This window comes from Streptomyces sp. NPDC046261, from assembly GCF_040646235.1.
In the GTDB taxonomy this organism is placed as follows: Bacteria; Actinomycetota; Actinomycetes; order Streptomycetales; family Streptomycetaceae; genus Streptomyces.
Genome location: NZ_JBEYZU010000001.1, coordinates 281,226 through 506,488 on the forward strand (window position 1 = coordinate 281,226; position 225,263 = coordinate 506,488).

At 72.2% G+C, this 225,263-nt stretch carries 213 protein-coding genes, 2 tRNA genes, 2 pseudogenes and 1 riboswitch (2 of these 218 cut by a window edge); of the genes and pseudogenes, 120 read left to right on the forward strand and 97 right to left on the reverse strand.

The annotated features are described in order from the left end of the window. From ABZ956_RS01305 to ABZ956_RS01325, 5 genes are all read left to right on the forward strand, one after another. Positions 1-755, forward strand: the 3' portion of a protein-coding gene (locus ABZ956_RS01305; RefSeq protein WP_361885165.1) for an ABC transporter ATP-binding protein. It extends 304 nt beyond the left edge of the window; only the last 755 of its 1,059 coding nucleotides appear in the window; its start codon lies off the left edge, out of view; its stop codon occupies positions 753-755. Continuing rightward, a complete protein-coding gene (locus tag ABZ956_RS01310; protein WP_361885167.1) occupies positions 748-1,908 on the forward strand; it encodes a dipeptide ABC transporter ATP-binding protein in 1,161 nt (386 codons plus the stop codon). Before ABZ956_RS01305 ends, ABZ956_RS01310 begins: the two co-directional genes overlap by 8 nt. Before the next feature lie 96 nt (positions 1,909-2,004). Continuing rightward, complete coding sequence (locus ABZ956_RS01315) at positions 2,005-2,901, forward strand: hypothetical protein (protein WP_361885169.1); 897 nt, start codon at positions 2,005-2,007, stop codon at positions 2,899-2,901. Between the two features lie 70 nt (positions 2,902-2,971). After that, positions 2,972-3,370, forward strand: coding sequence for a hypothetical protein (locus ABZ956_RS01320; protein ID WP_361885171.1), 399 nt, complete (start codon positions 2,972-2,974; stop codon positions 3,368-3,370). 38 nt (positions 3,371-3,408) lie between these two features. Continuing rightward, positions 3,409-4,008, forward strand: a complete 600-nt coding sequence (locus tag ABZ956_RS01325) for a hypothetical protein (protein WP_361886616.1) — start codon at positions 3,409-3,411, stop codon at positions 4,006-4,008. Here ABZ956_RS01325 and ABZ956_RS01330 read toward each other — a convergent pair. The 9 genes from ABZ956_RS01330 to ABZ956_RS01370 form a co-directional block, all read right to left on the reverse strand. Beyond that, positions 3,992-5,398: a DUF6177 family protein gene (locus ABZ956_RS01330; RefSeq protein WP_361885173.1), complete on the reverse strand. Its 1,407-nt coding sequence runs from the start codon at positions 5,396-5,398 to the stop codon at positions 3,992-3,994. The two genes, ABZ956_RS01325 and ABZ956_RS01330, sit on opposite strands and share 17 nt — an antisense overlap. Positions 5,399-5,438: 40 nt before the next feature. Continuing rightward, entirely contained in the window at positions 5,439-5,798 is a 360-nt protein-coding gene (locus tag ABZ956_RS01335) for a hypothetical protein (protein WP_361885175.1), read from the reverse strand. 136 nt (positions 5,799-5,934) lie between these two features. Next, the gene (locus ABZ956_RS01340; RefSeq protein WP_361885177.1) at positions 5,935-6,795 is read right to left on the reverse strand and encodes an immunity 49 family protein; all 861 of its coding nucleotides are present in this window, start codon (positions 6,793-6,795) and stop codon (positions 5,935-5,937) included. Positions 6,796-6,807: 12 nt separating this feature from the next. Continuing rightward, entirely contained in the window at positions 6,808-9,516 is a 2,709-nt protein-coding gene (locus ABZ956_RS01345; RefSeq protein ID WP_361885179.1) for a hypothetical protein, read from the reverse strand. Beyond that, positions 9,513-9,887 carry a DUF6507 family protein gene (locus ABZ956_RS01350; RefSeq protein ID WP_361885181.1) on the reverse strand — a complete coding sequence of 125 codons (375 nt, stop codon included), beginning with the start codon at positions 9,885-9,887 and terminating at the stop codon, positions 9,513-9,515. The genes ABZ956_RS01345 and ABZ956_RS01350 overlap by 4 nt, the downstream gene beginning before the upstream one ends. A 176-nt stretch (positions 9,888-10,063) precedes the next feature. After that, positions 10,064-10,867, reverse strand: a complete 804-nt coding sequence (locus ABZ956_RS01355; protein WP_361885183.1) for a hypothetical protein — start codon at positions 10,865-10,867, stop codon at positions 10,064-10,066. After that, complete coding sequence (locus ABZ956_RS01360; RefSeq protein WP_361885185.1) at positions 10,864-11,397, reverse strand: hypothetical protein; 534 nt, start codon at positions 11,395-11,397, stop codon at positions 10,864-10,866. The genes ABZ956_RS01355 and ABZ956_RS01360 overlap by 4 nt, the downstream gene beginning before the upstream one ends. 26 nt (positions 11,398-11,423) lie before the next feature. Next, positions 11,424-11,600: a hypothetical protein gene (locus ABZ956_RS01365; RefSeq protein WP_361885187.1), complete on the reverse strand. Its 177-nt coding sequence runs from the start codon at positions 11,598-11,600 to the stop codon at positions 11,424-11,426. Positions 11,601-11,613: 13 nt separating this feature from the next. Then, the gene (locus ABZ956_RS01370; protein ID WP_361885188.1) at positions 11,614-11,841 is read right to left on the reverse strand and encodes a hypothetical protein; all 228 of its coding nucleotides are present in this window, start codon (positions 11,839-11,841) and stop codon (positions 11,614-11,616) included. Positions 11,842-12,041: 200 nt separating this feature from the next. Between ABZ956_RS01370 and ABZ956_RS01375 the strand changes: the two genes are divergently transcribed. The 5 genes from ABZ956_RS01375 to ABZ956_RS01395 all read left to right on the forward strand — a co-directional run bounded on the left by ABZ956_RS01375 (position 12,042) and on the right by ABZ956_RS01395 (position 17,729). Further along, positions 12,042-13,667, forward strand: coding sequence for an ABC transporter substrate-binding protein (locus tag ABZ956_RS01375; RefSeq protein ID WP_361885190.1), 1,626 nt, complete (start codon positions 12,042-12,044; stop codon positions 13,665-13,667). A gap of 74 nt (positions 13,668-13,741) precedes the next feature. Next, positions 13,742-14,665, forward strand: coding sequence for an ABC transporter permease (locus ABZ956_RS01380; protein ID WP_361885192.1), 924 nt, complete (start codon positions 13,742-13,744; stop codon positions 14,663-14,665). Next, a complete protein-coding gene (locus ABZ956_RS01385; RefSeq protein WP_361885194.1) occupies positions 14,658-15,632 on the forward strand; it encodes an ABC transporter permease in 975 nt (324 codons plus the stop codon). Before ABZ956_RS01380 ends, ABZ956_RS01385 begins: the two co-directional genes overlap by 8 nt. An 11-nt stretch (positions 15,633-15,643) precedes the next feature. Continuing rightward, positions 15,644-16,639: an ABC transporter ATP-binding protein gene (locus ABZ956_RS01390; RefSeq protein ID WP_361885196.1), complete on the forward strand. Its 996-nt coding sequence runs from the start codon at positions 15,644-15,646 to the stop codon at positions 16,637-16,639. Then, positions 16,629-17,729, forward strand: coding sequence for a dipeptide ABC transporter ATP-binding protein (locus tag ABZ956_RS01395; protein ID WP_361885198.1), 1,101 nt, complete (start codon positions 16,629-16,631; stop codon positions 17,727-17,729). Before ABZ956_RS01390 ends, ABZ956_RS01395 begins: the two co-directional genes overlap by 11 nt. Here ABZ956_RS01395 and ABZ956_RS01400 read toward each other — a convergent pair. From ABZ956_RS01400 to ABZ956_RS01425, 6 genes are all read right to left on the reverse strand, one after another. Next, positions 17,689-18,750, reverse strand: coding sequence for a dipeptide ABC transporter ATP-binding protein (locus tag ABZ956_RS01400; protein WP_361885200.1), 1,062 nt, complete (start codon positions 18,748-18,750; stop codon positions 17,689-17,691). The genes ABZ956_RS01395 and ABZ956_RS01400 overlap by 41 nt on opposite strands. 14 nt (positions 18,751-18,764) lie before the next feature. Further along, entirely contained in the window at positions 18,765-19,805 is a 1,041-nt protein-coding gene (locus ABZ956_RS01405) for an ABC transporter ATP-binding protein (protein ID WP_361885201.1), read from the reverse strand. Between the two features lie 19 nt (positions 19,806-19,824). Next, positions 19,825-20,802 carry an ABC transporter permease gene (locus ABZ956_RS01410; RefSeq protein ID WP_361885203.1) on the reverse strand — a complete coding sequence of 326 codons (978 nt, stop codon included), beginning with the start codon at positions 20,800-20,802 and terminating at the stop codon, positions 19,825-19,827. A 94-nt stretch (positions 20,803-20,896) separates the two neighbouring features. After that, on the reverse strand, positions 20,897-22,705 hold the full coding sequence (locus ABZ956_RS01415; RefSeq protein ID WP_361885205.1) for an ABC transporter substrate-binding protein: 1,809 nt from the start codon (positions 22,703-22,705) through the stop codon (positions 20,897-20,899). Between the two features lie 73 nt (positions 22,706-22,778). Then, entirely contained in the window at positions 22,779-23,768 is a 990-nt protein-coding gene (locus ABZ956_RS01420) for an ABC transporter permease (protein ID WP_361885207.1), read from the reverse strand. A gap of 262 nt (positions 23,769-24,030) precedes the next feature. Further along, positions 24,031-26,151, reverse strand: coding sequence for an alpha/beta fold hydrolase (locus ABZ956_RS01425; protein ID WP_361885209.1), 2,121 nt, complete (start codon positions 26,149-26,151; stop codon positions 24,031-24,033). 210 nt (positions 26,152-26,361) lie between these two features. On the opposite strand from ABZ956_RS01425, the gene ABZ956_RS01430 reads away from it, so the two are divergent. The 8 genes from ABZ956_RS01430 (at position 26,362) to ABZ956_RS01465 (ending at position 34,504) form a co-directional block, all read left to right on the forward strand. After that, positions 26,362-26,556: a hypothetical protein gene (locus tag ABZ956_RS01430; protein WP_071964353.1), complete on the forward strand. Its 195-nt coding sequence runs from the start codon at positions 26,362-26,364 to the stop codon at positions 26,554-26,556. A 90-nt stretch (positions 26,557-26,646) separates the two neighbouring features. Next, positions 26,647-27,552 (forward strand): N-acetyl-1-D-myo-inositol-2-amino-2-deoxy-alpha-D-glucopyranoside deacetylase, encoded by a 906-nt coding sequence (gene mshB / locus ABZ956_RS01435; RefSeq protein ID WP_361885211.1) that lies wholly within the window; start codon positions 26,647-26,649, stop codon positions 27,550-27,552. Positions 27,553-27,569: 17 nt separating this feature from the next. Beyond that, entirely contained in the window at positions 27,570-27,962 is a 393-nt protein-coding gene (locus ABZ956_RS01440; RefSeq protein WP_361886618.1) for a DUF6113 family protein, read from the forward strand. Between the two features lie 346 nt (positions 27,963-28,308). Beyond that, on the forward strand, positions 28,309-30,660 hold the full coding sequence (locus tag ABZ956_RS01445) for a hypothetical protein (RefSeq protein ID WP_361885213.1): 2,352 nt from the start codon (positions 28,309-28,311) through the stop codon (positions 30,658-30,660). A gap of 171 nt (positions 30,661-30,831) precedes the next feature. After that, positions 30,832-31,788 (forward strand): ABC transporter ATP-binding protein, encoded by a 957-nt coding sequence (locus ABZ956_RS01450; RefSeq protein ID WP_361885215.1) that lies wholly within the window; start codon positions 30,832-30,834, stop codon positions 31,786-31,788. Further along, complete coding sequence (locus ABZ956_RS01455) at positions 31,785-32,525, forward strand: ABC transporter permease (protein ID WP_361885217.1); 741 nt, start codon at positions 31,785-31,787, stop codon at positions 32,523-32,525. Before ABZ956_RS01450 ends, ABZ956_RS01455 begins: the two co-directional genes overlap by 4 nt. A gap of 137 nt (positions 32,526-32,662) precedes the next feature. Continuing rightward, positions 32,663-33,841 (forward strand): sensor histidine kinase, encoded by a 1,179-nt coding sequence (locus ABZ956_RS01460; protein ID WP_361886621.1) that lies wholly within the window; start codon positions 32,663-32,665, stop codon positions 33,839-33,841. 9 nt (positions 33,842-33,850) lie between these two features. Beyond that, positions 33,851-34,504 carry a response regulator transcription factor gene (locus ABZ956_RS01465; protein ID WP_361885219.1) on the forward strand — a complete coding sequence of 218 codons (654 nt, stop codon included), beginning with the start codon at positions 33,851-33,853 and terminating at the stop codon, positions 34,502-34,504. A 13-nt stretch (positions 34,505-34,517) separates the two neighbouring features. Here ABZ956_RS01465 and ABZ956_RS01470 read toward each other — a convergent pair whose 3' ends face one another. Both ABZ956_RS01470 and ABZ956_RS01475 read right to left on the reverse strand, forming a co-directional pair. Continuing rightward, positions 34,518-35,357 carry a transglutaminase-like domain-containing protein gene (locus tag ABZ956_RS01470; RefSeq protein ID WP_361885221.1) on the reverse strand — a complete coding sequence of 280 codons (840 nt, stop codon included), beginning with the start codon at positions 35,355-35,357 and terminating at the stop codon, positions 34,518-34,520. 69 nt (positions 35,358-35,426) lie between these two features. Then, positions 35,427-36,458 carry a GNAT family N-acetyltransferase gene (locus tag ABZ956_RS01475; RefSeq protein ID WP_361885223.1) on the reverse strand — a complete coding sequence of 344 codons (1,032 nt, stop codon included), beginning with the start codon at positions 36,456-36,458 and terminating at the stop codon, positions 35,427-35,429. 114 nt (positions 36,459-36,572) lie between these two features. Between ABZ956_RS01475 and fdxA the strand changes: the two genes are divergently transcribed. Continuing rightward, positions 36,573-36,896: a ferredoxin gene (gene fdxA / locus ABZ956_RS01480; protein ID WP_361885225.1), complete on the forward strand. Its 324-nt coding sequence runs from the start codon at positions 36,573-36,575 to the stop codon at positions 36,894-36,896. Positions 36,897-36,988: 92 nt separating this feature from the next. Continuing rightward, positions 36,989-38,086 carry a succinyldiaminopimelate transaminase gene (gene dapC, locus ABZ956_RS01485; protein ID WP_361885226.1) on the forward strand — a complete coding sequence of 366 codons (1,098 nt, stop codon included), beginning with the start codon at positions 36,989-36,991 and terminating at the stop codon, positions 38,084-38,086. A gap of 79 nt (positions 38,087-38,165) precedes the next feature. On the opposite strand, the gene ABZ956_RS01490 is transcribed toward dapC, so the two are convergent. Continuing rightward, a complete protein-coding gene (locus ABZ956_RS01490) occupies positions 38,166-38,567 on the reverse strand; it encodes an ATP-binding protein (protein ID WP_361885227.1) in 402 nt (133 codons plus the stop codon). A gap of 290 nt (positions 38,568-38,857) precedes the next feature. Next, a complete protein-coding gene (locus ABZ956_RS01495) occupies positions 38,858-39,790 on the reverse strand; it encodes a hypothetical protein (protein WP_361885229.1) in 933 nt (310 codons plus the stop codon). Positions 39,791-39,863: 73 nt separating this feature from the next. Between ABZ956_RS01495 and dapE the strand changes: the two genes are divergently transcribed. Then, on the forward strand, positions 39,864-40,943 hold the full coding sequence (dapE, locus tag ABZ956_RS01500; RefSeq protein WP_361885231.1) for a succinyl-diaminopimelate desuccinylase: 1,080 nt from the start codon (positions 39,864-39,866) through the stop codon (positions 40,941-40,943). A 93-nt stretch (positions 40,944-41,036) separates the two neighbouring features. Further along, positions 41,037-41,786: a TIGR00730 family Rossman fold protein gene (locus ABZ956_RS01505; protein WP_361885233.1), complete on the forward strand. Its 750-nt coding sequence runs from the start codon at positions 41,037-41,039 to the stop codon at positions 41,784-41,786. A gap of 94 nt (positions 41,787-41,880) precedes the next feature. On the opposite strand, the gene folP is transcribed toward ABZ956_RS01505, so the two are convergent. Continuing rightward, complete coding sequence (folP, locus tag ABZ956_RS01510) at positions 41,881-42,741, reverse strand: dihydropteroate synthase (RefSeq protein ID WP_361885234.1); 861 nt, start codon at positions 42,739-42,741, stop codon at positions 41,881-41,883. Positions 42,742-42,847: 106 nt separating this feature from the next. Here folP and ABZ956_RS01515 point away from each other — a divergent pair, with 106 nt between their 5' ends. Beyond that, entirely contained in the window at positions 42,848-43,294 is a 447-nt protein-coding gene (locus ABZ956_RS01515) for a cell division protein DivIVA (RefSeq protein ID WP_361885236.1), read from the forward strand. Next, positions 43,291-43,887, forward strand: a complete 597-nt coding sequence (locus ABZ956_RS01520) for a DNA-3-methyladenine glycosylase I (protein WP_361885238.1) — start codon at positions 43,291-43,293, stop codon at positions 43,885-43,887. The genes ABZ956_RS01515 and ABZ956_RS01520 overlap by 4 nt, the downstream gene beginning before the upstream one ends. A 53-nt stretch (positions 43,888-43,940) precedes the next feature. On the opposite strand, the gene ABZ956_RS01525 is transcribed toward ABZ956_RS01520, so the two are convergent. Then, positions 43,941-44,741: an enoyl-CoA hydratase-related protein gene (locus tag ABZ956_RS01525; protein WP_361885240.1), complete on the reverse strand. Its 801-nt coding sequence runs from the start codon at positions 44,739-44,741 to the stop codon at positions 43,941-43,943. A 309-nt stretch (positions 44,742-45,050) separates the two neighbouring features. Here ABZ956_RS01525 and ABZ956_RS01530 point away from each other — a divergent pair, with 309 nt between their 5' ends. Next, positions 45,051-45,218 carry a DUF3117 domain-containing protein gene (locus tag ABZ956_RS01530; protein ID WP_003985072.1) on the forward strand — a complete coding sequence of 56 codons (168 nt, stop codon included), beginning with the start codon at positions 45,051-45,053 and terminating at the stop codon, positions 45,216-45,218. A gap of 103 nt (positions 45,219-45,321) precedes the next feature. On the opposite strand, the gene ABZ956_RS01535 is transcribed toward ABZ956_RS01530, so the two are convergent. Beyond that, positions 45,322-45,990 (reverse strand): class I SAM-dependent methyltransferase, encoded by a 669-nt coding sequence (locus tag ABZ956_RS01535; RefSeq protein ID WP_361885242.1) that lies wholly within the window; start codon positions 45,988-45,990, stop codon positions 45,322-45,324. A 176-nt stretch (positions 45,991-46,166) separates the two neighbouring features. Between ABZ956_RS01535 and sigE the strand changes: the two genes are divergently transcribed. From sigE to ABZ956_RS01560, 5 genes are all read left to right on the forward strand, one after another. Beyond that, positions 46,167-46,943 (forward strand): RNA polymerase sigma factor SigE, encoded by a 777-nt coding sequence (gene sigE / locus ABZ956_RS01540; RefSeq protein ID WP_361885245.1) that lies wholly within the window; start codon positions 46,167-46,169, stop codon positions 46,941-46,943. Beyond that, on the forward strand, positions 46,940-47,707 hold the full coding sequence (locus tag ABZ956_RS01545) for a zf-HC2 domain-containing protein (RefSeq protein WP_361885248.1): 768 nt from the start codon (positions 46,940-46,942) through the stop codon (positions 47,705-47,707). The genes sigE and ABZ956_RS01545 overlap by 4 nt, the downstream gene beginning before the upstream one ends. A 104-nt stretch (positions 47,708-47,811) precedes the next feature. Further along, positions 47,812-49,308: a trypsin-like peptidase domain-containing protein gene (locus ABZ956_RS01550; RefSeq protein ID WP_361885250.1), complete on the forward strand. Its 1,497-nt coding sequence runs from the start codon at positions 47,812-47,814 to the stop codon at positions 49,306-49,308. Positions 49,309-49,414: 106 nt separating this feature from the next. After that, positions 49,415-49,858: a sec-independent translocase gene (locus tag ABZ956_RS01555; protein ID WP_361885253.1), complete on the forward strand. Its 444-nt coding sequence runs from the start codon at positions 49,415-49,417 to the stop codon at positions 49,856-49,858. A 115-nt stretch (positions 49,859-49,973) separates the two neighbouring features. Next, positions 49,974-50,669: a hypothetical protein gene (locus ABZ956_RS01560; protein ID WP_361885256.1), complete on the forward strand. Its 696-nt coding sequence runs from the start codon at positions 49,974-49,976 to the stop codon at positions 50,667-50,669. A 59-nt stretch (positions 50,670-50,728) separates the two neighbouring features. Here the strand turns inward: ABZ956_RS01560 and ABZ956_RS01565 are convergent, their stop codons facing one another. From ABZ956_RS01565 to ABZ956_RS01575, 3 genes are read right to left on the reverse strand one after another with little or no spacing between them, the layout of a single operon-like run. Then, positions 50,729-51,886: an Mrp/NBP35 family ATP-binding protein gene (locus ABZ956_RS01565; protein WP_361885259.1), complete on the reverse strand. Its 1,158-nt coding sequence runs from the start codon at positions 51,884-51,886 to the stop codon at positions 50,729-50,731. 44 nt (positions 51,887-51,930) lie between these two features. Then, the gene (locus ABZ956_RS01570) at positions 51,931-52,500 is read right to left on the reverse strand and encodes a DUF1003 domain-containing protein (RefSeq protein ID WP_361885262.1); all 570 of its coding nucleotides are present in this window, start codon (positions 52,498-52,500) and stop codon (positions 51,931-51,933) included. Next, positions 52,487-53,785: a CBS domain-containing protein gene (locus ABZ956_RS01575; RefSeq protein WP_361885264.1), complete on the reverse strand. Its 1,299-nt coding sequence runs from the start codon at positions 53,783-53,785 to the stop codon at positions 52,487-52,489. The genes ABZ956_RS01570 and ABZ956_RS01575 overlap by 14 nt, the downstream gene beginning before the upstream one ends. Before the next feature lie 180 nt (positions 53,786-53,965). Here ABZ956_RS01575 and ABZ956_RS01580 point away from each other — a divergent pair, with 180 nt between their 5' ends. Beyond that, positions 53,966-54,736: a hypothetical protein gene (locus ABZ956_RS01580; RefSeq protein ID WP_361885267.1), complete on the forward strand. Its 771-nt coding sequence runs from the start codon at positions 53,966-53,968 to the stop codon at positions 54,734-54,736. 17 nt (positions 54,737-54,753) lie between these two features. On the opposite strand, the gene ABZ956_RS01585 is transcribed toward ABZ956_RS01580, so the two are convergent. Further along, a complete protein-coding gene (locus ABZ956_RS01585; protein WP_361885270.1) occupies positions 54,754-55,260 on the reverse strand; it encodes a hypothetical protein in 507 nt (168 codons plus the stop codon). 188 nt (positions 55,261-55,448) lie between these two features. On the opposite strand from ABZ956_RS01585, the gene ABZ956_RS01590 reads away from it, so the two are divergent. Then, complete coding sequence (locus tag ABZ956_RS01590) at positions 55,449-56,318, forward strand: DMT family transporter (protein WP_361886624.1); 870 nt, start codon at positions 55,449-55,451, stop codon at positions 56,316-56,318. A gap of 4 nt (positions 56,319-56,322) precedes the next feature. Here ABZ956_RS01590 and corA read toward each other — a convergent pair whose 3' ends face one another. After that, positions 56,323-57,432, reverse strand: coding sequence for a magnesium/cobalt transporter CorA (corA, locus tag ABZ956_RS01595; protein ID WP_361885273.1), 1,110 nt, complete (start codon positions 57,430-57,432; stop codon positions 56,323-56,325). 490 nt (positions 57,433-57,922) lie between these two features. On the opposite strand from corA, the gene ABZ956_RS01600 reads away from it, so the two are divergent. From ABZ956_RS01600 to ABZ956_RS01615, 4 genes are all read left to right on the forward strand, one after another. Further along, complete coding sequence (locus ABZ956_RS01600; RefSeq protein ID WP_361885276.1) at positions 57,923-58,519, forward strand: suppressor of fused domain protein; 597 nt, start codon at positions 57,923-57,925, stop codon at positions 58,517-58,519. A 110-nt stretch (positions 58,520-58,629) separates the two neighbouring features. Then, a complete protein-coding gene (locus tag ABZ956_RS01605; protein WP_361885279.1) occupies positions 58,630-59,271 on the forward strand; it encodes a DUF6758 family protein in 642 nt (213 codons plus the stop codon). A gap of 102 nt (positions 59,272-59,373) precedes the next feature. Next, positions 59,374-60,237: a PHP domain-containing protein gene (locus ABZ956_RS01610; RefSeq protein WP_361885282.1), complete on the forward strand. Its 864-nt coding sequence runs from the start codon at positions 59,374-59,376 to the stop codon at positions 60,235-60,237. Positions 60,238-60,422: 185 nt separating this feature from the next. Further along, positions 60,423-61,028 (forward strand): MarC family protein, encoded by a 606-nt coding sequence (locus ABZ956_RS01615; RefSeq protein ID WP_361885285.1) that lies wholly within the window; start codon positions 60,423-60,425, stop codon positions 61,026-61,028. Positions 61,029-61,102: 74 nt separating this feature from the next. On the opposite strand, the gene ABZ956_RS01620 is transcribed toward ABZ956_RS01615, so the two are convergent. After that, complete coding sequence (locus tag ABZ956_RS01620) at positions 61,103-61,255, reverse strand: hypothetical protein (RefSeq protein WP_177338129.1); 153 nt, start codon at positions 61,253-61,255, stop codon at positions 61,103-61,105. A 166-nt stretch (positions 61,256-61,421) separates the two neighbouring features. On the opposite strand from ABZ956_RS01620, the gene ABZ956_RS01625 reads away from it, so the two are divergent. Both ABZ956_RS01625 and ABZ956_RS01630 read left to right on the forward strand, forming a co-directional pair. Further along, complete coding sequence (locus ABZ956_RS01625; RefSeq protein WP_361885288.1) at positions 61,422-62,363, forward strand: NYN domain-containing protein; 942 nt, start codon at positions 61,422-61,424, stop codon at positions 62,361-62,363. Between the two features lie 190 nt (positions 62,364-62,553). Continuing rightward, positions 62,554-63,336 (forward strand): VOC family protein, encoded by a 783-nt coding sequence (locus ABZ956_RS01630; protein ID WP_361885291.1) that lies wholly within the window; start codon positions 62,554-62,556, stop codon positions 63,334-63,336. A 6-nt stretch (positions 63,337-63,342) separates the two neighbouring features. Here the strand turns inward: ABZ956_RS01630 and ABZ956_RS01635 are convergent, their stop codons facing one another. Further along, complete coding sequence (locus ABZ956_RS01635) at positions 63,343-64,200, reverse strand: alpha/beta fold hydrolase (protein WP_361885294.1); 858 nt, start codon at positions 64,198-64,200, stop codon at positions 63,343-63,345. A 105-nt stretch (positions 64,201-64,305) separates the two neighbouring features. Then, a complete protein-coding gene (locus tag ABZ956_RS01640) occupies positions 64,306-66,828 on the reverse strand; it encodes a DEAD/DEAH box helicase (RefSeq protein WP_361885297.1) in 2,523 nt (840 codons plus the stop codon). Between the two features lie 514 nt (positions 66,829-67,342). On the opposite strand from ABZ956_RS01640, the gene ABZ956_RS01645 reads away from it, so the two are divergent. After that, positions 67,343-68,089, forward strand: coding sequence for a ferritin-like fold-containing protein (locus ABZ956_RS01645; RefSeq protein WP_361885300.1), 747 nt, complete (start codon positions 67,343-67,345; stop codon positions 68,087-68,089). A 65-nt stretch (positions 68,090-68,154) separates the two neighbouring features. Here the strand turns inward: ABZ956_RS01645 and ABZ956_RS01650 are convergent, their stop codons facing one another. From ABZ956_RS01650 to ABZ956_RS01665, 4 genes are all read right to left on the reverse strand, one after another. After that, entirely contained in the window at positions 68,155-68,433 is a 279-nt protein-coding gene (locus ABZ956_RS01650; RefSeq protein WP_361885303.1) for a hypothetical protein, read from the reverse strand. 223 nt (positions 68,434-68,656) lie between these two features. Beyond that, positions 68,657-68,884 carry a DUF3107 domain-containing protein gene (locus tag ABZ956_RS01655; RefSeq protein WP_361885306.1) on the reverse strand — a complete coding sequence of 76 codons (228 nt, stop codon included), beginning with the start codon at positions 68,882-68,884 and terminating at the stop codon, positions 68,657-68,659. Positions 68,885-69,049: 165 nt separating this feature from the next. Next, entirely contained in the window at positions 69,050-69,688 is a 639-nt protein-coding gene (locus ABZ956_RS01660; RefSeq protein ID WP_361885309.1) for a TetR/AcrR family transcriptional regulator, read from the reverse strand. 159 nt (positions 69,689-69,847) lie between these two features. Beyond that, entirely contained in the window at positions 69,848-70,069 is a 222-nt protein-coding gene (locus ABZ956_RS01665; RefSeq protein WP_361885312.1) for a hypothetical protein, read from the reverse strand. Between the two features lie 161 nt (positions 70,070-70,230). Between ABZ956_RS01665 and ABZ956_RS01670 the strand changes: the two genes are divergently transcribed. From ABZ956_RS01670 to moeZ, 12 genes are all read left to right on the forward strand, one after another. Continuing rightward, entirely contained in the window at positions 70,231-71,226 is a 996-nt protein-coding gene (locus tag ABZ956_RS01670; protein WP_361885315.1) for an alpha/beta hydrolase, read from the forward strand. Next, a complete protein-coding gene (locus ABZ956_RS01675) occupies positions 71,219-72,622 on the forward strand; it encodes a DUF3152 domain-containing protein (protein WP_361885318.1) in 1,404 nt (467 codons plus the stop codon). Before ABZ956_RS01670 ends, ABZ956_RS01675 begins: the two co-directional genes overlap by 8 nt. A gap of 65 nt (positions 72,623-72,687) precedes the next feature. Further along, on the forward strand, positions 72,688-72,780 hold the full coding sequence (locus ABZ956_RS01680) for an Ms4533A family Cys-rich leader peptide (protein WP_360906714.1): 93 nt from the start codon (positions 72,688-72,690) through the stop codon (positions 72,778-72,780). A 159-nt stretch (positions 72,781-72,939) separates the two neighbouring features. After that, positions 72,940-74,664: an ABC transporter substrate-binding protein gene (locus tag ABZ956_RS01685; protein ID WP_361885322.1), complete on the forward strand. Its 1,725-nt coding sequence runs from the start codon at positions 72,940-72,942 to the stop codon at positions 74,662-74,664. Beyond that, a complete protein-coding gene (locus ABZ956_RS01690; RefSeq protein WP_361885325.1) occupies positions 74,661-75,665 on the forward strand; it encodes an ABC transporter permease in 1,005 nt (334 codons plus the stop codon). Before ABZ956_RS01685 ends, ABZ956_RS01690 begins: the two co-directional genes overlap by 4 nt. Beyond that, positions 75,662-76,651 (forward strand): ABC transporter permease, encoded by a 990-nt coding sequence (locus ABZ956_RS01695; protein ID WP_361885328.1) that lies wholly within the window; start codon positions 75,662-75,664, stop codon positions 76,649-76,651. The genes ABZ956_RS01690 and ABZ956_RS01695 overlap by 4 nt, the downstream gene beginning before the upstream one ends. Beyond that, a complete protein-coding gene (locus tag ABZ956_RS01700) occupies positions 76,648-78,303 on the forward strand; it encodes an ABC transporter ATP-binding protein (RefSeq protein WP_361885331.1) in 1,656 nt (551 codons plus the stop codon). The genes ABZ956_RS01695 and ABZ956_RS01700 overlap by 4 nt, the downstream gene beginning before the upstream one ends. 155 nt (positions 78,304-78,458) lie before the next feature. After that, positions 78,459-80,003, forward strand: a complete 1,545-nt coding sequence (locus ABZ956_RS01705) for a DUF3492 domain-containing protein (RefSeq protein ID WP_361885334.1) — start codon at positions 78,459-78,461, stop codon at positions 80,001-80,003. Then, a complete protein-coding gene (locus tag ABZ956_RS01710; RefSeq protein ID WP_361885337.1) occupies positions 80,000-81,175 on the forward strand; it encodes a hypothetical protein in 1,176 nt (391 codons plus the stop codon). The genes ABZ956_RS01705 and ABZ956_RS01710 overlap by 4 nt, the downstream gene beginning before the upstream one ends. A gap of 101 nt (positions 81,176-81,276) precedes the next feature. Continuing rightward, positions 81,277-82,191, forward strand: coding sequence for an NAD-dependent epimerase/dehydratase family protein (locus tag ABZ956_RS01715; protein ID WP_190111499.1), 915 nt, complete (start codon positions 81,277-81,279; stop codon positions 82,189-82,191). After that, a complete protein-coding gene (locus ABZ956_RS01720) occupies positions 82,188-82,958 on the forward strand; it encodes a spherulation-specific family 4 protein (RefSeq protein WP_361886627.1) in 771 nt (256 codons plus the stop codon). The genes ABZ956_RS01715 and ABZ956_RS01720 overlap by 4 nt, the downstream gene beginning before the upstream one ends. Before the next feature lie 84 nt (positions 82,959-83,042). Further along, complete coding sequence (moeZ, locus tag ABZ956_RS01725) at positions 83,043-84,221, forward strand: adenylyltransferase/sulfurtransferase MoeZ (RefSeq protein WP_361885340.1); 1,179 nt, start codon at positions 83,043-83,045, stop codon at positions 84,219-84,221. 86 nt (positions 84,222-84,307) lie between these two features. On the opposite strand, the gene ABZ956_RS01730 is transcribed toward moeZ, so the two are convergent. The 7 genes from ABZ956_RS01730 to ABZ956_RS01760 all read right to left on the reverse strand — a co-directional run bounded on the left by ABZ956_RS01730 (position 84,308) and on the right by ABZ956_RS01760 (position 94,732). Further along, positions 84,308-85,843, reverse strand: a complete 1,536-nt coding sequence (locus tag ABZ956_RS01730; RefSeq protein WP_361885342.1) for an alpha/beta hydrolase — start codon at positions 85,841-85,843, stop codon at positions 84,308-84,310. A 63-nt stretch (positions 85,844-85,906) separates the two neighbouring features. Continuing rightward, entirely contained in the window at positions 85,907-86,950 is a 1,044-nt protein-coding gene (locus ABZ956_RS01735; RefSeq protein WP_361885345.1) for a hypothetical protein, read from the reverse strand. A 198-nt stretch (positions 86,951-87,148) separates the two neighbouring features. Next, positions 87,149-88,648 carry an alpha/beta hydrolase gene (locus ABZ956_RS01740; RefSeq protein WP_361886630.1) on the reverse strand — a complete coding sequence of 500 codons (1,500 nt, stop codon included), beginning with the start codon at positions 88,646-88,648 and terminating at the stop codon, positions 87,149-87,151. Between the two features lie 98 nt (positions 88,649-88,746). After that, positions 88,747-90,726 carry an ABC transporter permease gene (locus tag ABZ956_RS01745; RefSeq protein WP_361885348.1) on the reverse strand — a complete coding sequence of 660 codons (1,980 nt, stop codon included), beginning with the start codon at positions 90,724-90,726 and terminating at the stop codon, positions 88,747-88,749. Further along, positions 90,723-91,490, reverse strand: coding sequence for a molybdate ABC transporter substrate-binding protein (modA, locus tag ABZ956_RS01750; protein WP_361885351.1), 768 nt, complete (start codon positions 91,488-91,490; stop codon positions 90,723-90,725). The genes ABZ956_RS01745 and modA overlap by 4 nt, the downstream gene beginning before the upstream one ends. A gap of 14 nt (positions 91,491-91,504) precedes the next feature. Beyond that, positions 91,505-91,900 (reverse strand): helix-turn-helix transcriptional regulator, encoded by a 396-nt coding sequence (locus ABZ956_RS01755; RefSeq protein WP_361885354.1) that lies wholly within the window; start codon positions 91,898-91,900, stop codon positions 91,505-91,507. A 75-nt stretch (positions 91,901-91,975) separates the two neighbouring features. Beyond that, positions 91,976-94,732 (reverse strand): lysylphosphatidylglycerol synthase transmembrane domain-containing protein, encoded by a 2,757-nt coding sequence (locus ABZ956_RS01760; RefSeq protein WP_361885357.1) that lies wholly within the window; start codon positions 94,730-94,732, stop codon positions 91,976-91,978. Positions 94,733-94,921: 189 nt separating this feature from the next. Here ABZ956_RS01760 and ABZ956_RS01765 point away from each other — a divergent pair, with 189 nt between their 5' ends. The 5 genes from ABZ956_RS01765 to nudC all read left to right on the forward strand — a co-directional run bounded on the left by ABZ956_RS01765 (position 94,922) and on the right by nudC (position 104,867). Then, on the forward strand, positions 94,922-95,296 hold the full coding sequence (locus tag ABZ956_RS01765; protein ID WP_361885360.1) for an MGMT family protein: 375 nt from the start codon (positions 94,922-94,924) through the stop codon (positions 95,294-95,296). A 221-nt stretch (positions 95,297-95,517) separates the two neighbouring features. After that, complete coding sequence (locus tag ABZ956_RS01770) at positions 95,518-98,826, forward strand: ATP-dependent DNA helicase (RefSeq protein ID WP_361885364.1); 3,309 nt, start codon at positions 95,518-95,520, stop codon at positions 98,824-98,826. A gap of 30 nt (positions 98,827-98,856) precedes the next feature. After that, a complete protein-coding gene (locus ABZ956_RS01775; RefSeq protein ID WP_361885367.1) occupies positions 98,857-102,363 on the forward strand; it encodes a UvrD-helicase domain-containing protein in 3,507 nt (1,168 codons plus the stop codon). 46 nt (positions 102,364-102,409) lie between these two features. Further along, positions 102,410-103,852: a dipeptidase gene (locus ABZ956_RS01780; protein ID WP_361885370.1), complete on the forward strand. Its 1,443-nt coding sequence runs from the start codon at positions 102,410-102,412 to the stop codon at positions 103,850-103,852. 85 nt (positions 103,853-103,937) lie between these two features. Next, positions 103,938-104,867, forward strand: coding sequence for an NAD(+) diphosphatase (gene nudC, locus ABZ956_RS01785; RefSeq protein WP_361885372.1), 930 nt, complete (start codon positions 103,938-103,940; stop codon positions 104,865-104,867). 17 nt (positions 104,868-104,884) lie between these two features. On the opposite strand, the gene ABZ956_RS01790 is transcribed toward nudC, so the two are convergent. After that, positions 104,885-105,127 carry a mycoredoxin gene (locus ABZ956_RS01790; RefSeq protein ID WP_361885375.1) on the reverse strand — a complete coding sequence of 81 codons (243 nt, stop codon included), beginning with the start codon at positions 105,125-105,127 and terminating at the stop codon, positions 104,885-104,887. Positions 105,128-105,286: 159 nt separating this feature from the next. Between ABZ956_RS01790 and ABZ956_RS01795 the strand changes: the two genes are divergently transcribed. The 5 genes from ABZ956_RS01795 (at position 105,287) to ABZ956_RS01815 (ending at position 109,053) form a co-directional block, all read left to right on the forward strand. Beyond that, positions 105,287-107,491, forward strand: a complete 2,205-nt coding sequence (locus ABZ956_RS01795) for an ATP-dependent DNA helicase UvrD2 (RefSeq protein ID WP_361885378.1) — start codon at positions 105,287-105,289, stop codon at positions 107,489-107,491. Positions 107,492-107,644: 153 nt separating this feature from the next. After that, positions 107,645-107,935 carry a hypothetical protein gene (locus ABZ956_RS01800; RefSeq protein ID WP_361885381.1) on the forward strand — a complete coding sequence of 97 codons (291 nt, stop codon included), beginning with the start codon at positions 107,645-107,647 and terminating at the stop codon, positions 107,933-107,935. A 131-nt stretch (positions 107,936-108,066) separates the two neighbouring features. Continuing rightward, positions 108,067-108,429 (forward strand): WhiB family transcriptional regulator, encoded by a 363-nt coding sequence (locus tag ABZ956_RS01805; RefSeq protein ID WP_361885384.1) that lies wholly within the window; start codon positions 108,067-108,069, stop codon positions 108,427-108,429. Continuing rightward, on the forward strand, positions 108,426-108,752 hold the full coding sequence (locus tag ABZ956_RS01810; protein WP_361885387.1) for a hypothetical protein: 327 nt from the start codon (positions 108,426-108,428) through the stop codon (positions 108,750-108,752). Before ABZ956_RS01805 ends, ABZ956_RS01810 begins: the two co-directional genes overlap by 4 nt. 121 nt (positions 108,753-108,873) lie before the next feature. Continuing rightward, a complete protein-coding gene (locus ABZ956_RS01815) occupies positions 108,874-109,053 on the forward strand; it encodes a hypothetical protein (protein ID WP_361886633.1) in 180 nt (59 codons plus the stop codon). Positions 109,054-109,089: 36 nt separating this feature from the next. On the opposite strand, the gene ABZ956_RS01820 is transcribed toward ABZ956_RS01815, so the two are convergent. Continuing rightward, positions 109,090-110,454 carry an AarF/ABC1/UbiB kinase family protein gene (locus ABZ956_RS01820; protein WP_361885390.1) on the reverse strand — a complete coding sequence of 455 codons (1,365 nt, stop codon included), beginning with the start codon at positions 110,452-110,454 and terminating at the stop codon, positions 109,090-109,092. A gap of 77 nt (positions 110,455-110,531) precedes the next feature. Further along, complete coding sequence (locus tag ABZ956_RS01825; RefSeq protein WP_361886635.1) at positions 110,532-111,602, reverse strand: ThiF family adenylyltransferase; 1,071 nt, start codon at positions 111,600-111,602, stop codon at positions 110,532-110,534. 356 nt (positions 111,603-111,958) lie between these two features. On the opposite strand from ABZ956_RS01825, the gene ABZ956_RS01830 reads away from it, so the two are divergent. The 4 genes from ABZ956_RS01830 to ABZ956_RS01845 all read left to right on the forward strand — a co-directional run bounded on the left by ABZ956_RS01830 (position 111,959) and on the right by ABZ956_RS01845 (position 115,838). Further along, on the forward strand, positions 111,959-112,555 hold the full coding sequence (locus tag ABZ956_RS01830; RefSeq protein WP_361885393.1) for a M48 family metallopeptidase: 597 nt from the start codon (positions 111,959-111,961) through the stop codon (positions 112,553-112,555). 94 nt (positions 112,556-112,649) lie between these two features. Continuing rightward, the gene (locus tag ABZ956_RS01835; protein WP_361885396.1) at positions 112,650-114,368 is read left to right on the forward strand and encodes a TerD family protein; all 1,719 of its coding nucleotides are present in this window, start codon (positions 112,650-112,652) and stop codon (positions 114,366-114,368) included. 11 nt (positions 114,369-114,379) lie between these two features. Further along, positions 114,380-115,063, forward strand: coding sequence for an AIM24 family protein (locus tag ABZ956_RS01840; protein ID WP_361885398.1), 684 nt, complete (start codon positions 114,380-114,382; stop codon positions 115,061-115,063). Positions 115,064-115,079: 16 nt separating this feature from the next. Then, positions 115,080-115,838, forward strand: coding sequence for an AIM24 family protein (locus ABZ956_RS01845; RefSeq protein WP_361885401.1), 759 nt, complete (start codon positions 115,080-115,082; stop codon positions 115,836-115,838). A gap of 78 nt (positions 115,839-115,916) precedes the next feature. On the opposite strand, the gene ABZ956_RS01850 is transcribed toward ABZ956_RS01845, so the two are convergent. Beyond that, positions 115,917-116,438 carry an NUDIX hydrolase gene (locus ABZ956_RS01850; protein WP_361885404.1) on the reverse strand — a complete coding sequence of 174 codons (522 nt, stop codon included), beginning with the start codon at positions 116,436-116,438 and terminating at the stop codon, positions 115,917-115,919. Beyond that, entirely contained in the window at positions 116,435-117,856 is a 1,422-nt protein-coding gene (locus tag ABZ956_RS01855; protein WP_361885407.1) for a zinc-dependent metalloprotease, read from the reverse strand. The genes ABZ956_RS01850 and ABZ956_RS01855 overlap by 4 nt, the downstream gene beginning before the upstream one ends. 205 nt (positions 117,857-118,061) lie before the next feature. On the opposite strand from ABZ956_RS01855, the gene ABZ956_RS01860 reads away from it, so the two are divergent. The 4 genes from ABZ956_RS01860 (at position 118,062) to ABZ956_RS01875 (ending at position 121,221) form a co-directional block, all read left to right on the forward strand. Then, on the forward strand, positions 118,062-119,186 hold the full coding sequence (locus ABZ956_RS01860; protein ID WP_361885410.1) for an SDR family oxidoreductase: 1,125 nt from the start codon (positions 118,062-118,064) through the stop codon (positions 119,184-119,186). 98 nt (positions 119,187-119,284) lie between these two features. After that, the gene (locus ABZ956_RS01865) at positions 119,285-119,743 is read left to right on the forward strand and encodes a molybdenum cofactor biosynthesis protein MoaE (protein ID WP_218182905.1); all 459 of its coding nucleotides are present in this window, start codon (positions 119,285-119,287) and stop codon (positions 119,741-119,743) included. A gap of 141 nt (positions 119,744-119,884) precedes the next feature. After that, positions 119,885-120,046, forward strand: coding sequence for a hypothetical protein (locus tag ABZ956_RS01870; protein ID WP_361885413.1), 162 nt, complete (start codon positions 119,885-119,887; stop codon positions 120,044-120,046). A gap of 86 nt (positions 120,047-120,132) precedes the next feature. Beyond that, a complete protein-coding gene (locus ABZ956_RS01875) occupies positions 120,133-121,221 on the forward strand; it encodes a PDZ domain-containing protein (RefSeq protein WP_361885416.1) in 1,089 nt (362 codons plus the stop codon). Positions 121,222-121,247: 26 nt separating this feature from the next. On the opposite strand, the gene ABZ956_RS01880 is transcribed toward ABZ956_RS01875, so the two are convergent. Continuing rightward, complete coding sequence (locus ABZ956_RS01880; protein ID WP_361885418.1) at positions 121,248-121,832, reverse strand: PPA1309 family protein; 585 nt, start codon at positions 121,830-121,832, stop codon at positions 121,248-121,250. Between the two features lie 144 nt (positions 121,833-121,976). On the opposite strand from ABZ956_RS01880, the gene ABZ956_RS01885 reads away from it, so the two are divergent. The 4 genes from ABZ956_RS01885 to ABZ956_RS01900 all read left to right on the forward strand — a co-directional run bounded on the left by ABZ956_RS01885 (position 121,977) and on the right by ABZ956_RS01900 (position 127,317). Beyond that, positions 121,977-124,862, forward strand: coding sequence for a UPF0182 family protein (locus tag ABZ956_RS01885; RefSeq protein WP_361886637.1), 2,886 nt, complete (start codon positions 121,977-121,979; stop codon positions 124,860-124,862). Positions 124,863-124,904: 42 nt separating this feature from the next. Continuing rightward, positions 124,905-124,978 (forward strand) — tRNA-Met (locus ABZ956_RS01890). A gap of 249 nt (positions 124,979-125,227) precedes the next feature. Further along, positions 125,228-127,174: a tetratricopeptide repeat protein gene (locus ABZ956_RS01895; protein WP_361885421.1), complete on the forward strand. Its 1,947-nt coding sequence runs from the start codon at positions 125,228-125,230 to the stop codon at positions 127,172-127,174. A 69-nt stretch (positions 127,175-127,243) separates the two neighbouring features. Beyond that, positions 127,244-127,317, forward strand: a tRNA-Met gene (locus ABZ956_RS01900). 40 nt (positions 127,318-127,357) lie between these two features. Here the strand turns inward: ABZ956_RS01900 and ABZ956_RS01905 are convergent. Then, a complete protein-coding gene (locus tag ABZ956_RS01905) occupies positions 127,358-127,774 on the reverse strand; it encodes a Fur family transcriptional regulator (protein ID WP_361885424.1) in 417 nt (138 codons plus the stop codon). Between the two features lie 158 nt (positions 127,775-127,932). Between ABZ956_RS01905 and ABZ956_RS01910 the strand changes: the two genes are divergently transcribed. After that, positions 127,933-129,408, forward strand: a complete 1,476-nt coding sequence (locus ABZ956_RS01910; RefSeq protein ID WP_361885426.1) for a catalase — start codon at positions 127,933-127,935, stop codon at positions 129,406-129,408. A 70-nt stretch (positions 129,409-129,478) separates the two neighbouring features. Here ABZ956_RS01910 and ABZ956_RS01915 read toward each other — a convergent pair whose 3' ends face one another. Both ABZ956_RS01915 and hisN read right to left on the reverse strand, forming a co-directional pair. Then, positions 129,479-129,880, reverse strand: a complete 402-nt coding sequence (locus ABZ956_RS01915; RefSeq protein ID WP_361885429.1) for a CBS domain-containing protein — start codon at positions 129,878-129,880, stop codon at positions 129,479-129,481. Between the two features lie 194 nt (positions 129,881-130,074). Beyond that, complete coding sequence (gene hisN, locus ABZ956_RS01920; RefSeq protein ID WP_361885432.1) at positions 130,075-130,869, reverse strand: histidinol-phosphatase; 795 nt, start codon at positions 130,867-130,869, stop codon at positions 130,075-130,077. A 136-nt stretch (positions 130,870-131,005) separates the two neighbouring features. Between hisN and ABZ956_RS01925 the strand changes: the two genes are divergently transcribed. After that, on the forward strand, positions 131,006-131,650 hold the full coding sequence (locus ABZ956_RS01925) for a helix-turn-helix domain-containing protein (protein ID WP_361885435.1): 645 nt from the start codon (positions 131,006-131,008) through the stop codon (positions 131,648-131,650). 7 nt (positions 131,651-131,657) lie between these two features. Here ABZ956_RS01925 and ABZ956_RS01930 read toward each other — a convergent pair whose 3' ends face one another. The 4 genes from ABZ956_RS01930 to ABZ956_RS01945 all read right to left on the reverse strand — a co-directional run bounded on the left by ABZ956_RS01930 (position 131,658) and on the right by ABZ956_RS01945 (position 135,213). Continuing rightward, positions 131,658-131,981, reverse strand: coding sequence for a multidrug efflux SMR transporter (locus tag ABZ956_RS01930; RefSeq protein WP_361885437.1), 324 nt, complete (start codon positions 131,979-131,981; stop codon positions 131,658-131,660). An 86-nt stretch (positions 131,982-132,067) separates the two neighbouring features. Beyond that, positions 132,068-133,072, reverse strand: a complete 1,005-nt coding sequence (rsgA, locus tag ABZ956_RS01935; protein ID WP_361885439.1) for a ribosome small subunit-dependent GTPase A — start codon at positions 133,070-133,072, stop codon at positions 132,068-132,070. A gap of 17 nt (positions 133,073-133,089) precedes the next feature. Then, the gene (gene aroA / locus ABZ956_RS01940; protein WP_361885441.1) at positions 133,090-134,436 is read right to left on the reverse strand and encodes a 3-phosphoshikimate 1-carboxyvinyltransferase; all 1,347 of its coding nucleotides are present in this window, start codon (positions 134,434-134,436) and stop codon (positions 133,090-133,092) included. A gap of 60 nt (positions 134,437-134,496) precedes the next feature. Then, the gene (locus ABZ956_RS01945; RefSeq protein WP_361885443.1) at positions 134,497-135,213 is read right to left on the reverse strand and encodes a M50 family metallopeptidase; all 717 of its coding nucleotides are present in this window, start codon (positions 135,211-135,213) and stop codon (positions 134,497-134,499) included. 41 nt (positions 135,214-135,254) lie between these two features. Between ABZ956_RS01945 and ABZ956_RS01950 the strand changes: the two genes are divergently transcribed. From ABZ956_RS01950 to def, 8 genes are all read left to right on the forward strand, one after another. Beyond that, positions 135,255-136,094 (forward strand): SOS response-associated peptidase, encoded by an 840-nt coding sequence (locus tag ABZ956_RS01950; RefSeq protein ID WP_361885446.1) that lies wholly within the window; start codon positions 135,255-135,257, stop codon positions 136,092-136,094. 58 nt (positions 136,095-136,152) lie between these two features. Further along, complete coding sequence (locus ABZ956_RS01955; protein WP_361885449.1) at positions 136,153-136,761, forward strand: alpha/beta family hydrolase; 609 nt, start codon at positions 136,153-136,155, stop codon at positions 136,759-136,761. Between the two features lie 262 nt (positions 136,762-137,023). Further along, a complete protein-coding gene (locus ABZ956_RS01960) occupies positions 137,024-137,740 on the forward strand; it encodes a sigma-70 family RNA polymerase sigma factor (RefSeq protein ID WP_361886640.1) in 717 nt (238 codons plus the stop codon). Continuing rightward, positions 137,737-138,060 (forward strand): mycothiol system anti-sigma-R factor, encoded by a 324-nt coding sequence (gene rsrA / locus ABZ956_RS01965; RefSeq protein WP_071965159.1) that lies wholly within the window; start codon positions 137,737-137,739, stop codon positions 138,058-138,060. The genes ABZ956_RS01960 and rsrA overlap by 4 nt, the downstream gene beginning before the upstream one ends. A gap of 136 nt (positions 138,061-138,196) precedes the next feature. Beyond that, positions 138,197-139,576 carry an HD-GYP domain-containing protein gene (locus ABZ956_RS01970; RefSeq protein WP_361885452.1) on the forward strand — a complete coding sequence of 460 codons (1,380 nt, stop codon included), beginning with the start codon at positions 138,197-138,199 and terminating at the stop codon, positions 139,574-139,576. A 19-nt stretch (positions 139,577-139,595) separates the two neighbouring features. Next, entirely contained in the window at positions 139,596-140,801 is a 1,206-nt protein-coding gene (locus tag ABZ956_RS01975; protein WP_361886643.1) for an HD domain-containing protein, read from the forward strand. A 263-nt stretch (positions 140,802-141,064) separates the two neighbouring features. Beyond that, positions 141,065-142,057: a hypothetical protein gene (locus ABZ956_RS01980; protein WP_361885455.1), complete on the forward strand. Its 993-nt coding sequence runs from the start codon at positions 141,065-141,067 to the stop codon at positions 142,055-142,057. Positions 142,058-142,148: 91 nt separating this feature from the next. Next, positions 142,149-142,814 carry a peptide deformylase gene (gene def / locus ABZ956_RS01985; RefSeq protein WP_361885458.1) on the forward strand — a complete coding sequence of 222 codons (666 nt, stop codon included), beginning with the start codon at positions 142,149-142,151 and terminating at the stop codon, positions 142,812-142,814. A gap of 49 nt (positions 142,815-142,863) precedes the next feature. On the opposite strand, the gene ABZ956_RS01990 is transcribed toward def, so the two are convergent. From ABZ956_RS01990 to ABZ956_RS02020, 7 genes are all read right to left on the reverse strand, one after another. Further along, a complete protein-coding gene (locus tag ABZ956_RS01990) occupies positions 142,864-144,126 on the reverse strand; it encodes an RNA polymerase sigma factor (protein WP_361885461.1) in 1,263 nt (420 codons plus the stop codon). A gap of 16 nt (positions 144,127-144,142) precedes the next feature. Beyond that, positions 144,143-144,559 (reverse strand): YciI family protein, encoded by a 417-nt coding sequence (locus ABZ956_RS01995; protein WP_361885464.1) that lies wholly within the window; start codon positions 144,557-144,559, stop codon positions 144,143-144,145. A gap of 147 nt (positions 144,560-144,706) precedes the next feature. Beyond that, positions 144,707-145,732 carry a ribonucleotide-diphosphate reductase subunit beta gene (locus tag ABZ956_RS02000; RefSeq protein ID WP_361885467.1) on the reverse strand — a complete coding sequence of 342 codons (1,026 nt, stop codon included), beginning with the start codon at positions 145,730-145,732 and terminating at the stop codon, positions 144,707-144,709. After that, positions 145,723-148,098, reverse strand: coding sequence for a ribonucleoside-diphosphate reductase subunit alpha (locus ABZ956_RS02005; protein ID WP_361885470.1), 2,376 nt, complete (start codon positions 148,096-148,098; stop codon positions 145,723-145,725). The genes ABZ956_RS02000 and ABZ956_RS02005 overlap by 10 nt, the downstream gene beginning before the upstream one ends. 161 nt (positions 148,099-148,259) lie before the next feature. Continuing rightward, positions 148,260-148,404, reverse strand: a riboswitch (cobalamin riboswitch). Positions 148,405-148,546: 142 nt separating this feature from the next. After that, on the reverse strand, positions 148,547-150,178 hold the full coding sequence (gene mctP / locus ABZ956_RS02010; protein WP_361885473.1) for a monocarboxylate uptake permease MctP: 1,632 nt from the start codon (positions 150,176-150,178) through the stop codon (positions 148,547-148,549). Continuing rightward, positions 150,175-150,453: a DUF3311 domain-containing protein gene (locus ABZ956_RS02015; RefSeq protein ID WP_361885476.1), complete on the reverse strand. Its 279-nt coding sequence runs from the start codon at positions 150,451-150,453 to the stop codon at positions 150,175-150,177. Before ABZ956_RS02015 ends, mctP begins: the two co-directional genes overlap by 4 nt. A gap of 102 nt (positions 150,454-150,555) precedes the next feature. Next, positions 150,556-152,070 carry a glycoside hydrolase family 3 protein gene (locus tag ABZ956_RS02020; RefSeq protein WP_361885479.1) on the reverse strand — a complete coding sequence of 505 codons (1,515 nt, stop codon included), beginning with the start codon at positions 152,068-152,070 and terminating at the stop codon, positions 150,556-150,558. A 681-nt stretch (positions 152,071-152,751) separates the two neighbouring features. Here ABZ956_RS02020 and ABZ956_RS02025 point away from each other — a divergent pair. Next, positions 152,752-153,366, forward strand: a complete 615-nt coding sequence (locus ABZ956_RS02025; protein ID WP_361885482.1) for a carbonic anhydrase — start codon at positions 152,752-152,754, stop codon at positions 153,364-153,366. Positions 153,367-153,430: 64 nt separating this feature from the next. Beyond that, entirely contained in the window at positions 153,431-154,915 is a 1,485-nt protein-coding gene (locus ABZ956_RS02030) for a SulP family inorganic anion transporter (protein ID WP_361885485.1), read from the forward strand. A gap of 56 nt (positions 154,916-154,971) precedes the next feature. On the opposite strand, the gene ABZ956_RS02035 is transcribed toward ABZ956_RS02030, so the two are convergent. Beyond that, positions 154,972-155,475, reverse strand: a complete 504-nt coding sequence (locus ABZ956_RS02035) for a hypothetical protein (RefSeq protein ID WP_361885488.1) — start codon at positions 155,473-155,475, stop codon at positions 154,972-154,974. Positions 155,476-155,884: 409 nt separating this feature from the next. Between ABZ956_RS02035 and ABZ956_RS02040 the strand changes: the two genes are divergently transcribed. Then, the gene (locus tag ABZ956_RS02040; protein ID WP_361885491.1) at positions 155,885-156,568 is read left to right on the forward strand and encodes a response regulator transcription factor; all 684 of its coding nucleotides are present in this window, start codon (positions 155,885-155,887) and stop codon (positions 156,566-156,568) included. Here ABZ956_RS02040 and ABZ956_RS02045 read toward each other — a convergent pair. Continuing rightward, positions 156,546-157,223: a response regulator transcription factor gene (locus ABZ956_RS02045; RefSeq protein ID WP_361886645.1), complete on the reverse strand. Its 678-nt coding sequence runs from the start codon at positions 157,221-157,223 to the stop codon at positions 156,546-156,548. The two genes, ABZ956_RS02040 and ABZ956_RS02045, sit on opposite strands and share 23 nt — an antisense overlap. Positions 157,224-157,286: 63 nt before the next feature. Next, positions 157,287-158,504 (reverse strand): histidine kinase, encoded by a 1,218-nt coding sequence (locus ABZ956_RS02050; protein WP_361885494.1) that lies wholly within the window; start codon positions 158,502-158,504, stop codon positions 157,287-157,289. A 165-nt stretch (positions 158,505-158,669) separates the two neighbouring features. On the opposite strand from ABZ956_RS02050, the gene ABZ956_RS02055 reads away from it, so the two are divergent. From ABZ956_RS02055 to ABZ956_RS02090, 8 genes are all read left to right on the forward strand, one after another. Further along, positions 158,670-159,599, forward strand: a complete 930-nt coding sequence (locus tag ABZ956_RS02055) for an ATP-binding cassette domain-containing protein (RefSeq protein WP_361885497.1) — start codon at positions 158,670-158,672, stop codon at positions 159,597-159,599. Further along, complete coding sequence (locus ABZ956_RS02060) at positions 159,596-160,369, forward strand: ABC transporter permease (protein WP_361885500.1); 774 nt, start codon at positions 159,596-159,598, stop codon at positions 160,367-160,369. Before ABZ956_RS02055 ends, ABZ956_RS02060 begins: the two co-directional genes overlap by 4 nt. A gap of 186 nt (positions 160,370-160,555) precedes the next feature. Next, the gene (locus tag ABZ956_RS02065) at positions 160,556-160,687 is read left to right on the forward strand and encodes a lasso RiPP family leader peptide-containing protein (protein WP_360906830.1); all 132 of its coding nucleotides are present in this window, start codon (positions 160,556-160,558) and stop codon (positions 160,685-160,687) included. 112 nt (positions 160,688-160,799) lie between these two features. Then, entirely contained in the window at positions 160,800-162,626 is a 1,827-nt protein-coding gene (locus tag ABZ956_RS02070; protein ID WP_361885504.1) for an asparagine synthase-related protein, read from the forward strand. Further along, positions 162,623-162,883 carry a lasso peptide biosynthesis PqqD family chaperone gene (locus ABZ956_RS02075; RefSeq protein ID WP_361885507.1) on the forward strand — a complete coding sequence of 87 codons (261 nt, stop codon included), beginning with the start codon at positions 162,623-162,625 and terminating at the stop codon, positions 162,881-162,883. Before ABZ956_RS02070 ends, ABZ956_RS02075 begins: the two co-directional genes overlap by 4 nt. Further along, positions 162,880-163,314, forward strand: coding sequence for a lasso peptide biosynthesis B2 protein (locus ABZ956_RS02080; RefSeq protein ID WP_361885510.1), 435 nt, complete (start codon positions 162,880-162,882; stop codon positions 163,312-163,314). The genes ABZ956_RS02075 and ABZ956_RS02080 overlap by 4 nt, the downstream gene beginning before the upstream one ends. Next, positions 163,311-164,294, forward strand: coding sequence for an ATP-binding cassette domain-containing protein (locus ABZ956_RS02085; protein WP_361885513.1), 984 nt, complete (start codon positions 163,311-163,313; stop codon positions 164,292-164,294). Before ABZ956_RS02080 ends, ABZ956_RS02085 begins: the two co-directional genes overlap by 4 nt. After that, on the forward strand, positions 164,291-165,172 hold the full coding sequence (locus tag ABZ956_RS02090) for an ABC transporter permease (RefSeq protein ID WP_361885516.1): 882 nt from the start codon (positions 164,291-164,293) through the stop codon (positions 165,170-165,172). Before ABZ956_RS02085 ends, ABZ956_RS02090 begins: the two co-directional genes overlap by 4 nt. Positions 165,173-165,271: 99 nt before the next feature. On the opposite strand, the gene ABZ956_RS02095 is transcribed toward ABZ956_RS02090, so the two are convergent. Further along, entirely contained in the window at positions 165,272-166,042 is a 771-nt protein-coding gene (locus ABZ956_RS02095) for a GntR family transcriptional regulator (RefSeq protein WP_361886648.1), read from the reverse strand. A 240-nt stretch (positions 166,043-166,282) separates the two neighbouring features. Here ABZ956_RS02095 and ABZ956_RS02100 point away from each other — a divergent pair, with 240 nt between their 5' ends. From ABZ956_RS02100 to ABZ956_RS02115, 4 genes are all read left to right on the forward strand, one after another. Next, positions 166,283-167,554, forward strand: a complete 1,272-nt coding sequence (locus tag ABZ956_RS02100) for an extracellular solute-binding protein (RefSeq protein WP_361885519.1) — start codon at positions 166,283-166,285, stop codon at positions 167,552-167,554. 98 nt (positions 167,555-167,652) lie between these two features. Beyond that, complete coding sequence (locus tag ABZ956_RS02105) at positions 167,653-168,630, forward strand: sugar ABC transporter permease (RefSeq protein ID WP_361885522.1); 978 nt, start codon at positions 167,653-167,655, stop codon at positions 168,628-168,630. Continuing rightward, positions 168,627-169,466: a carbohydrate ABC transporter permease gene (locus tag ABZ956_RS02110; protein ID WP_361885525.1), complete on the forward strand. Its 840-nt coding sequence runs from the start codon at positions 168,627-168,629 to the stop codon at positions 169,464-169,466. The genes ABZ956_RS02105 and ABZ956_RS02110 overlap by 4 nt, the downstream gene beginning before the upstream one ends. A gap of 10 nt (positions 169,467-169,476) precedes the next feature. Continuing rightward, a complete protein-coding gene (locus ABZ956_RS02115) occupies positions 169,477-170,961 on the forward strand; it encodes a glycoside hydrolase family 3 N-terminal domain-containing protein (RefSeq protein WP_361885528.1) in 1,485 nt (494 codons plus the stop codon). Between the two features lie 29 nt (positions 170,962-170,990). Here ABZ956_RS02115 and nagB read toward each other — a convergent pair whose 3' ends face one another. Then, the gene (gene nagB / locus ABZ956_RS02120; protein ID WP_361885531.1) at positions 170,991-171,776 is read right to left on the reverse strand and encodes a glucosamine-6-phosphate deaminase; all 786 of its coding nucleotides are present in this window, start codon (positions 171,774-171,776) and stop codon (positions 170,991-170,993) included. Between the two features lie 167 nt (positions 171,777-171,943). Here nagB and ABZ956_RS02125 point away from each other — a divergent pair, with 167 nt between their 5' ends. The 4 genes from ABZ956_RS02125 to ABZ956_RS02140 all read left to right on the forward strand — a co-directional run bounded on the left by ABZ956_RS02125 (position 171,944) and on the right by ABZ956_RS02140 (position 175,607). After that, positions 171,944-172,993, forward strand: coding sequence for an SIS domain-containing protein (locus ABZ956_RS02125; RefSeq protein ID WP_361885533.1), 1,050 nt, complete (start codon positions 171,944-171,946; stop codon positions 172,991-172,993). Positions 172,994-173,044: 51 nt separating this feature from the next. After that, a complete protein-coding gene (locus ABZ956_RS02130; protein WP_361885536.1) occupies positions 173,045-173,647 on the forward strand; it encodes a TetR/AcrR family transcriptional regulator in 603 nt (200 codons plus the stop codon). A gap of 239 nt (positions 173,648-173,886) precedes the next feature. Continuing rightward, positions 173,887-174,645, forward strand: a complete 759-nt coding sequence (locus ABZ956_RS02135; RefSeq protein ID WP_361885539.1) for a helix-turn-helix transcriptional regulator — start codon at positions 173,887-173,889, stop codon at positions 174,643-174,645. Positions 174,646-174,674: 29 nt separating this feature from the next. Further along, positions 174,675-175,607, forward strand: a complete 933-nt coding sequence (locus tag ABZ956_RS02140; protein WP_361885542.1) for a LysR substrate-binding domain-containing protein — start codon at positions 174,675-174,677, stop codon at positions 175,605-175,607. A 71-nt stretch (positions 175,608-175,678) separates the two neighbouring features. Here the strand turns inward: ABZ956_RS02140 and ABZ956_RS02145 are convergent, their stop codons facing one another. The 3 genes from ABZ956_RS02145 to ABZ956_RS02155 all read right to left on the reverse strand — a co-directional run bounded on the left by ABZ956_RS02145 (position 175,679) and on the right by ABZ956_RS02155 (position 178,794). After that, a complete protein-coding gene (locus ABZ956_RS02145; protein WP_361885545.1) occupies positions 175,679-176,686 on the reverse strand; it encodes a TauD/TfdA family dioxygenase in 1,008 nt (335 codons plus the stop codon). Between the two features lie 160 nt (positions 176,687-176,846). Then, entirely contained in the window at positions 176,847-177,266 is a 420-nt protein-coding gene (locus ABZ956_RS02150) for a cupin domain-containing protein (RefSeq protein WP_361885548.1), read from the reverse strand. A gap of 58 nt (positions 177,267-177,324) precedes the next feature. Further along, on the reverse strand, positions 177,325-178,794 hold the full coding sequence (locus ABZ956_RS02155) for an MFS transporter (RefSeq protein ID WP_361885551.1): 1,470 nt from the start codon (positions 178,792-178,794) through the stop codon (positions 177,325-177,327). A gap of 64 nt (positions 178,795-178,858) precedes the next feature. On the opposite strand from ABZ956_RS02155, the gene ABZ956_RS02160 reads away from it, so the two are divergent. Continuing rightward, positions 178,859-179,662 (forward strand): winged helix-turn-helix domain-containing protein, encoded by an 804-nt coding sequence (locus ABZ956_RS02160; RefSeq protein ID WP_361885554.1) that lies wholly within the window; start codon positions 178,859-178,861, stop codon positions 179,660-179,662. A 56-nt stretch (positions 179,663-179,718) separates the two neighbouring features. Here the strand turns inward: ABZ956_RS02160 and leuD are convergent, their stop codons facing one another. From leuD to ABZ956_RS02180, 4 genes are read right to left on the reverse strand one after another with little or no spacing between them, the layout of a single operon-like run. Next, entirely contained in the window at positions 179,719-180,306 is a 588-nt protein-coding gene (leuD, locus tag ABZ956_RS02165; RefSeq protein ID WP_361885557.1) for a 3-isopropylmalate dehydratase small subunit, read from the reverse strand. A gap of 15 nt (positions 180,307-180,321) precedes the next feature. Beyond that, positions 180,322-181,722 carry a 3-isopropylmalate dehydratase large subunit gene (leuC, locus tag ABZ956_RS02170; RefSeq protein ID WP_361885559.1) on the reverse strand — a complete coding sequence of 467 codons (1,401 nt, stop codon included), beginning with the start codon at positions 181,720-181,722 and terminating at the stop codon, positions 180,322-180,324. Between the two features lie 53 nt (positions 181,723-181,775). Next, a complete protein-coding gene (locus ABZ956_RS02175) occupies positions 181,776-182,963 on the reverse strand; it encodes a pyridoxal phosphate-dependent aminotransferase (RefSeq protein ID WP_361885562.1) in 1,188 nt (395 codons plus the stop codon). A gap of 40 nt (positions 182,964-183,003) precedes the next feature. Beyond that, the gene (locus tag ABZ956_RS02180; protein WP_361885565.1) at positions 183,004-183,588 is read right to left on the reverse strand and encodes an isochorismatase family cysteine hydrolase; all 585 of its coding nucleotides are present in this window, start codon (positions 183,586-183,588) and stop codon (positions 183,004-183,006) included. A 250-nt stretch (positions 183,589-183,838) separates the two neighbouring features. Between ABZ956_RS02180 and ABZ956_RS02185 the strand changes: the two genes are divergently transcribed. The 4 genes from ABZ956_RS02185 (at position 183,839) to ABZ956_RS02200 (ending at position 189,388) form a co-directional block, all read left to right on the forward strand. After that, the gene (locus tag ABZ956_RS02185; protein WP_361885568.1) at positions 183,839-185,776 is read left to right on the forward strand and encodes an FAD/NAD(P)-binding protein; all 1,938 of its coding nucleotides are present in this window, start codon (positions 183,839-183,841) and stop codon (positions 185,774-185,776) included. 81 nt (positions 185,777-185,857) lie between these two features. After that, positions 185,858-187,042, forward strand: a complete 1,185-nt coding sequence (locus ABZ956_RS02190) for a pyruvate carboxyltransferase (RefSeq protein WP_361885571.1) — start codon at positions 185,858-185,860, stop codon at positions 187,040-187,042. A gap of 20 nt (positions 187,043-187,062) precedes the next feature. Next, a complete protein-coding gene (locus tag ABZ956_RS02195) occupies positions 187,063-187,683 on the forward strand; it encodes a LuxR C-terminal-related transcriptional regulator (RefSeq protein WP_361885574.1) in 621 nt (206 codons plus the stop codon). Positions 187,684-187,918: 235 nt separating this feature from the next. Continuing rightward, positions 187,919-189,388: a histidine kinase N-terminal domain-containing protein gene (locus ABZ956_RS02200; RefSeq protein WP_361886651.1), complete on the forward strand. Its 1,470-nt coding sequence runs from the start codon at positions 187,919-187,921 to the stop codon at positions 189,386-189,388. Positions 189,389-189,532: 144 nt separating this feature from the next. Here the strand turns inward: ABZ956_RS02200 and ABZ956_RS02205 are convergent, their stop codons facing one another. Together ABZ956_RS02205 and ABZ956_RS02210 are read right to left on the reverse strand one after the other, a co-directional pair. Next, positions 189,533-189,790, reverse strand: coding sequence for a WhiB family transcriptional regulator (locus ABZ956_RS02205; protein ID WP_004937597.1), 258 nt, complete (start codon positions 189,788-189,790; stop codon positions 189,533-189,535). 321 nt (positions 189,791-190,111) lie between these two features. After that, the gene (locus ABZ956_RS02210) at positions 190,112-191,080 is read right to left on the reverse strand and encodes a diacylglycerol kinase family protein (protein WP_361885577.1); all 969 of its coding nucleotides are present in this window, start codon (positions 191,078-191,080) and stop codon (positions 190,112-190,114) included. Between the two features lie 114 nt (positions 191,081-191,194). Here ABZ956_RS02210 and ABZ956_RS02215 point away from each other — a divergent pair, with 114 nt between their 5' ends. Then, positions 191,195-191,683 carry a hypothetical protein gene (locus ABZ956_RS02215; RefSeq protein ID WP_361885580.1) on the forward strand — a complete coding sequence of 163 codons (489 nt, stop codon included), beginning with the start codon at positions 191,195-191,197 and terminating at the stop codon, positions 191,681-191,683. A gap of 12 nt (positions 191,684-191,695) precedes the next feature. On the opposite strand, the gene ABZ956_RS02220 is transcribed toward ABZ956_RS02215, so the two are convergent. The 4 genes from ABZ956_RS02220 to ABZ956_RS02235 form a co-directional block, all read right to left on the reverse strand. After that, positions 191,696-192,646 (reverse strand): RNA polymerase sigma factor SigF, encoded by a 951-nt coding sequence (locus tag ABZ956_RS02220; RefSeq protein ID WP_361885583.1) that lies wholly within the window; start codon positions 192,644-192,646, stop codon positions 191,696-191,698. A gap of 16 nt (positions 192,647-192,662) precedes the next feature. Further along, positions 192,663-193,079, reverse strand: coding sequence for an anti-sigma regulatory factor (locus tag ABZ956_RS02225; protein WP_071962378.1), 417 nt, complete (start codon positions 193,077-193,079; stop codon positions 192,663-192,665). A 198-nt stretch (positions 193,080-193,277) separates the two neighbouring features. Continuing rightward, positions 193,278-193,823, reverse strand: coding sequence for a GNAT family N-acetyltransferase (locus ABZ956_RS02230; RefSeq protein ID WP_361885586.1), 546 nt, complete (start codon positions 193,821-193,823; stop codon positions 193,278-193,280). Between the two features lie 55 nt (positions 193,824-193,878). Then, positions 193,879-194,139: a UBP-type zinc finger domain-containing protein gene (locus ABZ956_RS02235; RefSeq protein WP_361885589.1), complete on the reverse strand. Its 261-nt coding sequence runs from the start codon at positions 194,137-194,139 to the stop codon at positions 193,879-193,881. 52 nt (positions 194,140-194,191) lie between these two features. On the opposite strand from ABZ956_RS02235, the gene ABZ956_RS02240 reads away from it, so the two are divergent. Next, a complete protein-coding gene (locus ABZ956_RS02240; protein WP_361885592.1) occupies positions 194,192-195,790 on the forward strand; it encodes a Na+/H+ antiporter in 1,599 nt (532 codons plus the stop codon). A 13-nt stretch (positions 195,791-195,803) separates the two neighbouring features. Here ABZ956_RS02240 and ABZ956_RS02245 read toward each other — a convergent pair whose 3' ends face one another. Continuing rightward, entirely contained in the window at positions 195,804-196,724 is a 921-nt protein-coding gene (locus ABZ956_RS02245; RefSeq protein ID WP_361885595.1) for a pyridoxal-phosphate dependent enzyme, read from the reverse strand. 59 nt (positions 196,725-196,783) lie between these two features. On the opposite strand from ABZ956_RS02245, the gene ABZ956_RS02250 reads away from it, so the two are divergent. Continuing rightward, positions 196,784-197,695 carry a glutaminase gene (locus ABZ956_RS02250; protein ID WP_361885598.1) on the forward strand — a complete coding sequence of 304 codons (912 nt, stop codon included), beginning with the start codon at positions 196,784-196,786 and terminating at the stop codon, positions 197,693-197,695. Between the two features lie 119 nt (positions 197,696-197,814). Here the strand turns inward: ABZ956_RS02250 and ABZ956_RS02255 are convergent, their stop codons facing one another. The 3 genes from ABZ956_RS02255 to tatA all read right to left on the reverse strand — a co-directional run bounded on the left by ABZ956_RS02255 (position 197,815) and on the right by tatA (position 200,606). Continuing rightward, positions 197,815-198,753, reverse strand: a complete 939-nt coding sequence (locus tag ABZ956_RS02255; protein ID WP_361885600.1) for a beta-ketoacyl-ACP synthase III — start codon at positions 198,751-198,753, stop codon at positions 197,815-197,817. Between the two features lie 193 nt (positions 198,754-198,946). Then, positions 198,947-200,302: an alkaline phosphatase gene (locus tag ABZ956_RS02260; protein ID WP_361885603.1), complete on the reverse strand. Its 1,356-nt coding sequence runs from the start codon at positions 200,300-200,302 to the stop codon at positions 198,947-198,949. Between the two features lie 97 nt (positions 200,303-200,399). Beyond that, positions 200,400-200,606 (reverse strand): Sec-independent protein translocase subunit TatA, encoded by a 207-nt coding sequence (gene tatA, locus ABZ956_RS02265; RefSeq protein ID WP_361885605.1) that lies wholly within the window; start codon positions 200,604-200,606, stop codon positions 200,400-200,402. Between the two features lie 158 nt (positions 200,607-200,764). Here tatA and ABZ956_RS02270 point away from each other — a divergent pair, with 158 nt between their 5' ends. Both ABZ956_RS02270 and ABZ956_RS02275 read left to right on the forward strand, forming a co-directional pair. Then, positions 200,765-202,267 (forward strand): LCP family protein, encoded by a 1,503-nt coding sequence (locus tag ABZ956_RS02270; protein ID WP_361885608.1) that lies wholly within the window; start codon positions 200,765-200,767, stop codon positions 202,265-202,267. A 187-nt stretch (positions 202,268-202,454) separates the two neighbouring features. After that, on the forward strand, positions 202,455-203,831 hold the full coding sequence (locus tag ABZ956_RS02275; protein WP_361885611.1) for a hypothetical protein: 1,377 nt from the start codon (positions 202,455-202,457) through the stop codon (positions 203,829-203,831). Positions 203,832-203,850: 19 nt separating this feature from the next. Here ABZ956_RS02275 and mgtA read toward each other — a convergent pair whose 3' ends face one another. Both mgtA and ABZ956_RS02285 read right to left on the reverse strand, forming a co-directional pair. Further along, positions 203,851-206,430, reverse strand: coding sequence for a magnesium-translocating P-type ATPase (gene mgtA, locus ABZ956_RS02280; protein ID WP_361885614.1), 2,580 nt, complete (start codon positions 206,428-206,430; stop codon positions 203,851-203,853). After that, complete coding sequence (locus ABZ956_RS02285; RefSeq protein ID WP_361885617.1) at positions 206,414-206,818, reverse strand: metalloregulator ArsR/SmtB family transcription factor; 405 nt, start codon at positions 206,816-206,818, stop codon at positions 206,414-206,416. The genes mgtA and ABZ956_RS02285 overlap by 17 nt, the downstream gene beginning before the upstream one ends. Before the next feature lie 142 nt (positions 206,819-206,960). On the opposite strand from ABZ956_RS02285, the gene ABZ956_RS02290 reads away from it, so the two are divergent. Beyond that, positions 206,961-207,230 (forward strand): GlsB/YeaQ/YmgE family stress response membrane protein, encoded by a 270-nt coding sequence (locus ABZ956_RS02290; RefSeq protein ID WP_361885620.1) that lies wholly within the window; start codon positions 206,961-206,963, stop codon positions 207,228-207,230. 18 nt (positions 207,231-207,248) lie between these two features. On the opposite strand, the gene ABZ956_RS02295 is transcribed toward ABZ956_RS02290, so the two are convergent. The 5 genes from ABZ956_RS02295 to sodN all read right to left on the reverse strand — a co-directional run bounded on the left by ABZ956_RS02295 (position 207,249) and on the right by sodN (position 211,583). Further along, positions 207,249-207,899, reverse strand: a complete 651-nt coding sequence (locus tag ABZ956_RS02295) for an HAD family acid phosphatase (RefSeq protein ID WP_361885622.1) — start codon at positions 207,897-207,899, stop codon at positions 207,249-207,251. A 101-nt stretch (positions 207,900-208,000) separates the two neighbouring features. Further along, positions 208,001-209,383 carry an ATP-binding protein gene (locus ABZ956_RS02300; RefSeq protein WP_361885625.1) on the reverse strand — a complete coding sequence of 461 codons (1,383 nt, stop codon included), beginning with the start codon at positions 209,381-209,383 and terminating at the stop codon, positions 208,001-208,003. Next, positions 209,380-210,063 (reverse strand): response regulator transcription factor, encoded by a 684-nt coding sequence (locus ABZ956_RS02305; RefSeq protein WP_361885628.1) that lies wholly within the window; start codon positions 210,061-210,063, stop codon positions 209,380-209,382. Before ABZ956_RS02305 ends, ABZ956_RS02300 begins: the two co-directional genes overlap by 4 nt. 176 nt (positions 210,064-210,239) lie before the next feature. Then, positions 210,240-210,968, reverse strand: a complete 729-nt coding sequence (locus ABZ956_RS02310; RefSeq protein ID WP_361885631.1) for a VC0807 family protein — start codon at positions 210,966-210,968, stop codon at positions 210,240-210,242. Positions 210,969-211,187: 219 nt separating this feature from the next. Next, entirely contained in the window at positions 211,188-211,583 is a 396-nt protein-coding gene (gene sodN / locus ABZ956_RS02315; RefSeq protein WP_071962366.1) for a superoxide dismutase, Ni, read from the reverse strand. 142 nt (positions 211,584-211,725) lie between these two features. On the opposite strand from sodN, the gene sodX reads away from it, so the two are divergent. Continuing rightward, on the forward strand, positions 211,726-212,208 hold the full coding sequence (gene sodX / locus ABZ956_RS02320) for a nickel-type superoxide dismutase maturation protease (RefSeq protein ID WP_361885633.1): 483 nt from the start codon (positions 211,726-211,728) through the stop codon (positions 212,206-212,208). Positions 212,209-212,252: 44 nt separating this feature from the next. Here the strand turns inward: sodX and ABZ956_RS02325 are convergent. From ABZ956_RS02325 to ABZ956_RS02340, 4 genes and pseudogenes are all read right to left on the reverse strand, one after another. Then, positions 212,253-212,741: pseudogene (locus tag ABZ956_RS02325) on the reverse strand (ABATE domain-containing protein); the annotation flags it as partial. Positions 212,742-212,951: 210 nt separating this feature from the next. After that, positions 212,952-213,713: an amino acid ABC transporter ATP-binding protein gene (locus ABZ956_RS02330; RefSeq protein ID WP_361885636.1), complete on the reverse strand. Its 762-nt coding sequence runs from the start codon at positions 213,711-213,713 to the stop codon at positions 212,952-212,954. Continuing rightward, a pseudogene (locus ABZ956_RS02335) lies at positions 213,710-214,681 on the reverse strand (amino acid ABC transporter permease); the annotation flags it as partial. The pseudogene ABZ956_RS02335 and the gene ABZ956_RS02330, both read right to left, overlap by 4 nt. Before the next feature lie 369 nt (positions 214,682-215,050). After that, positions 215,051-216,019: an ABC transporter substrate-binding protein gene (locus tag ABZ956_RS02340; RefSeq protein WP_361885639.1), complete on the reverse strand. Its 969-nt coding sequence runs from the start codon at positions 216,017-216,019 to the stop codon at positions 215,051-215,053. 569 nt (positions 216,020-216,588) lie between these two features. Here ABZ956_RS02340 and ABZ956_RS02345 point away from each other — a divergent pair. From ABZ956_RS02345 to ABZ956_RS02355, 3 genes are all read left to right on the forward strand, one after another. Next, the gene (locus ABZ956_RS02345) at positions 216,589-217,803 is read left to right on the forward strand and encodes an NADP-dependent malic enzyme (protein WP_361885641.1); all 1,215 of its coding nucleotides are present in this window, start codon (positions 216,589-216,591) and stop codon (positions 217,801-217,803) included. A 159-nt stretch (positions 217,804-217,962) separates the two neighbouring features. Beyond that, complete coding sequence (locus ABZ956_RS02350) at positions 217,963-218,925, forward strand: zinc-binding dehydrogenase (protein WP_361885644.1); 963 nt, start codon at positions 217,963-217,965, stop codon at positions 218,923-218,925. Positions 218,926-218,932: 7 nt separating this feature from the next. Then, on the forward strand, positions 218,933-220,327 hold the full coding sequence (locus ABZ956_RS02355) for a cellulase family glycosylhydrolase (RefSeq protein ID WP_361885647.1): 1,395 nt from the start codon (positions 218,933-218,935) through the stop codon (positions 220,325-220,327). Between the two features lie 80 nt (positions 220,328-220,407). Here the strand turns inward: ABZ956_RS02355 and ABZ956_RS02360 are convergent, their stop codons facing one another. Both ABZ956_RS02360 and ABZ956_RS02365 read right to left on the reverse strand, forming a co-directional pair. After that, positions 220,408-221,205 carry a helix-turn-helix transcriptional regulator gene (locus ABZ956_RS02360; RefSeq protein WP_361885650.1) on the reverse strand — a complete coding sequence of 266 codons (798 nt, stop codon included), beginning with the start codon at positions 221,203-221,205 and terminating at the stop codon, positions 220,408-220,410. Continuing rightward, positions 221,205-222,077, reverse strand: a complete 873-nt coding sequence (locus tag ABZ956_RS02365; RefSeq protein WP_361885653.1) for a DUF4097 family beta strand repeat-containing protein — start codon at positions 222,075-222,077, stop codon at positions 221,205-221,207. Before ABZ956_RS02365 ends, ABZ956_RS02360 begins: the two co-directional genes overlap by 1 nt. Before the next feature lie 115 nt (positions 222,078-222,192). Here ABZ956_RS02365 and ABZ956_RS02370 point away from each other — a divergent pair, with 115 nt between their 5' ends. Continuing rightward, entirely contained in the window at positions 222,193-223,029 is an 837-nt protein-coding gene (locus ABZ956_RS02370) for a hypothetical protein (protein WP_361885655.1), read from the forward strand. Between the two features lie 31 nt (positions 223,030-223,060). Here ABZ956_RS02370 and ABZ956_RS02375 read toward each other — a convergent pair whose 3' ends face one another. Continuing rightward, the gene (locus ABZ956_RS02375; RefSeq protein ID WP_361885658.1) at positions 223,061-223,240 is read right to left on the reverse strand and encodes a DUF6104 family protein; all 180 of its coding nucleotides are present in this window, start codon (positions 223,238-223,240) and stop codon (positions 223,061-223,063) included. Between the two features lie 147 nt (positions 223,241-223,387). Between ABZ956_RS02375 and ABZ956_RS02380 the strand changes: the two genes are divergently transcribed. Continuing rightward, positions 223,388-223,795 carry a CU044_2847 family protein gene (locus ABZ956_RS02380; RefSeq protein WP_361885661.1) on the forward strand — a complete coding sequence of 136 codons (408 nt, stop codon included), beginning with the start codon at positions 223,388-223,390 and terminating at the stop codon, positions 223,793-223,795. After that, positions 223,792-225,263 carry the 5' portion of a trypsin-like peptidase domain-containing protein gene (locus ABZ956_RS02385; protein WP_361885664.1) on the forward strand. Its footprint extends 691 nt past the window's final position, so the window shows 1,472 of its 2,163 coding nt (coding positions 1-1,472); the start codon lies at positions 223,792-223,794; its stop codon lies off the right edge, out of view. Before ABZ956_RS02380 ends, ABZ956_RS02385 begins: the two co-directional genes overlap by 4 nt.

The following is a 225,263-nucleotide window of genomic DNA, read 5'->3' on the forward strand; positions in this document are numbered from 1 at the left end:
AGGAGCGCCGGAAGATCCGCGGCAGCAAGATCGCCATGATCTTCCAGGACGCCCTGTCGTCCCTGAACCCCGTGCTGAGCGTCGGCTACCAGCTCGGCGAGATGTTCCGGGTGCACCAGGGGCTGTCCAAGAAGGAGGCGAAGGCCAAGTCCATCGAGCTGATGGACCGGGTCCGCATCCCGGCCGCCAAGGAGCGCGTCAGCGACTACCCGCACCAGTTCTCGGGCGGTATGCGCCAGCGCATCATGATCGCGATGGCGCTGGCCCTGGAGCCGGACCTGATCATCGCGGACGAGCCGACGACGGCCCTGGACGTCACCGTCCAGGCCCAGGTCATGGACCTGCTCGCCGAGCTGCAGCGCGAGCTCAACATGGGCCTGATCCTCATCACCCACGACCTCGGTGTCGTCGCGGACGTCGCCGACAAGATCGCGGTGATGTACGCCGGCCGGATCGTGGAGACCGCGCCCGTGCACGAGCTGTACAAGCGCCCGGCCCACCCGTACACGCGGGGCCTGCTGGACTCCATCCCGCGCCTGGACCAGAAGGGCCAGGAGCTCTACGCGATCAAGGGCCTGCCGCCCAACCTGCTCAACATCCCGGCCGGCTGCGCCTTCAACCCGCGCTGCCCCAAGGCCCAGGACATCTGCCGCACGGACGTCCCCGTCCTGCAGCGGGTGGCCGAGCGGGACGGCGCGGAGCTCGACGGCCGCGGCAGCGCGTGCCACTTCTGGAAGGAGACGATCCATGGCTGAGACCGGCACGTCCGGTATGCCCGGCAAGAAGGACGAGGCCGCGACGCCGAACGTCTCCGAGGTGGAGGTCAGCGACGCGTCGACGACCGCCGAGGTCGAGGCCGTCCTGGACGCCCCCGTGGAGCGCGGCGAGCCGATCCTGCAGGTGCGCAACCTGGTCAAGCACTTCCCGCTGACCCAGGGCATCCTCTTCAAGCGGCAGGTCGGCGCGGTCAAGGCCGTCGACGGCGTCTCCTTCGACCTCTACCAGGGCGAGACGCTCGGCATCGTGGGGGAGTCCGGCTGCGGCAAGTCCACGGTCGCCAAGCTGCTGATGACCCTGGAGACCGCCACCTCCGGCGAGGTCTTCTACAAGGGCCAGGACATCACCAAGCTGTCCGGGCGGGCCCTGAAGGCCGTACGCCGCAACATCCAGATGGTCTTCCAGGACCCGTACACCTCGCTCAACCCGCGCATGACGGTCGGCGACATCATCGGGGAGCCCTTCGAGATCCACCCCGAGGTGGCGCCCAAGGGCGACCGGCGCAAGCGCGTGCAGGAACTCCTGGACGTCGTGGGCCTGAACCCCGAGTACATCAACCGCTACCCGCACCAGTTCTCGGGCGGCCAGCGGCAGCGCATCGGCATCGCGCGCGGGCTGGCGCTCAACCCCGAGATCATCATCTGCGACGAGCCGGTGTCCGCCCTGGACGTGTCGGTGCAGGCGCAGGTCGTCAACCTGATGGAGAAGCTGCAGGACGAGTTCAACCTCTCCTACATCTTCATCGCGCACGACCTGTCGATCGTGCGCCACATCTCCGACCGCGTCGGCGTGATGTACCTGGGCAAGATGGCCGAGATCGGCACAGACGTGCAGATCTACGACCACCCGACCCACCCCTACACCCAGGCGCTGCTCTCCGCCGTCCCGGTCCCCGACCCGGACGCCCGCGAGGGCCGCGAGCGCATCATCCTCACCGGCGACGTCCCGTCCCCGGCGAACCCGCCCTCCGGCTGCCGCTTCCGCACCCGCTGCTGGAAGGCGGAGGACAAGTGCGCCGAGGAGGTGCCGCTGCTGGCGGTGCCGGAGGTCTTCACCGGCCTCGACACCCCGGCGGCGCACGAGTCGGCGTGCCACTTCGCGGAGGAGAAGCAGGTGGTGGGGGCGGCGTAACGGCGTCGCTCCAGCAGCGGGGGCTCTTCGCCGGCACGGGCCGGCGGGGAGCCCCCGTCGTCGTGCGGGGGGCGTGCCGGAGGTACGTTCATGATCATGTCGCAAGAGAACTCCCGCACCCGTCCCCGCACCCGCTTCCGGATCCTGTACGTCACCGACCTGGCCTACGAGGCCAAGGGGCGGCGGTACTGCGACGAGGACATCTTCCTGACGTCGCGGCTGCGCGAGGACTTCGACGTGGCGCTGTGCCACCCGCTGGACGCGGCGGCGCTGATGGAGACGGGTGCGTACGACGTGGTCGTGGTCCGCAACAGCGGCCCGGTGCTGCACTACGAGGCGGCGTACGAGGACTTCCGCGCCCGGGCCCTGAAGAACGACGTCCGCGTCTACAACCAGCTCACGGGCCGGGCCGACATGGCCGGCAAGCAGTACCTCCTCGACCTGAGCGCGGCGCAGTACCCGGTCATCCCGACGGTCGACCGCGCCCAGGACCTGGCCCGCCTGCCGGAGGTGGCCGAGTACGTGGCGAAGCCCAGGGCCGGCGCGGACTCGATCGGCCTGCGGTTCGTGGGGCGGGCGGAGCTGGCGGCCATGGAGGAGGAGTCCTGGGACGGCATCCTGGTCCAGCCCAGGATCGACTTCCGGTACGAGGTCTCCTTCTACTTCATCGACGACGCCTTCCAGTACGCGCTGTACGCTCCGGACCCGGCCCGCCGCTGGGTCCTGGAGCGCTACGAGCCGACGGCCGACGACCTGGCCTTCGCGCAGCGCTTCATCGACTGGAACGCCATCGACCACGGCATCCAGCGCGTCGACGCCTGCCGCGCGCCGGGCGGCGAGCTCCTCCTGGTCGAGCTGGAGGACCTCAACCCGTACCTGTCCCTGGACCTGCTGGACGAGGCCACGCGCGAGGCGTTCGTGGCCAACTTCGCGTCAGCGCTGAGCCGTTGCGCGACGACATCCGGTGGCGTTCGGTCCGGTACGGACGGTTGAACACCCTCTGGTGTGGTTGATCAAGGTCGTGGTTGTCTCGGTCGAGTCCTCCAGGAGAGAAGGAAAGACCATGAGACGTCTCGTCCGTACCCTGGCCCTGACCGGAGCCGCCGGCGCCCTGACCCTGCTGACCGCCCCGGCCTCCCAGGCGGCGCCGTCCGCCGCGTCCGCGTGCGTCACCGCCACCGAGACCCAGTCCTACGGCCGCGGCGAGATATCGCTGTGCCCGCAGAGCGACGGCACCACGCGCGTCACCGGCTGGGTCGAGGACCTGCTGCCGGGCTCGTGGACCGCGCCTGACGGCGCCTGCGCTGGCTGGTGGGTCCAGATGGGCGAGAAGAACGGCACGATCGGCCCGATGGTCTGCCCGCACTTCTCCTCGACGCACAAGACGGTGAACAACTTCGACTACACGGTCAAGTTCGATGCTCCGGTGACGGGCGCGAAGCTGGGCGCGTTCCGCATGTAGGGATCCGACGGGCTCCGGTGGGAGAAAATCAACCCATGATGGACGTGCCGGGGCTGCTCGAATCCGCCGGTCTGCTGGTGCCCGAAGCGGTGGCCACCGAAGACGACCTCACGGTACGGGACGTCTGGGACCACCTGATCCACGACGAGTGGGACACCGCGATCGATCTGCTGCAGGAGCTCGGCGAGGCCCGCCCGCTGCCTCCAACATTCTGGGAGGCGCTGGCCGGCGCCGCCGAGCAACTGCGCATGGAGCGCAGCGCCGCGTGGTGTTGGTGGCGCTGCGCGGAGATGCGCAAGGGCGTGATCCGGGCGGACTTGACGCTGAAGCCCGCAGGGGAGACCCGGCGCACGCTGCCGATGCCGGGCGCCGGCATTCTGCGCCCCATGTGGAACATCGGCCACCACTCACCCACGGGCGGACGGTCCGTCAGCATCGCCGCCCTATGGGTGGAGGGCAGGCCGTTCCTGGAACCCGGCGGCAGCGCCACGGTGCGACTGCTCCCCTTGACCCCTGCCCACTGGCAACACCTCGCACCCGGCAGGCAGATCACCATGCACGAGGACCGGACGGTGGCGGGCACGGCGACCATAGTGGAGATCCACCCACCGGTGGCCTTCGTCAGTTCGCCGGCTTGACCTTGAGGTGGGCGGCGAGCTGCTCGAGGACTGTCCATGCCTGGGCGTCGGTGCCGTCGCCGAGGGGGTAGTGGAGGGCGGACCCCAGCTCTATGGGCCGGAGGTCGAGCGGTGGGCGGCGGGCGTGGTCGGGTCCGATGCGGCGGACGTCCGTGGCGCCGAGGGTGAAGGAGAGAGGGACGGGCGGGGCCTCGAAGTGTGGGGGGACGGTGAGGTCGCGGCGGCCTCGGCGCAGGGTGGCGAGCATGGAGACGAGGCCGTGCTCGTCGGCGAGGGTACGGGCGAGCGGCTCGACCGCGTCGAGTGGCGGGGCCTCGTCCTCGCCGTACCCGACGGTGAGGGTGATGTCCTCGGCGACGCCGTTCCCGGCGCGGGTGATGCGGTGGCCGGCGAGGGCGGGGCGGCCGGGGTGGCCGACGGCGAGCAGGTGGGTGGGCTCGGGGGACCGTTCGCGGGCGAGGTCGGTCAGTTGCTGTGTCGACCAGGGCAGGTTGATGGGCTCTGCGGTGCCCCAGCCGGCGGGGGCGGCGCCGGTGAGTGCGGTCCAGGCGGTCTGGAGGGCACGGCCGAGAACGAGGCTGTCATCGGCCTGCTCGTGCAGCACCCGGAACGCGACGACGAGCTGCCGTTCGGTGGCGAGGGCGGCCCCGGTGAAGGCGTCGGCCGCCTGGGCCTCGCCACTCTCGTCACGGGCGGGGGTGAACGTACCGTCCTGCCAGTGCAGCACGGCCCCGGACAGCCCGTCGTAGTAGCCGCAGTCGGCGTCCTGGACGACCCAGCGATTGGGCGCGCCGGCGAGGGCGGCCCGCAGGGGGAGGCTGAGCCGTACGTGGGGCGGCGTGACGATGTGCAGGGCGAGGCCGCCGGCGGTGACCGTGCGCAGGACCTCGGACAGCCAGGCGTTGAGGGCGACGACGGGCCGGTCGGCGAGGACGACGGCGGTGGAGCCGGTGAGGACGTCGATGGCGAGCCCGGCCTCGGCGGTGGAGGGGTGGGCGGTGGCCGTGTCCGTGGAGATCTCGACGACGTCGACCGAAGCGGCCTCGGCGGGCCACACGGCCCCACCGAGCAACGTGGTCAGCCGCCCCGCCACGGACCCGGCGAGCGGCACGGCCTCGGGCAGCGCGGTCGAGGCCCGGACCTCGGTCCACCAGTAGGGCACCGGCGGTGCCTCAACCCCGTCCCCGAGCAGCCGCTCGGCCTCCCCGGCCACGTGCACGAGCAGCGGCGCCTCGACGGACACAAGCGGCCGCCCATCCCCCGCCCGCAGCTGAACGACGGCCCCCTCATTGACCCCGGCCGCCTCCACATCGGGCCCACCCGCGTAGAGCCCGGCCACCACCGCCCAGGAGTCGGGCATCTTGGGAGTGAGGGCTATGACGTCTTTCATGTCTCTCCTGGTGGGTGGGGATGGGGCGGCGGCACCGGCGTCAGGGATGCGGGTCGATTACATCGCGCTCGACGAGCCATTCCTTCAGCCGGTCAGGACTCAGCAGCGGCATCGCACCGTCCCATTGATCCCAGTCCAAGCGGCTGTCCAGGTGGTATGTCAGCACGCCGACCACTGCGCCCATCTCACCCCGGACCGTGAAGCTGACATCTCCCAAGCACATGCAGCTGAAGGGAGCGCCAGACGGATCGATCTCCAAGAGGCCCGCCAGTTCGGCGACCTCATTGACACCTCCGACCATGACCGACCGCTCGTCTCCCGTTGGCCACCGAGGGGAGACCTCAATGGAACGGGCTGCTGCCCACAGGGCATCGACCGGTCGCAGCCCGAACGTACTCATGTTGGTCATCTTCCCGCGCCCGGTTCGCCGGGCCGCCGGATGGGGCATTTGATGTCCACCTCATCCGGCGTGGGCGGATTCAGGCCGTCCAACGCGCCGAGCGCGGACCAGGCCAGCAGCACCATCCGTTCGGACGTCAGGTCGGGAACTCGCCCACCCAGCCTCGTGTGAGCAGGTGCTTGGGGAGGTAGTCGGACTCGACCTCGATCGGACGGCCCGCGTCATAAGCCAGGCATGCGATAGCGAGGGGTCCAATGGCTAGGTAACCGGCGACGCTGCGCTCCCTCGCCTCATTCGCCGTCCAGTACGCCTTGTGTGCTTCCAGCGCCTCCGTCAGAGCCTGATTGAAGCCGTTGTGGTCCTTGCGCAGGAAACGGTAGAACAGGTTGATCGGCTGATAGAGGATCTTGTTCAGCAGGTCCTGGTCGGTGATTTGCGCGATATCTGGGTGAGACTTCTCGATCGCCAAAGTCAGCTTCTCGACCAGTCCCTGCCGCTCCAGCCAGTAGGTCTGGAGTGAATCCACCCAGTGGTAAATGTACTCGTCGTACTCTGCGTCTGCCGCCCGCAGCAAGTCGATCGGAATCTCACACAGTTGAGTCATGCGAGTCTGATCGCGGCAGATCACTGCAAACCAGAAGGCAGTCAGCCAATTTCCTGCATCGGCGTACGGCTGTGCTCCCATGGCTTGGATGGTCCGCATTTCATGGTTGATGCGGCACTCCACGGTTCCTTCGGTCGTGCCCGCGGAGGCGAACAGCGCGGATCCGATCTGCATGGCGGAGACCACGGCTTCCCATGTGTCGATTTCCGATGCATCGGGATCGACCGCGCAGCGCGCCTGCACGTGTGTGAGTGCCTTGTCCAGTGCAGCGTCGAACATGCGGGGGGAGCGCTCCAGCCGCCGAACGGTCCTGGCCACCCCTTCACCCAGCGCCCGTGCGTAGCCTTCGTCGTCGGGACCGGGACGGCCATGCCGCTGTACCTTCACACTCACCGTCGTCTCCCATCAACGAATGTCGAACTTCTGCATGGTGTAGCCGGCGTACTGGCCGGCGTTGGGATTCCCCTTGACGAGAATATAGTCCAATTTGCCGTCGTCGAGGGCCTCCTCCAGTGCTTCTGCCAACCGGAGCTCGTTGGGGTTCTCGCGCCCTCGTTCGGTCATCTCCCGGATGATGTCCATGAAGTATTCTCTGGTCCCCTGCATCACGCGTCGTCCGCTCGGCAGGTTGCGGGCACCCAGATCTGTACGGGTGCTGCTCTTCGCTTCCACCACCACATAGCCGCCGTCCTCGCGCAGCCAGACCTGATCGAATTGGTCATTGCCATTCAGTGGGCCGTCGAGCGTTTCCATTTTCGCATTCGGATAATGCTCGGGGATCACATGATGCTGGGCTATGGCCTCGCCGTATGCTTCGCTGGCCTTCGACATGTCCCTGTGCAACGGCTTGTGTGCGGCTTCCGCTGCATGAACCGCCGCCTCGTTCGCCGGACTGCCGTCCGCTTCGAATGCCTCCCTGGCGTGCTTGAGCTGGTCTTCGGCCAGCTTGTCTGCGGCTATCGCGGAATGTCGCGTACGAGATGCGTCGTCGAGGGCATTGATGGCCTGGGTCGTCGCCGTCTCGCGACCTCGTTTAAGAGGATCGCCTAGGTATTTCTCGGGAAGTGGCGGCGGCGCGTCGGACACCGAGACCCATTTATTCTTCGCACTGTCCCACACCAGTTGCGGCGGAACCGTGCCGCTCTCGTCGTACCTGTTGAGGCGAATCCGGTTGCCGTTGTTCTTGTAGTACCTCTCGAAATACCCGGCTTCGTTGTTGGCCCGGTCGACCTGCTTACGCATGACCTCTTCAGGGGTCATGCCGACGTATGGGTCGTGGGCCGCACCACGGCCATTACCGGCCTCATGGCTGCTGTGGCCACTGCCGGTCCCGCTGTCGCTGTGTTCAGGGCCACCGGCGTGGGTACCGCTTTCGGCGCCGTGACTCGTCCCATGGTCGGGGACATGACCGGCGTCATGCGCGCCCGAGCCCGCCACATGGCCCGCGCCGTGTCCATTGCCTGCACCGGTGTCCCTGGGCCTCGTGGCGTCGGTGCCGTTGTCTGCGCCATGAGAGATCCCGCCTCGCTCCGGGATACCGCCGCGCGGCGGTTCATGGCTGGCCGACGGCCCTCGGCCCAGGTCGTGTGCCGCGCCACCAGGGACGTGGCCACCCGCGCCGCCGCCCGGCGCGTGCCCCGCCCCGCCGCCCGGCGCGTGCCCGCCCGCCGGTATGTGCCCGCCGCCGCGGGCGGCGACGCCTGCTGGGACGCGGTCGTGCTCCGACACCGTGGAGTGCGGCCGCTGCCGCTCTGCGGCCTCGGCGGCGGAACGTTCCGCCGCCGAGAGTTCCTTCTTCGGGGGCGCGAGCTCCTTGCCGTGTTCGTTGAAGAACTTGCCGCTGCTCTTGTCGAGGTAGACGACCTTGTTCTTCGGGTCGAGGAACGGGACCGCGCTCTCCGGCACGTTCGCCGGGCGAGCGGGCAGGGTGGCGGCGGCGCCGGATTCGTCCGTGACCTTGAAGGCGCCTTCGGCGAGGTGGATCGTCGAGCCGACGCGGAGGTTTTTGAGGCCCGACATCAGGTCGCCGACCTTGACGAAGGTGATCTTGCCGGCCTTGCCCACGTACGTGATCGGGTCGACGATCCGGCCGGCCTTGCCCAGGGTCGAGAGGGTCTTGGCGACCGCGCCGCCCTTCGCCGCCGCACCCGAGCCGCCTGTGAAGACGGTGGTGAGGACGTTGAAGGTGACGCCGCCGGCGGCTCGGGCCGGGTTTTTGCCCCATTGGTCGTAGGCGACGAGGGCCTTGCCGGTCTCCTTGACCGCCGTGCGGGAGTCCCGCAGCCACTTGGGCAGCTTGTCGTCGGGGGCCATCCAGTACGCGGCTGCCAGCGGCGTGGTGGAGATGAAGATGCCGGTGGACAGCTTGGCCAGGCCCGTCCACGCCTGGCCGGCCTTGTCCCAGCCCTCGGTGCCGACGAGCGTGCCCAGGCCCTTGATCGTGCCCCAGACGCCGTCGACGATGAAGCCGTCCCAGACGAAGCTCTTGACCTGGTGGCCCAGCCACGCGAGGCCGGTGTACTCGCGCTCCGCCATCGACCCCCAGGGCGTCTTCTCCGCGTGGTTGAGGTCCTCGGCCCGGTAGCCGTACATGTTGTCTTTGTGCGAGCCGTCGTCGACGATGAGCGGCTTCCCGCCGACCAGCGCGACGATCTTGTCGTGGCAGGTGCGCTCGGCCGTCTGGAAGGCGGTCACGGTTTCGTTGACCCCCCGCCACAGCTCGTTGTTGCGGTCGACCTTCTTCTGGTCCTTGCGCCAGTCGTCGTCGCCCTGAATGCTGTTGACGAAGTCGATGGCGTCGGACTTGAGGTTCTGAAGCCTCGTCGCCAGCGGCTTGACCTCGCTCGCGTACGCGCTCAGCGCGGCGGTCACCTTCTCCAGGTCGTCCGCGAACGCGTCCGACTTCGTCTCCACCGGCTTGGTGGTGGCGAACAGCTTGTCCGCCTCCGGGGCCTTGTAGCAGGCCGACAGCCCCTGGAACGTGGAGTGCACGGACGCGCCGGACTCACGGAACAGCTTGGCGTCCGCGGCCAGGGCCTTGGTCTCGGTCTCCAGGGTTTCCAGATTGCCGGTGAACTGCGGTATGCCCGTGGGAACGATGAGTTTCTCGCTCATTTCTTCCCCTGCCCCGGCATGTCTATCTTCGGCTCCTCCAGAGCCTTGCGGTGCGCGTCCTCGGCCATCTTCAGGTCGCCCTGGACGTATTCGTCGGTGGCCTTCTTCGCCCCGTTCAGGGAGTTGGCGGTGCGCTGCGCCACGTACGCCAGCTGCGACTGCCACTCCTTGCCGAATTCGGCAAGGGCGGCCCCGACCGGGCCCGTCGGGGCCGCGCCGCAATACATGCCGCTGATCGTCCCCGCCGCGCCGGCCGCGGCCGGCAGGGACTTCTGTACCCCCTGGCCCGCCTTCGACAGCCCCTCGGCCGCCGTCGCCGCCTTGCCGAGCACGCCGTACACGGCACCCGGCCTGATGTCCCAGCCCGTCATGGAACGCCCCCCTTCCCCTCCGGCCTCGGCCGACCGATGACCGGAACCCGACATCCCGGTTCGGTGGTAAACCCCCGTCACATCAGCCCCACCGAACCGCATTCATGTCTACAGAAAGAAGATGTGATACGCAAACATGTTCGGAAAGGCGTGTCACGTCCGCGCCGACGGGCCCCTCACCGCAGCACCACGTACGCCACCGCCGGGTACAGGGCCGTGAAGGCCCACAGGAAGCAGTTCAGGCCCATCACCGCCGCGCACGCCAGATGGAAGGCGGCCCCGAAGGCCAGGAACGCCGGCAGCCAGGACGCGGGCGCCACCAGGACCAGCGGGAAGAGGGTCTCCGAGACGCTCAGGCTCCGGGAGAGCCACCTCGCGGCCGCGGGATGTGCCGTCAGCCGCGCCGCCACCCACCGGTGGCCGTAGCAGCGGGTGCTCAGGACGCCGGTCAGGGCCGTGCCGTCCAGCCATACCGGCGAGGTCACCTTGTAGATCCCGGAGGCGAAATAGGCCAGGCACGCCTGGAGGGCCAGGAACCACAGGCCCGTGCGGGCGGCGGTCGCGGTCGGGTGGACGGACACCAGGAGCAGGACGCAGAAGGTGAGCTTCAGGATCTGGTCCGCGCCCTCGCCGCCGTACACCCCGCGCAGGCCCAGCGCCATGGAGCTCGCCACCACCACTGCCAGCAGGGCCACGTGGGCCGGGCCGTGCACGGCCGCCGGGATCAGACAGGTCGCCGCCGCGGCGCGTACCGCGACGAGGTACAGGACCGCGGGGTAGGCCACCACCGGAGTCAGGAGCGTACCGGCGAGGCCCACGGCGTAGCGGGGGTGGCGGAGCCGGAGGACGGGCCAGGCGGCGAGGGAGGTGTCGGTCAGCGTGCGGGGGCGGGCCAGGCACTCCAGGGACGACACCAGGACGCCGACGGCGGCCAGCGTTTCCACCAGGCGCAGGGCCGTGTGCGGTGCCAGGGGGCTCATCCGGCCGTCCCGGCCACCTGGTGGGCGCGGGAGAGGAAGACGCCCTCGGGCGGCTCCGCCGGACGGTGACCGGCGGAGCGGGCGATCAGGAACTGCACCTGCGCTCCTTCGGCGGGTTCGACCAGCGTCGTCACGTGGTGGAGCACCAGGAGATAGGGCACCGACAACGCGGTGGCCGGGTCGGCGCACCCGGGATCGGTCCTGGCCAGCGTCGTGCCCAGGTCGAACAGGTGCTTGTGGTGGCGGCGATCCGGGTTCCAGACGGCGTTCCACCAGTGGCGCGGCTGCCCGGGCGTCACCTCCCGCCATGCCCCGAACGTCCCGCCGTGCGGCCGGGTCCGGATCAGGAGGTGGTAGTCATGGGTGCCCGGCCGCGGTGCGAAGAAGTGGTAGCGGGGGATGAGGCCGAACACGTCGAAGCGGTGCTGCCACGCGGTCAGCCTGGGGGCGACGGGGCCCAGTTGGGCCAGCGCGGAGAGCAGCGACCACACGGCCAGGACCGCCGTCACCGTGGATTCGTACGGATCCATCCCGCCGAACCGCCCCGCCCGCCGCCTCAGGCCCGCAGCGCGTCCCGCCGCGCGCGCAGCAGCTCTGCCGCGCTGGCGTGCGGGACGACGTCGGCGGTCACGGCGACGCTCGTCGCGCCGGCCTCCAGCGTCTCGTCGAGGAGGACCACGAGCCGCTCGTCGAGGGCCGGCGCCATCGTGATGTCCCACGCTTCGCTGTTCATCGTCGCCCTCCTTTCAGGCCCGCAGTGCCTCACGCCGTGCGCGCAGCAGCTCTTCCGCGCTCGCGTCGGAGGCGACGCGTGCGGTCACGGGAAGGGCCGGGCCGCTCACCGCGTGGTCCGCGTCGAGAAGGGCCAGCGCGAGCGCGAGAGCGTGCGGCGCGGCCCGGTCGATCTCCGGCGGTGCGGCGTCCATCGCCGCGGCCACGTCCAGGAACCCGTCCATGTCCCTCCCATCGTTCATGTGTCCATCACTTCATTCCTACCGATGGCGCATATTCCCCGAAAGGGGAGTACGGGGGCATCCGGGGGGCGGCCCGCGGCGGGCGCCGCTCGCGCATACGGGCGGTTTCTCGCCCCATGCGCCTTCGGTGTGCCCCGACGAGTCACCTCATAAGGTGTTATTTGGGTCTGAGTGAGACGTAGGACCCGAGGAGGCACTCCATGCGTGGACGCACGCGCGCCACCGCCGCTCTGGCCGTCGGTGCGGCCGGGGTCGCGCTGATGGCCGCCGGATGCGGCGGTGGAGGGGGCGGCAGCGGCGCCGGGGTCGTCCGGGCCTCGTGGGGCGATCCCCAGAGTCCGCTCGAGCCCGCCAACACCAACGAGGTGCAGGGCGGCAAGGTCCTCTCGATGATCTTCCGCGGGCTGAAGGAGTACGACCCCAAGACCGGCGAGGCCCAGAACATGCTCGCCGAGCGGATCGACAGCGCCGACCAGCAGACCTTCACCATCACGGTCAAGGACGGCTGGACGTTCAGCAACGGCGAGAAGGTCACCGCCAAATCCTTCGTCGACGCCTGGAACTACGCCGCCCTCGTCGAGCACAAGCAGAAGAACGCCTCCTTCTTCCAGGACATCGAGGGCTACGACAAAGTCCACCCCGCCAGCGGCGCGGGCACCGCCAAGACCCTCTCCGGCCTGGTCGTCAAGGACGAGCGCACGTTCACCGTCAAGCTGCGCACCAAGTTCTCCACCTGGCCCGACACCCTGGGCTACGCCGCCTACGCGCCGCTGCCCCGGGCGTTCTACGACGACCACGCGAACTGGCTGAAGAAGCCCGTCGGCAACGGCCCGTACATGATCGACTCGTACACCAAGGGCTCCTCGATGCGGCTCAGCCGCTGGGACGGGTACCCCGGCGAGGACAAGGCGCGCAACGCCGGCGTCGAGCTGCGGGTCTACACCGACAACAACACCGCCTACACCGATCTGCAGGCCGGCAACATCGACCTCGTCGACGACATCCCCAGCGCCCAGCTCAAGAACGTCAAGAACGACCTCGGCGACCGCTATATCAACCAGCCCGCCGGCATCATCCAGACCGTCGTCTTCCCGATGTACGACCCGAACTGGTCCCGCGCCGGGATGGAGAAGGTCCGCCGGGGGCTGTCCATGGCCGTCAACCGCGATCAGATCACCGAGCAGATCTACCAGAAGACCCGGACCCCGGCCACGGACTGGACCTCACCGGTGCTGGGGGAGAAGGGCGGCTACAAGGCCGGCCTGTGCGGGGACGCCTGCACGTACGACCCCGCCGAGGCGAAGAAGCTGATCCAGGAGGGGGGCGGGCTGCCGGGCGGCAAGGTCACCATCACCTCGAACGTCGACACCGGCTCCCACCGGGTGTGGATGGACGCCGTCTGCAACAGCGTCAACAACGCGCTGGGCAACGACCAAGCCTGCACGGTCAGCCCCGTCGGCACCTTCGCCGACTTCCGCAACCAGATCTCCGAGCAGCGCGTGGCCGGCCTCTTCCGCTCCGGCTGGCAGATGGACTACCCGCTCGCGCAGAACTTCCTGCAGCCGCTCTACTACACCGGCGCCTCCTCCAACTACGGCAAGTTCAGCGACGCGCAGTTCGACAAACTGGTCGACGAGGCCAACGCCGAGTCCGACACCGAGAAGGCCATCGGCAAGTTCCAGGAGGCGGAGAAGATCCTCGCCGAGCAGATGCCGGCCATCCCGCTCTGGTACCAGAACGGCAGCGCGGGCTACTCCGAGAACATCGGCGACGTCGAGCTGAACCCCTTCAGCGTGCCCGTCTACGAGCGGATCACCGTCAAGTAACCCGTACGACGGGCGGGTCCGGGCCGTGCCCGGCAGTGCGGCCGCCCGCTCCAGCGACCCCGGAGTGAGCCCTCATGGGACGGTATGTGATCCGGCGGCTGCTCCAGATGATCCCCGTGTTCATCGGCAGCACGTTCCTGATCTTCTTCATGGTCTACGCCCTGGGCGACCCCGTCGCCGCGCTCTTCGGCGACAAGGCCCCCGACCCCGCCACCGCCGCGCGCATCCGCAAGGACCTCTACCTCGACGAGCCGCTATGGAAGCAATACCTCCACTACATGGGGCAGATCCTCACCGGAAACTTCGGCACCGCCTTCAACGGCCAGGACGTCACCGAGCTGATGGCCGACGCCTTCCCCGTGACCGTACGCCTGACGATCGTCGCCCTCCTCTTCGAGATCCTCATCGGCATCACCCTCGGCCTCCTCGGCGGGCTGCGGCGCGGCCGCTCCCTGGACACCTCCGTCCTGCTGGTCACCCTGATCGTCGTCTCCATCCCGACCTTCGTCAGCGGCTATGTGCTGCAGTACCTCTTCGGGGTCAAATGGGGGGCGGTCTCCCCGTCCGTGTCGCCCGCGGCGCCCTTCGACGAGCTGCTCCTGCCGGGCGTCGTGCTCGCCCTGACCTCGCTGGCCTACGTCACCCGCCTGACGCGCACCTCCATCGCCGAGAACTCCCGCGCCGACTACCTCCGCACGGCCGTCGCCAAGGGTCTGCCGCGCCACCGCGTCATCACCCGGCACCTGCTGCGCAACTCCCTCATCCCCGTCGTCACCTTCATCGGCACCGACATCGGCGCCCTGATGGGCGGGGCCATCGTCACCGAGCGGATCTTCAACATCCACGGCGTCGGCTACCAGCTCTACCAGGGCATCCTGCGCCAGAACTCGCCCACCGTCGTCGGCTTCGTGACCATCCTCGTCATCGTCTTCCTGGCGGCCAACCTGCTCGTCGACCTCCTCTACGCCGTGCTCGACCCGAGGATCCGCTATGCCTGAGCTCGATCCTTCCGACCCCAACGCCACCATCACCCCCGCCGGCGGCGGGGCGATGTCCCTGGCCACCAGCGACGCCGAGACCCTCGAAGGCGGCCCGATCCCCGGCGGCACCGCCAGCGGCAAGGCCCGCAGCCTGTGGTCCGACGCTTGGCACGACCTGCGGCGCAACCCCGTCTTCCTCGCCTCCGCGCTGGTCATCCTCTTCCTGGTGCTCATCGCCGTCTGGCCCGCACTCATCGCGAGCGGCAACCCCCTCAGCTGCGATCTGTCCAAGGCACAGCAGGGCTCCCAGCCCGGCCACCCCTTCGGCTACGACACCCAGGGCTGCGACGTCTACACCCGCACCGTTCACGGGGCGCGGGCCTCCATCGCCGTCGGCGTGTGCGCCACGACGGGGGCCGCGCTGCTGGGCAGCGTGCTGGGCGGGCTGGCCGGGTTCTTCGGCGGCTGGTGGGACGCGCTGCTCTCCCGGCTCGCCGACATCTTCTTCGGCATCCCCATCATCCTGGGCGGACTGGTCTTCCTGTCCGTGGTCACCGGCGGCTCAGTGTGGCCGGTCGTCGGCTTCATCGTGCTGCTGGGCTGGCCGCAGCTCTCCCGCATCGCCCGCGGCGCCGTGGTCGGCGCCAAGCAGCACGACTACGTCCAGGCCGCCCGCGCCCTCGGCGCCGGCAACGGCCGGCTGCTGCTGCGGCACATCGCCCCCAACGCGGTGGCGCCCGTCATCGTCGTCGCCACCATCGCGCTGGGCACCTACATCGCCCTCGAAGCCACCCTCTCCTTCATCGGCGTCGGGCTCAAACCCCCCACCGTCTCCTGGGGCATCGACATCTCCAATGCCTCCCCCCAGATCCGCAACGCCCCGCACATGCTGCTGTGGCCCGCGGGCGCGCTGAGCATCACGGTGCTCGCGTTCATCATGCTCGGCGACGCGGTGCGCGACGCCCTCGACCCCAAGCTGCGCTGAGGAGCAGGCGGATGACAGAGCGACAGCCGACGCTGCTCGACGTACGCGACCTGTACGTGGAGTTCCGCACCCGCGACGGGGTGGCCAAGGCCGTCAACGGCGTCAGCTACACCGTCGCCGCCGGCGAGACCCTCGCAGTCCTCGGCGAGTCCGGCTCCGGCAAGTCGGTGACCGCGCAGGCCGTCATGGGCATCCTCGACAGCCCGCCCGGCCACGTCACCGGCGGCGAGGTCCTCTTCCGGGGCAAGGACCTGCTCACCATGGGCGAGGAACACCGGCGCCGGGTGCGCGGCGCCAAGCTCGCCATGATCTTCCAGGACGCGCTGTCCTCGCTGAACCCCGTGATGACGGTGGGCGCGCAGCTCGGCGAGATGTACGAGGTCCACCAGGGCATGACCCGCAAGGACGCCCGCGCCCGGGCCGTCCAGCTGATGGACCGGGTGCGCATCCCGGCCGCCCAGGAGCGGGTGCGGGACTATCCGCACCAGTTCTCGGGCGGCATGCGCCAGCGCATCATGATCGCGATGGCGCTGGCCCTGGAACCGGACCTGATCATCGCGGACGAGCCGACGACGGCCCTGGACGTCACCGTCCAGGCCCAGGTCATGGACCTCCTCGCCGAGCTGCGACGCGAGTACGACATGGGCCTCGTCCTCATCACCCACGACCTGGGCGTGGTCGCGGACGTCGCCGACAGGATCGCGGTGATGTACGCCGGCCGGATCGTCGAGAGCGCGCCCGTGCACGAGCTGTACGCCGCGCCCGCCCACCCCTACACCAAGGGCCTGCTGGCCTCCATCCCCCGCCTGGACCACAAGGGCCGGGAGCTCTACGCGATCAAGGGCCTGCCGCCCAGCCTGACCGCCATCCCGGCCGGCTGCCCCTTCAACCCGCGCTGCCCCATGGCCCAGGACATCTGCCGCACCGACCGGCCCCCGCTCTTCACCGTGGCCCCAGGCCGCGCCAGCGCCTGCCACTTCTGGAAGGAGACGCTCGATGAGAGCTGACGGTGAGCCGATCCTGGAGGTACGGGAGCTGGTCAAGCACTACCCGCTGACCCGCGGCGTGCTGTTCAGGAAGCAGGTCGGCGCGGTCCACGCCGTCGACGGGGTCTCCTTCGACCTGCGCCGCGGCGAGACCCTCGGCATCGTGGGGGAGTCCGGCTGCGGCAAGTCCACGGTCGCCAAGATGCTCGTCCACCTCGAACGGCCCACCGCGGGGCAGATCCGCTACAAGGGCGAGGACATCACCAAGCTGTCCGGCCGCGCCCTGAAGGCCGTACGCCGCAACATCCAGATGGTCTTCCAGGACCCGTACACCTCCCTCAACCCCCGCATGACCGTCGGCGACATCATCGGCGAGCCCTACGAGATCCACCCCGAGGCCGCCCCCAAGGGCAGCCGCCGCCAGAAGGTGCGCGAACTCCTCGACGTGGTCGGGCTCAACCCCGAGTACATCAACCGCTACCCGCACCAGTTCTCCGGCGGCCAGCGCCAGCGCATCGGCATCGCGCGCGGGCTGGCGCTGCGCCCCGAGGTGATCGTCGCGGACGAGCCGGTCTCCGCGCTCGACGTCTCCGTCCAGGCACAGGTGGTCAATCTGCTGGAGCGGCTGCAGCGGGAGTTCGAGCTGTCGTACGTGTTCATCGCGCACGACCTGTCCGTGGTGCGGCACATCTCGGACCGGGTGGCGGTGATGTACCTCGGCAAGCTGGCCGAGGTCGGCACGGACGTCCAGATCTACGAGCACCCCACCCACCCCTACACCCAGGCCCTGCTCTCCGCCGTGCCGGTGCCCGATCCCGCGGCGCGCGAGCGGCGCGAGCGCATCATCCTCACCGGCGACGTGCCCTCACCCGCGCACCCGCCGAGCGGCTGCCGCTTCCGCACCCGCTGCTGGAAGGCCAAGGAGAAGTGCGCGCTGGTCGTGCCGCCGCTCGAGATCCCCGACTGGTTCCGCGAGGGCGGCCCCGCGGCACACGCCTCGGCCTGCCACTACGCGGAGGAGCGGCGGGTGGTGCCGACGGAACCGGGCGGCGGTGACCCGAGCCCGCGGGTCAGTCGCCTTCGGCGGCGCGCAGCGCCGGGTCCAGGATGACCTCCCGGTCCTGGGCCACCGTCGGCGGCTCCGGAAAGTGACACGCCGACAGATGCCCCTCGGCGCTGCCCTCCGCGCGGAGCAACGGCGGCTCCTCGCTCGCGCAGCGTTCGCGCGCCTTCCAGCAGCGGGTGCGGAAGCGGCAGCCGCTCGGCGGCCGGATCGGCGACGGCACGTCACCGGCCAGGCGGATGCGCTCACGCCTGCCGCCGGGACCGGCGTCGTCGAGGTCCGCCGCCTCCGGCACCGCGGAGAGCAGGGCGTGCGTGTACGGGTGGCGGGGGTGCTCGTAGATGTCCTCCCGCTCGCCGACCTCCACGATCTTGCCCAGGTACATCACCGCCACGCGCTGCGAGAAGTGCCGTACGACCGCGAGGTCGTGGGCGATGAAGAGGAACGCGATGCCCAGCTCCCGCCGCAGCCCCTGCAGCAGATTGACCACCTGCGCCTGGATGGAGACGTCGAGCGCCGAGACCGGCTCGTCCGCGACGATCACCTTGGGTTCGAGCGCCAGCGCCCGCGCGATGCCGATGCGCTGGCGCTGGCCGCCGGAGAACTCGTGCGGGAAGCGGTTGTAGTGCTCGGGGTTCAGTCCCACGGTCTCCAGCAGCTCGCGTACGCGCGCCTCGCGGCCGCCCGCCGGGACGATGCCGTTGATCTCCATCGGCCCGGAGATGATCTTCCCGACCGTCTGCCGGGGGTTGAGGGACGAGTACGGGTCCTGGAAGATCATCTGGATCTCGGAGCGGACCGGGGCGAGCTGCCGGCGGCCCGCGTGGGTGATGTCCTCGCCCCGGTAGAGGATCCGCCCGGCGGTCGGCTCCAGCAGCCGGGTCAGCAGCCGCCCGGTGGTGGACTTGCCGCAGCCCGACTCGCCGACCAGGCCGAAGCTCTCACCGGCCCGTACGGTCAGGTCGATGCCGTCCACGGCCTGCACGGCGCCGACCCTGCGTTTGACGGGGAAGCCGCCCATGATCGGGAAGTGTTTGGTCAGCCCCTCGGCGACCAGGAGGTCGGTCATGGCTCTCGCTCCGCTCATCGGCCCAGCCGGGGCTTGATCTGCTCGGTGAAGACGGTCCGTTCGCGTTCCGCGCCCAGGTGGCAGGCGGCGCCGCGGCCCTCCGGCAGCTCGGGCCGCTCGGTGCCGCAGCGGTCCCCGCCCACCTCCTCCGGGTAGCCGCAGCGCGGGTGGAAGGGGCAGCCGGGCGGCGGCGCCAGCAGGCTCGGCGGCGTGCCCGGGATGGGCAGGAGCGGCTCCTCGACGTCCGAGGCCAGGCGGGGCATGGAGCCCAGCAGCCCCCAGGTGTAGGGGTGCCGGGGCTCGCGCAGCACCTCGCGCACCGTGCCGCGCTCGACGGCCCGGCCCGCGTACATCACGAGCAGCTCGTCGGCGGTGTGGGCGACGACGCCGAGGTCGTGGGTGATGAGGATGATGGCCGAACCGGTCTGCTGCTGAAGGTCCTTGAGCAGGTCGAGGATCTGGGCCTGGACGGTCACGTCCAGCGCGGTCGTCGGCTCGTCGGCGATCAGCAGCTCGGGGTCGCAGATCAGCGCCATGGCGATCATCGCGCGCTGGCGCATGCCGCCGGAGAACTGGTGCGGGTAGTCGTCCACCCGCAGCGCGGCGTTGGGGATGCCGACCTTCTCCAGCATCTCGATCGCCCGCAGCCGGGCGTCCCGCTTCGAGGCGCCGGTGTGCTTGCGGAAGGGCTCGGCGATCTGGCGGCCGACCGTGTAGTACGGGGAGAGCGCGGTGAGCGAGTCCTGGAAGATCATCGCCATTTTGTCGCCGCGCAGCTTCTCCAGCACCGGCTCGGGGGCCCCGGTCAGCTCCTGGCCGTCCAGCAGGATCTCGCCGCGGATCTCCGTCCGGCGGGCGTCGTGCAGGCCGAGCACGGCGAGGCTGGTGACGGACTTGCCCGACCCGGACTCGCCGACGATGCCGAGCGTACGGCCGCGCTCCAGGCCGAAGGAGAGGCCGTCCACGGCCCGTACGGTCCCGTCCTCGGTGGCGAAGCGTACGTGCAGGTCCCTGACGGACAGGAACGGGCGGGAAGCGGGGGTGGGAGGGGTCACGGTCGCGGTCTCCTGACGGCTAGGCGAGCCGCACGCGCGGGTCGATGAAGGCGTAGGCGGCGTCGACGACGATGTTGGCGACGACGATCGCCGTGCAGCCGACGAGCATCACGGCCATCAGGGTGGGCAGGTCCGTCTCGCTGACCGAGGAGACCGCGAGCCGGCCGAGCCCGTGCAGGCTGAAGGTGAACTCGGTGATGATCGCCCCGCCGAAGAGCGAGCCGAGGTCGATGCCGAAGATGGTCACGATGGGGGCCAGCGCCCCCCGCCAGGCGTAGCGGAAGAAGACCGTGCGCCGGGACAGGCCCTTGGCGCGCGCGGTGCGCACATGGTCCTCGGCGAGCTGCTCGATCATCTGGGAGCGGGTCATCCGGCTGTAGTTGGCGATGAAGATGATGGAGAGCACCAGCCAGGGGATGAGCATGCCGGTGAACCACTTCACCGGGTTCTCGGTGATGGGGTGGTAGGCGGGGTTGTCCATCCAGTGCAGGCCGCTGACGAGGACGGCGAGGGCGACGACGCCGACGAAGTAGATCTGCAGGGCGCTGCCGATCAGCGACAGGGAGCTGAAGAACTTGTCGATCCACGTGCCCCGGAAGGCGGCGGCGATCATGCCGATGCCGACGCCGACGATCAGGAAGACCGCGGCGCCGCCGAGGGTGAGGGACAAGGTGGTCGGGAAGCGGTCCACGATGGTGCCCCAGACCGGCTGCTGGTTGGAGAAGGAGTAGCCGAAGCAGGGCGCGGGGCAGTGGCCCACGGAGAAGTCGCGGCCGGTGAAGATGCCCGCCATGTAGTGCCAGTACTGGACGGGGACCGGCTGGTCCAGGCCCAGGTTCTTGTTGATGACCGCCAGCGCGTCCGGGGTGCAGTTCTTCCCGCAGGACATCAGGGCGGGCTCGGAGGGCAGCGCGAAGAACAGGAAGAACGTGATCGCGCTGATCAGCAGGACGATGACGATCGCGCCGAGGGAGCGGCGGGCGAGGAATCTCAGCATGGTTCTTCCGGGTGGCGTCGTCCGGTCGGCGGGCTTCCGGGGCGGGTGGGGTGACCGGGCCGTCCCCCGCGCGGGGACCGGCCCGGTGTCGCGGCTACTTCACGAACACTCCGGTCGGGTCCACGCTCCCGTAGACCGGGTGGTACTTGATCCCGCCGAGGTTCGAACCCCACAGCGCGAACAGCCGGTTGTAGAAGGTCGGCACGCCCGCCACCTCGTCCGTGAGGATCTTGTCGGCCAGCTTCTGCCACTCGGGCGCGGCCTTCTTCACGTCGGGGATCGCGTTGATGCGGTCGATCTCCTTGTCGACGGCGGCGTTCTTGAGGTGGCTGTAGTTCTGGGCGCCGTCGGCGATCTGCCGGCCGTCGAAGAGCGGCGGGACGACCGTGGAGGAGACGGGCCAGTCCGCGCCCCAGGAGGTGCGGTAGAGGTCGAACTTGTTCTTCACCTCCGCGATCGCGGTCCGCCAGGTGTTGGAGTCGACCTCCTTCTTCTGCACCTTGAAGCCCGCCCGCTCCAGCGCCTGGGTGACGACGACCGCCACCTTCTGCTGGACGTCGGTGTTGGCGTAGGCGTAGACGACCTCCTGGCCGACCTTGCCGGCCTCCTTCAGCAGCTGCTTGGCCTTCTCGGTGTCCCCGGCCGGGTGGGCCTTCTTGCCGAACGGGTCGGTGGGCTGGTAGCCGTCGGTGGCGGGGGAGAGGTAGTTGGTGGCCAGCAGGCCCGCCGTCGTGCCGCCCATCTGCTGCACGATCTGCCCGTTGGGCATGGCGTAGGCGAGGGCCTTGCGGACCTTGACGTCCGGGAGCCGGTCGATGTTGAAGCTGATGTAGTCGACGTAGGGCTGGATCTCCACCAGCCGGCGGGCCTTGGTGCCGGCCTGGCCCAGGACCTTCTCGGTCATCTCCGGGGCGACGGCGTTGGTGAACGTCATCGTGTTCTTGTCGGCGCCCTGGTCGGCGAGGAAGCGGCGGGTGGAGTCGGTGAACTGGTGGCCGAAACTGATCTCGAACCGGTCGGCGTACTGGTGCCGGACGGGGTCCGTCCTCGGGTCCCAGTGCTCGTTGCGCACGAGCGTCAGCGACTTGCCGACCTTGTAGTCGCCGACCTTGTACGGGCCGGAGGAGAAGGGCGCGTTGTCGTACTTCTGCTTGGTGTCCTTCTCCGCCTTGACGGGGCCGACGTTCGGCATGGCCGTCGCGAAGGGCACGTCGGCGTGCGGCTGCCGGAAGTGGAAGATCACCGTCTTGTCGTCCGGGGTGTCCAGGACCGACGCCGGCAGGTGCTTGCCGTCGTACGGGCCCTCCGGCAGCGCCTTGCGGAAGTCGTTGCCGTCGCCGGAGAGCCACTGCGGGATGTAGAGCGGCCCGTCGGTCAGGAAGGGGGCGTAGAGGCGCTCGATGCCCCAGCGGACGTCCTTCGAGGTGATGGGCGAGCCGTCCTCGAACTTCAGGCCGTCCTTGAGGGTGAACTTCCAGGTCTTCCCGCCGTCGGAGGAGGTGCCGGCGTCGGTGGCGAGATCCCCGACGATCTTCACCTGGCCCTTGGCGTCCACCTTGTAGGAGGTGAGCGTGCGGTTGTAGAGCATCTGGTTGGTCAGGACGTCGGAGTAGTAGATCTGGCCCGGGTCGAGGTGGTTGAAGGCGTCGCGCTGCAGGACGCCGACGGTGCCCCCCTTCTTCGCCCCCTCGACCTCGGGGGCGGGGCCGGCGGAGTCGGCCTCGGTGCCGATGGAGTAGTTCGCGGACCTGGTCTTGTCCTCGCCCGGCCCCTGGCTCTCCTTGCCGCCGTCGCCGCCCCCACCCCCTCCGCTGCTGCACGCGGAGAGCGCCAGGGCCCCTGCCGTCAGGGCCACGGCCCAGAGCCGGGCTCTGCGCCCGGGGGACATCGTCGCGGAAGTCATGGATGCACCTGCCTGTCGGTTGCCTGTCGGCTGCCGGTCGTGGACGACGTGCGGAGGGCGTACGGGAAAGCTGTCAGCGCCTGGCCCGGGGATCGAAGGCGTCCCGGACCGAGTCCCCGAGGAGGTTGAAGGCGACCACGAAAATGATCATCGCCAGCCCGGGGAAGAAGATGTAGGTGATGTCGCTCTCGTAGTAGGCGGCGCCGTTGGCGAACATCCGGCCCCAGTCGGGGGTGGGTTCCAGAATGCCGACGCCGATGAAGGACAGCCCCGCCTCGATGGTCACGATCGACGGCAGCATCAGCGTCGACTGCACCAGGATCGGGGTCCACAGATTGGGCAGCAGCTCCTTGGTGATGATGCGCCACGGCGACGCGCCGGTCACCTTCGCCGCCTCGACGAACTCCCGCTCCCGGAGGCTGAGCACCTGGCCGCGCAGCAGCCGCGCCATCCCCATCCAGCCCAGCACCCACAGCACCAGGATCAGGGTCAGCACCCGCAGATACGTCGGGGTCTCCTTCTCCGGGCTCACGAAGAGCGAGTAGACGACCGGCGTGAAGGCGATGAACGACAGCTGGCTGGGGAAGGCCAGCAGAAGGTCGATGAAGCGGCCCAGGAAGTAGTCGGTCCTGCCGCCCGCGTAGCCGGCCGTCACGCCCACCACGATGCCGGTCAGCACGCACAGCACCGTGGCGGCGGCGGCGATCAGCAGCGAGGTGCGGATGCCGTAGACGAGCTGGGTGAGGACGTCACGGCCCAGCGTCGGCTCGATGCCGAACCAGAACTCCCCGGAGATGCCGCCGTTGGGCTCGACCGGATAGCCGAACTCATTGAGCAGGCCCGGCCGGTCGAGCCCGTAGGTCGTCGTCGGGTCCTTGCCGTAGAGCGCCGAGATCAGGGGGGCGGCCAGGGCGACGAGGAAGAAGAAGGCCACGACGAAGGCGGAGACGACGCCCGGGCGGTCACGCTTGAAGCGCCGCCACATCAGCTGTCCGGGCGAGCGGCCCACGAGCTCGGCGGGCCGCCCGGCCGGCACCGCCCCGGCGGCGGCCGCGGAAGGCATCGGGGAAGGTGTCTGGGAAGGACTCGTCATCGCGCAGATCCCCCGCACTGTGGTCGCGTCGGCCCCGCCCGCGGCCGGCTCGGACGCGGTGGGGCTCAGCGGACTTTCGCAACGGACGCACAGCGCAGTCAAGGGGGCTGTCGTGGACGATGGGGCCTTCCCCGGCATCTTGAGCGAAGGTTGTGCAGATCGAGGTGGCGGCGTGCTTGACAGTCCGTCAAGCACGCCGCGCGTCCGACCACCCCAACGGGGGCCGCGGGAATCAGACCATGCCCAAGGAACGCTTGAGGAAGTCGACTTGGAGCAGCAGCAGGTTCTCCGCGACCTCCTCCTGCGGGGTCATGTGTGTGACCCCCGACAGCGGCAGCACCTCGTGCGGACGGCCCGCCGCCAGCAGCGCCGACGACAGCCGCAGGGTGTGGGCGGCGACCACGTTGTCGTCCGCCAGCCCGTGAACGATCATCAGCGGACGGGTTTGCTCCGCGGGCGACGACAGACCGGCGTCGGTGACGAGCGAGTTGCGGGCGTACACCTCCGGACGTTCCTGGGGCATCCCCAGATAACGCTCGGTGTAGTGGGTGTCGTACAGCCGCCAGTCGGTGACCGGGGCGCCCGCGACGGCCGCGTGGAAGACGTCCGGGCGGCGCAGCACGGCCAGGGCCGCCAGATAGCCGCCGTAGGACCAGCCGCGGATGGCGACCCGGCCCAGATCCAGCGGGTGGTCCTCGGCCAGCGCCAGCAGCGCCTCCACCTGGTCGTCCAGCGTGACGCCCGCGAAGTCCTCGTGGACGGCCTTCTCCCAGGCGGGCGAGGTGTGCGGGGTGCCCCGGCCGTCGGCGACGACCACGGCGAAGCCCTGGTCGGCGAACCACTGCGACGTCAGATGGGCGTTGTGCGCGGCGGCCACGCGCTGCCCGTGCGGCCCGCCGTAGGGGTCCATGAGCACCGGCAGCGGCCCGTCGCCGGCGCGGTGGCCGGTCGGCAGCAGCACCGCGCAGGGGATGCCGCGCGCGCCGGCCCGGGTCAGCCGCGCGCGGGAGGCGAGCACGGGCGTCTCCGCGTACGAGGGCACGTCGGCGATCGGCTTGCCGTCGCGCAGCACCCGCACCCGGGTGCCGGCGGTGTCCAGCGACGCCGACGCCATCACCGTCACCTCGCCCGAGCGGACCGCCGAATGGCGCCCCGATGCGTCCGAAAGCCGCTCGACGCCCAGCTCGTTGACGCGGTAGACGTGCGCCTGGCCGGTCTCCGGGTCCACCGCCTCGGGCCCCGCGGCCGCGGCGATCAGCACGTCGCCCTCCGCGACGTCCAGCACCGACAGCACGTGCAGCTGCGGCCCCGTCAGTGCCCGGTCGCCCACCACCAGCACACGGGCCCCACCCTCGTCCGCGATGCGTACGAGCCGTCCGTCGGGCGTCCACGCCGGCACCCCGTCGAAAAGTTCCAGCCACTTCGGATCCTCGTCCGCGTGCAGGACGCGTGTGGCCCCCGTCGCGGTGTCGACACCGAGGTACGCCTGGGAGCGCTGATCGCGCGACTGCACCAGCAGCACCGGCGGGCCGTCCGCCGACCAGTGCACGCGCGCGAGATAGGGGTGGCGCTCGCGGTCCCACTCGATGTCGGTCCGCGTACCGTCCAGGCCCAGCAGGGCCAGCGACACCGTGGCGTTGGGCGTGCCGGCCGCCGGGTAGGCGACCTCCGCGGGCGCGGCGGCGGGGTGGGCCGGGTCGGCGATCCACCAGCGCTGTACCGGCGCGTCGTCGGCGCGGGCGGCCAGCAGCGCGTCGCTGTCCGGCGACCACCAGAAGCCGCGCAGCCGGTGCATCTCCTCGGCGGCGACGAACTCGGCCAGGCCCCAGGTGGTGGTGGAGTTCTCCGGTTCGGCCAGCGCCCGGTCGGCGCCGCCCTCGGCCGCCACGACGCGCAGGGCACCGCCCGCCACGTACGCCACATGGCGGCCGTCGGGCGAGGGCCTGGGGTCGGCGACCGGCCCCGGGACGGGCAGTTCGCGGGCGGTGCCACTGCGCAGCTCCGCCACCCACAGGCGCCCGGAGAGCGCGAAAGCGGCCAACTCCACGGCGCCGTCCACCGCGTAGCCCACGACGCCCGCCGAGCCCTCCCGGCTGCGCTCACGGCGCGCCCGCTCCTCGGCGGACAGCTCCTCGTCGGCACCGCCCAGCAGGACCACGGGATCGGCCGCCGGGTACTCCCGGCCCGTGTCGAGATCGAGCACCCACAGGACGTTCGCCCGGTCGGTGCCGGTGCGCGAGCGCAGGAAGACGACGCGCGAGCCGTCGGGCGACACGCCGAAGGAGCGGGGCGCGCCGAGGGAGAAACGCTGGGTGCGGGCGTGCTGCCGAGGGAACGAGAGCTGTCCGGTCATGCGGGGAGCCTACGGGCCTTACCACCGGGTTCACCCAAGACGGCGAGAACTCGCCGTGCGCCCCGTGTTTGCCCCCGTGCACCGAGTCATGCGCACGCACGGAAAGTTATGATCGCTCGCGCATAGTGGGTATGACTCCCTGGCGTCGTATGCCTGTCCGGGCATTCGTATGCCGTCCTTCCGACCGCACGTTCCTGGAGGTGAGCCGCTGTGGCACTTTCGATTTCGGCGGTGGTGCTGCTGGCGATCATCGTCTTCCTGCTGGTCCGGAAGTCCGGGTTGAAAGCCGGCCACGCCGTGGTCTGCGTGCTGCTGGGCTTCTACCTGGCGAGCTCCACCGTCGCCCCGACGCTCAACCAGCTGAGCAACAGCGTGGCGAGCATGATCAACAACATCAAGTTCTGATCGCACCGCGTCTGTCGCGATCTGTCGCGGTGACAGGGGCGCCGCCCGGGTGGCGCCCCGGCGGGCCTGTACGGCTCGTAGGCTGTTCCCATGACCGACCGTTCCCTCCTGCCCGGCCGCCGGCTGCTCCTGGTGCACGCGCACCCGGACGACGAATCGATCAACAACGGCGCGACCATGGCCAAGTACGCCGCCGAGGGTGCTCACGTCACGCTCGTGACCTGCACCCTGGGTGAGGAGGGCGAGGTGATCCCGCCCGAACTGGAGCATCTCGCCGCGGACCGGGACAACACCCTCGGTGCCCACCGCCTCGGCGAACTCGCCGCCGCGATGAGGGAGCTGGGCGTCACCGACCACCGCCTCCTCGGCGGCCCCGGGCGCTACCGCGACTCCGGCATGATGGGCGCCCCGCAGAACGACCGCCCCGAGTGCTTCTGGCGCGCCGACGTGGACGAGGCCGCCGCGTACCTCGTTGAGGTGATTCGCCAGGTACGCCCCCAGGTCCTCGTCACGTACGACCCGAGCGGCGGCTACGGCCACCCCGACCACATCCAGGCGCACCGCGTCGCCATGCGGGCCGTGGAGCTCGCCGCCGAGCCGGCGTTCCGCCGCGACCTCGGCGATCCGTACGAGGTCGCGAAGGTCTACTGGAACTGCGTGCCGCGCTCGGTGCTCGAAGAGGGCTTCGCACGGCTGCGCGAGGCCGGCCGGGAGGGGGACGTCTTCCCGGGCGTCGCCTCGCCCGACGACGTCCCCGGCGTCGTGCCCGACGAGGAGGTCACCGCGGCGGTCGACGCCTCCGCCTACCTGCCCGCGAAGGCCGCCGCCATGCGGGCCCATGCCACGCAGATCGCCGTGGACGGCCCGTTCTTCGCGCTCTCCAACGAGCTGGGGCAACCCCTGTTCCCCACCGAGTACTACACACTCGTCCGCGGCCGGCCCGGCGCCGACCTCGAGGACGACCTCTTCGCGGGCGTGACGGGAGCGGACGCGTGAACGGCGATGTGAACGGCATGGGCGGCGGCCTGCTGAAGCTGCCCGGAGCCGGGCGCCTGTGCGCGTACGCCGGACTGGCCGCCCTCGGCTTCCTCACCGGGATCGCCGGATCGCTCGTACAAGGCGGCTGGTTCCCCGGCGGGTTGCTGCTGGCCCTGCTCGCCCTCGCCGGGCTCTGCTACGGCGCCGTCCTGCTCACCCGCCGCAGAGCCGGCGGCGCGGCCGCCGGCGCGGGATGGCTGATCGCGGCGCTCGTCCTGGCCGCCAACCGGCCGGAAGGAGACTTCCTCTTTCAGGCCGGAATCGGTTCATATGCCTTCCTGCTGGGCGGAATGGCCGTGGCTGTGATCTGCGCCACGGTTCCGAAAGTGCCGCAACCGGACGGCCCGTCGGCCCGACTTGGCAAGTGACGTGACGATTTCTACCTGACTGCTCTCCACCGGCCGGGGGAGTGAAGCAGCGGTCGTCGAGTACGGGCCCGTGGTGCCCAGTATGGTGGTGCGCGCCGCCGAGCCTCCCCTGGCCTCCGGCAATGGGCGACCCCGAGCGAGGTCAAACGAGGGCGGCGAAGAGTAACCGGGAGAACCTGCTTTGAGCCGTGCATCTGACAGTTCGTCCTCCGGGCCCCAGGGGCGCGGCGGTGCCGCCTACCCTTCGGGCACCCCGCCGTACGGGACCGCCTCCGGCGAGGAACCGACCGGATCTGCCGCTTCCGCGCCATCCGCCAAGCCGGGTGAGCCGAAGACCGAGACCACGATGACGACGCGGATCCGCATCAACATCCCGGGCTCGCGACCCATCCCACCGGTCGTCCTGCGCACGCCCGTCGGTGACGAGGCGCCGGCCGCCGAAGCGGCCCCCGCGCCCGCCCCGGGCGGCGGCGCGGCCCTCGAGCGCAGGGAGAGCCTCCCGACGCGCCCCAAGCAGGACCGCAAGGCCGCCGCCGCGCCGGGTCCGGACGCGGCTCAGGCCGACGGATCGGGCTCGGGCGACAAGACCAGCGACTGGTTCGCGCCGCGCAAGACCACCCCGGCCGCACCGCCCGCCGCGGGCGCCGCGCGCCGGCAGGCCGCGCAGGCCCCGGGCGGCGGCAAGCAGCCGCCGCTGCCGCGCCGCGGCGCCGCGGGCCGGGCCACCGGCCAGCGTCCGCCGGCGCACGGCGCCCCGGCGGGCACCGGCGCGGGCCCCTGGCCGGGCGACGCGGCGACGACGGGAGCGGTGCCGCAGGCGTCCGCGCCCCCGGCTCCCGGTGCCCCCGCCGCGCACGGCGCCGCGCCCTGGCCGGGCAGTGCCCCGGCCGCGCCCGTCGACGACTGGCCGGGCAACGACCCCTCCACCACGGCCGCGACGCCGTGGCCGGGCGACGGCTCCACGACCGGTGCCATGCAGCACCCGGCGCCGGGTGCCGCCACCGACGGCGCCGCCCCGTGGCCGGGCGACCCGCAGACCACGGGCACCACGCCCTGGCCGGGCGACGCCTCCACGACCGGTGCCATGCAGCAGCCGCCCGCGCCCGGCGGTTCCGCCGCGAACGGCGCGGGTCCCTGGCCGGGCGGTGCCCCGGCCGCGCCCGCCGACGACTGGCCGGGCGGCTCCTCCACCACGGCCGCCACCCCGTGGCCGGGTGGCGAGGCGCCGGCCGGCGGCAGCACGCGGCGGCAGGCAGACCCCGCGCCGTGGCCCGGCAGCCCCGCCGCGTCCGGCGGCGCGCCGCAGGCCCGCGCCACCACCACGCAGCAGTTCTCCGCGCCCACCGTCGGGGCCACCATCGGGGGCGTTCCCGCCGGCGGCGCCGCCTTCGCGGGCGCTCGTACGGACACCCCGCGCGAGGGCTTCCCGGCCGTCCCGGGCGCCGGGCAGGGCTCCGGCGGCCCCGCGGCGCAGGGCAACGCCCCCGCCAAGGGCAAGAAGAAGCGCGGCCCCAAGGCGCCCGCGTCCGCTTCCGGTGCCCAGCAGGCCGGCGAGACGCTGGTCAGCGGCGTGCCGCCGGTGCCGCAGGCCGCCGGCAAGGGCGCCCCTGCCGCCAAGGGCCCCGTGGACAGCGGCGCGCCCCGGGTGCCCGTGCCGAAGCCGAAGCCGGCCCCTGTGGGCGGCGCGTCCGCGGCGGCGCCGGGGGCCCCGGCGAAGACCGCCCCGAAGGCCGCCGCCAAGAGCGCGCCCAAGAAGAAGGGCCGCTCCAAGCTCGTCCTCCTCGGCGGCGGACTCGTCGCGCTGGTCGGTCTCGCGTACGGCGCCGGGCTGCTGCTCGACCACGCCGACGTGCCGAACGGCACCACCGTCCTCGGCGTCGACATCGGCGGCAAGTCCAAGGACCAGGCCGTCCAGACCCTCGACTCCGCCCTGGCCGGCCGCACCGGAGCGCCGCTGAAGGTCACCATCGGCGGCAAGACGGCCGACCTCAAGCCGTCCGTGGCCGGCCTGTCGATCGACACCCAGGCCACCGTGCGTGCCGCCGCCGGCCGGGACTACAACCCCGTCACCGTCCTCAGCTCGCTCATCGGCGGCAGCCGCACGGCCGAGCCCACCGTGATCGCGGACGAGGAGAAGATCGCCGCCGCGCTCAAGACGCTGGCCGGCGAGACGGGCACGGCGAAGGAAGGCACCATCAAGTTCGAGCCGGGCAAGGCCGTGCCCGCCTACGGTCAGCCCTACCAGGGCGTGGACGTGGACGGTTCGGTCAAGGCGGTCTCCCAGGCGTTCCGCGAGCGGGCGGCCACCGGGCAGAACAAGCCCATCACGCTGCAGACCTCCGCCCAGCAGCCGAAGGTGCCCAACGCCGAGGTCGACCGGATGATGAAGGATTTCGCCACGCCCGCGATGTCCGGCCTCGTCACGATCCAGACCGATCCGGCGCACAAGATCCAGTTCGGTCCGGACCGCTCGCTGCCGAAGATCCTTTCCGTCAAGGAGGTCAACGGCAAGCTCGTCGAGAACTACGACCTGGAAGCGCTCAAGGAGCTCTACGGGAACGCCTTCAACGGCGTCCTCATCCAGCGCGGCAACGGCAGCAAGACGCCCGTCCAGCCGACGGACGTCGCGAGCGCCCTCGGCAAGGCGCTGCGGGGCAAGACCCCGGCCGAGCGGATCGGCACGATCCCGCTGGGCTGAGCGGATCCCGCTGGGGCCGGCCGCTTTCCGGCCGCCCGACGGCGTACCGAGCCCCCGTGCCGCACCCGGCACGGGGGCTCACTTTTGTCAGCGCACCCATGACATCTGTCATCGCGGGTTCACGACGGCTGACACTGCCCGGGGCGGCGCCGGGCCGCGATGATTTTCTCCATGACCACTACAGCAACCGCGTTCACGGGGAACGGACGTCGCACCGGCGCACCCGTGGTCAGCTTCGAGAACGTCAGCAAGAGCTACGGCGCCGTGCGGGCCGTGGCCGACCTGGACCTCGCCCTCTTCCCGGGCGAGACCGTCGCCCTCCTGGGGCCGAACGGGGCGGGCAAGTCCTCGACGCTCGATCTGCTGCTGGGTCTGCGCACTCCCGACGCGGGGCGGGTGGAGGTCTTCGGCACGACGCCGCAGGAGGCCATCGCGCGGGGCAGGGTCGGCGCGATGCTGCAGTCCGGCGGGCTGATGGGGGAGGTGAAGGTCCGTGAGCTGGTCAAGCTCGCCTGCGACCTGCATCCCCGGGCCTTCCCGGTGGATCAGGTGCTGGCGGCCGCCGACCTCACCGGCATCGCCGACCGCAAGGTCGACAAGCTCTCCGGGGGCCAGGCGCAGCGGGTGCGGTTCGCGCTCGCGACGGCCGGCGCCAACGACCTCATCGTGCTGGACGAGCCGACCACCGGCATGGACGTCACGGCCCGTCAGGCGTTCTGGGGCGTGATGCGCGAGCAGGCCCGCCAGGGCCGGGCGATCCTCTTCGCCACGCACTACCTCGAAGAGGCCGACGCCGTCGCGGACCGGGTGATCGTGCTGCGCGGCGGCCGGCTGCTCGCGGACGGCTCGGCCGCCGAGATCAAGGCGAAGGCCGGGGCCCGGCGCATCGTCTTCGACCTGGAAGGGCCCGTCGGCGAGGCCGCGCTGCGCGAACTGCCGTTCCTGTCCTCCCTGGAGATATCCGGCCGCACGGTCCGCATCCAGTCGCACGACGCGGACGCGACCGTGCACGCCCTCTACGGACTGGGCTTCTACCCGCGCAACCTCGAGGTCGCCGGCCTGGGCCTGGAGCAGGCGTTCATCGCCCTCAACGACGCTGCGACCGCCGAGGAGGCGGCTTCCCTGTGAACACCCTGATCAAGCTGGAAATCACGCGCACCCTGCGCAACAAGAAGTTCATGTTTTTCTCCGTGCTCTACCCGGCGGCGCTCTATCTGCTGATAGCGGGCGGCGCGAGCACCACGGAGATCGTCGAGGGCACCCACCTGACCCTCCCGTTGCTGATGATGGTCTCCATGGCCTCCTTCGGCGCCATCACCGCCGTCCTCGTCGGCAACAGCGAGAAGATCGCCAAGGAGCGGGAGAAGGGCTGGGTGCGCCAGCTGAGGCTCACCGCGCTGCCGGGCCGCGGCTATGTGGCGGCCAAGGTCGCCTCGGCCGCCGTGGTCTCCCTGCCCTCGATCCTCGTCGTGTTCGCGGTCGCCGCCGCCGTCAAGGGCGTACGGCTCGACGCCTGGCAGTGGTGCGCGCTCACCGGCGCGATCTGGGCGGGCAGCATCGTCTTCGCCGCACTCGGCGTGGCCATCGGCTACCTCGCCACGGGCGACGCCGTACGGCCCCTCACGATGATCATCTACTTCGGGCTGTCGGTGCTGGGCGGCCTGTGGATGCCCACCGCCACCTTCCCGCAGTGGCTGCGGAACATAGCCGAGTGGGTGCCCACCCACGCCTACGCCGCCCTCGGCCAGGCCATCGAGCGGGGCGACGCGCCGCAGCTGAAGGACGTCACCCTCCTCGTCGCCTATCTTGTGCTCTTCGCGGGCGGGGCCGCCTGGCTCTACCGCAAGGACACCCGCGAGGCCTGAGCGAAGAAGCCGGGCGAAGAAGCCGAGCGAAGAAGAGGGAGTGGGCGGCCGTGGCCGGACATGAGCGGCGCGGGAAGCTGTGGCGCGTGGTCATGGAGACCGAGGACGAGCCGTCCGACAACGGCGCCACCATCGGGATGCGCCCGGAGTCCCGAAAGCAGATGGTGATCAAGCTGCTGTGGATCTCCATCTGGTTCGCCTACCTGGCGGCGCCCGCCGAGGACGTCCTCGGCGACCACCACGGCCGTCTCGCCGACGTCCTCGGCGCCGTGGGCCTGGCGGCCTTCGTGGGCGCCTACCTCGCGCTGGTCTTCCGGCACACCTCCCGGGCCCTGGAGCGGTCCGGGGTGCTGGCCTGGCTGGGCGTGCTGCTGTCGCTCGCGCTCGTGCTGTCCCTGACGCTCGGGCCGGACTGGCTCGTGCTCTTCGTCTTCGTCGGCATCTCCTGTGGAGCGGTCCTGCCGGCGAAGCTCGCTCGCGTCGCGATTCCACTGGTCACGGGGGTACTGGTGGCCGTCGGCGCGGGCATGCCGGGATCAGTGGGCGCGCTCATGGGCGCCCTGCTGATCCCGGCTCTCCTCGGCGGCTTCGCGATGGTGGGGGTGCGGCAGATGGCCCTGACGACCCGTGCGCTGCGCGAGGCGCGGGCGACGGTGGCTCACCTCGCCGCGAACGAGGAGCGGTTGCGGCTCGCCCGCGACCTGCACGATCTGCTGGGGCACTCCCTCTCGCTCATCACGCTCAAGAGCGAGCTCGCCGGGCGGATGCTGCCGGACAAGCCCGAGCAGGCGGCCCAGCAGGTCGCGGACATCGAGCGGGTGAGCCGGCAGGCCCTGGTGGACGTCCGGGAGGCGGTGAGCGGCTTTCGCCGCCCCACCCTCGAGGCCGAGCTGGCCGGGGCACGCACCGCGCTGGCCGCGGCCGGCATCGCCGTCGACCTCCCCCGCTCGCCGGACCATCCCGACCTGCCGCCCGACGAGGAGGGCGCGCTGGCCTGGGCGCTGCGGGAGGCGGTGACCAACGTGGTGCGGCACAGCGGGGCCCGGCGCTGCGAGGTGACGCTCACCGAGTCGGGGGACGAGCTGTGCCTGACCGTCACCGACAACGGCCGGGGGCCCGGCGGTTCGCCCGGCAACGGCCTGACCGGTCTCGCCGAGCGGCTGGCGCTCGCCGACGGCCGGCTGGAGACCGGCCAGGCGCCGCGCGGCGGATTCCTGCTGCGGGCCCACGTCCCGCTCTCACGCCCCGTCACGGAGGCGGGGACGGGGGACGGGGGTGGGGCGGCAGGCGTGAGGGCGCGGCCCGCCGGCGCCTAGTCTGTCGCTGTGACTGCAGCTCAGCCCGCGACGCCCGATGACACCCACGACCGACCCGCCATCCGGGTCCTCCTCGCCGAGGACCAGTCGATGGTCCGCGAAGCGCTGGCCGCGCTCCTGGGACTGGAGGAGGACATCGAGGTCGTCGTCCAGGTGGCCCGGGGCGACGAGGTCCTGGACGCGGCCCGCCGGACCCCGGTCGACGTGGCGCTGCTGGACATCGAGATGCCCGGGATGACCGGGCTCGACGCCGCGGCCCTGCTGCGGCGCGAGCTGCCGGGGCTCAAGGTCGTCATCCTGACCACGTTCGGCCGGCCGGGCTATCTGCGCCGGGCCATGGAGTCCGGCGCGGACGCCTTCCTGGTCAAGGACGCACCGGCCGCGCGCCTGGCGGACGCGCTGCGCCGGGTGCTGCGCGGCGAGCGCGTCATCGACCCGACGCTGGCGGCGGCCGCGCTCGCCGAGGGGGCGAACCCCCTCACCGACCGCGAGCGTGCCGTCCTGACCGCCTCCGCCGACGGCTCCACCAACGCCGAACTGGCCGCGGCCCTCCACCTCTCCCACGGCACGGTGCGCAACTACCTCTCCACCGCCATCCAGAAGACCGGTGCCCGCAACCGCGCCGAAGCGGTCCGCATCGCCCGCGACAAGGGCTGGCTCTGAGGGCCGGGCCGGCTCAGTTGAGCATGGCCCGCGCGGCGAGCGCCTGGTGGCGCACGGACTCCGCCGCCGTCGGCTCCAGCGGGGCGATCACGTCCGCGTACTCCTCGAGCTCCCGGGCGCCCCGGGCGAAGTCGCCCCGCTCCACCAGGAGCTCGGCCCGCTCGTAGCGCAGCCGGGCGGGGTGGGTGGGCAGCAGGAGGGAGAGCTCCACGGCCCAGAGCTGGACGTCGCTGCGCTCGGGGCGGGCCGCGGCCCAGGCCCGGATGTTGTTCAGCACGCGCAGCACGATCTCCAGCGGCTCGGCCGGGGAGAACATCGACGGCGACAGCGGTGCCCCGGTCGCGCCCGCGACCAGCAGGCCCGCGTCCTCCTCGGACAGGGTCCGGCCCCCGTCGAAGGGGTCGGCCAGCGCGTGCTGCCCGTACGGGTCGCCGAAGCCGACGACGAAGTGCCCGGGCAGCGCCACCCCGTACACGGGCGCGCCCGCCCGCCGGGCGACCTCCATCCACACCACGGACAGCAGGATCGGCAGGCCGCGCCGGCGCGTGAGCACCTCGTGCAGCAGCGAGGACTCCAGCCGCCGGTAGTCCGCCGGCGAGCCGTGGAAGCCGCAGCGCTCGCCGAGGAGCTCCCCGAGGGCCTCCGCCCAGCGCCGGGGCTCCCCGTGCCGGCCCAGCGCGGGCAGCAGTCCGGCCAGCCGGTCCAGCTCCATCTGCGCGGCGTCGATCGCCTTCTCCGGCAGCCCCGCCTCCGCCTCGGCGGAGATCAACAGGCACAGCAGCGCCAGGTCCGGCCGTTCGTCCCGGGCCGTCTCCGCGAACCGCCGCCGTCGGTCAGTGGTGTCGTCGTACATGCGTGCCTCGTACCCCTCAAGGCGATGGTGCAGCCACCGCCACTGTCCATGGTGCGACCGCGAGCGTGGCTAGCGCAGCGGCCGGCAGCGGTAGTGGTAGGCGTGGTGGGTGGTGAAGCCCAGCTCGTCGTAGAGGCCGGCGGCGGCGTCGTTGCCGGTCTCCACCTGCAGATACGCCGCCGAGGCGCCCTCGCTCAGCGCCTGCCGCGCCAGGGCGGCCATCACCCGGGTGCCCAGCCCCTGCCGTCGCCGGTTCGGGCTCACGTCCAGCGCGGCGAAGCCCGCCCACCGGCCGTCGATCACACAGCGCGCTATGGCCGCCGGCGGGGCCTGGGCATCCGGTGCCGGCTCGCCGGGCGCCGCCTCCTGCGGCACGGTCGCGAACCAGACCGAGGGACCCGCGGTCAGTACGGCCAGCGCGTCGGCGGGGTCGGCGCCCGTGCGCCCGTACGCCGCCAGCCACGCCTCGTCCGGCTCGCGGGAGAGCAGCACCGGGGCGGTGCCCGCGTCCCGGTCGGCGATCGGCGCCAGGGCCGCCGTGCGCATGAGGGCATGGCGCTCGGCGGTCCAGCCGCGGGCCGCCAGCTCCGCGTCGAGCCGCTCGTCCGCCGCCGGGTCCGCCGTGGTGATCTGCACCCGGGCGGGCAGCCCCCGGGCGGCGTACCAGTTGGTCACCCGGTCCAGCGCCGCCGGCAGTGCGAGCCCGCAATCGCCCAGGGGGAGCACCGAGTTGGCGCGGGCGGTGAAGCCGCCCGCGGCCCGCAGCGTCCAGCCGCCCAGCCGCTCGCTCTCGCGCGCGGGCCAGCCGCGGGCCGCGATCTCCTGGAGCTCCCGGCGGGTCGCCGCCGGCCCGCGGCGCCGGACCGGCTCCATCGGGATGATCTTGCCGGCGACGAGGGTGTCCTCGGCGATCTCGACGGTTTCACCATCGCGGCGTGTGATCCGCAGCACACCGGCGGTCCAGGAGGTGAGCATGCCGACGGTGTCGGTGAAACGCTCGGGGGAACTCCCGGAGTCGTTCAGACGCCGTACGGAGACCCTTTTTCCCACATCTGCCGCGGTGATCCGCACCGCCGGCCTTCCGCCCGTGGTGAATTCCACAGCTCTGCCCGCCCCTCTTGTTCGTCATGTGCCCGGGGAGGGAGATACTAGGTGTGGGCATCGACGACGCCGCGCTCCCGCGCGAGATGAGCCCTACCGAGGAGGAACGACAGCGTGACCTACGTCATCGCGCAGCCTTGTGTCGACGTGAAGGACAAGGCGTGCATCGAGGAGTGCCCCGTCGACTGCATCTACGAGGGCTCCCGGTCCTTGTACATCCACCCGGACGAATGCGTTGACTGCGGTGCCTGTGAGCCGGTCTGCCCGGTCGAGGCGATCTTCTACGAGGACGACACTCCGGGCGAGTGGAAGGACTACTACAAGGCGAACGTCGAGTTCTTCGACGAGCTCGGTTCGCCCGGTGGAGCCTCCAAGCTCGGCCTGATCGAGCGGGACCACCCCTACATCGCCGCGCTGCCGCCGAACCCCAACGGCTGAGCAGTGCCGCCGCGGCCCCGTACGGCCTCCGCCGTACGGGGCCGCGGCATTCTCCCCACCCCACTGACGCAAGAGAGCGAGCAGCGAACACCGTGAGCGCAGTCTCTTCCCGCCTCCCCGTCTTCCCCTGGGACCGGCTCGAGCCCTACAAGGCCACCGCCGCCGCCCACCCCGACGGCATCGTCGACCTCTCGGTGGGCACCCCCGTCGACCCGGTGCCGGCCGTCGTCCAGCGGGCACTGGCGGACGCGGCCGACAGCCCCGGCTATCCCACGGTGTGGGGCACGGCCGCGCTGCGGGACGCGCTCACCGGCTGGGCGGAGCGCCGCCTGGGCGCCCGTGACCTGGCGCACACCAACGTGCTGCCGATCGTCGGCTCCAAGGAGCTGGTGGCCTGGCTGCCGACCCAGCTGGGCCTCGGCGCGGGCGACAAGGTCGCCTACCCGCGGCTGGCCTACCCCACCTACGAGGTCGGCGCGCGGCTCGCGGGCGCGGAGCCGGTCGTCTACGACGACCCGACGGAGCTGGACCCCGCCGGCCTGAAGCTGCTGTGGCTGAACTCGCCGTCCAACCCGACGGGCCGGGTGCTGTCCCAGGAGGAGCTGCGCCGCGCGGTCGCCTGGGCGCGCGAGCACGGCGTGCTGGTCTTCAGCGACGAGTGCTACCTGGAGCTGGGCTGGGAGGCCGACCCGGTCTCGGTGCTGCACCCGGACGTCTGCGGCGGCTCCTACGAGGGCATCGTCGCCGTCCACTCGCTCTCCAAGCGCTCCAACCTGGCCGGCTACCGCGCCGCCTTCCTCGCCGGTGACGCCGCCGTCCTCGGCGAGCTGCTGCAGATCCGCAAGCACGGCGGCATGATGGTCGCCGCCCCCGTCCAGGCCGCCACCGTCGCCGCCCTGGGCGACACCGCCCACGTCAGCGAGCAGCGGGCCCGCTACGCCGCCCGCCGGGCCGCGCTGCGCGCCGCCTTCGAGGGGGTGGGGTTCCGGATCGAGCACAGCGAGGCGTCGCTGTACCTGTGGGCCACGCGTGACGAACCGTGCTGGGACACGGTCGGCGATCTGTCCAAGCGCGGCATCCTGGTCGCCCCGGGCGACTTCTACGGCCCGGCCGGCGGGCGATTCGTCCGGATCGCCTTCACCGCGACCGACGAGCGTGTCGAGGCCGCGGTCCGCCGTCTGGCCGAGTAGCGTCTACGTCCGCGCGTACGCGAACAGGGGGCCCGGGACGGTACGTCCCGGGCCCCCTGCTGTTGCTCCATGGCGTGGTTCAGCCGAGGGGAAGACCCTTGGTCGGCAGCGCCTGGGTGGGCAGGCCGCCCTTGGTGACGCCCTGCGCGGTGCTGCCCGCGGCCTGGCCGAGGCCGCCCGCGACCTGGCCCGTGGCCTTCTGCACGGCCGGGATCTGCTCCTTGCTGGCCTTGCCGACGGTGCTGGTGGTGGTGCTGACGGCCTTGCCGCCGACGCCCGTCGCCGTGCTCCCGGCCTGCTGGGAGGCCGAGTCGATGTTGTTGCCCAGGTTCGCGCTGTCCACCGCGCTCAGCCCGCCGAGGTCGGGGGCCTTGACCAGGTCCGCGGCGCTCGCAGAGCCGGCCGCCGCACCGACGATGGGAGCCGCCGCCGCGACGAGCAGGGCGGCCCGGGCGATCCGACGCGTGAGGGGGAGGGACATGTTGCTCCTTTGACGGAGTGGAGAGATCGGTTGCTGTCCGGCGAGCGGACGCTGTGACTACCGCGTGAGCCCGTCGAAGGTTGCGGTGAACCAAGGTAAAGAGTGAGTAATGCGTCGCATTATCGGCTCCGTGGAAACCACGGCAAACCGGGCAGGTTGTCAATCAATGCGGAAGGCTTAAAAGCCTTTAGTCACAAGGCTGTCGGGGGTGAGTCGAGAACGCGTGCGGATGGCCGGGAAGGCGACAACTCCCGTATGCGGAACGTACTCCCGGGGAGGGGCTTCTCGTACTACTGAGCGGTCGTGATTCTTACCGCTGCCTGCCCCTTACCGGCCGCTTCGTCCTCCGATTCGCGCCAGCCGGCCGCCGAATTCCTCGCCGTCCACACCCGGTCGCCGAAGGAAACGCGCTCCACGCGCAGTTCCGCCGCGTGCGCCACCGCCCAGGACGCCAGCTCCCAGCCGCGCCGCCCCGGCCCGTCCTCCTGCGCGGACGCCGGAACGGGCTGCACCGGCACGACCAGCGTGCGGCCGCCGGCCCCGCCCGCGCCGGTCCCGCCCACGGGGCCGGCCGCCACCGCCGGCAGCACTCCCGCCCCGAATTCCCGCGTCAGCTTGGCCCGCAGCGCCGACACGTCACCGGGCCTGCCGTCGCCGGGGCTGCGCGTACAGCTGAAGGCGGCCGGCACGCGGCCCGTGAGCGCCGAGGACAGCAGCGAGGCGTCCGGCTCGTGCTTGGCGTACGCCTGCGGGAAACCGCTGCGCTGCACCTTCTGCGCCGCCACCGTCAGCGGCAGCCGCGAATAACCCCGCACCTGCACCAGATGGTCGTAGAACTTCCCGGCCGCGTACACCGGGTCCGTGATCTGCCCGGCCGTGCCCCAGCCCTGGGTCGGCCGCTGCTGGAACAGCCCCAGCGAATCGCGGTCCCCGTGATGGATGTTGCGCAGCCCCGACTCCTGCATCGCCGTCGCCAGCGCGATCGTCACCGCCCGCTCCGGCAGCCCGCGCGAGGACCCCACCGCCGAGATCGTCGCCGCGTTCACGGCCTGCTCGGGGGAGAGGGAGTACGACTCCCCGTCGGCCCGCACCGTGCAGCGCGGCGCCCCCGTACCGCCCGTCGCCCACTGGGCGATCACGTATCCGACCGTCGCCAGCAGCACGGCGCAGGCGGTCACGGTACGCATCAGTCGGCCACGGCGAGTGACGGTGATCCCGGACATGCGGGCCACGTTACTTCAGAGAGCGCTCCCCGGCGGCCCTGGACCTCGACGGCACCCGCGTTAGGCTCGCGGCATGGATCACGCCGCACTGGACCTGTCCCTCGACGCCGCCGCCCTCACCGCCCAGCTCGTCGACTTCCGCTCCGAAAGCGGTGACGAGAAGGCCCTCGCCGACGCCATCGAGCAGCGGCTGCGCGCCCTGCCGCACCTGAGCGTCGACCGGCACGGCAACAACGTCGTCGCGCGCACGAACCTCGCACGCGCCGAGCGGGTCATCCTGGCCGGCCACATCGACACCGTCCCGATAGCGGACAACGTGCCCTCGCGGCTGGACGAGAACGGCGTCCTGTGGGGCTGCGGCACCAGCGACATGAAGTCCGGCGTCGCCGTGCAGCTGCGCATCGCCGCGACCGTCCCCGAGCCCAACCGCGACCTGACGTTCGTCTTCTACGACAACGAAGAGGTCGCCGCCCACCTCAACGGCCTCGGGCACGTCGCCGCGGCCCACCCCGACTGGCTGGAGGGCGACTTCGCCGTCCTGCTGGAGCCGTCCGACGCCCAGGTCGAGGGCGGCTGCCAGGGCACCCTGCGGGTGCTGCTGCGCCTGCGGGGGGAGCGCGCCCACTCCGCGCGCAGCTGGATGGGGTCCAACGCCGTCCACGCCGCCGCCCCGGTCCTCGCCCGCCTCGCCGCGTACGAGCCGCGCCGTCCGGTCGTCGACGGGCTCGAGTACCACGAGGGCCTCAACGCCGTGGGCATCACCGGCGGCGTCGCGACCAACGTCATCCCGGACGAGTGCACCGTGACGGTGAACTTCCGCTACGCCCCCGACCGCACCGAGGAGGAGGCGCTCGCGCACGTCCGCGAGGTCTTCGACGGCTGCGGCGTCGCCGAGTTCGTGGTCGACGACCACGCGGGCGGCGCCCGCCCCGGCCTCACCCACCCGGCCGCCGAGGCATTCATGGCGGCCGTCGGCGGCACGGCCCGGCCCAAGTTCGGCTGGACCGACGTCGCGCGCTTCAGCGCGCTGGGCGTCCCCGCCGTCAACTACGGTCCGGGCGACCCCCTGTACGCCCACAAGCGGGACGAGCACGTGGTCGCCGAGAGGATCACGCACTGCGAGGAGCGGCTGCGCGCCTGGCTCACCGCCTGACGGCCGGTGGCCGCGGTGGTCCCGGGCCTACGCTGAGGCGCAACGAATCCGACGATCTGCGGGTCGGACGATCCGCAGCGGAGGGAGCACGGTATGGGCAATTCCGAGACGCCGCGCGTGCGGCGGGAGCAGCGGCGGGGGCCGGTCGTGCGCCGGCTGGGCCAGATGCAGGCGGGCACCACCGACCAGCACCTGCTCGACACCAGGGGAACGGCCGACTGGGTGCACGAGGACCCGTTCCGGGTCCTGCGCATCCAGTCCGAGTTCGTCGAGGGCTTCGGCGCGCTCGCCGAATTGCCCCCGGCCATCAGTGTGTTCGGATCGGCCCGTACGAGGCCGGGCACGCCGGAGTACGAGCAGGGGGTGGCCATCGGGCGCGGCCTGGTCGAGGCGGGCTTCGCGGTCATCACCGGCGGCGGTCCCGGCGCGATGGAGGCCGCGAACAGGGGCGCCATGGAGGCGGGCGGCGTGTCCGTGGGCCTGGGCATCGAGCTGCCCTTCGAGCAGGGGCTCAACCCGTATGTGAACCTCGGCGTCGACTTCCGCTACTTCTTCGTGCGCAAGACGATGTTCGTGAAATACGCGAGCGGGTTCGTGGTGCTGCCCGGCGGCCTGGGCACGCTGGACGAGCTGTTCGAGGCGCTCACCCTCGTCCAGACCAAGAAGGTCACCCGCTTCCCGATCGTCCTGTTCGGCACCGCCTACTGGCAGGGCCTGCTCGACTGGCTCAAGGGCACCCTCGTCGCCGAGGGCAAGGCGGGCCCGGCGGACCTGCAGCTGTTCCACGTCACGGACGACGTGGAGGAGGCGATCGGGGTCGTCACCAAGGAAGCGGGCACCTGACCCCTCCCGCACGGGCCCGGCGAGTCCCCGGCGGCCCGCCGCCGGGGGCCGGCGGGAACCCGCCGGCGGCCGCATGGGGCCCAGGGTCCGGCGGTCAGGCCAGGCCGCGCCGGGCGACCGCCGGGGGGCGGTGCCCCGCGATGGAGGCCACCATGTCCAGCACCTGCTTCGTCTCCGCCACCTCGTGGACGCGGTAGACCTGGGCGCCCAGCCACGCCGAGACCGCCGTCGTCGCCAGCGTGCCGAGCACCCGTTCCTTGACCGGCTTGTCGAGCGTCTCGCCGACGAAGTCCTTGTTCGACAGCGAGACGAGCACGGGCCAGCCCGTCGCGGCCATCTCGCCCAGCCGGCGGGTGGCCTCGAGCGAGTGGCGGGTGTTCTTCCCGAAGTCGTGGCCCGGGTCGATCATGATGCCGTCGCGGCGCACGCCCAGCTCCACGGCCCGCTCGGCCAGGCCCAGCGTCACGCGCAGGATGTCCGCCATCACGTCGTCGTAGGCGGTCCGGTGCGGGCGGGTGCGCGGCTCGACACCGCCCGCGTGCGTGCACACCAGGCCCGCGCCGTAACGGGCCGCCACCTCGGCCAGCTTGGGGTCCACGCCGCCCCACGCGTCGTTCAGCACGTCGGCACCCGCCTCGCAGACGGCCTCGCCCACGTCGTGGCGCCAGGTGTCGACGCTGATGACCACGTCGGGGTGGCGGCGCCGCACCTCCGCCACGAAGCCGACCGTGCGGCGGGCCTCCTCCTCGGCGGTGACCTCCGCGCCGGGGCCCGCCTTGACCCCGCCGATGTCGATGATGGCCGCGCCCTCGGCGACCGCCTGGTCCACCCGGGCCAGCGCGGGCTCGTCGCGGAACGTGGCCCCCTGGTCGTAGAAGGAGTCGGGCGTCCGGTTCACGATCGCCATGATCACCGGCTCGTGAGCGTCGAACTCGCGTCGTCCCAGCCGCAGCATCTTCCGTACTCCCTCTCCGTGGTCCGCCAGCGACCTTAACTGTCAGTGCGGCATGGCACGATCAGGGTGGACGGATTGGCTGACGGAGGACGACGGGGAGACGGCCGTGTTCTGGTTCTTGCTCATCGCGCTGGTCGTGGTGGTGGCCGCGGTCACGCTCGCCGTCGCCGGAGGTGGCGACGGCACCGCCACCGGCGGGCTGCCCGAGCCCGCGCCGGACCGCATGGCCTGGCCCCTGCCGCTGGGCCGGCCCGTGGGCCGCGCCGATGTGGAGGCGCTGCGCCTGCCGATGGTGCTGCGCGGCTACCGCATGGCGGACACCGACGACGTCCTGGACCGGCTCGGCGCCGAGCTGGCCGAGCGGGACGCCCGGATCGCCGAGCTCGAGACCGCCCTCGCCGGCGCCCAGGCCGCCGCGATAGGGGGCCGCCACGGCCACGCCGGCCGCGGGGACGCGGAGCCCGGGCGGCCGGCGGACGGCGCCGAGGAGGCCGGCGGGCCCGGCAGCGGGGCCGCGGGCCCCGGCGAGGGGGAGAAGGGGGACGCGTCATGACCGACGGGGGAGTGGTCGTCGGGCCGGACGGGCTGCCGCGCTGCCCCTGGGGCCTGGAGGCGGAGTCCAGGGCGGACTACCGCGCCTATCACGACACGGAGTGGGGCCGCCCGGTGCACGGCGACGACGCCCTGTACGAGCGGATATGCCTGGAAGCCTTCCAGTCGGGGCTGTCGTGGCTGACGATCCTGCGCCGCCGCGAGGGCTTCCGGGCCGCCTTCGCCGGCTTCTCCATCGCCAAGGTGGCGGCGTTCACGGACGCCGACGCGGAGCGGCTGCTGGCCGACCCCGCCATCATCCGCAACCGCGCGAAGATCGCGGCGGCGATAGCCAACGCCCAGGCCGCGGCGCGGCTGGCCCCCGGCGAGCTCGACGAGCTCGTCTGGTCGTACGCGCCGGACGTGACGGGGCGGCCGGTGCCGGGGACGTTCGCGGACGTGCCGGCGGTGACACCCGAGTCCACGGCCCTGGCCAAGGAGCTCAAGAAGCGCGGCTTCCGGTTCGTGGGGCCGACGACGGCGTACGCGCTGATGCAGGCGTGCGGGCTGGTGAACGACCACCTGGCCGGCTGCCACGCGCGGGCGACGGCCTGAAGGCTCCGGCGCCGGACGGGCCGTGTGGGCCCGCCCGTCGTCCGGGGCCGCCCTCAGCGGCCCACGAACCTCGGCTTCTCCTTGTTCAGGAAGGCCGCCACCGCGATCCCGTGGTCCTCGGAGGCGCCGGCGCGGCCCTGGAGCTCGTCCTCCTTGGCCAGCGTGTCGGCCAGTGCGTGCTCCGCGCCGTACGCGAGGGACTCCTTGATCGCCGCGTAGGCCCCGGTCGGGCCGGCGGCGAGCCGGCGGGCCACGCCCTCCGCCGTGGCGGCCAGCTCCGCCGCCGGGACGACCTGCTGGGCGATGCCCAGCTCGTACGCCTCCTGGGCGCTCACATTGCGGGGGAAGAGCAGCAGGTCCGCCGCCCGGCCGTGGCCGATGAGGCGGGGCAGCGTCCAGGAGACGCCCGAGTCGGCGGTGAGGGCGACTCCGGCGAAGGAGGTGTTGAAGGCGGCCGAGTCGGCGACCACGCGGTAGTCGGCGGCGAAGGCGAAGCCCGCGCCCGCGCCGGCAGCGACGCCGTTGACCCCGGCGACGACCGGCTTCGGCATCCGGGTGATGGCGGTGACGATGGGGTTGTAGTGGTCCTTGACCGTGTCCATGGTCGTCCGGGTGCCGTGCTCACGGTCGGCGGCCAGCGAGGCCACGTGCTCCTTGAGGTCCTGCCCGACGCAGAAGGCACGCCCGGTGGCGGTCAGCAGCACGGCCCGTACGGCCGTGTCCCCGCCGGCCCGGTGCAGGGCGTCGCGGAGGGCGACCTTGGTCTCCGTGTCCAGCGCGTTCATGGCGTCCGGGCGGTTCAGCGTGATCGTCGCGAGCCCGTCTGCCACCTCGTACAGCACGGTGTCGGCCATGGTGCGGTCCCTCCCTGGTTCGGCTGTGGTCAGCGCCAGCATGCCGGAGATCATCAGGGGCCGATATGTGACCTGCGTCAAACAATCGAGTGCCGCTATGTCCCTGAGGGCGACGCAGGAACGGAGCGTGATCCCCGAATTGAGTGGTTTTGCGGCAGCGCGTTGCCGAAGGGATGCGGACCGATGTTGGTCATTGGGTCGCGCGATGCGGGATAATGACCTGGAAGCAATGTGTTCGATGCCGGTGACGCGTGCCCTTCCATAGGGCCGTCGGCTGACGATGAGCTGGTTTCAGGAAGGGGAACGAGCATGGCGGCCATGAAGCCGCGGACGGGCGATGGCCCGCTCGAGGTGACCAAGGAGGGGCGGGGCATCGTCATGCGGGTTCCGCTCGAGGGCGGCGGTCGTCTCGTCGTCGAGCTGACCCCCGACGAGGCCAAGGCTCTCGGCGAGGCCCTGGAGAAGGTCACTGTCTGACGCACAGGCCCACGATTCCCGCACCGCCCCGGCAGCCGGTTCCACCGGCCACCGGGGCGGCGGCGTATCCGGCGCCCGCCCCGGGGTCCGAGGGGTGGTCCGCTCAGGCGCCGCGCCGCACCGCGCACAGCAGCCCGTCGCCGACCGGCAGTAGGGACGGCACCAGTGCCGTGGACTCCCGCACGGCCCGCAACAATTCGCGCAGACGCTGCACCTCGGCGGGCGGCAGGGCCGAGTCGACCGTGCGGCCGTCCGCGAAGACCCCCTCGAAACACACCAGCCCGCCGGGGCGCAGCAGGCGCAACGATTCGGCTAGGTAGTCGAGGCACTCCAGCCGGTCACCGTCGCAGAAGACCAGGTCGTAGCCCCCGTCGGCGAGGCGCGGCAGCACCTCCAGCGCCCGGCCGGGGATGAAGCGCGCCCGGTTGCCGGCGAAGCCGGCGGCGCGGAACGCCTGCCGGGCGAGCTGCTGGCACTCCGGGTCGCTGTCGACCGTCGTGAGCACGCCGTCCGGGCGCATGCCGTGCAGGAGGTGGATGCCGGAGACCCCGGTGCCGGTGCCGATCTCGGCGACGGCCTTGGCGTCCGCAGCGGCGGCGAGCAGGCGCAGCGCCGCGCCGGTGCCGTTCGAAACCGAGCGGAGCCCTGCCTCGTAGGCCCGGTCCCGGGCCCAGCGCAGCGCCTCGTCCTCGGCGACGAACACATCGGCGAACGCCCAGCTCGTCTGCTGGTTGCCGGTAATGGCCCTCTCCTGTCCCCGTAGTCCACGCAACCGTGACTGTATCCGCTGCCCACGGGAACCCGCAGATGGGACCGGGCGTTGGGAAGGGCGGAGGGGCCGCGGCGCGGCGGGAACCGCGGGCGTCGGCCGGGCGTCAGGGATCACAGCAGATCAAGACCAAAAAGCGGGTCAAAAATACTTATCCGGAGCTAACGGGCGAGGTGGATATGGTAGGGGCTCCACTGGACACCACCAGAGCCGACAGGGGAGGTGCGGCTGCGGGTGGCGACCGCCGGGGCGTGCTCAGGCGCTTCCGCAGGTCCGCTCCCGAGCCGAAATCCGTGACCGACACCGCTGACCGTTCCCACACCGCAGACTCCGCAACCACCGCGACTTTCGCCACCGATGCGGACACGCAGGCGTGGACACCTCCCACCTGGGAGGAGATCGTCAGCACGCACAGCGCACGGGTCTACCGCCTCGCCTACCGCCTCACGGGCAATCAGCACGACGCCGAGGACCTGACGCAGGAGGTCTTCGTCCGCGTCTTCCGCTCGCTGTCCACGTACACCCCGGGCACGTTCGAGGGGTGGCTGCACCGCATCACCACCAACCTCTTCCTGGACATGGTCCGGCGCCGCCAGCGCATCCGCTTCGACGCGCTCGGCGAGGACGCCGCCGAGCGGCTCCCCAGCCGCGAGCCCTCCCCCCAGCAGCACTTCAACGACACGCACTTCGACGCCGACGTCCAGCAGGCGCTGGACACCCTCGCACCGGAGTTCCGCGCCGCGGTCGTCCTGTGCGACATCGAGGGGCTCTCCTACGAGGAGATCGCCGCGACGCTGGGCGTCAAGCTCGGCACCGTGCGCAGCCGCATCCACCGCGGCCGCTCCCACCTGCGCAAGGCGCTCCAGCACCGCTCGCCCGCCGCCCGGGCCGAGCAGCGCGCCGTAGCGGGTGTGGTCCCCGGCTTTCCGATGGGTGGGGAGGTAGGGATCGCGTGAGCGGTTCAGGCGGTCTGTCCCCCGCCGAGCACCATCTCGGCGACCGCCTCGCGGCCCTGGTCGACGGGGAGTTGGGACACGATTCGCGGGAGCGGGTGCTGGCGCACCTCGCCACCTGCTGGAAGTGCAAAGCCGAGGCCGACGCGCAGCGCCGGCTCAAGAGCGTGTTCGCGGAGGCCGAGCCTCCACCGCTCTCCGATTCCCTGCTCGCCCGCCTGCAGGGCCTGCCGGGCGACCGGATCGGGGGCGGCGACCGCGCCGGCGGCGGTGATGGCCCGGACGACGGCAGAGCCGGCTCCGTCGGCCGTATGGAGGCGTTCGCCCTGCTCCCGGTGGGTCCCCTGCCCCGTGAGCGCGGCTTCCGCATCCATGAGGTCGAGCCGCGTGGCGCCGCGCGCGGCCGCCGGTTCGCCTTCGCGGCCGCCGGAGCCGTATCGCTGGCCGCGTTCGCGCTGGTCGGGGCCCAGCCCCTGGAGACGGCCGAGGCGCCCCGGGCCCGCGGGGGTGGCCCGAGCGCCGCGACGACCTCGCTCGCGATGACGCCGGGCGAGGCCCGCGAGGAGCGCGACCTCAGCCGTACGCGGCCCGCCGCGAAGGAGCTGCCCGCGCCCCTGACGGCCGCCCCGGTGGCCGCCGGCGTCGCGCTGCTGCGCCCCTCGCGCGCACCGGTGCTGCCGCCGCTGGTCCTCACCTCCCACACCCATCCCGCACCGTCCGTGGCCCAGCCCCAGGCGGCCCCGGGCCGGACGGCCGCCGCCCCCTGATCGCGGCCTACTCCCCCCTCCGCACCCAGGGGAGGACCTGGTGTAATCGTCTGTGGGGCGCGGGTGCCACCGGCATGCGCGCCCTCGGACGAACGGGGAGAACAATGGACGAGGGGAAGGCGCGGGAGCCCGGGCCCAAGCCGCAGTGGTGGAGCCGTCGGCGCCGCGATCCCGCTGACTGGCCCCTGCCGGAACCGGCAGCTCCGGCAGCTCCGCCGGTTCCGCACCCGGATGCCGCCACCGGCCCTGAGCACGGCGGTGCCCCCGCCCCCCTGCACGCGCCCGACCCGTACGGCACCCCGCCCTACGGACGGCCCGGGCCCTGGGCGCCCGCGCCGCCCGTGCAGCGGCCCGTGGTGACCCCGGCGCACGGCACGCAGGTGCCGCCCGAGCCCTCGGCGTACCCGCCGGCCGGGCCCGCCCCGGTCCCGCAGGGGCCGTGGCAGTACGACCCGTGGGCGGCGGCAGCCGCGCGCGGGCCGCGGGAGAAGGCGGCCACCTCGCTGACGCGGGGCAGGATCCTGGCGGGCGCCGTGGCCGTGGCCCTGGTCGCCGGCGCCACCGGCGCCGGGATCGGGGTCTACCTGGAGCGGGACGGCGGGGTGTCCCGGGTGACGCTGCCCCAGGCGGCGCCCGGCAAGAGCGACCGCGCACCCGGCAGCATCGCGGGCATCGCCGCCCGCGCCCTGCCCGGCGTCGTGACGATCCATGTGCGCGGCGGCGGCGAGGGCGGCACGGGCACCGGCTTCGTGCTCGACGACAAGGGCCACATCCTCACCAACAACCACGTCGTCCAGCCCGCCGGCTCCGACGGCTCCATATCCGTCACGTTCAACGGCGGCCAGACCGCCAGGGCCACCCTCGTGGGCCGGGACGGCGGCTACGACCTGGCCGTCATCAAGGTCTCCGGGGTCTCCGGCCTCACCCCCTTGCCGCTCGGCAACTCCGACTCGGTGCGCGTCGGCGACTCCGTCGTCGCCATCGGCGCACCCTTCGACCTGGCGGGCACGGTCACCACCGGCATCATCAGCGCCAAGGAGCGGCCGATCACCGCGGGCGGCAAGAAGCAGGACGGCAGCGACATCAGCTACGTCGACGCCCTGCAGACCGACGCCCCGATCAACCCGGGCAACTCCGGCGGCCCCCTCATGGACTCCTCGGCCCGCGTCATCGGCATCAACAGCGCCATCCGCTCCGTCGGCGACTCCGGGGCCGGTGGCCAGGGCGGCAGCATCGGCCTGGGCTTCGCCATCCCGGTCAACCAGGCCAAGCGGGTCGCCGAGGAACTGATCAACACCGGCCGGGCCACCCATCCCGTCATCGGCGTCTCCCTCGACATGGGCTACGCGGGTGACGGCGCCCGGGTGAACACCGACACCGCCAGGACCCCGGCCGTGAGCCGCGGCGGGCCCGCCGACAAGGCGGGCATCCAGCCCAGGGACGTCATCAGGAAGGTGGACGGGGTGCCCGTCCACAGTGGCCAGGAGCTCATCGTCAAGATCCGTAGCCACCGTCCCGGTGACACGCTCACCCTCACGGTGGAGCGCGACGGCAAGGAGCGCACCGTACGGCTGACCCTGGGGTCGGCGAGCACCCGCTGAGCCTTCGCCGGGCGTTGGCCGAGGTGTCTCCCGCGGTGACCGCCCGGCCAGGTACCGTGATAGGTGGCCGGACCCTGGCCACCGACGCCCCAAGGAGCTGTGCAACGTGCTCGACATAGGACCCCTCGAGCTGGTCGCGCTCGTCGTCCTCGCCGTGCTCATCTTCGGCCCCGACAAGCTGCCGAAGGTGATCCAGGATGTGTCGCGCACGCTGCGCAAGATCCGGCAGTTCTCCGAGAGCGCCAAGGAGGACATCCGCTCCGAGCTCGGACCCGAGTTCAAGGACTTCGAGTTCGAGGACCTCAACCCCAAGACCTTCGTCCGCAAGCACGTGCTGGACAAGGACGAGCTGGGGCTGAAGGAGATCCGCAACGGCTTCGACTTCACGTCCGAGATGGCCGAGGTCACCGACGCGGTGCACGGCCGTCCGGCCGACCCGGCGGCGCCCGCCCCGTCGGCGTCCGCCGGTTCCGGTACCCCCGACCTGCTGAAAAAGCGGGAGAACCCGCAGTCCGGCGGCCATCCGCCGTTCGACGCCGACGCCACCTGAGCCCGCGTATGCGGGGCCCCATTGACGGGGGTGGCTATCCTCCCTTTGTTTGGGGTGTGTCGCCCGCGGGGCGGACGCGCCCAGAACAAAGGGGCTACGAGGAGGCGCCGCACAGATGGAGACGACGAGTCGGGTAGGGGCGCAGGGGGTCGGTACGTCCGACGATTCCGCCGTGGACGGGCAGGGAGTGCCACAGGGCGGTCCCGGCACCCGGCGCTCGGTCGACGGCTACCTTCTGGCGTCGTTCCCCTGGTACGGCCTGGACGAGGCCTACACCGGGCCGCGCTGGCTGATGCAGGTCGGCGCCGCGGCCGACGGCACCGTGGAGCACGGGGCCACGGGCCACGGCGCGGAGCCCTCGCTGCGGATGGGGCGCGTCGAGCACGACACGGGCACGCAGCGCTTCGCGGTCGTGGTGACCGTGGCCAGCCGCCCGGTGCGGCGCAGCGCGGACGGTACGGGCGTGCTGGAGGCCACCTCGGTCTCCTCGGCCGCCTGGCTCGCCGGCTCGGGCCTGCTGGCCTGCACCTGGCCCGCGCAGATGGAGCGCGCCCTGCGCCAGGACTGGCTGGACCAGCAGACGGCCCTCGCCTGGGAACTGGCGGACCGGCTGGACGAGGCGCCCTGGTCGACGCTGTCGCTGCCGGTGGACGGCGTGCCGACCGACTTCCGCTACCGCGAGTCCGAGTACGGCTGGGTCCTGGCCGGCTCGGCCGAGGGCGGCGTCCACGTGGGCGCGTACGGCCGGGGCATGAGCGCGTACGGGATGGGCTTCTCCGTGATCAAGGACATCACGACGTACGAGCACTGAGCGGTAAGGGGCGGCCTCCAAGGAGGCCGCCCCTTACCCAGCGGGTCTCGCGCGGGTGATCAGAACTTGTTGCGCGGGGTGATGCCCAGCGACATGCCGGACAGGCCGCGCTGGCGGCCGCCGAGCTTGCCGGCGATGGCCCGCAGCGCGCTGCCGGCCGGGGAGTCCGGGTCGGTCAGGACGACGGGCTTGCCCTCGTCGCCGCCCTCGCGCAGGCGGACGTCGATGGGGATCGAGCCCAGCACCGGAACGTTCGCGCCCGTGGTGCGCGTCAGGCCCTCGGCGACCTTCTGGCCGCCGCCCGTGCCGAAGACGTCGACCATCTCGTCGCAGTGCGGGCACGGCAGCCCGGACATGTTCTCCACGACACCGACGATCTTCTGGTGGGTCTGCACGGCGATCGACCCCGCCCGCTCGGCGACCTCGGCGGCGGCCTGCTGAGGGGTCGTCACCACCAGGATCTCGGCGTTGGGCACCAGCTGGGCCACGGAGATGGCGATGTCACCGGTGCCCGGCGGCAGGTCCAGCAGCAGGACGTCCAGGTCGCCCCAGTACACGTCCGCGAGGAACTGCTGCAGCGCGCGGTGGAGCATCGGGCCACGCCAGACCACGGGGGCGTTGCCCGGGGTGAACATCCCGATGGAGATCACCTTCACACCATTGGCCGAAGGCGGCATGATCATGTTCTCGACCTGGGTGGGACGGCCGTCCGCACCCAGCATGCGGGGCACCGAGTGGCCGTAGATGTCGGCGTCGACGACGCCGACCTTCAGGCCGTCGGCCGCCATGGCCGCCGCCAGGTTGACCGTCACCGAGGACTTGCCGACGCCGCCCTTGCCGGAGGCGACGGCGTACACGCGCGTCAGCGAACCCGGCTTGGCGAAGGGCACCTCGCGCTCGGCCTGGCCGCCGCGCAGCGAGGCCGCCAGCTCGCGCCGCTGCTCGTCGCTCATCACGTCGAGCTCGACGCTGACGCCCGTGACGCCCGCGACGCGGGAGACCGCCTCGCTCACCCGGCTGATGATCGTCTCCCGCATGGGGCAGCCGGAGACCGTCAGGTAGACCGCTACCGCGACCGAACCGTCCGCCGCGATCTCCACCGATTTGACCATCCCGAGGTCGGTGATGGGTCGCTGGATCTCGGGGTCGTTCACCGTCGCGAGCGCGGCGCGGACCGCGTCCTCGCTCGGAGACGTTCCGTTCACATCGGTAGCCATAGGGACGATGGTACGGCGCATGAGGGGGCCTCCGGAAAGGCCGGTCAACGGTCGCGTTCCTCACTCTCCTCCGGGAATACCCGGCGCTGTTCCAGCTCCTTGACCAGGTCCTGGAACTCCGAGCGGATCCAGTCGCGGGTGGCCACCTCGCCCAGGCCCATGCGCAGTGCCGCGATCTCCCGCGTCAGGTACTCCGTGTCCGCGATGGACCGCTCGTTCTGCTTGCGGTCCTGCTCGAGGTTGACCCGGTCGCGGTCGTCCTGCCGGTTCTGCGCGAGCAGGATCAGCGGCGCGGCGTAGGAGGCCTGCAGCGACAGCATCAGGGTCAGGAAGATGAACGGGTACGAGTCCCACCGCAGGCGCTCGGGCGCCGAGGTGTTCCACACCACCCACAGGATGATGACGACCGTCATCCAGACGATGAACCGCCCGGTGCCCAGGAACCGCGCGATCCGCTCCGAGGTCCGCCCGAACGCCTCCGGGTCGTACTCCGGCAGCCAGGCGCGCCGGCGCACCAGGGGCAGGTCCAGCCGGACCCGGGGCGGGTGCGGCCGCTCGTGCGCCGGCGCCCGCTCCCGCGGCTCGGCGCGGTCGGTGCGCTCAGCCCCGCCCATCGGCCACCTCCGGCAGATCGCTCATGCCGAGGGCGCCCTGCAGGAGCTCGGTCTCCCGCCAGTCGGCGGGCAGCAGATGGTCCAGCACGTCGTCGACGGTCACCGCGCCGAGCAGCGAGCCGCTGTCGTCCACGACGGGCGCGGCGACCATGTTGTACGTCGCCAGGTAGCTGGTCACGGCCGGCAGCGGGGTGTCCGGCGGCAGCGGGCGCAGATCGGTGTCGGTGATCGAGCCGACGAGCGCGAAGGGCGGGTCGCGCAGCAGCCGCTGGAAGTGGACGGTGCCCAGGTACTTGCCGGTGGGGGTCTCGTCCGGCGGCCGGCAGACGTAGACCTGTGCGGCGAGCGCGGGGGACAGGTCGGGGTTGCGGACCCGGGCGAGGGCGTCGGCGACGGTCGCGTCCGGGCGCAGCACGATCGGCTCGGTGGTCATCAGGCCGCCGGCCGTGTGCTCCTCGTAGGCCAGGAGCCGGCGCACGTCCGCCGCGTCGTCCGGCTGCATGAGGGTCAGCAGCCGCTCCTTCTCCTCCTCGGGCAGTTCGGAGAGGAGGTCGGCAGCGTCGTCGGGGTCCATGGCCTCCAGCACGTCGGCGGCCCGTTCCTCCTTGAGCTTGCCGAGGATCTCGATCTGGTCGTCCTCCGGCAGCTCCTCCAGGACGTCCGCGAGCCGGTCGTCGTCCAGGGCGGCCGCGACCTCGGCACGCCGCTTGGGGGAGAGGTGGTGCAGGACGTTGGCGAGGTCGGCGGGGCGCAGCCGCTCGAAGGTCGCCAGGAGGTTCTCGGCGCCCTGGCCGTGCTCCTCCAGGGAGAAGCCGGTGACCGCCGACCACTCGACCGTCAGCGTCTCGCCCTTGCGGCGCAGGGCGCCGCCCTTGCCCCGGCGCACGAAGACCTTGTCGATCTCCCAGTCGCGGCGGGCCGGCAGCTGGGTGATCGACACGTCGAGGACGGTGACGTCCTCGTCCGTGCCGACGAGCCGGACCCTGCGGTCGAGCAGCTCGCCGAGGACCAGCGTCTCCGTCGGCCGCTGTTCGAAGCGCCGCATGTTGACCACGCCGGTGGTGATGACCTGGCCCGACTCCACGCCGGTGACCCGGGTCATGGGGATGAAGACCCGTCGGCGGCTGACGACCTCCACCACGAGCCCCAGGACGCGCGGCGGCCGGCCGCCGACGCGGAGCATCGCCACGACGTCGCGCAACCTGCCCACCTGGTCGCCGTTGGGGTCGAAGACGGCCACGCCCGCGAGGTGCGAGACGAACACCCGGTGGGCGCCTGCTGCCATGCCGCGCACCTCCTCGCGTCCCGGGTGTCCGATTCAGGCTAACGTGACCGGCTTCGCCGGGCGCGGGAGAGGCGGCCGTACGGACTCTTGGTACGACCTGTACGGACTCCCGGCTTCCGCTCCCGGGCGGCACGGGTACGCTGCCGCCGTACCCCACCGGTAACAGGAGGCAAGAGCGAGGTGCGAACCCGGAACGCGGCTCTCGTGGGGGCGCTGTGCGTCGGCCTGTCCGCGGCGCTCACGGCCTGCGGCGGTGGCGAGGACCCCGACGCGGGGACCAACGGCGTGGGCAAGCTCGAGCCCACCGTCATCCAGGACAAGGCCCGCGCCGCCGCGCGCGGCGCGGAGACCGTCCACCTGTCCGGAAACGTCGTCAGCCAGGGACGGACGTACCGCCTCGACATGCGGCTGAAGAAGAACGGCGGCACGGGGCGGGTCTCCTCCTCCGGCGACACCGCCTTCGAGCTGCTGCGGGTGGGCGACGCCCTGTACCTGAAGGCTCCGGCCGGCTTCTGGGCCAAGGGGGCCGCACCGTCGCCCTCGGCCAAGGCCGCGCCCACGGCCACGGCGGACGCGGCGGCGGCCGCGGGCAAGCTCGACGACAAGTACGTCAAGGTGCCCGCCGACGACCCCTCGTACCAGCAGCTCAAGGGCTTCACGGACAAGGACGTCCTGCTGGATGGGCTCATCGGCCTGCACGGCACGCTCGCCCGCGGCGAGCACGGCACGGTCGGCGGCGTCCGCACCATCCGCGTCACCGGCGCCAAGGGCGGCGGCGGCACGCTGGACGTCTCCCTCGTCGGCACGCCCTACCCCCTGCGCGTGCAGCGCGCCGGCGGCGCGGGCCAGCTGGAGCTGGACAGCTGGGGCAAGGACTTCGCCCTCGCCGTCCCGACGAAGGAACAGACCGTGGACTACGGCAAGCAGCTGCACATCCCCAGCGGGCGCTGACCGGGGCGGTACGCGCGTCAGCGGCCCTTGCGGCCCTTGCGCAGCAGCTTCGGGAGCGCTGCCGGCATCGGCAGGCGGGTCGTCGCCGGCGTGGACAGGGGCACCGCCGTCAGGGAGCCCGAGGGGAGGTCCACCGTGGTGCCGGACGGCGCCAGGCGCAGCACCCGGCACTCCCGCGCCCAGCGTTCCTCGAGCCGCTCGGCGTCCGGCGCGTTCAGGCGCTTGCCCTTGAGCTCGGCCACGGCGGCCGTCCATGCCTCGCCGCGGGCCGGGAGCTCGCTGACGGTCGCGGTCCAGGTCACGAGCCGGCCGCCCTTGTCCTTGCTGCGGACGGTGACGGTGGCCGTGGCGCCGTCCGTGAGGGCGAGGGCGTCCACGGGCTGCTCGCCGGGCCCGCCGACGATGTGGGCGGCGCCGTCGTGCCAGACGTGCCACAGCGCGCGGCTCGGCCCGGCCGGGCCCTGCACCCAGATGAGACCGGACTTCTTCGTGGCCTCTTCGATCAGTGCCTGCGTCATCGTCATGGCCTTACCTTAAGCGCCCGGCCCCGATCACCCAGCGGCATGCCTGGGCCTACGCTGGGGGCGTGAGTGCTGCCCGTACGCGCCGTGAGGCGATACCGACCGCCCCGGCCGCGCAGGTTCGCGCGGCAGCTCCGGCAGGCCCTTGCGCGCCTGCTGTTTCTCCCGCGTCCGTCCGGACCGAGCTCGTTCTGCTCGGGACCGCCGTCGCGGCGGTCTCCCTGTCCGCACCGCTCATCGCCGCCACCGCCGCCCCCGCCCTGGCCATCGCCTTCTGGCGCAACGCCATGGCCGTCGGCGCGCTCACCCCGCTCGCCCTGTGGCGGCACCGCACCGAACTGCGCGGCATCGGACGCCGGGCGACGCTGCTGGCTGTCGCCGCGGGCGCGCTGCTGGCGCTGCACTTCGGCGTCTGGCTGCCGAGCCTGCACATGACCTCGGTCGCCTCCTCGACCGCGCTGGTCACCACCACCCCCATCTGGACCACCCTGCTGCTGCGACTTCGCGGCCACCGCCCGCCGCCGCTGGTCTGGGCGGGCACCGGGCTCGCCTTCCTCGGCGTGGTGATCCTGACGGGCGTCGACCTCTCGCTGTCCCCCCGCGCCCTCGCCGGGGACGCCCTCGCCCTCGCGGGCGGCATGGCGGCGGCCGGGTACGTCCTGCTGGGCGCGGAGGTCAGGCGGACGGTGAGCACCATCGCCTACTCCTACGTCTGCTACGCGACCACCACCGTGCTGCTCCTGGCGACCTGCCTGCTGACGGGCACCACCCTCGGCGGTTACAGCGGGGAGACCTGGCTGAAGCTGGCCTTGCTCACGCTCACCGCGCAGCTGCTGGGTCACTCGCTGATCAACAGGGTGGTCAAGGGCCTCGGCCCCTCCGTCACCTCCACCGCGATCCTGCTGGAGACCCCCGGCGCGGCGCTGATCGCGGCGCTGTGGCTGGGGCAGCTGCCGCCGGCCGCGGCGTACCCCGCGCTTGCCGTGATCATGGCGGGCCTGGTGCTGGTGATCATGGGAGACCGGCGGCGGGCGCCCGTCCCTCCGGATGCCGGGGTCTGATCCCCTAGAGCCAGCCGTTCCGCTTGAAGCCCCGGTGGATCGTCACACAGATCGCGACCGTGACGGCCATGACCGCCGGATAGCCGTACTTCCAGTGCAGCTCCGGCATGTGGTCGAAGTTCATGCCGTAGATCCCGGCGATCATCGTCGGGACGGCGAAGATGGCCGCCCATGAGGTGATCTTGCGCATGTCCTCGTTCTGGGCGACGGACGCCTGCGCGAGGTTGGCCTGGAGGATGGAGTTGAGCAGGTCGTCGAAGGAGACCACCTGCTCGTGCACGCGCGCGAGGTGGTCGGCGACGTCGCGGAAGTACTTCTGGATGTCCGGCTCGATCAGCCGCATCGGTCGCTCGCTCAGCAGCTGCATCGGCCGCATCAGCGGGGTGACCGCCCGCTTGAACTCCAGGACTTCGCGCTTGAGCTGGTAGATGCGACCGGCGTCGCCGCCCCGCCGGCTGCCCTTGCCGGGGTCGGAGAAGACATCGATCTCCACCTCGTCGATGTCGTCCTGCACGGCGTCGGCCACGGCTATGTAGCCGTCGACCACCTGGTCGGCGATCGCGTGCAGGACGGCCGAGGGGCCCTTGGCGAGCAGCTGGGGGTCGTCCTGGAGCCGGTGGCGCAGCGCCCGCAGCGAGCCCTGGCCGCCGTGCCGGACGGTGATGATGAAGTCCCGGCCGGTGAAGCACATCACCTCGCCGGTCTCCACCACCTCGCTGGTGGCGGTGAGTTCGGCGTGCTCCACATAGTGGATGGTCTTGAAGACGGTGAAGAGCGTGTCGTCGTACCGCTCGAGCTTGGGCCGCTGGTGGGCGTGGACCGCGTCCTCCACCGCCAGCGGGTGCAGCCCGAACTCCCGCGCGATACCGGCGAACTCGTGCTCCGCGGGCTCGTGCAGCCCGATCCACGCGAAGCCGCCCTCGGCGCGCACCCGGCGCATGGCCTCCGCCGGGGCGACATGGTCGCTCACGCGCTTGCCGTCGCGGTAGACGGCACAGTCCACGACGGCGCTGCTGGCGGACGGGTCACGGGTGGCGTCGTAGCCGCCGCCCTGGACGGGCACCCGGCGCAGGGCGGGGCGGACCGCGGCACGCAGGTCACGGATCATCGACATGGCTGGCTCCTTCACGGGCCGGCCGCCAGCCGGTGACGCGGGGCGCAACGCTTCCTGAAACGTAGACGTGGTGGCCCCGAGGGGGCCGGCGTGCTGGTACGTCCGCAAATCGGGCGGCGCTTCGCGCGGCGCGTACAACTGACGGCAGTTCGCGGAGAACTTCGCAGAGAACACGGAACAAAGCGAGAGGCAGGCGCTCTTCCGCCAAATGCTGCGGGCGAGGAAGGACTTCCGGGACGACGCCGGCGGGAAGGCCGGGCTCGGAAGGCTTCAGATCACAAGGTGACGCGCGTCCGGAGCGGGAAGACGGGAGAACTGTCGGTACTGCACGGTCGACTAGGATCCACCGCAGCCCCACCTCCTCCGGCCGGTCCCCGCTGAGGGACGAACGTAACGCCTTGACCAGAGGTCGAGGCAAGGCAAGGCTAGCAGGAGTGCGAAGCGTCAAGGCCCCCCTTTGCCTGTTCGATACGCGTTCTATGCTCACTGCATGTCAGACGTTCTCGCACTCGTCGAGGCCCGGCTGGTGATGGCCCTGGGTGAACCGGACGCCCGCGCCGCGGTGACCTTCCTGGGCACGGACCGCGTCGAAGTCCTGCGTTTCCATGCCGCCGACGACGGCGGGGACGTCGTCCGCTACGCCACGCTCGGCATGTCCGCCCAGCCGATGACCGACCCCATGGCCGCCGTCGCCGACCCCTTGCGCGGCCCGCGCGCCGAGCTGCTGCTGTCGGTCCGCGCCGGCCGCGCCGACACCGACCAGGTGCTCCGCCCGCTGGCCGTGCTCGCCGCGTCCCCGCAGGTGGAGGGCGTCGTCGTGGCACCGGGCGCCTCGCTCGACACCGGTGAGCCGCTGTGGCCGGGCGCGCCGTTCACCTCCGTGCTCGTCGCCGAGCCCGGCGGCATCGTCGAGGACCTGGAGCTGGCGGAGCCGATGGATCCCGTCCGCTTCCTGCCCCTGCTGCCGATGACCGCCAACGAGGCCGCCTGGAAGCGCGTGCAGGGCGCGGCCGCGCTGCGGGAGCGCTGGCTGCGGCACGGCACGGACCTGCGTGACCCGCTGCGGGCCGGCGTACCGCTGGGCTGATCACCCGCGCGGCCGGTGGTGCGGGGAAGGCCGGAACGGTGTGGCGGTGTCGACTCCGGACGGGTGATCGTCCTTGACGGGAGGGCGGCCCGGTAGGACCGTTGGAGGCTATGAGGGGCGAACCCAGTTGCCCGAAGTGCGGTGGCCGGGTGCGAGCGCCCGGTCTCTTCGCCGACTCCTGGCAGTGCGCCGTGCACGGCACCGTGCACCCTCTGCAGCCGGTCGTCCCGCCCAGTGTCGAAGCGCTGGCCGTCGCGGTCCGCCGGGCCCGCGTGCCGGTCTGGATGCCCTGGCCGCTGCCTGTCGGCTGGCTCTTCACCGGCGTGGTCTGCGCGGGCGACGACCGCAGCGGCGGCCGGGCGACCACCGTCGCCTGCTCGGGGCCGAGCCCGCTCGGCGGCCCCGGTGAGCTGCTGCTCGTCGCCGAAGAGCTCGGCGTCGGCCTCGGCGCGCGCTACGCCGGCATCGACGGCCCCGACCCCGGCCCCTACCTGCGCGTGGACCGCTCGCCGCACGCCAAGGTGCACGCGGCCGGGCGCCCGACCCCCCTGTGGCACGTGGACAACGCGCCCGCCGACCGGGCCGTCTTCGCGGGCGAGGCCCGCGGGCTGTGGCTGTGGGCCATCGTCTGGCCGGAGCGCTCGGGCCTGCTGCTGTACGACGAGCTGGTCCTCACCGACCTGCGCGACGCCGGCGCCGAGGTGGACCTGGTGCCCTGCGGCGCCCTGTCGCCGCGCATCCTCGCCCCCTGAGCCACAAGGCGGCGACGGCCTCGGGGCGACGGTGATCGTTCGAACGACGGTTATCCTGAAGCGGTCCTGCCCGTTCCACCCGCCGTTGGGAGCCGTGTCGTCGTGCGCATCGACCTGCACACCCACTCCACGGCCTCGGACGGTACGGACACCCCCGCCGAGCTGGTCCGCAACGCGGCCGCCGCCGGGCTGGACGTCGTCGCCCTGACCGACCACGACGGGGTCGGCGGTCATGCCGAGGCCATCGCGGCCCTCCCCGCCGGGCTGACCCTGGTGACCGGAGCCGAGCTCTCGTGCCGGCTGAACGGCCCGGACGGCATGAGCCTGCACATGCTGGCCTACCTCTTCGACCCCGCGGAGCCGGTGTTCGCGCGCGAGCGCGAGCTGGTCCGCGACGACCGCGAACCCCGCGCCCGGACCATGGTCGCCAAGCTCAACGAGCTCGGCGTGCCCGTCTCGTGGGAGCGCGTCGCACAGCTCGCCGCCGGCGGCGCCGTGGGCCGGCCGCACGTGGCCAGCGCCATGGTCGAGCTCGGTGTGATCGACACGGTCTCCGACGCCTTCACCCCGCAGTGGCTCGCCGGGGGCGGCCGCGCGTACGCCGAGAAGCACGAACTGGACCCCTTCGAGGCGGTCCGCCTGGTCAAGGCCGCCGGCGGCGTCACCGTCCTGGCGCACCCGATGGCACGGGGGCGTGGTCACTGCGTGCCCGAGAGCGCGATAGCCGAGCTGGCCACCGCCGGACTGGACGGCATCGAGGTGGACCACATGGACCACGACGCCCCCACCCGGGCCCGGCTGCGCGGCCTCGCCGCCGAGCTCGGCCTGCTGACCACCGGCTCCAGCGACTACCACGGCAGCCGCAAGACCTGCCGCCTGGGCGAGTTCACGACCGACCCGGAAATCTACGGCGAGATCACCCGCCGCGCGACGGGCGCGTTCCCCGTCCCGGGCGCCGGCGGCTGACCGCCCCCTCACCCCCTGCCCGTACGGACGTCTTCGTACGGGTGACGGTGTGCGTACCCCCTCATCGCCGTTCCCGCGCACCGCGCGTGGCCGGCCGTACGAGCCCGTCCCCACCCTCCGCTACCCCCGCTACCCCGCTTCCTTCGTTTCGCTCCTGCTCGCACCACTCCCGCAAGGCCCTCACTGTGTTCGACATCGCTGTCTTCGGCTCCCTCTTCCTCACCCTGTTCGTGATCATGGACCCGCCCGGCATCACGCCGATCTTCCTGGCCCTCACCGCGGGCCGCCCCGCCAAGGTCCAGCGACGCATGGCCTGGCAGGCGGCCGTGGTCGCCTTCGGGGTGATCACCGTCTTCGGCATCTGCGGCCAGCAGATCCTGGACTACCTGCACATCACGACGCCGGCGCTGATGATCGCGGGCGGTCTGCTCCTGCTGCTCATCGCCCTGGACCTGCTCACCGGCAAGTCGGAGGAGCCGACGCAGACGAAGGACGTCAACGTCGCTCTCGTGCCGCTGGGCATGCCGCTGCTGGCGGGGCCCGGTGCGATCGTCTCCGTGATCCTGGCCGTCCAGCACGCCGACTCCGTCGCCTCCCAGGTCTCGGTCTGGTGCGCGATCGCCGCCATCCACCTCGTGCTGTGGCTGGTCATGCGCAACTCGCTGCACATCATCCGGGTGATCAAGGACGGTGGCGTGGTGCTGGTGACACGGCTCGCGGGCATGATGCTCTCGGCGCTCGCCGTGCAGCAGATCATCAACGGCATCACGCAGGTGATCGAGGCCCACTGAGCCGGGCGCGAAAAGAACACCCCCGTACGGTGGTCCGTACGGGGGTGTTCTGTCTGTGGGTCACGCGACGGGCGTTACCGGACCGCTGATTCGGCCGGGCGGATGTAGATGCGCTGGCCGATCGAGGCGGCCTGCTGCACGATCCGGTTGACGGAGGCGGCGTCCACGACGGTGCTGTCGACGGCCGTACCGTCGACGTCGTCCAGGCGCATGATCTCGAAGCGCAAGGCTTCTCCCTTCGTCTGATCCTCCTGAGGAGAACTATGAACAGTGACGCGCGCGGCGACAGTGCTGCGCGCGTTCATACGTGTCCAACGAGGTGACCGCTGCAAACATTCCCTACGCTAAAGAAATTTTTAACATGGCTAACCACTGACTGCTGGTGAGATCTGCATGAACGACCCGAACCACCCGCCCGGCAGCACCCGCCGGGTGGACCTCACCGACCTCGCCGCCGGCATCGAACGCACCAATGAGCTGCTCACCCGGGTGCTCGCCGAGGTCGCGACGACCCCCTCCACCCACGCGATCTTCGTCGACGCAGGCTACGTCTACGCCGCCGCGGGCCGCCTCGTCGCCGGCACCGAGGACCGGCGGGCCTTCACGCTCGACGCCGAAGGGCTGATCGAGGCCTTCATCGACAAGGCCCGCACGATCTTCCCCGACAGCCGCCTGCTGCGCGTCTACTGGTACGACGGCGCCCGCCGCCGCATCCACACCACCGAACAACAGAGCATCGCCGAGCTCCCCGACGTCAAGGTCCGCCTCGGCAACCTCAACGCCAACAACCAGCAGAAGGGCGTCGACTCCCTCATCCGCACCGACCTCGAATCCCTCGCCCGCCACCGCGCGATCAGCGACGCGGTCCTCATCGGCGGCGACGAGGACCTCGTCTCGGCGGTCGAGGCGGCCCAGGGCTACGGCGCCCGCGTCCACCTGTGGGGCATCGAGGCCATCGGCGGCCGCAACCAGGCCGAACCACTGCTGTGGGAGGTCGACAGCCAGCGCACCTTCGACCTCGAGTTCTGCCGCCCCTACGTCACGCGGCGCAGCAGCTACGAACCCTTCGGCGAGACCCCCGAACAGCCCGGCCCCGCCCCCTCCCGCGCCGACGTGCGCTTCGTCGGCGCCCAGGTGGCGGCGCAGTGGCTGGGCTCGCGCGGCCGGGCCTCGCTCGCCGAGCTGCTGCCCGGGCACCCGTACCTGCCCGGCACCGTCGACCAGGAACTGCTCGTCGAGGCCGAGGCACTGCTGGGGCTGTCCCTGCGCGGCCACGCGGACCTGCGCCGCGCGCTGCGGGACGGCTTCTGGGACCACCTGAGCACCCAGTACTGACGCGGGCGGCGCCGACCGGGTTGTACGCGCCACGAACCCGGCGCGCCCCGCGCGCGCCGGAATGCGCGGGCGGGACACGAGTGAAACCCTGGCAGGGGGTGGGTCGCGGCGTGGCCGGACGACCCCGGCGGACCGGCGCGACCTCCCGCGGGAACCACGGCACTGAGGAACAGAAACGAGGCGATCGGCCATGTCGGCCTCCGACGGCGCAGGGCTGGGGCAGCCCTGCTGGGTGAGCCTGCTGACCGCGGACCTCGCCTCCGCGCAGGACTTCTACGGCGCGGTGCTCGGCTGGAGCTTCCGCCCCGGCTCCCTGGGCGAGGGCTTCGCCGTGGCGATCTCCGACGGCAAACCCGTCGCCGGACTGAGCGACATCGTCAGCCGCATGGGCCTGTCCGCGTCCTGGACCTCCTACTTCGCCGTCGCCGACGCCGACACGGTGGCCTCACGGGTCCGCGAGCGCGGCGGCACCGTCGCGGTCGGCCCCCTCGCGGTCGGCCGCGGCCGTGTCGTACTGGCCGCGGACCCCGCCGGAGCCGTCTTCGGCTTCTGGGAGGGAACGCACCTGCCGGGCTGGCGCATCGGTGCGGGCGCCGCGCCCGCGTGGCTGGAGCTGCGCACCCGCGACGCCTTCGCCGCGGCCATGTTCTACGGCGAGATCTTCGACTGGGCCGTGGACCGGCCGCACCGCATCGAGGTCCGCTACGAGGACGACGCGGTGACGGTCCGCGCCGGCGAGCACACGGTGGCCTGCCTGCGCGGCGGGGCCATCGAGGCCGACCCCGACCCGCGCATCCGGCCGCGCTGGCACGTGTTCTTCCGCGTCGAGGACGTCGAGAAGGCCGTGGAGGCCGCCCTGGCCAACGGTGGCGCGGTCGTCTCCGAACCCTCCCACTCCCGCGTGGGCCGCGAGGCGACCCTGCGCGACCGCGAAGGCGCCCTCTTCACGGTCACCGTCAAGACCAGCTGCTAGCCGCCCTCAGACCGTCGCCCAGAAGTCGACGAGCGCCTCGGCCGTCGCGGCCGGCCGCTCGGCGTTGGGGGAGTGCCCCGCGCCCTGGACGACCGTCCGCCGCGCCGACAGCTCCTTCGCCATCGTGTCGATCTCCGGCACCGGCCAGGCGTAGTCCAGCGCCCCGGAGACCACGTGCTTGGGCAGCGGAACCCGCGCCAGCTCGGCGGTACGGTCCGGCTCGACGGTCAACTGGCGCCCTGTCGCGATCAGTTGCTCGGGCACGGTGCCCAGCCAGCGGCGGTGCAGGAACTCCGCGAGCGCCGGGGGAGTGTCGACGGCGTCCGCGCTCTCCGCGTCCTCCCGCCGCATCTCCTGCCAGACGCTCTCCATGTCCAGCACGCCGAGGGCGTGGATCAGACGCCGCGTACGGGCCTGCTGCGACGCGGAGATCGGGCCGGGGCCGCTGCTCATCACCGTCAGGGAGCGGAACGGCGAGGCGTCGGCGAGCACCGCGGCCCGTGCGATCAGCCCGCCCAGCGAGTGCCCGAGCAGATGCACGCCGCCGTCGCCGGCCACGGCGGCCGCCTGCGCGAGGACGTCGAGCGCCAACTCCGCCTGCCCGTAGGCGCTCTCGTCCCGCGGCCCCGGGCTCTCGTGCTGCCCCCGCCCGTCCACGGCCACGACCCGGTACCCGGCCGCCGCCAGCGGCTCCAGCAGCGCGACGAAGTCCTCCTTGCTGCCCGTGAAGCCCGGTACCAGCAGCGCCGTGCCGCGCGGCGGCGCCGTCGGCCGGGCGTCGTGCACGGCGAACTCGCCGCGTTCGGTGGTGAGGCGGTACGCGCGTGCGCACGCGGGCAAGGTGAGGAAGGGCGGCCTGCTCATGGCACGAGGCTAACGCGACGCCCGTTCGCCGAGAGGCGCCCGGGTACGCCGACGGCCGGTCACCCCGTGCGGGATGACCGGCCGTCGGTCGGTGCGGTGCCTCGCTTACGCCTCGGCCTTCTTGACCGTGCGGGTGCGCTTGGGCTTGGCCTCGGCCTCCGCCGCCGGGGCGGTGGCGGCCTTGGCGCGGGTGCGCTTCGGCTTCGCCTCGGGCTCACCCTCGGCCACCGGTGCGGCGGCCTTCTTGGCGGTACGGGTCCGCTTCGGCTTCTCCTCGGCAACCTCGGCCGTATCGACGGCCTTCTTGGCGCGAGTCCGCTTGGGCTTCACCTCGGTGACCTCGGCCACCTCGGTCTCGACCGGTGCGGCGGCCTTCTTGACCACCCGGGTGCGCTTGGGCTTGGCCTCGGCGACCTCGGTGTCCACCGGTGCGGCGGCGGCCTTGGTCGTGCGGGTGCGCTTGGGCTTCACCTCGGTGGCCTCGGCCACCTCGGTCTCGACCGGTGCGGCGGCCTTCTTGGCCACGCGGGTGCGCTTCGGCTTGGCCTCGGCGGTTTCCGCGGTGTCGACGGCGGCCACGGCCTCGGGGGCTGCGGCGGCCTTCTTGACGGTGCGGGTGCGCTTCGGCTTGGCCTCGGCCTCGGGGGCCGCCTCGGCCGTCTCGACGGCCTTCTTGGCGCGGGTCCGCTTGGGCTTCACCTCGGCGGCGGCCTCGGCGACCTCGGTCTCGACCGGTGCGGCGGCCTTCTTGGCCACGCGGGTGCGCTTGGGCTTGGCCTCGGCGGTTTCCGCGGTGTCGACGGCGGCCACGGCCTCGGGGGCTGCGGCGGCCTTCTTGACGGTGCGGGTGCGCTTCGGCTTGGCCTCGGCCTCGGGGGCCGCCTCGGCCGTCTCCACGGCCTTCTTCGCGGTACGGGTCCGCTTCGGCTTCGCCTCCACGACCTCCGCGACCTCCACGGGCTCCGCCACGGCGACCGTCTCGACGACGGCCACGGGCGCCGGCTGGGCAGCCGGCTCCGCCGCGCGGGCGGCCGGCACGGACGCGGTGGGCTCGAGGACCTCGGTGGCCGTCACGGCGGCCGCCTGTGCCGCGCCCCGGGTGCGGCGGCGGCGCGGGCGGGCCGGAGCCTCCGGCGCGTCGGCCGGGGCGGCCGGCGACTGCTCCGCCACGGGCGTCACGGCGACGGCCGGGGCCGTGCCCGCACCGCCACGCGTACGGCGACGGCGACGCGGCCGGGCCGGCGTCTCCGGAGCGCCACCGGCCACGGGTGCGGCCTGCTCGCCGGAGCCGGCGACCGCGGTGCCCTCGGCGGACACCGGCGCGCCGTTGCGCGTACGGCGGCGCTGGCGCGGGGTGCGCGCCGGGCGCTCCTCCTGCACGCGGTCACGGTCACGGTCGCGCCCACGGCCGTCACGGCCGCGGCCACCACGGCCGCCCGGCTCGCCGAGGTCCTCCAGGACCTCCGCGTCGAGCCCGGCCAGGGTCCGCTCGGCACGGGGCAGGATGCCCTTCGTGCCGGCCGGGATGCCCAGCGCCTCGTACAGGTGGGGGGACGTGGAGTACGTCTCCTCCGGCTCGTCGAACGGCAGCTCGAGCGCCTTGTTGATGAGCTTCCAGCGCGGGATGTCGTCCCAGTCGACCAGCGTGACGGCCGTACCCGACTTGCCCGCGCGGCCGGTGCGGCCGATGCGGTGCAGGTAGGTCTTCTCGTCCTCGGGCGTCTGGTAGTTGATGACGTGCGTGACGTCGTCCACGTCGATGCCGCGGGCGGCGACGTCCGTGCAGACCAGGACGTCGACCTTGCCGTTGCGGAAGGCGCGCAGCGCCTGCTCGCGGGCGCCCTGGCCGAGGTCGCCGTGGACCGCGCCGGCGGCGAAGCCGCGACGGGTGAGCTGCTCGGAGATGTCGGCGGCCGTCCGCTTCGTACGGCAGAAGATCATCGCGCGGTTGCGGCCCTCCGCCTGCAGGATGCGGGAGACCATCTCCGGCTTGTCCATGTTGTGGGCGCGGAAGATGTGCTGGGCGATGTTGGCGTGGGTCTGGCCCTCGTCGTCCGGCGAGGTGGCGCGGATGTGCGTGGGCTGCGACATGTAGCGCCGCGCCAGCGAGATGACCGCGCCCGGCATGGTGGCCGAGAACAGCATGGTCTGGCGCTTGGCCGGCAGCATCGTGATGATGCGCTCGACGTCGGGCAGGAAGCCCAGGTCGAGCATCTCGTCGGCCTCGTCCAGGACGAGCGCCTTGATGTGCGCCAGGCTGAGCTTCTTCTGGCCGGCGAGGTCGAGCAGGCGGCCCGGGGTGCCGACGATCACGTCGACGCCCTTCTTGAGCGCCTCGACCTGCGGCTCGTAGGCGCGGCCGCCGTAGATGGCCTGGACGCGGACGTTACGGACCTTGCCGGCGGTGAGGAGGTCGTTGGTGACCTGCTGGCAGAGCTCACGCGTGGGGACCACGATGAGCGCCTGGGCGGCGTCGGTCAGCTGCTCGGGCTTCGCCCGGCCGGCCTCGACGTCCGCGGGGACCACGACCCGCTCCAGCAGGGGCAGGCCGAAGCCCAGCGTCTTGCCGGTGCCGGTCTTGGCCTGGCCGATGACGTCGGAGCCGGACAGGGCTACCGGAAGCGTCATCTCCTGAATGGGGAACGGATTCACGATGCCGACGGCTTCGAGCGCTTCGGCGGTTTCGGACAGAATCCCGAGGTCTCGGAAAGTGGACAGAATCTTGCCTCTTCTGTGAGACGCGGCACGAGCGGCGAAGGGGGTCGTACGAAGGGAACGTACGGACCGCGCCGGTACAGAGCCGGTTGCCAGGAGCATCCGGGTGGCGCGGGACCACTGCCTTCGCTCGAGCGCGCGTGCCGCGAGCGGATCCCTCCTGGTGTGCGTACGTCCCGTACGTACCGCGCGGAGGGCGGTCGGTTGTGTGGAAGCCGATCGGGCCACCGACCGGGCATCCGCTGCAGTCCTGAAGACAGGCCTCCAGAAGACACAGCATGAGTTCGGCCGGCCGAATACTCGGCTGGCCTATTAGCACTGTACCCCGGAAAGGCGCATGTGTGTCCGGACAATCCCGTGTCCGGATCAGGATGAACTGTCTGACCAGGGGGTTCGTCGTGTCGCGTGGCGGGCTATCGTTCGCTGCATGGAGACGTCCGACACGCCAGAGAACGCCAGCCCCGCCACCGGGGAGCACACCGGGATCGCCGCCCAGGACTGGGCCCACGCCTCCGCCGACCCGCAGTACCGCGCGGCCGTCGTCGACCTGCTCGGCGCCCTCGCCTACGGCGAGCTGGCCGCCTTCGAGCGGCTCGCCGAGGACGCCAAGCTGGCCCCCACGCTGGACGACAAGGCGGCCCTGGCCAAGATGGCCTCCGCCGAGTTCCAGCACTTCCAGCGGCTGCGGGACCGGCTGGAGGCCATCGACGCGCCGCCGACCGCCGCCATGGAGCCCTTCGCCGCCGCGCTGGACGAGTTCCACCGCCAGACCGCGCCCTCGGACTGGCTGGAGGGCCTGGTCAAGGCGTACGTGGGCGACTCGATCGCCAGTGACTTCTACCGCGAGGTCGCGGCGCGCCTGGACTCCGACACCCGCGCGCTGGTGCTGACCGTGCTCGACGACACCGGGCACGCCTCGTTCGCGGTCGAGAAGGTCCGCGCCGCGATCGAGGCCGAGCCGCGCGTGGGCGGCCGGCTCGCGCTGTGGGCGCGACGGCTGATGGGCGAGGCGCTCTCCCAGGCGCAGCGCGTGGTGGCCGACCGTGACGCGCTGTCGACGATGCTGGTGGGCGGTGTGGCCGACGGCTTCGACCTCGCGGAGGTCGGGAAGATGTTCTCCCGGATCACCGAGGCGCACACCAAGCGGATGGCCGCGCTGGGCCTGGCCGCCTGACGACCTCGCGGCACCGAGCGGTACCGCCGGTCCCCGGCGGGCCCTCGGTTCCCGGTGGGCCCGCCTCAAGCCGTGGCTGATCGGCGGGCCCGGCCGGCGGGGCGCAGCAGCAGCGAGAGCAGCGCGACGGCCACGCCGAGGGAGACGGCCAGCGTGGCGACGGCATGGCCCGGGCCCAGCACCGAGTGGGCCAGCAGCGCGCCGAACAGCGCGGCGACCGGGCCGGTGGCGAGGGTCAGGGGCCGGGAACGGAACTGTCCGAGGCGCGTGGGAAGCCAGCGCAGGGCTCCGTAGGAGACGGTGAGGCCGATGAGGATCGAGCCGAGCGCTTCCCAGAGGATCATGCTCATTCCCTCCCGTGAGGTGGCCGAGAAGCGGGGTGCAAATCGGTCGTAGCGGTCTTACCCCATGACCGTTGCGAGCAACCCTCGTCGCCGATCCCGGTGTCACCTACGACATTCACACACGAGTGGCCCCTACGACAACGGCGGGGCCCCGGTGAATTCCGCACCGGGGCCCCGCCGTTCATGTCCGGACCCGTCCGGACATGTCGCGATCATCGCGTGATCACATCGCGCCGAATCCGACCTTGCGGACGGTCGGCTCGCCGATCTCCACGTACGCCAGCCGGTCGGCCGGGACCAGCACCTTGCGGCCGCGGTCGTCCACCAGGCTCAGCAGCTGAGCCTTGCCGGCGAGGGCCTCGGCCACCGCGCGCTCTACATCCTCGGCAGCCAGCCCGCTCTCCAGAACGATCTCGCGGGGCGCGTGCTGCACGCCGATCTTGACCTCCACGGTCTGTCCCTCCGAAGGTGTGCGGTCCCCGTGGCGAAGCCCAGGGGAGGGGTGCGCGAACCATCCGCGCCGTACGTTCCACACATTAGCCCGGTACGGGGGCGAGCCGGGCCGCTGCCCGCACGCTCGCAGCGAACACGCGCCACCGCGCGCGGCAGGCGGGGCTCAGTGCTGTTCGGGCGCGACCTTGGGGAAGCCCGCGATGCCCCGCCACGCCAGCGACGTCAGCAGCTGGACCGCCGTCTCGCGCGGCACCGTGCTCTCGCTGGAGAGCCAGTAGCGGGCCACCACCTGGGAGACGCCGCCGAGGCCCACGGCCAGCAGCATGGCCTCGTCCTTGGACAGGCCGGTGTCCTCGGCGACCACGTCGCTGATCGCCTCGGCGCACTCCAGCGAGACGCGCTCGACACGCTCGCGCACGGCCGGCTCGTTGGTGAGGTCGGACTCGAAGACGAGGCGGAAGGCGCCGCCCTCGTCCTCCACATACGCGAAGTAGGCGTCCATCGTGGCCGCCACGCGCAGCTTGTTCTCGGAGGTGGACGCGAGCGCGGTGCGCACGGCCTGCAGGAGGTTCTCGCAGTGCTGGTCCAGCAGGGCCAGGTAGAGGTCGAGCTTGCCGGGGAAGTGCTGGTAGAGCACCGGCTTGCTGACGCCCGCGCGCTCGGCGATGTCGTCCATCGCCGCCGCGTGGTAGCCCTGGGCCACGAAGACCTCCTGGGCCGCGCCCAGGAGCTGGTTGCGTCGGGCTCGGCGCGGCAGGCGCGTGCCTCGCGGGCGCGCCTCGGTCTGCTCGATGGCTGTCACGCCGCCTCCCATGATTGTTCTGTGCACGGTGTGCACCGCGCCCGCCATCGTACTTTTGGGTAACCGGGCCGTGCGTGGTCGGAGCGGAGAATTTCACGGACCGGACGCTGTGGGAAGTCGACAAACGCCTCAATCCGTACACGACGCCCGGTCGGCGTCTCAGCGGTAGTCGTCCTCGTCCAGCTCCACCACCCGGGCCTGTTCGGCGCGGTCGGCCTCGTTGGCGTTGTCGGGGTGGATGTCGGACTCCGGGTCGTCGCGGCGCGGTGCGAGATCGGCGTGCTGCTCCGCGGCGTCGGCCTCGGGGGCCTCGACGTCATCGATCTCGACGCTGACCGCGTCGTCCTCGAAGGTGTCCGGATCGGTCGGGTCGACAGGCATGCGGGATCCCTTCCAGCATCCAGGGTGGCGCCCTCGTACTCGCCCTCGTACTCCTTGGTAGTCCCTCATGTGCAGCCTAGGAGACGGCGCCGGGTATCGCCAGGCGATCTGTGACCGCCACCACAAAGGTTCGGACGTGATCGTCTCGTAACATTGCCCGCATGTCTTCGACCGAGTCACCGGACGCACGCGCCGTGCCCGTGGTGCCGCCCACGCGTCCCTCGGGGGTCAGCCGGGGCGAGAAGCTGCGCACGGTGACGCTGCCCGGGCTCACGCTGACGGTGCGCTCCCGGCCGCCCGCCGACGCTCCCGGCAGGGCACTGCCGCCCGCCCTGTTCGTCCACGGCCTCGGCGGCTCCTCGCAGAACTGGTCCGCGCTGATGGAACGGCTCGCGGACGTCGTCGACGCCGAGGCGCTCGACCTGCCCGGCTTCGGCGACGCGCCGCCGCCCGGGGACGGCGACTACTCCATCACCGGCTACGCCCGGGTCGTCATCCGCTACCTCGACGCCGCCGGCCGCGGCCCGGTCCACCTCGTCGGCAACTCGATGGGCGGCGCCGTCGTCACCCGCGTCGCGGCCGTCCGCCCGGACCTGGTCCGTACGCTCACGCTCGTCTCGCCCGCCCTGCCCGAGCTGCCCCCGCAGCGCACGGCGGTGCCCACCGCGCTGCTCGCCCTGCCCGGCATCGCCTCCTTCTTCGCCCGGGCGACCAAGGACTGGACCCCCGAACGCCGCACCCGCGAAGTGCTCGCCCTCTGCTACGGCGACCCCTCGCGGGTGACGCCCGAAGGATTCGCCCTGGCGGTCGCGGAGTACGAGCGGCGGCTGGAGCTCCCCTACTTCTGGGACGTCATGGGCCGCTCGGCGCGCGGCATCGTCGACGCGTACACACTCGGCGGACAGCATTCGCTGTGGCGCCAGGCGGAGAAGGTCCTTGCCCCTACTCTGCTCGTGTACGGAATGCGCGACCGACTCGTCTCCATCCGTATGGCCCGCCGCGCGAGCAAGGCATTCCGCGACTCGCGGCTGCTGACGCTTCTCGAGGCGGGTCATGTCGCGATGATGGAAGACCCGGACGCGGTGGCTCGCGCCTTCCGGGCACTGCTCGCGGATACCGCCACGACATCTGAACGGAGCGCCCCGCCCCGTGGGTAAACACAGCGCACGCGCCGACCGGGCCCCTCGCGGGTCCGCCGCTGCCGCCGCCCCCGGTACGGGCCGCCGCCGCGCACGCGACGGAGGCCCCGCCGCACACGGCCGCGCCGCCCCCGAGGCGGCGTCCCCCGTGCCGGGCCCCGGCACGGGACGCCGGCGCGGTGCCGCCTCCGGTACCGACGCCGCCGAGCTGGCCGCCGACTTCGACGCGGGCTTCGGCCCCGACTACGACGCCGGGTACAGCGCGGGCCTCGGCGCCGGCTTCGGCCGGGAGGAGTCCGCCCGGCCCTCGGCGCGCGGCGGCCACCCCGAGCAGCGCGACCCGGTGCTCGGCTGGGGCGTCATCGGCGCGCAGCGCGCACAGACGACCGCCGCCACCCCCACCGCGCCCGCCGGGCGCACCTACTCCACGACCGGTTATCTGACGGGCGGCGCGCCCGGCGGCGAGGCCGACGACGCCATCACCCACACCCGGGTGCCCATGCCGGCCGGTTCCGGCCGGCGGGCCGCCCCGGCGGGCGCCCCCCGCGGCTCGCGCGCCGAGGCCCGCGAGGCGGCCCGCGGCTCCGGCAGACGGCTGGCGCGCACCGTGACGGGAGTGGCCGCCGCCCTGGTGACGGCCGTGCTGGCCGTCACGGTGGCGGGGCAGGTGCAGGAGGGCGCGGACGGCAAGGCGCAGGCGCACTCCGCGGACGTGGGCAAGCGCCCGGAGGCTGACGCCGCCTCACGCTCCGACAGCAGGCCCACGCCCAACGGCGGTGCCCAGGTCCCCGCCACGTACGAGCAGAAGATGGCGAAGAAGTACCCGCTGGAGGCGAAGGCGGGCGGCTCGGGTGACTTCGAGACCGTGGGCGGCGAGGACAAAGCCCCCGGTAAGGGGGAACCTCTGCGCTACCGCGTTGACGTGGAGAAGGGGCTCCCGCTCGACGGCGCCCTCTTCGCCGAGGCCGTGCACCGCACGCTCAACGACGAGCGCAGCTGGGGCCGCGCGAAGGACAAGCGCACCTTCGAGCGCGTCTCCTCCGGCGACATCGACTTCGTGGTCACCCTCGCCAGCCCCCGCACGACCGCCACCTGGTGTGCCAAGTCCGGCCTGGACACCACCGAGGACAACGTCTCCTGCGACTCCGCCTTCACCGACCGCGTCATGATCAACGCCTATCGGTGGGCCCAGGGATCCCCGACCTTCGGCGACGACCACCTGCACGCCTACCGGCAGATGCTGATCAACCATGAGGTCGGTCACCGCCTCGGCCGCGACCACGAGTCCTGCGGCGCGGACGGCGCCCTGGCGCCGGTGATGATGCAACAGACGAAGTTCCTCACGTCCGACGGCAAGACCTGCCGCCCCAACGCCTGGCCCTACCCGGAGCCCGACCCCCGTCCCACTTCCTGAGACGCACCGTCTCCGTATGTGAGACACCTTTGCCACTGGCCGAAAATTCGTCCAGTGTTCTGCGCATGTCGCACCCCCACGCCTCCGAGATCGCCGGCTTCGAGCTGGCGCTGATCGGCGTGGCCGTGCACGCAGTCGCCGACATCCTCTGTCGCTGAGACCGCCCTTCCCCCGCGCCCTCGCGCGCTGCCCGGCAGCGTCGCGCCCGCCGGGGGCGGTCCCGCGCTCCCGTGCGCCTTCCCTCACCGCCTTCGCGGGTGCTTGCCGCTCCCTTCTCTCGGTTCACCGTCGCATTCCCGCGAAAGGCATTACCTGTCATGCGTCACATGTCCGTCATATCCCGTCGGGTGGCCGCTGCCGCCGTCAGTGTGGTCCTGGTGGGCGGCGCGGCGGCGTGCGGCCCCGAGAAGAGCGGCGGTGACGCCGCCGGCGGCGTCACCGACGGCGCGCCCAGGAAGGGCGGCACGCTCACGGTCCTCAACAGAGCGCCGCAGAAGCAGTTCGACCCCGCGCGTCTGTACACCTCCGGCGGCGGCAACATCCCCTCGCTCGTCTACCGCACCCTCACCACCCGCAACCGCGAGAACGGCGCCGAGGGCACCAAGGTCGTCCCCGACCTCGCCACCGACACCGGCACCCCCAGCGACGACGCGAAGACCTGGACGTACAAGCTCAAGGACGGGCTGAGGTACGAGGACGGCTCGCCCATCACCGCCGCCGACATCAAGTACGGCGTCGAGCGCTCCTTCGCCGCCGAACTCTCCGGCGGTGCCCCCTACTTGCGGGACTGGCTGATCGGCGGCGACACCTACCAGGGCCCGTACAAGGAGAAGAAGGGCCTCGACTCCATCGAGACGCCCGACGAGAAGACCCTCGTCTTCAAGCTGCGCAAGTCCGTGGGCGACTTCCCCTACTTCGCCACCTCCACCCAGTTCGCCCCCGTCCCCAAGGCCAAGGACACCGGCGCCCGGTACGCCGAGCACCCGGTCTCCTCCGGCCCGTACAAGGTCGTCAAGAACGTGCGCGACGGCGAGGAACTGACCCTCGAGCGCAACCCCCACTGGTCCCAGGAGACGGACAAGGAGCGGCACGCCTACCCCGACCGCATCGAGGTCAGGTCCGGCCTCTCCCCGTCCGTCATCAACCAGCGGCTGTCCACCGGCTCCGGCGCCGACGCCGCCGCGGTGACCACCGACACCAACCTCGGCCCCGCCGAGCTCGCCCAGGTCACCGGCGACAGGAAGCTCGCCGGCCGGGTCGGCACCGGCCACTTCGGCTACACCAACTACCTGGCGTTCAACCCCAAGGCCAAGCCGTTCGACGACCCGAAGGTCCGCCAGGCGATCTCCTACGCGATCAATCGCACCAGCGTCGTCAACGCCGCCGGCGGCTCCTCGCTCGCCGAGCCCGCGACGACCTTCCTGCCCGGGGGGAAGTCCTTCGGGCACACCCCCTACGACCACTTCCCGGCGGGCGCCAAGGGCGACGCCGACAAGGCCAGGGAACTGCTGAAGCAGGCCGGTCACGAGGACGGCCTGGAGATCACCCTCACCCACTCCACCGCCCAGAACTTCGAGACCAGCCCCGAGATCGCCACCGCGATCCAGGCCGCGCTCAAGGACGCCGGGATCAAGGTCAAGCTCGAGGGCCTGGAGGACAACGACTACGAGGAGAAGGTCCACAGCGTCGACAAGCAGCCGGGCCTCTTCCTCGCCCACTGGGGTGCCGACTGGCCCTCCGGCGGCCCCTTCCTCGCCCCCGTCTTCGACGGCCGGCAGATCGTCAAGGACGGCTACAACTTCAACGCCTCCCGCCTGGACGACACAGGCGTCAACGACGAGATCGACGCGATCAACAAGATCACCGACCATGAGGAGGCCGCCAGGCGCTGGGGCGCCCTGGACCGGCGGATCGGCGAGCAGGCGCTGACCGTGCCGCTGTTCCACCCCGTCTACAAGCGCCTCTTCGGCAAGGACGTCAAGAACGTCGTCATCAGCGACTGGACCGGTGTCCTCGACGTCTCGCAGGTCGCGGTCAAGTGACCACGGACCTCCTCCTCACCAGGGAACCGGAGGCGGGAGCCGCTCCCGCCTCCGGCGCCCGGCAGGTCTGGCGGCGGCTCAGGGCGCGCAAGTCCGCGCTCGCGGCCGCCGCCGTGCTGGGCCTGCTCGTCCTCCTCGCCCTCGCCGCGCCCCTGCTGGCGGCGCTCGAAGGCCAGGACCCGAACACCTACCACGACACCCTCGTCGACTCCGCCCGCGGCGGCGTGCCCTTCGGCGACTTCGGCGGCGTCAGCGCCGAGCACTGGCTGGGCGTCGAACCCGGCACCGGCCGCGACATGTTCGTACGCCTGCTCTACGGCGCCCGCTTCTCGCTCGTAGTCGCCCTCGGCGCCACCCTCGTCCAGGTGCTGATCGGCGTCGGCGTGGGCCTGGCGGCCGCGCTCGGCAACCGCTTCGTCGACAGCGCGCTGAGCCACCTCACCGACGTCATGGTCGCCATGCCGATGCTCGTCTTCGCCATCGCCCTGATGGCCGTCGTCCCGGCGGACTTCCCGCGCCCGGTGCTGCTCGTCATCGCCATCGGCCTGCTGGCCTGGGGACCCATGGCACGGCTCGTGCGCGCCCAGACCCTGGGCCTGAAGAAGCTCGACTTCGTCTCCGCCGCCCGGCTGACCGGAGGCTCGACCTGGCGCGTCGCCCGGCGCGAACTGCTGCCCTCGCTCGCCGCACCCGTGATCACCTACGCCGCCATCCTGCTGCCGACCAACATCGTGCTGGAGGCGAGCATGTCCTTCCTCGGCGTCGGCGTGAAGCCCCCGACCCCCTCCTGGGGCCACATGCTCTCCACGGCCACCACGTGGTTCCGCGCGGACCCCATGTACGTGCTGCTACCCGCGCTCATGCTGTTCGTCACCACGCTCGCCTTCACCGTCCTCGGTGACGGGGTGCGCACGGCGCTGGACCCGCGCGAGGCCTCACGGCTCAAGGTCGGCAGGGACCGGCGCAAGCCCCGTACGCCCGGCGCGGGAGGCGCGGCATGACCGGATACCTCCTGCGACGCGCCCTCGGCGCCCTCGTCGTCGTCCTCGTGCTCTCCGCCGTCGTCTACGCCACCTTCTACATCGCCCCCGGCGACCCCGCGCGCCTGGCCTGCGGCCCGCGCTGCAACCCCGAGCAGATCCGCCAGGTCCGCGAGCAGCTTTCCCTCGGCGACCCCGTATACGTGCAGTACTGGCACTTCCTGCAGGGCATCGTCACCGGGCACGACTACTCCACCGGCGCCGGCGTCCTGCACTGCGACGCACCCTGCTTCGGTTTGTCGTATCAGAACAACCAGCAGGTCACCGACATGCTCGTCGAGCGGCTGCCCGCCACCGCCTCGCTCGCGGTCGGCGCCATGGCCGTGTGGCTGCTGCTGGGCACCGCCACCGGCCTGCTGTCCGCGCTGCGCCGCGGCGGGGTCACGGAACGGGTCCTGACCTGGCTCACCCTCGCCGGAACGGCCACGCCCGTCTTCATCAGCGGCCTCGGCCTGCTGATGCTCTTCTGCGCCTACCTGGCCTGGCTGCCCTTCCCGACCTACGTGCCGCTGACCGACGACCCCGAGCAGTGGGCCTGGAACATGCTGCTGCCCTGGGCCGCGCTCGGCCTGCTGGAGTCGGCGAAGTACGCCCGCCTCACCCGCAGTTCCCTGCTGGAGACGCTGGCCGAGGACCACATCCGCACCTTCCGCGCCTACGGCGTCGCCGAACGCTCGCTCATCGGCAAGCACGCGCTGCGCGGAGCCGTCGCCCCCGTCATCGCGCTGACGGCGGCCGACTTCGGGTCGATGTTCGGCAACGCGGTACTCACCGAGATGATGTTCGGCCTGCCCGGGATCGGGCAGCTGCTGGTCAACGCCACCAAGAGCCTCGACCTGCCCGTGGTCGTCGCCGTGGTCGTGGTCACCGGCACCGCCGTCGTCGTCGCCAACATCGTGGCCGACGTGCTCTACGCCGTCGCCGACCGAAGGGTGGCCCTGCGATGACGACCCAGCCGCTGGTCGCGGTGGACGGCCTGACCGTCGCCTTCCCCGCCGGCCCGGGCCAGGACGCTCTGGTACGGGCCGTGGACGGCCTGTCCTTCACGCTGCCGCCCGGCGGGTCGCTCGGCATCGTCGGCGAGTCCGGCTCCGGCAAGTCCACGGCCGCGTACGCGCTGCTGGGCCTGCACCGGGGCACCGGCGCCCAGGTCACCGGCTCGGTGACCGTCGCCGGCCACGACGTGACGGCCGCCGGCGAGGCGGAACTGCGCCGGCTGCGCGGGGGAGCGGCGGCCATGGTCTTCCAGGACCCGCTCTCCTCCCTCGACCCCTACCAGGCCGTCGGCGACCAGATCGCCGAGGTTTACCGCGTCCACCGCAAGGGCGGCTCCCGCCGGGCCGCCCGCGCCCGCGCGGCCGAGGTGCTCGACCGCGTGGGCATCCCGGACGCCGCCCGCCGGGCCCGCTCCCGCCCGCACGAGTTCAGCGGCGGCATGCGCCAGCGCGCCCTCATCGCCATGGCCCTGGCCTGCGAACCCCGCCTGCTGGTCGCCGACGAGCCCACCACCGCCCTCGACGTCACCGTCCAGGCCCAGATCCTCGGCCTGCTGCGCGAGCTGCGCGCCGAGACCGGCATGGGCCTGATCCTGGTCACCCACGACCTGGGCGTGGCCGCCGGCAGCGTCGACGAGCTGCTGGTGATGAAGGACGGGCGGGCCGTCGAGCACGGGCCGGTGGGCGAGGTGCTCGGCGCACCGCGCGAGACCTACACCCGCGACCTGTTGGCGGCCGTCCCGCGCGTAAACGTCCGCCGCGAGGCGATCCGCACCCCCGCGGCCGACGACAGCGTGCTCCTCGAAGCGAGCGGACTGCGCCGGGAGTTCGGGCGCGGCAAGCGGGCCATGACCGCCGTGGACGGGGCGTCGCTGACCGTACGGGCCGGCGAGACCCTCGGCGTCGTCGGCGAGTCCGGCAGCGGCAAGACGACCCTCGGCCGGATGCTGGTGCGGCTGCTGGAGCCCACCGCCGGCGAGCTGCGCTACCGCGGCCGCGACATCGGCGGCCTGAAGGAGCGTGAGCTGCGCTCCTTCCGCAGCGAGCTGCAGATGGTCTTCCAGGACCCCGTCTCCTCGCTCAACCCGCGCCGCAGCATCGGCGAGTCCATCGCCGACCCGCTGCGGGCCGCCGGAAAGCTGGGTGAGGCTCAGATCACCGCCCGCGTAAGGGAACTGCTCGAGCGCGTGGGCCTGGACCCCGCCGCGTACCACCGCTATCCGCACGAGTTCAGCGGCGGCCAGCGCCAGCGCGTGGGCATCGCCCGCGCCCTGGCCCCCGAGCCCAAGCTGATCGTCTGCGACGAGCCCGTCTCCGCCCTGGACGTCACCACACAGGCGCAGGTCGTGCGGCTGCTGGGCGAGTTGCAGCGGGACCTGGGTCTGGCGCTGGTCTTCATCGCCCACGACCTCGCGGTCGTGCGCCAGGTCAGCGACCGGCTGATCGTGATGCGCGGCGGGAAGATCGTGGAGGAGGGCCCGGCGGACGTCGTCTACGAACGGCCCCGGCACGCCTACACCCAGGGCCTGCTGGCCGCCGTACCGGTGCCGGAAGCCCCCCGCCGCACGCTCGCGGAGGCCGCTCGCCAGGCCCCCGTCGCATAGCGCGATCTAACGCCCCATCTGCGGGAAAGTCACTCCCGTTCACCCCTTCCGGTGGCGCGACGGACAACCGTCCGCCGCGCCACCGGGAAGCGCGCATAGCGTGCTCCCCGCTGCCGTAACGGCGGCTGCCGACAAGGGAGAACGGGGGTGCGTTCGTGCGTGTGGGACTGCTTTCCGAGGGCGGGTATCCGTACGCCGCCGGCGAGGGCGGGGAGTGGTGCGACCGCTTGGTGCGCGGGCTCGGCCAGCACGACTTCGAGCTCTACGCCCTGAGCCGCAGCGCCCGCCAGGAGGACAGCGGTTGGCACGCGTTGCCGGGCAACGTCCGGCGGGTACGGGCGGCACCCCTGTGGGGCGGCCCCGCACCCGGCTGCGCGGGACGCGCCTACGGCTCGTACGGGCGCGACCAGCGACGGCGGTTCGCTGCCCACTTCGGGGACCTCGCCGCGGCGATCACCTTGCCGGGCGACCAGGCGTACCGTTTCACCGACGGCCTCAACGGACTCGCCGACCTCGCCCGCGACGAAGGCGGCCTCGCGGCCGCCCTCCGCTCCGAACTCGCCCTGCGCGCTCTGGAGACGGCCTGCCGCGCACCCGGCGCCCACCCCGCCGTCTACGGCACCCGCGTCGCCGACCTCCTCGTCGTCTCCGGACTCCTGGAACGGGCCCTGCGCCCGCTCTCCCTCGACTGGTACGGCACCGCCGACGGTGACCGGGGACTGGCCGCCGTCGACCTCTGCCACGCCACCTCCGCCGGACCCGCCGCCCTCCCGGGCCTGCTGGCCAAACGCTTCTTCGGCACACCGCTGCTCGTGACCGAGTACGAGGTCCGGCTGCGCGAGTACTACCTGGCCGGCGCCGACGGCCTCTCCGTGTCCGTACGCACCCTGCTGTCCGCCTTCCACAGCCGGCTGGCCGCCCGGATCTACGCCGAGGCCGCCGTGATCACCGCCGGCGACGGACAGGGCCGCCGCTGGCAGGAGCGGTGCGGAGCCGACCGCTCCAGGCTGCGCACCGTCCACCCCGGCATGGACGCCAGCCTCTACGAGGCCGTGGGCGAAGGCGTCGCCGGCGACGGGCCCGGCGCCGACGACGGCCTGACCCTGGTGTGGACCGGCGGCCCCGTCGAACCCCACCTGTGGGACGCCCTGGCCACCGTCCGGGACGCCGAACCGGACGTACGGCTGCGGATCGTCGGAGCACCACCGGAAACCGTCGACGGCCCCGACGGCGTCACCTTCGGGCCCGCCTGCGGACCCGAGGACTACGCCGCGGGCAGCGTCGTCCTCCTCTCCGGCGCCCTCGACGGCTTCCCCACGGCCCTCGCCGAGGCGATGTTCTGCGCCCGCGCCACCGTCTCACCGGACGTCGGCGCCGTCCGCGAAGTCATCGGAGGCACCGGCCTGATCGTCCCCCCGCGCGACCCGGCCGCCCTCGCCGAGGCATGTCTGACGCTGCTGCGCGACCCCGAACGCCGGGCCCGGCTCGGCGCCGCCGCCCGCGCCCGCGCCCTCGAACTCTTCACCGTCGAGCAGAACGTCTCCGCCTTCGGGGCCGTCTACCTCGAAGTCCTCTCCCGCGCCCCCGTCCAGCACACCGCCCCCGACCCGTCCGTCCCCTTCTCCCACGCCGCCGGCGCCCAGCCGCCGCTCTCCGTGTCCCCGCGCTCCGCCTCTCCCACCTGGGCAGGGCGCCCATGACCACCTCGCTGCGCCCCGACAGCGCCACCGCGGCCCCCGTCGGCATAGCCGGTGCCGGAACGGACGCGGCAGGCGCGGACGCCGAGCACGCCGGGAAGACCGCGCACGTCGCCACGGACGGCAGGCATCCGGCCGACCCCGTGAAGGCCCTCATGCGCCGCCACCACGCGCTGTGCGCCGGTGCCGTCCACCCCCTGGAGATCGCCGCACGCCTGGAGAAACACGGCATCGGCGACCGCGTCGCCGCCGAGTACCGGCACCGCGACGTGTTCTCCCTGGCCGAGGAGCTCCACGCGCGCGTGGAGCGCCACGAGGACCCCCACGACCGGCCGGATCCCGGCCCGGCCGGTACCGAGGGGGCCGAGCGGGCCGGCCGCGAGCACCGGCCCGGCCCCTGCGCCGCGCTGCGCGGCGGCTGGGGGGTCACCGGTTCGCTGGCCTGGCTCTGGCTGCTCGGCTACGCCCTCGCCGGCGACTGGGTCGTCACCCTGCTGCTGCACGGCCGCCGGGGGCTGCCCGCGCACGTGCTCGTGGCCGTCGCCGCCACCGCGGCCGCCCCCACCGCGCTCGCCCTGGCCTGCGCGGTCGCCCCCGCGGCCTGGTGCGCCCACTGGTTCACCGCCCGGGCCCGCCAGGTGCTCGCGGCGAGCCGGGGGCTCGCGGAGTTCGGCCGGCAGGTGCGGCCCGCCCTGCTGCTGGCGGTGGTGCTGTTCCTCGGCGCCCTGCTGGGCTTCCTGTGGCCCGCCCGCTCGGCCCTGCCGGCCGGCGGCCCGCTCGGCGCGCCCACCCCGCCCGCCCTGGCCTACACCGCCCTGGCCGCCCTCGGCGCGCTGTTCTTCCTCGCCCGGCTGCTCGCCGCCCACGGCCTGGCCAGGGCGGCGGTCGCCGCCACCCTCGCCGCCGCCCTCGCCGAGGCCGTACCGCTCGGCACGCTCCTGGCGGCCCGGCTGCCCGGCTGCGAGGCCCTGCGGTGGCCCGTCGGCTGGGCGGCGGACGCCTTCGGGCCGGCCGCCATACCGCTCGCGGCCTGCGCCCTGCCGGCCCTCGCCCTGCTGGCCCACGCCGTCCCCGCGCTGTCCCGGGCCTCGGTCCACGCACGCGCGGACGCCCCCCACGCGCCCCGTCCCACCGTCCCCGTCCGCCTGGGGACGTCTCCCGTGCCCGATGCGTAGGGAGAGCTTCGCCCGGTGACCACCCACCCTGTTCAGAGGAGAGCAAGGAAGATGACCGTTCACCCCCTCAGCACCACCGGGCGAGAGCGAGGGCACGACCGATGAGAGTCCTGCTGCTCGGCGCCAACGGCTACCTCGGCCGGTTCGTGGCCGACCGGCTGCTGGCCGACCCCGCCGTCCAGCTGACCGCGCTGGGCCGCGGCGACGACGCGGACGTCCGCTTCGACCTCGCCAGCGGCAGCCCCGGCGCGCTCACCCGCTTCCTCAACGCCGTCCACCCCGGCGTCGTCATCAACTGCGCGGGCGCCACCCGGGGCGGGGCCCGCGAGCTGACCCGGCACAACACCGTCGCCGTCGCCACGATCTGCGAGTCGCTGCGCCGCAGCGGCTGCGGCGCCCGCCTGGTGCAGGTGGGGTGCTCCTCGGAGTACGGGCCCTCGCAGCCCGGCTCCTCCACCGCCGAGGACGCCGTACCGCGCCCGGGCGGCCCGTACGGGGTGAGCAAGCTCGCCGCCACCGAACTGGTGCTGGGCTCGGGCCTGGACGCCATCGTGCTGCGCGTCTTCTCGCCGGTCGGGCCGGGCACGCCCGCCGGCTCGCCGCTGGGCCGGCTCGCGGAGGCCATGCGGCGGGCCATGCAGAGCGGCGACAACGAACTCAAGCTCACCGGCCTGGGCGTGCAGCGCGACTTCGTCGACGTCCGCGACATCGCCCGCGCCGTCCACGCGGCCTCCCTCTCCGCCGCGCAGGGCGCGGTCAACATCGGCACCGGGCGGGCCGTGCGGCTGCGCGACGCCGCGACCCTCCTCGCGCGCGTCGCGGGCTTCGGCGGCGCCCTGCACGAGCTGGACGACCCGCACCTGGGGAGCCCGCCCGCCTACCCCTACCCCGACGGCTGCGGCGGCTGGCAGCAGGCCGACGTGCGCACCGCCCGGGACCGGCTCGGCTGGCGCCCCCGCATCGGCCTGGAGGAGTCGCTGGCCGACATCTGGATGGAGGCGGCGTGTCGTATCTGATCTCCCCGGGCCACCGCCGCGCCCTCGGCGCGCGCAAGGCCCCCCTCCGGCTCGCCGTGCCGGGGTTCGCGCACCCCCTGGTCGCCCCCGCCGAATGGGGCGGTCTCCAGCGGCCAGGACTGCCGCTGGACTGGGTGGTGCTGGGGAGCAGCTCCCTGCGGGAGTCCGGGGGCCGGGCCGGCGGCCCCGGCTTCCGCCAGGACCCGTACTGGCTGTCCGCCGCCGTCCCGCTGCGGACGTCCGGCGTCCGCGTGCTGGGCCACCTGGACGTGGGGTTTGGCGAGCGCTCTTTCGGTGAACTGCTCTCGGACGCGCAGCGCTTCCTCAACTGGTACCGGGTGGACGGCTTCGCGCTGGGCCGCTGCCCCTGCGACGCCGCGGGGCTGGGGGAGATCCGGCGCGTGGCCGGTGCGCTGCGCACCCTGCTCGACGGGGCCCACATCGTCCTGGTGCACGGCCGGCACCCCTGTTCCGGATACGCCGCGCTCGCCGACCAGTTGGTGACCTATGCCGGACCGTGGTCCGGCTACCGCTGGTCCCAGGCCCCCGAGTGGACGGCCGAGCATCCGCCCGAGCGCTTCTGCCACCTCGTGCACGGCGTGCCGCGCGACCGCCTCGACGAGGCGCTGCGCATCGCCCGCTGGCAGGGCGCGGGCACCATCTACTTCACGGACCGCACCGACCACGACGATGTGGACCCCTGGGAGTCCCTGCCCGGCTACTGGGACGAGATCGTCTCGCGCATCGGACCTGGTGTCTCGGAATGAGACGGGGCGTGGCAGGGTTACAGGGGAAGAACAGAACGCTGCCTCTATGTTCCCCGCATCCGTGGGGATGACCCTGGAGACCCCGTGTCGCTGCCACCCCTGGTCGAGCCGGCTGCCGAGCTCACCGTCGACGAGGTCCGTCGGTACTCCCGTCACCTGATCATCCCGGATGTCGGGATGGACGGGCAGAAGCGCCTGAAGAACGCGAAGGTGCTCTGCGTGGGCGCCGGCGGCCTCGGTTCCCCCGCCCTGATGTACCTGGCCGCCGCGGGCGTGGGCACGCTCGGCATCGTGGAGTTCGACGAGGTCGACGAGTCGAACCTGCAGCGCCAGATCATCCACAGCCAGGCGGACATCGGCCGGTCCAAGGCCGCTTCCGCCCGGGACACGGTGCTCGGCATCAACCCTTACGTGAACGTCGTCCTGCACGAAGGCCGCCTCGAGGCGGACAACGTGATGGAGATCTTCTCCCAGTACGACCTGATCGTCGACGGCACGGACAACTTCGCCACGCGCTATCTGGTCAACGACGCCTGCGTCCTGCTGAACAAGCCGTACGTATGGGGTTCGATCTACCGCTTCGACGGACAGGCGTCCGTCTTCTGGAGCGAGCACGGCCCCTGCTACCGCTGCCTGTACCCCGAGCCCCCGCCGCCCGGCATGGTGCCCTCCTGCGCCGAGGGCGGCGTCCTGGGCGTGCTCTGCGCGTCGATCGGCTCCATCCAGGTCAACGAGGCCATCAAGCTGCTGGCCGGCATCGGCGACCCGCTCGTCGGCCGGTTGATGATCTACGACGCCCTCGAGATGACCTACCGGCAGGTCAAGGTCCGCAAGGACCCCGACTGCGCGGTCTGCGGCAAGAACCCGACCGTCACCGAGCTCATCGACTACGAGGCCTTCTGCGGCGTCGTCTCCGAGGAGGCCCAGCAGGCGGCGGCCGGCTCGACGATCACTCCCGCGCAGCTCAAGGAGTGGATCGACGGCGGCGAGAACATCGACATCATCGACGTCCGCGAGCCGAACGAGTACGAGATCGTCTCCATCCCCGGCGCCCGGCTGATCCCCAAGAACGAGTTCCTGATGGGCAGCGCCCTCCAGGACCTGCCGCAGGACAAGAAGATCGTCCTGCACTGCAAGACGGGTGTCCGGTCGGCGGAGGTCCTGGCCGTGCTGAAGTCGGCCGGCTTCTCCGACGCGGTCCACGTCGGCGGCGGCGTGATCGGCTGGGTCCACCAGATCGAGCCGCAGAAGCCGGTGTACTGACGGCTTCGGCGCTATGCCATGGGTGAGGGGCGGTCCGTCGCGGCGGACCGCCCCTCCTCGTCGTGGCTACGGCCGCGTCCCGTGCCCTATGCGCACGTCGTGCGGTTCGCCGGGGGTTTGCCCTCCAGCAGGTAGGCGTTCACGGCCTTCGTCGCGCACGCGTTGACCCCGTAGGTGCCGTGGCCCTCGCCCTCGACCGTGAGGAGGACGCCGACGCTCCTGCCGAGCCCCTCGGCCATCCGCTCCGCGCCGGCCACCGGCGTCGCGGGGTCGCCCGCGTTACCGATCACCACGATCGGCCCCGAGCCCTCCGCGCGCACGTCCGGGGTCTTCCACTTGCCCTTCACCGGCCAGTCCGTGCAGGCCAGCAGCGACCAGGCGGCGGATTCGCCGAAGACCGGCGAGGCCGCGCGGAACTCCGGCAGGCGCTGCTTCACATCGGCCACGGTGTAGCGCTGCTCCGCGTCGGCACAGGAAATCGCCCTGTTGGCGGCCTGGAGGTTGTTGTAGCGGCCGTCGGGGCCACGGCCGGAAATGGTGTCGAAGAGCAGCAGGAGCGTATTGCCGGTGCCCTTGCGCATGGCCTCCTGGAGGCCGGCGGTCAGGTACTTCCAGGTGTCCTTCGAATACAGCGCGGCCGCGATGCCGTTGACCGCCTCGTCCTGGGTGAGCTTGCGCCCCTGGTCGGTGGGCAGCGGACTGGCGTCGAGCCTCTTCAGCAGAGCGGTGATCTCACCCAGCTTCGGGCAGCCGGCCGCCGCGCCGGCCGAAGTGCCGCAGCTCTTGAGGTAGTTGCCGAGGGCGAGCTGGAAGCCCTTGCTCTGCCCGAGGCTGCCCTTCACCGGGTCCTGGGTCGGGTCCACGACCGCGTCGAGGACGGTCCGGCCGACCTTCTTGGGGAACAAGTGGGCGTAGACGGCGCCCAGTTCCGTGCCGTACGAGATGCCGAAGTAGTGCAGCTTCTCCTCGCCGAGCGCGGCCCGGATACGGTCGAGGTCGCGGGCGGCGCTGGCCGTGTCCACGTGGGGGAGGACCTTCGCGGAGTTCTTGGCGCACGCGTCGATGTACGCCTTGTTGGACGCGAGGCTCACCCGTAGCTCGGCGTCGTCGTCGGGCGTGCCGTCGATCTGGGCGGCCGCGTCGAGCTCCTTGTCGCTCTGGCACCGCACGCCCGCGCTCTCGCCCACACCGCGCGGATCGAAGCTCACCAGGTCGTACCGGTCGTGCAGCTTGTCGTACTCGTCCGCCAGGGACGGCAGCCCCGCCACCCCGGAGCCGCCGGGCCCGCCGAAGTTGAAGACGAGCGAGCCGATGCGGCCCTGCTTCTTACGCGCCGTGCTGCGGATCAGCGCCAGTTCGATCTTCTCGCCGTCCGGCTTGCCGTAGTCCAGCGGTACGGGCAGCTTGGCGCACTGCCACGCCTTGCCGGGCGCCTTGCCCGCGCCCTGCGCCGCGGTGGGGGCCTCGCACCGCTTCCAGTCGATCGCGACGCCCTGGGGCCGGCCCTTGCCGTCGGCGCCACCGCTGCCTCTGTCCTCGCCACAGGCGGTGGCGGTGGCGGTGAGGGCGATGACGAGGGACGCGGAGGCGAGGGCGGCGGCCCGTGGCCGTGTGGGACTCATTCCACCGACTCTACGGATAAATCGCCCGGGAGAAGGGATCCGCCCCCCGGCGTACGGTCGCCGTCAGACGGAGTGCAGGGGCGCGCAGCCGATGCGGCTCGCCACCGCGTCCACGAAGTCGGGGAAGGTCTCGCGCGGGTCGTCGAGGCGGGTCCCGGTGCGGCCGGGGCCCGTGCGCATGGCGAAGACCGTGGGGCGGCCGGCGCAGTCGGTGCGTATGAGCGCTCCCGACGCCTCGATCCGGCCCTGGGCCCGCCAGCCGGGCCGGGGCGGGCCGTCGCCGGTGAGGCCGTCGAACAGGGCCACGATCCGGGGCCGGGCGGCCATCGTGAAGCGCGCCGCCCACTGGCCGTCGCCGGCCACCGCACAGGTCTGGAAGCCGTCGTGCGCGCTGCCGGCCGTGGGCCGGGCCGCCGCGCGGCCGGCTATCGGGGCCGGGCAGGCGGAGGGGGGTGGGGAGGCGGTTGTGGGTGGGGAGGGAGTGGGTGATGTGGGGGTGGCTGGTGTGGGTGGTGTGGAGCGGGTCGGTGGGGGCTCCACCTCACCGGCACAACCGGTCGCCCTCGTGGCGCGGTTGGCCGCCTCCACCAGAAGCCGGCCCGTCCTGGCGGGGCTGGAGTCGAAGGACCCCGAGACCGTGACCACCGAGGGTCTGCCGTCCACATCGCACGACTCCGGCAGGACCAGCGTGCCGGTGTCCGCGGTGACGAAACCCGGGAGGTCGTCCGGAAGGGCCGTGTCGCCCCCGGCGAACAGGCCCGCCACCCACGCCCGGCGCTCCTCCTGCGCCCGCGGACCCGTCTCGTAGCGGACCTCCAGCTGTCGGCGGGGCGCGTCCGGGCCGTGGCCGCCGCTCCAGCTGAGGCTGCACCGGCCGCGGGGCCGGCCGGCTGTGGGGGCGGTCTCGCGGGCGGACCGGTGCCGGGCGTCCTCGCGGAACGGCCCGCCGTCCGCGCGCCAGGTGCCCCAGCAGTACTCCGGCTTGGTCAGCGGTCTGAACTGCGTCTGCCACAGGGCCATCAGGGCCGCCAGCAGTGCCGCGATGGCCAGGGCGCCGGTGAGCGTCCGGGCCCGCCGGTCGGTGCGGCTGCGCGGTCCGTGCGCCATCGCATGGCCCCCTCTCGCCCCCGTCGGTCGGCTGCAACTCGTCCGTCATACGCGGGACTTCGCCCGCTTCCGTTCCGCGGTGCCGCTGCGCCGCTCCGCGGAACTTCTGTGCGGGCGATGGTAGTGCGGGCCACTGACATTCGAGCCGGCGGAGTTCGTATTACCGGTGTGATGTGCTATGGGTGCTATCAGTACACCTTATGAGCAGATCTTATGGGCGTCCGGAACAGTACCTTCCAGCAGGTATGCGTCAACCGCGCTCTTCACGCACGCATTGCCGCTGTCGTACGCCCCATGGCCTTCGCCCCGGTACGTCATCTCCACCCCCACCCCCGGACCCAGCTCCTGGGCCATCTTGTGCGCTCCCTCGTAAGGAGTCGCCGGGTCACCGGTGTTGCCGACGACGAGGACGGGCGCGGAACCCTTCGCGCTCACATCGGGTGTCTGCCATTCGCCCTTTACGGGCCAACCGGTGCACTGCAGCAGGCTCCACGCCATGAACTCCCCGAAGACGGACGACGCCCTGCGGAACTCCGGCACCTTCCCCTCGATCTCGGCCGCCGTATAGCGCTGGGCGAAGTCCGCGCACGTGATGGCGTTCAACGACGCCTGGAGCGAGCTGTACCTGCCGTCCTGGCCGCGCCCGTTCATGGAGTCGCCGAGCGCGAGCAGGATCTTTCCGTCACCGTTCTCCGCGTCCTCGACGCCCTCGGTGAGGTAGTCCCAGAAGTCCCGTGAGTAAAGGGACTGCGCGATGCCGCTCGTGGCGAGCGACTGGGTGAGGTCGCGGCCGGCGCCGCCCGGCACGGGGTTCTTCTGCAGGCGGTTGAGCAGATCGCTGATCTGTTGCTCGGTAGGGCAGTTGTCGGCCGTCTTCACGCAGGCCGCCATGTAGTTGCCGAGCGCCAGCTGGAAGCCGCTCGCCTGCGCGAGCGCGCTCTGCACCGGGTCGCTGGACGGGTCCACCACCGCGTCCAGGAGCGCGCGTCCGACGTTCTTGGGGAACAAGTGGGCGTAGACGCCGCCCAGTTCCGTCCCGTACGAGACGCCGAAGTAGTGCAGCTTGGCGTCGCCCAGCACCTGGCGCATCAGGTCCATGTCGCGGGCGGCGTTCGTCGTGCCCACATGCGGAAGGATCTTGCCGGAGTTCTTGGCGCAGCCCGCCGCGTACCGCTCGACCCTTCCGACCAGGGCCCTTTCCTCCTCCTTCGTGGTGGGCGTGGCGTCGGCCGCGTAGTAGGCGTCGAGTTCCCTGTCGCTCAGGCAGGTCACGCCACTGCTGCGGCCGACGCCACGCGGGTCGAAGCTGACCAGGTCGTAGCGGGTGCGCAGGGTGCGGTAGTCGTCGGCGAACGCCGGGAGCGTGGTGATGCCGGAGCCGCCCGGGCCGCCGAAGTTGAAGATCAGCGAGCCGATGCGGTGGGCCTGGTCGGTGGCCTTCGCGCGGATCATGGCGATGCCGATGGTGTCGCCGTCGGGGTGGGCGTAGTCGAGGGGCGCCCTCAGGGTCGCGCATTCCCAGTCGCCGCCCGGAGGTCTGCCCCCGTCGCTGTCCTCTCCGGCGCTCGGCGCCGGGCACGTCTTCCAGTCCAGCTTCTGGCCGCCGGCTGCGGTGCCGGCCGCGGTGCCCGGAGCGTCGCCGCTGTCGCCCGCGCCGATGCTGCTGTCGCAGCTGGTGACGGTGGCGAGGAGCAGCATCACGGCGGAGAGCAGGGCTCCGGCCCGTACGGATCTGGACACGGGTCCCATCCTCCGGGCGCGGAGGCGGGGGGCGCGCGCCGTGCGGGGCGTACGGGTTACGCGGGCACGAACCTGACCTCGGTCGCCTTGACGCTCACCCACACCGCGGTGCCCTCGGCCAGGGCGAGGTCCGCCGCGGCCGAGGGGGTGATCTCGGCGACCACGTCCGGCTCGCCGTCCACAAGGACGCGCATTCTGCCGCCCTGGGCGGTGAGCTCGCGGACCGTGCCGGGCCAGACGTTGCGGGGGCTGCCGGTGGGGCGGCTGGTGTGGAGGGATACGGCCTCGGGTGGGATCACCGCCAGGCCGGTGGTGGGTGCGGCGGCGACTCTCTCGCCCGCTGCTGTCGTCAGGCTTGCGCCGTTGTCCAGGAGGATCGTTCCCTCCGGGGTCGCCTTGCCCTGCCAGGCGTTGTGACCGAGCATCCGCGCCACCCAGGGGGAGCGGGGGTGACGGGTCAGCTCGGCGGGCGTGGCGTATTGCAGCGTGCGGCCGTCCTCCAGGACCAGGACGCGGTCGGCCAACGACACGGCCTCCACAGGGTCATGGGTGACGATCAGGCAGACGCCCGGGAAGTCGGCGAGGTGCGTGCGGAGGGTCTGGCGGACGTGGGCCCGGGTGGACTGGTCCAGCGCGGCCAGGGGCTCGTCCAGGAGGAGCAGGCGGGGGCGGGCGGCCAGGGCGCGGGCCAGCGCCACGCGCTGGGCCTGGCCGCCGCTGAGGTGGGCGGGCCGGCGGTGGGACAAGTGGCCCACGCCCAGGCGGTCCAGCCAGTGCTGGGCCTCGTGGTGGGCTTCCTTTTTGGGGACGCCCTGGGTGCGGAGGCCGTAGGCGGTGTTGGCCAGGGCGGTGAGGTGGGGGAAGAGGGCGCCGTCCTGGGGGACCCAGGCGATGCGGCGGTGGTGGGGCGGTTGGGTGGCGGCGTCCGGGGTGGTGCCGCCCAGGTGCAGTGTTTGCGGCTTGGCTCGGGTGGTCAGGCCCAGGAGGGCGCGTAGGAGGGTTGTCTTGCCGGCGCCGTTCGGGCCTACTACCGCGATCGTCGTGCCGGCTTGGGCCTGAAGCGTTGCTTCTACAGCACCGCTGACCGTGGTGTGCAGCGGGTGTTCTGTGGTGCGGGGCCGGGGCGGGACGGGCCCTTCTGGGGCTGCATGATTTACGGCCGCTTCTGTCTCCTCGGCAGCGAACCCCGACCGCGGCCGCAAATCACGCTTTACGCCCCTGCCAGGGCCCATCCCGCCTCGGCCCCTCCCCGCCGTCGGCGGCTGCAGCCAGCGGCCCCTGAGGGAGAGCAGTACCGCCGTCGCTATCACCAGGAGCAGGAGCGATACCGCTGTCGCGCCCTCCGGGTCGTCCTGGAGGAGCAGGTAGACCTGGAGGGGCAGGGTCTGCGTCGTGCCGGGGAGGTTGCCCGCGAACGTGATCGTCGCCCCGAACTCCCCCAGCGCGCGGGCCCAGCACAGCGCCGCACCCGCGAAGAGGCCCGGGGCCACCATGGGGAGCGTGATCGTGCGGAAGGTGTGGAGGGGGGTGGCGCCCAGGGTTGTTGCTACCTCCTCGTAGCGGGGATGGAGGGCGGCGAGTGCTCCTTCGAGGCTGATCACCAGGAACGGCATCGCCACGAACGTGGAGGCCAGTACCGCTCCCGTGGTGGAGAACGGGAGGGTGATGCCGAACCATGCGTCCAGGTAGGTGCCGATGATGCCCCGTCGGCCGTAGCCCTGGAGCAGGGCTACACCTGCCACTGTGGGCGGCAGCACCATCGGGAGCATCACCAGGCAGCGTACGAGCGCTTTGCCGCGGAAATCCCCGCGGGCCAGCAGCCAGGCGAGCGGGACGCCCAGAGTTAGGGAGAGCAGGAGGGACCAGGCCGAGACCGCGAGGCTGAGGGTCAGCGCCTGGGTGACCCCGTGCGAGGTGAGGCGGCCGGGAAGCGTGGTCCAGGGCGTACGGGCGAGGATGCCGGCCAGCGGCAGGAGGAGGAACGCCACGGCCAGGGCGGCCGGCAGCGCGAGGGTCAGGGGTGCGCGGACTCTCACGGCTGCTGGAATCCGGCGGACCGCAGGAGGTTCTGGGCCTCGGGCGAGGTCAGCCACGTGACGAAGGCGGCGGCCTCGGCGCCGTGCCGGGAGGACTTGAGCGCCGCGGCCGGGTAGGAGGCCACCGCGTTCTGGGCATCGGGGACGGTCACCGTGGCGACCTTGTCCTTGGCCGCGGCGGCATCGGTGACGTAGACGATGCCCGCGTCCGCCTCGCCGAGCGAGACCTTGCTCAGCACGGCACGGACGTTGGGTTCCTGGGAGACCGGCTTGACGGAGACGTGCTGGTCGTCGAGGACCTTCTTGCTGTAGCGGCCCACGGGTACCTCGGGGGCGGCGAGGACGACCTTCAGGTCGTTCTTGGAGAGGTCGGAGAGACCCTCGATCCTCTTCGGGTTGCCGGGGGCCGTGGCGATCGTCAGGCGGTTCTTCGCGATGACGGTGGGGGCCGCGGTCTCCTGCTTGAGGCCATCCATCGTTTTCGTGTCGGCCGTCACGAGTGCGTCGGCGGGGGCGCCCTGGCGTACCTGTGCGGCCAGTTCCTGCGAACCGGCGAAGGAGAACTTCACCGTGGTGCCGGGGTGCGCCTTCTCGTACGCCGCGCCCGCGCTCTTGAAGACGTCGGTGAGGGAGGCCGCGGCCAGGACCGTCAGTGTGGTCCTCTCTTTGGCGTCGGCCTTGCCGGAGTCGTTGCCGCCGCAGGCTGTGAGGGGCATCAGCAGGGCTGTTGCCACGAGGGCGGCGGTGCGGCGTGCGCGGTGCATGCTTTCTCCTGGGCTCAGGCGCGGTCGATGTGGACGTTGGTGGCCTTCACCCGGGCCACGGCTTCCATCCCGACCGCGAGGCCGAGCTCCTCCACGGCCTCGCGGGTGAGGAGGGAGACGAGCCGGTGCGGGCCCGCCTGGATCTCGACCTGGGCGGCGACATCGCCGAGCTTGACGGCGGTGATGATCCCGGCGAAGGCGTTCCGGGCCGTGGTGTACGCGGCTTCCTCGCCCTCGTGCGCCTCAGCGGCGAGGGCCACCGAGAACGCCGCCAGGTCGGCCCCCTTGATCAGCCGCTTCCCGGCGTCGTCCCGCTCGGTGGGCATCCGCCCCGCGTCCGCCCAACGCCGGACCGTATCGGGACTGACCCCCAGCAGACGGGCAGCCCGCCCGATGGTGTACGACCGCATACGCGGCACGGTATGGGCATGCGGCTCGCAAACGCAAGGTGGGGTGGGTGCGGTGCCTGGCGTATGCGCCTTCTTCTAAATCGCGCCCTTCCGCGTCAACTGGTTGAAGCACAGCCATCCCGGCAGCACCGGCAACCAGAACGTCATCAGCCGGTACAGCAGTACCGCCGGCGCCGCCGTCTCCGCCGGCAGGCCCGCCAGGGTGAGGGCACCGATCAGGACGCCCTCCACCGCGCCTACGCCACCCGGCGTCGGCGCCGCGGAGCCCAGGGCGTTGCCGGCGAGGAAGACCACGGCCACGCTCGCGTAACTCAGCTCGCCGCCGAAGGCGCGGATGGAGGTGTCGAGGCACATGACGAAGGCGGCCGACAGCAGCAGCCAGCCGCCGATGCCGTTGACGACCTTCCGGGGGCGCTGCAGGAGGTCCAGCATGCGCGGCACGACGCCCGCGAACAGTGACCGCACGCGGGTGGAGACGAACTTGCGCAGGAAGGGGACCGCCGTGACGACGAGCACCAGGACCGCAGCCGTCAGCAGGCCGCCGATGACCGTGCGGGACGGCGGGAGGGCCGAGGAGGTGCGTTCGGTGCCGGTGATGTAGCCGAAGGTCAGCAGCAGGACGATGTGGCAGGCCAGACCGAAGAGCTGGGAGGCTCCCACGCTGGCCACCGCGAGCCCCGGGCGCAGGCCGGCGCGCTGCAGGAAGCGGGTGTTGAGGGCCACGCCGCCGACCGCGGCCGGGGCGACCAGCTTCACGAAGGAGCCGGCGACCTGGGCGAGCACGGTGCGGCCGAAGGGGACCTTCTCGGGGACGAAGCCCAGCAGGCTCATGGCCGCCGCGAGGTAGCTCAGGGCGGAGAAGCCGGCGGCGGCCGCGACCCAGTACCAGTTGGCCTGGTCGACGAGCTCGCCCAGCTTGACGTGGGCGAGCTGGGAGAGCAGCACGTAGGCGGCGATGGCGCCGGCGATGGAGCTGATCAGCGTGCGGGGCCTGATGCGCTCCAGGCGTACGGGCTCTATGGGGGCCTGGGGGCGGATGAGGAGCACCTGGCGGCGGATCTGCGCGAGCAGGTCCTCCTCGCGGGCCTCCTCGGCGGCCTCGTCGAGGGCCTGCTTCTCGGCCTTGCGCTCGGCCTTGAGGGTCTTCTTGAGGTCGCCCCTGTCCTCCTCGGCGCCCGCTTCGGCGCGCTCGCGGGCCTTCTCCTCCCGGGCGATGCGGGAGGCCTCCAGGGCCGCCTCGCGCTCGCGGTGGGAGCGTTCGCGGGCGATCTGGCGCAGGGTCGCGCGGCTGGAGCGGGTGAGGGCGATGGGCTGGAGGAGGGGCAGGCTGTCGGCCACGGCCTCGGGGCCGATGACGTCGACGGCGGCGGCCACCGCGCGTTCGGCGCCCACCCGCAGGCCGAGCGTGGTGAGCAGCTGGGCGACGTCCATGCGCAGCACCACGTCGCCCGCGGCGATCTCGCCGCCTCGCAGGTCGGTCAGGACGACATTGCCGGAACGATCCACCAGGAGGGCGTCGCCGTCGAGCCTGCGGTGGGCGATGCGGCGCGACTGCAGGGCCTGGACCTGGCGCCAGGCGCCGGCCATCAGCTCGTCGGTGATCTCCTCGTCGGGGAGGGCGTCGAGGGTGCGGCCGCCGATGTGCTCGTAGACGAGCATGACGGCGTCCGGGCCGAGCTCGGAGGTGGCGATGAGCTTGGGCGCGTTGGCGCCGGCGGCGATGGCCGCGTAGGCGAGCAGCGCCTCCTGTTCGAGGGCCTGGCGCAGTGACTGCAGGCTGCGGCGCTGGGTGATGCCGCGCAGGGCCAGGCGCTGCCAGACGCGGTAGAAGAAGCCCTGGGCCTGCTGTTCGCGGTCGACGACGGTGACGTCGAGGGGCGGGCCGTCCTCGAGGGTGACGATGTAGCGGCGGCCCCGGTCGGGGTGCGCGGACGGCTCGGCGTCGGCGGCGTCGTCCTCGGTGCGCAGCGCGCTGACGGGCTTGAAGCCCACGCGCCGGAGGCCGGCCAGGAGGTGCTGGCCGGTGGGGCGCACGTTCGGGGAGCCGACGGCGTAGAGGGTGCCGTAGGCGACGGTCCAGCCGATCAGGACGGTGGCGACGATCGAGAAGGGGGTGGTGTAGCCGTTGACCAGGACGGCGAAGGCGTCCAGGAGCAGGACGGCCCACATCGCGACCCGCCAGCGCGGGCGGCGGGACATGCCGACGGCCGTCATGTAGGCGATGACGGGTGCCAGGTAGCCGTGGACCGGGTCGGTGAAGCCGCCGGTGGGGGCGGGCTGGGTCAGCGCGTCGCGGATCGATCCGGGTGCCGCCTCGGCGACCCAGAGGTCGGTGGCCAGGGACACGCCGTGGGCGAGGACGGCCGCCAGGACGCCGTCGGCGATGCGCAGGCCGTCGCGTTTGATGAGCCGTTCGATGGCGAACGCGACGGGGACGATGAAGACGGCGATGTTGGCCGTGAGCCCGGCGAAGTTCGCCAGCAGCTGGGGCGCCCGGCCGGTGCTCTCGCTGATGTCCTTCTCCAGGCCCGTGGTGGTGCCGTGGGCGAAGGCCGCGAGGGCGAGCACGAGGGCGATGCCGACGATGCCGAGGAAGAGCCGGACGAGGTCGGCGGGGCGGTGGACGCGGGCGGGCAGCAGGGGCTCGTCGCCGGAGACCTTGTCGATGTGATCCTCGCCGCCTTCGCACTTGTACGCGCCGGACTCCTCGGGGTCACCGGGCGTGCCACGGCCCTCGGGGTCGCCGTGGCAGGGCAGCACTTCGGGGGCGCGCGCCTCTTCCGGAGGCTGCGCGCCCTGCTGCTTGTCGGTCTCTTCTTTGTCTCGTATCACCGGTCACCGCCCGGAAGATGGTGGCATGGCCCGGCCGGGCAAGGGGGTATCAGGGTGCATTTCGGGGGCGCGGACTCCGGATCGTACGCCCTGTAGTGCGATGGCGCACTCTGAGTGATCTTGTGGAATACGCGACTCCGGGGAGCGGCGCGGAGTGTGGGATTCCGTTCCGGCGGGGTGTGACGGGGGATGCGGCAGTATGGACCGGTGAACGAGCTTCCCGAGTACGCGGAGCGGGTGCTGGCCGTCGCCGAGCTGATTCCCCCGGGACGGGTGATGACCTACGGGGACGTCGCCGAGTGGCTCGGCGAGGGCGGACCCCGGCAGGTCGGACGGGTCATGGCGCTCTACGGCGGCGCGGTGCCGTGGTGGCGCGTGGTCCGCGCCGACGGCGTGCTGCTGCCCGGGCACGAGCTGCGGGCGCTGGCCCACTACCGCCAGGAGGGCACCCCGCTGCGCCACGCCGGCCCCACGGCCGAAGGACACGTGCCCCGGCTCGCGATGGCCCGGGCACGCTGGGACGGCGCGGAAGCGGACGGTCCGGGTGTGACTCCGCACACCTGAGGGCCTCCGCCGCCCGGAGCCCGGCGAGCCGCACCCCGGCCCGTGGCCCCAAGGCGTAACCCGAACGGATGAGGTCGCCGAAGGCCGACGGCGACCGCCGTGACGCCCTGCGCCCCACCGGCCTTCTGGCGTAGCGTCGGGGGCCGCCCTTCGCTCAGGACCCTGTCCCCTCATGGACGGCCGCACGACACCCCGCACTCCCACCAGGACCGGCAACCCACGTGAGTTCCTCCCCCGCTTCCCGCTCGGCGCACCGGCCCGCCCCGGGCGCGTACCGTCTGGTGCGCACCCGGCCGGGCCCCGTGGCCCCTCCTGAGCTGGACGCGCGCCAGCGTGCCGTGGTTGACCACGCGCGGGGGCCGCTGCTGGTGCTCGCCGGGCCGGGAACGGGCAAGACGACGACGCTCGTGGAAGCGGTGACCGAGCGGGTGCGGCGGGGCACCGACCCCGAGCGCATCCTCGTGCTGACCTTCAGCCGCAAGGCGGCCGTCGAGCTGCGTGACCGGATGGCGGCCCGGCTCGGCGGCGCGTACGGGCCGCAGGCGACCACGTTCCACTCCTACTGCTACGCACTGGTGCGCGCCCATCAGGACGTCGACCTCTTCACCGACCCGCTGCGGCTGATGTCCGGACCCGAGCAGGACGTGATGGTCCGCGAGCTCCTCGCGGGCGAGGTCGAGCTGGAGCGCGAGGGTCGCAGCAGCGTGCGCTGGCCCGACGAGCTGCGGGCCTGCCTGACCACGCGCGGCTTCGCCGACGAGGTGCGGGCGGTGCTCGCGCGCAGCCGCGAGCTGGGGCTGGGCGCGCGCGACCTGGGCGACTTCGCCCGGCGCGGCGGCCGCCCGGACTGGCTCGCCGCCTCGTCCTTCCTGGCCCAGTACCTGGACGTGCTCGACATGCGCGGCGTCCTCGACTACGCCGAGCTCGTGCACCGCGCCGTGCTGCTCGCCGAGCGCCCGGAGGTCGCGGCGGAGCTCGGGCGGCGGTACGACGCGGTGTTCGTCGACGAGTACCAGGACACCGACGCCGCCCAGGTGCGGCTGCTGCGGGCACTGGCGGGAGGCGGCAGGACACTCGTCGCCTTCGGTGACCCGGATCAATCCATCTACGCCTTCCGTGGTGCCGACATCAACGGCATTCTGGACTTTCCCTCCGCCTTCCCCCGCCGGGACGGCTCCGCCGCGCCGGTCGAGGTCCTGACCGTCTCCCGCCGCTCGGGCGCCGCCCTGCTGGCCGCGACCCGGCTGCTCACCCGGCGGATGCCGCTCACCCGCCTGCCGGCCGCCGCCGTACGGGCCCACCGCGAGCTCGGCGCCGTACGGGACGGCGGCCGGGTGGAGGCGTACACCTACCCGACCGCCGGCGGCGAGGTCGACAACATCGCCGACATCCTGCGCCGCGCCCACCTCGAGGACGGCGTCCCCTGGCACGAGATGGCCGTCCTGGTCCGCGCCGGCTCCCGCTCGATACCGGGCCTGCGGCGCGCCCTGACCTCGGCGGGCGTCCCGGTCGAGGTCGACGGCGACGACCTCCCGCTGCGCCACGAACCGGCGGTGGCGCCCCTGCTGACCGCCCTGCGGGTGGTGGCGGAGTCGGCGATCCGGCCCGCGGAACCCGACGGCGAGACCACGGACACGCGGGGCCACCGGCTCGACACCGAGACCGCGCTCGGCCTCCTGACCTCCCCCCTGGGCGGCATGGACGCGGCCGACCTGCGCAGGCTCGGCCGCGCCCTGCGCGACGAGGAACGCGCCGCGGGCCAGGCCCTCCCGCGCTCCTCGGACACCCTCATCGCCGAAGCCCTCGCCGAGCCCGAGCGCCTCGTCGCGCACGACCCGGCGTACGCACGCGGTGCCCAGCGCCTGGGCGCACTCCTGCGCACCGCCCGCGAGCTCCTCGCACACGGCGGCACCGCCGAAGAGGCCCTGTGGACCCTGTGGGACGGCACGCCCTGGCCCTCCCGCCTCCAGCGGGCGGCACACCGCGGCGGAGCCGCCGGCCGCAACGCCGACCGCGACCTCGACGCCGTGTGCGCCCTGTTCGAGACCGCCGCCCGCGCCGAGGAGCGCACCGGCGGCCGCGGTGCCCTGAACTTCCTGGACGAGCTCGACGCCCAGGACATCGCCGCCGACACCCTCACCCACCGGGCGGTGCGCCCCGACGCCGTCCGGCTGATGACCGCCCACCGCTCCAAGGGCCTCCAGTGGCGGCTCGTCGTCGTCGCCGGCGTCCAGGAGGGCCTCTGGCCCGACCTGCGCCGCCGCGGCTCGCTCCTGGAGGCCGACCGCATCGGACGCGACGGCCTCGCCGAGCCCCTGAGCCCCGGCGCGCTCCTCGCCGAGGAGCGCCGTCTGTTCTACGTGGCCGCCACGCGTGCCCGCGAGCGCCTGATCGTGACCGCCGTCAAGGCGGCGGCAGAGGACGGCGACCAGCCCTCCCGGTTCCTGACCGAACTCGGCACCGAGCCCGTCGACATAACCCAGCGCCCCCGCCGCCCCCTGGCCGTCTCCGCGCTCGTCGCCGAACTGCGCGCCACCACCGTCGACCCCGCCGCCTCCGACGCCCTGCGGGCCGCCGCGGCCGAGCGGCTCGCCACCCTCGCCGCCCTGCGCGACGACGAGGGCCAGCCGCTCGTCCCCTCCGCGCACCCCTACCGCTGGTGGGGACTGGACGAGCCGACACGCAGCGCCGTGCCGCTGCGCGACCCCGACCGTCCGCTCGCGCTGTCCGGCTCGGCCGTCGGCCAGCTGGCCGGTACGTCCGGCACCTGCTCGCTGCAGTGGTTCCTGGGCCGCGAGGTGAAGGCCGACGCGCCCTCCACCGCCGCCCAGGGCTTCGGCAACGTCGTGCACGTCCTCGCCGACGAGGTCGCCTCCGGCCGCACCCCGGCCGACCTCGCCGTCCTGATGGAGCGCCTGGAATCGGTCTGGGACTCGCTCGCCTTCGACGCCCCCTGGAAGTCGCAGCAGGAGAAGGAGAACGCCCGCGCCGCCCTCGAACGCTTCCTGCGCTGGCACGTGATGGAACGCGGCGGCCGCACCGCCGTGGCCACCGAGCACGGCTTCGACCTCACCCTGAAGGCGGCCGACCACCTCGTGCGCATCCGCGGCTCCATGGACCGCGTGGAACGGGACGCCGACGGCCGCGCCTACGTCGTCGACTTCAAGACCGGCAAGGGCACCGTCTCCGCGAACGACGTCGAACGCCACCCCCAGCTCGCCGTCTACCAGCTCGCCGTCGAGGAGGGCGCCGTCGACGACCTCTTCCCCGACGGCCGCCCCGCCGCCGGCGGCGCCGAACTCGTCCAGCTGCGCCAGGGCGCCGCCAAGAAGGACGGCGGCGACACCCTCCCCAAGGTCCAGGCCCAGGGCCCGCTGGGGGAGGGGCAGTGGATCGGCGACCTCCTCGCCGAGGCCGCCGGCCGGGTGCTCGAGGAGCGCTTCGCCCCGCGCCCCGGCCAGCACTGCGCGCACTGCTCGTTCCGGGCCTCCTGCACGGCCCGGCCCGAGGGCCGGCAGATCGTGGAGTGAGTGTCAGTGCCTCCCGTTAGCGTTTCCGGCGTGACCCCGCGCCTGACCGACCCCGAGCAGCTCAAGGAGCTCCTCGGCATTCCGTTCACCCCGGAGCAGCTGGCCTGCATCACCGCGCCGCCCGCCCCGCAGGTCATCGTGGCCGGAGCCGGCTCGGGCAAGACGACCGTCATGGCCGCGAGAGTCGTCTGGCTCGTGGGCACCGGCCAGGTCGCCCCCGAACAGGTCCTCGGCCTCACCTTCACCAACAAGGCGGCCGGCGAGCTGTCCGAGCGCGTACGCAAGGCCCTCACCGAGGCCGGCATCGCTCCCGAGGAGCCGTACGACGAGAGCGGCACGGGCGGCGACCCGCAGATCTCCACCTACCACGCCTTCGCCGGCCGCCTCCTGAAGGAGCACGGCCTGCGCATCGGCCTGGAACCCACCACCAGGCTCCTCGCCGACGCCACCCGCTTCCAGCTCGCCGCCCGCGTCCTGCGCTCCTCCCCGGGCCCGCACCCCGCGCTCACCCGCTCCTTCGCCGACCTCGTCTCCGACCTGCTCGCCCTGGACGGCGAGCTCGCCGAGCACCTCGTCTCGCCCGCACGCCTGCGCGCCTACGACCAGGAACTGCTGACCACCCTGGAAGGCGCCCGGCTCACCAACGCGGACCTGCGCAAGGTGCCCGACACCGCCCGCGCCCGCCTCGAGCTGCTGGACCTGGTCGAGGCATACCGCCGCGAGAAGCGCGGCCGCGACCTCCTCGACTTCGGCGACCAGATCGCCCTCTCCGCCGAACTGGCCGGCGGCCGCCCCGAAGTGGGCCGCATCCTCCGCGAGCAGTTCGCGGTCGTCCTCCTCGACGAGTACCAGGACACCTCGGTCGCCCAGCGCCTCCTGCTGGCCGGCCTGTTCGGCGGCGGCACCGGCCACGCGGTGACCGCCGTCGGCGACCCCTGCCAGGCCATCTACGGCTGGCGCGGCGCGTCGGTGGCCAACCTGGACGACTTCCCCCACCACTTCCCCCACGCCGACGGCCGCCCCGCCGACCGCTACTCCCTCAGCGAGAACCGCCGCAGCGGCGGCCGCCTCCTGCACCTGGCCAACGAGCTCGCCACCGACCTGCGCGCGCGCCACGAAGGAGTCGAGGCGCTGCGCCCCGCCCCCGGCGCCGAGCGGGACGGCGTGGTGCGCTGCGCCCTGCTGCCCACGCACGCCGAAGAGCTCGACTGGCTCGCCGACTCTCTGGCCCACCTCGTCCGCACGGGCACCAGCCCCGGTGACATCGCGGTCCTGTGCCGCACCGCCACCGACTTCGCCCAGATCCAGGGCGCGCTGGTGGAGCGCGACATCCCCGTGGAGGTGGTCGGCCTGTCCGGCCTCCTGCACCTGCCGGAGATCGCCGACCTCACCGCGGTCTGCGAGGTCCTCCAGGACCCCACGGCCAATGCCGCGCTCGTCCGCCTGCTGATCGGCCCCCGCTGGCGCATCGGCCACCGCGACCTGGCCCTGCTGGGCCGCCGCGCCCGCACGCTCGTGCCCTACGGCAGCACGGGCTCGGACCCCGACCGACGCCTGGCCGAAGCGGTCGAGGGCGTCGACCCGGCCGAGGTCATCTCCCTCGCGGACGCCCTCGACACCTTCCTCACCCCCGATGCCCCGGACGACGGCCTTCCGTTCTCCCCGGAGGCCCGCGTCCGCTTCGCCCGCCTGGCGGCCGAACTGCGCGACCTGCGCCGCAGCCTGGCCGACCCGCTGATGGACATCCTCCACCGGGTGCTGGCCACCACGGGCCTGGAAGTGGAGCTCTCCGCCTCCCCCCACGCCCTGGCCGCCCGCCGCCGCGAGACCCTCACCCAGTTCCTCGACATTGCCGCGGGCTTCGCGGCCGTGGACGGCGAGGCGACGCTGCAGGCATTCCTGGGCTTCCTGCGCACGGCGGCCCAGTACGAGAAGGGCCTGGACAGCTCGCTCCCCGGCGGCGAGAACACCGTCAAGATCCTCACCGCGCACAAGTCCAAGGGCCTGGAGTGGGACGTGGTGGCGGTGCCGGGCCTGGTGGCGAAGTCCTTCCCGAGCGAGCAGTCCCGCGACTTCTGGACCTCCCAGCCCAAGGTCCTCCCGCACGCCCTGCGGGGCGACGCCGACACCCTGCCCGACGTCCGCTCCTGGGACAGCAAGGGCCTCACGGCCTTCAAGGCCGCCATGAAGGCCCACCAGCACACCGAGGAACTCCGCCTCGGCTACGTCACCTTCACCCGCCCCCGCTCCCTCCTCCTGGGCTCCGCCCACTGGTGGGGCCCCAACCAGGTGAAGCCCCGCGGCCCCTCGGCCTTCCTGGAGGCCCTGCGCGAACACTGCGAGGCGGGCCACGGCGAGATCGAGGTCTGGGCGGACCGCCCCGAGGAGGGCGCCAAGAACCCGGCCCTCCAAGAGGAGGCCATGGACCACTCCTGGCCCCTGCCGCTGGACCCCACGTCCCTGCGCCGCCGCCGCGAGGCGGCGGAGACGGTGCTGGCCCACTTGGAACGCCTGGAGTCGACTCCGCAACCAGAGAGGCCCCACGACCCGGACTGGCCTCCGCAGGAAGAGGAGCACGAGGAGGAGGACCTACCGGACTGGGACACGCTCCCCACAACGCGCCCGCAGCCGAAGGAGGCACCCACCGTCCCGCAGCCGCGAACGGCGGGGAGGGGCCGGGACGGGATGGGCCCTGGCAGGGGCGTAAAGCGTGATTTGCGGCCGCGGTCGGGGTTCGCTGCCGAGGAGACAGAAGCGGCCGTAAATCATGCAGCCCCAGAAGGGCCCGTCCCGTCCCGGACCCGCACCACAGAACACGCTCTGCTCCCCGAGGAGACCCGCACGCTGGCCTCCTGGGACCGCGACCTGACCGCACTGGCCACAGAGCTCAAGCGCGCCCGGGCCACGGTGCGCGACGTCGTCGTGCCCGCGTCCCTCACGGCCACGCAGCTAGTCGCCCTGGCCGACGACCCGGACGCCTTCGCCCGCGACCTGGCCCGCCCCATGCCGCGCAAGCCCCAGCCCGCCGCCCGCAGAGGCACCCGGTTCCACGCCTGGGTCGAGTCCCGCTTCGAGGAGGTCCCACTCCCCTTCCCGGGCCCCGACGAGCTCTGGGACGCAGGCGCCCCGGAGGACGCCCCGGAGATCGTCGACGAGCGCGACCTGGCCGAGCTCAAGGCGGCCTTCGAGCGCACCCCGTACGCCCACCGCACCCCGTACCGCGTGGAGGCGCCGTTCCAGCTCACCCTCGCGGGACGGCTGATCCGAGGCCGGATAGACGCGGTCTACCGCGTCGAGGCCGAAGGCGCGGGCGACCGCGAGCGCTACGAGATCGTCGACTGGAAGACCGCCCGGACCCACGACGCCGACCCCCTCCAGCTGGCGATCTACCGCCTGGCCTGGGCGGAACAGCGCGGCGTCCCCCTGTCGTCCGTCGGGGCCGCTTTCGTGTACGTACGCGACGGCGAGACGGTCCGCCCGGACGCCCTGCCGGACCGCGCGGGGCTCGAGAAGATCCTCCTGGGGGAGGAAGGATGAGAAACCCGGTCATGGTCACACCGCGTCGCCGGATAGGCTCGATGGCATGAGCAACACCCCGGACACCGCCGTCCGCGCGTACATCGACGCCCACCGCGCCGCGTTCCTCGACGACCTCGCCGAGTGGCTGCGCATCCCGTCGGTCTCGGCCGACCCGGCCCGCGCGGCCGATGTACGGCGCAGCGCGCAGTGGCTGGCGGCGAAGCTCCAGGAGACCGGCTTCCCGGTGGTGGAGGTCTGGGAGACGGGGACCGACGGTGCCCCCGGCGCCCCCGCCGTCTTCGCGGAGTGGCCCTCCGGCGAGGAGAACGCCCCCACGGTCCTGGTCTACGGCCACCACGACGTCCAGCCCGCCGCCCGCGAGGACGGCTGGCACACGGACCCGTTCGAGCCGACGACCGTGGACGGCAGGCTGTACGCGCGCGGCGCCGCCGACGACAAGGGCCAGGTGTTCTTCCACACCCTGGGCGTCCGCGCCCACCTGGCGGCGACCGGCCGCACGGCCCCCGCCGTCAACCTCAAGCTGCTGATCGAGGGCGAGGAGGAGTCCGGCTCGCCGAACTTCCCGGCCCTCGTCCACGCCCGCGCCGACCGCCTCGCCTGCGACGCGGTGATCGTCTCCGACACCGGCATGTGGTCGGAGGACACCCCGACCGTGTGCACGGGCATGCGCGGCCTCACCGACTGCCAGATCGACCTGTACGGCCCGGACCAGGACATCCACTCCGGCTCGTTCGGCGGCGCGGTCCCGAACCCCGCCATGGAGGCGGCGCGCCTGGCCGCCGCCCTGCACGACGAGAACCACCGGGTGACGGTCCCGGGCTTCTACGACGGCATAGTCGAGCTGACGCCCGCCGAGCGCGAGCTCTTCGCGGAGCTGCCGTTCGACGAGCAGCGCTGGCTGCGCGCGGCCCACTCGCACGGCACGTCCGGCGAGGCCGGCTACAGCACGCTGGAGCGTATCTGGGCCCGCCCCACCGCCGAGGTGAACGGCATAGGCGGCGGCTACCAGGGCCCCGGCGGCAAGACGATCGTGCCGTCGACCGCCCAGCTGAAGCTTTCGTTCCGCCTGGTCGCGGGCCAGGACGCGGACCGCGTCCAGGAGTCCGTACGCGCGTGGGTGGCGGCCGCGCTGCCGGAGGGGATCCGGCACGAGGTCACGTTCTGGGGCGCGACCCGCCCCTGCCTGACCCCGCTGGACCACCCGGCCCTGCGGTCCGTCGTACGGGCCATGGGCCGCGCCTTCGGGCAGAAGATCCGTTTCACGCGCGAGGGCGGCTCGGGCCCCGCGGCCGACCTGCAGGACGCGCTCGGCGCGCCGGTGCTGTTCCTGGGCATCTCGGTGCCGTCGGACGGCTGGCACGCGCCCAACGAGAAGGTCGAGCTGGACCTCCTCATGAAGGGCGTCGAGACCGCCGCCTACCTGTGGGGCGACCTCGCCGACACCGACAGCGCCGACACCGACCGCAAGGCGCGGGTCGCACCGTAAGCCACAGGACCGTAAGCCACAGGCCCAGCCCGCGACGTACCCGCACACGCACCACCACCATCCGTAGGGGGAGTTGGAAGCAGCCGTGACCACCTGGACCGAATTCGCAGCCACCCGGCCCATCACGCTCAGCGGTGCCAGCGGCATCGACCGTGCCGCGCACCACCGACTGGACGAGGCGTGGATCTCCGCGGCGTGGAGTCACCCCTCGACGCGGGTCTTCGTGGTCTCCGGCGGTCAGGCGCTGGTCGACGACACCCCCGACGGCCGCACGGAGCTGGTGATGACGCCGGCCTTCGAGGCGCCCGTCACCGAGACGCACCGCTACTTCCTCGGCCAGGACGAGGACGGAGTGGCCTACTTCGCGCTGCAGAAGGACGCGCTGCCGGGCCGCATGGACCAGTCCGCGCGCCCGGCCGGGCTGCGCGAGGCGGGCCTGCTGCTCTCGCCGCGCGACGCCGGCCTGCTCGTCCACGCGGTCGCCCTGGAGAACTGGCAGCGGCTGCACCGCTTCTGCTCGCGCTGCGGCGAGCGCACGGTCATCGCGGCCGCCGGCCACATCCGCCGCTGCCCGGCCTGCGGCGCCGAGCACTACCCGCGCACCGACCCGGCCGTGATCATGCTGGTGACGGACGAGAAGGACCGCGCGCTGCTGGGCCGCCAGATGCACTGGCCGGAGGGCCGCTTCTCGACGCTCGCGGGCTTCGTCGAGCCTGGCGAGTCCATCGAGCAGGCCGTGCGCCGGGAGGTCGCCGAGGAGGCGGGCGTGACCGTCGGCGAGGTGGAGTACATCGCGAGCCAGCCCTGGCCCTTCCCCTCCAGCCTCATGCTCGGCTTCATGGCGCGGGCCACGTCCTCGGACATCCAGGTGGACGGCGAGGAGATCCACGAGGCGCGCTGGTTCTCCAGGGAAGAGCTGCGGGCCGCGTTCGCGTCCGGGGAGGTCCTGCCTCCGACCGGGATCTCGATCGCGGCCCGACTGATCGAGCTCTGGTACGGCGAGCCGCTGCCCTAACGGGCCCGGCACCGCGTTCAGGCGCCGATCTTGGCCTTCACCTGGGCCAGCGAGGGGTTGGTGAGCGTGGAGCCGTCCGGGAAGAGAACGGTGGGGACCGTCTGGTTCCCGCCGTTCGCCTTCTCCACGAACGCCGCCGAGTCGGCGTCGAGCTCGATGTTGATCTCGTTGTACGCGATGCCCTCGCGCTCCATCTGGCTCTTCAGCCGGCGGCAGTAGCCGCACCAGGTGGTGCTGTACATCGTCACGCTGCTCGACATGCGACCCGCGCTCCTTTTCCTCGAATTCCTCGGTGCTGTTCCGGAGGTCTAACGCGCACCTGTACCCAGCCATTCCCACCGGTCGTATTAGTACGACCACCCTGCCCCGCCTGTGGACAACATTCCCGGTCGCCTCCGCCGACCTGGCAGCATGGCGGGGTGACAGCAGCAACGCACTCCACTCTCTTCCCGCAGGCGCCGGACTCCGCCGACGCGGTGCTCGACGGGCTCGACCCCGAGCAGCGCGAGGTGGCCACGGCCCTCAGCGGACCGGTGTGCGTGCTGGCCGGAGCCGGTACGGGCAAGACGCGCGCGATCACCCACCGCATCGCGTACGGCGTCCGCTCCGGCGTGCTCCAGCCCTCCAGTGTGCTCGCCGTCACCTTCACCAACCGTGCCGCGGGCGAGATGCGCGGCCGGCTGCGCCAGCTCGGCGCGGGCGGCGTCCAGGCGCGCACGTTCCACTCGGCCGCTCTGCGCCAGCTCCAGTACTTCTGGCCCAAGGCCGTGGGCGGGGAGCTGCCCCGGCTGGTGGAGCGCAAGGTCCAGATCGTCGCGGAGGGGGCCGCGCGCTGCGGGGTGCGGCTGGACCGCAACGAGCTGCGTGACGTGACGGCCGAGATCGAGTGGGCGAAGGTCACCCAGACCGTTCCCGAGGACTATCCGGCCGCCGCCGCCAAGTCCGGCCGCGAGGTCCCCCGCGACCCCGCCGAGATCGCCCGCGTCTACGGCACGTACGAGCAGCTCAAGCGCGACCGCGGCTTGATCGACTTCGAGGACGTCCTGCTGCTGACGGTCGGGGTGCTCCAGGACCGGCACGACATCGCCGAGACCGTGCGCCGCCAGTACCAGCACTTCGTGGTCGACGAGTACCAGGACGTCAGCCCGCTCCAGCAGCGGCTGCTGGAGCTGTGGCTGGGGGACCGGGACAATCTGTGCGTCGTCGGCGACGCCAGCCAGACGATCTACTCCTTCACCGGCGCCACCCCCGACCACCTGCTCAACTTCCGCACCCGCCATCCGCGCGCCACGGTCGTCAAGCTCGTCCGCGACTACCGCTCCACGCCCCAGGTCGTGCACCTGGCCAACGGCCTGCTCTCCCAGGCCCGCGGCCGCGCCGCCGAGCACCGGCTGGAGCTGATCTCCCAGCGCGACGCGGGCCCCGAGCCGGTCTACGGCGAGTACGCCGACGAGCCCGCCGAGGCCGAGGGCACGGCCCGGCGCGTGCGGGACCTCATCGACGCCGGGGTACCCGCGAGCGAGATCGCGATCCTCTACCGCATCAACGCCCAGTCCGAGGTCTACGAGCAGGCTCTGGCCGATGCCGGCGTGCCCTATCAGCTGCGGGGGGCCGAGCGGTTCTTCGAGCGCCCCGAGGTGCGGGAGGCCGGACTGCTGCTGCGCGGCGCCGCCCGGGCCGGCGGCCACTCCGACCCGCAGCTGGCGGCCGCCGAGGACGTGCCCTCGCAGGTCCGCGCGGTGCTCAGCACCCGGGGCTGGACGAGCGAGCCCCCCGCCGGCTCGGGCGCGGTGCGCGACCGCTGGGAGTCCCTGGCGGCCCTGGTGCGGCTCGCCGAGGACTTCGTCCGGGCCAGGCCCGGCGCCACCCTCGCCGATCTCGTGGCCGAGCTCGACGAGCGGGCCAGTGCCCAGCACGCCCCGACGGTGGAGGGTGTGACACTCGCCTCACTCCACGCCGCCAAGGGCCTGGAGTGGGACGCCGTCTTCCTCGTCGGGCTCACCGAGGGCATGCTGCCGATCACCTACGCCAAGACCGACGAGCAGGTGGAGGAGGAGCGCCGGCTGCTCTACGTCGGCGTCACCCGCGCCCGCTGCCACCTCTCCCTCTCCTGGGCGCTCTCCCGTACCCCCGGCGGCCGCCCCTCCCGGCGGCCCACCCGCTTCCTGAACGGGCTGCGGCCGGGCTCCGCGGCCCCGCGCCCCGGCTCCCCGGGCGCGGGCGGGCAGGGCGGCATCGAGCGGGGGGCCGTCCGCAAGCGGCGCGGGCCCGCGCGCTGCCGGGTCTGCGGGCGGACGCTGACCGACGCGGGCGAGATCAAACTGATGCGCTGCGAGGACTGCCCCTGCGACCTCGACGAGGCCCTCTACGAACGGCTGCGCGACTGGCGGGCCGAGCAGGCCCGGCAGCTGGGCCAGCCCGCCTACTGCGTCTTCACCGACAAGACGCTCCTCGCGATTGCCGAGGCCGTTCCGGGAACCGAATCGGAGCTGGCGGGCATCTCTGGTGTCGGGGCACGGAAGCTCGGCAGGTTCGGAGCCGACGTCCTGGCCCTGTGCGCGGGCGAGGAGCCGACCTCGGAACACGTGTCCCAGGACACCTCCGAAGAATCTCCGGAAAAATAGTTTGCGCACGCGGAGGGCCTACCCATAGCCTTCCGAGCAGGGAAACGACGGCTCTGCGGTACTACCGGGATTCGTTGGATCCATGCTGTACTGAACCGAAGACCTGGACCGGTTTCACCCGGTCCCCGAAGACGCCGAAGGGAGGCGGAGACAATGATCAGCTTTATCGCCAGCAACAAAATGACCGATCGCCAGGTCGGCTCCGCCAGCATGCTCGCCTTCACCTTCGGCCCGTTCCAGGGCACCGGTCTGTCCGGTGAGGCGTCGGTCCGTCCCGAACGGCGACCGGCCAACGCGTCCCAGGTAAAGGCAGCAGCAGCGGCACAGGCCCAGGCCTATGCCCCGACGGCGGCCGCCAATGGCGCCGGATCCCTGAACGCACAGCACCACCTTCCCAAGACGTGGGCCTTCCGTGGGCTCGAACCCTGGAGAGATCCAGCCTGATCGGCGCGATCAGGTCGGCACCTTCCAGGGCCGCGGAACCCACACCGGGATCCGCGGCCCTTTTGTTTGCCCCCAGCCTGGGGAAACCAGCCCGGCCACCAGCCGGAACAACAGACGAGGAATGACACACCGTGCAACTCAAGGCACACACCCCGTCAGTAGCGACCGACTTGATCCCCCCGCCTGTCCCCACGGAGGACACCTTGACCCCGCTCACCGCCCTGACCGACCTCGACGACGCCATCGAGAACCTCGGCGTCCCGGTCCCCTGCCGCAGCTATGACCCGGAGGTCTTCTTCGCCGAGTCCCCGGCTGACGTGGAGTACGCCAAGTCGCTCTGCCAGACCTGCCCGCTGCGTGCGGCCTGCCTCGCCGGCGCCAAGGACCGCCGCGAGCCGTGGGGCGTCTGGGGCGGCGAACTGTTCGTCCAGGGTGTGGTCGTCGCCCGCAAGCGGCCCCGTGGCCGCCCGCGCAAGAACCCGGTCAACGCATGATCACCACCGGCACCATCGACCGCCCCACGACGCACGACCCCAAGAAGCAGGACCCGACGATGCAGCGCCCGTCCCCTGAGCCATTCGGCTCCAGCACCCCCACCCGTGATGCCTTCGGCGCGACCGCCTCGCGCCAGAACAGGAACCTCGAAATGCAACTCATCCCAGAAGCCCTGGCTCGTGCGCATATGCACGACCGCTTGCGGGAGGCGGAGTCCCAACGCCCGGCCGTACGGCTGGCCGCCGCCCGCCGCATGCAGCGCCGCGCCGAGCGCGCCTCGCTGCGCGCGCGTCGTGCTCTGGCCATGGCCGTCATGCAGTGAGCCCTCGCGGGGCCGGTCCGTTCGGACCGGCCCCGCGCCGCGTTGGGTGCGCCACCCGCTCCCGGCCCGCCCGCGGGGATATCGTCTGGGAGTGGACCGGAAGTCGCATGAACCAGTGCAGTTGGACCCTGAGGCCACCGAGACCGTCACCTGCGCTCGCTGTGGCAAGGCAGCCCCCGACGGCGCACCGCCGACCTGGACCTGCTCCGTCGAGAACGGCAGCCGTCGCTATTTCTGCGACGACTGCGCCCGCGCCAACATCAGATCGATCGAAGGCCGGCTCGACTCGTCCTGGTGGTGAGCCCACCCACGCCTGACGGCGGGGAGAGCCCCGCCATCAGGCGGGCGTGTCCTGAGTCCGGGGCTCCGCCGCGAACCCGGGCACCCACGCCTCCATCTCCTCGCGCAGCCGCACCGTGGCACCCAGCTGGCACAGCACCCCTATGGTGCTCATCGTCACCCGGTGGATCAGCAGATACGCCGGGGGCAGATTGAGCTGCCGGGCCAGCTGGTACGCGGGGGAGCGGGGATCGGCGATCCGCGTCGCCTGGGCCCGCATCCAGTCACGGGTGAACGTGAACTCCGTCACCTGCGCCGGCTCGATGATCGGCAGCAGATAGTCGAGCACCGCCCCCGGGTCCAGCTCGATCTCCGGCTTGACGAACCCCTCCTCGCGCAGCAGCTCGTGGACCGCGTCCGCCTGGCCGGCCAGCGTCATGCGCAGCGCGTTACCGATCTCGACGGGCAGCCCCTGCGGCAGCCGGTCGACCGTGCCGAAGTCCAGCACCCCCAGCCGCCACTTCTCCGGCGGCCCGTCCGGGGCGTCCCCGGTCAGGAGCCGGAAGTTGCCCGGGTGCGGGTCGGCGTGGAGCAGCCCCGTGCGAGCCGCTCCCGAGAAGAGGAAGCGGGCCAGCAGCTGACCGGCCCGGTCCCGCTGCTCCTGGGTGCCGTGCGCTATCACCTCGGACAGCGGCACCCCCTCCAGCCACTCCGTCACCAGCACCTGGTCGCTCTGGTGGACCACGTCCGGCACCGTCACATCGGCATCGCCGGCGAACTCCCGTGCGTGCGCGCTCTGGGCCCGTGCCTCCAGCTCATAGTCCAGCTCCTCGGACACCCGGTCACGCAGCTCGGTGATGAGCGGCTTGATGTCCATGCCGGGTACCAGCGGCCCCAGCAGCTTGGCGAACCGGCCCAGTTGGGTCAGATCGGACAGCAGTGCCTCGCCCGCTCCCGGATACTGCACCTTGACCGCGACCTCGCGTCCGTCGTGCCAGACCGCCCGGTGCACCTGGCCGATCGAGGCCGCCGCCGACGGCTTGTCGTCGAACTCCAGGAACAGATCCCGCCAGTCCTCCCCGAGCCGCTCCGCCAGCGCCGCGTGCACCGACTTCGTCGGCATCGGCGGCGCGGCCTCCTGAAGCTTGGTCAGCGCCGTCCGGTAGGGGCCGGCGATCTGCTCCGGAAGCGCCGATTCGAAGACGGACAGCGCCTGACCAAGCTTCATGGCACCCCCCTTGAGCTGTCCGAGCGTCGCGAAGAGCTGCTCCGCGGTGCGCTGCTGCAGCTCTGCGGCGATCTTCTCCGCCGGCCGTCCGCCGATGCGTTTTCCCAGCCCGAGCGCCGTTCGCCCGGCGAACCCCAACGGCAGCGCGGCCAACTTGGCGGTACGGGTGACCGCCTTGCGGGGTAGATCAGACATGCGCCCCTCCAACTAGCTGAACAGCCACGCCGCGGACGGCGGTTACCGGGTCATTGTCCCGTGCGGTGCCCCTGTGATCACGGCCTATCCGGATGCCCGGAATCCGCCGCGCCGCATGGACACCGCGGATGCGGCTCGACGGGCCGGGGAGACCAGGCCGGACCCGGCAGTGCCAGCTCCAGCCGGACCCCCGCTCCCGACGTGGACCCACCGTCGAGGAAGGCGAGCGCCCGCGCCACGGTCAGCCCCGCCACGACCGTGGCCAGTGCCATGTCGCACGACGGTACCCCCGAGGCGCGGCCGGACTTCCACTGGGCGAGCATCCGGGGCCACGCGCTGTCCCGGTCGGCCCGCCCCAGCTCGATACAGCCCGCGCACGCCGACGCCCGCGGCAGCACCAGCGGCCCCAGCACACCCGTGGCCTCCAGCACCCCCGCGTACATATGGGGCGTCCCCGAGGAGACCAGCTCATGCGCCGCCAGGGGATCCGGTGCGTAGGCGGCCAGGCCGTCGCGGGGCGCGAGGACCACCAGGGCCAGCGGCGGCTCGGCCTCCGCCCGCTCGCGGTCCGCCCCCGCCCCGCCGGCCCGGCCCCGGGACCGGGGCACGGGCGCGACCTGCCGGACCACCTGCCGCGCGGCGGCTTCCCGCCGCTCCCCGGTACGCTCGGGCCCCACCCCCGCCGGTGAGACGTCCCACGGCTCGACGCGACCGCCGTCCAGCACGTCGACCCGGCCCACCCCCGAGGCCGACAGCAGAGCCGCCACGGCCGCGCCCACCCGTCCGGCACCCCTCACCTGCACCCGCATCGCCTGCCGCGCCGCCATCAGCCGCATCGCCGCCCCGGGCCCGGAGTGCAGCACCGACAGCGACGCCAGGTCCGGCCGCAGCCGCTCCAGGGCACCGCCACGGCTGCGTAACGCCGCGGCCCCCTCGCCGCCGCCCCGCGCGTCGTCGAGCAGCCCGGCCCCGCCGAGCCGCTCCACCAGCGCGTCCGCACGGCCCTCCGGCAGACCCATTCCGCGCGCCTCCTCGCGCAGAAGGGGCATACCGCGCGTCCCGTCGAGCAGGCCGAGGAAGCAGCCGGTGGCCGTGTCCACCGGCCCCACGACCACCGCGTGCGCGGGCGCGGCCCCGAACTGCACCATGTCGCGGTTCCGCCAGGCACGCCGCAGCGCGGGCTTGATCACCGGATGCGCGAAGCCCGCGGCGGCCGCCGCGGGCACGCGGACGGCAGCGGGCACGCCGCGATCACCGGAGCCCGCGGCCGTCGCGGCGGGCAGGGATGGCGTGGTGGGCACGGATGGCGTGGAGCTCAAGGACGTGGTCTGCATGGTTCCCCCCTCGGTCGGACTTCAGCTTGCCCGCCCCGGCCGGTCACCGTGCGAAGTTATCCACAGGCGCGGAGTGATTGTCGTACAAGCCCTGCGAACTGCGGGTGTTTCCCCCGACAACCGACGGAGGGGCGGGACTTCCCGCACCGCCAGCGGGTAACGTCGGGCTCGTGCCCGTCGATCCTCTGCACAGCGCCGCAAGACCACCGCGCAGCGCCCCGAGCCCGCTCCAGACGGCCTCGGAGGCCCGTGCGGTCGAGGTCCGACGAAGCGCGCGCCGACGCAGGACGGTCTCCGCCTACCGCGAGGGCGACCGCACGATCGTTCTCATCCCCGCCCGCATGTCGGACGCCGAGGAACAGCGCTGGGTCACCGTGATGCTCGACAAGCTCGCGGCGCAGGAGAGCAAGCGGATGCTCGGCGACGCCGAGCTCGCCGACCGGGCCCGCCGCCTCTCCGAGCAGTATCTGGACGGCCGGGCGCGCCCCGACAGCGTCCGCTGGGTGACCAACCAGAACACCCGCTGGGGCTCGTGCACCCCCGCCGAAGGCAGCATCCGCCTGTCGCACCGCCTCCAGGGCATGCCCGAGTACGTCGTCGACTACGTCCTCCTGCACGAGCTCGGCCACCTGCTCGTCCCGGGGCACGGGCCCGAGTTCTGGCGGCTCCTCACGTCCTACCCGCGCACCGAGCGTGCCCGCGGATACCTCGAGGGCGTGGTCGCCGCCGACCGGCTGCCCCACCTTCCCGCCGCCCGCGGCGAGTGACGAGCCCCTCCCCGGAATCACGCCCTGTCGGTGTCAGCCGTTAGCCTGGCGCAACGCATTCACCACAGGTTCGGATGGGGGACGGTCGTCACGCATGTCCAGGGAATTCCAGCGCGGCCACAAGGCCAAGATCAGTGACCTGACGGCGGGGACCGATCTGTACGTGGGAGTGCAGATCGGCGGCCCCGGTCTGTCCTTCGACATCAGCTGCTTCGGCCTCGACGCCGCCGAGCGGCTCTCCGACGACCGGTACTTCATCTTCTTCAACCAGCCGAAGTCGCCCGAGGAGGCGATCCAGCAGCTCGGGGCGCAGGCCGGGGACACGGAGTCCTTCCGCGTCACCCTCGACCGCGTCCCCGCGCACATCCACAAGCTCTCCTTCACCGCGACGGTGGACGGCGCCGGCCAGATGTCGCAGGTCGGCCCCGGCTACCTCCGCGTCGTCGCGGGCGGCGTGGAGGTGGCCCGCTACTCCTTCACCGGTGCCGAGTTCAGCACCGAGCGCGCGGTGATGCTGGGCGACTTCTATCTGAAGGACGTCTGGCGGTTCGCCGCCGTCGGGCAGGGCTTCGACGGTGGCCTGGAAGCGCTGCTGAGGAACTTCGGCGGCGAGGTGCTGGAAGAGGAGGAGCCCGCGCCTGTGCCTGCCGCGCCCGCCCCCGCCTTCGCGCCTCCCGCGCAGGCGAGCGCGCCCCCCGCCTTCGCACCGCCCGCCGCCGCCCAACCGGCCCCCGCGGCACCGGCCCCGGCACCGGCCCCGGCCCCCGCGCCCGTACCCGCGCAGGGCTTCGCGCCCCCGCCGGGCAGCACGCCGCCTCCGCCCGGCAGCACGCCGCCGGCGCCGCCCGCGGCCCCGCAGGCGCACATGGCCGCGACCATGGCCGCGCCCCTCGCGCCTCCCGGGTACTTCTCCGGCGGCCAGACCCCGCCCGGCGGTGCCGTCCCGCCGCCCCCCGGCCCGCCCGGAGTGCCCGGCCAGCCCGCCCCGTACGGCCAGCCGGCCGCGCCCGCCCAGGGCTACCCCGCCCAGCAGTCCTACGGCCAGCCGGTCATGCCGGCCCAGCCCGCTCACTCTTATCCGGGCCAGCCCGCCCCGTACGGAGCCCCCGCGCCCGCCGCGGCGCCGCAGGGCACCGGCGCGGGTCCCGTCGTACCCGGCGTCCAGGGGGCCTTCGACAAGTACCGCGAGGCACCCAACGGGCAGCGCTGGACCCTGCAGAACCACAGCCTCATCCGCGTCGACCTGGGCGCCGACCCGCAGCCCGTGCTCGCCCGGCAGGGCAGCATGGTCCTCTACCAGGGCAAGGTCGACTTCAGCTACAAGGGCGCCGGTTTCATGGGCCGCATCGTCGGGAACGCGACCGGCCAGGAGATGCAGCTGATGCGCTGCACCGGCCGCGGACAGGTCTTCCTCGCCGAGAACTCCGCGCACGTCCACCCCATCCAGCTGGAGAACGACGCGATCTGCGTCTCCGCCGACGCCGTGCTCGCCTTCGACGAGTCGCTGCACCACGAGGTCCGCCGGATCGAAGGCCACGGCATCCCCGGCGGCGCCCTGTTCACCATGCAGTTCCACGGCACCGGAACCGTCGTCGTCAAGACGCACGGCACCCCGGTGGTGCTGCCGGTCACCCCGACCACCTACGCCGACAGCAACGCCATCGTCGCCTGGTCGGCGGCCGCCCAGGTCGTCATGTCCAGCCAGGTGCGGCTGCGCCGCAACTCCTACCCGGGCCACAGCGGGGAGACCGTCAATCTCCAATTCCGCGGCGCGCCCGGAAACTTCATCGTCGTCCAGCCCTACGAGGTCTGAGGGAGCCCGTCATGGACCAGTCGCTGATCTCGGGCCACGCCCCGACCCCGCCCGCCGCCCGCATGGAGAACCACGGCAGCAGCATGCTCAAGGTCGCCATGCAGAGCGGCCACGACCTGTTCGCCCGCACCGGCTCGATGGTCGCCTACGAGGGCTACATCCAGTACGAGGCGAACGCCCCCGCCGTCCGCCAGATGGCCTCCCAGTGGATCACCGGCGAGGGCGCTCCCCTCATGAAGTGCACCGGCGACGGCATCCTCTACCTCGCCGACTACGGCGCGGACGTCGTCTGCATCAACCTCAACGGCGAATCGGTCTCCGTCAACGGCACCAACCTGCTGGCCTTCGACGCACACCTGCAGTGGGGCGTCGAACGCGTCAAGGGGATGGCCAAGTTCGCCGGACAGGGCCTGTTCAACGTCGTCGTCAGTGGCACCGGCTGGGTCGCGCTGACCTCGCGCGGCACGCCCATCGTCGTCGACTGCGGCCGCGGCGAGGACGAGACGTACGTGGACCCTGACGCCCTCGTCGCCTGGTCCACCAACCTGCGGATGAAGGGGAAGCGCAGCTTCAAGGCTTCCTCGATGATCGGCCGCGGCAGTGGCGAGGCGTATCAACTGGGCTTCTCCGGCCAGGGATTCGTAGTGGTACAGCCCAGCGAGGACAGCACCGACCGGCTCCGGGCCCGGGGCTGAGGGGACGACGACAGACATGCAGAGCCCGCTCTTCGGCCACACCGAGGCCCAGACGCAGGACCGCTACGCCCTGCAGAACCCGCAGATGCTGCGCGTGGCGCTCACCGGACACGACGACGTCCTCGCACGCAAGGGCTCGATGGTCGCCTACCAGGGCCTCATCGAGTTCGACGGCGAGTACCGCACGCGCACCCAGCAGCGCGCCCAGGCGCACACCGGTGAGGGCCTGGACCTGATGCGCTGCTCCGGCCAGGGCACGGTCTTCCTCGCCAACCTCGCCCAGCACGTCCACGTCGTCGACGTGGACCGCGACGGGCTGACCGTGGACGGCGCGTACGTCCTCGCGCTGGACTCCACCCTGCACTGGGAAACGATCGCGGTGGACAGCCAGCAGGGCATCTCCGGCACCGGCGCGTACAACCTCAACATCACCGGCCAGGGCAAGGTCGCGCTGATGACCTCGGGCCAGCCGCTGATGCTCCACTCCACGGGACACAACTACGTCTACGCCGACGCGGACGCCGTCGTCGCCTGGTCGTCCTCGCTGCGCGTCAACATGCAGGCGCAGACGTCCTCGTCGAGCGTGTGGCGCCGGCGCGGCAACACCGGCGAGGGCTGGGAGCTCAGCTTCCAGGGCCAGGGCTACGTCCTGGTCCAGCCCAGCGAGCTGCTGCCTCCGCAGGGCGCGCAGATCGGCCAGGGCCTCGCCGCGCAGTACGGTTTCGGCCAGAACGGGGCGCACGGCCAGAACCAGGGCAACATCTGGTCCAACTGAGCCCCTGCGCGTCGCCGCGCGGTCAGGGCATGAGTAAGGGGCGGTCGCCGTGGCGACCGCCCCTTACCGATCAGCTCGTCACAGACGCGCGAGCGTCCGCCGCAGCAGCTGGACGACGGAGTCGTCCGCGACACCGGCCACCTCCGCGTACGGGAACCAGCGCAGGTCCAGTGACTCGTCGCTGATGGCCTCCACGGCTCCCTCCGGCACCAGGGCCGCGTACTGCACGTCCAGGTGCCAGTTGCAGGGCGCGGGGATCGGGTGCCGGTCCAGCCGCACGGGGCCGCCCGGCAGCAGCGTCAGGCCCGCGATCCCCGACTCCTCGGTGGCCTCGCGCAGCGCGGCCTGCTCGAGCGTGGCGTCACCGGGCTCGCAGTGGCCGCCCATCTGGAGCCACATCCGCAGCTTGCGGTGCAGCGTCAGCAGCACCCTGCCGCGCTCGGGGTCGATCACCAGGGCGCTCGCCGTGACGTGCCCGGCCTGACAGGGCTTCCACATCCCGTCGGGATGCGTGCCCAGGTGGTCCAGGTACAGGCCGCGCAGCTCGTCCTGGTCCCCGTACTCCTTCAGAACGAGGACCGCGTTCTCGTGAAGGCTCACTTCGTGTCGTCGCCTTCGCCCTTTGCGCCCTTGTCGCCCTCGTCGGACTTCTTCTCCCCGGAGCCCTTCGCGGCCTCGCCCAGCATCTTGTCCAGCTCGGAGAAGTCCAGGTGCTCGCGGTGGACGAACCCGTCCGGGTCGTCCAGGTCCGCGGCCGTCGGCAGCATGTCCGGGTGCTCCCAGAGGCCGTCACGGCCCTCCAGGCCCCGCGCGTCCGTGAGCGAGGCCCACAGCCGCGAGGCGTCCCGCAGCCGGCGCGGACGCAGCTCCAGGCCGATCAGCGTGGCGAAGGTCTGCTCCGCCGGGCCGCCGGAGGCACGCCGCCTGCGCAGCGTCTCGCGCAGGGCACCGGCGGACGGCAGATGCGGCGCGGCCGCCGCGTGCACGACCGCGTCCACCCAGCCCTCGACCAGCGCGAGCGCGGTCTCCAGGCGGGCCAGCGCGGCCTTCTGCTCCGGAGTGTCCTCCGGCTGGAACATGCCCTGCTGGAGAGCTTCCTGCAGCTGCTCCGGGTGCGAGGGGTCGAGCTGGCCGACGACGTCCTCCAGCTTGGAGGTGTCGACCTTGATGCCGCGGGCGTAGCCCTCGACGGCACCGAACAGATGCGAGCGCAGCCACGGCACGTGGGCGAAGAGCCGCTGGTGGGCGGCCTCGCGCAGGGCCAGGTACAGCCGCACCTCGTCCTGCGGGACGCCCAGGCCGGAGCCGAAGGCCTCGATGTTCACCGGCAGCAGCGCGGCCTTGCCCGCGGGGCCCAGCGGCAGGCCGATGTCGGTCGAACCGACCACCTCGCCCGCCAGCACGCCCACGGCCTGGCCGATCTGGGTGCCGAACATCGCGCCGCCCATGCTGCGCATCATGCCCAGCAGCGGGCCCGCCATGGCCTGCATCTCCTCGGGCAGCACACCGCCCATGGCCGCCCCGACGCGCTCGGCGACCGGGTCCACCAGGTCCTTCCACACGGGCAGGGTCGCCTCGACCCACTCCGCGCGGCTCCAGGCGACGGCCGTGCCCGAACCCGACGGCAGCGACGTCACGCCGTCCAGCCACAGGTCGGCCAGGCGCACGGCCTCCTCGACCGCGGCCCGCTCGCCGGCCGTGACGCTGGCGTCCTTGCTGCCGTCCGCCGTGCCCTGGGCCACGGTCTGGCGCGCGATGTCCTTGGCCATGTCCCAGTTCACCGGGCCGCCCTCGTAGGAGAGCATCTGCCCGAGCTGCTGGAAGGCGGCGCCAAGATCGCCCGGGTTCATGGACCCGAACATCGCGGCGAAGGGGTTGTCCCCACCGCCTGCGGGCCCGCCGAACCCGAACGGATTCGCGGGTCCCTGGCCGCCCTGGCCGCCGCCCTTCTTCTTGCCGTCGTCGCCGTTCTCCGGCTCCTCCGGCGGAAGACCGAATCCGAATGGGGTGTCACTCACGGGTTTCCTCGGCTCGTAGGGCCGCCGGCTGTGGACCGGCGGCGAAATGCCCGACAACACCACCAAGCGTAGACACCTCGCCGCTATCCGGGCTTGGTGCTCCGCTCGCCCGGGGCCTGCGGCAGGATGGACGTCACCTGGTACGTACGCGTCATGACAAACGTGATGGCACATACGTACTGAAGACAACCGCTGGAGACGCCCGGTGAGTTCCCCCGACCGAGAAGTTCGCGCAGCGCGAAACGGTTCCGCGCTGGACAGTACGACCCCGCACGGCCGACGGCCCGTCGTCGCGGTCACCGGTGCCGCCCGCGGCGTCGGCGCGCTCCTCACGCGGCGGCTCGCCGCGTCCGAGGAGATCAAGCACGTCGTGGCCATCGACGAGCGCCGCGGGGACGTGAGCGAGGCGCAATGGCACGTGCTCGACGTCCGCGACCCCGTGATCGCCGAGAAGCTGCGGGGCGTCGACGTGGTCGTCCACCTCGCGCTCGACCTGGACCTGGAGACCGACGCCGCCGCCCGCACCGCCTACAACGTGCGCGGTACGCAGACCGTGCTGACGGCCGCGGCGGCCGCCGGCGTGCACCGGGTGGTGCTGTGCACCTCCGCCATGGTCTACGGCGCCCGCCCCGACAACGACGTACCCCTCGCCGAGGACGCCGAGCTGCGGGCGACCGCGGAGGCGACGGGCGTGGGCGACCTGCTGGAGATAGAGCGGCTGGCCAGGCGCGCGCCCCGGGCGCACCCCGGCCTGAACGTCACGGTGCTGCGCCCCGCCGTCCTGGTCGGCGGCACCGACACCGCACTGACCCGCTACTTCGAGTCACCCCGCCTCCTGGTGGTGGCCGGATCCCGGCCCACCTGGCAGTTCTGCCACGTGGAGGATCTGGTGAGCGCGCTGGAGTTCGCCGCCCTGGAGAAGGCCGAGGGCGAGCTCGCCGTCGGCTGCGACGGCTGGCTCGAGCAGGAAGAGGTCGAGGAGCTCACCGGCATCCGGCGCATGGAGCTGCCCTCGGCCGTCGCCCTCGGCGCGGCCTCGCGCCTGCACCGCCTGGGCCTCACCCCGTCGCCGGCCGGCGACCTGGAATACACGATGCACCCCTGGGTGGTCAGCGGCCACCGGCTCCACGACGCCGGCTGGCGGCCCCGGTGGACCAACGAGGAGGTCCTCGCGGAGCTGCTCGACGAGGTCGCGGGCCGGCACACGGTCGCCGGCCGCCGGCTGGGCCGCAAGGACGCCACCGCCGCGGGCGCCGCCGGCGCCACTGTCGCGCTGCTGGGCACCGCCGCGCTGGTGCGCCGGGCCCGCAAGGCCCGCCGCAGGCTGTAGGGCCCGGCAGGGCCCGTAGGACCGCGCGCGGTGGTGCGCCGGAAAACCGGTCGAACCACCGTTCCCCGCAGCCGCTCCGGTACGGCACGATGGACCGTATGGCGCGCACCCACGACCACCCCGGCGAACTCGCGGCCGCGGACCCCATCCGGCTTCTCGCGGTCCGGGACGCCCCGCTGTCCCTGGACGAGGTCTTCACGGCGGTCGGCGACGACGCCGCGGGCGGCACCGCGCTCTTCGTGGGCACCGTGCGTGACCACGACGGCGGCGCGGACGTCTCGGCGCTCGGCTACTCGGCGCACCCCACCGCGGAGGCCGAGCTGCGCCGCGTCGCGGAGAAGGTCGCGGCGGACTTTCCCGTACGGGCGATGGCCGCGGTGCACCGCGTGGGGGAGCTGGCCGTCGGGGACCTGGCGGTGGTGGTGGCCGTCTCCTGCCCGCACCGGGCGGAGGCGTTCGAGGCGTGCCGAAGACTCATCGACGACCTCAAGAGCGAGGTGCCGATATGGAAGCACCAGAGGTTCGCCGACGGGGCCGAGGAGTGGGTGGGGATCTAGCTCCGTCGCGGAGCGTCAAAGTCGCCCACTTACGGACCGTCCCTGGTTGCGTAACCGGCACCCTGACGTAAGCGTTGAGACCGAAGACGACTAATCTGCTCATCAGTTCAGTTGTGATCGCGTATGGGGTCGGAGGCCGGCATGGCGGCGCTTGCTTGGTTGCTGATTCCGGTGGGTGCGGCGGTGGTCGCCGCCCTGTGGGGGAGCTGGGCGGCCCGGAACCGCAAGGCCGGGGACGTCGCGGAACTGGCGGGTTATGAGAAGTTCCGGCAGGCGATGGAGCGGACCGAGTCCGGTTCCTGACCGCCGCCTGAGCGGAGCGGCCGGTATCTGCCCCGTACGGACCGCCCCGGAAGTGGACTGTCGGACCCGTCCCGTACTGTCGTTCCATGCCCCGCCGCACAGCGACGATGCTCGCCTCCCTCCTGATGCTGATCGCGCTCCTGTGCGCAGGCGTGCTGATCCCCGTGCCCTACTCGGAGATGTCTCCGGGCCCCACGGTCAACACGCTGGGTGAGCACGGCGGCGAGCCGGTGCTGCAGATCTCCGGGCACAAGACGTACCCGACCACCGGCCACCTCAACATGACGACGGTCCGGGTGACCGGCTCGCAGTACCGGATGAACCTGGTCGAGGCGGTCTACGGCTGGCTGGCGCACGACAATCTGGTCGTCCCGCACAGCACCCTCTACCCCGACGACAAGTCGCCGGACGAGCTCAACCAGGAGACGGCGGAGGAATTCAGCCAGTCCCAGGAGAGCGCCAAGGTGGCGGCCCTGAAGCAGCTGGGCATCGCGGTCGGCACGCGCGTGGTGGTGTCCTCCGTGGTCAAGGGCAGCCCCGCCGAGGGGGCGCTGCACGCCGGCGATGTGATCAAGGCCGTGGACGGCACCGAGATCAAGGAGCCCGGGGACGTGGCCCGGCTGGTCACCCGGCACAAGCCGGGCGAGAAGGTGACGTTCCTGGTCGTTCCGGCCAAGGAGGCGGCCGCCGCGGAGAAGGAGAAGCGGCAGCCGAAGGTGGAGGACACCGTCACCCTCACCACGAACAAGGCCCCCGACGACAGCCGGGCCATCGTCGGCATCCAGGCGGGGACGGACCACACCTTCCCGTTCTCCATCAACATCAAGCTGGCGGACGTGGGCGGGCCGAGCGCCGGGCTGATGTTCGCCCTCGGCATAGTCGACAAACTCACCCCCGAGGACCTGACCGGCGGGAAGTTCATCGCCGGTACGGGGACGATCGACGAGGCCGGCAAGGTCGGGCCGATCGGCGGCGTGGAGATGAAGACGGTGGGGGCCCGCGCCAAGGGCGCGCGCTACTTCCTGACCCCGAAGGACAACTGCGCGGCCGCGGCGAAGGACACCCCCGCGGGCCTGACCCTGATCAAGGTCGAGACGATGAAGGACGCGATGCAGTCCCTGGAGAAGCTCCGCAAGGGGGACACGGTCGGCCTGCCGCGGTGCGCGGCAGGCTGACCGGCTCCCGTCCCCGGGCGGGGCGCTCAGTCCGCGAACGTGGCGGCGAGGGCCTCGGCGAGGCCCGGCACCAGGTCGGCGCCGGTGAGGACCTCGGTCGGCGAGTCCTTCTCGCGCAGCCGCAGGGCCGACTCGCGGGCGCCGTCGCGCAGGACCGCCACCGTCATCCGGACCTCCTGGCGGTCCGGGTGCTTGGCGACCCACGCGGCGAGCTGCTTGTCGTTCAGTCCGTGGGGCACGGACCCCTCGGCCGACGGCGGCAGCATCAGCCGCTCCACGGTCAGGGCGCAGCCCGCGACCGCGTCGGGCCAGGCGATGGTGCCGAGGAATTTGTCGAGGGCGGTGCCCTTGGGCAGCTCCTCCTGCTCGATGGGGGTGTAGGAGGTGGTCGTGGACGGGGCGTCGTCAAGGCCGAGCTGGGCGGCGAGGCCGGGCTCCTGGGTGCGGAGCTTGGCCGTGTCGACCAGGGCGAACAGCCGTGCGGGCTGGTCCCAGCCGAGCCCGGACGCGTACTCGTCGATCTCGAGCACGGCGCGGGTGAGCGGACTGGCGGCCATCGGGGTGCCGGGCTCGTGCGAGCCGGGAAGGTTCGAACCGGTATTGCTGGACATGGTCAATATCGTGCCCTGAGAGAGCCCGAAATCGGGAACCGAGTAAAGCCTCGGTAAGTTGCCACAGTGGGTCCTACTATCACCTGGGCCTGATCGACAGCTCCATCGACAGCGAACTTCGAGGTGCGCACCTTGGCTTTCCAGATGCCGGACCGCGGCGGAGGCCCGACAGGGCCACGGATCAGAGTCGGCCGACCGTCCCGGCGTGTCCGGACCCTGCTGATGACCTTGGGCGTGCTGGCCGTGCTGGCCATGCTCTTCGTCATGTTCGCGGGGTTCTGGACCGACTGGCTCTGGTACCGCTCGGTGGAATATTCCTCGGTCTTCACCACCACCCTCGGCACCAAGATCGGCCTCTTCGCCGTCTTCGGTCTGCTGATGGCCCTGGCCGTGGGGACCAATATCTGGCTGGCGCACCGCCTGCGCCCGCCACTGAGCGCGATGTCGGTCGAGCAGCAGAGCCTCGACCGCTACCGCATGAGCATCGCCCCGTACAAGAAGTGGGTGCTGCTGGCGGTCACCGCGCTGGTCGGCCTGGTGGCGGGCGCCTCCGCCGCCGGGCAGTGGCGCACGTGGCTGCAGTGGGTCAACGGCGTGCCGTTCGGCCAGAAGGACCCGCAGTTCCAGAAGGACATCTCCTTCTACACCTTCGACCTGCCGTGGTACCGCTTCCTGCTGAGCTTCGGCTTCGCGGCGGCGGTCCTGTCGCTGATCGCGGCCGCGCTGGTGCACTACCTCTACGGCGGTCTGCGGCTCACCAGCCCCGGCGGACGGGCCACGGCCGCCGCCACGGGCCACCTGTCCGTGCTGCTCGGCATCTTCGTGACGCTCAAGGCCGTCGCGTACTGGCTGGACCGGTACGGGCTGGCGGTGAAGTCCAGCGGGCTGAAGTCGACCGAGGGCTGGACGGGTCTGCGCTATGTGGACGCCAACGCCTATCTGCCGGCCAAGACGATCCTCTTCATCATCGCGCTGATCTGCGCGGTGCTGTTCTTCGCGACGCTGTGGCGGCGCACCTGGCAGCTGCCGGTGATCGGCTTCGGTCTGATGGTGCTCTCCGCGGTGCTGATCGGCGGGCTCTACCCGGCGATCGTGCAGAAATTCCAGGTCCAGCCGAACGAGCAGGCCAAGGAAGCGCCGTACATCAAGAAGAACATCACGGCCACGCGTGAGGCGTACGGCATCGACGGCGCCCAGGTGAAGGAGTACCAGGGCACCAGCGACCTCAAGGGCAAGGACAAGGAGAAGCTGCGGGCCGAGGCGAATTCCACGGCCAGCCTGCGTCTCCTCGACCCCAACATCGTCTCGCCCACCTTCCAGCAGCTCCAGCAGGTGCGCGGGTACTACCAGTTCCCGTCCACCCTGGACGTCGACCGCTACAAGGTCGACGGCAAGGAGCAGGACACGGTCATCGGTCTGCGCGAGCTCAACATCAACGGCATTCCCGAGCGCAACTGGATCAACGACCACTTCAAGTACACCCACGGCTACGGCGCCATCACCGCGAAGGGCACCTCGACCGGCGACGGCGGTTCCCCGGACTTCACGGAGAAGAACCTGCCGACCGAGGGCAAGCTCGGGAAGTACGAGCAGCGGGTGTACTACGGCGAGAAGACCACGCAGTACTCCATCGTGGGCGGCCCGCAGAAGGAGCTGGACTACTCCGGCGACCAGGGCGAGAAGAGCTACAGCTACAAGGGCAAGAGCGGCGTCGACCTCTCGAACCCCGTCAACCGCGCCGCCTACGCGGTGGCATTCGGCGAGCCCCAGATCCTGTACTCGGGCGCCATCGGCGAGGGCTCGCGGATTCTGTACAACCGCACGCCGAAGGAGCGCGTCGAATCGGTCGCCCCGTGGCTGACCATCGACGGTGACGCCTATCCGGCCGTGGTCGACGGGCGCATCCAGTGGATCGTGGACGCCTACACCACGACCAACGGCTATCCGTACGCCTCCCGCACCACCCTCGGCGACACCACCGCCGACTCGCTGACCACCGGCCAGCGCGCCGTGGTGGCCCAGCAGAACCAGGTCAACTACATCCGCAACTCGGTCAAGGCGACCGTCGACGCCTATGACGGCACGGTCAAGCTGTACCAGTGGGACACCAAGGACCCGGTGCTCAAGACCTGGATGAAGGCCTTCCCCGGGACGGTGAAGGCGAAGAGCGAGATCGGTCCCGGCCTGATGGACCATCTCCGCTACCCGCAGGACCTCTTCAAGGTCCAGCGTGAACTGCTCACCCGGTACCACGTCACCAATCCGGGGACGTTCTACACCGGTAGCGAGCGCTGGCAGGTTCCGGACGACCCGACCAACAAGTCGGGCAACGCGGTTCCGCCGTATTACCTGAGCATGCGGATGCCGGACCAGAAGGCCCAGTCCTTCTCGCTGACGACCACGTTCACTCCGAAGAGCCGCGAGAATCTCGGCGCCTTCATGGCCGTGGACGCCGACGCGAAGAGCCCGGACTACGGCAAGATCAGAGTTCTGAAACTGCCCGCCGAGAGCCCGACTTCCGGCCCGCAGCAGGTGCAGAGCAAGTTCAACGGCGATCCCGAAATCGCCAATAAGATCAATATCCTGAAGCGCGGCGACTCGGAGATCGAGTACGGCAATCTGCTGACCGTGCCGCTCGACAACGGGCTGCTCTACGTCGAACCCGTCTATGTCCGTGGCGCGGGCACCAACTACCCGCTGCTGAAGAAGGTGCTGGTCACCTATGGCGACAAGACCGCCTTCGAGGACAACCTCACCCAGGCACTCGACGTGGTCTTCGGGGTGAAGAGCCCCGAGCCCGGCACCAAGCCGCCGGCCGAGGGGACGACGAAGCCGCCGCCCGCGCAGGACCCGACGGTCAAGCAGGCCCTCAAGGACGCCCAGGACGCGTTCGACGCCGGCCAGAAGGCGCTCGACAACAAGGACTGGACGGCCTACGGCAAGGCCCAGCAGGACCTGAAGGACGCGCTCGACCGGGCGGCCAAGGCCGAGGCCAAGGCCGCCGGGAACGCCCCCAAGCCGGGCAGCTAGCAAGGACCCGCCCCGCGCCGTGGTACGGTTGTTCCACAACGGCGCGGGGTGGAGCAGCTCGGTAGCTCGCTGGGCTCATAACCCAGAGGTCGCAGGTTCAAATCCTGTCCCCGCTACTCAAAGACAAGGCCCGGAGTCCCAGGACTCCGGGCCTTGTCGTGTGCCCGGACCTGCCCGGCAGCCGCCTGCCGGGCGTGGGACGACCACCGATCGCCCGGCACGCGTGGTCTGTGCGGGTTATGTGCGGGGGTTTTGATTAGAGTTTGGAGCACCGCCGTGTCGGGAAGTCGGGAAGTCGACAAAACGCTGAAGTGACCTCACTGGCTGCGGTATTCCAGGTGTACGCAGGTTGCGGGAGTGCGACGATGGGACTTATGGGGGACAAGGCGAGGCTGTTGGAAACACGTCGGCTTGTAGGAGCTCCCGGGGACGGGAGCGATCAGGACGACCAGGACCCGTCGTCGTACGGCTCGGAGGAGAGTTCCTCCGACACTGGCTGTACCGCGGAAGTGGTGGACCTGGAGCTGGAGACCGCACGCCGCCGCGCCGCGGAGTCCGGGGACCCCGCATCCCTGAGCATGCTCGGCGCGTTGCTGCTGCGCCGGGGCGATCTCGACGGCGCCGAGCGGCACTTGCGCGCCGCCACCGCCGAAGGCGACCGCTCCGCCGCCAACAATCTGGGCGTCCTGCTGCACCAGCGCGGCTACGCCGACGAAGCCGCCACCTGGTGGCGGGTGGCCGCCGTCGCCGGCTCCGCCCCCGCGGCGCACGCCCTGGGCCGCTACCACCGCGAGCGCGGCGACGAGCCCGCGGCCGAGTACTGGCTGCGCCAGTCCGCGGAGTCCGGCCACGCGCTGGGCGCATACGCCCTGGCCGATCTGCTGGAGCACCGCAGCGACGTGGGCGCCGAGCGCTGGTTCCGCTCCGCCGCCGAGCGGGGGCACCGCGAGGCCGCCTATCGCCTGGCGCGGATACTCGACGGCCGGGCGCCGTCGGCCGCGGCCCTGTCCGGCGGGCTCGCCGCGGGCCTGGGCCCCGCCACCGGCGCACGGCACGTGTCCGCGGGCGGTGGCGACACCTCCGTACGCGACCTGCGCGCCGCCGCGGCCGGCGGCCGCCGCCAGGACGGCCCGGCCGGCGAGGCCGAGCAGTGGTACCGCCAGGCCGCCGCCCGCGGCCACCGGCGCGCCGCCCTGCACCTGGGCACCCTGCTGGAGGGGCGGGGCGAGACGCAGGAGGCCGCGCGCTGGTACCTGACCTCCGCCAAGGACGGCGAGCCCCGGGCCGCCTGCGCCCTGGGCTTCCTGCTGCGCGACGCCGGCGACTGCGACAGCGCCGCCATCTGGTGGCGCCGCGCCGCCCAGGAGGGCGACGGCAACGCCGCCAACGCCCTGGGCGCCCTCCACGCGGACCGTGGCGAGCCCCAGCAGGCCGAGCGCTGGTACCGCGCCGCCCTGGACGCGGGAGACGTCAACGGCGCCTACAACCTCGCCCTGCTCTGCGCCGAGCAGGGCCGCACGGCCCAGGCCGAGCAGTGGTACCGCCGGGCCGCCTACGCCGGTCACAAGGAGGCCGCCAACGCGCTGGCGGTGCTGCTGCTCCAGGGCGGCGACTCCGCGGGCGCCGAGCCCTGGTTCTCCAAGGCCGCCGAGGCCGGCAGCGTCGACGCCGCGTTCAACCTCGGCATCCTCTACGCCGGGCGCGACGAGGAGCGCATGGCCTTCCAGTGGTACGAGCGCGCCGCCGTCGCCGGGCACACGGACGCGGCCCTGCAGGTGGCGATGGTCCTGCTGCGCGACGGCGGGGCCGAGAACACCGAGGCCGCCGAGCGCCACCTGCGGGTGGCCGTGCGCGGCGGCAGCGCCGAGGCCGCCTTCCGGCTGGGCGCGCTGCTCGACCGTGAGGACGAGACCCGCTTCGAGTGCGAGGAGTGGTACGAGCGGGCCGCCCGGCAGGGCCACCGCCGGGCCCAGGTGCGGCTGGGCATGCTGGTCGCCGAGCGGGGCGACGTGGTGGGAGCCGCGCACTGGTACCGCGAGGCCGCCGAGGCCGGCAGCCGCAACGGCGCCTTCAACCTCGGCCTGCTGCTGGCCCGCGAGGGCAGCGAGCCGGAGGCGGCGATGTGGTGGGCCCGGGCCGCCGAGGCCGGGCACGGCCGCGCCGCGCTGCGGCTCGCCCTGCTGGCCGCGCGCCGGGGCGGGCTGGCCGAGGGGCAGATGTGGTGCGCGCGGGCGGTCGAGCTGGGCCCTCCGGAGGTCGCCGAGCGCGCCGCCCGGCTGCAGGAGGCGCTCCAGCAGGAGCTCACCGCCTGAGGGGATGTAAGCGGACCGGTAAAGAAATTTGCACGCGCGGTCACGGACGGGTTAGGGTGGGGTCAACGACGCGGGGTGGAGCAGCTCGGTAGCTCGCTGGGCTCATAACCCAGAGGTCGCAGGTTCAAATCCTGTCCCCGCTACTGACACGAAAGGCCCGGATCTTCGGATCCGGGCCTTTCGTCATGCCGTGACGCAGTTGGGGCAGATCCCGCGGTAGGTGACCTCGACCGCCGAGACCTGGAAGCCGAAGCGCTCCTCGGCCGGCAGGCCGTCCAGCAGGTCGCCCGCGGGGTGGACGTCGCGGATCGTGCCGCACCGCGAGCACACCAGGTGCTGGTGCGCGTGGTGGGCGTTCGGGTCGTAGCGCTTGGCGCGGCCGTCCGTGCTCACCTCGAGGACCTCGCCCAGCGAGACGAGCTCTCCGAGGGTGTTGTACACCGTCGCGCGCGAGATCTCCGGCAGCAGGTCGGCTGCCTTGGCGTGCACCTCGTCGGCGGTGTAGTGCACATGGTCCCCGTCGAGCACTTCGGCGACGACGCGCCGCTGCGCGGTCAGCCGCCAGCCGCGTCCCCGGAGCCGTTCCAGCAGGTCACTCATGCCATTCACCTATCAGTCAGATAGGACCAGCGTAGCAGCGGCCCTCGTCCATCCATGGAATCCATATTCTTGTGAGATCCATCTTGACTTAGACAATGTCCAATGTAGGATCGGACTCGGCTCAGGCCACTGCAGACGATTCGACGACGGAGGCGTACGTGACGGTGAACGGCGAGGCGGCGACGGCGGTGGGCCCGCTGACCACGGAGTCCGGTGCTCCGGTTGCGGACAACCAGAACAGCGAGACCGCGGGCCTCGGCGGCCCCGTCCTCGTCCAGGACCAGCTCCTGCTCGAGAAGCTCGCCCACTTCAACCGCGAGCGGATCCCGGAGCGGGTCGTGCACGCCCGCGGCGCGGGTGCCTACGGCACCTTCACCGTGACGGCGGACGTCTCGCGCTACACCCGGGCGGCGTTCCTCTCCCAGGTCGGCAAGCAGACGGAGACGTTCCTGCGCTTCTCCACCGTCGCCGGCAACCTGGGCTCGGCCGACGCGGTGCGCGACCCGCGCGGCTTCGCGCTGAAGTTCTACACCGAAGAGGGCAACTACGACCTCGTAGGCAACAACACCCCGGTGTTCTTCATCAAGGACGCCATCAAGTTCCCCGACTTCATCCACACCCAGAAGCGCGACCCGTACACCGGCTCGCAGGAGGCGGACAACGTCTGGGACTTCTGGGGGCTGTCGCCCGAGTCCACCCACCAGGTGACCTGGCTCTTCGGCGACCGCGGCATCCCGGCCTCGTATCGCCACATGAACGGCTACGGATCCCACACCTACCAGTGGAACAACGCGGCCGGCGAGGTCTTCTGGGTCAAGTACCACTTCAAGACCGACCAGGGCATCAAGAACCTCACCACGGCCGAGGCCGCCGAGACCTCGGGCCTGGACCCCGACAGCCACCAGCGCGACCTGCGCGAGGCCATCGAGCGCGGCGAGTTCCCGAGCTGGACCGTGCAGGTGCAGATCATGCCGGCGGACGAGGCGGCGACCTACCGCTTCAACCCGTTCGACCTCACCAAGGTGTGGCCGCACGAGGACTACCCGCCGATCGAGATCGGCAAGCTGGAGCTCAACCGCAACCCCGAGAACATCTTCGCCGAGGTCGAGCAGTCGATCTTCTCGCCGGCACACTTCGTGCCGGGCATCGGCCCCTCGCCCGACAAGATGCTCCAGGGCCGGCTCTTCGCCTACGGTGACGCCCACCGCTACCGCGTCGGCATCAACGCCGACCACCTGCCGGTCAACCGCCCGCACGCCACCGAGGCGCGCACCCACTCCCGTGACGGCTTCCTGTACGACGGCCGGCACAAGGGCGCCAAGAACTATGAGCCCAACAGCTTCGGCGGCCCGGCGCAGACCGGCCGGGCGCTGTGGCAGCCGACGGCCGTGAGCGGCTACACGGGCAACGAGGCGGCTCCCTCGCACGCCGAGGACAACGACTTCGTCCAGGCGGGCAACCTCTACCGGCTGATGTCGGAGGAGGAGAAGGAGCGCCTGATCGCCAACCTCGCCGGCTTCATAGCCAAGGTCTCGCGCGACGACATCGTCGAGCGGGCGGTCGGCAACTTCCGCCAGGCGGACCCCGACTACGGCAAGCGGCTGGACGCCGCCGTCCAGGCCCTGCGCGGCTGACAGCCACTGGACGCTTGCCGTACAAACCGAAGAGGCCGGACGCCAAAGGGCTCCGGCCTCTTCGGCCGTCCTAGGCCGGGACCGCCCGCGCGCGCTCGCGGGCCGGCAGCCAGCAGCGGATGATGTCGCGCACCGACACCACGCCCACCGCCTCGCGGTCGTCCAGGACGATCAGATGGCGGAACTCGCCGCGTGTCATGGCGGCGGCCGCCTCCTCCAGGGTCCACTCGGGGGCCGCGAAGACCACGTCCGTGGTGGTGTGGCCGTGGGCGGTCTCGCGGTCGGGGTCGTGGCCCGCCCCGACCGCGTTGAGTATGTCGCGCTCGGTGAGGATGCCGAGGCCGCTGGTGTCCGGGTCGAGGACGACTGCCGCGCCGATCCTGCGCGCGTACATCAGTCGTGCTGCCTGCCGGAGGGTGTGTTCGGGGCCGATGGTCAGGACCACCGTGCTCATGGCGTCGCGGACGAGCATGGCCGTAAGCCACCTCCTTGGAGGGCTGCGGATCAGTCCCGGAACTGTGAACTCCGGCCGCACGCGGCACGAAGGGGTTCACAAGTTCACAAGCGTCGGGGCTGTCAGCGTCGCATGCCGCGCAGGGCCGAACAAGGCTTGCGCGGCACTGGATTTTGCCAAATTTTTACGACCCCCTGGGGGGTTTAAGACCGTTACGGCCGTAGATAGCTCAACAGCTCATCGTGCAGCAGCCCGTTGGAGGCGGCGGCGTTCCCGCTGTGCGGTCCCGGGCGTCCGTCCAGGCCCGTGAAGCGGCCGCCGGCCTCCTCGACGATGACGACGTTCGCCGCCATGTCCCACAGCGACAGCTCCGGCTCCGCACAGATGTCCACCGACCCCTCGGCCACCATCATGTACGGCCAGAAGTCGCCGTAGCCCCGCGTCCGCCAGCAGTCGCGCGTCAGGTCCAGGAAGCCCGGCAGCATGCCGCGCTCCTCCCAGCCCGTCAGCGAGGAGTACGCGAACGACGCGTCCTCGATCCGGCCCACCCGCGAGACCTGCAGTCGCGACGCCGACGTCAGGCTCCGCCCGGTGTAGGCGCCCGAGTCCTTCGCCGCCCACCACCGCCGGCCCAGCGCGGGCGCCGAGACCACCCCGACCACGGGCCGGAAGCCGCCCTCGCCCTGCACCATCAGCGAGATCAGCGTCGCCCACACCGGCACGCCACGCACATAGTTCTTCGTGCCGTCGATCGGGTCGATCACCCAGCGGCGCGGGCCCATGCCCTCGCTGCCGAACTCCTCGCCGAGCACGGCGTCGCGCGGCCGGGCGCGCTGGAGATGACCACGGATCAGCTCTTCGGCGGCCTTGTCCGCCTCGCTCACCGGAGTCATGTCCGGTTTGGTCTCGACCTTCAGGTCGAGGGCCTTGAAGCGGTCCATGGTGGCCGCGTCGGCGGCATCCGCCAGGACGTGGGCCAGCCGCAGATCATCGTGGTAGTCGGACATGCCACGCACACTACCCGCGGCCAACGCCAGGTCACGTGCGGCGCGACCTGCCGGGGCCCTTGACAGCGTCTGGCGGCGCGTCAATTCTGTGGCCTGGCCACAACCGTCGTGCGGCCGTACGGCCGGGGAGGCGACGATGCCCGCGGCAAGAGAACTCTTACTGGACGCGGCCTTCGCCGCGCTCGGCGCCCGGCCCTGGCACGGAGTCCGGATGGTCGACGTCGCAGCGGCGGCCGGGGTCTCCAGGCAGACCCTCTACAACGAATTCGGCAGCAAGGACGGGCTCGCCCGCGCCCTGGTGCGCCGCGAGGCGGACGCCTTCCTCGCCGGGGTGGAACGCTCCCTGGCCGAGGCCGCCGCACGGGAGGGGGCCGACGCGGGGGACTGCTGCGCGGCCGCCGCCCTGTGGACCCTGCGCACGGCACGGGCCAATCCCTTCGTGCGGGCCGCGCTCACCGGCTGCCGCGGCGACCGGCTCCCGCCCGCGGCGGCGCCCCCGCTCCCGCCGCCGCGCACGCCGCGCGACGCGCGCCCCCTGCGGGGCGGCCCCACGCCGACGACGCTGACCGAGCGGATACGCGACAGCGCGGCCCTCGCCGCACACTCCGCCGGCGGGGCCGTACCGCGGCAGGGCCCCCACGACGCCGAGGGCACACGGCGGGCCTGCGAGGCGGGGGTCCGGCTGGCGCTGTCCTACGTCCTGGCCCCGGCCGCCACGGACGAGGCGGCGGCGGACGACGTGGCCCGCCTCGTCCGCGCCCTGCTGCGGCCGGCCCGGTGAGCACACGTCAGTGCGCCGAGCCCGCCAGCTGGAGCCCGATGACCCCGACGATCACGAACGAGATCGAGACGAGCTTGAGCGTCGAGACGAGGTCGCCCAGGAAGACCATGCCGTAGATCGCGGTCCCGGCGGCGCCGATGCCGGTCCACACGGCGTACGCCGGACCGACGTCGAGCTTCTTCAGAGCGAGCGTCAAAAGCCCGAAGCTGCCCAGCGCGAAGCACGCGAAGGCGATCGTGGGCCACAGCCGGGTGAAGCCGTGCGAGAGCTTGAGGCAGACGGCGAAGCCGGTTTCCAGAAGCCCGGCGACGACGACCAGCAGCCACGCCATCAGATTGCCTCCCGTTCCGCGGACCGCCCGTCTGCCCGGTGTCCTTCATGCCCTTGCCGGTGACGGTCATTCGCAAACGTAGGCGATCAGTCGCCTTCGCGCCGCTCCCTTGTCGCAAGAAGCCGGCGCAGCGAGTACAGCCGCTGCGGGTCGGCGTGCCCGTCCGCGACCCACTGGTCCAGCGCGCAGTCCGGCTCGTCGTGACTGCACGCGCGGGGGCAGCCCTCGGTGCCCGGCTCCAGGTCCGGGAAGGCGTGGATGACCCGCGAGGGGTCCACGTGGTGCAGCCCGAAGGACCGCACGCCCGGGGTGTCGATGACCCAGCCCGTGCCGTCCGGCAGCGGCAGGGCCAGCGCGGAGGTGGTGGTGTGCCGGCCGCGCCCGGTGACCGCGTTGACGTGGCCGGTGGCCCGCTGCCGCTCCACGAGCGCGTTGACCAGCGTCGTCTTGCCGACGCCGGAGTGCCCGACGAACGCGGTGATCCGGCCTTCCAGCTTCTCGCGGACCCGGCGGGCGGCCTCGCCCTCGGCCAGCTCCTCGCGGCTGGTGACCACATAGCGGATGCCCAGGGAGCCGTAGGACTCCATCAGCGTCTCCGCGGAGGCCAGGTCCGACTTGGTGAGCACCAGCAGCGGCTCCAGCCCCGCGTCGTACGCCGCGACCAGGCAGCGGTCGATCAGGCGCGGGCGCGGCTCGGGGTCGGCGAGCGCGGTGACGATCGCCAGCTGGTCGGCGTTGGCGACGACGACCCGCTCGTACGGATCGTCGTCGTCGGCGGTGCGGCGCAGCACGGAGCTGCGCTCCTCGACCCGGACGATGCGGGCGAGGGTGTCCTTGGCGCCGCTGAGGTCGCCGACGACCGCGACCCGGTCGCCGACCACGGCACTCTTGCGGCCCAGCTCGCGGGCCTTCATCGCCACGACGGTGCGGCCGTCGATGAGGACGTGCAGCCGGCCGCGGTCCACGGTCAGCACGAAGCCCTCGGAGGCGTCCTCGTGCTTGGGCCTGATGGTCGTGCGCGGGCGGTTGCCCTTGCGGTTGGGGCGGACGCGGACGTCGTCCTCGTCGGTGTGCTTGCCGTAGCGGCGCATGGTGCTTCCAGGCTCTCTCAGCTTCTCGGCGCCGTCGTCGCCCCCGCGACGGAGCCGAGCATCCCGGTCCACAGCTCCGGGAAGTCGGGCAGGGTCTTGGCCGTGGTGGCCACGTTCTCCACCTCGACGCCGTCGACGGCCAGGCCGATGACGGCGGCGGCGGTGGCGAGCCGGTGGTCCTCGTAGGTGTGGAAGACGCCGCCGTGCAGGGGGCGCGGGCGGATGCGCAGGCCGTCCTCGGTCTCGGTGACGTCGCCGCCGAGCTCGTTGATCTCCTTGGCCAGGGCGGCCAGCCGGTCGGTCTCGTGCAGCCGCAGGTGGGCGATGCCGCGCAGGACGGACTCGGTCTCGGCCAGCGCCGCGACGGCCGCGATCACCGGGGTGAGCTCGCCGACCTCATGCAGGTCGGCGTCGATGCCGGTGATGCGCCCGGTGCCGGTGAAGGTCAGGCCCGCGTCGGTGAGCTCGCAGCTGCCGCCCATGGCGGTGAAGATCTCGCGGAGCGCGTCACCGGGCTGGGTGGTGCGCTCGGGCCAGTCGGGGATGGTGACCTTGCCGCCGGTGACCAGGGCCGCCGCGAGGAAGGGGGCGGCGTTGGACAGGTCGGGCTCGACGACCAGGTCGCGGCCCAGGAGGGCGCTGGGGGAGACCCGCCAGACGTTCGGCTCGCCGCCGGACTCGGGGGTGTCGACCTGCGCGCCGGCGGCCCGCAGCATGTCCACGGTCATGCGGATGTGCGGCATCGACGGCAGGACGGCGCCCACGTGGCGGACCTCGACGCCCTGGTTGAAGCGCGGGCCGGACAGCAGCAGCGCGCTGACGAACTGGGAGGACGAGGAGGCGTCGATCTCCACCGGGCCGCCGTCCAGCGCCCCGGCGCCGTGCACGGTCAGGGGGAGCGCGCCGCGGTCGTTGTCGTCGATGCGGGCGCCCAGGGCGCGCAGCGCGTCGATCACGCCGTGCAGGGGGCGCTCGTAGCTGCGGGGGTCGCCGTCGAAGCGGATGGCGCCGTCGGCGAGCGCGGCGACGGGCGGCAGGAAGCGCATCACGGTGCCGGCGTTGCCGACGGCGACGGTGGCCGGGCCGTGCAGCCGGGCCGGGATGACCCGCCAGGCCTCGCCCGTGCCGTCGGGGCCCACGCCCTCCTCGATGCCGACGCCCAGGGCGCGCAGCGCGTCGGCCATCAGCACGGTGTCGCGCGAGCGCAGCGGGCGGCGCACCCAGCCCGGCTCGGCGGCGAGAGCGGCCAGGACCAGCGCACGGTTGGTGACCGACTTCGATCCGGGCACGGTGACCGTCGCGTCGACGGCCCCGGTCGCGAGGGGGGCGGGCCAGAGGTCGGTGTGCGCGGGGCTCTCGGTCATGCCTTTACCTTACTGAGGTTCTCCCCATGGTTCGGTCCGCGAGGGCGGCCGCGCGCCCGGTCACCGTCCGAGCAGCCAGCGGCCGCCGCCGGTCAGGGAGCACAGCGACACGACGTGGAACAGTCCCAGCCAGACCACCGGGGGGACGTTCGTCAGGCGTGCCAGCTGGTCGGCGTCGGAGTCCGGGGCGCCCCCGTGCCGGCGCTTGCGCTGCAGCTCGAAGGCGGGCCGTACGCCGCCCAGGAGCAGGAACCACACCACCCCGTAGGCGAACGCCGCCTGCACCGCCGGACCCGTCAGCCAGGAGACCAGGACGAAGGCGGCTCCGGTGAGCACCACGGTCAGCGCCCCGTAGGCGTTGCGGATCATCACCAGCATGGCGGCGAGCAGGGCCGCGGCCCCCCACAGCAGGGCGGTGATGTGCCCGGCGGCCAGCAGCGCGGCCCCGGCGAGGCCCAGCAGGGAGGGGGCGGTGTAGCCGGCGGCCGCGGTGAGGATCATGCCCAGGCCGGTCGGCCGGCCCCGTGAGACGGTCAGCCCGGAGGTGTCGGAGTGCAGCCGGATGCCGTCCAGGCGCCGCCCGCTGAGCAGGGCCACGAGTGCGTGGCCGCCCTCGTGGGCGATGGTGATGGCGTTACGCGTGAGCCGCCAGATGCCGTGGGGGGTGATGGCGCCGAGGGCTATGACGGCGGTGGCGACCACGAGCCAGGTCGGCGGGTGGGGCTGGGTGCCGAAGACGCGATTCCATAGCTCGGTGGCGGTGGTGCTGTTGTCCATCTGTGAGCCGCTCCTTGCGTCTTCGTGGCAGTGTGGCACTCATGTGCGGGCGATATGCGGCGAGCCGGCGGCCGGAGGATCTGGCCGGGCTCTTCGGGGTGGAGAAGTGGGAACCGGAGGAGACGCTTGCTCCGGACTGGAACGTGGCGCCGACGAAGAGCGTGCACGCGGTGCTCGAGCGTCCTGTGAAAGACGCAGCGGACCGGCGTCCGGTTCGTCAGCTGCGGGTTCTGCGGTGGGGACTGGTGCCGTCGTGGGCGAAGTCCCCGGACGGCGCGGCGAAGATGATCAATGCGCGGGCGGAGACGGTCCACGAGAAGCCGTCCTTCCGCCGGGCCTTCGAGACACGGCGCTGCCTGCTCCCGGCGGACGGCTACTACGAGTGGGTCACCGGGGCGCAGGAGCGGGAACTGGAGGAGAAGGGCCGCCGCAAGCGGACCCGTAAGCAGCCCTATTTCGTGACGCCCGCCGACGGCTCGGTGATGGCGCTGGCGGGGGTCTTCGAGTTCTGGCGCGATCCCACGCTGCCGCCGGACCACCCGCGGGCCTGGTGGGTGACGTGCTCGGTGATAACGACCGAGGCGGAGAAGGAGCCGTTCGCCGGCGAAGGGGATGAGGGGAACGAGGGGGACGGGAAGGAGGGCCCGCGCTCCCTGGCGGAGATCCACCCGAGGATGCCGCTGGTGCTGCCCCCGGAGCGGTGGGGCGCGTGGCTGGACCCGGCCCGCACCGACCCCGCCGGGCTGCGCCCGCTGCTGGCGCCGCCGCCCGCGGGAACGGTGCGGGCGTACCCGGTGACCACGGCGGTCAGCGACGTCCGCAACAACGGGCCCGAGCTGCTGACCGAGCTGGCGGCGCCGGAGGAGTCGACACTGTTCTGACCGGCGGGCGCGGCAGGATGGACGGGTGAGTACAAGGATCGCTTCGACCGTTCAGGACGTGCCCACCCCCGCCGGGGACGCCCGCGTCCACTGGCACCTGGCGCCCGACGCCCGCCTCGTACTGGCCCTCGGGCACGGCGCGGGCGGGGGAGTGGAGGCGCGCGACCTGCGGGCGCTGGCCGCCGACCTGCCCCTGACCGGGGTGACGGTGGCGCTCGTCGAACAGCCGTGGCGGGTCGCCGGCAAGCGGGTCGCACCGGCGCCGAAGGCGCTGGACGAGGCGTGGCGCGCCCTGTGGCCCGCGCTCGCCGCGCCCGGGCTGCCCGTCGTCGCCGGCGGCCGCAGCGCCGGCGCCCGGGTGGCGTGCCGGACCGGGGCGGAGCTCGGGGCGGTGGGCGTGCTGGCCCTGAGCTTCCCGCTGCACCCGCCGGGCAAGCCGGAGAAGTCCCGCGCCGGGGAGCTGACCGGGGCGGGCCTGCCCACCCTCGTGGTGCAGGGCGCCCGCGACCCGTTCGGCCGCCCCGAGGAGTTCCCGCCCGGTACCGAACCCGTCGCGGTGCCGCACGGGGACCATGGCTTCGCGGTGCCCAAGTCGGCGGACGTCACCCAGGAGGAGGCGCTGGCCGTGATCACGTACGCGGTCAGGACCTGGCTGAAGTCGATCTAGGGCGACTTCCGTTCGGCCGGGAATGATCCAAGCGGCGCCACTGTTGTCCGGTCTGTAGTCACGTACCGGCACAGACGAAGGAATGGGAGCTCCCCGCATGGGTTCGATCGCTTGCCCGTCCCGCCCGCAGACGGCCGACCTCGGATGGACGGTCATGGGCGTGGCCCAGCCGGCCGTGGCTGGAGCGGCGGGCGGACCGGATCGTCGTCTATTCTCCGATTCGAGCGGGTCCGTTTCGGGTGCCGCCATGGCGTTGGAGGAGGTGGGTCCGGTCACTGGGACCGACACGGGGGCCGATGACAGCCAGAAGCGAGGACCCGTCGGCGGCGTACCGGGCGCGGAGGGTGGCGAGAGCGTGGCGGAGCGCAACGCGCGCTTCGAGCGCGACGCCCTGACCTTCCTCGACCAGATGTACTCGGCCGCGCTGCGTATGACGCGCAATCCGGCCGACGCCGAGGACCTGGTGCAGGAGACGTACGCGAAGGCCTACGCGTCCTTCCACCAGTTCCGTGACGGCACGAACCTCAAGGCGTGGCTGTACCGCATCCTGACCAACACCTTCATCAACTCGTACCGCAAGAAGCAGCGCGAGCCGCTGCGCAGCGCGTCCGAGGAGATCGAGGACTGGCAGCTGGCGCGCGCCGAGTCGCACATGTCGACCGGGCTGCGCTCCGCCGAGTCCCAGGCGCTCGACCACCTTCCCGACTCCGATGTCAAGGAGGCCCTGCAGGCCATTCCCGAGGAGTTCCGCATAGCGGTCTACCTCGCGGACGTCGAGGGCTTTGCGTACAAGGAGATCGCGGACATCATGGGTACCCCCATCGGCACGGTGATGTCCCGGCTGCACCGGGGCCGTCGCCAGCTGCGCGGACTGCTGGAGGACTACGCCCGCGAGCGCGGTCTGGTCCCGGCCGGGGTCACCGCCCCCGCGCCGAACGGTTCCGACGAGTCGCACAATCGGAAAGGCTCGGACTCATGAGCTGCGGAGACCCGCACGAGACGGACTGCTCTGAAGTCCTCGACCACCTCTACGAGTTTCTCGATCACGAGATGCCCGACGGCGACTGCGCCAAGTTCGAGGTGCACATCGACGAGTGCTCGCCGTGCCTGGAGAAGTACGGCCTGGAGCAGGCCGTGAAGAAGCTCGTCAAGCGCTGCTGCGGCCACGACGACGTACCGGCCGACCTCCGCTCGAAGGTCATGGGCCGCATCGAGCTGATCCGCTCCGGGCAGTCCGTGCCCGAGCAGGACGTGGTGGCCGAGGCGAAGGCGGCGGAGGCCGCCGCGCAGCAGGACTGATCCACTGATCCAAACCGCCGTACCGGGGAACGTCACCCGAACGGACGGTGCAATACCCGGAGGGCCGTTTTCCGGTCGCCGCTGAGCCTATTCTCCCCATCCAGACGCCATGTCCAAGGGTCGGGGAGGACGCGCCATGTGGGCACTTCCGGCGGCGGCGCGCGTGTATATCGCGTGCGCCGTGCTTGCCGCCGCGGTGTGCGCCGTACCCGCCGTGCGGGAGGCGTCCACCGTGCCCTGGGGCACGGTCGTGCTGCTGGCGGCCGTCTGCGCGGCCTGCGAACGACTGCCCCGCCGCCCCCTGACGCCCCCGGTGCTCCTGGCCGCGGCGTTCCTGCTGCCCCCGGGCGCCGCCGGCCTGGTCGCGGTGCCGGGCGCGCTCCTCGGGCGCGCCGGCCGGCGCCCGGTGGGGGTGCGGCGGCTGTGGCACACGGCGCAGTTCTCCCTCGCCACCACCGCGGCCTCCTGCGTCTACGGCCTGGGCGCCCCCCGCGTCGTCCCGGCGCCCGCGTTCTCCCACGCCCTGCTCCCGGCGCTCGCCGCCGGCCTGGTCCTCGCCCTCGTCGTCGCCGTGCTCGACGGCGGCGTGCTCGTCACCGCCGAGGGGCACTCCCCGCGCACCGCCTGGCGCGGCGCCCTGCCCGGCGCCCTCCTGCCGCCGCTCGTCCACGGCCCCACCGGCCTGACGGCGGCCGCCCTGTGGCACAGCTCCTACGGCCCCCCGGCGGCGCTGCTCGCGCTGCTCCCCCTGGCCCTCTCCGCCTGGGTCCAGGGCCGCTGCCGGCGCGAGCGCGCCGCGCACCAGGCCGCGGTCCGCGCGCTCGTGCAGGCCGTCGACCTCAAGGACCACTACACCCGCGGCCACAGCGAGCGCGTCGGCCGCGCCTCCGTGCTGATCGCCCGGGAGCTGGGCATCAGCGGCGACCGCCTCGAGGCGATCCGCTTCGCCGGCACCCTGCACGACGTCGGCAAGCTCGGCATCCCCACCCGCCTGCTGCGCAAGGACGGCCCCCTCACCCCGGAGGAGCGCCGCGTCATCGAGCTCCACCCCGAGTACGGCCACGAGATGGTCCGCGGCATCGGCTTCCTCGAGGAGGCCCGCGCCGCGATCCTCCACCACCACGAGCGCCTGGACGGCAGCGGCTACCCCCATGGACTGACGGGACATCAGATCCCGGAGTTCGCCCGGGTGGTGGCGGTGGCCGACGCCTTCGACGCCATGACCTCCACCCGCAGCTACAGCCGCGCCCGCCCGGTTCCGGTCGCCCTGGCCGAGCTGCACCGCTGTGCGGGGTCCCAGTTCGATCCCCGCATGGTGGCCGCGCTCTCCCGCGCGCTGGACCGCCACGGCTGGCGCCCCGCCGGGGCCGCCCCGGCGGAGCTCGCCCCGGTCCCACCCCTGCCCGTGACCGGGGGCTCCGCCACCGGCCCCCCGGCGCCCCGGGGGGCGGCGTCTGCCGCCGGGCCCAGCCGAAACGTCCCTGTTGATCACTGTCGGGTGGCCGCGGATGAATAGGAGGCCGCTCGTGCGGGGCGTGCACGCCTTCGCCGGCGCCGCGGCCGTGGCCGCCCTGGTATGGACCGCCTGGCGCGGCGTCGAGCAGCCGCACGTGGCCCTGGCCTACGGGGTGCTCATCGCGCTCGGGGAAGCCGCCCGGCGGCGGCCGGGACCCTCGGCCGGCACCCGGGAGACCGCACCGCTGGGATCCGCCGGAACGCTCGCCTACGCCCTGCTCGGCGAGGTCGGCGGAGAACCCACCTCACATGGCGCCGCGCAGGTCGTCGCGGTCGTCCTCGGCGCCACCCTCGCCGGGGCCGTGGGCCGGCCCCCCGCCCTCGACCGGCTCACCCGCCGGGTCCTCGACGCCGGCTTCGCCGCCCTCTGCTTCCAGCCGCTGCACGCCTTCGGCGCCCTCGGCCGCTGGCCGGCCCACAGCCCCTACTACGCCCTGTTCCTGCTGCTCCCCCTCGCCCTCACCGCCCTGTGCGACGCGGTCCTCGCCGCCGCGCTCGCCCGCGCCCGCACCGGCGGCCCGTACGGGCCCGCCCTGCGCGAGGAGCTGCGCGCCCTGCCCGGCGTCGGCGCGGCGATCGGCGCCACCGGGGTCGTACTGGCACTGGCCGTGGCCGTGGCCGGGCTCTGGGCGCTGCCCGTGTTCTGCCTGCCGCTGCTGGTCACCCAGCTGTCCATCCACCGCTACGAGGCGGTGCGCGCCACCCGCCGCCAGACCATCGCCTCCCTCGCCCGCACCACCGAGATCGCCGGCTACACCCCCGCCGGGCACGCCCGCCGCGTGGCCACCCTCGGCCGGGCGGTCGGCAGAGAGCTCGGCCTGTCCGGCGCGGACCTCACCGTGGTGGAGGACGCGGCCCTCATGCACGACATCGGCCAGCTCTCCCTCCTGGACCCCGTGCCCGCCGGCGCGACCGAGCGGCTGCCCCCCGAGCAGCGCCGCCGCATCGCCCTGCTGGGCGGCGCCGTGGTGCGCCAGACCGGCGTCGCCCCCGAGGTCGCCCTGGTGGTCGAGCGGCAGGCGGACCCGTACCGCGACCAGCCGCTCACCGCCCGCATCGTCCGCACCGTCAACGCCTATGACGATCTCGCCGCCGACCCGGCGTGCGGCCCCCTGCGCGCGCTGGAGCTGCTGCGTCTGGCCACCGCGCACGACCACGAGCCCCGGGTGGTGGAGGCGCTCGCGAGGGTGCTCGCGCGCGGCGGCCCCGCACCACCGGGCCTGTGAGACTCGGGCGAACCGGGACTAGCCAGCCGAACCCACGGGTAATGAGCGGGCGTCCGAAGGGGCATGGTTGGATGCGAAGAGACGAAGAGAATGGCGAGAATGCGGAAATCGGGGGGTGTCGTGCGCGCTGTCGTCGGCAAGGAGGTGTGGTGGGCACCGCTCCCCGGAGCAGTCGAGGAGTGGCAGGGCGCCGTCCGTGAGGACGGTGGCCGTCACCCGGTCCATCCGGCGTGGTCGCACGCAGAAACCGGCAGGCGGGAATCGTGAGGATCTTCGGCAGGGTACGGCACCGGCCTTCCGCCTCGTGGCGGCAGGCCACCGACCGTGCCTTCACTCTCATCGGCGACGGCCGGTACGAGGACGCGGGCGCGCTGCTGACGCGCGCGGCCGACATGGAGCCGTGGCTGTCCGAGTCCTGGTTCAACCTGGCCCTGTTGCACAAGTTCCGGCACGACTGGGAGCAGGCCCGCGCCGCCGGCCTGCGGGCCGTGGCGCTGCTGGACCGGGAGGCGGGCGCCCCGGACTGGTGGAACGTGGGCATCGCCGCCACCGCCCTGCAGGACTGGCCGCTGGCCCGTCGCGCCTGGCAGGCGTACGGGCTGCGGGTGCCCGGCGAGGGCGGCCCGGCCGCCGAGCCGGCCGGCATGGAGCTCGGCAGCGCGGCCGTACGGCTCTCCCCCGAGGGCGAGGCCGAGGTGGTCTGGGGCCGCCGGCTGGACCCGGCCCGCATGGAGGTGCTCTCCATTCCGCTGCCCTCCTCCGGCCGGCGCTGGGGCGAGGTCGTGCTGCACGACGGCGTTCCGCACGGCGAGCGCGTCACGGCCGCCGGGCCGTCCTACCCGGTCTTCGACGAGATCGAGCTGTGGGCCCCCTCGCCCGTCCCGACCTGGGTCGTCCTCCTGGAGGCCGCCACCGAGGCCGACCGGGACGCGCTGGAGCGGCTCGCGGCCGACGCGGGCTTCGCCGCCGAGGACTGGTCCTCCTCCGTGCGTCTGCTGTGCCGTACGTGCTCGGAGAGCCGGATGCCCAGTGACGAGGGTGACGGCGAGCACCTCGATCCGCACGACCACAGCGAGCCCGGCCATCCCGGCCCGCTGGGCCACCGCACGGCGGGCACCGGCTCGGGCTCCCTGTGGGTGCCCGAGCGGGAGTGCGGCATCGCGGCCCCCGCCGGGCTCGTCCGCGGCCTGCTCGACGGCTGGGTAGCCGACAGCCCCGACACCCGTGAATGGCGGGATCTCGAAGAGGTCTGCTGAGGCGCCGCCGGGGTCCCCGTACCCTGTATGGGGCCCTGTGGATTCTGGGCAGGATATTGCTTACGGGTTGTGAGAAAGGCATACGGCGGACATGGCGCAGCAAGACACCGACCAGCCGGTGAACGACAAGTCGAACGAGTCCGCCGAGCCGGCCGCGACCGGCGAGTTCATCGTGGACACCGAGGACTGTGAGGCGCGCGAGCTCGCGCACCGGGAGCGCGGCACCTCGCGCCCGATCACCGTCGTCGGCAACCCCGTCCTGCACAAGGAGTGCAAGGACGTGACCGAGTTCGGCGACGAGCTGGCACAGCTCATCGACGACATGTTCGCCAGCCAGCGCACCGCCGAGGGCGTCGGCCTGGCCGCCAACCAGATCGGCGTCGACCTCAAGGTCTTCGTCTACGACTGCCCCGACGACGAGGGCGTCCGTCACGTCGGCCATGTCGTCAACCCCGTCCTGGACGAGCTGCCGGCCGGCCGCCGCGTCCTCGACGACTCCAACGAGGGCTGCCTGTCGGTGCCGACCGCCTACGCCTCCCTCGCGCGCCCGGACTACGCCGTGGTGCGGGGCCAGGACATGCACGGCAACCCGATCGCCGTCGAGGGCACCGGCTACTTCGCGCGCTGCCTGCAGCACGAGACCGACCACCTGTACGGCTACCTGTACATCGACCGGCTCTCCAAGCGCGACCGCAAGGACGCGCTGCGGCAGATGGCCGAGGGGACGCCGCGCTACCCGGTCGTCGCGAACGACTGAGCGGGCCGGATGATTGCCGGACCGGCTGAAAATCAGCCAGTCCGGCAATTCAGGGCAGAGAGACGCAGGCGGCCGCCCGTTCCAGCAGCAGCGCGCGCTCGCGCTCGTTGCGGGTGAGGCCCGCCGCCCTCACGAACTCCTCGCGGGCCTCCTCGGAGCGGCCCAGCTTCACCAGCAGGTCGCCGCGCACGCTCGGCAGCAGGTGGTACTCCCTGAGCGCCGGCTCCGCAGCCAGGGCGTCCACCAGCTCCAGGCCCGCCTGTGGTCCGTAGGCCATCCCGACGGCCACCGCCCGGTTGAGCTCGACCACCGGCGACGGCATGCGCTCGGCGAGCGTCGCGTACAGCCCGGCGATCCGGGCCCAGTCGGTCTCCTCCGCCGTACGCGCCCGCGCGTGACAGGCGGCGATGGCGGCCTGCAGGGCGTACGGGCCGAGCGCGCCGCCCAGCCCTTCCGCCCGCTCCAGCGCGGCCAGCCCGCGCCGGATCAGCAACTGGTCCCAGCGGGAGCGATCCTGGTCGAGCAGCAGGACCGGCTCGCCGGAGGGCCCGGTGCGGGCGGCCGAGCGGGAAGCCTGGATCTCCATCAGGGCGACGAGGCCGTGGACCTCCGGCTCCCGGGGCATCAGCCCGGCCAGGACCCGGCCCAGGCGCAGGGCCTCCTCGCAGAGCGCCGGGCGCATCCAGTCGTCGCCGGCGGTGGCGGCGTAGCCCTCGTTGAAGATGAGGTAGACGACCTCCAGGACGGAGGACAGCCGCTCGCCCAGTTCGTCCGCCCGCGGCACCTCGAAGGGGACGCCCGCGTGCGCGAGGGACCGTTTCGCCCGGACGATGCGCTGGGCCACGGTGGGCTCCGGGACGAGGAAGGCGCGGGCGATCTCATCCGTCCTCAGCCCGCCGAGCAGGCGCAGGGTCAGCGCCACCCGCGCCTCCGTGGACAGCACGGGGTGGCAGGCGGTGAAGACGAGGCGCAGCAGATCGTCCTCGATATCGCTCTCGGCGAGGACCGCGTCCTGCGGAGCCTGCTGCTCCGTCGTGAGCTCGTGCCCGAGGAGGGCGAGCTTGCGCGCGTAGGTCTCCTCGCGGCGGATCAGGTCGATGGCGCGGTGCCGGGCGGTGGCCATGAGCCAGGCGCCCGGCTTGTCCGGGACGCCCGACTCCGGCCACTGCTCGAGTGCCGCGACCAGCGCGTCCTGCGCGAGCTCCTCGGCGATGCCGACGTCGCGCACGATGCGGGTGAGACCGGCGACGAGGCGCGCGGACTCGATTCGCCACACCGCCTCGATCGCGCGGTGGGTGTCGGAAGCCGTCACGCGCCCATCGTAGGGACTACTGCTGCGCCTTCCGCCGCAGCTCGTCCCGCAGGGCCTCCTCGCGCGCCGCCTCCTCGGGGGGCAGGATGTCGGCGGGGAAGTCGGAGGTCTCGAAGATCTGCCGGATCTCGACCTCCCCGTCCTCGAAGGGGATGCGCCGGGCCCACTCCAGGGCCTCGTCCCGGTCCTTGACCTGGATGATCCAGAAGCCGGCGATGAGCTCCTTCGTCTCGGCGAAGGGCCCGTCGGTCACGGTGCGCCGGCTGCCGGAGTACGAGACGCGGGCGCCCCTGGACGAGGGGTGCAGGCCGTCGCCCGCGAGCATCACACCGGCCTTGGCCAGCCGCTCGTTGTACTGCCCCATCTCGGCGATCATCTCTTTGGTCGGCATCGCGCCGGCCTCGGAGTCCTCGGTCGCCTTGACGATCATCATAAAGCGCGGCATAACGACATCTCCCGTTCGATCGGTAGGTGAGCTGGGCTGTTCCCAACCCTTCACCTGTACGTCGAACGGGAGACGCCGGAATCGACGTGTCGCGCCGAATTTTTTCCGGATCCGGTGGCCGGACCCGGATCCTCTTTAGAACTCGTCGTCGAAGGAGACCGAGCCCTCGACCGCCACCTGGTACGCGGACGCGCGGCGCTCGAAGAAGTTGGTCAGCTCCTGGACGTTCTGCAGCTCCATGAAGGAGAAAGGGTTCTCCGAGCCGTAGACCGGCGCGAAGCCCAGCCGCTGGAGGCGCTGGTCGGCCACGCACTGCAGGTACTCGCGCATGGACTCGGTGTTCATGCCCGGCAGGCCCTCGCCGCACAGGTCACGGCCGAACTGCAGCTCCGCCTCGACGGCCTCCTTCAGCATGTCGGTGACCTGCCGCTGGAGCTCGTCGTCGAAGAGGTCGGGCTCCTCCTGGCGGACGGTGTCCACGACCTCGAACGCGAAGTTCATGTGCATGGTCTCGTCGCGGAAGACCCAGTTGGTGCCGGTCGCCAGGCCGTGCAGCAGGCCGCGGCTGCGGAACCAGTACACGTAGGCGAAGGCGCCGTAGAAGAACAGGCCCTCGATGCAGGCGGCGAAGCAGATCAGGTTGAGCAGGAAGCGACGGCGGTCGGCCTTCGTCTCCAGCCGCTCCAGCTTCTCGACCTCGTTGATCCACTTGAAGCAGAACTGGGCCTTCTCACGGATCGAGGGGATGTTCTCGACCGCGTCGAAGGCGGCGGCGCGGTCATCCGGGTCGGGCAGGTAGGTGTCCAGCAGGGTCAGATAGAACTGGACGTGCACGGCCTCCTCGAAGAGCTGCCGCGACAGGTACAGCCGCGCCTCGGGGGAGTTGATGTGCTTGTACAGCGTCAGGACCAGGTTGTTGGCCACGATCGAGTCGCCGGTCGCGAAGAACGCGACCAGGCGGCCGATCATGTGCTGCTCACCCGGGGACAGCTTGGCGAGGTCGGCCACGTCCGAGTGGAGGTCGACCTCCTCCACGGTCCAGGTGTTCTTGATCGCGTCGCGGTAGCGGTCGTAGAAGTCCGGGTACCGCATGGGACGCAGGGTCAGTTCGAAGCCCGGGTCGAGCAGGTTCTTCTCGGTGGGGGCGGTCATTACTGGCATGCCTCGCAGGACTCGGGGTTCTCAAGGGAGCAGGCGATGGCGTCCGCGTCGGGCGCGGCCTGCTGCACGGGAATGGTGGCGGCGGCGCCGGCCGACCGGGCGATCCGGGTCGCCGGACGCGAGCGCAGGTAGTACGTCGTCTTGATGCCCTGCTTCCAGGCGTACGCGTACATCGAGCTGAGCTTGCCGATGGTGGGCGAGGCCATGAAGAGGTTCAGCGACTGGCTCTGGTCCAGGTACGGCGTACGGGCCGCGGCCATGTCGATCAGGTAGCGCTGCGGGATCTCCCAGGCGGTGCGGTACAGGTCGCGCACCTCCTGCGGGATCCACTTCAGGTCCTGGATGGAGCCGTTGGCGTCCGTCATGGCGTCGCGGGTCGTGCGGTCCCACACGCCGAGCTTCTTGAGGTCCTCCACCAGGTAGGTGTTGACCTGCAGGAACTCGCCGGAGAGCGTCTCGCGCTTGAAGAGGTTGGAGACCTGCGGCTCGATGCACTCGTACACGCCCGCGATCGAGGCGATGGTCGCCGTGGGGGCGATCGCCAGCAGCAGGGAGTTGCGCATGCCGACCTCGGCGATGCGCGCGCGCAGCGCGTCCCACCGGTCCGCCCAGGCCGGGACGGCGTTGGGGTAGTGGTCCGGGTGCAGCACGCCACGGGCGGTGCGGGTCGCGGACCAGGCCGCGTGCGGGCCGTGCCGCTCGGCGAGGTCGGCGGACGCCTCGTACGCCGCGAGCATGATGCGCTCGGAGATGCGGGTGGACAGCTCCTTCGCCTCGGGGGAGTCGAAGGGCAGCCGCAGCCGGAAGAAGACGTCCTGCAGGCCCATCAGGCCCAGGCCCACCGGGCGCCAGCGGTTGTTGGACTTCCCGGCCTGCTCGGTCGGGTAGAAGTTGATGTCCACGACGCGGTCGAGGAAGGTGACGGCCGTACGGACCGTACGGTCGAGCTTCTCCCAGTCCATCTCGCCGTCGGCACCCAGGTGCTGCGCGAGGTTGACCGAGCCCAGGTTGCAGACCGCGGTCTCGCTGTCGTCGGTGACCTCGAGGATCTCGGTGCAGAGGTTCGAGGAGTGGACGACCTTGCCCTTTTCGGCCGTCTGGTTGGCGGTGCGGTTGGCGGCGTCCTTGAACGTCATCCAGCCGTTGCCGGTCTGCGCGAGGGTGCGCATCATGCGGGCGTAGAGCACGCGGGCCGGGATCTGCTTGACGGCCTTGCCCTCGGCCTCGTACCGGCGGTACGCGGCGTCGAACTCGTCGCCGTAGAGGTCGACCAGGTCGGGCGTGTCGGCCGGGGAGAACAGCGACCAGTCGGCGTCCGCCTCGACGCGGCGCATGAACTCGTCCGGGATCCAGTGCGCGATGTTGAGGTTGTGCGTCCGGCGGGCCTCCTCACCGGTGTTGTCGCGCAGCTCCAGGAACTCCTCGATGTCCGCGTGCCAGGTCTCCAGGTAGACGCAGGCCGCGCCCTTGCGCCGGCCGCCCTGGTTGACCGCCGCGACGGAGGCGTCGAGGGTGCGCAGGAACGGCACGATGCCGTTGGAGTGGCCGTTGGTGCCGCGGATCAGCGAGCCGCGCGAGCGGATGCGCGAGTAGGACAGGCCGATGCCGCCCGCGTGCTTCGACAGGCGCGCCACCTGGTGGTAGCGGTCGTAGATCGAGTCCAGCTCGTCCAGCGGCGAGTCCAGCAGGTAGCAGGACGACATCTGCGGGTGGCGGGTGCCGGAGTTGAAGAGCGTGGGGGAGGACGGCAGGTAGGAGAGCGTGCTGGTGAGCGAGTAGAGCTCGGCCACGTCCTCCAGGGCCCGCACGGAGTGGTCCTCGGCCAGGCCGCAGGCCACGCGCAGCAGGAAGTGCTGCGGGGTCTCGATCACGTCGCGGGTGATCGGGTGGCGCAGCAGGTAGCGGCTGTGCAGGGTGCGCAGGCCGAAGTAGCCGAAGCGGTCGTCGGCGCCGTCGGCCAGCGCCTGGTCCACCAGCGCGTCCAGGCGCTCGGCGTGGGTGGCCACGAAGGCGGCGGTCTCGTCCGCGATCAGGCCCTCGCGGTGGCCCACGGCGACCGAGGCGGAGAAGGACGTCGCACCCTGGCCGGCCGCCTCGTCGGCGATGGCACGGGTGAGCAGCCGGGCGGCGAGCTTGGAGTACTCGGGCTCCTCGGCGATGAGACCGGCGGCGGCCTCGGTGGCGAGGGAGCGCAGCTCGGCCTCGTCCGAACCGGGGTGCCGGCCGCGCAGCGCGGCGGCGGCGACCTTGCCCGGGTCGGTGGCGGGCAGATCGGCGGTGAGATCGGTCAGGGTGCGCAGCAGCGCGGTCCCGGGGCCGCCGGCTTCCGCGTTCGCTGAGACCGGATCTGCGGGCGCGATGGTCACGTGTGGCTCTCCCTCGCTCGGCTGGGTGGGCCGGGCGGGAGCGCGCGACGGTCGCGTACGGGCATGCCGCTTGCACCAGGGCATGCCTCGTAGGCGTCCGTCGGCCCAACCCGCGGGGCCCGGACGAATTCAACGCCCATAGCCGAGCCCAGGGCAGGCTCGGTGGTGGACGCGCTGTCGGCAGGTCCTCGGACTTCGGGTGCGCTGGGTATATGCGCACACATACACCGTTGCGGGACAGTTCCGGATTTCCACCGGATTCCCCTGCGACGACAGCGAGGACGAGCATACATCTAGTGCCGGGCCTCGTACGCGCCCCCACATGTTGTGTCGTCCCGTCATGAAGCGGTTGCGGAATGTGCTAACGGGCGGTCCTGGCAGGGCAAGCGAGGAGGGCCGTCACGCCCCCTGGGCGGGGGTGTGACGGCCCTCTGGGGGTGGGCCCGGGTCAGTGCCCGCCGGGGGCTCCCACGGTGGCCGGGGGGAGGTCCGTACGGACGCCCGGGTCGCCGGCGTCGGCGGTGTAGTCCGACGGCCGGGTCTGGTCGACGCCGTCGGGCGCCTTCAGCGCCCTGAGGGCGAATGTCGCCACGATGACGACGATCACATTGATGACGAAGGCGGTGAGGCCGATGTAGCCCTTCTCGCCGATGAGCGGGATCAGGTTGGTGTTCCCGAAGTGGTCCTGGGTGGCGCTCGGCGTCTCGTACGCCCGCCAGGTCCCGTAGAGCATGCCGGCCGCCCACCCCGCGAGCAGCGCCCAGCGGTGGCACCAGCGGGTGAAGAGTCCGCCGACCAGGGCCGGGACGGTCTGCAGGATCCAGATGCCGCCCAGCAGCTGGAAGTTGATGGCGACCGTTTTGTCCATGGTCAGGACGAAGACGAGGGCGCCGACCTTCACCAGCAGGGAGGCCAGCTTGGAGACCTTTGCCTCGTGTTCGGGCGAAGCGTCCGGCTTGATGAAGTCCTTGTAGATGTTGCGGGTGAACAGATTTGCCGCCGCGATCGACATGATGGCCGCCGGAACGAGCGCGCCGATGCCGATGGCCGCGAAGGCCACACCCGTGAACCAGTCGGGGAACATGTCCTCGAAAAGCTGCGGGATCGCCAGCTGTCCGTTCTTCACCTTCACCCCGGCGGCGATGGCCATGAAGCCGAGCATGGCGAGCAGGCCCAGCATCAGGGAGTAAAGGGGAAGGATGGTGGTGTTGCGGCGGATGACATTGCGGCCCTTGCTGGAAAGCACCGCGGTCACCGAGTGGGGATACAGGAACAGCGCCATCGCCGAGCCCAGCGCGAGCGTCGCGTACGCCCACTGCGCCTGCGCTCCGGTGACCAGTGAACCGCGCGGCTTGCCGGTGGCCGGGTTTTCGGCCGCGAACGCCTCGCCGGCCTTGGCGAAGATGTCCCCGAAGCCGCCGAGCCGCAACGGGATGTAGATGATCGCCACGATGATCACGATGTAGATCAGGGTGTCCTTGACGAAGGCGATCAGCGCGGGCGCGCGCAGTCCCGAGGAATAGGTGTAGGCCGCGAGCACACCGAAGGCGATCAGCAGTGGCAGGTCCTTCACGAACCAGTTGGTGTCCTCTCCGCCGCCGACGCCCATGACGTCCAGAACCGCCTGGATACCCACCAATTGCAGCGCGATGTACGGCATGGTGGCGAGGATCCCGGTCAGCGCCAGGGCCAGCGAGAGGCCCTTGGAGCCGAACCGGCCCCGGACGAAGTCCGAGGAGGTCACATAGCCGTGCTTGTGCGCGACCGACCAGAGGCGGGGCAGGAAGGTGAACACCAGGGGGTAACAGAGAATGGTGTACGGCACCGCGAAGAAGCCCGCCGCGCCGCCCGCGTAAATGGCGGCCGGGACGGCCACGAACGTATACGCGGTATAGAGGTCGCCGCCGAGCAGGAACCAGGTGACCCAGGTGCCGAAGGAGCGGCCGCCCAGCCCCCACTCGTCGAGATTGTTCGCGTTCTCCGCGCGCCGCCACTTCGAGGCCAGAAAGCCCATCACCGTGACGGCGAGGAAGAAGATGATGAAGACGGTGAGCGCGACACCGTTCACGCCGTCCTTCATCGCGGCTCACCTCCCGCGCGCGCCCGCGCCCGCCGCTCGTGACGGCGGACGATGACGTAGGCGACGACGGTGAGCAGCGTCGAGAGGACGACCCACAGCATCTGGTACCAGTAGAAGAAGGGAATCCCGATGAAGGACGGGGTGAGCCGGGAGTAGGAGTCGACCCAGAGCATCGCCGCGAAAGGCAGGGCCAGGCATACGCCGGCGATGACCAGTGGCATGGTGACGACCGGTTCGCGGCCGCTCCCGGGTGGTTGCGCGGGTGGTTCCGACATACGTGACTCCGTCCCCTGAGCGATCACTTGCGTAATGCGCAGGAAATCTAGGGGAGGGCGCCTCCGGACGTCACCCCCTATCCGCATATCGGAACGACAACGTCAGAAGGCGTACGTTCCGCTTGTGCCGGTGAGGAACTCGGCCGCCGCCAGGCCCGATACGCGGGTGGCCCCGTGGGTCGCCAGGTGCGGGGCGCCCGGGGCGCCGGCGCCGGGCACGCCCATCTCGACGACGACCGCGTCGGGCCGCCGGCGCAGGAGGCGGCCGAGGGCGGCGGCCATCCAGGAGTGCCGGGCCGCGTCGCGGACCACGACGACCAGCGGGCGGCCGACGGCGGGGACGAGCGCGGCGCGCTCCAAAGCGGCTTCGTCACCGGTCAGTTCGGGCTGGGTCAGCCGCACGGACGTGGTGGCGGGTCGCAGCTCGCGCAGGGGCGCGGCCAGCCCCCAGGGGGTCTGCCGGTCGATGGCGAGGGTGGAGGTGGGGGCGAGCTCGACGACGTGCGGGTCGGCGCCCAGGGGCAGCGCGGCGCCCGCCGCGCCGGTGACGCGCAGGGCGCGCCGGGCGGCGCGCAGCCCGACGTCGGAGCGGGCGCCGTCGCCGGCCGCGCGGGCGGCCCGGAACCGCTCCCCGGACCAGGCGGCGAACTCCGCGACCCGGCCCGCCGCCTCGGCCAGCCGCCGCTCCGGCAGGGTGCCGTCGTGAACGGCCGCGACCAGTGCGGCCGTCAGCCGCTCGGTCGTCGCCTCGGTCGCGCTCTCGCCGCCGACGCACACCGCGTCCGCGCCGCCCGCAACGGCCCGTACGGTCGCGCCGTCGATGCCGTAGCGGGAGGTCACGGCGCGCATCTCGATGCCGTCGGTGACGACCAGTCCGTCGAAGCCCAGCCGGGTGCGCAGCAGGTCGACCAGGACGCGCCGGCTGAGCGTGGCCGGGAGGTCGGGGTCGAGCGCGGGGACCAGGAGGTGACCGGTCATCACCACGCGGACTCCCGCCTCGATCGCGGCGACGAAGGGCGGCAGGGCGGTCCCCTCGATCGCGGCGGCGGAGGCGGTGACGGTGGGCAGGTCGTGGTGGGAGTCGACGGCCGTGTCGCCGTGGCCGGGGAAGTGCTTGGCGCAGGCGGCGACCCCCGCCGACTGCAGCCCGCGCACCCAGGCCGCCGTGTGCCGGGCCACGAGGGCGGTGCGGGAGCCGAAGGACCGCACCCCGATGACCGGATTGCGGGGGTTGGAGTTGACGTCGGCGCTGGGCGCGTAGTCGAGGGTGACGCCGGCCGCGTGCAGCTCACGGCCGATGTCCCGGGCGACCTCCTCGGTGAGGGCGGTGTCGTCGACCGCGCCGAGGGCGAGGTTCCCCGGGCGCGAGGCTCCGGTCCAGGCCTCCAGGCGGGTGACGTCGCCGGCCTCCTCGTCTATGGCGATGATCAGGTCCGGATTCTCGGCGCGGAGCGCGGCGGTGAGCGCGGCGACCTGTTCGGGCGTGGAGATGTTGCGCCCGAACAGGACGACGGAGGCGAGGCCCTCCTCGGCGATCCGGCGGCGGACCCAGTCGGGGGCGGTCGTGCCCTCGAATCCCGGCTGCAGCACCGCGTGGGTCAGGTGCGTGAGGTGCATGGGAAGTCCCCCTCCGGCTGATACGGCACGATGCCGTCCGGTACGCGCACGTCCGTGCCCTGTTGCCCGGACAGTCGGGATATTGGACTGTACCAATAGGGGTGTCAAGGGCGGGGTGTGGCGCTGAGCAGCCCAAATGGCCTGGTGGGACAGGTGAGTTGGACGGTGGGTGTCGTCGGCGCGCCGGAGCGGGAACTTCAGCTTCTGTTCACCTGCCGGCTGCTCTGGACGGTCAAGGTGGCGGTACGGCCGTGGGCGCCGTGGGCGCCGCGGGTGGCCCGCTCGGCCGGGCCGGGTGATCGCCCCGTGGCTGAATGTCACCTTCCGCCAGCTCTTTACTTCATGACGGCTGTACAGCGGGCCCGGACCCCCGCTCTGACCGGCCCCGGAAGCGGTCACTGTGGGCCATGTCATCGCCGCAGCTTGGGGGTTGGGTCGTCACTGACACGTCAAGTGCCCGTCTATGCCCTCTGTTTGGGGAAAATAAAGTCTGTCATCAACAGGTAATGTGTGGGTAAAGTATCCGTAGCGGCAGCCGTGCATAATCGGACAACGATCACGGCTGCCGTTGGCGCCCCGCTGCAGTGGCGCCCGAGACACCGGCAATGCCGATCCGACCTGACATGACCCGACCCGACCACACCGCCCCCGCTGAACAAGGGGTGCAGGAGGCAGGCCAACATGAAGTCGCTCATTGACAACGCCCGATCGTTCGCGAGCCACGTGGCCGAGAACGCGGAGACCTTCCGTCCCCTGGAGGCCGGACAGTCCCCCGAGGTCCTGTTCATCACGTGTTCCGACTCGCGCGTCGTACCGTCCCTCATCACGGGCGCACGCCCCGGCGAGCTCTTCGAGCTGCGCACGGCGGGCAACATCGTGCCCGAGTACCACAACGACCACCCCGCCGGCGAGATGGCGACGATCGAGTACGCGGTGCGCGTGCTCAACGTCCGCGACATCATCGTCTGCGGGCACTCGCACTGCGGCGCCGTGAGCGCCATCGTGCGCGACGACGACCTCTCGTCGGCCCCCGCCGTGCGGGGCTGGCTGGAGCGGGCGGTACCGCGAGCCGTGCGGGCCTCGCGGGCGAAGGACCCCTCCACCGTTCCCGCCGACGTGGCGGACGCGGTGCAACACCACGCGGTGGACCAGCTCGAGAAGCTGCGCGCCTACCCGTGCGTACGCGAACGCATCGAGGAGGGGCTGCTGTCCCTCCACGCCTGGTACTACGAAGTGCATACCGGTGCGATCAGGGCGCACCGGCCCGGCGGCGACCGCGCATTCGGCCCGCTGTAGCGCGCAGCCACTCCGTCCGAAGCACTCCGCCGTGCACCACCCTTGAATCAAGGAACCCTCACCCATGCTCTCCAGCCTCAAAGACCCACCCGCTCTCCGGCGCGACGTCCTCGCGTCACTTGTCGTCTTCCTGGTGGCCCTGCCGCTGTGCGTCGGCGTGGCCGTCGCCTCCGGCGTGCCCGCCGAGCTCGGACTGATCACCGGAATAGTCGGCGGCCTCGTCGTCGGGGCCATGCCCGGCAGCACCATGCAGGTCAGCGGCCCGGCGGCCGGACTGACCGTGCTCGTCTTCGAAGCCGTCCGGGAGTTCGGCCTGGGTGCTCTCGGCGCCATCGTCCTCGTCACCGGCCTGCTCCAACTGGCCCTGGGGGCGCTGAAGTTCGGGCGCTGGTTCCGGGCGATCTCGGTGGCCGTCGTCCAGGGCATGCTCGCCGGTATCGGACTCGTCCTGCTCTTCGGCCAGCTCTACACCATGGCCGGGGTCAAGCAGCCCCGCTCCGGCATCGACAAGATCGCGGGTGTCCCGGGCCTCATCGGGGACGTCGTCAGCGACCGTGACGCGCTGGTCTCCTTCGCCGTGGGCGCCGGCACCATCGCGGTGCTCGTCCTGTGGAAGAAGCTCCCGGCGAAGGCCCAGCTGGTGCCCGCACCGCTGGTGGCCGTCGCCCTGGCCACGGGCGTGACCGCGCTGGGCGGCCTGAACGTCGCCCATGTGAAGGTCCAGGGTCTGATCGAGGCCATCCAGCCGCCCGGCCTGAACGACCTCACCTCCCTGGCCGGCGTCGCCGTCCTCGGCACGGTGCTCGCCTTCACCCTCATCGCCTCGGCGGAGTCGCTGTTCAGCGCCGCCGCCGTCGACCGGATGCACGACGGCCCGCCCACGGACTACGACAAGGAGCTGCTGGCCCAGGGTGTCGGCAACACCATCTGCGGTGTCCTCGGCGCCCTGCCCATGACCGCGGTCATCGTGCGCAGCTCCGCCAACGTCCAGGCCGGTGCGAAGACGTCCCTGTCCCGGATCCTGCACGGCGCGTGGCTGCTGCTGTTCGCCGTCATGCTCCCGGCGGCGATCGGCGTCATCCCCCTGGCCGCCCTCGCGGGCGTCCTGGTCCACGCCGGCTGCAAGCTCGTACCGTTCAAGGACCTCGCCCCGCTGTGGCGCGAGCACCGCGGCGAGGCCATCATCCTCGCGATCACGGCCGTCGCGATCGTGACGACCAGCATGTTCGAGGGTGTGGTGCTGGGCCTGCTGCTCGCCGTGGTGAAGTCGGCGTGGGAGACCTCCCAGGTCAGCGCCGACGTCCGCGAGCTGACGGACGGCCGCATGGTGGTCGCCCTCACCGGCAACGCCACCTTCCTGCGCCTGCCCCGCCTCCTGGACACCCTGGAGGCCCTGCCCCAGGACCGCCCCATCGAGCTCGACCTCTCCGACCTGCGCCACCTCGACCACGCGTGCCGCACGGCACTGGAGGTCTGGGCGGCACGGCACAACGCCGAGGGCGTGGAGGCGGTGCGGGTGCGGCACCAGGAAGTGGTGACCGCAGCCTGATCAGCGAGGCCGCCGGCCCCCGTGCGGGGGCCGGCGGCCTCGGTCTTCCGTACGGCTCAGCCGGCCGCCGGACCCCGGTTCACGGCCATGACCATCACCGAGCCGACGAGCACCAGCCGGTCCGTCAGCGCGTCTATCTGCTGCCGCTGCTCCGGCGGGAGGTGCCAGTCCTCCCACCACGAGGTCTCCTGCGGGGTTATCGGGCCCGACCACTCGGCCTCCCACGCCTGCCCCAGCTGCGCCGACAGCGGCCGGACCGACCCGGCCAGCGCGCCGTAGGCGCCCAGGAGGCCCATCATGTGGCTGGCGGGCAGCCATGACTGCCAGGCCGTCAGCATCTCGTCGGCGAGGTAGGAGACGTCTTCCAGCCACAGCACGTGCTGAGTGCCCCAGCCCTGGGGGGTGGGGCACGCGGGCATGCCCGGCAGCAGGCGTTGCGGCAGCCCGTCGCGGCGGGAGAAGAACTCCCGGCCCAGGGCCAGTTCGTAGTCCGAAGGGGTCCAGGAACGCTCGTTCAGGGCGATCGCGGCTGCATCGACCGCATCGACGGCTTGGCTCATTCCGATACCGTACGCGGTGATCTTCGCCTTGTTCACCCCTGGGTCGCGACGGCCCGTGGGCCGGATCGAGTGCCGCCGCGCACCGGCAGGCGGAATGCGGCCGCGGAATGCGCGGTGAGCCGAGTGCACAGGTGAGCCGTGCTGTTGGCGCGTGAAGCGGGGGAGATGCGGATCGCGGACCGGGCACGGAGGGAAGGAATCCGGTCAAAATCAGGGTTCACGCTCCAGAAACAATCCCCTAAGCTGGCTCCGCGTGTTGACCGACGGGGGGAGCCACGGTGACACGGACGACAGCGGCAATCAGCCGATTTGTCGACGGAGTGCGTTCGCCTCCTCCCGATGCACATACGGGAAAGCTGCGGGGCCCGGGAGCTCAGTGGTTCTGCTCCTGGTCAACAGGGGGTAATGCGTGACCGTAAAGCTCTTTCTCATCGACGAGGACGCCATGTACCGGATGGGCGTCCGTGCTGCCGCGGAACAGGCTGAGAACGTGGTGGTGGTAGGCGAAGGGCCGGCCTTCGGGGATGACGTGCTGGAGTGCGTGCGGAACTCCGGCGGCATCGATGTCGTTCTGGTCGGGGTACCGCATTCGGGCGCCTGCATCGATTTGGTCCGGACCATTACCGGGAACGCGGCGCCGGGAGGACGGGCACCACGCGTTCTGATGGTGTCGTCGTCGGGGGCGGAGGAGGCGGCGGTCGTCGCCGCCGTACGTGCGGGGGCACAGGGATATATCTCCAGAGGCATCTCGGGCGAGGAGCTTTTCCGGGCCGTTCAGGTCGTGGCCGACGGCGGGGCCGTATTCGGCCCGTCCGTCGCCGCGCGGCTGGGGACGTATTTCTCCCCGCCCGACGGTATGCCCGGTCGAGCGGCCTTTCCCTCGCTCACCGATCGCGAGCTGCAAATTCTCGAGTACATCGCCCGGGGCTGGGACAACAGGCGTATCGCCCGCTCGCTCGTGCTCTCCGAGAAGACGATCAAGAATCATGTCACCCGGCTGTTCCGGAAGCTGGAGGTCAAGGACCGTATGTCGGCGGCGATGCGGGCGCGGGACGCCGAGGCGGGCCTCCTCAGCGGTTGCCCGGCTGAATGATTCCCGTCTCGTAGCCGATGATCACCAGCTGGACGCGGTCCCGGACGCCGAGCTTGTCGAAGAGATGGCCGATGTGGGTCTTCACCGTGGCGGGGCTGACGTGCAGCCGCCGGGCGATCTCGCCGTTCGCCAGGCCGCGGGTGACCAGGGTGAGCACCTCGTGCTCGCGGGCCGTCAGCCCGCCCAGTTCGGTGGGGACCCGGGGCACGGGCTCCGGCCGCCGGCAGAACTCGGCGACCAGGCGCCGCGTCACGCTGGGGGCCAGCAGGCTCTCTCCCGAGGCCACCACGCGGATCGCCTGGAGAAGCTCGACGGGGGAGACGTCCTTGAGGAGGAAGCCGCTCGCGCCGGCGCGCAGGGCGCTGAACACATACGTGTCGTGATCGAACATGGTGAGGATCAGGACCCGGACGCCGGACGTCTCCGGGGTGTTGCGGATGAGCCGGGTGGCCTCGATGCCGTCCATCTCGGGCATGCGCACGTCCATGAGGACGACGTCCGGCCTGGCGCGCAGGGCCAGCTCCACGGCGGCGGCGCCCGTCCCGGCCTCGCCCACCACGGTGAGGCCGGGCTCGGCCTCCACCAGCACGCGGAAGCTGCCCCGGAGCAGGGCCTGATCGTCCGCGATCAGTACCCGTACGGGTTCCGCCGGCACCCGCTCCCCGACGTGTCCCGCGGTCCCGTCCGTCCGTATCGGTTCGCCCACCGCCGCCTCCCCTCAGCCCGCCTGCCGCGTGAAGGGTAGTCGCACGCTCACCGCGAAGCCCCCTTCGGGCCGGGGGCCCGCGTGGAAATCGCCGCCGTGGAGGGCCACCCGCTCCCGCATGCCCAGCAGGCCGTGGCCGGGCGCGTCGCCCGGGCGGGGGTGCGGCCGCCTGCGGGGGCCGTCGTCGGTCACCTGAATCCGCAGCCCGTACTCGTCGGTGTCCAGCTCGACTTGGCAGCGGGTGGGTCCGGCGTGCTTCATGACATTGGTCAGGGCCTCCTGGACGATCCGGTACGCCGAGAGGTCCACCGTCCCGGGCAGCCCCGTCAGGTCCCGGGCCCGCACCTCGACCCGCACACCCGCCGCCGAGGCGTGCTCGATCAGCCCGGACAGCTCCGACAGGCCGAGCGAGGGCCGCAGGTCGGCGACCTCCTCGTCCGTCGTGCCGTCGGAGCGCAGGACGCCGAGCATGTGGCGCATCTCGGCGAGCGCGGCGCGGCTCGCCGTTCCGATGACGCCCAACGCCTCGCCGGCCGCCTCCGGGTGCTTGGCCAGGACGTGATGGGCGACGCCCGCCTTCACCGCGATCACCCCGATGTGATGCGCGACGACATCGTGCAGCTCGCGGGCGATCCGCAGCCGCTCCTCCGCGACGGCACGGTCGGCGAGCTGCCGCGCCGACCGTGCGGCGTAGGCCCGCCGTTCCCGCACCGCACGGCCGATCGTCCACGCCGCTCCGGCCAGGGCCACCCCCACGACCTGCGTCGGCAGGGTCCGCGGCTCCCATGTGGACGTGCCCGCCAGCATGACGGCGAGCAGGAAGACGACGCTGACCAGGCCGATGGTCGCGGTGGGCACCCACCGTGCGCGCGGGGCGGTGGCCGCCACCCAGTACAGCGCGAGCGCCACCGAGAGAAACGGTTCCGACACGACGCCGGACAGCGCCGCCACCAGCGAGGCGAGGGCGGTCACCGCGCACACGGGCAGGGGCCAGAGCCTGCGCACGGCCACCGGCAGGCCCATCAGTACCGCCAGCGTCACCCGGGCCGCCGGCGGGGCCGCGGAGCCCGTGGCGGGCGCGCCCGACATCGCGAGGAACGCCGCCGTGAGCACGACCGCGGCCACGCAGTCCAGGGCCAGGAGTTCGCGCGGGCGCAGCCGCCGGAGCACGGCCCGGGCGCCCTCGTCGGGCAGGCGGGGCCCGGCCCGCTCGGTACGGTCGTCAACCACCCGGGTGACCTTACTGCGCGACCCGCCGCCGTACCTCCGCCCCGGGAATGACCTACCGCGGGGGGAGTTCGTGTGCCCGCGCCGTCCTTCTCGGCCCCCGGGCGGAGGCGGGCGATCGGTTGGCGGGCCGATGGCAGCGCGCCCCCGGTGCGGGATCGTCGAGGGGTGATCGAAATCCAGGAGCTGACGAAACGATACGGAAGCACGGTCGCCGTCGACGACCTGTCGTTCTCCGTGAAATCCGGCACCGTCACCGGCTTCCTCGGCCCCAACGGCGCCGGCAAGTCGACGACCATGCGGATCACGATGGGCCTCGACCACCCGCTCCGGGGCCGGGTGCTGCTCGACGGAAAGCGCTACGGGCAGTTGCGCGAACCGATCCGGCACGTGGGAGCCTTGCTGGAGGCCAAGGCGGCGCAGCGCAGCCGCACCGCCTACCACCACCTGCTGTGGCTGGCCCAGACCAACCGCATCGGACGTGGGCGGGTGCGCGAGGTGCTGGAGCTGGTCGGCCTCGAGTCGGCGGCCGCCAGGCGCGCGGGCGGCTTCTCGCTGGGCATGAGCCAACGCCTGGGTCTGGCCGCGGCGTTGCTCGGCGACCCCGGGATCCTGATTCTCGACGAGCCTGCCAACGGCCTCGATCCGGAGGGGGTGCGCTGGATCAGGACCATGCTCAAGAAGCTGGCCGCCGAGGGGCGGACGGTCTTCGTCTCCAGCCATCTGATGAGCGAGATGGCCATCACCGCCGACCATTTGATCGTCATCGGCCGGGGGCGTCTGCTCGCCGACACCAGCATGGCCGGCTTCATCGCCGACCACTGCCGTCCCTCCGTACGCATCCGCACCCCCCAGCCCGGGCTGCTGCGGGCGGCGCTGGAAGAGGCCGGCCTGCACGCGGTCCGCGAAGTGGACGGCACCATGACCGTCGAGGGGGCCGACACCTCCGTCATCGGCAGGATCGCGGCCGACAACGGCATCACCCTGGACGAGCTCAGCGCCCGGCAGTCCTCGCTGGAAGAGGCGTTCCTCCGGCTCACGTCGCACGCGGCGGAGTACCGGGCGGCGGCGACCGTGGCGGGGGAGCGGGCGTCATGACCGGCAACGCGCCCACGGCCGTCGTCAGGGCCGAGCTGACCAAGATCCGTACGCTCTGGTCGACGCTCGGCGCGCTGGCGCTGGCGCTCGTCGTGAGCATCGGCATCGCGCTGATCAACAACATCTCCGTCCGGCATGCCATCGACACCGGAAGCGACATGGTCGTGGACGACTTCGACCCGGTCAACTCCGGGTTCGTCGGCGTCCAGTTCGCCCAGCTCGCGCTGCTCGCGTTTGGTGTGCTGCTGATCAGCGGCGAATACGGCAGCGGCATGATCCGGGTGTCGTTGGCGGCCGTCCCCTCGCGCGGCCTCTTCTACGCCGGCAAGATCGCCTCGGCCACCGTCGTGGCCTTGCCCCTGTCCCTGGTCATGTCCTTCGCCTGCTTCCTGGCCTCGCAGCAGGCGCTGGGGCCGCACGGCGTCGCGCTCGGTGAGGGGGAGGCCCTGCGCGCCGTGCTCGGCGCCCCGCTCTACCTCACGCTGATGTGCCTGTTCTCCCTGGGAGTCGCCACGATGCTGCGCGGCACGGCACTGTCGCTGTCGCTGCTGTTCTCCGTGGTCTTCGTCCTCTCTCCGGTGGCCAATGCCGTCCCCGGGCTCCGGGAGGTCGCGCGCTATCTGCCCGACCGGGCCGGCTCGCAGGTCATGACGGTCGGCGAGCAGGCGGATTCCGTGCTCGGGCCGTGGGTGGGCCTGCTGGTCCTGGCTCTCTGGACGGCCGCGGCCCTCGCCGGCGGGCTCCTCATGCTCCGCCGCCGCGACGCCTGAGCGGTCCGTAAGCCCGTCCCGGTCCCTATCGCGGGACCGTGATCAGGGACCCGCAATAGGGACCCGCGAGGGCCCGGAGTCCCTCCGGCGCGGGACCAATTCCACGTTAGATTCCCGGTGTTCGGTCGAAAGCGAGTACGAAACAGGTGCTCGCATTCGATCCCTATCCGAATCCTGGAGGACACCATGGAGAACACCGTCTACGAGCCCCCGACCCTCGTCGAGATCGGCGACTTCGAGGAGCTCACCCTCTGCAGCCCGTGGGGCAGCTGCCGCGACTTCGCCGGCTGCGGCCGCGCGTTCATCTGCATCGGCTGACACCTGAGGCCGGAATGACCCGACGGTGGCGGTGAACGGCATCGACCGTCCTACCGCCACCGTCGATTTCCGTGTGCCCCGCGCACAGCGGCCGGAACAATGGCAGGGGGAAATGGACTTCACCGTCCTTCCGGACCACCCGGAAGCAGAAAACCTCATCAGGGAGAATTCCGCGTTCGCCGGGGCCCGTTCGATAGCGCATCACTCCGGACGGCCCTGGCTGGTCGGCCGGTGGGCCGACCGGGACCTCTCGCTGGTGACCGAAGGGCCGAACCGGATCGCGGTGTTCGGGCTCTTCCCCAAGGACACCCCGGCGCTCGCCCGGGCGCTGGAGCGCGCCACCTCCCCGTACGACCTGGACACCGTGGCACGCGGCGTGCCCGGCAGCGTCCACCTCGTCGCCAGCCTCGACGGCGTCGTACGGGCCCAGGGCGCCCTCTCCACCGCACGCCACCTCTTCACCGCCCGCACCCGCGGGGTGACGGTGGCCGCCAGCAGCCCCGCCCTGCTGGCGGCGCTGACCGGCGCCGGTGTCGACGAGGGCGCGCTCGCCCTCCACCTGCTCGACCCCCTGCCGCCCTGGCCGCTCACCCAGCGCTCCGTATGGACCGGGGTGGAGGCCCTGACCCCGGGGCACTGGCTGCACCTGCGCACCGACGGCAGCGGCCGCCAGATCCGCTGGTGGCAGCCGCCACCGGACGACCTCCCGCTCGCGGACGCCGCGGCCGCCGTACGGGCCGCCCTCACCGAGGCCGTGGCCCTGCGGACCGGCCGCCCCGGCAGGGTGAGCGCCGACCTCTCCGGCGGACTCGACTCCACCTGCCTGTGCTTCATCGCGGAAGCGCAGACCGGCGAGCTCTCCACCTACCACGTCGCACCCCTGGACGAGGCCAACGAGGACACCCTGTGGGCCCGCCGCGCCGCCGACCGGCTGCCGCGCGCCCGCCACCACTGGATCCCCAAGTCCCGCGAGGCGAACTGGTTCGACGTCGAGACCGACCAGGGCCGGGCCCTGGACACAGGCGAGGGACCGGCCCTGTGGGCCTCGGGGGCGGCCCACCTGACGGACCTGTCCCGGGCCGCCGCCGAGGACGGCTCGTCGCTGCACATGATGGGCCTGGGCGGCGACGAACTCTTCGGCTCCACCCCCTCCTACCTGTGGTCCCTCGCCCGCCGGCACCCGCTCCGGTCCCTGCCGGTCATCCAGCGCCACCGGTTGCTCAACCGCTGGCCGCTCGCCGCCACCGTCCGCGCGCTCGCCGACCGCGACGACTTCCCGCACGCCCTCATGGCGAGCGCACGCCGGCTGACCGCCCCACCGCCGCGGCCGCCCTACCTCGACCTGGGCTGGACGGGCGGATCCCGCATGCCGCCCTGGGCCACGCCGGCCGCCGTGGCGCTCGTACGCGACCTGTACCGCGAGGCGGCCGAGGCGAGGACGGCACCGCTCGATCCCGACCGGCTCCGCCACCAGCTGCTGGAATTCACCGGATACGACGGCAGGCTCATCCGGCAGACCCGGCGCGCCATGGCCGCCTCGGGCGTGGAGTGGGACGCGCCCATGCTCGACGACCGCGTCGTCGAGGCGGCGATGTCGGTACGGCTGCCCGACCGGATGGTCCGCGGACGGTTCAAGCCCCTGCTGACCTCGGCCATGCGCGGCACCGTGCCCGCCGACATCCTCGACCGCCGCTCCAAGGGCGAGTTCAGCGCCGAGCTCTACGAGGGCGTCCGCCGCAACCGGGACCGCTTCCTCGGCCTGTGCGCCGATCTCCGGCTCGCCGAACGCGGCCTGGTGAACGCCGAGGCCCTGCGCACCGCGTTCCTCGCCCCGTCCCCCGAGAGCCATCACCTGTCCCAGTTCGAGAACACGGTGGCGTGCGAGGCCTGGCTGCGCTCGCCCAGCGCCGCCCCGCACCCCGTGGGAGACCCACGATGACCCTTGCACTCGCCCGGACCGTGATCGCTACCGACACCGAGGCGGGCCTGGTACTGCTGGACGAGCACAGCGGGCGCTACTGGCACCTCAACGGCTCGGGCGCCGTCACGCTGCGGCTGCTCCTGGACGGCCGTTCCCCCGAGGAGGCCGCGGCCGAGCTGACCCGGAACGCGCCCGACGCCGCCCCCCAGGCCCTCGCCGACGTACGCCGGCTCGTGGCCGCCCTCGGCAAGGCCAAGCTGGTGGTGACGGCATGACGATTCCCGTGACCGGAGAACGCCGCGGCGCCGGCCTGACCTTGCGGGGACAGATCGGCGCGCGGCTCGCCACCGGCGTGGCGCTGCTGCTGACCAAAAGGCTCTCGCCGCGCCGGCTGCGCCAGGTGCTGCGCCTGCTCAGCCGCGGCAGCCGCCCGGCCACCCACGACCAGGCCCTGTACGCCCGGCAGGCGGCGGTGATGGTGAGCACCCGCTGCGCGGGGCTCGGCTGCCTGCAACGGTCGGTCGCCGCGGCCCTGCTGTGCCGGATGCACGGCCGCTGGCCCGACTGGTGCACGGGCTTCCGTACCGACCCCTTCGGCGCCCACGCCTGGGTCGAGGTGGACGGCGTACCCGTGGGGGAGCCGGGGGACCTGTCCCGGTTCCGCACCGTGATGGCCGTACGGCTGCGGCAGGAGGAGGCGTCATGAGCGCCCCGGACGCGGACGTCGCGGTCCGCGCCGAGGACCTCGGCAAGGTCTACGGCGACACCGTGGCCGTGGCCGGCCTCGACCTGACCGTGCCCGCCGGCACCGCCTTCGCGTTCCTCGGCCCCAACGGCGCGGGCAAGACCACCACGATCAGCATGCTGTGCACCCTGCTCGCACCCACGGCGGGGCGGGCCGAGGTCGCCGGATTCGACGTGGTCGCACAGCCGGACGAGGTCCGGGACCACATCGGGCTGGTCTTCCAGGAGTCCACCCTCGACCAGGACCTGACGGCCGAGGAGAACCTGCGCTTCTACGCCGAGCTCTTCGGGATCACCCGCCGGCAGGGCGCGTCGGAGGTCGCCGCCGTGCTCGGGCTCGTGGGGCTCACCGACCGCCGCGACACCCCCGTCCGCGACTTCTCCGGTGGCATGCGCCGCCGTCTGGAGATCGCCCGGGGGCTGCTGAACACCCCGGCGGTGCTGTTCCTGGACGAGCCCACCACCGGCCTCGACCCGCAGACCCGCGTGGCGATCTGGGAGCACCTGCACCGCCTGCGGCGCGAACGCAACGTCACGCTCTTCATGACCACCCATCACCTGGAGGAGGCCGAGAACTGCGACCGGATCGCCATCATGGACGACGGCTTCGTCGTCGCCGAGGGCACCCCGGCCGAGCTCAAGGCCGTCGTCGGAGCCGACCTGGTCGTCCTGCGCACGGACGACGACCAGGAGACCGCGCGGGTGGTGCGCGAGCGGTACGGGGTCGAGGCCGAGGCGGGGCCGGACGGAGTACGGCTGAGGGTGGACGACGGCGCGGCGTTCGTCCCGAAGTTCTGCGGGGACGCCGGGGTGCGCGTGCACTCGGTCAGCGTCACGCCACCCTCGCTCGACGACGTCTTCCTCCACTACACCGGCCACAGCATCCGCGACGACGAGGCGGGACCCATGACGCTCGAGGACCTCGTCAGGAGGCAGGGGTGACCGACACCGGCACGGTGCGGGCCCGCGCCCGCCTCACCACGTCCACCCCGGCCCGGCCGTCCCGGACGGGCCCGCGCGCGTCCTCCCGCCGGAATCTACGGGCCGTCAGAATGCTGTGGCACCGCGAGATGATCCGGCTGAGCCGCAACAAAATCCAGCTGGTCATGGGGCTGGTGACGCCGCTGATGTTCCTGCTCGTCCTGGGCACCGGCCTGGACACCTCGGGGGTCGTGGGCGAGGGCTACGACGAGTACCGGAGCTTCCTGTTCCCCGGCATCCTCGTGATGACCACCCAGGCACCGGCGATCTCGGTGGGGGTCTCGGTGGTCTGGGACCGCCAGGTGGGCTTCCTGCGCCAGGCCCTCGTGGCACCGGTGCGGCGCAGCAGCCTGCTGTTCGGCCTGTGCGTGGGCGGCGCCACGACGGGGGCCGTCTACGGCCTCATGGTGCTGATCATCGGCCCGCTCGCCGGGGTGCCGTACCACCCGATGCTGCTGGTGGTCCTCGCCGAAGTCTTCGTGGTGGCCCTGGCCTTCACCACGATCGGCATGCTCGCGGCGGTCACCATCAAGAGCATCCAGACGTTCCAGGTCGTGGTTAGCCTGGCCCTGATGCCGCTCATGTTCCTGTCCGGCGCGATGTTCCCGCCCGGAGGGCTGCCCGGCTGGCTGGGCATCGCGGTGGCGCTCAACCCGCTGACGTACGCGATCGACGGCATCCGCCGGACGCTTCCGGGCGATGTGGACCTGGGCGGTTATGCGGAGTCCGTCCAGATCGCGGGCTGGACGCCGCCGGTCGCGCTGGAGATGGGCTTCGTGGCCCTCCTGGCGGCGACGGCACTGACCCTGGCGGCCCGCCGCTTCTCCCGCGCGGGCTGACGGACCACACGACACAGCGCCGGACGGGCTGGAGAGCCCGTCCGGCGCTGTGTCGTCCCGGGGGCAACCCCCGGACCCCCGGCCGTTCCCGGAGCACCGTCACTCCGAAGGCCGCCGCAGCCTCGCCACGAACTTGTAGCGGTCCCCGCGGTAGACCGACCTGACCCATTCCACCGGCAGTCCCCGGGCGTCCACCGAGTGCCGCGACAACATGAGCATCGGCAGGCCCACGTCCGTACCGAGCAGGCTCGCCTCGCGGGGGGTGGCCAGGGACGTCTCGATCGTCTCCTCCGCCTCCGCGAGGTGCACGTCGTAGACCTCGGCCAGGGCCGTGTAGAGAGAGGTGTACTTCGCCAGGCTGCGGCGCAGCGCCGGGAACCTCTTCGCCGACAGGTGGGTCGTCTCGATGGCCATGGGCTCGCCGCTGGCCAGCCGCAGCCGCTCGATGCGCAGGACGCGGCCGCCCGCCGCGATGTCGAGGAGCTGGGCGAGGCGGTCGTCGGCCGTGACGTAGCCGATGTCCAGGAGCTGGGAGGTGGGCTCCAGCCCCTGGGCCCGCATGTCCTCCGTGTAGGAGGTCAGTTGCAGCGCCTGGGAGACCTTGGGCTTGGCGACGAAGGTCCCCTTGCCCTGGATGCGCTCCAGCCGGCCCTCGACGACCAGCTCCTGGAGGGCCTGCCGCACGGTCGTGCGCGAGGTGTCGAACTCCGCGGCGAGGGTGCGCTCCGGCGGGACGGGGGTGCCGGGAGGCATGGTTTCGGTCATGTCCAGCAAGTGCCGTTTGAGCCGGTAATACTTGGGAACGCGCGCGGTCCGCGCGCCGCCACCCGTGGTGCCGCCACCCTCCGTCGTGCCGCCCTCGGTCGCCATGGCGCGCCTTCCCGACTCCGTTCCTGCTGCCGTCACCGGTTCCTCCGTCTATCGCGGTCACATGGTGGCACGGGCAGAGCCCGAGGGGGCCGAGAAGCCCAGGTGGACCTCGAGGTGTCGGTCCGGTAACGGAGCCGACAGCGACTCTTATACACCCTTGACACCCCAAAAGGTCTAGGCCAAGCTGCGGGCACTGGTCTAAACCATTAAAGACCACATTCGGTCCTTGAGGAGAGTGCTGTGAAGCGTGGGCTCATAGCGGCGACGGGCGTCGCGGCCATGTTGGTGAGTGTTGCTGCCTGTGGGTCCAGCGACAGTGACAAGGAGACCGGTGCCGACGGTTCCCAGGGGAAGTCACTGACCGTCTGGTTCATGGATGGCTCGAACCCGCCGGCCTGGACGAAGGCCGTTCAGGCCGAGTTCGAACAGAAGACCGGCGCGAAGCTCGACATCCAGGTCCAGAAGTGGGACGGCATCCAGCAGAAGCTCACCACGGCCCTCTCCGAGTCCAGCCCGCCGGACGTCGTCGAGATCGGCAACACCCAGACCCCCTCCTACGCCCAGACCGGTGGCCTCGCCGAGCTCGACGACCTGAAGAAGGAGATCGGCGGGGACTGGACCGAGTCCCTCAACAAGCCGTCCGTCTTCGAGGGCAAGCAGTACGCGGCCCCCTGGTACGCCGCCAGCCGTGTGGTCATCTACAACAAGAAGATCTGGGCCGACGCGGGCATCAAGGACACCCCGAAGACCCGGGACGAATTCTTCAAGGACCTCGAGGCCATCCAGAAGAAGGGCGACGCCGAGCCGCTCTACCTGCCCGGTCAGAACTGGTACTTCTTCGACGGCCTGACCATCGGCACCGGCGCCGACCTGGTGAAGAAGGACGGCAAGAAGTACGTCTCCAACCTCGCCGACCCCAAGGTCGCCAAGGCCATGGAGATCTACAAGCAGTACCAGGCGTTCAGCAAGGCGCCCAAGGACAAGGACGAGGCCAACCCGCAGCAGGCCGACGTCTTCGCCAAGGGCAAGACCGGCGCCTTCATCGGCATGGGCTGGGAGGCCGCCACCGCCGTCAAGGCGAACCCGGCGATCGAGAAGGAGATCGGCTACTTCACCATTCCCGGGGAGAGCGCCGACAAGCCCGAGGGCGTGTTCCTCGGCGGCTCCAACCTCGCCGTCTCCGAGGGCAGCAAGAAGAAGGAACTCGCCAAGGAATTCCTGAAGATCGCGCTGTCCGACAAGCACGAGGCCGCCCTGGCCAAGGAGGTCGGCTCGATCCCCAACAAGGAATCGCTGCTCGCCGGCGTGAAGGGCAACCCGGCCGCCGAGGCCGCCGCCCCCGCCGCCAAGGGCGGCGGCACCACCCCGCTCATCCCCGAGTGGGCCGCCGTGGAGAACGCGCCCAACCCGATCAAGGCCTATATGACGGCCGTCCTGGGCGGCAAGTCCCCCGAGGAAGCCGCCAAGCAGGTCGAGGCCGACATCAATAAGCGCCTCAGCCAGAAGCAGTGACCTCACCGGTCGCGTGTGCGTACAGCCCGTACGCACACGCGACCGGGAGCGGCAGTACCACCGTTCGACATGCTTGACAGGGGAGAAGGCGGACGACGATGTCAGCGCAGATCGAAGAGGCGGCGGCGGACACCGCCCCCCGGATCGGCAAAGGCGGTGGCCCGCCGCCCCGCACCCGCACGGACCGGGCCGCGTGGAGCGTCCCGTACCTGCTGATCCTCCCCACCGTCGTCCTCACCGTGCTGCTGCTCGGCTGGACGATGGTCAAGAACGGCCTGCTGTCGTTCCAGAACCTGAACAAGCGCCAGCTCATCCGGCACGTCACCGAGTGGACCGGCTTCGACAACTACACCGAGACGCTCGGCAGCTCCGACTTCTGGGCCGTGACCGGCCGCTCGGTCGTCTTCACCGCCGCCAACGTCGTCCTGATCATGGCGGTCGGCTGTCTCGTCGGACTGCTGCTCGCCCGGCTGGGCACCAAGCTGCGACTGCTGCTCTCGCTCGGCCTCGTCCTCGCCTGGGCCATGCCCGTCGTCGCCGCGACCACCGTCTTCCAGTGGCTCTTCGACCAGCGCTTCGGCGTCGTCAACCACGTCCTGGACGGGCTCGGCTGGCACGCGATGGACGGCTACAACTGGACCGGCAGCCAGCTGTCCACCTTCTTCGTGATCACCGTGCTGCTCGTCTGGCAGTCGGTCCCCTTCGTGGCGATCAACCTCTACGCGGCCACGACCACCATCCCCAAGGAGCTGTACGAGGCGGCCTCCCTGGACGGCGCCGGCGCCTGGAAGCGGTTCACCTCGGTGACCTTCCCCTTCCTGAAGCCGTTCTTCCTCGCCACGACGTTCCTCGAGGTCATCTGGGTCTTCAAGGCCTTCACCCAGGTCTTCGCGATCAACGAGGGCGGCCCCGACCGGCTCACCGAGACCCTGCCCGTCTACGCCTTCCAGGAGGGCATGGGCGGCCAGCACTTCGGGATGGGCGCCGCGATCTCCATCCTCACCATCGTGATCCTGCTGGCCCTGACCGCGTACTACCTGCGCCTGGTTCTCAAGCAAGAGGAGGACGAGCTGTGAAGCGCTCACTGCCCGGCGGCATCGGCCGCGCCTGGCCGGGGGTGACGGCGGTCGTCCTCTTCACCGTCTTCGCGTTCCCCGTCTACTGGATGTTCGCCACGGCCTTCAAGGCCAACAAGGACATCATCAGCGACACCCCCGTCTGGTTCCCCACCAGCCCCACCTTCGAGCACTTCACCAAGGCGGTCGAGGCGGACGGCTTCTGGACCCTCGTGGGCAACTCCCTCACCGTCACCCTCATAGCGGTGGGGCTGTCGCTGGTCATCGCGCTGCTCGCCTCCTTCGCCGTCGCGCGCATGCGCTTCAAGGGCCGCAAGAGCTTCATCCTCGTCATGATGATGGCCCAGATGGCCCCCTGGGAGGTCATGGTCATCGCGTACTACATGATCGTGCGCGACGCGGACATGCTCAACAGCCTGGTGCCGCTCGCCGCCATCTACACCGTCATGGTGCTGCCCTTCACCGTCCTGACGCTGCGCGGCTACGTCGCCGCCGTGCCCAAGGAGCTGGAGGAGTCCGCGATGGTCGACGGGTGCACCCGCACCCAGGCCTTCATCCGGGTGATCTTCCCGCTGCTGGCCCCCGGCCTGATGGCCACCTCGCTCTTCGGCTTCATCACCGTCTGGAACGAGTTCCCGATGGTCCTGATCCTCAGCAAGGACCCGGCCGCCCAGACCCTCCCGGTGTGGCTCACCGGCTTCCGCACCACCTTCGGCGACGACTGGGGCGCCACCATGGCCGCCTCCTCGCTCTTCGCCGTGCCGATCCTCATCCTCTTCGTCATCCTCCAGCGCAAGGCGGTCGGCGGCCTCACGTCCGGCGCAGTGAAGGGCTAGCACTACTTCCATGGACACGCTCACCCGAGACGCCCTGACGGTCCTGCAGCCCGGCTTCACGGGCACCACGGCCCCGGACTGGCTGCTGCGCCGGCTCGGCGAGGGACTGCACTCCGTCGGTCTCTTCGGCCGCAACATCGCCTCGCCCGAGCAGCTCGCGGCCCTGACCGCGCGGCTGCGCGCCGAATGCGACGACGTGCTCGTCGCCATCGACGAGGAGGGCGGCGACGTCACCCGCCTGGAGGTCCGTACGGGCTCCTCCTTCCCCGGCAACCTCGCCCTCGGCACCGTCGACGACACCGCGCTGACCCGCGCCGTCGCCCGCGAGCTCGGCCGCCGCCTCGCCGCGTGCGGCGTCAACCTCAACTGGGCGCCGTCCGCCGACGTCAACTCCGACCCGGACAACCCGGTCATCGGCGTACGGTCCTTCGGCGCCGACCCGCACCTCGTCGCCCGGCACACCGCCGCCTACGTTGAGGGCCTGCAGGCCGCCGGGGTCGCCGCCTGCACCAAGCACTTCCCCGGCCACGGCGACACCGCCGTCGACTCCCACCACGACCTGCCGCGCATCGACGCGGACCTCACCACGCTGTACGCACGCGAACTCGTGCCCTTCCGCGCGGCCGTGGCCGCCGGCACCAAGGCCGTGATGAGCGCCCACATCCTGCTGCCCGCGCTCGACCCCGCCCTGCCCGCCACCCTCAGCCCGGCCGCCCTGCACGGCCTGCTGCGCGCCCCCGTCACCGCCGGCGGCCTCGGCTTCGACGGCCTCGTCGTCACCGACGGCATGGAGATGCGGGCGATCTCGGCGACGTACGGCATCGAACGCGGCAGCGTCATGGCCATCGCCGCCGGCGCCGACGCCATCTGCGTGGGCGGCGGCCTGGCCGACGAGGAGACCGTGCTGCGCCTGCGCGACGCGCTCGTGGCGTCGGTACGGGCCGGCGAACTGTCCGGGGAACGGCTCGCCGACGCCGCCGCGCGCGTGCGCGCCCTGGCGCGCTGGACTTCGGGCGCGGGCGCGGCGCGGGAGGGGACCGCGCCCGCGCCCGAGGTGGGCCTGACCGCGGCGCGCCGGGCCCTGCGGGTGACCGCCGCGGCGGAGCACGTGCCGGTGGCGGGGCCCGTGTACGTGGCCGCGTTCACGCCGCTGGCGAACATCGCGGTGGGGGACGAGACGCCGTGGGGCGTCGGCGCGGAGCTGGCCCGGCTGGTGCCGGGCACCCGGACCGGTACCTACGGCCGCGACACGGCCGGCACCGAGGACGTACTGCGGGCCGCCGGCGACCGACGGATCGTGGCCGTCGTCCGTGACGTGCACCGGCATCCGTGGATGGCCCGTGCCCTGGGGGACCTGGTCGCGGCCCGTCCGGACACGGTCGTGGTCGAGATGGGCCTCGACGAGGCCCCGCCGACGGGGGTGTTGCACATCGCCACGCACGGTGCGGCGCGGGTTTGTGGGGTCGCCGCGGCCGAGGTGATCGTGGGCTTGTAGCGGGGTCCGGGGCGGAGCCCCGGAAACGACTACAGCCCCTGCCAGGCCGGCTTCGCCGCGTACGTGGCGCGGAAGTAGTCCGCCAGCTTCAGCTTCGAGGCCGCGGCCTCGTCGACGACGACCGTCGCGTGCGGGTGCAGCTGCAGCGCGGAGGCGGGCACGAACGCCGAGACCGGGCCCTCCACGCTCGCCGCCACCGCCTCGGCCTTGCCCTCGCCCGTGGCCAGCAGCACCAGGTGGCGGGCCTCCAGGATCGTGCCGATGCCCTGGGTGATGACGTGGTGCGGCACCTGGTCGATGTCGCCGCCGAAGAAGCGCGCGTTGTCGACGCGGGTCTGCTCGGTCAGCGTCTTGATGCGGGTGCGGGAGGCGAGCGAGGAGCAGGGCTCGTTGAAGCCGATGTGCCCGTCGGTGCCGATGCCGAGCAGCTGGAGGTCCACCCCGCCGGCCGCGGGCAGCGCGCGGTCGTACGCCTCGCAGGCGGCCTGGACGTCCTCGGCGGTGCCGTCGGGGCCCATGAAGGAGGACTCGGTCAGGCCCAGCGGCTCGACGACCTCGCGCAGGACCACCGAGCGGTAGGACTCCGGGTGGTCGGCGGGCAGGCCGACGTACTCGTCGAGCTGGCAGACGCGGGCGCGCGAGGCGTCCACGGCACCGGCGCGGACCTTGGCCGTCAGCGCCTGGTAGACGGGCAGCGGCGTGGAGCCGGTGGCCACGCCGAGCAGGGCGTCGGGCTTGCGGTTCAGCAGGGCGGCAATGGCGTCCGCAATCAGTTCGCCGCCTGCCTTGGCGTCCGGAACGATGACAATTTCCACGACTGGGCCTGCCGATCTAAAAGACTGATACTCGGTGGTATAGACCAATCTAGCAGAGCTCAACCGGCGGCCCGAGGGCCGTTCCGGCTGGTTCCGGCTGGCGGGCTCAGCACCCGTCGTGGTCGACTGGCAGTCGGTCGTGCAGGCGGCACCGGGAGGTACCCAGCATGTCGAGCGAGCGGCCGGGCATGATGATGTCCGGCGAGATGAGCGAGCAGCCCGTGGTGCTGAGCCGCATCCTCGACGAGGGCGCGCCCCGCATCCGTGAGACCGCCCGGCTGATCGCCGCCCGCAGGCCCCGCTTCGTGCTGCTCACCGGGCGCGGCACCTCCGACAACGCGGCCCTGTACGCCAAGTACCTGCTGGAGGTGCGGCTGGGCCTGCCCTGCGGGCTGACCTCCATGTCGACGACGACGGCGTACGACGCGCGGCCCGATCTGACCGATGTCCTGGTGATCACCGTCAGCCAGTCCGGCGGCTCCCCGGACCTGGTGGCCTCCACCCGGGCGGCCCGCGAGGCCGGCGCGGTCACGCTGGCGGTCACCAACAACCGCGACTCCCCGCTGGCCGCGGTCTCCGAGTACCACCTCGACATCCTGGCCGGCCCCGAGCGGGCGCTGCCGGCGACCAAGACGTACACCGCCTCGCTGATGACCCTCTACCTCTTCGTCGAGGGGCTGCGCGGCGGCGACGGCGCCGCCGCGCAGCCCCTGCCGGAGCTGGCCCAGCGGGTCCTGGCCCGCGGCGAGGAGGTCAAGCAGCTCGCGAGCCGCTACCGCTTCGCCGAGCGCATGGTCCTCACCTCGCGCGGCTACGGCTACCCCACGGCCAAGGAGGCGGCGCTGAAGCTGATGGAGACGAGCTACATCCCCGCTCTCTCCTACTCCGGCGCCGACCTGCTGCACGGGCCGCTGGCCATGGTCGACAACATATCGCCGGTCATCGCCATCGTGACCGAGGGCAAGGGCGGCGAGGCCCTCCAGCCGGTGCTGGAGCGGCTGCGCGGCCGGGGTGCCGACCTCTTCGTCGTCGGCGGCGCGGCCGAGGTGACGAAGGCGTCCGCGGGCTTCGCCCTGCCGACCGGCGGAGTGGCCGAGGAGGTGCAGCCGGTGCTGGAGATCCTTCCGCTGCAGATGCTGGCCTACGAGATCACCATCGCGCGGGGACAGGACCCGGACGCCCCGAGGGCCTTGGCCAAGGTCACGGAGACGCGATAGCGCCACGGTAATCCCTGGCACGTTATCTAGTGATCGCTATAAAATTCGGGCATGGCGACCAAGCAGCGCGGGCGGCCGCGCTCCTTCGACCGGGAATGGGCGCTCGAACAGGCCCTGCTGGCCTTCTGGGCCCATGGCTACGAATCCACGTCCATCGCCGACCTCACGCGGGTCATGGGCATCGGCGCCCCCAGTCTCTACGCTGCCTTCGGCGACAAGGCGGCACTCTTCCGCGAGGCCCTCGCCCTCTACCGCCACCGCTACGGGGCCTGGGTGGAGCGTGCCGTCGGCGAGGAGCCGACCGCGCGCGCGGCCATGGAGCGGCTGCTGCGCGAGGCGGCGGCCGAGCTGACGACGGAGGGCCGGCCGCGCGGCTGCCTGGTCATCTCCGCGGGGGACCACGGCACCACCGCCTCGGTCGAGGCGGAGCGGGCGCTGCGCGCACGGCGGCGTGAGGTCACCGAGGGCCTGGAGGCGAGAATCCGCCAGGGCGCGGAGGCCGGCGAGCTGCCCGCCGGTCAGGCGCCGACGCTGGCCCGCTTCGTCCAGGCCGTCTTCCAGGGCATGTCCCAGCAGGCGCGCGACGGGGCGAGCCGCACGGAACTGGAGGCGGTGGCCGCGGCGGCGATGCGGTCCTGGCCCGGTCGGCCCTAGCCGGCGCCCGCCGCACCGGGGTAACGCGCATTACTACGGCGGTGTGACCAAGCGGATTGAATACTTCAGGTAAAGGCGTCGGCAGTTCTTCCCGCCTTGCTGACGAGAGTTGTCTGAATGTAAGTTACGCATCAGCTTCTGCGCCAAGTCGACACGGGGGGTTGTCCGACCACAGCGCGCGCTGCCCAGCTGCCTTTTCTTTCCCCCTCCCTGAGTGAGAGTCGCAGGAGAAAGGCGTCATGGAAGCTTTACGCGGGAATCCCGTACGCGCCGGAAAAAGCAGAGCCGTCGACGCCGCCCACACGGACACCGTCGTTTTGCTCGCCGCTCACGACCCGGGCTCCCTGAGTTTCCTCGGCAGTGCTTTGCGTGAGGGGAACCGGCTGTCGGCCGTCCGCACGGTGGACAGCCGGCTGCCGCTGTCGCAATGGCCGCTGGACCGGGTGGACGTGGCCGTCCTCGCCCTCGACGCGGGGCGGGTTCCCGCCGCCGCCGTACGGACCCTGGCCGCCGCCGGCATCCCCGTCCTGCTCGTGGGGACGGGCTGGACCCGGCGTCCCCTGGAGGCCGCCTTCGCCGCGGGCGCCGCGGGCTGCCTCGTCCGGGGTGAGGCTGCCCGCGGCCTGGCGGCGGCCGCCCTCGCGGTGGCCTCCGGGCACCGGCTGCTCTCCCCCCAACTGCTGGACCGCGGGCTGCCCGGGCTCCCCGCGGCCGAGACGCCCGCCGTCCCCGCCCCCCGGGCCGGACCGCGCGCCGCGCACCGCCCGCAGGACCTTCCCCCCACCCTCACCGCCCGGGAGCACGAGGTCTTCGCCCTGCTGGCCGCAGGACTCTCCACTGCCGAGGCCGCGTCCTCCCTCAACGTGTCCCCCAGCACGGTCAAGAGTCATATCTCGCACGTGCTCACCAAGCTCGGCGCACGCAGCCGGCTCGAGGCCGTGCTGTTGATGCAGCAGATGTCGGCGCCCGGTCGGGGCCGTCAGTCACTGACCGGCTGAGGCGTGCCGGTCGATGGAACGGAAAAACAATGAAGCTTTCACAGTTGGCAGCGTTCGTGGCCATCGCTGACACCGGAAGTTTTACGAAGGCGGCAGAAAAGCTGGGGGTGACCCAATCAGCGGTCAGCCATGCCATGGCGAGCCTCGAAGCGGAACTCCGGGTGGGAATCATGACGCGTGATCGCGGGGGAGTGGACCTCACCCGGGCCGGGCAGCGCATCATCGACCATGCGCGGTCCGCGCTGCGCAATGTGGAACAGATACGCCTGGACGCACAGTCCACGCCCAGGGTGACCGACCACAGGATCGTCATCGGCACGAGCCAGAGCTTTTCCCTCCAGCTCTTACCCCGGCTCATCTCGGAATTCCGCTCACGTTTCCAGAATTTGGAGATCGTATTGCGGGAGGGAAACGACACCAGCATCGCGGAGATGGTGCAGGAGCGGAGGGTGGACGTCGGGATCGTGACGCTGCCGAAAACCCATCTCAGGACGTATCCGCTGTTGCAGGACGAGATGCGGGTGGTCCTGCCCGAGCGGCACCGGTGGGCCCCGTCCTCGAGCCTGACCGTCCGCCGGCTCGCCGAGGAGGAGATCCTGCTGCCCGCGGACGGCGTGGAACCCACACTCCGGGAACTGTTCCAGGCGGCCGGCAGCAGGCTCAGGGTCACCCACCGCATCCAGGACCTGCAGGTGCTGCTGAGCATGGTCGCCGCGGGCATCGGCGTCACCGTGCTGCCGTCGCTGGCCCTGCCCGCCGCCCTGCCCGACCTGCGGACCGTTCCCTTCGAGCCCGCCGTCAGGCGGCAGCTCGGCATAGCGGTGCGGGGGACGCCCGAGCAGTCGTCGGCCGTCATGGCCTTCGTCACGACCGCCCAGGCCCTCGCGCGCGGCAGCGACTGGTGCGCGCGGACCGCCGCCGGCACCGCGCTCCCGGAGGGCGATGGCGCCGCCGCCCGGTGAACGACCGCGGTCCGTACGCCCCGTGGAGTCGGGGCGTACGGACCGCGGTGTCATCGGTGCGAGGGGCGTGATCAGTCGCCGACCCGGCCCCGGATGCCGTCGATCCAGCGGTCGGCGTGCCGGTCCGCGGCCGCCTGGTCGCGGAAGGCGTAGGTCTTCAGCAGCCAGCGTTGGCGGGCCCGCTCGGGGTCGTTGATCTCCATCTTGTCCCGGCTGTGCAGGCCGTCCTGGTTGGCGAAGGTGAACAGGTCGCCCCGCAGCACGCGGTGCCGCTTCTTCTCCGCCTTGACCAGCGCGTTCTTCAGCGCCAGCAGCGCGTCCTTCGCCTTCTCCGGACCGCCGGGCACCACCGTGGTGCTGGTGTCGAGGTAGCGGAAGCTGTGGTGGTTCTCCAGGATGGCGTGCTCCCCGGAGTCCGTCAGGTCACCGTTGTTGTCGCGGGAGAGGACGTCGAAGGGCGTGATGAAGTACGGCTGCCGCAGGGTCTCCTGCTCCTCCTCGGAGAGGTGGGCGAGCAGGCTGCGGCCGTCGACGAAGCCTGTGTAGATGTAGTCGCCCTCCGGGCAGCGCATGCCGAGCAGCGAGATGAAGTCGGCGCGCACCGGGTGGGCGGTACGGTCGTTGTGGAAGACCAGCTCGCTGTCGCTGAACCCCGTCTGCTTTCCGCTGTAACGGTTGATCGCGATGACGTCGGTGAAGAAGTCGCCGTTGAAGCGGGTGGCGTAGGAGAGCAGCGGGGTGCCCACGAGCTGTCCGAACAGCTCCAGGAAGACCTCGCCGACGAAGGTCTTCTTCTTGCGGTGCTTGTCGGCGATCGGGTCGTCCAGGTCGAGGACCGGAATCTCGGTGTCGAGGGGGCAGTTGCGCAGCACATGGGCGTCGGACGCCCCGCATTCACGCTCCGCGCGAATGCGCGCGCACACCTCGCGGAAGAAGACCGGGACCTCGCCCCGGTCCACGACGTCCGCCACGGTGCGGGAGAAGGCCGGATAGTCCTCGTACGGGTTCTTTCCGACAGTTTCCAGGACCGCACGAAGCTCGTCGCGCTCTGCGTCTGTCAGTACGTAAAAGGGTTCCATTGTTCGCTTTCCCCAGAACAGTTCGACTTGTGGTCGCGATCAGTTTCGGCCGGTCCGTGGGGGCTCGGCATCGTCCGATGGAGGAAAGATGGAGGAAAGACGGGAAAAGGGCGGGACACGTGGGTCGGGGGTGTTGCCTGCACGTGCCCCGCCCGGTCTCTCAGCGCAGCGGAGCGGTCGGCGCGTCGCGGAAGCCGAGGACGACGCACCCGGTCTCCGTGCTGACCTGGTGGACGCTGCCGGGCTCCACGACGACGAGGTCACCGGCGGTGTACCGGGCGCCGCTGTCGTCGAGCAGCTCTCCCTGGAGGACGAACATCGCCTCGTAGCCGAGGTGTTCGTGGAGGTCTCCGTGCGCCCCCGGGCTCATCCGGGAGATGAGGCCGGTCGCGGGCCGGGGGCCCTCGGTGGTGTAGAGCGGCACGAACTCGACGCCGGCCCGGCCGGCCTCGACCCAGGACGACCATTCGAGGGCGTCGAGGCCGGCGGGGCTCAGCAGGTCGCGCAGCACGGTGGCCGGCCGGGACCGCCGGGGGGCGTCGTCGTGCGCGGGAGCGGGAGCGGGAGCAGGGGCGGTCATGGCGGTTTCTTCTCCTGGTGGGTGGGTGCTGGGAGCGGACGACGGGGACGGACGTCCGCTAGGCGGTGGCGGACGCGGCGGCAGCGGCGGCGGTCCTGCGCCGGGCGCCGATGGCGAGCACGCCACCGGTCAGGAAGGACGCCGCGGCGAGCGCCGCGGAGAGGTGGAGGCCGTCGGTGAGGTGGTCGGAGGTGGCGACGAGGGTGCCGAACAGGGCGACGCCGACGGCGCTGCCCACCTGGCGGGAGACGTTGAAGACCGCCGAGGCCACGCCCGCCCCGTCCGCCGGGGCCGACTCGATGATGGCGGCCATGGAGGCCAGGGCCGTCATGGTCTGGCCCAGACCGGTGGCGATCAGGGCGAACAACAGGACCGGATACGGGGTGCCGGATCCGGCCAGCAGCCAGCCGAGGAACCCGGCGGCGCCCAGGAAGAGCCCGGCTGTCATCGGGACGTACGGGCCGGTGCGGGCGGCGACCCGGCTGAAGACGGGGGCCGCGATCAGGCCCATGCAGACCGAGGGCAGCAGCGCCAGACCCGTGGTCAGCGCGTCGTATCCGCGCTCCTGCTGGAAGTAGAGGGTCGACAGGAACAGCATGCCGTAGTAGCCCAGGCTGATCAGCAGGCCGATCAGGGCGGTGGCCGAGAAGGCGCCGGTACGGAAGAGGGAGAGCCGCAGCAGCGGGGCCCGGCCCTCCGGCCGGACCTTCACCGAGGCCTCCAGGTGGCGCTCGACCACGACGAACAGGCCCAGCGCCACCACGCCCACGGCGAAGAAGCCCAGGACGAGGGGGGAGCCCCAGCCCGCCGTGCCGGCCTCGTTGATGCCGCCCGCCAGGGCGACCAGGCCCACTACGCCGAGCACCTGGCCCGCGGGGTCCATGCGGTGGGCCGGGGGCTTGCGGGTCGCCGCCGGGAGGTGACGCACCGTCAACACCATGGCGAGCGCGCCCACCGGCAGGTTCAGCCAGAAGACGGCCCGCCAGTCCAGGCCCGCGATCAGCAGGCCGCCCACCACGGGACCGGCGCCGAACGCGATGGAGGCGACGGCACCCCAGATGGCTATCGCCCGGGCGCGCACCGCCCGGTCGGGGTAGGTGGCCTGCAGCAGCGCCAGCGACGCCGGCACGAGGAACGCTGCTCCGGCGCCCTGCGCCAGCCGGCCCGCCACCAGCACGGCCGTGGTGCCCGCGAGCCCGCAGCCGATGGAGGCGAGGGCGAAGACGGCCAGCCCGGCGAGGAACATCCGGCGGTGGCCGAGCCGGTCGCCCAGGCCGCCGCCGAGCAGCAGCAGGCCGGCGAAGAGGGTGCTGTAGCCGTCGACGATCCACTGCAGCGCGGACGCTCCGGCGCCCAGCGAGGAACGGATGTCGGGCACCGCCACGGTGACGACCGTGACGTCCAGCATCACCAGGAAGTAGCCGAGGCTCAGCGCGATCAGAGGGGTGAGGGCGAGGGGCGGACGAGCGGGCGCCGGGTCGGGCTCGGCGACGGGCCGCCGGTCGGCCGTGGGGTCGGTGACGGTCATGAGCACAGTCTCGGCTCCGGATACTTCGTTCCCCGGCGAAGTGTTGTCGGCGTACGGTGAGGGCATGAGCGCCGAGATCACCCTGCAGGGCCCGCGGCACGAGGGACGGACCGCCGGCCGGCTGAACCGCCAGACCGACATCGCCCGTGCCGCTGCTCTGATCGCCGACCCCTCCCGCGCGCGGATCCTCAAGGCCCTGTGCGACGGCCGGGCCCTGCCCGCCGCCGCGCTGGCCACCGAGGCGGGCGTCAGCGCCCCGACGGGCAGCGCCCATCTGGCCAAGCTCGTGGAGGGCGGCCTGATCACCGCAGTCCGCGAGGGCCGGCACCGCTACTACCGGCTGGCCGGCCCGGACATCAGCTCCGCGCTGGAGGCGCTCGCCCTCATCGCCCCGCCGCTGCCGGTGACCTCGCTGCGCGAGAGCAGCGTCGCCAACGCCCTGCACCGCTCCCGCACCTGCTACGACCACCTCGCCGGGCAGCTCGGCGTGGCCCTGATGCGCGCCCTGCTCGAGCGCGACGTGCTCACCGGGCACGACGGCATCCACCGCGCCGAGCGGGCCGTACGGGACCGGCCCTCCGCCTACGGGCACGACAGCGCCTACCGGCTGACCGACGGCGGCCGAGGCCACCTGGCGGCCTTCGGCGTCGAGGTGGACCGCCTGCCCAAGCGGCGCCCGGCCATCCGCTACTGCGTCGACTGGAGCGAGCACCAGCACCACCTCGCGGGCGCCCTGGGCGCGGCGATCACCGCCAGGCTCTTCGACCTCGGCTGGCTGCGCTACGGCGCGAGCCCGCGCGTGGTGCACCTGACCGCGTCCGGCGCCGAGGGGCTGCGGGAGACCTTCGGGCTGGCCGTGGACGCGTGAACGGCGCGGGGCCCGGACACCTTCCGTGTCCGGGCCCCGCGCCGTGGGTCGTGCGCTCAGCGGGTGGTGGGCAGCGCGGGGCGGCGCCCGCGCTCATAGGCCGCGATCTCGTCCTCGTACTGCAGGGTGGCGGCGATCAGGTCGTGCCCGGCCAGCAGCCGGGCCCGGACGTCCCCGTCCAGGGCGAACGGCTGCACCACGCCGGCGCAGCGCACTTCGAGCCGCTCGAGGTCCACGACCACGGGGACGGCCGGGTCGGTCTCGATCTCCTGCCACAGCCGCTCGACGACGCCGGCGGGCACGACGACCGTCAGCAGGCCGTTGAGCAGCGAGTTGCCCCGGAAGATGTCGCCGTAGCGCGGGGCGATCACGGCCCGGAAGCCATAGTCCTGCAGCGCCCAGACCGCGTACTCGCGGGAGGACCCGGTGCCGAAGTCGTTCCCGGCGACCAGCACGGTCGCGCCGCGGTGCTCGGGCCGGTTGAGAACGAACGAGGGGTCGTCGCGCCAGTCGGCGAACAGGGAGCCGGCGTGCCCGGTCCGGCTCGAACTGACGCAGAAGCGGGCCGGGATGATCTGGTCGGTGTCGACATCGCTGCGGCGCAGCGGCACGGCCGTGCCGGTGTGGACGGTGAACTTCTCCATGGCTTTTCCACGACCTCACAGATCGGCGGGGGCGGCGAGCCGGCCGGCCACGGCCGTGGCGGCGGCGACGGGCGGCGACACGATGTGGGTGCGCGACCCCTTGCCCTGCCGGCCCTCGAAATTACGGTTGTTGGTGGAGGCCGCCCGCTGCCCGGGGCGCAGCCGGTCCTCGTTGAGCGCGGCGCACATCGAACAGCCCGCGCCCGCCCGGAAGTCGGCGCCCGCTTCCGCGAAGATCCGGTCCAGGCCCTCCTCGACGGCCTGTCGGCGCACCTGCGCCGAGCCGGGCACGATCATCATGTGGAGGCCGTCGGCGACCCGCCGGCCGCGCAGCACGCCCGCGGCGGCGCGCAGGTCCTCGATCCGGCCGTTGGTGCACGAGCCGAGGAAGACGGTGTCGACGCCCACGTCCTTCATCGGGGTGCCCGGGCGCAGGTCCATGTAGGCCAGGGCGCGCTCGGCCGCGGCCCGCTCGGCCTCGTCGGCGAAGTCGCCGGGGGCCGGCACCCGGCCGTCCAGCGGTACGGCCTGGGCGGGGTTGGTGCCCCAGGAGACGTACGGGCTCAGGGTGCTCGCGTCCAGGGTCACCGTGGTGTCGAAGACCGCGTCCTCGTCGCTGCGCAGGGTCCGCCAGTACGCCACCTCGGCGTCCCACGCCTCGCCCTGCGGCATCCCGGGCCGCTGCGCGAGGTAGGCGAAGGTCGTCTCGTCGGGCGCGATCATGCCGGCCCGCGAGCCCGCCTCGACCGACATGTTGCACAGGGTCATCCGGGCCTCCATCGACAGGGCGTCGATGGCCTCGCCCCGGTACTCGATGATGTGGCCCTGGCCGCCCGCGGTGCCGATCCGCGCGATCAGGGCGAGGATGAGGTCCTTGGCGGTGACGCCGTCCGGGAGGCTGCCGGGGATCTCGACGAGCATGCTCTTCATCCGCCGCATGCGCAGCGTCTGGGTGGCGAGCACATGCTCCACCTGGCTGGCGCCGATGCCGAAGGCCAGCGCGCCGAACGCGCCCAGCGTCGTGGTGTGCGAGTCGCAGCACACGATCGTCATGCCGGGCCGGGTCAGGCCGAGCTCGGGGCCGATGACGTGCACGATGCCCTGGCCGGGGTCGCCCAGGCGGTGCAGCGGGATGCCGGACCGCGCGCAGTTCTCCCGCATCAGCTGGGCCTGCCGGCGGCCCGAGGGGTCGGCGATGATCCGGTCGAGGGCGAGTGTGGGGGTGTTGTGGTCCTCGGTGCCCATGGTGAGGTCGGGCCTGCGCACGGTGCGTCCCGCCGCGCGCAGGGCGTCGAACGCCTGGGGGGTGTTCACCTCGTGCAGCAGTTGCAGATCGACGTAGAGCAGGTCCTCCCCGGTCCCGCCGTGCCGTACGACATGCGCGTCCCACACCTTCTGCGCCAGTGTCGAACCCATGTGAAGTGCCGCTCCTCGTTTCGATGGTGCTTGCCGGTGGTGGTGCGCGGGGCTCAGCCGCGCCGGGCCAGGGCGCCGGCCGTACGCTCCAGGGCCTCCTCGATGACCGCCCGGGAGGTGGCGAAGGAGAGCCGGACGTGCCCCTCGCCGCCGGGCCCGAAGGCGGTGCCCGGGGTCACCGCGACGCCCGCCTCCCGCAGCAGCCACTCGGTGAACGCGGCGGAGCCGGGGAACCCCGTGCCGCGGATGTCGGCGAACGCGTAGAAGGCGCCGTCCGGCGGGGTGCAGCGGATGCCGGGCAGGGCGTTGAGCCCGTCGGTGATCAGCGCCCTGCGCTCGGCGTACTCGGCCGCCATCTCCCGCACGGCGTCCTGCGGCCCGGTGAGGGCGGCCACGCCTCCGCGCTGGACGAACGAGCCGGCACAACCGACCGTGTGCTGCTGGGCCTTGAGGACATGGGCGATGACATCGGAGGGGCCGCTGACCCAGCCGAGCCGCCAGCCGGTCATGGCATAGCCCTTGGAGAAGCCGTTGACGGTCAGCGTGCGGCCGGCGCAGCCGGGCAGGCTCGCGAGGCTGATGTGGGGCGTGCCGTCGTAGCGGATCCGCTCGTAGATCTCGTCGGCGACGACGAACAGGTCGTGCGCGGCCGCGAAGGCCGCGACGTCCGCCGCCTCCCGCTCGGAAAGCGCCCGCCCCGTCGGGTTGTTCGGCGTGTTGATCAGCAGGACCTTCGTCCGCGGCGTCACCTGCGCCTCGAGGACCTGACGGGTGATCCGGAAGCCGTCCGCCGCGCTCAGCTCGGCCAGGACCGGGACCGCGCCCACGAGGCGGGCCATCGAGGCGTAGCTGACCCAGCTGGGCGTGGGGATGATGATTTCGTCGCCCGGGTCGAGGAGCGACATCAGGGAAATGAACAGCGCATGTTTCGCGGAGGGCGTGACAATGATGTCGCCGGCCGGGTCGGCGGTGATTCCATTGTCCTTTCCGAGCTTTTCCGCGATGGCCGTCAGAAGCTCGGGTATGCCACGGCTGGGCGTGTAGTGCGTATCGCCGTCCGTCAATGCCGTGGCGGCCTCCCCGACAATGTGCGGATCGGTGTCGAAGTCGGGTTCGCCGCCACCGAGGTCGAGGACCCGCACCCCGCGTGCCCGCAGGTCCCGCACCGTCTCGAAAACGGCGAATGTTGCTGAATTCTGAATTCCGGATACCCGGGTCGCCACCACGCGGCGGTTCTGCACGGTGCTGCCTTCCTGTGCGTGCTCGGGGGAGGGGCCCGCCTCAGCCGGCCAGGGCCTGTCGGACGGTGGTGATGTCGGCCGTGCGGGCGAGGACCTTCAGGGCCGCCTCGTGCAGCTCGTCGTCCGCGGTGGCGGTGGCGTCCTCCAGGACCTCGACGTAGTAGTCGCGGTCGTGCCCGTCACGGGCGGTCGAGAGCACCACCAGATCGGTGGTGACGCCGGTGAGCAGCAGGGTGTTGACGTCGCGTTCCAGCAGCAGCCGGTCCAGCTCGGTGCCGTGGAACGGGCTGAGCCGGTGCTTGGCCACCACGGGCTCGCCGTCCGCCGGCGCCAGCGAGTCGTGCACCTGCGTGGCCCACGTGCCCAGCACGATCCGGCGCTCCTCGCGGGCCTCGCGGAAGACGGGCGACTCCTCGGGCCACTCCGCGAAGTCGGGGGAGAAGCCGACCACGACGTAGATCACCGGGATGTCCTTCGCCCGGGCCAGGGCGATGGCCTCCGCCGCCCGCTCGAGGACCCCGCGCCGCGTCACCTGCTCCAGGTAGCCGTCCTGTGCGTACTTTCCGTCGGGGTGCACGATCTCGTTGATGAGATCCATCACCAGCAGCGCCGGACGTCGTTCCACTCTTTTCTCCAATTACCGGTGGAGGGGCTCGGGACGGGCCACACAGTACCACCGGAATTCTCCCGGAAAACCCTGCCGACTTTTCATGAGCGGGATTCATGGCAAGCATGAACAACGAGCTGTTGAACGGGCTTTTGGGCCGTTCTAGGGTCGGAGACGCAATCGCTTGGGCCAGTCCGTCCTGACTACCTCCACCGCCCCGCCGTGCGAGCACGGATCCCGGGGCAGCGGTGAGAATTCCGAGAGAGATATGGCTTTGACGCACCCTGCCGATGACCGCTTTACCGGAGATTTCTCCGTCCCCGGTGACCGGGGGAGATCCGGAGCGGCCCCGTACCGGATCGCCGTCGTCGGCAGCGGACCGCGCGGCCTGTCGGTGCTCGAACGGCTCGCCGCCCGGCTGGCCGGTGAACACCCCGGACGGCCCGTGGACATCCACCTGATCGACGACGTGCAGGTGGGCTGCGGCCGGGTGTGGCGCTCGGACCAGCCCGCGCACTTCCTCATGAACACCGTGGCGGGCGAGGTCTCCTCGTTCTCCGGCCCGCCGGACGACGGCCCCGCCCGCCCCGGCGCCGGCCCCTCGCTCGCCCAGTGGTGGAGCACGGTCGACCCCGACTGCCCCGGCGACAACGGCTACGCGCCGCGTGCCCTGCACGGCCGCTACATGCTCTTCGTCCTGGACGCCGTGAAGGCCGCGCTGCCCGCCCACGTCCGGCTGCACGAGGTCCACGGCACCGTCGAGGACGTCGAACCGGCCGACGGTGGCTACCGCCTCGCCCTCGCCGACGGCTCCCGCCTCCTCGCCGACCGCGTCGTCCTCGTCACCGGCCACGCCCGCCCCGAACTGAGCGGCCGCCAGAAGGAACTCGCCGACTTCGCGGCGATCCGGCCCGGCCTGCGCTACATCCGCGGGGACTCCGCCGCCGACATGGCGCTGGAGGAGATCCCCGCCGGCTCGTCCGTGGGCGTCCTCGGCCTCGGCCTGTCCTTCTACGACGTGATGGCCGCCCTGACCGTCGGCCGGGGCGGCACGTTCGCGGAGGACGGCGCGGGCGCTCTCGTCTACGCACCCAGCGGACGGGAGCCGTTCCTGGTGGCAGGCTCCCGCAGCGGCATGCCGCTGCCCGCCCGCGGCCGCAACCAGAAGCACGCCAACTTCACCTATACGCCCCAGCTCATCACCGCCGAGCGGGTACGCCGCGAACGCCCCCACGGCACCCTCGACTTCAAGGCCGACATCCTGCCCTGGCTGCTGGCCGAGGCCCGCCTCGTCTACTACGCCACGGCCCTGCGCCGGCAGCGTGGCGCCGCCGCGGCCCGGGCGTTCACCGCCGAGACCGCACGGGCCGCCGAGAGCGCCCTGCCGCCGGTGGCCGCGATCGCCGCCCGCCACGGCGCCGGCGACCTGCCGCCCCTGGACCTCGACGCCCTCGCCCGGCCCTTCGAGGGCCGCTCCTACCCCCACCCCGAGGCGTTCGAGAAGGAACTCCTCCAGGCCATCGACGAGGACCTCGCCCACGCCGAGCAGGGCAACTCCGACTCCCCGCTGAAGGCGGCCCTGGACGTCCTGCGCGACACCCGCGCCCTCATCCGGTCCTTCGTGGACTTCGCGGGCCTGCACCCGGCCTCGCACCGCGACGACTTCATCGGCTGGTACGCGGCCCGCAGCTCGTTCCTGGCGGCCGGACCGCCCCGCGTCAGGCTGCGCCAGGTCGCCGCCCTGATCGAGTGCAGACTGCTGCGCATCGCCGGGCCGCACACCCAGTTCACCCACGACGGGGACGGCTTCGTCGTCTCCTCCCCGTACGTGGCCGGATCCGAGGTCGGCGTCACCACCGTCATCGACGCCCGGATCCCCTCCCCTGACCTGCGGCGGGACCCGGCACCCCTGACCCGCCGGCTCGTCGAACGGGGCCTGTGGACCGACTACGTCAACGGCGAGGGCCCCGGCGCCTTCCGCACCGGCGGTGTCGCGGTCACCGGCCCCCCCTACCACCCGGTGGGCCCCGACGGACAACCCGACACCGGGCTGTACGTCCTGGGGATCCCCACCGAGCACACCCGCTGGTTCATGCAGGGCGGCAGCAGCCGGCCGGGCTTCTGGACCGACTTCGTCCGCGACGCCGACGCCATCGCGGGCCACGCCCTCACCGGGATCGCGGCGCTGCAGCCCTCGCTCGGCTAGCAGCACCACGCACCACGAGCAGTTCACGCACCGGACCGTCACCATGCGCCGCATGGTTCGAGGCTAGGAAGTGCAGGAAGAATGCAGAACACAGCTGAGGCCCGCCGGATTTCCGTGTTCGACACGACGCTCCGCGACGGCGAGCAGGCACCCGGCAACGCGATGACCCCCCAGCAGAAGCTGGACATCGCTCTGCGCATAGAAGCCCTCGGTGTCGACTACATCGAGGCCGGCTTCCCGGCCTCCTCGCCCAGCGAGTTCAGGGCCGCTCAGCTCATCTCCAAGAACCTGACGAAGGCCCGCTTCACCACCTTCGCCCGCGCCGTCCGCCAGGACGTCGCCACGGCGGTGGAGGCCGGCGGCACGGCCAACCACCAGGTGCAGGTCGCGGCGACCGGCAGCGACATGCACCTGAAGTACAAGCGCGGCATCACCCGCGCCGAGGGCGTCGCCGAGGTCGTCGACGCCGTCTCCTACGCCCGCTCCCTGGGCGTGGCGGAGGTCTCCGTCGGGATCGAGGACGCCAGCCGCGGCGAGCACGAGTTGCTGCGGGCCCTGACCGAGGAGTCCATCGAGGCCGGGGCCACCTGCTTCGTCGTCGCCGACACCTCCGGCGCCCTCACCCCCGAGGAGTACGCCGACCTCATCCGCACCTTCCGCCAGTGGGCCCCCGCCCCCATCCGCATCGCCACCCACTGCCACCAGGACTTCGGCCTGTCCCTGGCCAACGCCGTGGCCGGCCTGCGGGCCGGGGCCGACGAGGTGCAGGCCACCCTGGGCGGCATCGGCGAGCGCGCGGGCAACACGCCCCTGGAGGAGGTGGCCGCCCTCCTCGCCTACAAGCGCGACAAGCTCGGCATCTACACCGACATCGACCTCGCCGCCATGTACGACGCCTACACCCACCTGCGCAAGGTGATCCACCTCGAGGAGCCCCGCAACAAGGCGATCTTCGGCACCTACGCCTTCGGCACGGCGGCCGGCATCCACCAGCAGGGCCTGCTGCGCAACCCCGCCACGTACGAGTACGTCGAGCCCGCCCGGTTCGGCCGCGAGCGCTCCATCCTCGTCGGCCGTCACTCCGGCCGCGCGGTGCTGCGCCACCTCCTGGACCAGATCGGCGTCACCGTCGAGGACGCGCAGCTGCACGAGCTGTACCGCGTGCACATCGCCGAGCGCGTGGGCGGCGACTGCGAGGACCTCGATGTGCTCAAGCAGCGCCTGATCAAGACATTCCAGGGTGCGGACCAGCTGGTCGGCGCCTGAGCGGCGACAGACGGAGGGACATGGTGACGAGCCCGGGCTCCCCGGCGGCCGTCAGGGACGTGGCGGTGGTGGCGGTCGGCCGGCACGAGGACTTCACCGGCGCGGTCGCGGCCCTGACCGACCGGGGCGTGCGGGTCCTCCTCATCGGCTCCGGCTGGACCCGCGGCAGGCTGGAGACGGCCCTGGCCTGCGGGGTGCGAGGCTGCCTGGTGGAGGAGACCGAGGGGCCGCGGCTGGCCGCCGCGGTCCAGGCGGTCGCCGCCGGAAACGTGGTGATCTCGCCGGAGCTGTTCGCCCTGCGGGCCGCTCCGGCCTCCCGGCCGGCCCCCGCCGTGGGCGGCCGGCGCCGGACGGAGCTGCTGGGCACCCTCTCGGGCCGGGAGCGCACCGTCCTGACGCTGCTGGGGCAGGGGCTCTCCAGTGCCGAGGTGGCCGCCCGCCTGAGCATCACCCCGGGGACGGTCAAGAGCCATGTCTCGCACACCTTGGCCAAGCTCGGGGTGCGCACCCGCATCGAGGCGGTGCTGCTGCTGCGGGACCCGCGGGCCGCGGCGCCGGGACAGGACCCTCAACCTGTCCGGCACCGCAGCCCGGAGCTGCCATCGGCCGGTCCGCGCCGCGGAGCGTGCGGTTCTCCGTGACGGTTCCGGCCGATCCCGAGGGCCGCGCCGCCGTCAGGGCTTGCAGGCGTCGCGGTCCTCGCTCCGCCCTCCTGTGCGGGGAGGGCGGACGTCTACGCGGGGCCCGGGACGGCCGTCCCGGGTGGGTGGTCCTGTTCAGCATTGTGGACTAGACCATTCTCCGCTGTCCATGCCCCGGCGCCGGGGAAAAATCCCCCGGGGCCGCCGCGCGGGTAGGCTCACAGCCGTGCCCTCCATGAACGACCTCGTACGCCAGCACACCGCACTCGACGACTCCGACCTGGAGTGGCTGCATCTGCTGGTCTCGGAGTGGCAGCTGCTCTCCGACCTCTCCTTCGCCGACCTGGTGCTGTGGGTGCCCACGCTCGACGGCACCCGCTATGTGTCCGTCGCCCAGATGCGGCCCAACACCGGCCCCACCTCCTACCAGGACGACATGGTCGGCCACCTCGTGCCGCGCGGCCGGCGCCCCATGCTCGACGCCGCCCTCGACGAGGGCCGGATCGTGCGTGAGGGCGACCCGGAGTGGCGCGAGGAGGTGCCCGTGCGGGTGGAGTCCATCCCGGTCCGCCGGGAAGGACGGGTTCTGGGGGTCATCGCCCGGAACACGAATCTGCTGACGGTCCGCACGCCCAGCCGGCTGGAGCTCACCTATCTGCAGAGCGCCTCCGACCTGGCACAGATGATCGCCGCAGGCGCCTTCCCGTTCCCCGGTCAACAAGTCGACATGGACGCCTCGCCGCGCGCCGGCGACGGCCTGATCAGGCTCGACGCCGACGGTGTCGTCCAGTACGCCAGCCCCAACGCGCTCTCCGCCTATCACCGGCTCGGCCTCGCCGCCGACCTCGTCGGGCATCATCTGGGCGAGACCACCGCTCAGTTGGCACCCTCCCGCACCCCGGTCGACGAGGGACTGGCCAAGCTCGCGAGCGGCTGGGCGCCGCGCGAGTTCGAGGTCGAGGCGAACGACGGGGTCATTCATCTGAGGGCGATCCCGCTCAAACCCAAGGGCAGTCACATCGGTTCACTCGTACTGTTGCGCGATGTGACCGAACTGCGACGCCGCGAGCGCGAGTTGATCACCAAGGACGCGACCATCCGGGAGATCCACCACCGGGTGAAGAACAATCTCCAGACCGTCGCCGCCCTGCTGCGCCTGCAGGCCCGCCGCATCGGCTCGCCCGAGGGCCGCGAGGCGCTGGAGGAGGCGGTCCGCCGGGTCGGATCGATTGCGATCGTCCACGAGACGCTGTCGCAGAATCTCGACGAACGGGTGGAATTCGACGAGATCGCCGACCGGGTGCTCGCCATGGTCGCCGAGATCTCCCCGGGCCGGGTCGCCGCCCGCCGGACGGGACGCTTCGGGATACTCGACGCCGAGGTCGCCACGCCGCTGTCGATGGTGCTGACCGAGTTGCTGCAGAACGCCCTCGAGCACGGCTTCGGGCCGGGGGAGCAGGGCACGGTCGAGGTCACCGCGGTGCGCGGCGGCACCCGCAAGGACGCCCGGCTGCTGATCTCCGTGCAGGACGACGGCCGCGGGCTGCCCGAGGGCTTCGACCCGCAGCGCGCCGGCAACCTCGGACTGCAGATCGTACGGACCCTGGTCGAGGGGGAGTTGGGCGGAACGTTCGACATGGTGCCCGCTTCCGGGCAGGGAACGCGCGTGGTGCTCGACATTCCCGTAGGGCCGGAGAAGCCGTGACACCGGCCTCCGCCCCCGCACAGCGCTGAGCCCCGGACCTCATCGAGGAGGTCCGGGGCTCAAAGCTTCACGGCGCGATGCTCAGCGCATCGCTTGCGCATCGGGGGGTACTGCGCGCTGCGGCTCGGGGGCCGAGGGGCGTCGTCAGGCGGTCGCGTTGCGCGCCCGGTTACGGGCGGCGCGACGCTTCATCGCGCGGCGCTCGTCCTCGCTGAGGCCACCCCAGACGCCGGAGTCCTGGCCGGACTCGAGCGCCCACTGCAGGCACTGCTCCATGACGGGGCAGCGGCGGCAGACGGCCTTGGCTTCCTCGATCTGCAGCAGCGCAGGACCGGTGTTGCCGATGGGGAAGAACAGCTCGGGGTCTTCCTCGCGGCAAACGGCGTTGTGACGCCAGTCCATGGCTGCTCCATCTCCTCGTGTGACGGCTACGTGGCTTGTGAATGTGAACGCTTTCACGAATCCCCCCGCAAGGGAAGGGCCGACGCCCAGGCAGGGCTGGATGCGGTCCAGAGAAGAAGGAGGGGGTTCGTGGGCTATCCGGGAAGCCTTGATGGCGGGCTGTCCCGATCGCCATGAAGAGACTCGCAAACCTCGGCGACGGATACAACCCCTTCCGGAAAGTTTTTTTTGATTCCTCGGTGTCGGCTAGGTCACAGCCGTCATTCCAGGGGGTGGAACCCAGTCTAAACGTTCGAGTAGAAGGACTTTAGGCCCTAGCACTCACACAATCACACGCAGTGCACGGCGTACGCCTGTGAACGTCACGCTCGTCCGCAGTCCGAGGTGGTCGCCGTCCATCTGGAACGGCAGGGGAGCCTGCGAATGCAAGGTGAAGGAGGTCTGGTCATGCAGTGACACAGCGTGTCTGCCCTGCGGACCCCGCTCCGGCGTCGACGTCAGCAGCTGAGTGGCGTGGCGGGCCGCCGTCAGCGCCGACAGCTTGGTGAATCCCAGCACGTCAAGGGCGGTGTCGAAGGACGCCTCGGGCGCCGCGTAGACCGGCCGGTTGCCCAGATAGGTCCACGGCGCGGTGTTGCAGATTATCGACATGACGAGATTGCCGAGTGGCTCCTCGCCCGGCCGTTCGAGGGTGATCGAGCCGTGTCGGCGGTTCGTTTCTCCGAAGAACTGGCGCATCGCCTGTCGCACATACAGGGAGTGTGTCGAACGCTTGCCGCTCTCCCGCTGCTGCTCCACCCGGCCGACGACCCCCGCGTCGAAGCCGAATCCCGCGCAGAAGGTGAACCAGCGCTCCGGCACGCCCTCGTCCTCCGTGCCCGGGGTCCCGGCCGCCAGCCCCAGGCCGACCGTGCGCTCGGAGCCGTCCCGGACGGCGTCCAGCAGCGCCCCGGTCGCCTCCACGACGTCGTTGGGCAGGCCCAGGGCGCGGGCGAAGACATTGGTGGAGCCGCCGGGCACCACGGCCAGCCGCGGCAGGCCCTCGGGATCGGGGCCGGCGTGCAGCAGGCCGTTGACCACCTCGTTGACCGTGCCGTCGCCGCCGAGGGCGACCACCAGCTCGATGTTCCCGCTCTCGGCGGCACGGCGCGCCAGGTCCCGCGCGTGCCCGCGGTACTCGGTGGTGGCGACGTCCAGCTTGAGGTCGCTGGCCAGCGCGTGCGCCAGGACATCACGAGTACGGGCACTGGTGGTGGTGGCCGAAGGATTGACCACGAGAAGCGCACGCATGCGCGCCAGCCTACCTACCTGTCGGTACACGACCCATCCCAGGCCCGGCCCCCACGGCCCGAACGGCGCGGGAGGTGCCCCCACCCGACGTTTTCGTACAGATACCCTGCAGGAGTGAGCAGCAAGCAGTCCGCGTCGAACACCGCCCGGAAGGGTGCCCGGCAGAGCACCCCCCAGCGCGCCGCCTCCGCGCCCGCCCCGGAGCCCACCGGCCCCCGGCCGGCCCGGCTGACGGCGGCCGCCGCGCTCACCGCCCTGGAAGGGCTGGCGCTGGCGGCCTCGGGCGTCTATCTGCTGATCATGGGCCTGCTGGGCCGTCCGGACAGCCCGCAGCAGGCGGAGATGGGCGGGCTGACGGTGCTCGCGCTGGCCGCGCTGCCGCTGACCGCGGCGCGCGGGCTGTGGCTGCGCCGCCGCTGGAGCCGCGGCCCCGCCATGATCACGCAGATCATGGCGCTGCCGGTGGCCTGGACGCTCTACAACGGCGGTGGCGCGCTCGTCGCGGCGGCCGTGGCGCTGGCGCTGGTCGCCGTGGCCACCCTGGCACTGCTGGTGAACCCCACGGCGACCGAGGCGCTCGGCATCGGACCGCGCGAGAGCTGACGGCGCCGGCGGCTACTCCTCGATGAGCAGCCGGTCCCGCAGCTGGGCGAGCGTACGGGCCAGCAGCCGGGAGACGTGCATCTGCGAGATGCCCACCTCCTGGGCGATCTGCGACTGGGTCATGTTGCCGAAGAAGCGCAGCAGCAGGATCTTCTTCTCGCGCGGCGGCAGGTCCTCCAGCAACGGCTTGAGGGACTCGCGGTACTCCACGCCCTCCAGCGCCTCGTCCTCGGCGCCCAGGGTGTCCGCGACCGCCGGGGACTCGTCGTCGGTGTCCGGCACGTCCAGCGAGAGCGTGCTGTACGCGTTGGCGGACTCCAGCCCCTCCAGCACCTCCTCCTCGGAGATCCCCAGGTGCTCGGCCAGCTCGTGCACCGTGGGAGCGCGCCCGTGCCGCTGGGACAGCTCGGCCGTGGCCGTCGTCAGGGCCAGCCGCAGTTCCTGGAGCCGGCGCGGCACCCGCACCGCCCAGCCCTTGTCGCGGAAGTGCCGCTTGATCTCGCCGACGACCGTGGGCGTGGCGTATGTGGAGAACTCCACCCCGCGGTCCGGGTCGAAGCGGTCCACGGACTTGATCAGGCCGATGGTGGCGACCTGGGTCAGGTCGTCGAGCGGCTCGCCGCGGTTGCGGAACCGCCGCGCCAGATGCTCCACCAGCGGCAGGTGCATCCGCACCAGGTGATTGCGCAGCTCGGCACGTTCCGGTGAACCGTCCGGCAGCTGCCGCAGCTCGATGAACAGGGCCCGGGCGCCGCTGCGGTCGTGCGGATCGGCATGCTGGTGCCGCCGCTGGTGCTGGTGCTGATCCATGTGGTCCGCCCGCTCTGATGGGTCGCTCGCCTGGTCCGGCTCCGGACCGGACGGGTCCGGAGCCTGGTCCGGATCGAGGTCCTCCGGATGCGGCCGGGCAGGCTGCTGCGGGATGGCCGGGGTGCGCACTCCCCGCGATGACGCAGTACTCACGGAGCCCCCTCTTTCGTCACGGCTGCCCGGGGCCGGCGCCGCGCTTCTTGTGCAGGCTGATGCTGACCGTACGGTCGTCCGCGACCGTGGAGTCGACCTCACCGGCCAGGGCGGAGAGCACCGTCCAGGCGAAGGTGTCGCGCTCGGGCGCGCGGCCGTCCGTGGTGGGTGCCGAGACCGTCACCCGCAGCGCGTCGCCCACGAGGCGGAAGACGCAGCTGAGCACGGAGCCGGGGACGGCCTGTTGCAGCAGGATCGCGCACGCCTCGTCGACGGCGATGCGCAAGTCCTCGATCTCGTCGAGGGTGAAGTCCAAGCGGGCCGCGAGGCCGGCAGTCGCCGTCCGCAGCACCGACAGGTAGGCACCCGCAGCGGGCAGCCGGACTTCCACGAAGTCCTGGGTCGTCCCAGGCTCGCCTGCGATTGGGGACACCCTCACCTCCAAGGTGGCACAAGCTCATTGAGCTGTCGGGAGCGCCGGTCCCGCGGCCTTCGACGGAAGGGTGAGCGGGCCGGTGCGGCACATGGTCCGGCTGAGACGCTATCGCGATCTGCGGTTCCGCGCCGCAGGCCCACGACTGTCACTCATGGTAAACCCATGAGTACGGACAGTGGCTAGGTCCGTGCGGTCTCAAATCGAAAGAGAAATCGGCCTGTTGGGATTTTCGTCACTCTGCGCGAGCGCCGCAAGGGCCTGGAGCGGTTCTCCCGACATCCGTCGCACGGTCCAGCCGTCCATCGCCTCGGCGCCCAGCGCTTTGTAGAACGCGATCGCGGGCGCGTTCCAGTCCAGCACTGACCACTCGAAACGCTCGTAGCCCCGCTCCACGCAGATCCGGGCGAGCTCCGCCAGGAGCGCCTTGCCGTGGCCCGCGCCGCGCGACTCCGGCCGGACGTAGAGGTCTTCGAGGTAGATACCGTGCGTGCCCGTCCACGTCGAGAAGTTGCGGAACCACAGCGCGAAGCCGACGACCTCCGGGCCCCCGGCCGCCGCCGCGTCCGCGTCGTCGTCACTCTCCGCTATCAGTGCGAAGATCGCGGGGTGCGGCCCGAAGAGCGCCTCGCGCAGCTGCTCCTCGGTGGCCCGGGCCTCCTCCAGCGCCCGTTCGTAGTCCGCCAGTTCGCGGATCATCGCGTGCAGGACGGGGACGTCGGCGGGCGTCGCGGATCGGATCATGCGTGCATGCTAGCGGCAGCCGGTGACAGCGCCCCGGCTCCGCGACCGGCCGCGCTCAGACGATGTGCTTGTCCACGTAGCACCAGCGCCAGGTCTGCCCCGGCTCGAAGCTGCGCATCACCGCGTGACCCGTCTCCTCGAAGTGCCCCGTCGCGTGCCGGTACGGCGAGGAGTCGCAGCAGCCCACGTGCCCGCACTCCAGGCACAGCCGCAGCTGCACCGGGTGGCTGCCCGCCGCCGCGCACTCGGGGCACGTCGCGCTCAGCGGCCGCGGTTCGGGGCGCGGCAGCAGCGGAAGATGAGAACACTCGATCATGATTGCCAGGTTAGAGCGCGCATGCCCGAGGACGGGAGACAGGCGGGGACCCATGGACGTCATGCCACTGCTGCTCCTGGTCGCGGGCGGCGCGGCCATCGCCGGCGCCGCCCGCCGCACGCCCGTGCCCGCGCCGCTGCTGCTGGTGGCCGCCGGGCTGCTCGCCGCCTACGTGCCGGGCGTACCGGACTACGCCCTCGACCCCCACGTCGTCCTGCCGCTGCTGCTGCCGCCCCTGCTGCACACCGCCGCCCTCGACAGCTCCTACCTCGACCTCCGCGCCAACCTGCGGCCGGTGGCGCTGCTCTCCGTCGGCTACGTCCTCTTCGCGACCCTCGCCGTCGGATACGTCGCCCACCGCCTGGTGCCCGGGCTCCCGCCCGCCGCGGCCCTGGTGTTCGGAGCGGTCGTCGCCCCGCCGGACGCGGTCGCCGCCACCGCCATCGCCCGCCGCCTCGGGCTGCCCTCGCGGATCACCACCATCCTCCAGGGCGAGTCCCTGGTGAACGACGCGACCGCCATCACCGCCTACCGGGTCGCCCTCGCCGCGGCCGTCGGCGCGGGCGCGACCTGGGCGCAGGGCATCGGCGCGTTCGCCGTCGCGGCCCTCGGCGGCATCGGCGTCGGCCTGGTCCTCATGGTGCCGATCCACTGGCTGCGCAAGCACCTGCGCGAGCCGCTGCTGCAGAACACCCTCTCCCTCCTCATCCCCTTCGTCGCCTACGCCGCCGCCGAGAAGGTCCACGCCTCCGGGGTGCTCGCCGTCGTGGTCGTCGCCCTCTACCTGGGCCACCGCGCCTGGCAGGTCGACTTCGCCACCCGCCTCCAGGAGGCGGCCGTGTGGCGGATGGTCGCCTTCATCCTGGAGTCAGCCGTCTTCGCCCTGATCGGCCTTCAGCTGCCCGTGGTGCTGCGCGACCTCGGGGACTACGGGCTCGGCGAGGCAGCCTGGTACGCCGTCGTCCTCTTCGTCGTGGTCGTCCTCGTCCGCTACCTGTGGGTCTTCCCGGCCACGTTCCTGCCGCGCGTGCTCTCCGCCCGCATCCGCGAGCGCGAGCCGGACACCACGTGGAAAGCGCCCGCCGTGGTCGGCTGGGCCGGCATGCGGGGCGTCGTCTCCCTCGCCATCGCCTTCTCCATCCCCGTCACCACGAACGACGGCGCCCCCTTCCCCGCCCGCAACCTGATCCTCTTCCTCACCTTCACCACCGTCATCGGCACCCTCGTCGTCCAGGGCCTCACCCTGCCCCCGCTCATCCGCCGTCTGCGGCTGCCCGACCGCGACCCCGGCGTGGTCACCCTCGCCGAGGCCCAGGCCCAGAGCGAGGCGTCCGAGGCCGCCGAGGCCCGCCTCGAAGAGCTGCTGGCCGACGAGCGCAACGCCCTCCCCCCGCCGCTCGCCGACCGTCTGCGCGCCGTGCTCGAACGGCGCCGCAACGCGGTCTGGGAGCGGCTGGGCGCGGTCGACGAGAGGACGGGTGAGTCGGTGGACGACACCTACCGCCGTCTCGCGCGCGAGGTGATCGGCGCCGAACGCGAGGTCTTCGTGGCCCTGCGGGACGCCCGCCGCATCGACGACGAGCTCCTGCGGACGCTGCTGCGCCGGCTGGACCTCGAGGAGGCGGCGGCGTACCGGGAGGAGACGGGCTAGCGGAAGGGCCCGGTCAGGAGGGCGCGTCGGGCGCGCCCGTGATCACGGCCGCCACCCTCGTGCCCGGCGCGAACGCCCCCTCCCGCGCCAGCGTCGTCAGCCCGTACAGCATCTTCGCCACGTACAGCCGCTCCAGCGCCAGCCCGTGGCGGGCCTCGAAGTCCGCCGCGAACTCCTCGAGCTCCGGCGAGCTCCTGGCGTAGCCGCCGCAGTGGAAGCGCTCGTCCAGCGTCCAGTCGCCACGCCGGCCGCCGAACGCCTCCTGCTGCAGGCGCTCCACCTCACCGCCCAGGAAGCCGCCCTTGAGCACCGGGAAGCCGATCGCCCGCTGACCGGCGGCCAGGCCCGCCGCCAGCCCGGCCAGCGTGCCGCCCGTACCGCAGGCGACACCGACCACGTCCGCGGCACCGCGCAGCTCCTCCCCGAGCCCGGCGCAGCCGCGTGCCGCGGCCGCGTTGCTGCCGCCCTCGGGGATGACGAAGCACTCCTCCTCCATGAGGGAGGCCAGGACCTCCGGCTCGGCCTTGCGCCGGTAGGTGGCCCGGTCGACGAAGCGCAGCCGCATGCCGTCCGCCGCGCACTGCCGCAGGGACGGGTTGAGCGGGCGGTCGGCCAGTTCGGCGCCGCGGACGATGCCCACGGTGGCGAAGCCCAGCAGCCGGCCGGCCGCCGCCGTGGCCCGCAGGTGGTTGGAGTACGCGCCGCCGAAGGTGAGCAGCGTGCGCCGGCCGGCCGCGGCGGCCGCCTCCAGGTTCGGCGCCAGCTTGCGCCACTTGTTGCCCGGCAGGTCCGGATGTATCAGATCGTCCCGTTTGAGCAGCAGGCGCAGGCCATGCCGCGCGAACCGCTCGTCCCGCAGCTCCGCCAGGGGCGAGGGCAGCCGCGGCCGCAGGGCGTCGAGGCGGGCCGCACCGGGGGGATTGTCGCTGGTCACACCGTCCATTTTGTACTCTTGCCCGGCCAGCAACGAAGCTAGGAAAGCGCAGAGCAGCAGTGGACTACCAGGCCGTACTCGAAGAGGTCGCCGCGTTCGCCCGTCCACTGATCGGTCGCGGCCAGGTGGCCGACTACATCCCGGCCCTGGCCGAGGTGGACACCACGCGCTTCGGGATGGCCGTCGCCGACATCGACGGCGGCGTGTACGGCGTGGGGGACTGGGAGCGGCCGTTCTCCGTGCAGTCCATCTCCAAGGCCTTCAGCCTCGCCCTCGTCCTGGCCGAGGGCGGCGACCGCATCTGGGACCGGGTGGGCACCGAGCCGTCCGGCAACCCCTTCAACTCGCTGGTGCAGCTCGAGTACGAGCACGGCATCCCGCGCAATCCGTTCATCAACGCGGGCGCGCTGGTGGTGACCGACCGGCTGCAGACGCTGACCGGGGACGCGAGCACGACGATGCTGGAGTTCCTGCGCGCGGAGAGCGGCAATCCCGAGGTCTCCTTCGACCCGGCCGTCGCCAAGTCCGAGTCCGAGCACGGCGACCGCAATGCCGCCCTCGCCCATTTCATGGCCAGCTACGGCAACCTCGACAACCCCGTGCCGACGGTTCTGGAGCACTACTTCTGGCAGTGCGCCATCGAGATGAGCTGCCGCGACCTGGCGCTCGCGAGCGGCTTCCTGGCCCGCCACGGCCTGCGCGCCGACGGCACGCGGCTGCTGCCGCGCCGCGAGGCCAAGCAGATCAACGCGGTCATGCTGACGTGCGGCACCTACGACGCCGCCGGCGACTTCGCCTACCGGGTGGGGCTGCCCGGCAAGAGCGGCGTGGGCGGCGGCATCGTCGCGGTGATACCGGGACGGTGCACGCTGTGCGTATGGAGCCCGGGCCTGGACTCACGCGGCAACTCCGTGGCCGGCGTGGCGGCGCTCGACCACTTCACGACGCTGACCGGGTGGTCGGTGTTCTGAGGCGGTGCCCGGGGGTCGGCCGGGGGTCCGGGGGTTGCCCCCGGGAGATGCGGTACGACGCTGACCGGGTGGTTGGTGTTCTGAGGCGGTGCCGCGCCCGGCGGGTTAGGCCCGGTCCGCTACGGGCAGCGGATGACCTGGCCCGCGTACGACAGGTTGCCGCCGAAGCCGAACAGCAGCACCGGCGCGCCCGGCGCCACCCGGCCCGTCGCCACCAGCTTGGACAGGGCGAGCGGGATGCTCGCCGCCGAGGTGTTGCCCGACTCCGTCACATCGCTGGCGACGATCGCGTTGACGGCGCCCAGCTTGCGCGCCACCGGCTCGATGATGCGGAGGTTGGCCTGGTGCAGGACGACGGCCGCCAGATCCTCCGGCTCGACGCCGGCCCGCAGGCACACCTGCCGGGCGATCGGCGGGAGCTGGGTGGTGGCCCAGCGGTAGACGGACTGGCCTTCCTGGGCGAAGCGCGAGGGAGTGCCCTCGATCCGCACGGCGTGTCCCATCGTGGGCACCGAGCCCCAGACGACCGGGCCGATCTCCGGCTCCGCCGACGCCGTGATCACGGCCGCGCCGGCGCCGTCGCCGACCAGGACGCAGGTGGTGCGGTCGGTCCAGTCGGTGACGTCGGTGAATTTCTCCACGCCGATGACCAGGGCGTTCCTCGCCGATCCGGCGCGGATGGCGTGGTCGGCGGAGGCGAGGGCGTGGGTGAAGCCGGCACAGACGACGTTGAGGTCCATGACGGCGGGGGAGGGCAGGCCCAGCGCGGCGGCGACGCGCGCGGCCGTGTTCGGGCTGCGGTCGACGGCCGTGCAGGTGGCCACGAGGACGAGGTCGATGTCGTCGGGGGCGAGCCCGCTGTTGGCCAGCGCCTTGGCGGCGGCCTCGGTGGCCATGGAGGCCACGCTCTCGCCGGGCTCGGCGATCCGGCGGGTGCGGATGCCCACGCGGGAGCGGATCCACTCGTCGCTGGTGTCGACCAGGGTGGCGAGCTCGTCGTTGGTGAGCACCCTGGCGGGCTGGTAGTGGCCGAGGGCCAGAACGCGAGACCCGGACATCGGGGGTCCTCCTGCGGGCGAGGGACAAGGACCTCTCAGTCTTGACGGCGCGGGGCCCCGGGCCACGTGTGTGATCCACCAATCTTCCGGCGGGATAACTGGCGCAATCAGCAGCGGCCCAGCAGCGGCACGGCAGTGGCCCGGCCGCAGGAAGCGGCCGGGCCGTGCTCACGGGGTGCCCGCGGGCGGTGGATCAGCGCAGGGAGAGCGCCGTGCGCAGGGTGGTGAAGAGCTCGGTCTGGTCGGTGAGGCCGAGGACGCGGTGGGCCTGGGGGCCCTGGGCGGCGATGCGGACCTGGGTGCCGGTGTGCTCCTGGGCCTTGCCCGGGGTGTTGGAGGAGTAGTTGACCTTCAGCTGCTGACCCTCGTTGGTGATCAGCGTGGAGGACAGGCCGGGCGGGTTGGCCTCCAGCGGCACGATCTGGCTGGTGTGGCCGTGGTCGGCGGTGGTGACGACGAGCGTGTCGGGGTGCTTGGCGGCGTAGTCGCGGGCGACCTTCACGGCGCGGTCGAAGGCGGCCGTCTCGCCGATCTGGCCGCACGGGTCCGCGGCGTGGTCGCGCTTGTCGATCGAGGCCCCCTCCACCTGAAGGAAGAAACCATTCTTCTTGGCCTTGGGGGTGTCCAGGAGCGCCAGCGCCCTGCGGGTCTGCTCCTCCAGGGCGGGGGTGCCGGCCTTGCGCTCGGGGTTGCTCGTCACGCAGCGCTGGGCGGCGGTGCCGCCGACGGCCGCGTTCTTGCCGGTCCACTCGACGGGCACGTTGCCGTCGGCGAACAGGCCGAGGAGGGGCGTGCCGGGCTTGGCCGCCTTGAGGCCCTTGGCGTCGGTCACGACCTGGTAGCCGAGCTTCTCGGCCTGCTGGGTGACGGTCAGGCCCTTGTAGCGGCCCTCGGTGATCTTCTGGTCGAAGCGGGCCTTGCCGCCGCCCAGCAGCACGTCCACCTTGTGGTTCACGCTCTGCTCGGCGATCGAGCCGGGGCCGCCCTTGGCGATCGTGTCGTTCGGGCATGCCTTCATGTCGGCCGGGCCCTGGCAGCTGCGGTCGGTGGCGTGCGAGGCGAGGGCGGCCGGGGTGGCGTCGGTGAGCTCGGCGGTGGTGACGCTGCCGGTGGCCAGGCCCTTCTTCTGGGCCAGCTCCAGGATCGTGGGAACCGCCTTGTCGGTGCCGGGGGTCTTGGAGAGCCGGCCGTTGACCGTCTTCTGCCCGGTCGCCCAGCCCGTGGCGCTGGCGGCGGAGTCGGTCACGTAGTCCGGCCTGCCGTTCTTGTCGACCGCGTACGTGGTGTACGAGCCGGTCATCGGGAACTTGTCCATGTTGAGCCGGCCGGCCGCGCCCACGGTGTAGTCGCGGGCCAGGGTTATCTCCGAGTCGCCCATGCCGTCGCCGATGAGCAGGATGACGTTCTTGGCCTTCTTGGGGCCGTGGCCCGCGACGTCCGGCCTGCCGCCGTCCTCGGACGCGGCGGCCGCCGCGGGCACGGCGACGCCTGCGGCGAGCAGCGCGGCGGCGCCCCAGGCGAGACGGCGACGGTACGGACGAGAAGCCATGGTCGATTCCTCCTAGCTGGACCGGGGCGGGGTGCCCGGCCGGAGGAAGCTCACCAGGGGTGGGTGTACCGCAGGCGACGTCCAGGTGACGTAAGGATCACCGGGCGCTGTCGACAGGGCTGCCGGCGGCCGGAGCCGGGGTGCCGGAGCCGTCGTCCTTCAGGGCCTTCGCCTCGCTTTTCAGGATGCGCATGGACCTGCCCAGGGCGCGGGCGGTGTCGGGCAGTTTCTTCGACCCGAACAGGACGACCACGACGAGGACGACCACGAGGATGTGCCAGGGTTCCAGGGCATTGCGCAGCACGGCCGCCCCACCACCTCTCATCTGACGCGTGAATGCGATGCCGTAACGACTGCCCTCACCATACTTGCTAGATTGCGCAACTGGACAACCAAAGTGCGTGGGAGCCCGTCTAACCCGGCGACACGGCACGGACCGGGGGAGCGGATGAGGGCGCGGATATGACAGGCAGGCGAGGCAAACCCGGCAAGCTGACGCGGCGCCGGATACGGATCGCCGGCGTCGTCGCGGTGTCGGTCCTGGTGCTGCTGGCCGCCGGTGCGGGATGGCTGTATCTGAGGCTCAACGGCAACATCGACACCTTCGACGCCGGCGGTCTGTCCAAGAACCGCCCCGGAGCGGGCGCCGCCGGGCAGAACGTCCTGGTCATCGGCTCCGATTCGCGCGCCGGCGACAACGGCGGCCTCGGCGGCGGGGACGGCGACGTGGGCCGCTCCGACACCGCCTTCCTGCTGCATGTCTACGGCGACCGTGAGCACGCCGTCGCCGTGTCGATCCCCCGGGACACGCTGGTGGACATCCCTCCGTGCCGGATGCCCGACGGCAGTTGGACCGCCGAGAAGCAGCACGTGATGTTCAACTCGGCGTTCTCGCTGGGGGGATCGGCCAAGGGGAACCCGGCCTGTACGCAGAACACCGTCGAGAGACTCACCGGCCTGCGCGTGGACCACACGGTCGTCGTGGACTTCGCGGGCTTCTCCGCGATGACCTCCGCCGTCGGTGGCGTCGAGGTGTGCGTACCGAAGGACGTCTACCAGGGCGACCTGAACCCCAACCTGGGCACCCGTGGTGAACTCCTCTTCCACAAGGGGCAGCAGAGCATCTCGGGGCAGAAGGCGCTGGACTATGTGCGCGTGCGGCACGGGATCGGCGACGGCTCGGACATCGGGCGCATCCAGCGCCAGCAGGCGTTCCTCTCCGCGATGATCAAGAAGGTGCGGTCGCAGGGCTTCAACCCCACCACGCTGCTGCCGCTCGCCGACGCGGCCACGAAGTCGATGACGGTGGACCCGGGGCTGGGATCGGCGAACAAGATGCTCTCCTTCGCGATGTCGCTCAAGGGCATCGACCTGCACAACATGAAGTTCGTGACCCTGCCCTGGCGCTACGACGGCAACCGCGTCGCGATCGTCCAGCCCGACGCCGACGCGCTGTGGGCCTCGCTCAGGGCCGACCGGACCGTCGACGGCAAGGACGCGGGCAAGGATGCGGGCAAGGGCGGCTCCGGCAGTCGGCCGGCCACCCCCTCGCCCTCCCCGGAGCCCGTCTCCGGCGACGGGGTGAAGGTCTCCGTCCGCAACGGCACCGACGTCACCGGCCTCGCCGCCCGCGCCGCCGCCTCGCTCAGGGAGCGCGGGTACGAGGTCACCGGCACCGCGACGGTCCGCGCGCGGGGCACGGCGAGCACCGTGATCGAGTTCGGCCCCGGCGAGGCGGGGCACGCGCGGACGCTGGCCCGCCTCTTCCCCGGCGCGTACGTACGGGGCGCCGCGGCGGACGGGATCTCGGTCACCCTCGGCCGTGACTACGCCGCGGCGCCCGCCCCCGCGCCGTCGCCCTCGCCGTCCACATCGGGGCCACCGCCCGGAACGCTGTCCTCCGACGTGGTGAGCGGCGTCCGGTCGGCGGACGACGACCCCTGCGGCAACCTCTCGTACGGCTGAGTCCCGGCCCGCTGGTCAGCCGGTCGGCCGGCAAGGAAGGGGGCAGGGAAGGGGCCAAGGAAGGGGGGCTCCGGGAGGGAACCCGTATGCCTGTTTGGTCCGTTTCCGTGGTAGGTGCACAGTTAACAGTGGATGCGCAGTGAGAGCACAGAGCAGGCCCTTCCCCAGGAGCCCAAGGAGCAACACCATGTCCGCCACCGCCGTTCACCGGGCGCTTCCCCGGCCCCTGCTGGCACTGATCGTCGCGCTCCTCGCCGGGGCGGGCGCCGCGCTCCCCGCCCCCGCCACGGCGCACGCCGACGCCGCCCCCCGCGCCGTCGCCGGCCTCGACGCCGCGGCCGAGGCGCTGCGCAAGGGCCCCGTCTACGTCGACCCCGCCGTCTCCGCACAGCTCCCCGCGGCCGACGCCGACGCCCTGTCGAAGAAGATCAAGGACGCGGACAAGCCGATCTTCGTGGCCGTGCTCCCCAACTCGCCCGACTTCCCCATGGCCACCGTCCTGCGGGACCTGCGCACCAAGGTCGGCATCGCCGGCGTGTACGCCGTCCACCTCGGCGACGCCTTCAACGCGGCCGCCGACCGCTCGGTGATGTCCCGCAACGCGGTCACCAACCTCGTCGGCTCCGTCCAGCGGTCCGGCGGCGACGCGAAGACCCAGCTCGACAGCTTCGTCGAGCAGGCCGACCAGGTGGCCAAGGGCCACGCGCCCGGCTCCTGGGGCGGCGTGGAGCCCGAGGGCATCGGGACCGCCGGACTGATCACCGGCGGTGCGGTCGTCGTGGCCGGCGGTGCCGGCGCGTACGCCCTGTACCGGCGCAACAAGCGCCGCCGCGAGGAGCGCGAGCGCGCCGAGCTGGACACGCTGCGCGTGGTGGTGGACGAGGACATCACCGCCTTCGGCGAGGAACTGGACCGGCTGGACTTCTCCCCGTCCGAGCCCGGCGCCACCGACGAGATGCGCCAGGACTACGAGCGCGCCCTGGACGCGTACGAGGAGGCCAAGTCCAAGATGGCCGCGGCCACCAAGCCGCAGGACGTCACGGGCGTCACCGCGGCGGTGGACGACGGCCGGTTCGCCCTGGCCACCCTTGACGCGCGCCGCTCCGGCGCCCCGCTGCCCGAGCGCCGGCCGGCCTGCTTCTTCGACCCGCGCCACGGCCCCTCGGTCCAGGACGTGGAGTGGGCCCCGCCCGGCGGCACGGTCCGCACCGTACCGGCCTGCGCGGCGGACGCCGCCCGGCTGGCCGAGGGCGAGGAGCCGCTCTCCCGCCAGGTCGCGACCGCCCAGGGCCCCCAGCCGTACTGGAACGCCGGCCCCGCCTACGGGCCGTGGGCCGGAGGCTACTTCGGCGGCGGCCTGCTGCCGGGGCTGCTCATGGGCACGATGCTGGGCAGCATGCTCGGCGGCCCGGCCTACGCCGCGGGGCCCGAGGCGGGCGGTCCGGACGGGGGCGACTACACCGGGTCCGACTACAACTCCGACGACTTCGGGGGCGGGGGCTGGGGCGACGGTGGGGGCGGCGACTTCGGCGGCGGCGGGGACTTCGGGGGTGGGGGGTGGTGAATCGCCCCTCCCCGCCCTTTCACCGTTTCTTGTCCTCAATCGCCGGACGGGCTGGATTTCGGCGCCGTGCCACCGCCAGAGCCGCGCCGTACACCCCCAGCACCACCGCCAGCAGCCCGTAATACAGAGGCGGCAAAGGAGACATCGACAGCGCCGCCCCCAGCGGGGACAGCGGCAGGGCCAGCCCCACCAGGGCCAGCCCCGCCACCGCCGCCCCCACCGGCCACGGCACCCGCCCCGACCGCAGCAACAGCATCACCATGGCCTGCGTCAGCAGGTTCTCGGTGAACCACCCGGCGGGGAACGCCGCCTCCCCGGCCGCCGCCAGCAGCACCGCGAACGTCGCGAGGTCGGCCGCCGCGTTCAGCAGCCCGAACCCCGTCACGCGGCGCAGCAGGGCGCGTGGGCGCAGCACCGCCGGGCGGGACGCGGCGTCGGGGCCGGGGCGGTCGAAGGCCAGGGCGAGCTGGGCGGCGTCGAAGAAGAGGTTCTGCACCAGCACCTGCGCCGGGAACATCGGCAGGAACGGCAGCGTCAGCCCGGCCACCAGCATGGCGACGACGTTGCCGACGTTCGACGAGAGGGTGATCCGCAGGTAGGTGCCGATGTTGGCGGTACCGCGCCGGCCGGTGACGATCGCCCGGTCCAGGGTGGTGAGGTCCTTCGAGGCCAGGACCACGTCCGCCGCCTCGCGCGCCACCTCCACCCCGTCGCGGGGGCAGACGCCGACGTCGGCGGCGTGCAGGGCGGCCAGGTCGTTGACCCCGTCGCCCAGGAAGCCCGTGCTGTGCCCGCCGGCGCGCAGCGCCCGGACGATACGGGCCTTGTGGGCGGGGGTGCAGCGGGCGAAGACGGTGGTGCCGGCGGCCAGGCGGGCCAGCGCGGCGTCGTCCAGCGCGTCGAGGCGGTCGGCGGTGACCGGCGTGCCGGGCGGCAGGCCGAGCTCACGGCAGACCCGGGCGGCCGTGCCGGGGTGATCGCCGGTGAGGACCTTGACCGCGACCCCGCGCCGGGCGAGGGCGGTCAGGGCCCGGGCGGCGGTGGGCGCGGGCGCGTCGCTCAGGCCGACGAAGCCGGTGAAGGTCAGGTCGTGCTCGTCCGCCTCGGTGTACGGGCGCTCCCGCGCCGGCCGTTCGGCGCGGGCGACGGCGAGGACGCGCAGCCCGTCGCCCGCCAGCGCGGCGGCGCGCCGGGCGAGGCGCTCACGGTCGGCGGGGTCCAGGGCGCAGCGGTCCAGTACGTCCTCGGGGGCGCCCTTGACCACGAGGGTGTGGGTCCGGGCGAGGGCGAACCGGGGGTCTCCCGGGCGGCGTACGACGGCGGTGGACAGCCGCCGGCCGGGCCCGCAGGGCAGCGCGTCGACGCCCTCGTACTCCTCGCCCGCCGTCGCGTCCGCGTCCAGGAGCGCCTCGTCGAGGGCGTCCGGTACGGGCAGTTCCGCGAGGTGCAGCGTCCACCAGGCGTTGACGGAGGCCCAGTGCAGCACCGCGGGGTCCTCGTGGCCGTCCCCGTCGACGGCACGGGCGAGGACCGGCCGGTCCTCGGTGAGCGTGCCCGTCTTGTCCACGCACAGCACGTCCATCGCGCCGAGGTCGTACAGGGCGGGCAGCCGTCTGACGATCACCTCGCCGTCGCGGGCGAGCAGCGCCGCGCCGCGCGCGAGCACGCTCGTCACGATCACCGGCAGCATCTCGGGCGTCAGGCCGACGGCGAGGGCCACCGCGAACGGCAGCGTCTGCAGCCCGCGCCCCCGCAGCAGCGCGTCGGCGATCAGCACGACCGGCGCGGTGAGCAGCATGAACCGGATGAGCATCCAGGCGATGCCATTGACGGAACGTTCGAAGGGGCGGGGATTGCGCCGCCCGCGCCACCCGCCGGCCCGCGCGCTCTCCCGCGCTGTGGGGAGGGCGCCGGAGAGCAGCGTGTCGCGTCCGGTGGCGACGACCACCGCGCTCGCGGTGCCGGAGGCGACGCTGCTGCCCTGGAAGCAGAGCCGGCCCCGGTCGCCGTCCTGGTCGTCGCCGGAGGCCGACTTGGCGACCGGTGCCGACTCGCCCGTCAGCGCGGACTCGTGCACCGTCAGCCCCGTCGTGCGCAGCAGCCGCACGTCGGCCGGGACCAGGTCGCCGGGGGCCAGCAGGACGACGTCGCCCGGTACGAGCTCGGCGACCGGCAGCTCGCGGGTGGCCGGCGGGGCGTCCTCGCTCGCGCGGCGGCGCACGGTGGCCGTCGCGGCGACCAGGTCGCGCAGCGCCGCCGTCGAGCGGTCGGCGCGGTGCTCGCCCGTGGCCCGCAGCGCACAGCTGACCGCGACCAGGACGGCGATCACACAGGCCGTACCCCAGGCGGCCGTCCCCGCCGAGACGAGGCCGAGACCGAGCAGGACGGCGGTGAAGGGGTCGCGCAGGGCGCGGACGAGGCGGCGCGGCCAGGAGGCCGGCCGGCGCCCGGGGAACACGTTCTCGCCGTGGCGTGCGAGGCGGGCCGCCGCTTCCGCTTCGACGAGCCCGCGGGGTCCGCCGGCCAGGGCGCGCAGCACCTCCAGCGTGCTGCCACCGCCCTCGCCGGGGGCTCTGCGAGCCTCAGGCGCCCAGGCCACGGAGGCGTCCGGCGCCTGCGCCGGCGCTCGCGCCCGCGCCCGACCTGCGGTCGGCGAGCTGGCCGACCATGAGCCGGACGATCGTCACCACGTCGGGGTCGTCCACCAGGTACACCACCCGGCGCCCCTCGCGCCGGGAGCGCACCAGCCCCGCGAGCTTCAGCTTCGCCAGGTGCTGGCTGATCGCGGGCAGCGCGCCGCCGACCCGCTCGGCCAGCCCGCTCACGTCGCTCTCGCCCTGGGCCAGCGCCCAGACCAGGTGCAGCCGGGCGGAGGACGCGAGCAGGCCGAAGGCGGCGGCCGCCTCGGCCAGTACCTCGGCCGACGGGTCGCCCGGGTCGTCGAAGGACCCTTCGAAACCCTCGAAGCTCCCGACGCCTGCCGTCACTGTCGCTCTCCCGTCCCCGTCGGGCGCCCCTACGCCCGGGAAGGCCCCAGTCTAGGCACCGCCGACCGGCCCGGCCGCGTGACATGCACCCACCGTGCGCTGGGCAGCTCTATCGACAGGAATCGGTCACAAAGGGGAGGGCATGGAAATCTCAGGAGTTATCAGTGCGATCGTGATCGGAGCGATCATCGGTCTCCTGGGCCGGCTGGTCGTTCCGGGTCGCCAGAACATCGGGGTGCTGGCAACGGTCCTGGTCGGCCTCCTGGCGGCGTTCGTGGGCGCGTGGCTCGCCCATCCGCTGGGCCTGTACGACCGCAAGGGCGTGTTCTGGATCGTATGGATCATCCAGATCGGGCTGGCGGCCCTGGGCATCGTCGCGCTCGAACGTTTCCGGTCACGACGACAGCACTGAGAGGAGTCCCCGCCGTGGTCAGGACAGCTTGCCGCCGTAGTCCGGCAGCTTGAAGGTCCTCTCCGCGTGCCCACCGGCCAGGTCCGTGGAGTTGTTACCGATGTTGGCGATGATCGTGTAGCCCCGTGCCTCGATCTCCGCCCGCTTGGCGGTCTTGTACGTGCCCACGTCCTGGAACAGGTCGGGGAGGTGGCGCACGTACAGGCCGCTGACGGGGTAGCCGACCTGCCGCAGGTTCCACTCGGTGACCGAGTCGAGGATTCCGGGCCGGGCGGTGACGAAGAAGACCGCCGCGCCCCGGGCGTGGGCGTAGCGGGTCAGGTCCAGGACGGACCTGATCGCGGGGGTGGGAAAGGCCGTCCAGTGGAAGTCCGTCTCCAGCGAGCTGTTGTCGATGTCGAGGACGATGGCCTGTTTGCGGCCCTGCGGGGAGGCGGTGCGCTCGGCGATGTAGGGCGTCGCCTCGTCGATGACCGCCTTGACGTCGCGCTGCCAGACGGCGTAGTCGACGCCCTTGAGGCCGGCGGGGCCGCCGGTCGTGGCGGTGGCGCTGTGCTCACGGGGGACGGCCGCCTCGGCGGAGGCGGTGGTCGCGCAGACGGTGGCGAGGGTGGCGACGGCCACGCCGGCCGCGGTGGCCGCGCGGCGCGCTCTGATCGTTCCGGTCATGCATGGCATGTTCACGACCGGCGCTGGCCGGGCGGGAAAGCGCTGCTTACCGGCAGGTGACCGGCCGTAGGACCCTTTTCCCCGTTCTCCGTGTCACCCCCTCAGGGCACGGTGGGCAGGGTGACGGTGAAGTGGGCGCCGCGGTGGCTGTCCGCGATCTCCACGGTGCCCCGGTGGGCCTCGGCGATGCGACGGGCGATGGCGAGGCCGAGACCCGTGCCGCCCGTGTCGCGGGCCCGCGCGTCGTCGAGGCGGGTGAAGCGCTCGAAGACGCGGCGGCGGTCCACCGGCGCGATGCCCGGCCCGTCGTCCCGCACGTGCACGACGGCCAGGCCGCCCGGCTCGTCGCGCACGAGGCGGACGCGGACCTCCCGTTCGGCGTGCCGGTCGGCGTTGTCGAGCAGGTTGCCCAGCAGCCGGGCGAGCAGCGCGCGGTGGCCGTGCACCGGCACCGGCCCGGACCCCGTCTCCACCCGCAGCGCCGGCCGGCCGGGCGGGCGGCGCCGGGCGGTCTCCTCGCGGACCAGCGCGGCGAGATCGACCGGCCGGCCCCCGGGCAGGCCCGGCCCGCCGGCCGCGTCCAGGCGCGCCAGCAGCAGGAGGTCGGCCGTCAGCTCCTGCAGCCGCCGGGCGTCGCCCAGCGCCGCGGCCACGACCTCGGCCCAGTCGGCCCGGTCGGGATGGGCCAGGGCGATCTCCAGCTCCGTGCGCAGGGTGGCCAGTGGGCTGCGCAGCTCGTGCGAGGCGTCACCGACGAACCGGCGCTGCTGGTCGACGGCCTCCTGGAGCCGGTCCAGGGTCGTGTTCATGGTCTGCGCGAGCCGGGAGACCTCGTCGCGCGTGCGCGGCACCGGCACCCGGCGGTCCAGGTGGTGCGCGGTCAGCTCGGCGAACTGCGTACGGATGGCCTCGACCGGACGCAGCACCCGCCCCGCGACCACCCACGTCGTGCCCGCGACCAGCGCCGTGACCGCCACCACCCCGCCCGCCAGCGACCACACCACGGTGTTCAGCCGGCGCTGTTCGGCCCGCAGCGGGTTCGACACCAGGATGTACCGCGCGTAGTAGCCGGGGGCGACCCGGGGGCCGGTGCGGTGCAGGGGCTCCCTCGACGCGGGGTCCGTCCACGGCACCAGGGACAGCGCCGCGTCGGGCACCGGGTGGTCGATCTCCCGGTACCACAGCCGCTCCCCTTCCAGCGGATACGTCGACACCTTCAACTGGGGCGCACGGGGGAGGAGTTCGAGCCGGGTGCGGCGCCACTTCTCGTCGGTGTCCTGCCGCGTGCCGGCCACGTCGGCCTCGTAGGCCCGCACCGTCTTGTCCACCTCCTCGCCGGCCGCCCGCACCAGGTGGTTGCGTACGGACACGGCCGCCGCGACGGCACCGGCCGTCAGCGGGACGAGCGCGACCAGCACCGCGAGCAGGGTCAGCCGCCCGCGGATCGTGGCGGGCCGCCGCGCCGGCCACCGGCGGCGCCTCACCGCGGGGTGCCGTCCCCGGCGAGGCGGTAACCGGCGCCGCGCACCGTGCGGATGGTGTGCCGCCCGAACGGCGCGTCGATCTTCCGGCGCAGGGCGCTGACGTACACCTCGACGATGTTGACGTCGCCCTGGAACGCCTGGTCCCACACGTTCTCGATGACCTCGTGCTTGCCGACGACCTCGCCCCCGCGCCGCGCCAGGTACTCCAGCACCGCGAACTCCCTCGACGTCAGCTCCACTTCGACCGTCCCCCGCCGGCACCGTCGCGTGGCCGGATCGATCCACAGGTCCCCGACCCTGATGGCCGGGGGCCGTTCGGACCCGCCCCGGCGGACCAGCGCCCGCAGCCGGGCGATCAGGGTGACGTAGGAGAAGGGCTTGGTGACATAGTCGTCGGCCCCGGTGTCCAGCCCCTCCGCCTCGTCGTACTCGCCGTCCTTCGCGGTCAGCATCAGCACCGGCGTCCGCACCCCCGACTCGCGCATCCGGGCGCACACGCGGTAGCCGTTGAGGCCCGGCAGCATGACGTCCAGGACCACCACGTCGTAGCCGCCCTCGACGGCCATGTGCAGCCCGTCGCGCCCGTCGTGCGCCACCTCCACGACGATGCCCTCGGCCGCCAGCCCGCGCCGCAGAAGGCCGGCCATGCGCCGGTCGTCCTCCACCACCAGTATCCGCATGTCCTCAGAATGGCCCGCGGCCGCCCATTCCTGAAGATCGTTTCAGGCAACCTCAGCGTTCCTTCAGGCCCCCGGTGCCAGCATGCTCCTCGTCGCATCGCGTGACATTCGGGGGAGGGGCCCGTCCAGGAGGAGTCCTGTCCGGGCCCCGTCACGCACGGCCGTGCGCGACGGCCTCAGCCCTTGTCGCCCCCGGCCTCCGCCGCGACCATCTTCTCCATCGGGTCGACGGCCGTGGCGCCGCCGACCAGGAAGGCCAGCAGCAGGGCGAAGGCCAGGATCACATTGCCCAGCCACACCATCGTGTCCACCGGCAGGGTGTAGACGCCCACGACCCGCGCGACCGCCTCGGCCAGCAGGGCGGTGCCCCACACGACGGAGAACGTCCGCTCGGCCCGGCGGAAACGGCCGGATATCCGGGCCAGCCGGTCCCAGGCGGCGTGCTTGGCGGGCTCCCCCTTGGTGACCCAGGGCCGCAGAGCGACCGTCATCAGGGGGCGGCCGACGGCCACGGAGACCAGCACGACCAGGCCGACGACCGCACTGCCGACGCTCTCCTTGGCGAGCATCAGACGCACGTCGCCGGTGACCGAGCTCAGCAGCAGCCCCACGGCGTTCACGACGAGAATGAGTGCCGCCAGACCGTTGAGACGGCGGTCCCTGACGAGACCCCACACGGTCCGCGCGGCCGGCAGCGCGCTGCTCCAGGCCAGGGCGGCCAGGGTGCTCATCCCGAAGCCGTCGCTGAGCACGTAGTACGCGACCATCGGAATGACCGCGTCCACCACCAGCGGCGCCAGACTCTCCGTCAGCGCCCGGCGCCGCGTGACGCCGGCACCGGAACCGGCGCCGGGCGCCGCGGGGGCCGTGGTGGGGGGAGCCTCGGTGGCTGTGGCGGTCTGCATGCTCGGTCCTCCGTCATCGCTGCCTGCCCGGGCGCCGTACCCGGACCCCTACAGACTCGCCCGGCACCCCCACGGCGCGGCAGTACGAACCGTCAGCAGCTCGGCATGACTTTTGTCAGGAAGCGGGACATGACCCCCGCCGGGCGCCCCCGCACACGAGAAGGCGCCCACCGACACATCGGTGGGCGCCCTCGGCGTGAGCCGGACAGAAGACCGGGATCAGGCCTTCTTCGTCTCCCAGAAGATGCGGTCGATCTCGGCGATGAGCTCCAGCGCCTTCTCGCCCGTCTTCGGGTCCGTCGACGCCTTCGCGGTGCTCAGGGCCTTGAGGGTGTCATTGACCAGCTGGTGCAGCTGGGGGTACTTCTCGAAGTGCGGAGGCTTGAAGTAGTCGCTCCACAGCACCGACACGTGGTGCTTGGCCAGCTCCGCGCGCTGCTCCTTGATGACAGTGGCGCGGGCGCGGAAGTGGGGGTCCTCGTTGGCCAGGTACTTCTCCTGGACGGCCTTGACCGACTCGGCTTCGATGCGGGCCTGGGCCGGGTCGTACACACCGCAGGGCAGGTCGCAGTGGGCGCTGACCTTCACCTTGGGGGCGAACAGGCGGGAAAGCATGAGCTGTCCTTCCTCGTGATCGTCTTCTCAGGTGCGAGATTACTCGGTGCGGGAAGGCTTTTCTCGAGTGCCCCGGGGGGCCCAGGGCAAAAGTCCAGTGTCAGTCTGGGACTGGTGGAGGAACGGACGCGGAGGTGCCGTGGTGCAGGAGCAAGTGGACGAACGCGGGCAAGAGGTGGACCGCGAGCGCCGCGGACTGCTGCGGATCGGGCTGGCCGAGGTCTACAACCCCTCGATGGTCCCGACGCTGAACCCCGGGGACCAGCTCGTCGTGCGCTACGGGGCGGTGGTGCGTCCGGGTGACGTGGTGGTCCTGCGGCACCCGTTCCGGCAGGACCTGCTGATCGTCAAGCGGGCGGTCGAGCGGCGCGACGGCGGCTGGTGGGTGACCGGGGACAACCCGCTCGTGGAGAACGACAGCCGGGAGTTCGGGACGGTGCCGGACGAGTTCGTGGTGGCCCGGGCCTGGGTGCGGCTGCGCCCGCCCCCGGGGGCGGGTCAGCGGTCGGCGGGGGCGCTGCTGTCGTGGGCGGCCTCGGCCGTACGGCCCGTACGGTCCGTACGGTCCGTCGCTTCCCCGGGGTCCCCCGGGCGCTCGCTCTCCAGGCGCTTGCGGGCGCGGTAGGCGGCCACGTTGGCGCGGGTGGCGCAGCGGTCGGAGCAGTAGCGCCGGGAGCGGTTGGTCGAGGTGTCCAGGTAGGCGTTGCGGCAGGGCGTGGCCTGACAGATGCCCAGCCGGTCGACGCCGTACTCGGTGAGGTGGACGGCCAGGCCCATGCTCGCGGTCGCGGTGAAGGTGGCTCCGGCGTTGGCGGCGTGGTCGGCGATGTGCATGTGCCACTTGGGGCGGCCGTCCTCGTCGCGGTACTCGTGCCCGGAGATCTGCGGGCTGACCGGGAACTCCATCAACAGCGCGTTGAGCAGGTCGACGGCCCGTACCTCGTCGCCCTCGGCCGCCGCCTCGAACACCGCGCGCAGCCGGCCCCGCGCCGACCTCAGCCGGGTCAGGTCGCCGTCGGTCAGCCGACGGGCCGACTGGGTCGCCGGCCCGAAGAGCTCGCGCGCCGCCTCCAGCGAGGTGAGCGTGTCGACGCCCCGGGCCGGCTGCTCGGTGTTGACCAGCCGCACGGCGAAGTCCGAGTAAGAGGCCAGTTCCACTGTCGGTCCTTATGCAGAGGGCTGCGGTCGCGGAGAGCGGTCGTCCGTGGCCGTTCCGTAATGCCCGTTTCTCCTTCGAGGGTATTACAAACCAGGGGCGGTCCGCGGCGGACGGGGTGCCGGCGGCCCCGGACGACGCGACAGCGCGGGGGTACGGCCCGTAAGGCCGTACCCCCGCGCTGTGGGTGTCCCGTGTACCGCCGGCGCCGGTCAGAGCACCTTCGACAGGAAGGACTTCGTCCGCTCGTGCTGGGGGTTGGTCAGCACCTCGCGCGGGTTGCCCGACTCGACGACGACGCCCTGGTCCATGAAGACCACCGAGTCGCCGACCTCGCGGGCGAAGCCCATCTCGTGGGTGACCACGATCATCGTCATGCCGTCCTCGGCGAGGCCGCGCATGACGTCCAGGACGTCGCCCACCAGCTCGGGGTCGAGCGCCGAGGTCGGCTCGTCGAAGAGCATCAGCTTCGGCTCCATCGCCAGCGCCCGCGCGATCGCCACCCGCTGCTGCTGGCCGCCGGAGAGCTGGGAGGGGTAGTTGCCGGCCTTGTCGGCGAGGCCGACGCGGTCGAGCAGCTTCAGGGCCCGCTCCCGGGCCACCGCCTTCGTCTCGCCCTTGACCTGGACCGGCGCCTCCATGACGTTGGCCAGCGCCGTCATGTGCGGGAAGAGGTTGAAGCGCTGGAACACCATGCCGATGTCCCGGCGGTTACGGGCCACCTCGCTGTCCTTGAGCTCGTACAGCTTGTTGCCCTGCTGGCGGTAGCCGACCAGCTGGCCGTCCACGTACAGCTTGCCCGCGTTGACCTTCTCCAGGTGGTTGATGCACCGCAGGAAGGTGGACTTGCCGGAACCGGAGGGGCCGATGAGGCAGAACACCTCGCGGGGGGCGACCTCGAGGTCGATGCCCTTGAGGACCTGGACCGCGCCGTAGGACTTGTGGACGCCCTCGGCCTTCACCATCGCGGTCATGCGCTGACACCTCCGGGGGAACGGTGGCTGAAGGTGGACAGGTTCTTCTTGACCTTCTGCCACGGGGTGAGCGGCAGGCTGCGCAGCGAGCCGCGCGCGTAGTGCCGCTCGAGGTAGAACTGGCCGACGCTGAAGACGCTGGTCAGGATCAGGTACCAGGTGGCAGCCAGGAAGAGCATCTCGACCGTGGCGCCCGTGGTCTGCCCGATGTCGGACGTCGAGCGCAGCAGCTCGAGGTACTGGGCCGCGCTCGCCGCCAGCGACGAGGTCTTGAGCATGTTGATGAACTCGTTGCCGGTCGGCGGCACGATCACGCGCATCGCCTGCGGCAGCACGATCCGGCGCAGCGTCTTGCTCTGGTTCATGCCCAGCGCGTGCGAGGCCTCGGTCTGGCCTTCGTCGACCGACTGGATGCCCGCGCGGACGATCTCCGACATATACGCGGCCTCGTTGAGCCCCAGGCCGAGCAGCGCGGCCATGAAGGGGGTCATGAAGTCGCTCATCTCGTCCCGGTAGATGGGGCCGAGATTGATGTACGGGAAGATCAGCGCGAGGTTGAACCACAGCAGCAGCTGGACGAAGACCGGGGTGCCCCGGAAGAACCAGATGTAGCCCCAGGCGACCGACGAGGTCACCGGGTTCTTCGACAGCCGCATCACCGCCAGCACGATGCCGAGCAGCAGGCCCAGCACCATGGCGAGGATCGAGATCAGGACCGTCTTGCCGAGGCCGGAGAGGACGGAGGAGTCGAAGAGGTAGTCCGGGATGGCGCTGTAGCGGACGTTCGCGGTGGCGAAGGCGTTCACCAGCAGGCCCAGCAGGGCCAGGACGAGGACGGCGGAGACCCACCGCCCGTAGTGCCTCACCGGGATCGCCTTGACCGCCTCGGGCGCGACGGCGGTCTTGACGGGGGCCGGATCGTCGGCCGGATCCGCCTTGGCGTCGGCCTTGGCATCGGCCTTCTCGGTGGAGACCTTCTTGGCGGGCTCGGCCTTGTCGGCGGGCTCGGCCTTCTTGGCGTCGGCCTTCTTGGTGTCCGCCTTCTCGGCGGGCTCCGGCTCGGCCTCGGCGTCGGGCTTGGCCTCGGCCTCAGGCTTCGCCTCCGGCTCGGCCTTCTTCGCAGCCTCGGACTCGGGCTCGGGCTCCGGCTCGGCGTCGGACTTGGGCTCGGGCTCGGAACCGGCCTTGTCGGCGGGCTCCGGCTCCGGCGTGGACGCCGCCTCGACCTCGGGCTCCGGGGTGGACTCGGGCTCCGGCTTGTCGGGCTTGTCGGGGGAAGCAGTCACGGATGATGCCTTTCAGCGTTGCCGTACGAGGGGGACAGGGAGGCAAGCGGGTCAGGAACCGCCGTTGATCTTGACTTCCTTGACGGCGCCGGCGTCGACGCCCCAGGTCTTGATGACCTTCTCGTACGCACCGTTCTTGATGATCGCTTCGAGGGCTTCCTTGAGCGCGTCCCTCAGCTGGGTGTTGTCCTTGGCGACGGCGATGCCGTACGGGGCGGCCTCCACCTGCTCGCCGACCGACTCGAAGTCGTTGCCGCCGCCGGAGGTCTTCACCGCGTAGGCCGCGACGGGGAAGTCGCTGGAGACGGCGTCGACGCCACCGGCCTTCAGGCGGGTCTGGGCCTCGAGGTCGGTGTCGAACGCCTCGATGCCGATCGAGTCCTTGTCGTCGCTCTCGCACTTCTCGGACTGCGACTTGCCCAGGTCGTGCGAGACCGTGCCCCGCTGTACGGCGATCTTCTTGCCGCAGAGGTCTTCCCAGCCCTTGATGTCCTTGGTGTCGCCCTTCTTGGTGTAGAGCGAGACACCGGCATTGAAGTAGTCGATGAAGTCGACGCCCTCGGCGACCTTCTTCTTCGTCTTGGGGTCGATGCCTTCCTGGCGGTCCTTGGTGTCGGTCATCGCGGACATGGCGATGTCGTACCGCTTGGAACGCAGGCCGGTGAGCAGGGCGTCGAAGGTGCCGTTCTGGAACTCGACCTTCACGCCGAGTTCCTTGCCCATGGCGGCGGCGATGTCGGGGTCGATGCCGACGACCTTGCCGTCCTTCTTGAATTCCACGGGCGGGTAGGCGATGTCGGAGCCCACCTTGAGGACGCCGGCGTCCTGGACCTTCTTCGGCAGCTTGCCGAACAGGGGGGCGTCGGAGCCCTTCGCGGTCGCGGCGCCATTGCCGGTGGTCGTCTTGTCACGCTGGTCGCCACAACCGGTCAGCAGCAGGGTGCCGGCGACCGCGATCGCGCCGGCCGCGGCCAAACGACTCCTGGCAGCGGTCGGGCGGGGGGTGGTGCTTGCGGTCATTGCTGGTTCCTCCTGCGGGTGAGGGGATATCCGACTGGTAACGCTGCAATCACGCAATACACGGCCGATGCCGCAGCACACTTCCTCGTGGGCCGCGACCTCGTGCGGTCTGCGCATCTTGCCATCCGGACTGCCCCATTCGGGGGGCCAGCCATGTCAAAATCGGATAACGGGTGATCGCCAAGCCGTACAGGACGGTTCATACCCTTTCGTCTTCTGTGTCTCCTCTGGGCGCCTTCTGATCGCGAGACCCATCTCACGTGGGCGCCGTCTCACTCCCTGGACACCCCGGCGTATCCGTCACCAGTTGACACGTTCCGGGTGGGATCGGGGGCGGGAGTCGTGCCGCACCGAGCCGGAACTCACTCGTCGGCCGTAGCGCTCTTCCGGTAGAAAGACCAGTTACACCCCTCACCCGGGGCTCAGGGCGCGTGTGTGCGGCGCGCCCGGTGTCCGTACTCCCCCCGCGGCGGCCCATCCGCCCTCCGGGGCGCGGGCACGGTGCCCGACGCGCTCCGCAATCCCAGGGGCGGCTACCCTCGACGGCAATCGACAAAGGGGTCAATGAAGTGGCAGCGGAGATCGTGAATCCTCGCAGCGACAATGGCGCGGACGACGGAGCTCACGGAGAGTTCTTCGATCCGGCCTTTGCGCTGCACCGTGGCGGAAAGATGGCGATCCGGGCGACCGTCCCGGTGCGGGACAGGGACGACCTGTCCCTCGCCTACACGCCGGGCGTCGCCAAGGTGTGCAGCGCCATCGCGGAACAGCCCGAGCTCGTCCACGACTACACCTGGAAGTCCCAGGTCGTCGCGGTCGTGACGGACGGCAGCGCCGTACTCGGCCTGGGGGACATCGGTCCCGAGGCGTCCTTGCCCGTGATGGAGGGCAAGGCGATCCTCTTCAAGCAGTTCGGCGGCGTGGACGCCGTGCCGATCGCGCTCGACTGCCGGGAGGTCGACGAGATCGTCGAGACCGTCGCCCGCCTGGCACCGTCCTTCGGCGGCATCAACCTGGAGGACATCTCCGCTCCCCGCTGCTTCGAGGTGGAGCGCAAGCTCCAGGAGCGCGTGGACATCCCCGTCTTCCACGACGACCAGCACGGCACCGCCGTCGTCACGCTCGCCGCGCTGCGCAACGCCGCGCGGCTGACCGACCGGGCGCTCGGCGACCTGCGCGCCGTGATCTCGGGTGCGGGCGCCGCCGGCGTCGCCATCGCCCGGATCCTGGTCGAGGCGGGCATCGGCGACGTGGCGGTCTGCGACCGCAAGGGCATCGTGTCGCGGGAGCGCGAGGACCTCACCGAGGTCAAGCGCGAGCTGGCGGGCTTCACCAACAAGGCCGGTCTGTCCGGCAGCCTGGAGGCGGCGCTGGACGGGGCGGACGTCTTCATCGGCGTCTCGGGCGGCACGGTGCCCGAGGCGGCGGTGGCGCGGATGGCGAAGAACGCGCTGATCTTCGCCATGGCCAACCCCACCCCGGAGATCCACCCGGACGTCGCCCACAAGTACGCGGCCGTCGTCGCCACCGGCCGCAGCGACTACCCGAACCAGATCAACAACGTGCTCGCCTTCCCCGGCATCTTCGCCGGCGCCCTGCAGGTGCGCGCCTCGCGCATCACGGAGGGCATGAAGCTCGCCGCCGCCGAGGCGCTGGCCGCGGTGGTGGCGGACGAGCTCAGCGCGGAGTGCGTGATCCCGTCCCCCTTCGACGAGCGGGTCGCCCCCGCCGTGACGGCGGCCGTGGCCGCCGCCGCACGCGCGGAGGGCGTCGCGCGGCGCTGACGCGCCGGACGCCGCGCGGGGCCGGACCGGCTACATACGGTCCGGCCCCGCGCCTTCGCGCGACGGGGAGTCGTCCGACCGGTGACGAGCCCAGGACGCGGCGCGTGTCACACCGGCATGAGGTTCCCTCGCCGTGCCCCCGGGGCTAGGTTTCGGTTCATGTTCGCCGCCTACGCCGCACGCATCGACCGTGACCAGCCGCTGAACGGACTCGAGTTGGGGGAGCGCCCCGAGCCCGAGGCACGGCCCGGCTGGACGACCGTCAACGTCAAGGCCGCCTCGCTCAACCACCACGACCTGTGGTCGCTGCGCGGCGTGGGCCTCGGCGAGGCGGCGCTGCCGATGATCCTCGGCTGCGACGCCGCCGGGACCGACGAGCACGGCAACGAGGTCGTCGTCCACTCCGTCATCGGCCAGACGGGCCACGGCGTGGGCCCCGACGAGCCCCGCTCCATCCTCACCGAGCGCTACCAGGGCACCTTCGCCGAGCGCGTCACCGTCCCCGCCTGGAACGTGCTGCCCAAGCCGAAGGAGCTCTCCTTCGAGGAGGCCGCCTGCCTGCCCACCGCCTGGCTGACCGCCTACCGCATGCTCTTCACCAACGCGAACGTACGTCCCGGCCAGAGCGTCCTGGTGCAGGGCGCCGGCGGCGGGGTGGCCACGGCCGCCATCGTCCTGGGTGCGGCGGCGGGCCTGCGGATCTTCGCGACCAGCCGTGACGAGGCCAAGCGCAAGCGCGCCGTCGAGCTGGGCGCGCAAGCCGCCTTCGAAGCCGGCGCCCGGCTGCCGCACCGCGTGGACGCCGTCATCGAGACCGTGGGCGCGGCCACCTGGTCGCACTCGGTGAAGTCCCTCAAGCCCGGCGGCACGCTCGTCATCTCCGGCGCGACCAGCGGCGACCGCCCGGCGGCCGCCGAGCTGACCCGCATCTTCTTCCTGGAGCTGAAGGTCGTCGGTTCGACGATGGGCAGCAAGGACGAGCTGGCGGACCTCCTCAGCCTCTGCGCGACCACGGGCGTACGCCCACTGATCGACTCCGTCCTGCCCCTCGACCGGGCCCGCGAAGGCTTCGAAAAGATGTCCAGCGGCGATCTGTTCGGCAAGGTGGTCCTGACGGTATGAACGACGGATGCCGAAGAGACGCTTGCGCACGGCGGCGTTCCTCGCCGTAACCGCTGTCCTGGCACTTCTCGCCCCCACGGCCGAGGCCCGTACGGACCCCGGCATACCCCGCCTGACCGACGGGACCGGCCGCGTCCTGACCCTGCGCGGCTGGAACCTCGCGGACAAGGAGAACCGGGGCGAGCACGCCCTGGAGGACATCACCGAACGCTCCCTGCGCGACCTCGCCGCGCACGGCTTCAACTTCGCCCGCCTGGCGGTCTTCTGGGACGACCTGGAGCCGGAGCGCGGCCGCTACAGCGAGCGCTACCTACGCAAGATCGAACGGGTCCTCGACTGGGCCCACCGCTACCGGATCCGGGTCGTCATCGACGCCCACCAGGACGTCTACGGCCCCGCGTTCGGCACCCACCGGGGCATCCCGGCCTGGGCCACGCGCACCGACGGACTGCCCTACAACCCGCATCCGGACGACTGGTTCGCCGAGTACTTCGAGCCCGCCGTGCAGGCCGCCTTCGAGCACCTCTACGAGGACGAGGACCTGCGCCGCGCGCAGACCCGCATGTGGCAGGTCCTGGCCGGGCGCCTCGCGCATCACCCGGCCGTGTTCGGCTACGACCTGATCAACGAGCCGATGGGCCGGATGCGGCCGGGCGAGGACATGTTCCAGGCCGCACGCCGCATCGAGGCAACACAGATCACCCCGATGTACAACCGCGTCGCGGACGCGATCCGCGCCGTCGACCGGCGCCACTGGCTCTTCATCGAACCCACCCCGGCCGCCGGCGAGGGCAAACGCACGGGCCTGGGCCGCGTGGACGACCCCAAGGTCGTCTACGCGCCGCACTTCTACAACGCCGCGATGGAGGCGGGCCGGGACTACGACCCCGCCTCCGGCTGGCTGGAGCGCTACGAGGCCGAGATCGTCCACTATCCCCGCGAACAGCGGGTGCCGGTCGTGGTCGGCGAATGGGGCCCGCGCGACAGCTCGCTGCCCAACATGGGCCGCTTCTACGAGGAGGCCATCGCCTCCATCGGCCGGTACGCCTCCGGCTGGGCGGGCTGGGCCTGGTGCTACGGCGGCGGCTACTGCGCGCTGGAGCGGGACGGCACGCGCTTCCAGCCGAACAAGGAGCGCACGGTGCGGCCGTATGCGGCGGCTGTGGCGGGGGTGGTGCGGTCGGAGTCGTACGAGGAGGGGCGGTACCGGGTGTCGTACGTGGCGGGTTCCCGGGGGGTGACGGAGGTGTGGGTGCCGGCCTTGCCGGGGGGCTGGCGGGTGTCGGTGACTGGGCCTGCGTGGGCCGATGTGCCGGCTGTGCCGCCGGGGCGGGGTGGCACGGTGACGGTACGGGCGCTGCCCTTTGGTGGGACGGTCACCGTGACGGTGACGTCACCGTAGAAACCGGGGGGCGGTGCGGGTCCGTCGTTCCGTTGTGCCCACCCGTTCCGCCCTGCGGAACGATTGCCCACAACGGGGGGCTAGCGGAGGATTGTTGTTACTTGGGCTGCCGTCTTCTTCAAGTGGGTGCGGATTTCTTCCAGTTGAACTTCCGTCACTCCGTAGTCCCGAGCCGTGTCGCGGATCTCGTCGCGGAAGCGGTCCAGGAGGCGGTCGAGTTCGCGGGACGGTTCCTTCGAGGGGGACTGGCCGGCCAGGGCGCCCAGTTCCTTCGCCAGGGCGTTGACGCCCTCCACGATGCCCGACGGCCAGTCCTTGACCTGCTCCCGCACGCGCTCCTGGATGCGCAGCACCTCTTCCCGCGCGTGCTCCTGGGCCTGCCGCGCCTCCTGCCGGGCGCGGCGGCTCTCCTCCTTCGCCCGGCGGGCCTGCTCCTTCCACTCCTCCCTGGCCCGCCGCAGCTCCTCCTTCGCCCCGGCGAAATCACCCGTGCGCGCCTGCCGCGCGGCCTCCCGCATCTCGCGGCGCAAGTCGCCGGCCGCCCCCCGCACGTCCTCGCGGATGTCCGCGGCGAGGGCGGCGACGGACTCGCGGATCTCCAGCTCCAGCTCGGCCAGCTCCCCCTGCCGGTCGGCGAGTTCGGCGCGCCCGGCGTCGGTGATGGAGTACACCTTGCGGCCGCCCTCGGTGGCGTGCGTGACCAGGCCCTCGGCCTCCAGCTTGGCCAGCCGGGGGTAGACGGTGCCGGCGGAGGGCGCGTACAGCCCCTGGAAGCGCTCCTCCAGCAGGCGGATGACCTCGTAGCCGTGGCGCGGGGCCTCGGCGAGCAGCTTGAGGAGGTACAGGCGCAGTCGGCCGTGGGCGAAGACGGGGGGCATCAGAGGACCTTTCCCTGGGCGGGGGCGTCGGCGGGCTCGCCCTGCGACGGCGGCCGCCGCAGCAGGGCGACGGCACCGGAGACGGTGGTGACCTTCAGCCGCCCGCGGCCCGCGCCCAGCGTGCCCGTGATGCGCTTGGCGCCCCACTGCCCGCTGATCCGCAGGTCGTCGAAGGCGCAGGAAACCCGGCCGCTGGTGGTGTTGGCGTCCACCTCGGCGCCGACCTCGGCGTCGGCGGGGTGCGGCAGCCGGACGGCCACCTCGCCGGAGACGCTGGTGAGGCTGAGGGAGGGGTGCGTGACGGTGCCCGAGACGTCGACGAGCATGTCGCCGCTGACGGACTCCGCCCGGACGCTGCCGCCGGCGCTCTCCAGGAGCGTGAGGTCGCCGGAGACGGAGTTGAAGCGCAGGTCCCCGCCGAGGGACTGGGCCTCCAGATCCCCGGTGACGGTCTCCGCCCTGACCGCGCCGCTCACGCCGACGAGCGTGGTGTCGCCGCAGACGCCGCGCACGTCCGTGGCGCCGGAGATGCCGGAGACGACGGCGGCTGCGCCGATGACGCCGACTTCCACGCGCGTGGCCGTCGGGACGGTCAGCGTCACGGTGACGCTGCGCTTCCACGCCGTGGGGTCGAGCCAGGTGAGGAAGTTCTTCCAGGGCAGGTCCCGGTAGGCGACGGTGAGGGTGCCGCCGTCGAGGGTGACGTCGAGCGGCGGCCCCTCGATGTCGGACAGCTCGAGCCGCGCGGGGCCGCTGTCGGTGCCGACGACGTTGACGGTGCCGCCCGCGACGCGCACCTTCAGCGCCGTGACCGGCTCCTCGAAGGTGAGCTTGTGCGGATCGGCGATCGACCACTCGGACTGGCCCGGCATGTGCGGCCCTCCTTCGGGAAGCAGGCCCCGACGCAACATATCGCGTCTTGGAATAGACACGATATATCGCGGTCGGGTGAAGTCAAGGGCTGTCGGCGTGGCTTAGCGTTGACACATGTCCGCTACTGATCACAGCCGGGCGGCGGGGGTACTGCTGCTCTGCCGGGCCGAGCCCGACCGTGTCCGTCCATCCGCGCAGCTCCTGCGCGAGCCGCTGCTCCTCGCCCCGGCGGGCGAGGAGTGGAGCGTGCTGGTGCCGGGGGAGGAGTCCTGGCAGGACGAGGACACGAACCTCGCCGCGATCACCGCCGAGTGGGCGCACGCCCTGACGGTCGCCGAGACCTGGCCGGCCGTCGGACTGTGGTGGGACGAGGAGGGCGCGGGCTTCGTGGTCGCCTCGGGCTTCCGCCGCACGGTCGGCTACACCTGGCTCGCGGACGGTTCCCCGCTGGGGGAGGAGAGCGCGCTGACGGCCCTGCGGGCCCGGCTCGGGCTCGACCCGGTGCTGGACGCGGCGGCGTTCGACCGGCTGACCCACCCGGACTCCGACGCGGACGCCCCGGCCCGGGTGCTCGGCCTCGTCGCCGTACTGGCCCGTGCGGGCCTGCACCTGCCGACGGGCCTCACCCCGGGCTCGTCCGCGCGGGACCTGCGACGGGCGGCGGGGGCGGCCCCGCACGCGGAGCCGGTGGAGTGGCCCGGGTGGCGCGAGGCGGTACGGACCGGCCTCGACGCCTCGGAACAGGGCCGGCTGGGGGAGTGGATACGCGGCCCGAAGGCCCGCGCCCTGGGCGCCGCGGAGCTCGCGACGGGCCTGTCGCTGCTGGTCTTCGCCCGGCGCGGGCACGGGTCCCGGCGCGGCTGGACGGTGGCGGGAGCGGTCCTCGTGGCGGACGGCGCCCTGACGATCGCCTACGACGCCTGGCGCGCCCGGGGCGGCCCGGGCCGCTAGGGTCCGGGCCCCTGCCGGGCCTGCGGGGCGGCTACTCGTCGTCCTCGTCGTCGAGCCGCGCCAGCCACGTCGCGAGGCGCTCGACCGGGACCTCGAAGTCGGGGTTGAGGTCGACGAACGTGCGCAGGTGTTCGGCCACCCAGCCGAGGGTGACCTCCTCCTCGCCCCGCCGGTTCTCCAGCTCCTCGATGCCGCGGTCGGTGAAGTACAACGTGTTCTCCGTCGGTGATGGTCAGGGGTGGGCGGACGGTCCCGCCCAGGATAGGCGGCGTACGCCCGGCTGCCTTGGCCAGGACCTCTCGCGCCGGTGCGATCAGAGGACTAGCCTGCTGCATCATCTGCGTAACGGGGGTGGCGGGTGGCTGACGGGATCACGCAGGTCCGGCTCGACGACGGCACGGTCGTCTGGGCGCGGGTCACGGAGGCGCAGGAGCTGCGGGGCGGGACGTCGGGGGGCGCATACGAGGACTCGAGCCCGTCCGGCGCGGCCCGGCGCGTGGCCGATATGGCGGGCGGGCTCGCCGATGTCGCCCGCGGCGTCGTGGGATCGCTGCGCATGGGGCTCGCCGCGGCCCGGCCGCACGAGGTCACCGTGGAGTTCGGCATCGAGCTGGCCGCCTGGGCCGGACACGTCATCAGCCTCATCGCCGACGGCGACGGCAAGGCGTCGATCAAGGTGACGCTCACCTGGACCGAACGCGGCGACGAACGCGGAAGCGGGAGCGGGGGCGGCGACGGGCGCGGGGACGGGGGCGGCGCTTCTTGAGCGCCCTGGACGGAACCGTGCGCCGTGCGGTCGTACGCATCTCCGCACCCGGCGGCGGGTATGACCGCTCCGGCGCCCGGTTCTGGGGCAGTGGCTTCTTCATCGCCCCCGGATGGGTCCTGACCTGCGCCCACGTCGTGGGGAACGGAGGTGGTGACGTGCTGCGCGGAGCGACGGCCGTCGACATCACCGACGCGCGGGAGCGCACGAGCGAGGGCCGGGTGGCGCTCGCCGTGCCGTTCCCGGCCGACCCCGACCTCCCGCCCCGGCCCTGGGGCCTGCCGGACCTGGCGCTGGTGGAGGTGGCGGGGGCCGACGACGCCGAGTGCCTGTGGCTCAGCGACCGTTCGGCGATCGTGCCCGCCCCCATCAGCCTGCACGGCTGGTCGCAGGACACCGGCGAGCTCGCCCTGCGCTTCGGCCTCGGCACCGCCAACGGCGGCGACGGCAGGGACGGCGCCGCGATGCTGCTGCGCGGCGAGATCCCGGTGGAGGGCTGCTCGGGCGGGCCCGTCGTGGACACCGGACGGGGCGCCGTCATCGGCGTCAGCAAGGGCCGCGGCAAGGACACCGCGGGCCTGGCCGTACCGATCACCGCGCTGCGCCGCATCGCCAACGAGCGCCCCGGCCGCGACCGGCTGCACGCGGTCATCCGCGCCCACGACCGCCACCACCTGCGCCGCTACCGCACCGTCGGCACCGGCGGCAGCTGGACGGGCCTGCAACAGGCGCTGCGCCCGGCACCGGCGGACGGCTTCACGCCCGTCCTGCGCACCCATCTCTTCGCCCGGCTGGCGGAGTTGACCCCGCCCGAGACGCCCGGCGAGGTGATGCTGCTGGTCGAGGCGGCCAAGCGGCGGGTGATCCAGGACCCGTACCAGCCGGGCGTCGAGCACGACCCGCGCACCTGGCGCGAGGGCGTGGGCCTGCTGTACGACCTGCGCGACGGCGGCGACCGGGCGGGGCGGGCCAAGGAGACGGGGCCGGACCGGGACCTGGAGCTGGAGGCCGTGCTGCTCTACGCGGCACGGGTCGCGGCGGCCGTGAGCCGGCTCGGCGAGGGCCGCGACCTGGCGCCGCTGCGCGAGCTCGGCAGCTGGCTCGTGGGACAGGCCGAACCGCTGCCCGACGTCATACGCGAGGACATCCACCAGATCCTGCACGGCGGCGCGGACGACACGCGGGCGGCGGGGCCGCGCGGGAGCGCCCCGCCGGGCACCGTCGAGCTGCGCAAGCCCGAGCGCCGGGACCTGGCGCCCGGCGCGGCCGCCGCGGCCGAGACCCGGGCCCGCGCGGACGTGCTGGTCGAGATCGACCAGCGGCTCTACGGCGACCGTTACCCCTGGCGCGTGAAGCTGCTGCTGGAGGACGGCGTCGTCACCCCGCTGCGCGCCGACGAGGACGGCGTGCCCCGGGCGCGGCTGCGCGAGACCCTGCGCGAGCCGATCGCCGAGGCGCTGCTCCAGGG

Excerpts from the sequence above, each read along its gene's own strand:
- ABZ956_RS02070 (WP_361885504.1), top strand. The coding sequence starts at position 160,800 with ATGGACTTCACCGTCCTTCCGGACCACCCGGAAGCAGAAAACCTCATC.
- ABZ956_RS01445 (WP_361885213.1), top strand. The coding sequence starts at position 28,309 with ATGACGACGCGGATCCGCATCAACATCCCGGGCTCGCGACCCATCCCA.
- ABZ956_RS02370 (WP_361885655.1), top strand. The coding sequence starts at position 222,193 with ATGTCCGCTACTGATCACAGCCGGGCGGCGGGGGTACTGCTGCTCTGC.
- ABZ956_RS01395 (WP_361885198.1), top strand. The coding sequence starts at position 16,629 with ATGAGAGCTGACGGTGAGCCGATCCTGGAGGTACGGGAGCTGGTCAAG.
- ABZ956_RS01600 (WP_361885276.1), top strand. The coding sequence starts at position 57,923 with ATGTCAGACGTTCTCGCACTCGTCGAGGCCCGGCTGGTGATGGCCCTG.
- ABZ956_RS02360 (WP_361885650.1), bottom strand. The coding sequence starts at position 221,205 with ATGCCCCCCGTCTTCGCCCACGGCCGACTGCGCCTGTACCTCCTCAAG.
- ABZ956_RS01575 (WP_361885264.1), bottom strand. The coding sequence starts at position 53,785 with ATGGCAGCAGGCGCCCACCGGGTGTTCGTCTCGCACCTCGCGGGCGTG.
- ABZ956_RS01670 (WP_361885315.1), top strand. The coding sequence starts at position 70,231 with ATGTCTTCGACCGAGTCACCGGACGCACGCGCCGTGCCCGTGGTGCCG.
- ABZ956_RS01330 (WP_361885173.1), bottom strand. The coding sequence starts at position 5,398 with ATGAAAGACGTCATAGCCCTCACTCCCAAGATGCCCGACTCCTGGGCG.
- ABZ956_RS01765 (WP_361885360.1), top strand. The coding sequence starts at position 94,922 with ATGCGGCAGTATGGACCGGTGAACGAGCTTCCCGAGTACGCGGAGCGG.
- ABZ956_RS01375 (WP_361885190.1), top strand. The coding sequence starts at position 12,042 with ATGCGTGGACGCACGCGCGCCACCGCCGCTCTGGCCGTCGGTGCGGCC.
- ABZ956_RS01930 (WP_361885437.1), bottom strand. The coding sequence starts at position 131,981 with ATGGCGTGGCTGCTGGTCGTCGTCGCCGGGCTTCTGGAAACCGGCTTC.
- ABZ956_RS01505 (WP_361885233.1), top strand. The coding sequence starts at position 41,037 with ATGGGCAATTCCGAGACGCCGCGCGTGCGGCGGGAGCAGCGGCGGGGG.
- ABZ956_RS02190 (WP_361885571.1), top strand. The coding sequence starts at position 185,858 with ATGCAGAACACAGCTGAGGCCCGCCGGATTTCCGTGTTCGACACGACG.
- modA (WP_361885351.1), bottom strand. The coding sequence starts at position 91,490 with ATGCACCGCGCACGCCGCACCGCCGCCCTCGTGGCAACAGCCCTGCTG.
- def (WP_361885458.1), top strand. The coding sequence starts at position 142,149 with ATGGCGCAGCAAGACACCGACCAGCCGGTGAACGACAAGTCGAACGAG.
- rsgA (WP_361885439.1), bottom strand. The coding sequence starts at position 133,072 with ATGCGCCGCTACGGCAAGCACACCGACGAGGACGACGTCCGCGTCCGC.
- ABZ956_RS02145 (WP_361885545.1), bottom strand. The coding sequence starts at position 176,686 with ATGGAACCCTTTTACGTACTGACAGACGCAGAGCGCGACGAGCTTCGT.
- ABZ956_RS01360 (WP_361885185.1), bottom strand. The coding sequence starts at position 11,397 with ATGGATCCGTACGAATCCACGGTGACGGCGGTCCTGGCCGTGTGGTCG.
- ABZ956_RS02240 (WP_361885592.1), top strand. The coding sequence starts at position 194,192 with ATGGACGTCATGCCACTGCTGCTCCTGGTCGCGGGCGGCGCGGCCATC.
- ABZ956_RS02080 (WP_361885510.1), top strand. The coding sequence starts at position 162,880 with ATGACGATTCCCGTGACCGGAGAACGCCGCGGCGCCGGCCTGACCTTG.
- ABZ956_RS01865 (WP_218182905.1), top strand. The coding sequence starts at position 119,285 with ATGGCGCGCACCCACGACCACCCCGGCGAACTCGCGGCCGCGGACCCC.
- ABZ956_RS01345 (WP_361885179.1), bottom strand. The coding sequence starts at position 9,516 with ATGAGCGAGAAACTCATCGTTCCCACGGGCATACCGCAGTTCACCGGC.
- ABZ956_RS01835 (WP_361885396.1), top strand. The coding sequence starts at position 112,650 with ATGTCCAGGGAATTCCAGCGCGGCCACAAGGCCAAGATCAGTGACCTG.
- ABZ956_RS01905 (WP_361885424.1), bottom strand. The coding sequence starts at position 127,774 with ATGAGTGACCTGCTGGAACGGCTCCGGGGACGCGGCTGGCGGCTGACC.
- ABZ956_RS02205 (WP_004937597.1), bottom strand. The coding sequence starts at position 189,790 with ATGGACTGGCGTCACAACGCCGTTTGCCGCGAGGAAGACCCCGAGCTG.
- ABZ956_RS02065 (WP_360906830.1), top strand. The coding sequence starts at position 160,556 with ATGGAGAACACCGTCTACGAGCCCCCGACCCTCGTCGAGATCGGCGAC.
- ABZ956_RS02015 (WP_361885476.1), bottom strand. The coding sequence starts at position 150,453 with ATGTCGGAACCACCCGCGCAACCACCCGGGAGCGGCCGCGAACCGGTC.
- ABZ956_RS02210 (WP_361885577.1), bottom strand. The coding sequence starts at position 191,080 with ATGCGTGCGCTTCTCGTGGTCAATCCTTCGGCCACCACCACCAGTGCC.
- ABZ956_RS01790 (WP_361885375.1), bottom strand. The coding sequence starts at position 105,127 with ATGTCGAGCAGCGTGACGATGTACAGCACCACCTGGTGCGGCTACTGC.
- ABZ956_RS02030 (WP_361885485.1), top strand. The coding sequence starts at position 153,431 with ATGCTCTCCAGCCTCAAAGACCCACCCGCTCTCCGGCGCGACGTCCTC.
- corA (WP_361885273.1), bottom strand. The coding sequence starts at position 57,432 with ATGTCGATGATCCGTGACCTGCGTGCCGCGGTCCGCCCCGCCCTGCGC.
- ABZ956_RS01565 (WP_361885259.1), bottom strand. The coding sequence starts at position 51,886 with ATGGCTACCGATGTGAACGGAACGTCTCCGAGCGAGGACGCGGTCCGC.
- ABZ956_RS02255 (WP_361885600.1), bottom strand. The coding sequence starts at position 198,753 with ATGTCCGGGTCTCGCGTTCTGGCCCTCGGCCACTACCAGCCCGCCAGG.
- ABZ956_RS02025 (WP_361885482.1), top strand. The coding sequence starts at position 152,752 with ATGAAGTCGCTCATTGACAACGCCCGATCGTTCGCGAGCCACGTGGCC.
- ABZ956_RS01715 (WP_190111499.1), top strand. The coding sequence starts at position 81,277 with ATGAGAGTCCTGCTGCTCGGCGCCAACGGCTACCTCGGCCGGTTCGTG.
- ABZ956_RS01950 (WP_361885446.1), top strand. The coding sequence starts at position 135,255 with ATGTGCGGGCGATATGCGGCGAGCCGGCGGCCGGAGGATCTGGCCGGG.
- ABZ956_RS01530 (WP_003985072.1), top strand. The coding sequence starts at position 45,051 with ATGGCGGCCATGAAGCCGCGGACGGGCGATGGCCCGCTCGAGGTGACC.
- ABZ956_RS01680 (WP_360906714.1), top strand. The coding sequence starts at position 72,688 with ATGTCGCACCCCCACGCCTCCGAGATCGCCGGCTTCGAGCTGGCGCTG.
- ABZ956_RS02260 (WP_361885603.1), bottom strand. The coding sequence starts at position 200,302 with ATGGCTTCTCGTCCGTACCGTCGCCGTCTCGCCTGGGGCGCCGCCGCG.
- dapE (WP_361885231.1), top strand. The coding sequence starts at position 39,864 with ATGGATCACGCCGCACTGGACCTGTCCCTCGACGCCGCCGCCCTCACC.
- ABZ956_RS01700 (WP_361885331.1), top strand. The coding sequence starts at position 76,648 with ATGACGACCCAGCCGCTGGTCGCGGTGGACGGCCTGACCGTCGCCTTC.
- ABZ956_RS02155 (WP_361885551.1), bottom strand. The coding sequence starts at position 178,794 with ATGACCGTCACCGACCCCACGGCCGACCGGCGGCCCGTCGCCGAGCCC.
- ABZ956_RS01550 (WP_361885250.1), top strand. The coding sequence starts at position 47,812 with ATGGACGAGGGGAAGGCGCGGGAGCCCGGGCCCAAGCCGCAGTGGTGG.
- ABZ956_RS01820 (WP_361885390.1), bottom strand. The coding sequence starts at position 110,454 with ATGTCTGATCTACCCCGCAAGGCGGTCACCCGTACCGCCAAGTTGGCC.
- ABZ956_RS02310 (WP_361885631.1), bottom strand. The coding sequence starts at position 210,968 with ATGCAGACCGCCACAGCCACCGAGGCTCCCCCCACCACGGCCCCCGCG.
- ABZ956_RS02305 (WP_361885628.1), bottom strand. The coding sequence starts at position 210,063 with ATGCGGATACTGGTGGTGGAGGACGACCGGCGCATGGCCGGCCTTCTG.
- aroA (WP_361885441.1), bottom strand. The coding sequence starts at position 134,436 with ATGACCGAGAGCCCCGCGCACACCGACCTCTGGCCCGCCCCCCTCGCG.
- ABZ956_RS01490 (WP_361885227.1), bottom strand. The coding sequence starts at position 38,567 with ATGTCCCTCCCCCTCACGCGTCGGATCGCCCGGGCCGCCCTGCTCGTC.
- ABZ956_RS01325 (WP_361886616.1), top strand. The coding sequence starts at position 3,409 with ATGGACGTGCCGGGGCTGCTCGAATCCGCCGGTCTGCTGGTGCCCGAA.
- ABZ956_RS02185 (WP_361885568.1), top strand. The coding sequence starts at position 183,839 with ATGGCTTTGACGCACCCTGCCGATGACCGCTTTACCGGAGATTTCTCC.
- ABZ956_RS02340 (WP_361885639.1), bottom strand. The coding sequence starts at position 216,019 with ATGACCGCAAGCACCACCCCCCGCCCGACCGCTGCCAGGAGTCGTTTG.
- ABZ956_RS01925 (WP_361885435.1), top strand. The coding sequence starts at position 131,006 with ATGCCCGCGGCAAGAGAACTCTTACTGGACGCGGCCTTCGCCGCGCTC.
- ABZ956_RS02350 (WP_361885644.1), top strand. The coding sequence starts at position 217,963 with ATGTTCGCCGCCTACGCCGCACGCATCGACCGTGACCAGCCGCTGAAC.
- ABZ956_RS01415 (WP_361885205.1), bottom strand. The coding sequence starts at position 22,705 with ATGACTTCCGCGACGATGTCCCCCGGGCGCAGAGCCCGGCTCTGGGCC.
- ABZ956_RS01645 (WP_361885300.1), top strand. The coding sequence starts at position 67,343 with ATGGAGACGTCCGACACGCCAGAGAACGCCAGCCCCGCCACCGGGGAG.
- ABZ956_RS02330 (WP_361885636.1), bottom strand. The coding sequence starts at position 213,713 with ATGACCGCGATGGTGAAGGCCGAGGGCGTCCACAAGTCCTACGGCGCG.
- hisN (WP_361885432.1), bottom strand. The coding sequence starts at position 130,869 with ATGTCCGACTACCACGATGATCTGCGGCTGGCCCACGTCCTGGCGGAT.
- ABZ956_RS01335 (WP_361885175.1), bottom strand. The coding sequence starts at position 5,798 with ATGAGTACGTTCGGGCTGCGACCGGTCGATGCCCTGTGGGCAGCAGCC.
- ABZ956_RS02125 (WP_361885533.1), top strand. The coding sequence starts at position 171,944 with ATGTCGAGCGAGCGGCCGGGCATGATGATGTCCGGCGAGATGAGCGAG.
- ABZ956_RS01560 (WP_361885256.1), top strand. The coding sequence starts at position 49,974 with ATGGAGACGACGAGTCGGGTAGGGGCGCAGGGGGTCGGTACGTCCGAC.
- ABZ956_RS01640 (WP_361885297.1), bottom strand. The coding sequence starts at position 66,828 with ATGACGCTTCCGGTAGCCCTGTCCGGCTCCGACGTCATCGGCCAGGCC.
- ABZ956_RS01320 (WP_361885171.1), top strand. The coding sequence starts at position 2,972 with ATGAGACGTCTCGTCCGTACCCTGGCCCTGACCGGAGCCGCCGGCGCC.
- ABZ956_RS02150 (WP_361885548.1), bottom strand. The coding sequence starts at position 177,266 with ATGACCGCCCCTGCTCCCGCTCCCGCTCCCGCGCACGACGACGCCCCC.
- ABZ956_RS01665 (WP_361885312.1), bottom strand. The coding sequence starts at position 70,069 with ATGCCTGTCGACCCGACCGATCCGGACACCTTCGAGGACGACGCGGTC.
- ABZ956_RS01880 (WP_361885418.1), bottom strand. The coding sequence starts at position 121,832 with ATGTCCAGCAATACCGGTTCGAACCTTCCCGGCTCGCACGAGCCCGGC.
- ABZ956_RS02365 (WP_361885653.1), bottom strand. The coding sequence starts at position 222,077 with ATGCCGGGCCAGTCCGAGTGGTCGATCGCCGATCCGCACAAGCTCACC.
- ABZ956_RS01425 (WP_361885209.1), bottom strand. The coding sequence starts at position 26,151 with ATGACCGGACAGCTCTCGTTCCCTCGGCAGCACGCCCGCACCCAGCGT.
- rsrA (WP_071965159.1), top strand. The coding sequence starts at position 137,737 with ATGAGCTGCGGAGACCCGCACGAGACGGACTGCTCTGAAGTCCTCGAC.
- ABZ956_RS01730 (WP_361885342.1), bottom strand. The coding sequence starts at position 85,843 with ATGAGTCCCACACGGCCACGGGCCGCCGCCCTCGCCTCCGCGTCCCTC.
- ABZ956_RS01685 (WP_361885322.1), top strand. The coding sequence starts at position 72,940 with ATGCGTCACATGTCCGTCATATCCCGTCGGGTGGCCGCTGCCGCCGTC.
- ABZ956_RS01630 (WP_361885291.1), top strand. The coding sequence starts at position 62,554 with ATGTCGGCCTCCGACGGCGCAGGGCTGGGGCAGCCCTGCTGGGTGAGC.
- ABZ956_RS02290 (WP_361885620.1), top strand. The coding sequence starts at position 206,961 with ATGGAAATCTCAGGAGTTATCAGTGCGATCGTGATCGGAGCGATCATC.
- ABZ956_RS01635 (WP_361885294.1), bottom strand. The coding sequence starts at position 64,200 with ATGAGCAGGCCGCCCTTCCTCACCTTGCCCGCGTGCGCACGCGCGTAC.
- ABZ956_RS02130 (WP_361885536.1), top strand. The coding sequence starts at position 173,045 with ATGGCGACCAAGCAGCGCGGGCGGCCGCGCTCCTTCGACCGGGAATGG.
- ABZ956_RS01780 (WP_361885370.1), top strand. The coding sequence starts at position 102,410 with ATGAGCAACACCCCGGACACCGCCGTCCGCGCGTACATCGACGCCCAC.
- ABZ956_RS01570 (WP_361885262.1), bottom strand. The coding sequence starts at position 52,500 with ATGGGCGGGGCTGAGCGCACCGACCGCGCCGAGCCGCGGGAGCGGGCG.
- ABZ956_RS02200 (WP_361886651.1), top strand. The coding sequence starts at position 187,919 with ATGAACGACCTCGTACGCCAGCACACCGCACTCGACGACTCCGACCTG.
- ABZ956_RS01310 (WP_361885167.1), top strand. The coding sequence starts at position 748 with ATGGCTGAGACCGGCACGTCCGGTATGCCCGGCAAGAAGGACGAGGCC.
- ABZ956_RS01385 (WP_361885194.1), top strand. The coding sequence starts at position 14,658 with ATGCCTGAGCTCGATCCTTCCGACCCCAACGCCACCATCACCCCCGCC.
- ABZ956_RS01695 (WP_361885328.1), top strand. The coding sequence starts at position 75,662 with ATGACCGGATACCTCCTGCGACGCGCCCTCGGCGCCCTCGTCGTCGTC.
- leuC (WP_361885559.1), bottom strand. The coding sequence starts at position 181,722 with ATGGGTTCGACACTGGCGCAGAAGGTGTGGGACGCGCATGTCGTACGG.
- ABZ956_RS01895 (WP_361885421.1), top strand. The coding sequence starts at position 125,228 with ATGGGACTTATGGGGGACAAGGCGAGGCTGTTGGAAACACGTCGGCTT.
- ABZ956_RS02270 (WP_361885608.1), top strand. The coding sequence starts at position 200,765 with ATGACAGGCAGGCGAGGCAAACCCGGCAAGCTGACGCGGCGCCGGATA.
- sigE (WP_361885245.1), top strand. The coding sequence starts at position 46,167 with ATGGTAGGGGCTCCACTGGACACCACCAGAGCCGACAGGGGAGGTGCG.
- ABZ956_RS01495 (WP_361885229.1), bottom strand. The coding sequence starts at position 39,790 with ATGTCCGGGATCACCGTCACTCGCCGTGGCCGACTGATGCGTACCGTG.
- ABZ956_RS01450 (WP_361885215.1), top strand. The coding sequence starts at position 30,832 with ATGACCACTACAGCAACCGCGTTCACGGGGAACGGACGTCGCACCGGC.
- ABZ956_RS01870 (WP_361885413.1), top strand. The coding sequence starts at position 119,885 with ATGGCGGCGCTTGCTTGGTTGCTGATTCCGGTGGGTGCGGCGGTGGTC.
- folP (WP_361885234.1), bottom strand. The coding sequence starts at position 42,741 with ATGCTGCGGCTGGGACGACGCGAGTTCGACGCTCACGAGCCGGTGATC.
- ABZ956_RS01945 (WP_361885443.1), bottom strand. The coding sequence starts at position 135,213 with ATGGACAACAGCACCACCGCCACCGAGCTATGGAATCGCGTCTTCGGC.
- ABZ956_RS01370 (WP_361885188.1), bottom strand. The coding sequence starts at position 11,841 with ATGAACGATGGGAGGGACATGGACGGGTTCCTGGACGTGGCCGCGGCG.
- ABZ956_RS01315 (WP_361885169.1), top strand. The coding sequence starts at position 2,005 with ATGTCGCAAGAGAACTCCCGCACCCGTCCCCGCACCCGCTTCCGGATC.
- ABZ956_RS02020 (WP_361885479.1), bottom strand. The coding sequence starts at position 152,070 with ATGCACCTCACGCACCTGACCCACGCGGTGCTGCAGCCGGGATTCGAG.
- ABZ956_RS01810 (WP_361885387.1), top strand. The coding sequence starts at position 108,426 with ATGATCACCACCGGCACCATCGACCGCCCCACGACGCACGACCCCAAG.
- ABZ956_RS01885 (WP_361886637.1), top strand. The coding sequence starts at position 121,977 with ATGCCGGACCGCGGCGGAGGCCCGACAGGGCCACGGATCAGAGTCGGC.
- ABZ956_RS02060 (WP_361885500.1), top strand. The coding sequence starts at position 159,596 with ATGACCGGCAACGCGCCCACGGCCGTCGTCAGGGCCGAGCTGACCAAG.
- ABZ956_RS01520 (WP_361885238.1), top strand. The coding sequence starts at position 43,291 with ATGACCGACGGGGGAGTGGTCGTCGGGCCGGACGGGCTGCCGCGCTGC.
- ABZ956_RS01400 (WP_361885200.1), bottom strand. The coding sequence starts at position 18,750 with ATGACCGACCTCCTGGTCGCCGAGGGGCTGACCAAACACTTCCCGATC.
- ABZ956_RS02195 (WP_361885574.1), top strand. The coding sequence starts at position 187,063 with ATGGTGACGAGCCCGGGCTCCCCGGCGGCCGTCAGGGACGTGGCGGTG.
- ABZ956_RS01915 (WP_361885429.1), bottom strand. The coding sequence starts at position 129,880 with ATGCTCGTCCGCGACGCCATGAGCACGGTGGTCCTGACCATCGGCCCC.
- ABZ956_RS02295 (WP_361885622.1), bottom strand. The coding sequence starts at position 207,899 with ATGACCGGAACGATCAGAGCGCGCCGCGCGGCCACCGCGGCCGGCGTG.
- ABZ956_RS01625 (WP_361885288.1), top strand. The coding sequence starts at position 61,422 with ATGAACGACCCGAACCACCCGCCCGGCAGCACCCGCCGGGTGGACCTC.
- ABZ956_RS02075 (WP_361885507.1), top strand. The coding sequence starts at position 162,623 with ATGACCCTTGCACTCGCCCGGACCGTGATCGCTACCGACACCGAGGCG.
- ABZ956_RS01800 (WP_361885381.1), top strand. The coding sequence starts at position 107,645 with ATGATCAGCTTTATCGCCAGCAACAAAATGACCGATCGCCAGGTCGGC.
- ABZ956_RS02105 (WP_361885522.1), top strand. The coding sequence starts at position 167,653 with ATGTCAGCGCAGATCGAAGAGGCGGCGGCGGACACCGCCCCCCGGATC.
- ABZ956_RS01755 (WP_361885354.1), bottom strand. The coding sequence starts at position 91,900 with ATGCGGTCGTACACCATCGGGCGGGCTGCCCGTCTGCTGGGGGTCAGT.
- ABZ956_RS01605 (WP_361885279.1), top strand. The coding sequence starts at position 58,630 with ATGAGGGGCGAACCCAGTTGCCCGAAGTGCGGTGGCCGGGTGCGAGCG.
- ABZ956_RS01740 (WP_361886630.1), bottom strand. The coding sequence starts at position 88,648 with ATGCTGCTCCTCGCCACCGTCACCAGCTGCGACAGCAGCATCGGCGCG.
- ABZ956_RS02000 (WP_361885467.1), bottom strand. The coding sequence starts at position 145,732 with ATGCCAGTAATGACCGCCCCCACCGAGAAGAACCTGCTCGACCCGGGC.
- ABZ956_RS01390 (WP_361885196.1), top strand. The coding sequence starts at position 15,644 with ATGACAGAGCGACAGCCGACGCTGCTCGACGTACGCGACCTGTACGTG.
- leuD (WP_361885557.1), bottom strand. The coding sequence starts at position 180,306 with ATGGAGAAGTTCACCGTCCACACCGGCACGGCCGTGCCGCTGCGCCGC.
- ABZ956_RS01650 (WP_361885303.1), bottom strand. The coding sequence starts at position 68,433 with ATGATCCTCTGGGAAGCGCTCGGCTCGATCCTCATCGGCCTCACCGTC.
- ABZ956_RS01875 (WP_361885416.1), top strand. The coding sequence starts at position 120,133 with ATGCCCCGCCGCACAGCGACGATGCTCGCCTCCCTCCTGATGCTGATC.
- sodN (WP_071962366.1), bottom strand. The coding sequence starts at position 211,583 with ATGCTTTCCCGCCTGTTCGCCCCCAAGGTGAAGGTCAGCGCCCACTGC.
- ABZ956_RS02235 (WP_361885589.1), bottom strand. The coding sequence starts at position 194,139 with ATGATCGAGTGTTCTCATCTTCCGCTGCTGCCGCGCCCCGAACCGCGG.
- ABZ956_RS02115 (WP_361885528.1), top strand. The coding sequence starts at position 169,477 with ATGGACACGCTCACCCGAGACGCCCTGACGGTCCTGCAGCCCGGCTTC.
- ABZ956_RS02035 (WP_361885488.1), bottom strand. The coding sequence starts at position 155,475 with ATGAGCCAAGCCGTCGATGCGGTCGATGCAGCCGCGATCGCCCTGAAC.
- mctP (WP_361885473.1), bottom strand. The coding sequence starts at position 150,178 with ATGAAGGACGGCGTGAACGGTGTCGCGCTCACCGTCTTCATCATCTTC.
- ABZ956_RS01840 (WP_361885398.1), top strand. The coding sequence starts at position 114,380 with ATGGACCAGTCGCTGATCTCGGGCCACGCCCCGACCCCGCCCGCCGCC.
- ABZ956_RS01970 (WP_361885452.1), top strand. The coding sequence starts at position 138,197 with ATGTGGGCACTTCCGGCGGCGGCGCGCGTGTATATCGCGTGCGCCGTG.
- ABZ956_RS01845 (WP_361885401.1), top strand. The coding sequence starts at position 115,080 with ATGCAGAGCCCGCTCTTCGGCCACACCGAGGCCCAGACGCAGGACCGC.
- ABZ956_RS01470 (WP_361885221.1), bottom strand. The coding sequence starts at position 35,357 with ATGTACGACGACACCACTGACCGACGGCGGCGGTTCGCGGAGACGGCC.
- ABZ956_RS02275 (WP_361885611.1), top strand. The coding sequence starts at position 202,455 with ATGTCCGCCACCGCCGTTCACCGGGCGCTTCCCCGGCCCCTGCTGGCA.
- ABZ956_RS01995 (WP_361885464.1), bottom strand. The coding sequence starts at position 144,559 with ATGATGATCGTCAAGGCGACCGAGGACTCCGAGGCCGGCGCGATGCCG.
- ABZ956_RS01355 (WP_361885183.1), bottom strand. The coding sequence starts at position 10,867 with ATGAGCCCCCTGGCACCGCACACGGCCCTGCGCCTGGTGGAAACGCTG.
- ABZ956_RS02095 (WP_361886648.1), bottom strand. The coding sequence starts at position 166,042 with ATGGCGACCGAGGGCGGCACGACGGAGGGTGGCGGCACCACGGGTGGC.
- ABZ956_RS01585 (WP_361885270.1), bottom strand. The coding sequence starts at position 55,260 with ATGACGATGACGCAGGCACTGATCGAAGAGGCCACGAAGAAGTCCGGT.
- ABZ956_RS02085 (WP_361885513.1), top strand. The coding sequence starts at position 163,311 with ATGAGCGCCCCGGACGCGGACGTCGCGGTCCGCGCCGAGGACCTCGGC.
- ABZ956_RS01460 (WP_361886621.1), top strand. The coding sequence starts at position 32,663 with ATGCGCCCGGAGTCCCGAAAGCAGATGGTGATCAAGCTGCTGTGGATC.
- ABZ956_RS02355 (WP_361885647.1), top strand. The coding sequence starts at position 218,933 with ATGCCGAAGAGACGCTTGCGCACGGCGGCGTTCCTCGCCGTAACCGCT.
- ABZ956_RS01380 (WP_361885192.1), top strand. The coding sequence starts at position 13,742 with ATGGGACGGTATGTGATCCGGCGGCTGCTCCAGATGATCCCCGTGTTC.
- ABZ956_RS02230 (WP_361885586.1), bottom strand. The coding sequence starts at position 193,823 with ATGATCCGATCCGCGACGCCCGCCGACGTCCCCGTCCTGCACGCGATG.
- mshB (WP_361885211.1), top strand. The coding sequence starts at position 26,647 with ATGACCGACCGTTCCCTCCTGCCCGGCCGCCGGCTGCTCCTGGTGCAC.
- ABZ956_RS02140 (WP_361885542.1), top strand. The coding sequence starts at position 174,675 with ATGAAGCTTTCACAGTTGGCAGCGTTCGTGGCCATCGCTGACACCGGA.
- ABZ956_RS01440 (WP_361886618.1), top strand. The coding sequence starts at position 27,570 with ATGGGCGGCGGCCTGCTGAAGCTGCCCGGAGCCGGGCGCCTGTGCGCG.
- ABZ956_RS01710 (WP_361885337.1), top strand. The coding sequence starts at position 80,000 with ATGACCACCTCGCTGCGCCCCGACAGCGCCACCGCGGCCCCCGTCGGC.
- ABZ956_RS01365 (WP_361885187.1), bottom strand. The coding sequence starts at position 11,600 with ATGAACAGCGAAGCGTGGGACATCACGATGGCGCCGGCCCTCGACGAG.
- ABZ956_RS01420 (WP_361885207.1), bottom strand. The coding sequence starts at position 23,768 with ATGCCTTCCGCGGCCGCCGCCGGGGCGGTGCCGGCCGGGCGGCCCGCC.
- ABZ956_RS02135 (WP_361885539.1), top strand. The coding sequence starts at position 173,887 with ATGGAAGCTTTACGCGGGAATCCCGTACGCGCCGGAAAAAGCAGAGCC.
- ABZ956_RS01735 (WP_361885345.1), bottom strand. The coding sequence starts at position 86,950 with ATGGCGCACGGACCGCGCAGCCGCACCGACCGGCGGGCCCGGACGCTC.
- ABZ956_RS01350 (WP_361885181.1), bottom strand. The coding sequence starts at position 9,887 with ATGACGGGCTGGGACATCAGGCCGGGTGCCGTGTACGGCGTGCTCGGC.
- ABZ956_RS02160 (WP_361885554.1), top strand. The coding sequence starts at position 178,859 with ATGAGCGCCGAGATCACCCTGCAGGGCCCGCGGCACGAGGGACGGACC.
- ABZ956_RS01525 (WP_361885240.1), bottom strand. The coding sequence starts at position 44,741 with ATGGCCGACACCGTGCTGTACGAGGTGGCAGACGGGCTCGCGACGATC.
- ABZ956_RS01410 (WP_361885203.1), bottom strand. The coding sequence starts at position 20,802 with ATGCTGAGATTCCTCGCCCGCCGCTCCCTCGGCGCGATCGTCATCGTC.
- ABZ956_RS01825 (WP_361886635.1), bottom strand. The coding sequence starts at position 111,602 with ATGGTGCAGTTCGGGGCCGCGCCCGCGCACGCGGTGGTCGTGGGGCCG.